The organism is Planococcus sp. TJ-201, from assembly GCF_058268495.1.
Window position 1 is genome coordinate 286,454 of record NZ_JBZDOG010000003.1, and the last position, 182,358, is coordinate 468,811.

Here is a 182,358-nt window from a genome sequence, read left to right on the forward strand (position 1 = left end):
GACAGATGACAATTCAACAGGCTGTCCTGCACGTCCCAGTGGAGTTTCAGGCGTGCCTTTTCCGAATTCCGGAATGTTTTCCTGTGGCTGTCCGCCGGAAATTTGCAGAGCAGTCCAGATTGGTCCTGGCGCAACCGAATTTACACGGATGCCTTTGTCTGCCAATTGCTTAGACATCGCTTTGGTGAATCCGATAATCGCAAATTTTGTTGCTGCATAATCGACAAGCATCGGGCTCGGATCAAAACCTTCAACAGAGCTGGTTGTAATAATAGAAGCTCCTGCAGGAAGGTGCGGAAGTGCTGCTTTGACCGTCCAGTACAATGAATAAACATTAACTTGGAATGTTTTTTCAAGCTGCTCGGTAGGCAATTCTAAAATATCTTCAACGGCCTGCTGCTTGCCGGCAACTAATGCAAGAATATCCAAGCCGCCAAGTTCCGAATGCGCCTTTTCAACCAATTCTTTGCAGAAAGATTCACTGCTCAAATCTCCTGGAATCAAAATAGCTTTTCGCCCTTCAGCTTCGATCAGTTTTTTAACTTCTTCTGCATCGGGCTGTTCAACCGGCAAGTAGTTGATGGCGACGTCTGCGCCTTCTCGTGCATAAGCAATAGCAGCTGCACGGCCGATTCCGGAGTCCCCGCCGGTTACCAGCGCTTTGCGTCCTGCTAATTTTCCTGATCCGGTATAGCTTGTTTCGCCGCAATCTGGAAGTGGGCTCATATCTTTTTGAAGGCCAGGCGGCTCTTGGTATTGTTTCGGAAAGTTATCTGTTGTGTATTGTGTTCTAGGGTTTGGGATATTCGACATTTAAATCGCTCCTCATATTGGCAATAGTTGGTTACCTTGTTTATCTACCACTAAAAACCAAGCTGAAACATACAAAATAAAATGTAAGCGTTCTATGATGAAAAAAGTTTGGCTTTTTAACTATTCATACTATGAGTTTCTTGTTGTTCTCGTAGTGCTAATTGAAGAATAGGTGAAAATGACAAGAGCCAGCCAGATAAATACGAAGGCGATCAGGTGAGCCTGTGACAACCGTTCACCATAAAACACTCTGTCACCATCATTCCCAATACTCCCGGTAATCGTAAATATATGCCTCGATTTTTCGCGGCTGCTTGCCCGTTAGTTTTTGATAATCAGAAGTTATGCCTTTTGCCAAACCCAACTTGGTAGGGAAGTGGATGCCGACGACGACATTGATGAATCCTTTATCTTTTCCACGGCTTATCATATATTCCTTGAAATCTTTCGCCGATGGATTTGTGTAGGAAATGGGTTTGCCGAGAACATGGGTCATCTTTTCAGCTACTTGTGAAAAATTTAACGCTTCAGCGCCCGTGATTGTATAAGCTTTGTTTTTATGAAGCTGTGGATCTTGGAAAGATAAAGAAACCACTTCTGCCAAATCACGGACGTCGACAAAGCTTGTTTGGCCCTTGCCGGCCGGAACGAAAATACGATGATTTTCGTTGATTTCCTCGCGTAAAAAGTCGTTCAGGTTTTGCATGAAATAGCCGGCACGGACAAAGGTGTACGGTACACCTAATTTTCTAATCAGCTTTTCGTTTTTATAATGGTGGATAAACGGCAAAAACTGGACGTCTTTTACCGATAAATAAGTAATGTGTTGAACGCCCATCTGTTTGGCTTGCTCCAGGAACTCCGCAAATTGCAGGTTTGCCCCTGGCGGATACATTAGAAACAGTTGGCTGACGCCTTGCAACGCCCTCTCAAAGGTGTCTGGATCTGCAAAATCCAAAGCGGCAAACTCATACTCTTCGCCATATTGTTGTACGGCTTTTTCTACATTGCGCACTGCACACTTGAAGGACATGCTTTTGCTCTTTAAAATTTGTGCAACTTCATAGCCTGAATTGCCGGTAAAGCCGGTCACGAGAACAGTCATTAGCGTCACCACTTTCTGTCAAAGTTGCTTTCTAAGTGCAATGGGTATGGACGATTGCCCAATCAATATCTACTTTCGTGTACAAAAGAGCTTCTTGTACTACACTTTTTCTGTCGCTTTTTCCTCGATGTCTTTTCGTTTGGCATAGAAATTGGAAACAATAGTTTTGATGACGGCGTAAAAAGGAACGGCCAGTATGATGCCCCAAATGCCGGCAATGTTCCCGGCGGCCAGTATTAAAGTGATGACGGTAAGTGGATGTACATTCAGTGCGTTGCCCATAATATTCGGCGTAATGAGGTTCCCCTCAATTTGCTGTGCCACCAGCATGATGATGGCTACATAAACGGCCATAATCGGATCTTGAACCAGTGCAATAATCATCGCTGGAATAACGGCGATATAAGGTCCGAGAAAAGGGATGACGTTGGTCATGACCCCAATAAGAGCCAACAAGAATGCATATTCAAGTCCAATGATCAGGTAGCCGACTAGCAGCATAGCGCCGACGGTCAAACTGACAAATAATTGTCCCACAATATAAGATTTCAAGGTCTCATCTATATCGTGCAACGTTTTGCGAATCCAGGTTTTTCGTTCTCCAGAGAAAAACTGAGCGACAAATGGTGCAAATTTCCGGTGGTCAATTAATATATAAACCAGGAAAAAAGGAACCAGGATGAGCGCAAGCACACCTGAAAACAGTCCCATTAGGAACGTCAAGAGCCAAGAACTGATATTTCCAGCCCAGTCAGTAAATTGTCCGGTCATCCCATTTACTTGTTCCCGCACCGATTCCGGCAAATGTTCGCGTTGGTTCAACAGGTATTGTCCATACTCCTCTGCGCTTTCGATAATTTCCGGCGCATTGTCCGCAAGTGAGTTTACTTGCTCGGAAACAATGGGAGCCAGCAAAATATAAAATAACCATAGAAGAAAGCCCATCAATGCGAAAATCAGTAAGATTGCCGCCCATTTGGGAACTTTCTTGTTTTGCAGAAAATGAAGAATGGGCCTCGTCAAATAAAAGAGTACTCCGCCGATTAGCAAAGGCAGGAAAATAGTTTCTGCCACTACAAAAAGTGGAGAGAAGACACCTTGCACTTCGATAAATAAACGAATGATAACCAGTGTGAAAATAATGGCGACAGCTGTTTGAAACCAGACTTTTTGTGTCATTTGAACACTCCTTTCTATATGTATAGGATACCTGCTTTTATCTTACCTACCCTCAGCTTACCCCCTTCAACCTGTATAACAGGAGATCATAAAACAAAGCGGACTGCATGCTGCTGCAATCCGCTTTGTTTAAGCATTTTTATTGGCTTCTATCGTCGTATCTAAATTTTGCTCCATGTAATCTTTGCCCCATTCGTACATGGAGTCGAGGATGGGAATCAAGCTGCGCCCCTGATCAGTTAGAGAGTATTCCACTTTCGGCGGCACAACCGGATAAATTTCGCGGTGCACGATTAAGTGCTCTTCCAGTTCACGCAATTGGGTGACCAGCATGCGCTGGGTAATGCCCGGCATCAGGTTTTTCAATTCGCCAAACCGTTTTGTTCCTTCTTTGCCTAAATGCCAGAGAATCAGCATTTTCCACTTTCCGCCGATGATGGAAAGGGTCAGTTCTTTTTCGCAATTAAAGCTTTTTTCTCCCAAGTTAGGCATGATTTTCGCTTCCTCTCTTCACTGCGGCAATTTTCTGGGGCTCTAAAATAAACCTATCGATTGCATGGCGTACACCTTCGTCATTGTTTGTCAGCGAGGTGTAATCGGCAATCTCTTTGACTTCCGGTACGGCATTGCCCATCGCAATGCCAAACCCGGCTGCTTTGACCAATTCAAGATCGTTGTGATTGTCGCCAATCCCGATAATTTCTGATTGGGCGATGCCAAGGTGGTTTGCCAGGAATAAAAGGGCCGTTCCTTTGTTGGCTTCCGGATGCGTCACTTCCAAGTAATTCTTTTTCGATTTTTCGATATAGGCAGACTCACCGAATAGTGCCCGCAATTCTTTTTGAAGGATATCCAAGACATCGGGTTCGTCGATAAAGAGCAATTTGGTAAACCCTTTTTCCGCAAGCCTGATCAAGTCCGGTTCTATAGCATACGGCACTTGAACAGCTTCGGCATAAGCTATTAGCTTCTCCGTTTCCGCTGCTCCGTAGAGAATGTCGTCTTGATACACTTGCAAGTGAATCTCTTTTTCACGGGCAATGTGAATTAATTTTTTGGCAATGTCAGGGGAGACGGCCTGCTCATACAAAGCCTCTCCTTCGCCTATGGCCTTGATCATGGCGCCTTGGTACGTAATGAGCGGGGCATCGATCCCCAACTGTTCTGCCACAAGTTTCGCAGAAGAAAACATTCTTCCTGTCGCAATCGTGACTACAGTCCCCAGTTCGATCGCTTTTTGAATCGCGGCCACAGTTCCGGGAGAAATGGTCAGTTCGTCTGTGAAAAGTGTTCCGTCTAGATCAATTGCAATCATTTTATACATGGGTTCTCTCCTTGGAATTTCTTTTCAACGTTTTAAACGTTCAATCCTTCAAACAGCATCACTCTGGCAGGTGACGCGTCGGTACCGACTAATTTAAGCGGTGCTGCGACCATAAAGTATTCGCCTTGCTCGACTTCTTTCAGGCGCAAGCCTTCAATGATGATGATGTCATGTTCGAACAAGGTCTTGTGCGTCGGATGCCCTTCTTGGCTTCGTTCGATTCCGAGCGCATCAATGCCAACTCCACGAACGCCGATCTCGGACAAGTAGGCTGCACCGTCTTCTGCAAGAAAAATAAAGTCGAAGTTAAAATGATCATCAAATGAATTTTTTGTTTTAAATAGAACAAAGTCATCCTTTTCAAGCTCAAACTTTTCCAGCTCCGCTTTTGAAATGCCGTTCTCAGATGCTGTTAAATCCAACACTTTGCATTTTCCGACAAGCTTGTCCAATGAAATCGATTCAAAGGTTTCGCCGTCCACTTTCATATGAAGCGGGGCATCGATGTGCGTACCCGTATGGACATCCATTTCCAACCGTGTTTCTGTCACATAGCCGTTTGTCAGTTGGTTAATTTTTGGCTGTTTTTCCAGTTTGTCTTTGTATACAGCCATTCCCTCAAAGATTTCACCTGTGATATCGTACATTTTCATTTGATCAACCCTTCCATTGTATGTAATTTTTTCGCAGTATATTTAGCTTGGCATGCTTTTTGTGTCTCTGTCCAGTGAAAGTGCTTGGATTGTTCGGGATTTTGGGTTCTTAGGACAATAAAAAGGAGCCTGAGCCTGAATAAATTCAGGTTCAGGCTCTTTTGTTTTTACTCTAAGTTTGCGTGCCGGCCGTACATCGTGTTGGAGTTCAGACCTTTTTTATCCATGAATCTCAAGATCACCGCATCATAGAAAAGGAGAAGCGACTGCTCGAACAGCGAGCCCATTGGTTGAATGGACTTGCCGCTGGCGCCGTCTGCTTTTGCTTGAGCAGGAATGGTGATGTGGATGTCTGCCAGACTGCCGATTGTAGACTCCGGGTTTGTGGTAATCGCCACGACTGTTGCACCGATAGACTGGGCTTTTTCTGTCATTGCTGCCAGGCTTTTGGTTTCGCCGGAACCGGAACCGACGATAAAAATATCATCAGCTTCTAAATTCGGAGTCACCGTTTCGCCGACAACATAGGAATCCAAGCCTACATGCATCATACGCATGACAAAAGATTTTGCCATAAAACCGGAGCGGCCGCCGCCAGCTACGAATATTTTCTTGGCCTGGAGGATGCCGTTGACCAGCTTTTCAGCTTCTGTGTCGTCAATGAGCGACATTGTTTGCTTTAGTTCAGCCAGAATTTCTTCTGTAAAGCCTGTGGTGTTCATGTTAGACAGTTACGCTTTCTTTGATTAGCTTCTGGATTTTCTCAGCTTCTGCGCCTTTATCGTCTTTGCTTGTGATGCCGCCGCCGACAATGATCAAGTCTGGTTGTGCTTTGATCACTTCTGGCAATGTTTCCAATTTGATGCCGCCAGCTACAGCTGTGCGTGCGTTTTTCACGACGCTTTTAATTGTGCGAAGATCTTCGAAAGAGTCTTTGCCTTCTGCTTGCAGGTCATAGCCCGTGTGGACACAGATGTAATCTGCTCCAAGAAGATCGAGTTCTGCAGCGCGTGTTTTGATGTCTTTTACTGCGATCATGTCTACAAGGATTTTTTTGCCTTGTTTTTTAGCTTCTTCAACAGCACCTTTGATAGAAGAATCTTCTGCTTGTGCAAGGATTGTGATAATATCTGCACCTGCTGCAGAAGCATTCGATACTTCATAAGCTGCAGCGTCCATGATTTTCACGTCAGCTAAAACTTCCAAGTTCGGAAATGCTGCTTTCATTTCAGAGACGGCTTTTAAGCCTTCTTTGTTGATGACTGGGGTACCGATTTCAACGATATCGATAAACGCTTCTACTTCTTTAACCAATTCGATTGCTTGCGGAATGTCTACTAAGTCTAATGCTAATTGTAATTTCATGTATGTGGATCTCCTCGTATTCGTATTTTGACTCACACTCAGTATAAGGCCTACTGTTATTTGTGTGAAGTACGCACTTTGAAATCACATACTGACAAAAAGTATACCATCAGTCATATCAAGGTTTTTCGCGTATGACAAATGGCCGACCAATTTAATAGGGCAATAAAGTTCTTTATATTTCTCATTGAGTAAGCTCCCCAGTATAGTATTTGTGACTATGTGTTTTGAAACTACGTACTTACATTAGAGGGAACAAGCCACTATACTAGAAACTGTTGTGATGATCAGATGTATTTAAAAGCTGGAGATAATAGAGTGGGAGGATTTAACATATGAAGATCGAGAGTTTAACAGAAGAATTTTATCATATAGATGAATCGGATGAATTGCAAAAAGAATGGGTTATGCAAGACATGACATTTGTGTTATTCGGCGCGACCGGAGATTTGGCACAGCGAAAACTGTTTCCTGCGCTTTATAATTTATATCTTGATGAAAAGTTGCCGGAAACAATTTCCATCGTGGGATTGGGCAGAAGAGATTATACAGATGGTGTATTTCAAGAAAAAATAGAACAGTCACTCTATACCTATTCCAGAAGAGCCGTTCAAACAGCGACGTTGCAAAAGTTTCTAGACAAGTTCCGGTATTGCATATTCGATGCAACCGAAACAGAGGCGTATCACCAGCTGCATGAACTTATCAAAATGAGAGAAAGCGATCTGGGCATTCCGCAAAATCGCCTGTTTTACCTGTCGGTGGCTCCTGGGTTAATCGATTTGATCGCTTCCAACCTGGATGCGGCCGGCGTCTCACAAAGCAACGGATGGAACCGCCTCATCGTTGAAAAACCGTTTGGACGGGATCTGGAGACGGCAAGACAACTCAATCATAATTTGGGGAAAGTGTTTAAGGAAGAGGAGATTTACAGAATTGACCATTACCTAGGCAAGCCGATGGTTCAAAACCTGAAAACCTTGGTGATGGCGAATCCGGTATTGGGGTCGCTGCTGAACCATCACCAAATTTCCAATGTCCAAATTACAGCGAGCGAGACGGTCGGAATAGAAGATCGCGCAGGCTACTATGACAAAGCCGGTGCCATTCGTGATATGGTGCAAAATCACCTGTTGCAGCTGGTGATGATGACCGCCGTTCATTTGCCGGATAATCTGATGGTCAGCACAAGCCGGGTTAACAAGACTGAAATTATTGAGTCCCTTCAACCGATTGTGAAAGAACAGGCTCATCTGGACATTATCCGTGGACAGTACGAGCCTGGAGAAATCCAAGGGTCTGCGGTTGCTGGATACCGGGAAGAAGAGGGAGTTGCCGATCTGTCGAAAAATGATACGTATGTTGCGGCACGCATCGCGATTGACCATCCCTCATGGAGAGGCATTCCCTTCTATATCCGCACCGGCAAGCGAATGAACGAAAAATCGACACAGATTGTCATTGAATTCGAAAACCGGGCGATGGATTCAGAAATGCTAAAAGGAGCGGCTCCCAATTTGGTGATGGTGGAGATCAGCCCCAATGAAAGCATTTCGCTTCGGGTAAACTTGAAAGATGCTGCCAGCAACCAGTTCAAGCCGGTCTGGACCAACTTGTCCACAAACTCAGAAGATCAGCCGGAAGCTTACGAGCTGCTGCTCTATGACGCACTCCGCGGCAATTCCACCTTTTTTGCCAACTGGAAAGAAGTCGAACTGTCATGGGAATGGATTCAACCGGTATTGGAAGCTTTTCAAGAAGATTTGGTGCCGCTGAATTTTTATGCTGCAGGTTCAAAAGGTCCGGAAGAAGCCGACGAATTACTAATGAAAGATCACTATAAATGGTGGTAAAAAGATACTTGGAAGTTTCCATGTGATTCGTACTAAAAAAGAATATTCGGACATTTAGTTTGAAACTGAGAGTTATTTGTCTTATGATAAAAGGGCATCAATGAGTGAAAGTTCACAGCTAAAGAAGGATCACAATTTGAGGAGGAATTTATTCATGACAAAGATTGGTATTATTACAGGAAGCACACGTCCGGGGCGCAACAGTGTACAAGTTGCAGAATGGGTTAAAAGTATTGCAGACAAGCGTGGAGATGCCGAATACGAAATCGTGGATTTAGCGGATTTCAATTTGCCGATGTATGCAGAGCCAGTTTCAGCGGCATATAGCCAGGATTATCAAACTCCTGAAGCGATTCCATGGTCTCAAAAAATTGCCGAACTTGATGGGTATGTCTTTATCTGTCCAGAGTACAATCATGGCGTGACATCTGCATTAAAAAATGCCATCGATTATTTATATGTAGAGTGGAACAACAAGGCAGCAGGGATTGTCAGCTATGGTTCTGCGGGCGGCGTTCGTGCAGCTGAATCGTTGCGTGTCATCTTAGCAGAGTTGCAAGTAGCTTCTGTCAGAAGCCATCCGGCCATGTCTCTGTTCACTGATTTTGAAAACATGAGTGTTTTCAAACCAGCGGAAGTTCATGAAGGTGCAGTTACAACCTTGCTGGATCAGGTTAATGCCTGGACCAACGCGTTTGAACCACTTCGAAATAAATAAGATAACAACCTATACGATAGATAATGGTTAGGAGCAGCCCGTTTTACGGGCTGCTCCTTTTCGGCTTGAAAACAGTTGACATTTTCTTTTTTGGGTGTATATTTGATTTAACGTATATTCAAATAATCAGATATACTAAAAAGAAAAGAAGGTCTTTATTATGAAGAAGAAGCCGTTTTTCACTGGAAGATACACAGGCTATTCTTTCCAAAGTTTCAAAAAAGACCTCCTCTCAGGGTTGGTTGTGGGAGTAATTGCAATTCCTTTGGGAATGGCTTTTGCCATTGCATCCGGCGTCAATCCGGAATACGGAATCTATACCACCATTATTGCAGGGATTCTCATTTCAATTTTCGGCGGATCCAAGTTTCAAATCGGAGGTCCAACAGGAGCTTTTATCCCGGTCTTGTTTGCCGTTGTCATCGCCTACGGATATGAAAGTTTATTGCTGGCAGGATTTATGGCAGGGATTATCTTGCTCTTTATGGGGATTTTTAAGCTGGGCTCATTGATAAAATACATCCCGCGTCCGGTAACTATTGGTTTTACCTCTGGAATCGCAGTCATTATTTTTGTAGGTCAAGTGGCCAACTTTTTAGGATTGACCGGTGTAGAAAAGCACGAATCCTTCTTGCCTAACGTAAAAGAGATTTTTCTTCATATCCAAACAGTCAATCCATATAGCGTCTTAACCGCCGCTGTTTGTCTTGCCACAGTAATCTTAACGCCAAAAATCATTCCCAAGGTCCCAGGGCCGTTAATCGGTCTATTGGTCTCCACTGTAGCGGCCAGTGTATTTTTCCCTGGCCAGGTGGCGACAATCGGTTCAACTTTTGGAGAAATTCCAAACACGCTTCCGGAATTTCATTTTCCCGAAGTCACATTTGAGAAAATCCAGCTGCTAATCGGCCCGGCCTTTGTGATCGCCATGCTGGGCGGAATTGAATCCTTATTGTCTGCTGTTGTTGCGGATGGCATGACCGGCGGCAAGAAGCATAACAGCAACCGGGAACTGATCGGACAGGGAATCGCGAATATGGTCACACCTTTATTCGGTGGTATCCCTGCAACTGGCGCCATCGCCAGAACAGCCACCAATATAAAAAACGGAGCAGTTTCTCCTTTTTCAGGGATAATCCATGGTGTTGTTGTTCTTTTAGTCCTGATTCTTTTTGCACCTTACGCTTCGACCATTCCCCTGGCCAGTATGGCGCCTGTTCTGATGATTGTGGCCTGGAATATGAGTGAAAGGCATATATTTATAAGTTTGCTGAAAACCAAAACAGCAGATTCGCTCGTTCTGGTTGCCACTTTTTTATTGACCGTTTTTGTCAGTCTGACAGTCGCGGTGGAAGTTGGTTTGTTATTGGCTGTTATCTTGTTCACCAAACAAATGAGTGAACTGCTGATCACTGCCAAGGTGCTGCCGGATCCGGCCCATAAAGATGAAAAAATGGGGACCCATATGGTGACGGATATCCACGATTGCCCACAAATCAGTATATACAATGTGGAAGGGCCTTTGTTTTTTGGTTCTGCTCAAGCTTTCGAGCAATCCATCATGAATACCATCCACTACAAACCCAAAGTCCTGTTGCTTCGAATGGGGAAAGTCCCATTTATGGACACAACGGGTGAGTCTTATTTGTCCAGCATCATCAAAGATTTTTCAAAACAGGGCACGGTCCTGATCTCTGGAATGAAGCCGCATCCGGTAAGTGTGATGAAAAAAACCGGGTTGTATGACTATACTGGAGAAGAGCATTTCTTTGAACATACCGGGGAAGCCATCAACTTTGCCTTGGATAAGCTCGACAGAAACAAATGCCTGGGCTGCCAGCATTTTGCCTTTAACGAATGCAGAGCTCTTTCTGCTGGAAATGAACTTCATAAAACGGAAGCAAATGCAGAAGAGAAGGGTGAAAAACTGTTATAGAGAGGGAGAGAGATATTTTGGATATGGAAATGCAGCGGTTCAAGTCTGAGTTTTTTAAGGCTCTTGCCCATCCGCTTCGGATTCGCATTCTGGAGATTTTAGCACAAGGGGATAAGAGTGTGAATGAAATCCAGCAATTAGCTGAAAGCGAAGGTTCGGCAGTATCCCAGCAACTGACCGTCTTAAAGGCCAAAAACATCGTCACAGGAACCAAAGAGGGGAATCGCGTAATTTATTCCTTACGGGACCCGATGATTATTGATCTATTGGATGTCGCGAGAAAAATTTTCAATAACCAGTTGTCGGAAACAATCACTATTTTGGACCGATTTAACTACACGGATAAAGAAGAGTGATAAACCATATAAGCTGACGGAAAAGAGAGGATGTCCTTTTCTGTCAGTTTATTTTTTATGAACAAAGGAAAAGCAAATAAAAGTGAATGAAGAGGATAGTTGACGTCAGAAAAAGTACATGATACAATTATCTCGAATTAAAGATATATTAATTCAAGGTAAATGGGGTCAGTCGAATGGAAGTGTCGAATCTCAACTTGAAAGCATTAACGGTATTAGTTCGAGCAACAGACGCTCTTCACGAACTAATTAAAAGGGATGTTGCGCAGTACGGGTTGAATCCGACCGAGTTTTCGGTGCTGGAGCTGCTGTATCACCGCGGAAAGCAACCGATTCAGCTGATCGGCAAAAAAGTGTTGATTGCCAGCAGCAGTATCACGTATGTCATTGACAAACTGGCAGCAAAAAATTACGTTGAACGCCAAGCATGCCCGGAAGACCGGCGTGTGACGTTTGTAGAACTGACAGACGAAGGCAGGAACTTGATGGAAGCAATTTTCCCAAAGCATGAACAAGTAATCAATGATGTGTTTCAAGGCATGCAGCAGCGGGAAATAGAAGAAATGATCAGCACCGTCAAAAAAATTGGCTGTCGCTCGAAAAATACTTAAATTTTTTTAATTCATTATCTCGAATTCGAGATAATGACAATACTTATACTAAAAAATGAGGAGAGATAGTTATGAACGAATTAAAAGGAATGCACCATGTCACTGCCATTACGAGCAGTGCCGAAAAAAACTATGAATTTTTCACTTATGTACTGGGCATGCGCCTGGTTAAAAAAACTGTGAACCAAGATGATATCCAAACTTATCACTTATTTTTTGCAGATGACAAAGGTTCGGCGGGGACTGACATGACGTTCTTCGATTTCCCGAACATTCCAAAAGGCACCCATGGCACAAACGAAATATACAAAACGGCATTCCGTGTCCCAACGGATGAAGCACTGTCATACTGGATCAAGCGCTTTGATAAATACGAAGTGAAACATAAAGGCATCCAGGACGTATTTGGCAAGAAAACTTTATCGTTTGTTGATTTTGATGATCAGCAGTACATGCTGGTATCGGATGAGAACAACAAAGGCGTAGCTTCCGGCACGCCGTGGCAGAACGGTCCAGTTCCATTGGAGTTCGCAATCACTGGACTTGGCCCAATTCATATCCGCATCGCAGAATTTGAATCATTTAAAGAAGTGCTGGAAAAAGCAATGCTGATGCGCCAAGTCGCAAAAGAAGGGTCTTTTTATCTGTTTGAAGTCGGCGAAGGTGGGAACGGGGCGCAAGTGATCGTTGAGCACAATAAATTACTGCCTTCAGGACGCCAAGGCTTCGGTACGGTCCACCACGCAGCCTTCCGTGTAGCAGATACGAGCGTATTGCAGGAATGGATCGACCGCATGCAAAATCTTGGATTCAATACGTCCGGCTATGTTGACCGCTTTTTCTTCGAATCGCTGTATGTGCGGGTAGCACAAGGCATCTTGTTTGAATGGGCAACAGACGGACCCGGATTTATGGGCGATGAGCCTTACGAAACAATCGGCGAAAAGTTATCCTTGCCGCCATTCTTAGAGCCAAAACGCGACCAGATCGAGAAACTGGTGCGTCCGATCGATACGGTGCGAAGCACGCGTACCATTGAAAAAGAATATCTTTAAAAATAAATAGGTAAATGAAAACAAGCTACAGAATGTGCACAAGCAGCTGCACATTCTGTTTTTTTGTTAAAATGAATGGGCAGTAATTAATTTAATGCCGATAAAAGCCAACGATAAAATCAGCAAAGGAGCAGGTAAACATGATTTCAATTGATCCGCAGCAAAACAATGAACGCGACAACTACAAATTTTTGGTTGGTTCGATCATTCCAAGGCCCATCGCATTTGTCACGACACAGTCAGAAGCAGGAGTGGTCAATGGAGCACCGTTCAGCTACTTTAACATCGTTTCCTCCAACCCGCCCATGGTCTCGGTGTCGATTCAGCGGCCAACAGATAAGCTGAAAGATACGGCCCGCAATATTTATGCGAGTGGTGAATTTGTGGTCCACATTGTGGACCGCGATAATGTGGAAAAAATCAATGAGACTGCGGCTTCCTTGCCGCCTGCGGAAAGTGAAGTCGACTTGGTCGGAATGACACAAGTGCCAAGTTTGGTTGTGTCCGTGCCGGGTGTCAAGGAATCGAAAATCCGTATGGAATGCCGCTTAGTAGAATCGGTTGCACTGGGAGGCGATGGACCTGGTAGTGATTTGTTTATCGGCCAAGTCGTCCAATTTCACATAGACGAAAGCATTTACGAAAATGGCCGCATCGATCCCATCGGCCTGGATGCTGTCAGCCGGCTCGCGGGGACGAATTATGCCGCCATTGGAGACATTTTTTCACTGGAACGGCCAAAATAAAGCAAAACAAAAGGAAGAAAAAACGCAGACCTGCTGTCGTTTTTCTTCCTTTTTGTGTGGTGGAAAATTACACCAATTTTATAATGGGTCTTTTTTTGGCGAGCATGCTCGTGAAGTTTTCGACGGTCAACGGTTTGCTGTAAAGATAGCCTTGAATTTCATCGCAGTCCAGCTCCTTTAACAAAGCCAGCTGTTCTTCTGTTTCTACACCTTCTGCAATCACCGACATATCAAGGCTGTGGGCAATAAAAATCATGGCTTCCACCAGTGCTTTGTCGTGGGCGTTAGAGGCCATATCCTGGACAAATGGCTGAGCGATTTTCAAGTTATTAAGCGGAAACCGTTTCAAGTAGCTTAAGGACGAATAGCCGGTGCCAAAATCATCAATGGCAATTTGGACACCCAAATCCCGCAGCGCGCGCATTCGCAAGATGGCTTCTTCGGCATCATCGACAGCGACGCCTTCTGTGATTTCGAGCTCCAGGGAAGATGCGGGAAAGCCGGTTTTTTCCAAAACCTGCTCAATGGCGGACATTAACCCGTCATCCATAAACTGCAAAGGCGATAAATTCACAGCCAATTTCAAGTGGGGAGAGCCGGCATCGTGCCATTTTTTAGCTTGTCGGCAGGCAGTATGCAGCACCCATTCGCCCATAGGAAGGATCAGCCGCGTTTCTTCTGCCAATGGAATAAACTCACCCGGAGAAATGTGGCTTCCATCCGCAGTTTGCCAGCGGATCAAGGCTTCCATGCCGATAATTTCTCCCGTTGTGGCTTGAATCTGCGGCTGGTATTGTAGGATGAACTCTTCATTTGCAATCGCACGGCGCAAATCGTTTTCAAGCGCTATTTTTCGGGAAGCAGTAAAGGCCATATCCTCGGAAAAGAATTGGAAGTTGTTTTTGCCTTTTTCTTTTGCGCTGTACATGGCACTGTCGGCATGCTTCAGCAATTCACCGGTCGTTTCTCCATCTTTTGGATAGACGGCAATGCCAATGCTCATCGAAATATGCAGCTCCTGGCCATAAATCACCAGCGGCTTTAAAAAAGCAGACTGCATTCGGAGAATCAACGGCACAATGTCTTTTTCATCTTGAATATTATTGAGAATCAGTGTGAATTCATCACCGCCTTGCCGCGAAATCACATCATTCGAGCGCAGGCTATTGCTGATTTTTTGCGAAAAATTTTGCAGCAGCAAATCACCAAATTCGTGTCCAAATGTATCGTTGACATTTTTAAATCGGTCCAAATCGATAAACACAACCGCAATTTTTTGGGAAGTTTGTTGTGCTGAAGATATCGAGTCTTCCAATTTTTCCAGGAACAGCCGCCTGTTTGGCAATCCGCTCAGTACGTCATGATAAGCAATGTGTGTCATCTGATGGACAGCTGCCTCCAGCTCTTCGTTCTTGGAAGTGACTTCGACCGTTCGCTGGTCAATTTTATGTTCGAGAACAGAAGTCAGGTGATGGTAATTGTACAACAGTTTTTGGTTGTTCCGGAGAGTAAAAATCTGCCTTGTAATGATGAGGAAAAAGGCGATGGCTGCTCCTATAATTAGGGCCAACATGTCTTCTTGCTGCTCAAAAATCATGACGGTAAACAATAAACTGATGCTTGTATAAGGCAACAACAGACGCAGAGTGGTGATGCTGTTGATTGGCTCGATTGTTGCTGGCTGTACGGATTTTGCAACCGATTCTAGAGCAGTCAAGCCGGCCAATGCCATCAAGAATAGGCTGAGCGAAAACAGCGTGTCATAGAAATTGCCCTGGCTATACGTACCAGCAAGCATGGAGTAGAGATGTGCATTGCCCGCCAATACTTGCACGATTAAACTGGTTGTGATCAATGCTAGTACACGGACAGGGAAAAAGTGCCCCAGGCCAAGATATAAGCTGATGGCACTAAATAGCAATAGCAAATCACTCACTGGGTAACCGATTGAAACCGCGAACAATAGGGGAGAAGCTGTTTCCAAAACAAGCTGCGGTTGAATCAAAAAATGCCAGCTAAGCGCGGTGAAGACCGTCACAAGGATGGCCATATCAAAAAGAAACTTAATCTGGTACGCATTTTCTTTTGTTTGCATAATTTGATAAGCGAAAGCAGCTAAATAGAAGGAAATCTGAAGGAAATAAAACAAATCTGGCCATCCTGGATAGTTGATGTCAATCGTCGTTATGAGGATGCTGTATACCCCGAAACTTTCGGCAATCGTGTAGCTGAGGCAACCCAACGCCATCAATAGCCAAAAGTAACGTTCCTTTCCGGCTAACTTAAAATAGATCGTGAAAAGGATAATGGCCGATATCAAAGGAGGCAGCCATGCAAACAAGGAAAGTATTATGGGCTGACCATCGCTGAATAAAATCCAACCACAATAGGAAGCAATGTATAAAAAGATAAAACCGACGAACAGTTTTTTTAGTTTAGGAAGAATGATTGTATCCACCTCGTTTTCACGCGTTAGAGTTTTAAAGCCTGCCTGTATTTCCTTTATTATTATAAAGAACTACTATATAAAAATAAACAGGAATATTACATATAATAACATTTATGTGTAAAATATTTACTACAAAACACACGTTATAAGGTCTTAATGCCTATGAATAAAGGGTTTTGCAATTGGAATAAAAAAGAAAAAGATTGAAAAAAACACACAGAAAAGGACTGATCCTGGATAAAGAGACAGTCCTGAAAGATTATTCTATAGTGTACTGATGTTGTTCTATCGCTAAAATCTAACCGAATGCTTTAAACTTTAGCCGCCCAAATCTCGATTTCGATTTTGATTTCCGGCAATCCCAGTTCGGTGATGTAGCCGACCGTCATGGCCGGATAGTCTGTACCAAACAAGTGCGACCACTCAGCATATAGGAAATCCCAATCGATTTTTTGGGTTGCCCAAATGTTCACTTTAATGATATTGTCCGCGGTTAATTGCTCGGATGCCAACACTTTGTGTATGTTTTCAAAGGTATTGGCAATTTGCTGATTGGAGCCTTCTGGAAGATCTCCATTAAAATCGACGCCGATTTGACCAGAAGTCACATACAGTTCAGCATTTTTAGGGATTTTGGTAATGTGTGAATAATTGCCAACAGGCTTTGGCATGCTCCTGGGATTGCTTCTTGTAATTTTATTGTGTTCCATTAAAATGTTCCGCCTTTCTGGAAGCTTAAAAAGCTGGTCATAAATTCTTTTTTGCTGCCTGGTTATAGTTATTCCATACCCCAGGATTCAATCCCTTTTTTTCGAACGGTACATCTAGTTTGTAACTGCCATCAAAAAGCAGGATACTAAGACTGTAGGAAGTGAGTAAAATCTATATAGATTTTAGGGACTTTCCTAAAACCACCAGATAACGTTACCTATTCTGAACTCAGGAAAGAGGAAAAGCATATGTCCATTTATTCATTTCAAGCGAAATTATCAAACGGAGAAGAAATTGATCTCCAAAAATTCAAGGGGGAAGTCCTGCTATTGGTGAATACGGCCAGCAAATGCGGATTGACCCCTCAATATGAAGAACTAGAAGAATTGTACAAAACGCATAAAGAAAAGGGATTTGAAATCATCGGATTTCCATGCGATCAGTTTGGTGGACAAGAGCCGGGAACAGATGCCGAAATTTCGGAATTTTGTTCGGTTAACTATGGCGTCAGTTTTCCACTCGCCCAAAAAATTGAAGTGAACGGCAAAGCTGCCCATCCGCTTTACCAATATTTGCGCAAGCAAGCTCCTGCTGATGAAGAGTTTGATGAGGCAGGTGCGTTGCAAAAAGAAGATCGGGACATGCTGGAAAGCTCTGACATTACTTGGAAATTCACCAAATTCCTTGTTGATCGCCAGGGAAATGTGCTGCACCGTTTTGCGCCTGCTGTAAAACCAAAAAGCATCGAAACCGTTATTGAGCAGCTCCTGACTTCACCTGCCTGAGATGTTTTCTACGTAGAGTAAAAACAAGCATAGCTGAAACAGTGGAAACTGCTGCAGTTGTGCTTATTCTATTTGAACTCCACAAACCGTTACGGATGGATCGTTTTCTTATTTAACCAGAAATTCAATCGTCACTAAAGAATTCAAAAGCTAAGAGCGAAACGTGGAAAACAAGGGTATGGAATCTGTAGTATGGAAAGTTACCTTTATGGAGGAGGCACTTAATGAAACCAAAAGTTTATATTGCCCGTACTGTCTCAAAAGAAGTGGAAGAATACATCGGAGAACATTGTGACTACCGGAAGTGGCAAGGAGAAGGCCGAATCCCACTGGACGTTCTGAAAGAAGAGATAAAGGATGTGGCAGGTGTGTTGGTTCAGCATGCGCCAATTACGGATGAACTGCTGGCAGGTGCGCCGCACTTGAAAGTCATTAGCAATTCGGCGGTTGGCTACGAGTCATTCGACTTGGAAGCAATGAAGCGGCATAAAGTGCTCGGCACGCATACGCCTTTTGTGCTGGACGAAACGGTGGCCGATTTAGTTTTTAGCCTCGTCCTTGCCACTGCCAGGCGCATACCTGAGCTGAACAATTTGGTGAAGCAAGGAAAATGGAGCAAGGATACAGAGGCCAGCGAACTGTTTGGCACTGACGTGCACCACGCCACGATGGGCATTGTTGGCATGGGGCGCATCGGCGAAAAAATTGTTCGAAGAGCGCGGTTCGGTTTTGAAATGAAGGTTCTTTATAATAGCAGAACCCCTAAACCAGAATTTGAAGAAAAATACGGCATTGTCTACAGTGAGTTGGACGCACTGCTGGAAAAATCCGATTTTGTCGTGCTGATCGTGCCACTGACGCCCGAAACGCATCACCTGATGGGAGAAGAACAGTTTAAAAAAATGAAGGACAGCGCGATTTTGATTAATGGAGCCAGAGGAACGGTCGTGGATGAGGAGGCGTTGATCCATGCTTTGGAACAGGGCGAAATCAGGGGAGCAGGCCTGGACGTCTTTGAACAGGAACCTGTCAGCCCAGGCAATCCCTTGCTGCAGATGGAGCAAGTCGTTGCGCTTCCACATATCGGGTCAGCTACCGCAAAAACGCGTGCTGCCATGGCTATGAAAGCGGCGGAGAACTTGGTCGCGGGTGCGACAGGAAAAGTTCCACCGGATGTGGTTAAGGAATTGAGAAGTCTGTTGGGTAACCCATCTTAAATCTTAAAGAAGTTCAATACAAAATGAGAACGACGGGCAGTTCTTTTAAGATTCCAATCGCTCACATTAATATCATAAAGACGACCCTCAAATTGCATATAAATTTGAGGGTTTTTCCTGTTGATGCGACAATGCCTGTTTAAATAAAAGTGGGACTTGTCAACTAACAGGAGCGGGAGCAGACCCATATTATCTTCTAAATTTACCGGCAAACCACTTCCATTAAATTGAATATTTATTTATTTCTGACTTTTCGTGTTAAAATAAATAAAAGGTTCGCAGGCGATCACAGCTTAGCCAATGAGACACTAGAGTCAAGAGACTTGTCAGATTGAAAGGTAGGATAAAATGGATGAAGCACAATGGGATATCCAAGAAGTTAAGCAGTTAAAAAAGAAGCAATTAGTTCAAGGCAATCTTGCAATGCTGCTGTTATTCCTGTTGCTTGTTTATTTTGCTGATAGCGGCAACTATGCCATCATTATTGGGATATTTTTTGTAGTGATGTGGATCGTGCTGGCTATTATCTTGTACACCTTGAAGACGGGACGGCCAGTTGGTACAAAGACAAGTAAGCGTGTGCAGGAATTTGATAAAGATCGCCTGGGAGAGAAACGTTGGAGACGAAATAGAATAATTGAAGCTGTCGGCATCAGTATCGCAGGTGTTGCTATTGCAATTTTATTGTGGGATACAGATTTTAGCGCTGTACGATTGGATTCTCCCAGCTATCATTTCCCATTTATTGGAGCTTGGATAGGCTATAACATTGGAGAGATTTTCAGAATGAGCAGTTTATAAAGGGCAGCTGTATGTACGCAGAAACTTTTTTAACCATGAAGATTTAGCTGAATAAGCAACTTGACCTTTAGCTAATAGTGCATCAAAGAACCCGTTAATTCCAATGAGAATTAACGGGTTCTTTGATGGAATTACTAATGCAGCCCAGAGAATAGGAGTTTTGTTGTTCAGTTAAAACTTATGTATCCTCTGCCTCTTTTTTAGAAGCACGGAGGTACTCGAGCCAGAAGATCCACAGCGTCACAGCGGAACCGATCCACAATGAAGGACTCGATAAGGAAATGCTGTTGTGGGATTCTCCTCCAAGTGCCGTCAAGACAGCCAACACAAGCATAGGCACTACAATCATCAGCAGGGGAAAGATGATCATGTAGCGCTTCTTTTCGCGGCGCGGCCTAAGCGTCAACGCACTCAATGCGATCATCAGCACAATGACGGCAAACAAAATCCATGTTGGAATGCCAAGCGAAGCCAGCGTTCCCGGAAAATAGTCATTAACCAGCAGTGTACACAAATTAATCAGTAATACGGCAATAATAAGCCAATAGGTTTTCAACAAAAAAATCCTTTCCGTGTTGGCATAATCAATCAACCTTCCCTTCAGTGTAACAAAATAAGTTGGGCATAACAGGGAAATAAGGGAATTGGTTTCTTATTGTGAAGTTCGGGTGACCATTGTTTTAAAATCCGAAACAAAAACCAGTAACTTCCTTTTTAGGAAGCCTACAAAATAAAATACAGAGCTGATATCACCAAATAGCAGACGATCCAAATCAATACGGCAAACTTAAAGTTCAGTTTAAACGCGATATAGACAGAGTTCTTTTGGCTAATCGCCGCCAGCAGCAGGTTCAGTCCAGAAAATGGAGAAGACAGAATGGCCAGGATCCAACCCGCAAGCAAGCCAAGGCTTAAATACAAATGATCATCCGCAAACAACGGGGAGTTGCTCAAGGTGATGGCCAAAATAGCGGCGGTGATGATGGGGTGGACGCCAATCCAAGCGGGAAAGGTCATCAACAAGGCCAATACCGGAATCAAAAGCAAAACATGGGTTATATTCAAAGTTTCCAAAAGGCTCCGAATCCAATCGTCCGCTCCGTTGTTTAACAGAGCCGTACCGAAAGCGCCGGCAATGATGAAAATCGACAGCTCATTTCCCATTGATGGAACTTTGACGTGAATGTATTCCTGGAAGTTTGCAAAAAGCTCACGCAAAGTGCCAAGGAACAATGACCATACGATAGAGACGACAAGCGCGGTCAGCGGAATGATGGTCAACACCGATAAGCCAGTCACACTTTCAATAACTAAGATCGCAGCGGTGACAGCAAGCAGGATAATGGCAAGTTCCAATACTTTGCGCTTAGCTTCACCGAGGCTCACCGGATTTTTGACAGATGAAACTTCTGGAATAACAATGCTGTTTTTGCGCTCTGCAAAAAATCCGATGCCCATCAAAATAACGGTGACAGCGAGGCCAACCGGGAACAATTGCAGCCACGTCACATCAAAATACGACAGCACCAACGCCATGGAGATAAAGTAAGGGGACCACATGAACGCCATGACAAATCCGCGGCTCAAAGCTTTGATGCGCACTTCATTAAAAGGCTTGAACGACTGTGTGTTTGTCAAATCGTAAAGAATGGGAAGTGTGCCGACATTCATGACGGCACCGACACTGCCGGCAGCCACGGTCGTAAAAAGGTACAGGTGATGCGTTTTCTTAATATAGTAGGCAAAAATAACTTCTATGTACTTTAAATACTGCCCTTGCTGAATCGGAATCGACAACAACGGCACAAAGATGAAAATTGCCAAAAGATTGGCATTGGTTTGCAGCGCCAGAAAAAACTCACGCAGCCCATTGCCACTGGCGTCCATCAACAACCCCACAACGAGCAGCACCGAAATCAAAATCTTCGGCGTCCGCGGAAGGTAGGGAAAATATGAAACAAGCACAGCTAGTGCAAACAAGCTGACCAGAAAAGTCGAGTAAGAGAAAGGGACAAAGAAAGACAGCAAATAGGTTCCACCCATGAGCAGGGTGCTGAGGGGGCGGATGATTGGTTTCATGTGAAAGACTCCTTTTGAAAGTGGGACGGTTTTTATTTAGTTTGACAGAAAAGTTTGTGGGCGTCTTGAATAGTGCTCTAGCTAGTAGGCTTTACTAAAACTTAGCATCTAATAACCGGATAAAATACTTACAAATATTTCAATTTAGCTTAAAAAGAAGAATATATTGCAAATAGAAAATGTTAGAATAAAGAGAATTAAATGTTTAATACTAGTAGGATATATAAAAAAATTTAAAAAGCAGGTGAAGCTTATGAAAAAAAATATACATGTAGTGGGAGCAGTTATTACAAGCGGTGATACGATCTTATGTGCGCAGCGAGGAATGGAGAAGAGCTTGCCGGGCTTATGGGAATTTCCGGGCGGTAAGATTGAAGAAGCAGAAACACCGCAAGAAGCTTTGCAAAGAGAAATACAAGAGGAAATGCAGTGCACAGTGGAAATTGGTGAGCAGCTTGAGTATACGGTGTATGAATACGATTTTGGAATCGTCCATTTGACGACATTTTATTGCCAGCTAGTCGAAGGTATTCCAGTGTTAACAGAACATAGCGCGATACAGTGGTTGGAAGCGCATGAGTTGGAGCAGCTGGAATGGGCACCAGCTGATATACCTGCGATACAGAAATTAAAACAGGTGCATAAAACTCAGAAGTAATTGAGTTATTTGGAAGAAGCGAGGGACGAATATGAATTTTCTTCAGAGTTTAGAAGACTCAATTTACAAAGGATTTATTGATCAAACCAAACCGAGTGGGGAACGCTTTAAGCCAACCCTGCTGATCAACAACACCAAAACAAACGAAACGGTATTGAACTCGATCATTGAGGAGTTGGATAGCTGCCAATCGTTTCTTTTTTCTGTGGCTTTTGTCACGGAGAGTGGGTTGGCGACGTTGAAAACCCACTTATCGGACTTAGATCAGAAAGGAATCAAAGGAAGAATTTTGACCTCGACATTTTTGAATTTCAATCAGCCGAAAGTATTCAAAGAACTTATGAAAATCAGCAATGTGGAAGTACGATTATCGAGTATGAAAGGCTTTCATTCGAAGGGGTATATTTTTTCTCATAACACGCATAAAACCTTGATCGTCGGGAGTTCTAATTTAACGGCGCAAGCCTTGAAGGTGAACTATGAATGGAACATAAAGCTGAGCTCGCATGAAAATGGCGAATTGGTTTCTCACTTTTATCATCAATTCGAAGAAGTGTGGGAAAGCGCGCAGCCGCTGACGGAACAATGGATCACAAGCTATGAACAAGCGTACGTGCCGATGGAATACCGAAAAGAATGGACCAATGTGGCCGAATTTCCGGAAGTGTATACAGAAAATCCATTAGAAGAAGCCATCCATATCAAACCGAACAACATGCAAAAAGCTGCTCTTCGGGAAATCCAAGCGGTGCGGGAAGCTGGGAATGACAAAGGCTTGGTGATTTCAGCGACCGGTACGGGGAAAACTTACCTATCCGCGTTTGACGTGCGTGAATTTGCACCAAAACGAATGTTATTCATCGTTCATAGAGAACAAATTCTTCAAAAAGCTAAAGCTGATTTCATTCGAATATTGGGTGGTGTAGAAAAAGATTTCGGAATTCTGTCGGGCAATTTACGGGAGACGAATGCCCGTTATTTATTCGCGACCATTCAAACGATTTCAAAAGAAGACACACTCCGTCAACTGGATTCGCAAGCATTTGACTATATTTTAATTGACGAAGTACATAAAGCAGGAGCCCAATCGTATCAGCGGGTGATAGAGCATTTCCGACCGAAGTTTTTAATGGGGATGACTGCGACACCTGAACGTACAGATGATTTTAATATTTACGAGCTGTTTGATTATAATGTGGCATACGAAATTCGCTTACAGGAAGCATTGGAAGAAGACATGCTTTGTCCATTTCATTATTTTGGGGTAACGGATGTGGAATATGAAGAAGGCGTGATTGACGAAGCGACGGTTTTTTCAAAGCTGGTAACGGAAGAACGTATCGAGCATCTTCTGCAAAAGGTCGAGTATTACGGCCATTCAGGTGACAAAGTGCGAGGTCTCATGTTTTGCAGCAGAAAAGAAGAAGCGCTTCAACTTTCAGAAGAGCTGAACCGAAGAGGATTAAAGACTGTCGCATTGACCGGCCAAAATTCTCAAGAAGAGCGTATTTTGCAGGTCGAACGGTTAGAAAACGGCATTATCGATTATATTTTAACTGTTGATATTTTCAACGAAGGGATAGATATTCCGAGCGTTAATCAAGTCGTCATGCTGCGGCAAACGCAGTCGAGCATCATCTTTATCCAACAGCTCGGGCGCGGCCTTCGAAAGCACGGCTCCAAAGAATTTGTCACGATTATTGATTTTATTGGAAATTACAAAAACAACTACCTCATTCCCATCGCTTTGTCCGGCGAACGTTCGCAGAACAAGGACAACATTCGCCGTCGAATGAAGGATACGAGCTACATCAAAGGCATTTCCACTGTGAACTTTGAAGAAATAGCAAAAAATCGTGTGTTTTCGGCGATTAAAAAAAGCAATTTAAATGACATGAAGATTCTTCGGGAAGCCTATATCGAACTTAAAAACAGAATAGGACATATTCCACAGCTTCAGGATTTTATTCACCACAATTCAATCGATCCGTTAGTGATTGTTCAGAAGTATACAACCTATCACCAGTTTTTAATGAAGCTTAAAGAAATTGATCCATTGGTCAATGGATACGAAGAACAAGTGGTAACCATGCTTTCTTTGGAGATCTTAAATGGCAAGAGACTGCACGAAATACTACTTCTTGAATTATTGCTGGAAAAAGAAAAGGTCACGATGGCAGCATATGAACAATACCTAAGATCTCATAACTGCTCAGGTGACCCAGAAACTTTAGCATCGGTACAACGAATCATGGACCTGAGCTTTTTCAACCAAGGCCCTCGGAAAAAATACGGCACGAAACCACTTGTGGTTTTTGGCTCAGATAGCATCGAGTTTAATAAAGAAATTCAAGAAAGCCTAGCGCGAAATGCAAGCTTTCAAGCGATGCTGAAAGATCTCGTCACAAGTGCCAAAGAGTTAAGCAAAAGTTACAGATGCGACCAGGCTTTAACACTGTACAAAAAATACACTCGTAAAGATGCTTGCCGGCTATTGAATTGGACAAGCGACGAAAGCTCAACGATTTATGGGTACAAGACGAAGCATGGGACCTGTCCGATCTTTGTTACTTACCATAAAGATGCCGAAGTGGAGTCGAGTGTGGCATATACAGAAGGCTTCATCAGCCCCGAAATCTTCAAATGGTCGACCCGAAGTAACCGTACGTTAGCGTCTGCAGAAGTAAAAACCATTTTGGAAGCTGCGGAAAACGGCATCGACCTCCATTTATTTATTAAAAAAGATGATGACGAGGGTGGAGATTTTTATTACCTCGGACAGGCTCTTCCAGATAAAGAAAATGTAGAACAAGCATTAATGAAAGATAAAAACTTAAAGGACATTCCAGTCGTTCACATGCAGCTGGCATTAGAAAATACAGTAGAAGGAAAACTTTATCGTTATATTGCGAGCGAAGAGGGATCGACAACAGATTGATCTTTGAGGAAACGGAAAAAGCGGAAAGGCTAAAATCAGCCTTTCCGCTTTTTCATATTTTTTATTCGAAACCATTATTTGCTGAACCTATAATTTCACAACTGTCCGTCCCAAATGCTGGCCATTTTTGATAGCGTCGATTGTTTCGGTCAATTCTTCCAGTGAAATCTCGTTTACCAGCGTTGTTTGTGTGATGTTCCAGTCGCTCGCCATTTTCTCCCACAGGCTGCCGCGCTTTTCGATCGGTACGTTGACCGAGTCGATTCCGAGCAGACTGACGCCTCTCAGGATGAATGGCAGTACTGTAGTGTTTACTTGAAGTCCGCCGGCGTTGCCGCACATGCTCATGCTGCCGTCATACGAGATCTGTGGAATCAACGCAGAAGCCACGTCTCCGCCGACCGTGTCCACTACATAGTCGAATCGGGTTTTGCCTAATGGCTTTTTGGCATCTCCGAGTTCTTCCGCAAAAATGATATTTGTTGCGCCCAGTGATTTAGCGACTTCGGCTTGGTGTTCTTTCCGTACCAAAGCGGAAATGTTTTGGTATCCGCTTTTCGACAGGATCTGCAGCGCGATGCTGCCGACTCCACCAGTTGAACCTGTCACTAAGATGGCCGGATTTTTTGCCGGATCCATGCCGTTTTGTTCCAGTGCACGAATGGAAAGTGCTGCGGTAAATCCGGCTGTTCCGAATACCATGGCGTCTTTCAAGCTCAAGTTAGCGGGCAGCGGCACAATCCATTCTGCCGGGACGCGTGCATATTCTGAAAAACCTCCCGTATGGCTCATGCCCATGGCAAATCCTGTGACGATTACTTCTTGTCCCTCAGTGAAGCGGGAGTCTGTTGACTCAACGACAGTGCCGCTCAAATCAATTCCGGGAATCATCGGATAGTTCCGGATAACGCCTGCATTTTTCTGTACTGCCAGCATATCTTTATAGTTAATGGAAGAATAGGCAACTTTAATCAAAACTTCCCCTTCGGAAAGCTGATCGGAATTGATCTCCTCCAAACCATAGATTACTTGGTCTTCTTGTTCTTTCACTCTAACGGCTTTAAATTGATTCATGCAGATTGCCCCTTTCTGGAAAATGGATTGAATGCAAAAACTACCATATGGCTATGGCTGCCGTCAATTTAGGACAGCCTGTGTATTTACCGCAATTTCTTCTTCAAGCTCAACTGTTTTTTCTTTTTCTTTTCAGAAACCAGTGGCTTTGGCGCCGGATTAAAGTCGTCGTCGTACAGGCCGGTATAAGCTTGGTACCAAGCGAACAAGTGGGCAAGCACCACTTTGCTGACGGCATAGGCGGGAATGCCGAGAATGACGCCCGGAATGCCGAACAGATTTCCGGCTGTTAGAAGTACGGCAATAATGGTGACGGGATGGATGCTTAAGTTGCTGCCCAGAATGAGAGGCTGAATAACGCGTCCTTCCAGTGTTTGCTCAATAAAGAAGACAATCAGCACCTTGACTAGCATGATGGGCGAATGGACCACCAGAGCAATGATGACAATTGGCAATAAGGCAATGAACGTACCCAAAAACGGTATCAAGTTCAAGGCACCCGCCAAAATACCAAGTGTCAGTGCATACTCGAGGCCGATGATGCTCAAACCAATCCAAAACATCAGTCCGACAAAAAAGGCGACAATCAGCTGGCCGCGGATATACTGGCTGATTTGCATGTTCATTTCACGCAACAGAACATAAGTATGTTCCCGCATTTTCGATGGCACAAGCTTCATGATGTGATAAGGCAGCTGATGGCCGTCCTTCAATAGATAAAAAAGGATAAAGGGAGTCGTAATCACTGCGAGTACAGTCGTCGACAGGACACCGAAGACGCTGCCAATGCCGGTGACAGTGGTCCCGACAACATCATCTGCCTGATCTGTGATGGAAGTGGATAGGCTGTCTGCATTGCCGGTCAATTGTGTTTGCAGCTGGGACAGGATGTCGCTTTGGAAAAATCTATCGATCTGAGAGATAAAAGTGGCTAAATAGTCTTGCCAATTTTCCAGCAAGCTTAGTGTCTGCTCGCGAATAATCGGAATCAGAGTTGCGATTCCCCAGGCAAGCAAGCCAATAATAATCACAAAGACAATAGAAATACCACCGATTCGCTTGATGTGTTTCGTTTCCATCCAGTCGATAAACGGATTTAGCAAATAGTATAAAACACCCGCCATGATCAGCGGCAAACCCATGACATCAAAAAAAGCGAAAAATGGCTGAAAGATATAGCTGATTTTTGGCAGCAGCAGCAAGTTCAGCATAAGCAATAACAGGATGACCAATACAGATACCGCCTTGTTGTTTAGCACCCATTTCACAAACCAGGAAGCTGCATGGCTTAACGCATGTTTGTTTTTGTCCTGCTCCATCACGTGCACCTCTTTCCTGAATAAAACAGTTTGAGACGCTGGCCCCGCATCTTATTATTATTTTCATTATATGCCTAAAATACCCGTATAGCGCAGTTCTCACACCGCCGCTGAACTTTATTTTTCTAAACAGGGATGCCTTATCCACATGTGGATAACTGCTAAAGAATAACGAAACGACAAAGTTATCCCCGTTTTATAAGGAAATCATCCACATATCCAGCAACGGGCAGGATAAACCGTAAAAATCCTTTTTAAAAACCCAGTCTTCCATATGGATGGAAGACTGGGTTGCGATCGTCTATTGGTTTGCTTGTATGGATGCGACCAGTTGGGTTAATCCTTCTTTTATAGGGGTAACGGGCCGGCCAAGAAGTTTTTCAAAGCCACGACTTTCTACATCCAATGTGCCTTCGCGGATGCTTTGCTGGATGCCGACCAACATCGGAATGAGAAAGTCAGGCAATCCTGCACCCAACATGGTTTCTGCGTAGGCCGCATCATCTACGTGTTGGACTGGTACTGTTTTTCCAAGAACCTCCCCCAAGACAGCGGCAAATTCGTCCTGAGTCAGTAAACTTCCTGAAAGTTCGTAGATGGCATTTTCATGTCCTTCTTGTGTTAACACAGCTGCGGCTGCCGCAGCATAGTCCTGTTGCGGTGCCCAGCCAACTTTGCCATTTGGGGCTGAAGTTAGCCAAGGTGCGCCTGCCAATACACCTTGAATGCCTGAAGCTTCGTTTTCCAAATACCAATTGTTGCGCAGAAATGCGTAAGGAATGCCGGTTTTCTGAATGGCTTGTTCTGTTGCCTTGTGCGGCGGTGCCATAAGATTTGTGCTTTCCTGTGCGTTCACCACGCTTGTATAAGCGATAAAGGAAACGCCGGCTCGTTGTGCAGCAGCGACTGCGTTGCCATGCTGGACGATGCGCGTATCGTTATCTCCATCTGTGGAAACAATCAGCAGACGATCAATGCCGGCAAAGGCTTTGTCCAAGGTTTCCGGCTGATCAAAGTCTCCGTGGCGCACATCAACACCGCGGTCTTTCAGATCCTGTGCTTTCTCCGGACTGCGAACACTGACCGCCAATTGCTCTGCGGGAACGGTTTCCAATAAAGTGTTGACTATTTTTGAACCTAATTTTCCTGTGGCGCCTGTCACTAACAGTTTCATAACTGATTCCTCCGCTTCGTCTATTTTTGATAAATCCGCTAACCTGTATCCATCGTTGATACATGTGATCATCATAGATTTTTCTGTTTGGTTTGTCAACGATTCGCAATCCGCTCTTTTTTATTTGTGCCGTTTTTAAGGTATACTGGCTTGTAAGCAGCTTAGATACAGGATCAGAAAAATTTATAAAAGAGGCAGGTGAGCAAAATGTCCATCAGCAGCCGTTTTACCGTAGGCATTCATATCTTGACCTTGGTTGAGTTAAATAAAGAAGGCATCAGTTCGTCCGAATACATTGCGGGCAGCGTCAACACAAATGCAACTTTGATCCGAAAAATAACTGGCATGTTGAAACGGGCAGGCTTGGTTGAAGTGCAGCCTGGCATTGCCGGAGCAAAGTTGGCCAAGCCCCCTTCGGAAATTACCTTACTGGATGTCTACAAAGCGGTGGACGTGGTTCAGGAGCAGGAACTGTTCAGCGTCCATGACAATCCGAATCCGAATTGCCCGGTAGGCAGGAATATTGAGGATGCGGTTCTGCCAATTTTGTCGGCAGCCCAGCTGGCATTGGAAAAAGAATTGGGCTCAGTGACGATCGAAACTATTTTGCAGGACATCGCTTCTAAAGAAGATGCGGCGATCTGATTGAATAAGCATTCCTCTGTGGAATGCTTTTTTTGTGGACATTTTTTGGAACTTCTCTCCAGTTGATGCGTAGAATACACAAAGGTTCAGGAGGTGAGGAGTATGTGGGTCCTCTTTATATGGCTATTGGTTATTTTTGGACTCGAGTTTTTGAGGATGTACTTGAAAAAGCGTTTTGGCATCGACAAAGAAGAGCAGGCAGGTGTGCCGGTTAAAAAGTTTGAGCGTTGGAACGGCTGGGTCATGTTGGGGGCAATCATCGTTTTGTATGTCTTTTTCATCGATGCGCTGGCCGCATTTTTCTCCTTATTACTTGGGATTTTCGTCTTGGTATGTGCAACGCAAATTTACCTGGAGTGGAAATACTTGAAAGGATCCCGGAAATACCAGGCTTCGATGGTTTACTTCACGATTACTGCTCTGGCAATCATCGTTTTTCTCTCTGTATTAAGATGGCAAACAGAGTTTTTTTAAGCTCAGGCGAAAGAGCAAAAGAGGCTCTTTGCAAAATAAAGCACTGGGGAGGTGAGTGGAATAGAAACGGTAATTCTGGTTGGATTTATCTTAATTATGTTTGTGATCGCTTTGAGTTTGAACAAACTTGAAAAAAAGTATGGTGTGAACCGTGCAGAAGCTGGAGAACAGCTGAAAAAATCAGAGCGGACGGCAGGGTGGATGAGCATCGGTTTACTGGCTGTGATTGTGGCTGTTGCTATCAGCGGGTCAGACATCAACTACATCTTGATCATGTTGAGTGCCGGCGTTTTGGCATTGCTTCAAACCATGATTGAATGGAAATACGTCAGAAACGCACGGCGTTCGATGGTCAGTTTTACGCTAACGGCTGTTTTGCTTTTGTCTTTGCTGGGCTTGATGCAGATTGTTGAGTGGACGACTTCCTTTTTATAGAAGGCAGAAACTGGTCATGTACTGAAAAAAGGTGCCAATTTTTCGCGGAAATGTTAAATGAGGTATCGATTCACGCAACAACTAAAGCCGTTATGCAAATTCCAGCATAACGGCTTTGTACTTAACATGTTAGTTTTTTTTATTGGCAAATAGTACAAGAATCGGTCCGATAATCGGAATCCATGCAAGCGCTTTGAGCTTTGCTTCCGGGTAGAAGCGGTGGACGGCATAAATGGATAAGCCCCACAGCACAAACCAGTCGACGGTCATGACAGAGACCAGACCCGATGCGAAAAAAGCTTCGCGGTAAGCAGCCAGCGAAAAGCCCTGCAGCAGCATCAATCCATTCGCTAACCATGACACCATAAGAAGAATCAGCCAAAAGCGGGAACCGAGAAAGCGGACGAGCCAAGCTGGAGTTCGCAGCTTTCTTTCAGCCTTTCGGTCACCAAAAGCGAAATAGAGTAAAAGTGAAAAAGCGCCAACCACAAAAGACAATAGTGCAAACGGCCACGCCGGCCATTTTTGCCGGTCATTCAGCAGCAGCAGCGTTAAAAATACCATCGGAAACAAGCCAAGTGAATTGAAAACGGCAAACACCAGCGGATCAATCGCTCCAAAGTTTCCGCTGAAAATATTCGACAGGACAGGATCGGTCTCGCCGCCAGGTGCCAGAAATACAGCATAGCCAACGAGAAGGAGCCAAATAATAAAAAAGATCACAGTCAACACCCCTTTTTTTATCTTATTCTATTAATCAATGGGTTCCCTCAAGGAGCAGATGGCAAACCGTCGGCCCACGTTGAAGTAAATCATCAACCTTCTTGGTTTGCTGATCTTTGGTCACCTGCATCCAACTTTAAATAGGCTTGCCTACTTATAAAAAAAGACAACGTCCAGGCTAATAGAAACAATCTAAGCAAAGTTCCTCTTGCCTAGTGCCACAACTTTATCATAGGAAAGTTATAAAGGTGAATTGTTTTTCATTAAACTTAGCCTTCATTAAAGAAGGGGAACGGGTCCAAAGTGTAGAAGTACTTTAGTTAGGAGGGCTACCCATGCAGCCAGCTTTGATCGTTGGATTACTTGTTCTTTTTACATCCTATTTCCTTTTTGCACATTTTTATTTGAAGCGGAAACGCGGAATAAAAAGAGTCTGGAAAAGTATTTTTCATGAAGATAAAAATCGTTATGGCTTGGTTGTACAGGGGATTATTTTTGTGGCTTTTGCCTACGCACTGATGTATGTAAATTTGGAAATGGACGTCACCGAACTGTCGCTGGCTGTCCGCCTGAGTCCTTTTGCCGGTCTGTTTATTTTACAGGCGTTTTTCACAGGGCTCGAGGAGTGGCTGCTGCACCGGGAAGAGGAGCGTTATTGGTATGAATGGTCAGAATCTTTTCTGATTCTGTCGGCTTTCTGCCTAATACTTATTATGGAAGGGTGAATGGAATGAATGAATTAACAAAAAAACGGATAAAAGCGGTAGCGATCGATACAGTAATTTCTACAGTGGTTTCTTCCGCGCTAGAACCTTTTTTGAAAAAGAAAACGAAAAGCAGTTTTTCCTATGTAGTACTATCGCCAACCGTAGTTTTCTGGGGCTTGGAATATGCCCAGCTGCGGCTTAGCGGCCAGACTGTCGGCCAGAAATTAATGAACATCGAAGTGCAAAACGAGAATGGCGGTGAGCCGACCTCAGAACAGATTTTGAAACGGATGGTGCATCGGGATACGGTCAGTTCCATTCTTTACTTGAAAGACCGTGAGGCTTATGACAAATACCAAGGCGAAAAATTCCCGCACGATCTTTACGCGCATACGATGGTGAAAGAGTTGAACTAAAAAGAAAATTGCTATGGGGCTTTCCTTGAGAAAAGGAAAGCTTTTTTCAATCAGCAGCCATTCCCTCTCTCCTTTTTTTGTGAAAAATTAGTCAACGAAAAACTCTTCCACCGTATAATCATCTTTAATTTCCCCAATTAATTCTTCATCTTCATTCAAAAAATTAAGATTGGAAGACACTGTGTCTTTTTCCAACTCCTGAGGGAAAAACCAGAGAACGATATCTTCGGCATCGGCGTTGGAAATATAGTTTGTCAACGCATGAACAGCCAACGCCTCTTCATGTTCTGGATACCATGAATCTGCTATGTATTTTATCTCTTCATTTTTAACAAGGCCGTAGGTGTACTCCCATTTTCTAGGTGCGTTTAGAAATGCGACGGTTTGATTGAGATCCACATCGAACGCGTTGAGATTGGTAGGGAAGATTTCAAAGTCTGTATAAAGTGTCGTGACTAAGAAGCGATACTCGGTAGTCATCAGCGCGATGGAAAGTGCACCTGTATCATCAATCAAAATGACATGTCCCTCATCTACCATCTGAATAGGTATGGCATCTGTCGATTTTTTCAGTTCGTTGAATGCGCCTTGAGGAGTGGTATGATAACTGGTCACGAGATAGATAGTCAGAGCGATCAGAGCCATGGTAATTATCCCTAAAAGAACTTTTTTCATACTTCATCTCCTCTTTTTAATATATTGTAGTTTAATAGTCCTGTTTTCACTAGCCCGTATTTACTCATACTATACAAAAGGTGTTCCGCTGTATAATAAAAGAAAAATCGGAAGGGTGATCCACATGAAGCTGTACAACGAGTTGGCACAGTGGTGGCCGCTATTGTCTCCGCATACGGAATACGAGGAAGAAGCCCATCTTTTCTTGGAAATTATGGAGCGGTACCATCCCGCAATTAAGGATGGGCTGGAGTTTGGTTCAGGAGGGGGCAGCAATGCTTTTTACCTGAAAAAACACTTTTCGATGACGTTAACGGATCTGTCTCCAGAAATGTTGGCGGTCAGCCGCGATTTAAATCCGGATTGTCCGCACATACAGGGAGATATGCGAACAATCAAAGTCGAGGGCAAGTTTGATCTGGTATTTATCCACGACGCCATCACCTATTTTACAGACAAAGCCGATTTGCTGACGGTCATGAAAAATGCCAAAAAGCATCTGAAACCGGATGGCCTGTTGTTTATCATGCCGGATGAGTACACGGAAACGTTTGAGCCGCGGACAAATCATGGTGGGGTTGATCAGGATGGTCGGGGCCTGCGCTATTTGGAATGGAGCTATGACAGCGATCCTTATGATCAGATGCTGACAACGGAGTATGCCTATATTATGCGGGACGTGAACGGGCAAGTTACCCATGAACACGACAGCATGACAGCCGGCTTGTTTTCCATGCCGGAATGGGAGGCGCTGCTTGCAGAAGCCGGGTTCCAGGCGCATTTCGAACGGGTGGAATTTTCGGAAGAACCGGGAACTTATTTTGGCATTGCCGCGACGCAGTTTGAGTAAAAAGAACGCAAGACCCTTGATATAATGTTTAGTGTGTCATTCGATAAATATGATTAAAACGAAATAAATAGATGCAATAATTGGAAGTGCGGTATTTATAAGTTCTTGGGAGGTCATCTGCAAAATCTATAGCGCTTTATTAACTATGTAGACTTTGCTTATTGATTGCCTATTAAAAGGAAAACATCAGCTCAAACGCCGTAGAAATTCTAGAAGTGAGAAAGTACAAGTACTTAAAAAATCATATGTATTTTAAAGGATTATCGGAATTCGATAATCCTTTTTTTTGTAAGTTTAAAATTCCGGTGAGAAAACAATTTGTGTCAAAATCTTATGCAATTGAAATTATGTGCAACTTGTTAGAAAGCGCTTCCTTTTGACGGAATAGTCTCTATAATCTAACTATAAAGTGAAATAAATTATTTTTAGTGAACATAATTTCAATTCGAAAGGGGGCGAAGAGATGTATACAAATCAGGAAATGATCATTGTTGCGAGAATGCACTATGAAATGAATTTGACGCAAAAAGAAATAGCTGAGAAGCTTCGTTACTCCAGACCTACTATTAGTCGTATCGTGGATGCGGCATTTAAAGCAGGAATTGTAGATGTAAAAATCAATTATACTCTTGATTCTGTTGTGGAATTAGAAGATGCAATTAAGGAGAAATACAAACTTAAAAATGTTTTTGTAGTCCCTGTCTACATAGATGATCCGCTTCTTATCCAAAGTGATGTTGGAAAAGCTGTTGCGAATTATTTATATGAAATTTGTGAAGATGGTTTGACGCTTGGGGTATCGTGGGGGACAACATTAAGTCACGTAGTACCACATTTGAAATCTAAAATCTTACCGCATATGAAAATTGTTCAACTGAATGGTGGTGCAGCAAAGAGTACTTTTTCTACAGGGTCAGCAGCATTACTTGAGAAATTCTCTAAAGCATTCTCCTCTGATCAATATCTCTTACCAGTACCATCAATTGTTGATTCTTCCTTAATTGCTGAAGCGATTATGACCGATTCTAGTATTGAACAAACCCTCAACTTAGGAAAAGCAAGTAATATTGCTGTGTTTGGAGTCGGAAATGTGTCCCATAATTCAGTTCTTTATAAAGGTGGATACTTCAAAGAGGGAGCATATGAAGAATTGATTGCAAAAAAAGCGGTTGGGGATATTTGTTCCAGGTACTTTTCAGTAGAGGGACAAATTGTGGATGAAGATTTAAACAGCCGTACTATTGGACTTGGGTTGGAAGAATTAAGGAGCAAAGAGTTTTCTATTGCAATTGCTTCTGGAAAAGAAAAAGCGGAGAGCGTAAAAGGAGCATTGAATGGTGGATATGCAAACACTCTTTTTATAGACGAAAACTTAGCAAAAGAAATTGTATAAAAAATGGAGGTAGGAAAATTGATGAAAGCAGTGAAATTATACGAACCTGGAAACTTGCAAGTTGAACAAGTGGAAGTCCCAACCATTTCCTCAACGGAAGTCTTGATAGAAGTTAAAGTAATCGGAATTTGTGGTTCGGATATTCCAAGAGCATTAACAAAAGGAGCTTATTCAAAAGGGCTGACTCTAGGGCATGAATTTTCTGGGAAGATAGTTGAATGCGGATCAGAAGCAACTGAATGGTCAGTCGGAGATCGTGTAACAATTGCACCTTTAGAGCCTTGTATGAAATGTGTTTACTGCAAACAAGGCAAGTTTGGATTATGTGATGATTACAACTACTATGGTTCACGGACTGATGGTGCAATGGCAAACTATATCAAGGTTGGCAAAGCTAACATTCTGAAGCTTGATGATGGAATTTCTTATGATGCAGGAGCAATGGTGGATCCGGCGGCCAATGCAGTGCATGGAATTTGGAGAGGTAATCTTCAGAAAGGCGAAACAGCTGTTGTGATAGGACTTGGAGCTATAGGCATGTTTGCAGTACAATTTGCTCGAGAAATGGGGGCGAAAGAAGTTATTGCAGTTGACATTTTTGATGAAAAACTTGAAATTGCTAAAAAGTTGGGAGCAGATCGAGTAGTAAATTCGAGAACGGAAGATGTAGTTGAAGTATTGGCCGATACCCATATTGATTTTGTCATTGACACATCCGGTTCGGCAATTGCCCAAGATCAAGCTGTCCGTATCACAGGCAAAATGGGAAGAGTGGTTTTCTTAGGTATTTCCAATCAACCTCTAACACTTTCAGCCAAGACGGTAGACCGTTTACTGCGTTATGAAATAGGTATTAACGGTTCTTGGAATTCATTCTCTGATCCTTTCCCAGGGAAGGAATGGACATACGTAATTGAAAGTATGGCTAAAGGAAAAATTCGTACGGAAGAGATTATTTCTCATCGTTATTCAATCGATGAAACACCAGCTGTATTTGAAAAGATCAAAAATAAAGAAATTGTCTTCAGTAAGATACTGCTTTATCCAGGAGAAACTCTATGAATCAAAATCTTGTTCTCGGAATGGATTTTGGAACCCAGTCTTTAAAGGTAGGTGTCTATTCGATTGCAGGAGAACATATTTTTACGGCCAGTGCTTCTTATAAAACTCAGCACAGAAAAAACGGATATTCTGAGCAAGATGCAAACGATTGGTGGAAAGCTTTAAATGAGACAATGAAAACTGTTTCTCAAAACGTCGATTCACGATCGATAAAAGCTATTTCACTGTGTGCGACTTCATCCACTGTTGTTCTGACAGATGATAAATTGAATCCTATCGCACCGGCTCAATGCTGGATGGATCAGCGTGCTATTCGTGAAGAAGAAGACATCAATCACAATCGACTTCCTCAAGTTGTAGATCAATTGCGTTTTTCAGGTAGGAAAACATCTATTGAATGGATGACGACAAAATCTTTATGGCTGAAAAACAATTATGATTTAACGGATAAAATGATTGTTGAGCAAATCGATTGGATTAACTATCAATTAACCGGACAACTTGTTGCATCTAAGTGCAATGCTACATGTAAATGGAATTACGTGGAGCAACTTGGGGGATTCTCAGAACCATTTTTTGAAGCAGTAAGTCTTCAAGGGATTACAAAGCATTGGCCGCCATATGTGATAAATGTGGGTGATCAAGTAGGTGTAGTGAAATCTGGGGTAGCGGCTCAATTAGGGTTAGTAGCTGGTATACCAGTATATCAAGGAGGTATTGATGCTCATATAGGGATGATTGGCTCAGGAGCACTGGAACCCGGAAAGCTAAGTATGATAACAGGTACAAGTTTTGTTCACTTGATGCACCATGACGAACCTATATTTAATGATTCACTATGGGGACCTTACGATTCTCCTTTGTTGGATGGCCATTGGTTGTTGGAAGGCGGGCAATTATCGTGTGGTTCGATCATATCCTGGTTTTTGCAGGAATTCTATACAGGTCGTACTGATAAAGAAAAAGTATATAAAGAGCTGGAGAAAGAAATTTTGACTATTGATGCAGGTAGTGAAGGTCTAATGGTTTTAGATAGTTGGAAAGGAAACCGAACGCCATACAAGACGCCCCATGCAACCGGAGCATTTATTGGTTTGACTCTTTCGCACAATAAGTATCACATATATCGTGCAATTCTAGAATCCATCGCTTTTGGAACAAAAAATGTAATCCGAACTATGGAGCTATCCGCCATTCCAGTTGATCGGATTATTGCAGGAGGCGGAGGAACGCATAACCAGTGCTGGATGCAGATCATCAGCGATGTGACTGGATTGCCGATTTCGATTCCGGAAGATATAGAAACAGGTTCAAAAGGTGCAGCCATCATTGCTGCCTATGGGCTTGGAGAGTATCCAAGCTTGATTGATGCATCATCTGCCATGGTGGAAATGAAGAAAACATACCACCCTGATTTAGAAAAAACTCGGAAATATGATGAGCTATTTGAGATTTATTTAAATTTAAATGAAGTATTATTTCCTATTATGAAAAAGCTGAAGGATGGGGAGGCCGGCCAACATGAGCAACATACTCGAAATGAAGCAAGTGTCTAAATCTTTTCCTGGAGTAAAAGCACTTCAAAAGGTTGATTTTTCACTGAAAAAAGGTGAAGTACATTGTCTCATTGGTGCAAATGGTGCAGGGAAATCTACATTAATGAAGATTTTGGCAGGCGTTTATACAAAAGACGAGGGCGAGATAATTTTGGAAGGAGAACGGGTCACGATCAAAACTCCTTCAGATAGCAAAGAACTTGGGATTTCTACTATCTATCAGGAATTATCGTTAGTTGAAGAACTAAGTTTGGCAGAAAATATTTATTTGGGAAATTACCTTAAACCCAAGGGCGGATTTGTTAAATGGAAACAACTCAACGAAGAGGCAAAAAAAATATTTTCGCTTTTGGGGTTGTCTATCTCACCCACGCGCCAAACCTCAACAGCGAGTATGGGTTTAAAACAAATGACAGAAATAGCTAAAGCGATTGCAGCAGATTGTAAGATTATCGTGATGGACGAACCTTCCACAGCGCTATCTGGAGATGAAGTAGCAAAATTATATGAAGTAATCAATTTGCTAAAGGGCAAGGGATACACCATCGTTTATATCTCACATAAACTAGAAGAATTGTATGCGGTGGGAGACCGTGTAACGGTATTGAGAAATGGAGAATGGATCATTACTGATAGTTTGGCAAATCTTTCTCAGCCGGAACTGATTCAACATATTACGGGAAGAAAAATCGAGAAAAAAGAAAAAGTACATGATTTGGTTGAAAGAGACGAATTTTTAGTCGTAAAAGATTTCAGCAACAAAAAAATTCATGATGTCTCATTCTCTGTAAAAAAAGGTGAAATCGTCGGTTTGTATGGACTTGTAGGATCGGGAAGGACGGAGTTGCTTAGAGCAATTTTTGGGGCTGATTCCATCGATGCTGGAGAGATATATATAGAAGGTAGGAAAAAAAATATTTCTTCACCTCAAAAAGCGGTGGATAGCGGTATGGGTCTTGTGCCGGAAAATCGCAAAACTGAAGGTGCAATTCTGGATTTATCAATTTCAGAAAATGCCTTCCTGCCATCACTTGGTGTGTATTCAAACCGTAGCTTCATCAAGCAGCAGCAAATGAAAATTGTCATGAATGAGATGATAAAAAAACTAAATATTAAAACGAGTAGCAACGATGTCCCTATGAGGAATTTAAGTGGAGGGAATCAACAAAAAGTCATTATTTCAAAATGGCTTATTCACCAGTCGCGCTTGCTATTATTCGATGAACCAACTCAGGGAATTGACATTGGAGCAAAAGATGAAATTTATACCATCATGAAAGAACTCTCCAATGAAGGAAAAAGCATTATTATGGCTACATCGGAAATTGAAGAATTACTTGCAGTTTGCGATAGAGTACTGATCATGTTTAATGGAAGGCTCATTAAAGAGTTCTCAACTCCAGCCAGTTATAAGAGTGAAATTATGAACGTTGCGGTATCAGGTTGATATAAAAAGGAGGCTTATTATGACTGTTAATATAGAGAGTGGCGGAGAAAAAGAAAGACGACTCCCTTCTTTAAAAGTTATTTTAAAAAAATACAATCTATTTTTTATCTTTCTGGGATTTATTTTAATTGGAAGCCTATTATCTGATCAATTTCTTTCAGTCCAAAACATACTTAATCTTCTCCAACAATCTTCTTTTGTCGGGATTATCAGTATTGGGATGACCTTTGTTATTTTAGTAGCGGGAATTGATCTTTCTGTAGGAGCTGTATTGGCCTTGACGGGCATGCTTGCATCACTTCTAATCAGTACTGGAATGAATCCAGTGTGGGCAATTATAATTACGCTTGCAGCAGGAGCCTTCCTAGGTTTTGTAAACGGATTCATTTCAACCAAATTTAAAGTACCTGCCTTTATTGCAACACTTGCCATGATGGTGAGTGCAAGGGGACTTGCATTTCTGACAACAGATGGAACCCCGATTTATGATCTTCCGGCCAGCTTCACTGCTCTGGGAGGAAATGTGTTTGGCAGAATCCCACTAACAGCCATTATATGGATTGTTTTAACCATTATTGCAGTTATTGTATTAAAATATACAACCTTTGGGCGAAAAATCTATGCAGTTGGGGGCAATGCTGAATCTGCAAGACTTTCGGGAATTCCCGTTGAAAAATATGTAACTTGGTGTTTCATCATATCAGGCACCTTGGCAGCTGTAGCAGGAATATTGATGAGCGCTTGGCTTACGGTAGGGCAGCCAACAGCTGGAACCGGTCTTGAATTAGATGTAATTGCTGCAGTGGTATTAGGAGGAACCAGTTTATTTGGTGGAAAAGGAAGTATCGGTGGAACATTCATCGGTGTGCTCATATTAAGCATGATTGTTAACATTTTCAATCTATTGGGATTATCTTCGTATTACCAATCTGTATTTATGGGGTTAATAATTGTCTTGGCTTTAATTATGAACCAATATATTACCAATAAAAAATAAGGGGGAAATGATGATGAAGAAAAACTGGATGGTAATTGTTTTAGCTGTGCTACTGGCTTTGGTTTTGGCAGGATGTGGATCAGAAGAAGCAGCGGAAGGTTCAAATGCAAGTGGAAGCGGAGAGGCAGAAGATTTGGTCATCGGCTTTTCACAAGTTACATTGGAATCTCCATTTTATACGTCTTTAGTGGACGGTGCAGAAGCAGAAGCTGAGGCGGCTGGAGTGGAACTGAAGGTTGTAGATGCACAAAATGATATTGAAAAACAAAATGCTGATATTCAATCTCTTATTACACAAGGAGTCGATGTTTTACTGATTAATCCTGTAAACCCTTCGGCTATAGCACCAGCTTTACGAGCTGCAGAATCAGCAGGAATTCCAGTAATAACCGTTGACCGTGCAACCAAAGAAGAAGTCACGTCGTATATTGGACGTGATAACGAAGAAATGGGAAGGCTAGCAGGAGAAAAAGCTGTTGAATTACTTGGCGGCGAAGCTGCTGAAGGAAAGATTATTGAACTTCAAGGTGATGCAGGCGGTACTGTAATGCAGGCTCGTCATGATGGATTCCACGAAATCGTTGAAAAAGTTCCAGGAATTGAAATTATTGAAGGGCCATATAGTGATTATATCCGTGCAAAAGCTGTTTCTTCTATGCAGGATCTTTTGCAGGCACATCCTGATGTAAAGCTGGTTTACGCGCATAATGATGATATGGCTCTAGGAGCTATGCAAGTTTTGGAACAGTCAGGAAAACTTGAGGATGTTCAAGTAGTTGGAATTGATGGACTGATGGAAGCTGTTAAAAAGATTGAAGAGGGTTCATACCAGGCTACTGTTATCAACGATCCGATTTCGTTAGGCTCATTAGCTATTCAAACAGCTGTAAAAGTAGGAAATGGAGAAGAAGTAGAAAAAGTGATGAATGCAGAAACTGGTTTAATTGATGATACGAATGCAGCAGACTATGTAGATGACACAAATACATTTGCGCCAGTTAAATAAGGAGGCTTCTAGATGCATTTATCAACATTTATAGATCATACATTACTAAAAGCAGAAACGACAAATGAACAAATAAGAACCTTATGCCAAGAAGCGAAAGAAAATAAATTTGCAGCAGTTTGTGTAAACCCGCATTACGTATCTTATTGTGCAGCACTTCTCAAAGATACACCTGTAAAAGTTTGTACAGTTATCGGATTTCCGCTAGGAGCTAATAAAACAGCAGTTAAAGTGTATGAAGCGCAACTTTCGCTTGAAGAAGGTGCGGAAGAAGTGGATTATGTAGTAAATATTAGCGATATAAAAAATGGAGAGTTCGAAAAAGTAAGAGAAGAAATGAAAAGGATACTGGAACTTAAAAGTACTCATCCTGATACTACAATAAAAGTCATTTTTGAAGTCTGTTACTTATCAGATTTTGAGTTGATGAAAGTTTCAGAGATTGCTAAAGAGTGCGGCATCGATTATGTCAAAACGTCTACAGGATTTGGCAGTGGAGGTGCGACAGAGGAAGCCGTTAAAATTATGAAGGAAACAATTGGAGAAAGAGTGAAAATAAAAGCTTCTGGTGGTATCCGGTCTTCTGAAGATGCAAAAAAATATTTTGACCTAGGTGTTTCAAGAATTGGAACAAGCAACAGTATTGCTATTCTTAAAGGAGAAGTTTCTGCAGCAGACAGCTACTAAAAAAAAAAAATAGCAGTGCCCCTTATATTAAAGCTAGTTGTTGCTTCGGAAGAACAAATAGAAATTAAACACAATAGCGTATTATATACGTAAACAGACTATCCATTTGTGGGTAGTCTGTTTACGTTGTCGGTTCATATTCTTCTGTGGAAGAGAATCTACTTCAGTATTCTATTGTTTTGTACATATTCGATAACTTTCTGTAAATCCATATCCGCCATCGAATTCAATCGGTGTTCGACTTCACAAAAATCCATGGTATGGGTTACTTTGTTTGGCACGATGACGCAGCCCATGCCCGCACGCTTCGCGGCCATTGCGCCATGCGCGGAGTCCTCAAAAACAAGGCATTCTGAAGGATGCAGCTCTAAGCACTGCGCCGCCTGGATATACAAAGCAGGGTCAGGCTTCACTTTTTCCACATGGTCCGAAGTCCGGATGCAGTGGAAGTAATCGTAAAGATCAAGATTTTTCAAATGGCCGGAAACCCAACGATAGCTGGAACTGGATGCCAAACCAATCTTCAGATCCATTTCTTTTGCCATCTGCAGGTAATCTTCTACACCGTCCCGTGGTTTTTCTTGAGATAGCGTCGATAGGAATTTCTCTTCGTACTTTTCCGCGAGCAGCACATGTTCGACTGGCTTTCCAATCTGCTCCTCCATATAGTGAAACGGAGAAAATCCGCTGTCTGTACCAATTTCATTTTGCCACAGTGCAAGCGGCAATTCACTGCCATGTTCACCAAACATTTCCTGAAGGATATGGTATTGGTGCGTTTCTGTATCAAAAATCAATCCGTCAAAATCAAATATGATTCCTTTTATCATAAGGCACTTCCTTTGCTGGTATCTAGGTTTTTTACTATCTGCAGCGCGTCAGAACTCTGCTTTAACTAAGCAGCTTTGTTACTTCCCGTGAAATGGCATGGGTATTAATCGAGGATTCAAGTTGTCCATTTTTTACGCAGTCGATAAACTCTGCCAGTTCGTAGTACATCGTATCAAATTCGTGCGCTACAGAAAGGTCTGCTGTGCTGCCGTCTCTGTATTTGATGGTGATGTTTTTGGGGTCGCTGATCCGGTCGATTTCAATGATGCCGTTCTCGCCTTGGATTTCACTCGGCATAAACGAATCCGAAATCTTTGAATACATAATGATGGCTTCCATATCCGGATAGTTCAAGATCATGCTGCCTTGGCCATCGGCACCTGTTGACAATAAGTACTGGTTTTTCATAGCCGACTCGGGTGCGCCCGCTAAATGGATAACAGGTGCGATGCCGTAAACGCCAAGGTCCATTTTAGCGCCGTTGCCAAGCTCTGGCTTAAAGGCATTTTCAATGATGCCGTTTTTGTAATTATCATAGCGCGAAGAATATTGATTGTAATGAAAGACGAATCGGCGAACCGGACCAATTTTATCTAAGTTCTTTTTCAAATTCAGGAATGACGGAGTGACCGTTGATTTCATGGCTTCCATAAAGGTGATGTTATGCGTATGCGACGCTTCGATCACGCGGTCCATTTCCTCGACTGACGTTACTGCAGGTTTTTCGCACAGTACATGAATGCCATGTTCCATGGCCAAGATGCTTTGTTCGGCATGGAAGGAGTTGGGGGATGCGATATAAACAGCTTCAATGTCTCCGCTGTTGAACATCGCTGTCATATCGGTATAGACGTTCTCCACCTTATGCTTTGCCGCAAAGGCGTTGCCGGTTTCCAGCGTGCGCGAATACACAGCGCCGATTGTGAATTCTGGATGTTGCTGCGCCGCTTTAATGAACCGGTCAGTGATCCAGTTGGTACCTATAATGCCAAATTTCATTGCGATTCCTCCTAATAAACAAGTGATGATGTTTTTCTTCCTTCTATTCTAACCTAGATTGCCCCAAAGCGAGCAGTTACTCTTTTCCTCTATAAGGCGGAAAATTAATAGGTAGAGTTGTAAGCGTTTTCAAATTAAACTTTAGTTGTAGTCAAAAATTTCTGAAAAATAAACGGAGAGGGGATCAGGAAAATGAAAAATATTTTATTGGCATGTTCAGCCGGCATGTCCACCAGCTTATTGGTCACCAAAATGGAAGAAGCAGCAAAAAGCAAGGGACTCGAGGTTACTATCTGGGCAGTTTCACAGGACAAAGCGACAAAAGACATGGAAAAGGCGGATGTGCTGCTGATCGGACCGCAAATGAGATTCTTGAAAAAGAAATTTGCGAAAGTAGCCGAAGAAGTCGGGATTCCTTTGGAAGTCATCGATTCGATGGCATACGGCAGGCTGGACGGCGAAGCCGTGTTGAATCAAGCGTTGGAATTAATCGGAAACCACTAAAAGGAACGGAGGAAAGAAAATGGAGAACAATAAATTTATGCAGTTTCTGGAAAGCTTCCTATTGCCTTTAGCGGATGCACTCAACAATAACCGGTATTTGACTGCTTTGCGTGATGGCTTCATGGTCGCATTGCCGCTGATTATTTTTGGGTCCATCTTTGTCGTCATCGCCAACTTTCCGTTTCTTGACCGGATGATCAGTCCGGAAGCTTTCACGGCTTACCAAAGTGCACTCGGACCGGCTTCTGCAGCGACGCTTAGCATCATGGGGCTGTTCGTTATCATCGGCATCGGCTACAAGCTGACTGCTCATTACGGAGAAGAAGCGATTTATGGTGGTGTAGTTGCATTAGCGGCATTTCTCATTTTAACGCCGCAAGTTTTAGAAGGTGTTCCCGGAGTCATCCCAACTTCTAGCCTTGGGGCACAGGGCATGTTCCTCGGGATTTTCACCGCGTTTATTTCAGCAGAGCTTAACCGTTTTTTCATCCAGCGGGGATGGACGATCAAAATGCCGGCGGGCGTTCCTGCCGCGGTATCGAAATCGTTCAGTGCTTTGATTCCCATCACATTGACGCTGTCTGTATTTTTGCTTATCCGCGTGCTATTCAGCTTTACCACATTTGAAACGATGCAAAATTTCATCTTCACAATCATCCAGCAGCCGTTAACGATTTTAGGAAGCGGGCTGCCGGCAACGATTGTTATTGTACTTCTGACACAGGTTTTTTGGTTCTTCGGCTTGCATGGACAAATCATCATCAACTCGGTATTCGATCCAATTTGGTTTGCGCTGAATGACCAAAATTTAGTGGCATTCCAGTCAGGAGAAGAACTTCCGAACATTGTCACAAAACAATTCATCGATTCGTTTTTAGTGGGGATGGGCGGAACGGGAATGACGCTTGCTGTTATTGTCCTGATTTTTGCCATCGGAAAGAGCAGACAGCTGAAGGAGTTGGGCAAACTTGGAGCTCCGGCAGGGCTATTCAATGTCAATGAACCCATCATCTTCGGTTTGCCAATCATTATGAACCCTTTAATCATTATTCCGTGGATGCTGGCACCGGTTGCCGTAACCGTCATCACGTATTATTCGATGGCGACGGGCCTTGTCCCAAGACCAGCCGGTATTATCGTGCCATGGACAACGCCTCCTATCATCAATGGATTTCTAGCAACAGGAAACGCATGGCAGGGCGGGGTCTTACAGGCGGTGAATCTGCTTGTCGTAATGGTTATCTGGTGGCCATTCCTGCGAATTTTAGATAAAGACTATTACGAAACGGAACGTGAAAAACCTGATCGTTTACCAGAAAACTAACTCCTAGAGGTGACCGTAAATGGACAAAATCACAGAAATCGCTTTTCAAATAATCTTAAACGCCGGTAACGGGAAATCCAGTGCGATGGAAGCCATACAGGCTGCAAAAGCCAATGATTTCGAAGAAGCTGACAGGCTGCTGGAAGTGGCTGGCAAGGAAATGGGCAAAGCTCATGCCTACCAGACGCAATTGCTGCAAAAAGAAGCCAGCGGAGAAGAAAACACCATTACGGTCATGCTGATTCATTCACAGGATCATTTAATGACGTCAATGACAGTACGAGATTTGGCTGTTGAAATTGTTGAAATCTACCGCAATAAGTAAGCAGATGGAGGTTGTTGGATGGCTGAAAAGTATAAGTTTCCAGAAGGTTTTTGGTGGGGCAGCGCAACTTCTGCGGCGCAAATAGAAGGCGCTGCCGATGAAGGGGGAAAAGGCCGTAACATATGGGACAAGTGGCATCAAAACGAGCCAGGCCGCTTTTTTGACGCGGTTGGTCCTGAGTCCACTTCTGATTTTTATCACCGGTATAAAGAAGACATTGGGTTGATGAGAGAGATTGGCCACAACACTTTCCGGTTGTCGATTTCCTGGTCCCGTCTGATTCCAGGTGGACGCGGAAAAGTAAATCCGGAAGCGGTCGATTTCTACAACAAAGTCATCAACGAATTGATTGCGCAGAAGATTGAACCCTTTATTACTCTATACCATTTCGATATGCCGCTTGAGCTGCAACAGGAAAATGGTTGGGAAAACCGAGCAGTCGTCGAAGCATACGCAACATATGCAGAACAATGCTTTCGCTTGTTTGGAGACCGTGTGAAAAAGTGGTTTACGTTCAATGAACCGATTGTTCCCGTGGAAGGGGGATACTTGTATGATTTCCACTATCCGAATGTGGTAGATGCCAAACGTGCTGTCCAAGTGGCTTATCACACGATGATTGCCCATGCTAAAGCGGTCGAGGTCTTTCGGTCAGCCCAAGTCGAAGGAGGCCAAATCGGCATTGTCCTGAATCTAACTCCCTCCTATCCAAGAAGCCAACATCCGGCAGACGTGAAAGCTTCCCAGGCCGCCGATTTGTTTTTTAATAGAAGCTTTTTAGATCCGGCGGTTTTAGGAAAGTATCCGGTGGAACTCGTAGAAATGCTGAGAGAGCATGGCCAGTTGCCGCATACAGAACAAGAAGACAAGGCGTTGTTGAGAACGGGGACTGTCGATCTTCTTGGTGTTAACTACTATCAGCCGAGACGGGTCAAGGCGAAAGCCCATTTGCCGAATCCGGAAGGGCCATTCATGCCCGACTGGTTTTTCGACAATTACGAAATGCCTGGCAGAAAAATGAATCCGTACCGAGGCTGGGAAATTTACGAAAAAGGAATCTACGACATCATGGTCAATCTGCGGGACAACTATGGCAACATCCAATCGTATATTGCGGAAAATGGAATGGGTGTTCAAGATGAGTCCCGGTTTATGGAAAATGGGGAGATCCAGGACGATTACCGCATCGATTTTATCCGCGGCCATCTGAAATGGCTGCATAGAGCAATAGAAGAAGGGTGCAATGTGAAAGGCTATCATTTGTGGTCGTTTATGGATAATTGGTCGTGGATGAACGCCTATAAAAATCGTTACGGTTTCTTTTCGGTTGATATCGAAACGAAGAAAAGAACACCGAAAAAAAGTGCATACTGGATTAAGCAAGTTTCTGAACAGAATGGTTTTAGCTGAACCGGAAGGAGTGGTGATATGGAAGGCCTTAAAATCGTAACAATCGGTGGGGGATCAAGCTATACACCTGAGTTGATCGAGGGGTTCATTAAACGTTACCCTGAATTGCCTGTTCGGGAACTATGGCTTGTAGATATTCAACAAGGCCAAGAAAAACTCGAAATCGTAGCGGCTCTTGCAAGGCGCATGGTTGAAAAGGCGGGATTGCCCATTGCCATCCATGCCACGCTTGACCGCCGAAAAGCGTTGGTAGGAGCAGATTTTGTCACGACCCAAATTCGCGTCGGGCACTTGGCAGCGCGTGCCAAAGATGAACGGATCCCGTTGAAATACGGTGTCATCGGCCAGGAAACAAACGGCCCTGGTGGATTGTTCAAAGGACTGCGTACGATTCCAGTCATTTTGGAAATTTGCCGGGATATTGAAGAACTTTGTCCGGAAGCCTGGTTTATCAATTTTTCAAATCCCGCTGGAATGGTCACAGAAGCTGTTTTGCGCTACAGCAGGATTACGAAAACAATCGGCTTGTGCAATGTGCCGATCGGTATGCATATGGCTGTGGCTGAAATGCTCGGAGTTGAACAAAGCCGGATCCACATCGACTTTGCCGGATTGAACCATATGGTTTATGGGCTGGAAGTTTATTTAGATGGCACAGCCATGATGGGAAAAGTATTGGAAGAGCTGACAAGCGGGACAGCGATGACAATGAAAAACATTGTTGATGTCGGCTGGGATAAAGATTTTATTCAAGCGTTAAACCTGTTGCCATGTCCGTATCATCGCTATTACTACCAGACGCAGAAAATGCTTGCGCAGGAGCAGCAAGCTCTGCAGGAAAACGGGACGCGTGCGGAAGTAGTGCAGCAGTTGGAAAAAGAACTGTTCGCACTATACAGCAATGAGAACTTGGCAGACAAGCCAAAGCAATTGGAAGAGCGGGGAGGAGCGTTTTACAGTGATGCCGCTTGTAACTTGATTGACTCCATTTACAACAATAAACGGGATATCCAAGTGGTTAATGTACGGAATAACGGGGCGATTTCCAATCTCTCAGCTGATTCGGCTGTGGAGATCAGCTGCATTATCACCAATAACGGACCAGAGCCAATCCAAATAGGTGAATTACCTGTTGCAGTCAACGGATTGGTTCAACAAATCAAATCATTTGAGCGGCTGGCTGCTGAAGCTGCAGTGACGGGGAGCTACCATGCGGCTTTGCTGGCAATGGCGATCAACCCGCTTGTCCCATCCGACACTGTAGCAAAACAAATTCTGGATGAAATGCTGGAAGCACATAAAGAGTACTTGCCGCAATTTGAAAAACAATTTCTTTAAAAATTTCAAATTAATTAATTATTTAAATTTCAGTTATAATGAAAATAAAGTATTGGATTCTATTGTTCAAGTAAGCAGCTGTAAGGAGAAGTGGCGATATGTTGACCTCAAGAATGAAAACGATTTTTCGTGAATTGATGGCGGCGGAAACGCCGGTTACAGGCAAGTATTTGGCGGCAATCAACCAGGTTTCAGCACGGACCATACGGGAAGACGTCAAAGGTTTGAATTCGCTGTTGGGGGGACAAGGAGCTTCCATCTATTCGATTATGGGACAAGGCTACAAATTACGCATCATAGAAGAGCCGCTTTTTCGCAGTTATATAAAAAAGCTTGCCCTGAATGATACGGAAATGGAAACCCTTATTCCAAAGATGCCCGAAGAACGGATTGCTTATTTGATGAAACGATTTCTGTTAAGTGATGGGTATATCAAACTGGAAGAATTGGCAGATGAAATGTACATTAGCAAGTCGACTCTTCAAAATGATTTAATCCATGTGAAAAAGATGCTGTCGGATTATGACATTCGTTTGGAAGCGCGCCCAAACTACGGGTTGCGGGTTCACGCAAATGAGCTGAAGCGCCGTTTCTGTATAGCGGAATATGTATTTGTCCGTGAAGAACCGATCAATGAATTATTCAAACCTCATTTTGCTTCCTTGTCTCAAGAGGAACTGGATGTCATCTTTGCACTTGTCATGGAGCAAATTCAAGAAAATGAGGTGTTTGTATCTGACATTGCTATCAACAATTTAGTGATTCATTTGGCCATCGCCTATAAACGGCTAAAAGAAGGCTATAACGTTACGTTATTCCCAGCAGACGTTGATGAAATAATAAAGCAAAGAGAATATAAAGTAGCTGAAAAGATTGTAAGCAAGGTGCAGGAGAAGTTTGCTGTTGAGTTTCCGTTGGAGGAAGTAGCTTATATTGCTATGCATTTACTTGGCACCAAAATAGCTGCGCATCCGGCAGCAGGTGAAAAAGTGGTCAAACAAGTAATCCAAAAAGAGATTTCAGAGCTGGTGAGAAGGGCTTTGGAAAGCATCGAATTAAAGCTCAATTTAGGCATTCTGGATGATCAAGAATTGATTCTCGCCTTGAGCCTTCATTTAAAACCCGCTGTAAACCGCTACAAATATGGTATGAACATTCGAAATCCAATGTTGCAGGACATTAAGTCAAATTATCCCGTGGCATTCGAAGCCGGTATTATCGCGGGATTGGCCATAAACAAGGCAATTGGATCAGTCATTGATGAAAACGAAATCGGCTATTTAGCCCTCCACATTGCGGCTGCTATTGAGCGTAGAAAATCTGAAATTGTCCCGAAAAAATGCTTGATTGTCTGTGCTTCAGGATTGGGAACAGCCCAATTGATTTACTATAAACTAAAGTCTCAGTTTGGCGATAGCCTAGATGTAGCCGGCACAACCGAATATTACAAGCTCGGACAGTATAAGTTGGATGGCATTGATTTTATTATCAGTTCGATTCCGATACAGGAAGAATTGGACATCCCCGTAATTGTCGTCAATGCGATTTTGGGAGAGGCGGACATTCGAAAAATTGAAAAGTTCATTTTAAAGGATCGGCAAAACATTACTTCATATTTTCAAAAAGACTTAATGTTTCTCGGAAAAGAGCTGCGCTCAAAAGAAGAAATTCTTGAATTCTTAACCGAAAGACTGTTCGAACGTGGATTGGTAGACGAAGGCTGCCTGAAGGCGATATACGAGCGCGAAAGAGCCGCACCGACTTCCTTTGGCAATTTAGTGGCCATACCACATCCCATCACACCGCATTCCAAAACGACTTTTTTAACGGTTTGTACGCTGAAAAAACCTGTTATATGGAAAGATAAGCCAGTTCAATTTGTCTGTCTGCTGAATGTTATGGAAGACAGCCGGGAAGATTTGCAGTTTATGTACGATGTACTTGGCAGAATCATTCATAACAGCGCACTGGTTGAAAGGCTGATCAAAGCCAGAACCTACGAAGAGTTTATGAAAGTGATCGCCTTTTGAATTCAATAGATATTCGACGAAAAAAGGAGATGAAGCATTATGGTGGAAAAACAATTTACACTTACAGACGAGGCAGGAATTCATGCACGTCCAGCTGCCATTCTGGTAAGTCTGGCAAATAAATTCGATTCACAAGTAAATTTGCTTCATAAGGAAAGGACGGTGGATTTAAAGTCTATTTTAGGGGTGATGTCCTTGGGGATTGCTTACGGTTCCGAGTTTAAAGTGAGTATTGTGGGAGTAGACGAAGAAGACGCCATCAAAGAAATTGAAAGTGTGATGGAAAAAGAAGGATTGGCTAAATAGCTCGTTTCCACAAAGAACCCGAGGGATCATTTCTGATTCCTCGGGTTCTTTGTGGGTAAACAACTTTCATGGGGAATAATCTTTGGAATCAGTCGAAATCTTTTTTCTCCCATTCGTCATCCGGAATTTCCAAATCTTCACCGGAAAAACGTTCTTCCTGGAACGGATCGCCGTTCATGTGAAAGCCGTTCTGTTCCCAAAAGCCCGGCTGATTTTCATCGATAAACTCGATACCGCGGACCCATTTGACGCTTTTCCAAAAATACAATTGGGGCACTACAAAACGCAGCGGGTAGCCGTGCTTGGCCGTCAAGGGCTCGCCGTCAAGAGAATGGGCGAGCAGCACGTCCTCACGGTCAAGGTCTGACAGAGCAACATTGGTCGTGTAGTCATAATCGCCGTGAAGCATGACGTAGCCGCTTTTTGGCGTAACGCCCAATTCTTTCATCAAGTCGATAAAGCGGACGCCGGTGAACGTATTGTCGAAGCGGGACCAGCGTGTCACGCAGTGGATGTCGCGGGTCACAGTCGTTTGCGGCAATTTCAACAAGTCAGCGTAATGCAAGGTGACTTCCTTGTCGACCTGCCCAAAGATTTTCAATGTCCATGTAGCCATGTCGTATTCTGGCACTTCGCCTTCGTGCAGAACAGGAAAGCGCTCGGTCAAGACTTGTCCAGGCGGCAGGCGTTCAGCCAGCGCAGGATTCACTACAGGGACCCGTGTTCGTTTAATCCGTTCGGCTTTGCTCAATTTCATGCAATCACTCCCTAAAATTAATAAAACTCCTCCGCTGAAAAGTGGAAGAGTGGCTGTCTGTTGGTGAATTTCTCTTCCTCATCTTTCAGAACTTCTAGGTTCTGCTGAATTTGGCACCATTCCAGTTCGTGAACTGGCGGTTGCCGGGCGTCGTCGGGCCATTTCCCTCTGCCTCTCTTGATAAGGATGGTGCAGTATTTAATTTTTTGCTTGCCTCATTTTACCTAATCTCTCCGCTTCTTACAAGATTATTCGGAAAATTATTCAGCTTCTCTCTCGCTGGCGTTATACTAGAAAGACGTAGAGAATTTTGGTCATCGGAAATAAACGTTACTTGAAATAAATGAGGAGTCCTCCAAATGAAAAAAATGATCGGTCTTATAAGTTTGACGCTCTTCATGAGCGGTTGCAGCAACACTTCGGCAAGCGATGGGGAGCTGTTGGTTTCAACAGCTTCCAGCTTGACGGAAGTAATGGGGAAGATGGAAGAGGAATTTCAAAAGGCAGAGCCCGATATTGAACTGAACTTTAATTATGGATCATCCAGCAAACTGCGGAGCCAGATCGAGCAAGGGGCGCCAGCGGATCTGTTTTTGTCTGCCAGTGAAAACGATATGAATTTGCTCCAATCGCAGCAGCTTGTCGAATCAGACAGCATTGTATCTTTCGCTGAAAATCGGCTGGTCCTGGCTTCGCTCGAAAAGTTTCCGGAAACAGCCGATTTTGTGGAAACATTAATGAGTGCAGAAGAAACCATTGCAGTTGGAGAACCTGATAGTGTACCACTAGGAAATTATACGAAGCAGGCGCTGGCCAACCAAAATTTATGGCAGCCGCTTGAAGGCCGCCTTGTCTATGCCAAAGATGCAAGGCAAGTGGTGACTTATATCGAGAGCGGAAACGCTGAACTCGGCGTCATCTATTCCTCCGATGCGGTTATTTCCCAGGAAATAACCGGGATGCTCGAAGTGCCTGGACAGACCGATCCTGTTGTTTATCCAGGTGCTGTCGTAGCGGCTTCCCAAAAACAGCCCGCCGCAGAAGCCTTTTTGGATTTTGTCACTGGTCCAAAAGGCCAGGCAGTTCTTAAAGAGTACGGATTTTTGGCGCCAAACGGAGGAATACCATGATGCCCTATGATCTGTCTCCGCTATGGTTATCGTTGAGAGTTGCCGTTATTTCCACATTTTTTGTGTTTTTGGTCAGCCTGGCTCTGGCACGATTGATGAACAGGCGCGACTTTTTCGGCAAAAGCTTTGTGGAAGCCCTAATACTGCTGCCATTGGTTTTGCCCCCGACGGTCATTGGCTTTGGTTTGATTGTTTTGTTCGGCGCTAATGGTCCGCTCGGCATCTTACTGGAACAATGGTTTGGGTTCCGTGTTGTTTTTACCTGGATCGGTGCGGCCATAGCTTCATTTGTTGTTTCGTTGCCGCTGATGTACCAAAGTGTCCTTGCAGCTTATGAAAAAGTAGATCCTCGCTGGGAGAATGTGGCACGGACAATGGGCGTCTCTGAATGGCGCATCTTTCGGACTATCACGTTTCCGCTGGCCTGGTCGGGCATTCTGGCAGGTCTGATTCTTGCTTTTGCACGCGGCATCGGCGAGTTTGGGGCAACCTTGATGATTGCCGGCTATATTCCAGGGGTGACAGAAACGGTGCCATTAGCGATTTACTTTGCCTATGAAGCAGGAGATATGGAAAAAGCCTTGTTTTGGGTAGTGATTATTTCCTCTCTTGGAGTCGCTGCGATCACTTGGGTCAATTATTGGCGCAAAAAAACGGCCATACGAATCGGGAGGGAATGAGCCCATGCTTTTAGTTGATTTTCAAAAACAATTGGACCATTTCAGTTTAAAAATGCAATTCGAGCTGGACCGGGAAATCTTGGCGTTGGTTGGTTCTTCCGGTTCGGGGAAAACCACGCTATTGAATTGCCTGGCTGGTATTGTCCACCCGGATGCTGGTACGATTTCTTTGAATGGCAGAAATTTTTTCAGTGGAGAACAAAAACCATTAAAGATCCAGAAAAGAAAAGTTGGTTATTTGTTTCAAGATTATGCCTTGTTTCCGCATTTGAGCGTCGAACAAAACATTCTGTACGCACTGTCGCGGGGGGCAGATGTATCGCATATTACCAAACTGACAAAAATTCTAGGCATCACCGGTCTGCTTGGCAAATACCCGCACCAGATTTCTGGGGGTGAAAAGCAGCGTGTCGCGTTGACGCGTGCAATGGCCGTACAGCCGGATATTCTGTTGCTTGATGAACCTTTTTCTGCTTTGGATGACGCCAATCGTGACCGCTGCCAGGATGAACTGCTGCGGATTCACCAGCAATGGCAAATCCCAATTATCTTCGTGACTCATCGGATTGCGGATGCTGAAAAGCTGGCAGACCGGGTGATGCGGATTGAAAAAGGCCGGATGACCGAAGAAACGGGCCATTAAAGCAGACTGCCAGTAAACTTATTATAATGAAGAAATGGCTTGAGCGATCAAGCGATAGGAAGTGGGAATCAACGTGGATGAACGCTATTCAAGACAAGTCCTATTCAAGCCGCTTGGCCAAACCGGCCAGGAAAAGCTGGCTTTATCAACTGTCACAATAATCGGCTGTGGAGCATTAGGATCGGCTATTGCCGAAACACTGACGCGTGCCGGTGTCGGAACCATACACTTGGTCGACCGCGATTATGTAGAGCTGTCGAATTTGCAGCGCCAACAGCTTTTCACCGAAAAGGATGCCGAGCAGATGCTGCCGAAAGTGACTGCGGCAGAGCAAAGGCTCAAAGCCATCCGCAGTGATCTGCGTTTGTTCACTTATTTGGAGCATTTGGATGCAGCGGGAATAGAAAAACTGGCAGCTATCAGCGACTTGATCCTTGATGCCACTGACAATTTTGAAACCCGCCTGTTGATCAATGACGCATCCGTTAAATACGGTGTGCCTTGGATTTATGGCGCCTGTGTTGGCAGTTCGGGAGTGGTGTTTCCGTTCATACCGAGGGAAAGCTCTTGTTTCCGCTGTTTGCTGCCAGTACTGCCGGCCATTAATGAGACTTGTGATACAGTCGGCATCATCTCGCCGGCGGTTCAAGTGACAGCTGCGCTTCAATGTACAGAAGCCTTAAAATGGTTGAGCGGCAACCGTGAAGCGATGCGGAAAAAGATCCATCACTTCAACTTATGGGACAATAGCCAGCTGGATATCGGTGTTTCACGCATCAAAGATCCGGATTGTAAAACATGCGGACCGGCTGCCGTTTTTCCATCGCTTAACGACACGGGCATAAGCACTTATGCGGTTTTGTGCGGCCGCGATGCCGTGCAAATCTTGCCTGATCCAAACCGGCCCATTACATTAGACGATGCCGAAAAAGTCGGCAACCGGCTGGAAGCTGGAGTGAAACGGACACCTTATTTTGTCGAATTGAAAGTGTTTGATCACCGCATGGTGCTGTTTGGAAATGGCCGGTTGCTGATTCACGGTGTCCACAATGTAGCAGAAGGCCGAAAAATGTACCATCAAGTGTTTGGGTAAACAGAAGGGGGAGTTTGCATGTCGGAGTCGTTTCAAACAAATCATCGGGTGCGCATGGCGGTATTGACCATCAGCGACACACGGACACGGGAAACAGATACCGGAGGGCAGCTTGTCCAGCAGCTAGCTTTAGACAAAGGACTGGAACTTGCGGATTATGCTATTGTGGCAGATGACGTAGCAGCCATTCGCGTTACCCTGTCTGACTGGCTGGAGAAGGATAGAGTGGATGTGATTGTCACCACTGGCGGAACCGGAATTGCTAAACGCGATGTTACCTTAGAAGCGATCGAACCGTTTTTTGAAAAGAAAATAGATGGATTCGGAGAACTCTTCCGTTACGTTAGTTTCGCGGAAGACATTGGCACAAAAGCACTCTTGAGCCGAGCGGCTGCTGGAGCAGCTAATGATAAAGCCATCTTTGTCCTGCCAGGTTCTCGTGGAGCGGTGAAATTGGCGATGGAACGGCTCATTTTGCCAGAAATTGAGCATGTCTACTCTGAGTTGACCAAACATCGTGAGCCTCTTTCGTAGTTGGCTGACAAGAAAATATGGCACGTGAAAACCTTAAGTGGCCGTCAGTTCCCGACGGCCACTTAGGGTTTTCATTGGATTCAGAGCATATAAATGCTGTCAGCTGCGCTCGTAGTCGCCTGACTTCCCACCAGTTTTCTGAAGCAGCATGGTTGGCCCAATGACCATTTCCTTGCCAGCGGCTTTGCACATATCGTAAATGGTCAAAGCAGCGGCGGAAGCAGCCGTGAGAGCCTCCATCTCGACACCTGTAGGTCCTTTTGTTTTCACCTCGGCTGTCAGCAGAACTTCAAAATGATTGGCGTCTTCATCGACGCTCCACTGGAATTCGATATCGACTCCACTAAGAGCCAAAGGGTGGCACATGGGGATGATTTGTGCAGTATTTTTGGCGGCCATAATCCCAGCAACTTGGGCAACAGCAAAAACATCGCCTTTTTTATTGGTGCCTTCCTTGATCTGCAGGTAAATGGCTTTATTCAACAGGACAGAAGTGGTGGCGCGCGCCGTGCGGACGCTGTCTTTTTTATCAGAGACATCGACCATTTTGGCACGTCCCTGGGAATTAAAATGAGTCAGTTCAGACAAGGAGATCATCCTTTCGATATGAAGTTCCTTTAGTATAACATGACTTGCAGAGGTCGATTGATTCAAGAAAAGTGAATAACTGCTCGACAGTTGGCATCAAGAAGCAATCCAGTAGTTTCGGCTCTTTCGTTGAAAAGCAAAGCTTGAAAGGACTCCTCTTCATTAATTCCAATATTTACTATCATTTACATTATTACTCCAGTATGTTTGAATAGAGAGAACACAACAACTGAAAGTGGGAATCAACATGCATAAAACAGAAGGCTATGAAAACTTAAATCCATTTACTGCAATTTGGACCCGGCCGCGTACTGCAGTGCGGCATGTAATTGAAGAGAAGTCTTCCGGCTTTATTTTCCTGCTGCTTGTGCTGGCTGGTTTTGCCGCGGGTCTACTGAGCACGATGAGCTCCGAACAGGTGTTTCCGGTCTTGGGAATTTTGCTGGGAGCACTTTTGTTGGGTCCGATTGGTGTTGCAGTAAGTACCGCCATTGGTGCTGCCATTTACTTGGTAGTCGGCAAGCTGTTTAAAGGCCAAGCTACTTACACAGAAATGTTCCGAGCGATTTTGACAAGTCAGATTCCGCAGATTTGGATTAGTCCAATCATTCTTTTGTGGATGCTGATTTTGCCGGAAACTTATTTCTTGCAGGAAAATGAAGTGCCGTTTACTTCACCGGATTTGCTGTCACTGTTGTTTATTATCATCTTAGCTGTTATGTCCATCTGGACGTTCTTTATCCAGTGCAAAGCAGTGGGGGAAGCACACAAGCTTTCGGCCTGGAAAGGTTTTTTCATCATCATTATCCCTACAGTGCTATTCATTATTGCAATTTCGGCTATAGTTGCTGTTATTGTAATGGCACTTCTATAGCAAATCAAAACAAGGCAGCCGCTTCGGCTGCCTTGTTTTATTTATCAGTTTTATGGACAGTCCCGTTTTCTTCAACATCTGCTACTTCCCGACGGACGGTTTCATTGATGATTTGAACATCTTTGACTTTGCGTTTGCCAATGACAATCTCTTCGCGTACCACTTTCTTTTTGCCGATATCCAAACGCTCTTCGGAAAGCGGAATGTAAATGGCGTCGCCTTTTTCATAAGCTTGTTTTGGTGTCAGTACCTGTTCTTCTTTTTTGGCATCTGTTTCCTCAGAAAGGGGGCGCCGGTCGATGACGATTTCCTCACGCTCAATGGGCACCTCGATTTTCCTGTCCTCTTCCACCACATTTTTCTGGACATGAATTTCACCTGTCTGAACCTGTTCTTTGCCAATGCTTAAACGTTCTTCGTGAAGTGCCAATCGCTGCTCTTCGGGATCGCTACTTGCAGTGCTGCTCTGGTCAGCAGCCGCAGCTGTTTCCGCCTGAAGCGCAGCCGCTGGTTTCCTGTTTGTGTGAAGCAGGAGTTTGCCATTTTCAACTTGCTGAAAATAATAGTCCGTTTCTTCGGCACTTAAACCCATTCGGTTAAAGGCATCTTTTGTAATATCTTCGCCGGCTAAAAAGGCCATGACTTTGCCCTTGAAGTTATCCCGATCCTGCGTATCTACATAAACACTCGTGTATTCAATCAGCAAGTCGATTTGTTCATCATGCTTTGCTACAAGATACATTTCCTCTTCTTCATAACCTGCTGCTTTCAATTCACCAACTTGAATCAATACTTGTGCTTGTGCATCAAAAATACCGACGAGCTTATTTCCTTTTTTCTCCACGCTCAATTCCTCCAGTTTCAGTTGCACCAATTTACTTTGTTAAAGCACATTTACCCACAGTTCCGTGCAGGGTAAACCTATGCAAAACAAGGCACATTCGAAAGTTCATTCGAATGTGCCTTGTGTGCTGATCACTATGAGTTGCGGTTCTCTTTTTTTGATGGAATTTGTTCGTCGATATCGGCTTCTTCACGGCGAACGGTTTCATTGACCACTTCCGTGTCCTGAATTTTACGTTTGCTGACAATAATTTCTTCACTGACGACGTTTTTCTTGCTGACCTCAATGCGTTCTTCGGTAAGCGGAATATGGATGGCTTCTCCGTCATCATAAACTCCAGTTTTTGTTGAACCAGTTATTCCAGAAGGGATTTCGTCGTTTACTGGGCGGCGCTCGATATAAATTTCCTCACGCTCGACGGGTACTTCAATGGTCTGTTGTTCTTCCACCACATGTTTGCCGACGTTGACTTCACCGGTTTGGACACGTTGTTTATCGATGCTTAAGCGCTCTTCGTGGAGATGCAGATGTTCTTCTTGCTCGTGGCTGTTGCCATCAATTGTATTTTGGGCTTCTGTTTGGCTTGCTGTATATGGCTTGTATGAATTGCCATAATTGCTATTGACGTAAAGCACAAGCTTGCCGTTTTCCACATGCCGATAATACTCATCTGCTTCCGTGGTTCCTAGGCCCATCTGCGTGAAGGCATCACGTGTTGAATCTTCTCCTGAAATAAAGGATTTGAATTTGCCCATGATGTCTTCGTCATCCTGCGTGTTCAGTTGAACATCGGTTTGTCCTTGCACCATCGAAAGTTGGTCGTCGTGCTTGGCAATTACATACATATCCTCTTCTTTATAGCCTTGTCCTTTCAGTTCATTAATTTTGTGCAAAACTTCTGCCTGTACATCATATGCTTGAATCAATGCTGTCTCTTTGTTTGCCATCGTTGGTTCCTCCTAATTAGTATAAAAATTCTGTTAAGTAAGTAATGATAATCTACCCTGTTGCTTTTCCGAGTAAACAATCTTGTGGCAATGGTTGTGATTAAAGAAAGGCTTGCTTTCCTGAATAAACTTTTATACAATATAAAACGTAATCATTACTATTTAAAGGAATGTAAAAGGAGGAGACGCACGAATGGATAAACTTGTTCCGGTTACAGTGCTGAGCGGATATCTTGGAGCCGGCAAAACAACCTTGCTGAATCATTTGCTCCATAACCGGGAAAACTTGAAAGTTGCCGTGATTGTAAACGATATGAGTGAAGTGAATATAGACGCATCGCTGGTTCAGCAAGGAGGATTTTTGCAAACAGAGGAGAAATTGGTACAAATGCAGAATGGCTGCATCTGCTGTACGTTGAGAGAAGATCTGATGGTAGAAGTCGAGAAACTGGTAAGGCTTGGAGACATCGATTGCATCGTCATTGAATCCTCTGGAATCAGCGAGCCGTTGCCCGTCGCTCAAACCTTTACGTACAGGGATGAAGAGCTCGGAATTGATTTAACCAAAATGTGCCGTCTGGATACGTTGGTTACTGTGGTGGACGGCTATGCATTTTGGAAAGACTTTGCTTCTGGTGAGTCGTTGCTGCAAAGAAATCAGGAGGCGACTGCGGAAGACGTCCGCGAAATTTCAGACTTGCTGATTGACCAAATTGAATTTGCCAATGTCATCTTGTTAAACAAAATGGATCTGGTGTCAATGCAGGAAAGGCAACAACTGAAAAATCTGCTTGCAGTTTTGAACCCAGAGGCACAGGTTATTGAATCCACCCATTCGCAAGTGGCACTGAACCAGGTAGTGAACACTGGCTTGTTTGATTTTGAGAAATCGAGTCAAAGCGCTGGCTGGATAAAAGAACTGAATGAGGAACATATTCCTGAATCAGAAGAATACGGCATTGCATCGTTTGTCTACCGAAGCCAGAAGCCCTTTCATGCGCAACGGCTGATGGAGTGGATTTTGGAGTGGCCGGCGGAAGTTGTTCGAGCCAAAGGATTTTTATGGCTGGCCACAAGAAGCGACACAGCTGTTTTATTGTCGCAGGCAGGACCGTCGCTCGGCATTGAGCATGCTGGCGCATGGGACTTGGAAAATGGCGTTAAAATGACCGAACTCGTGCTAATTGGCATTGATATGGACCAAGCCAACATTAGCCGAGAATTGGATCGGTGTTTGTTGACAGCGGAAGAAACTGAACAAGACTGGACAAGATTTCATGACCCGCTGCCAGGATTTCAACTACTTTCTTGAGGAGGAAAAACAATGAGAGTCAACATAACATTGGCATGTACAGAAACCGGGGACCGAAATTACAGCACAACCAAAAACAAGCGCACGAACCCGGAGCGCATTGAATTGAAAAAATACAGTCCGCGTCTTAAGAAAGTTACCATTCACCGCGAGACCAAATAATTTTTTATAAACTTTAAATCGTAATTATTACTGTTAGGAGAGAGTAGAATGGCTAAAAAATCAAAAGTTGCCCGTCATAAAAAGCAGCAGGCAATGGTGGAGCGGTATGCAGAACTAAGACAGGAATTGAAAGAAAAAGGAGACTTTCAAGCATTGGCTAATTTACCGAAAGATTCATCCCCTGTTCGATCAAATAATCGCTGTGAAGTAACAGGAAGACCGCGCGGTTTTATGCGGAAATTTGGCATGTCCCGCATTGTTTTCCGTGATTTGGCACATAAAGGGCAAATACCTGGAGTGAAAAAAGCCAGCTGGTAGAGAAGTGTTCGAGCATATTTTTGAAGAAAGCAAAATTATAATTTATTAAACAGCAGACGACATGTCTGCTGTTTTTTATTGTACTAGATAATAAGTTATGGAAAATATTTCGTAGAAAGAAAAAAATTATTATTTATCGTCTGATTTGATTCATTAATGCTATTATTAGGGTATATTATACTTTTAAATATTCCTTTACGAGTAGATTTAATAAGGGGGAATCCTAGTGGCCATCGATATTTTAAAACGCAATAACGTCCAAATTATCGGGCAAGGAGAAAAAACTATATTGTTTGGGCATGGTTTTGGCTGTGACCAACAGGTATGGAATGAAACGATTGCAGATTTCGAAGGTACTTACCGGGTCGTCACCTTTGATTATGTAGGTTCAGGAAACAGCGACAAAACAGCTTATTCTAAAGAACGGTATAGTACACTTTATGGCTATAAGCAGGATCTTTTAGAAATCTGTGATGCGTTAGAAATAAAAGAAATGATATTTATCGGCCATTCTGTCAGTTCCATGATTGGTGTGCTGGCTTCAATTGAGCGTCCTGAGTTGATGGAGAAATTGATTATGATTGGACCGTCTCCTTACTATATGAATGAACCTGGCTACAAGGGTGGGTTTGAACGAACGGATATTGAAGAATTACTGGATATGATGGAAACCAATTACAAGGAATGGGCAAAGTACCTGGCGCCAGTCGTTATGCAAAATGACGAACGTCCAGAGTTGACGGAAGAATTTGAGCAGCTATTGTGTTCAAATGATCCCCTGATTGCACGGCAGTTTGCCGAAGTGACCTTTACTTCCGACCTTCGTGATCAGCTAAGCATAGTAGCAGTGCCTACCTTAATTCTTCAGCCGAAATTTGATGCCATAGCTTCACCTGAAGTCGGACAATACGTCCATGACCAAATTGCAGGCAGCGAGATAATATTAATGGAGGCTATGGGACACAATCCGCATCTTAGCGATTCGCAGGAAACCGTTGAATACATTAAGCAGTACCTGGCAAAATAGAGGAGTGGGGACATTGGAACAGCAACTCGATAGGGCGCCATGCGGTTACTTGGTTTTGGACCAAGAGTTGCAGATAGTCGAAATGAACAAAACGCTGAAGGCTATGACAGGGACTGCGAGTCCAAAGCACATGCACGATTTGCTGACAATGGCTTCCCGTGTTTACTTTCAAACGTATTTCACTCCTTCCATTAAAATGCATGGCACGGTAATTGAAATGTTTTTAAATTTGAAAAGCGAAGCGGGGCACTTGCCTGTCTTGATGAATACGACAGAGCTAAATGGCTTTTACGAATGCGCCTTGATGCAAATGAGTGTCCGTGACGAATACGAAAAATCATTGCTGCAGGCCAAGCGCGATGCTGAAAAAATAAATCGTGAGACAGCGGAAGCCTATGGCAAACTTCAAACTTTGATGGAAAAAGTAGAGTTCAAGCAACAGGAACTGATAGACCTTAACTTAAAGCTCCAGCAATTAGCGATTACAGATCAATTAACGGCGTTGAAAAACCGTCGGTATTTGGAGGGGAAGCTCAAAGAACTTCTGGAACAGGCAAAAAATGGCGGGCAGTTTGCACTTTTAATACTGGATATTGATCATTTTAAAAAGGTCAATGATACGTATGGCCATCAAACAGGTGATGCCGTGCTGCAGGAATTGGCTTGGCGTCTGGAAGAAGAGATTGGGGATTCCGGTATTGTAGTACGCCTTGGGGGTGAGGAATTTGTGGTGGTCATGCCTGACACTGGAATTAAAGAAGGCTTGGCCATAGGCAATGCTTTATGCACCCAGCTGGCATCAGCTGTCTGGCAGCACGTTCCTATTACGGTGAGCATTGGAGTCGCAGCCTATGAGCCCGGAGACAAAGTAGAGAGTCTGCTGTCCCGAGCGGATGCTTTTCTTTATAAAGCCAAAGCGAATGGCCGTAATTGCGTAGTTGGAAATTGATGAAGTCCGTTGTTGAACATCCGCCTTTGAGGCGGTTTTTTTTTACGCAATAAATCGATTACAATCTGCTGTTCAACGGCTATAATAAAAGAATAAAATAATTTCGCCTTTTGGAGGTCGCAATGAAAAACAACAATCAGTTGATAGGTGAACGGGTATTGGCGGATAAAGAGCTGATTGCCCAATTGATCCACGAAGAATCACTCAAGGATGTTCCAAGGGAGCAACTTCAAATAAATCAAGCATTTCTGGATGTGGTCAATAAAGTTCGAGTCGATTTTGTGGCCTTGATTGGAGAGTCAATCACGAATAGCTGTGATATGCCACAGGTCTATGCGAATATTCAACAGTGGGGAGAAACAACAGGCAATTTTTTTCTTGAAAACAATATGCTGCTTGAAAATGCACTGGCGGAAACTTCACTTTACCGGAAACATATCGGGATGGTCATCAAGACAGAAGCAATCCGAGAAAAGATGGAATTTCAGGTTCTGTTTGATATCATGGAGCTCTTCCATTCCTTGCTGGACTATGCTGCTTTTTCCTATACACAGGCCTATACAAGTTCGTATCAGCAAAAATTAGAATCGGCCAGAACAGAATTTCTCGAATTGTCGGCACCCGTCGTGCCAGTCAGCGACCAAATCGCCATCTTGCCATTAGTGGGAAGCATTGAAATCGATCGGGCCCGCTACATTTTGGAGAAGACATTGCTGTCTGCCAATCAGTTAAAAATCAATGTGCTGATCCTAGACCTCTCAGGAGTGATACGGGTAGACTCGATGGTTGCTGAGCAAATCATCAAAATTATTCAGTCATTAAAGTTGGTTGGCGTACGTTCAGTTCTAACTGGAATCCGACCTGAAATCGCCAGAACTCTGACAGAAATCGGTGTTGATTTAAAGGATTTGGAAATCGGCGGCAGTTTGAAACGCGTCCTGGACCAGTTGAAAATTAGTTAACAGAAGAAAAAACGCTGAAGCTTAGGGGCCTCAGCGTTTTTTATAGTGAATTTAGTTAGTGACTCCTTCTGAATGAAGATTAGGCAAAGATTTTCGCAATGCTGAAGTTTCTTCTTCAGTCAGGGGAATCATTGGCAAGCGAACGCCGCCTGCTTGTACACCGTTTATGTTAAGTGCTGCTTTGACTGGGGATGGATTTGGTGCGGCGAACAATGCTTTCATTGTTGGCAGCAGGCGTCTATGGATGGCGGCTGCTGTTTTCACATCGCCCGTTTTAAAACTGGTAATCATGTCCTGCATATCGTTTCCGATTATGTGTGCAGCAACCGATACGATGCCAGTTCCACCAATAGACAGCATCGGCAATGTTAGGCTGTCATCACCGCTGTAAACAGAAAAATCTGGCGGTGTTTGTTCGATAATTTCTGCAGCTGCTTCCAAGTCGCCACTTGCTTCTTTAACCGAAACGATGTTGTCGATCTTGGACAGGCGAATAATTGTCTCTGGAGACATATTGACGACACTGCGCCCCGGGATGTTATACAGCATGACCGGCAGGCTGGTCGATCGGGCGATTGCCTCAAAATGCTGGAACATGCCTTCCTGCGAAGGTTTGTTGTAATAAGGAGTGACCAGCATAATGCCGTCAACCCCTGCTTCTTCCGCTTGTCTCGTCAATGAAATGGACGCGCGCGTATTGTTGGAGCCCGTTCCGGCAATGACCGGAATCCGTCCAGCAACTGTATTGACGGTGAACTGGAACAACTCCGCTTTTTCATCTGTTGACAAAGTTGGCGATTCACCTGTTGTTCCTGCGACGACCAGACCGTCTGAACCGTTTGCTATCAAATGCTCTATTAGTTTCTGTGTTGCCGGAAAATCGACTTCTCCATGTTGATCGAACGGCGTCACCATTGCTGTAATTACTTGGCCAAAATTCATAAAAAACACACCCTTTTCTAATTTTTTTCAAAGCTTAGAGGTGGGGGAGCCAGTCAGGAGGGAACAAAAAAGCAGCAACGAGGGGTCCCGTTGCTGCAGTAGAAACAATGATTGCCATTCGTTTCTGTGCATCAGATAGCCCTCCATATAGTCTCCTATATGACAGTCCTGCATTTATTAAATGCAGACCCAGCGAACAGAAACATGAGATTTCCGCCACTTCGGCAAATCCCCCTTTCGGCAAACGTCAATGGATCTCATCGTCCTCGTTTTGCGTACTGATGGTTTTTGCGCCTCTATCCTACTCCATAAAAACTGGAGCAAGAAATATTTAATTAGCTGTACTATAACAAATTCCCTTGTCAATTGCAAGATAGAGAACGTAAAATCTTATGAAGAAGGGGTGATCTGGGATGAATGAACAGGCTTATGAACGCCTGCTGAACATTGCGACAGCGGGAAATCAGCAAGGCTTCACGGATTCACTGCACCACAACCGCTATGAGCCAACTTCGTACGAGCTGCTGGATGAACTCTTTCAGCATTATACCTTATTGCCCGGAGATCGGCTGGTGGACGTAGGTTGCGGAAAGGGCCGCCTGAACTTTTATATTCATCATCTGTTCGGAGCGGAAAGCATAGGCATTGAAATGAATCCTGCATTTTACGAAGAGGCTTTAAACAATAAGGAGGAATATTTTAAAAAACATAAAGGGTCAGAGGATTGTATCCAGTTCTATAACGGCTTGGCGCAAGACTACCCGATTGAAGCGCGCGATAATAAGTTTTATTTTTTTAATCCATTTTCGGTACAACTGTTCATTCCTTTTATCAATAAAGTTTTGCGTTCAGCCGAAGCCGATCCGCGAACGATAGAGATCATCTTATTTTTTGCTTCTCAAGACTACAGCGACTTTCTTGAAACCAGTACAGCTTTTCAATTGGTGGAGGAAATTTCACTGCCGGGTTCTCATAAGGATCTGCGTGAACGTTTTTTGATTTACCGGCTGCCCGAAATGGATTAGAAGCAGCCCGGTAATGGGTATGCTTAAAGTAAAACAATTGTGAAACGAGGAACCTGTATGAAGTGGAAGGGCAGAGCGAGAAGCAGAAATGTAGAAGACCGAAGAGGAAAAGGCGGCGCGATGGTTGCGGGAGGCGGCATCGGCGGCATTCTGATTGTGCTGCTAGTGGCTTTTTTAGGCGGTGATCCTGGGGTTATTCTCGACCAAATGAGCGGCTCTGGGACTCCTTCCAGTCAGCCGTATGAAGCAACTGAGGAAGAAGAGGAGCTGGCTGAATTTGTATCAGTCGTCCTGGCAGATACCGAACAAGTCTGGACACAAGTATTTGAAGAAGAAGGCATGGAATATATCGAACCGACACTGGTGATTTACAGCGGAAGCGTTGAGTCTGCATGCGGTACGGCCGGTGCATCTGTAGGCCCTTTTTATTGTCCAGCTGACTACAAACTGTATATTGACTTGAGTTTCTACGATGAACTTCAGAATCAGTTCCAGGCGCCAGGTGATTTTGCTATGGCTTATGTAGTGGCGCATGAAGTTGGCCATCATGTTCAAAATTTGCTTGGCGTCATGGAAGAAGTGCAGCCGCTCCACAATCAGTTAAGTGAAGAAGAGTACAATAAAGTGCAGGTTCGTCTGGAACTTCAAGCTGATTATTTATCGGGTGTCTGGGCGCATCACGCACAGGGCATGGGCTATTTGGAAGAAGGCGACCTGGAAGAAGCGTTGACAGCGGCAAGTGCTGTCGGAGACGATACGATCCAGCAGCGTTCGCGCGGTTACGTCGTACCGGAAAGTTTTACCCACGGCAGTTCGGAACAACGCAAAAGCTGGTTTTACAAAGGCTTCGAAGCCGGCAACTTGAAAGAAGGAGACACTTTCAATGCGACTGATTTGTGACCACCGCCTGTTCCGGAAAATAGAATTCAAAGAGCGCGGCATTGATATTTTCGCCGTTGTGATTCATTATAAAGAATAGACAGTCTTTTCATATGGTATGAAAAGAAATCCAGTTCTATAAAGGAAGTACAACATGATCGATGACAATATTACACGCATAACGTATGGTGAAAAAGAATTGATTTTGATTGGTACAGCCCACGTTTCAAAAGTCAGTGCAGAACAAGTCAAAGTGGTCATTGAAGCCGAACAGCCAGATTCCGTGTGCATCGAATTGGATGCGCAGCGCTATGAGTCGGTGACGCAAGGCAGCAAGTGGAAGGAAACGGATATTTTCAAAGTAATCAAAGACAAAAAATCCAGTCTTCTGTTGATGAACTTGGCCATTTCTTCGTTCCAAAATCGTCTGGCCGACCAATTTGGCATCAAGCCCGGACAGGAAATGATCCAAGGAATTGCTTCAGCTAAAGAAAGCGGTGCCGAACTCGTGTTGGCCGACCGCAACATCCAAGTGACATTTTCACGCATTTGGGGAAATATAGGCTTTATGGGCAAAGCCCAGCTGCTGACTTCGGTATTCTTCAGCATCTTCAGTAAAGAAACGATTTCAGAAGAAGACTTGGAAAAAATGAAATCACAGGATACCTTAAATGCGGTCATGAACGATTTCACTCAGTCTTTCCCAAAACTGAAAACACCGCTTATTGACGAACGTGATCAATACTTGGCCCAAAAAATCAAAGAAGCACCAGGCAAGAAAATTGTCGCAGTTTTGGGTGCTGCGCATATCCCTGGAATCATTAAAGAAGTTCACAACGAACACGACTTGGAAGAGTTATCAAAAGTACCGCCTAAATCAAAATGGCCAAAAATCATTGGTTGGGCGATTCCGTTGGCATTGGTCGCTATGATTGCTGTGACTTTCATGAACAACCCGGCAGCTGGCATCGATCAGACCATCAGCTGGATTTTGTGGACAGCTTGTCTCGGTGCAATCGGTGCAGCAGTAGCATTTGGCCATCCCTTGGCCATCTTGACCGCCTTTGTCGGCGGGCCGATTGGTGCTTTGCATCCGCTATTGGCAGCTGGCTGGTTCTCTGGGCTTGCGCAAGCATATATCCGCCGGCCAAATGTCGGAGACTTTCAGACCCTATCAAAAGATGTTTTTACCCTCAAAGGATTTTGGGATAACAAAGTCACGCGCGTACTGCTGGTTGTTGTCTTGACCAATTTGGGGACCGCAGCCGGTAACCTCATCGGCGGCATTGATGTGATCCGTTTGTTTTTCCAGAATCTATAAGTAAACGAAAACCGGATGGCGAACGCGGCTGTCCGGTTTTTCGTTTGTTGACGATGTTTTATTCTGAAAAAAGGGTATAGATTAGTGAAGATTCATAACAACGAGGAGGCGTGTTGTGGTGGGCTTATTTCTAATGGGGATATTGCTCTGGTTTCTGGTCATTGCTGCAGCCTTTCTGGCGTTTATTGGTCTCTGGAAACGTTCATGGAAAGCACTTGCTTGGAGCGGAGTTGCGCTGCTTTTGCCAACGCTGCTGATCTCCATGGACGGACAAGGAATTTGGTTCAGTTTAGCTGTCCTCTTGCCGCTGCTGTTATTTGCTGCCGCTTTCTTGATGAAAAAACAACAGGTTCGGAATGTGTAAAACCGGGTGAATTTTACCCGGTTTTTCTGTACGTCTTGCTAGTATTTTAAGGAAAATAGTTATACAATAATTATACAAAAATTAAAGGGGATAGGCCGATGAACTATCTATTGGATCGCAGCAAATTATTTATATTTCTGATTTTGATATTCTCGATTATTGGAGCCTACACATTTCTAACCTTGCCCCAGCGCGAAATTCCTGAGACGCCATCAAGTTTGGTTTTAGTATCGACCATTCTTCCGGGTGCGGGACCGGAAGAAGTGGAGACATCGATCACCAATCCATTGGAACGTGAAATCCAGAGAGTCGATGGCATCGCGTCAATGCAGTCGGTTTCCGCCAATTCAGCATCCATCATTACATTGGAAATTGAGGATGGTGAAAATCCAGATGAGTTGATTAACAGCATTCAACAGCAGGCAAGTACTGCGGCTTCGGGATTTCCTGATACTGCACAGGCACCTTCAGTTGAAACCTTGGATCTGACCTTCCCATTAGTATCGTATATGTTTTATGGGGACGAAGAAGAACTGGCAAATATGGAAAATGCCTTGTCTAATTTATCGGAAGATGTGGAAGCGGTTTCTGGGGTTGCTGGAACGACTGTCAAAGGCTTGAATACGCAGCAAGTCTTGGTTGAGTTGAACAGTGAAGAACTGGCTGCCAATAACCTTCAGCCATTCGAAGTGTTGGAATCGCTCCAGCAGGCCAATCAGCCCTTGTCGCTCGGAACTCATAATAACGGCAACGAACAAGTCAGCTTGACCGTTCAGCAAAACGAAGGCATCGCAAAGCTGGAGCAGCTGCAAGTGGGAGGCGCTGCTATTCAGCTGGCAGATGTGGCAACGATTGAAACAGTGGACCAGGAAACGACAGACATTGTCACGTTTGAAGGGGAGCGCGCGATTTCCTATACGGTCTTCTTGCAGACAGAGCAAGATGTTCCCTCGGTAGATGACAATGTTTCTGAAGTGATTGAGACATTTACCGAAACTTTGCCTGCCGGCGTGCAAGCAGAAAAATACGAGTCGCAGGCTGATAACGTCAATACCATTTTCAACAGTTTGTATGTGTCCTTGGCCATTGCAGTGTTGGCTGTCCTCATCGTCACCACGGCCGGCTTGACTTTATATGGTTCTTTTGCGGTTGCGTTGACGGTGCTGGCTTCGGTGCTGATTGGAATGATTCCGATTCCGTTCTTGGGCGTCGACTTGAATCAGATTTCGGTTATAGGGCTGATCATTGCCATCGGGATTTTGGTTGATGACAGCATTGTGGTCAACGACAATATTCAGCGGCGCTACAAATTAGGAGATTCGCCGCGCAATGGAGCCGTTAATGGTGTCCGTGAAGTGTATCCATCAATTATTTCTTCAAGTTTGGCAATCGTCGTGACATTTTCGCCTTTGCTGCTGTTGTCAGGAGGAAACGGAGCCTTTATCAAAGCTTTGCCAAGTATTTTGATTACTACGATCTTGGCTTCTACAGTGCTGTCGATTACGCTGGTACCGATGATGCAGTATTTAAAAACAAAACGAAAAGCGAAGAAAATTTCAGACACACCCGGATTTTTAGGAAAGCCACTTGAAAAGCTTGCCTTGTTTTATTCCAATAAAGTGCTGCGTGGTGTATTGAAACGACCGGTTATTGTGGGAGTTGGCGGTTTGTTGATATCGACCGGTTTGTTATCGCTGGCTCTCTTCACGCCGTTTGAGTTTTTCCCGGCAGCGGATCGGGAGGAAGTGACGATGGATGTCCGTCTCGCAGAAGGCACAACCATCGAAGAAACCGATGCATTTCTTGCTGATTTGACCGAACAGGTGGCATCGGAAGACGAGGATGTGGCTGAAATAGCCATCTTTACCGGTGAAGGTTTGCCAAACTTGTTCTCTGCTTCAATGGACAACACAGGAGGCAATACGGGACAGGTGGCATTCCGCATTGATCGCGAAAATACCACAGCTGCCGACTTTATCAGCAAATGGCAGCCAGAGTTGCGCGAGCGTTTCCCTGAAGCGGAAATCTTCCTGGAGACAATTGTCCAGGGGCCGCCTGTTGGTGCTCCTGTAACCGTAGCAATCAAAGGTGAGGACATCAACCAACTGGAATCGTTGCGTGACCGGTTGAAAGAACAGATGCTTGAAAACGGAGCCGCTATTGTCGCTGACAACTTGGGAGATCCAGTACCCGCTATTGAATACGTGCCGAATCAGGATGCGCTGCAGGAAAACACAATAGCGCTCAGCACGGTGACCAATCAGCTTCAGCTGTTGACCCAGGGCGTGCCCTTGTACACGATTTATGAGGGGCAAATGCCATACGATGTGTCTTTGAAACAATCAGGGATTGTCGATGGTGAACCAATCGACTTGTCTCAGTTCAATGTACCGTCACTTTCTGAACAAGGACCGCCTCAATTGGTTCCAATGAATGAATTGCTGACGGAAGAAGAAACAACACGGTTGGCCCAAATTCCACATCAAGAAGGAAACCGTTCCATTACACTGCGTGCATTTGGTGAAGTGGATGATTTTGAAAATAAGATGCTGGACCTAGTGGATGCTGAACGTGCGTCGTTGCCAGAAGGCTATGAATTATCGACAGGCGGCGAAAACTCGGATCAGGAAGCATTTTTTGCCGAGATTGGCGTGCTCTTCCTAGTCGTTTTGCTGCTGGTTTATCTGGTTATTGCTTTCCAATTTAAATCGTTCAGCCTGCCATTTTTGGTACTGATCGCTGTGTATCTAGGGATTTCGGGTGCAATTCTTGGCTTATTCCTTACACAGACGCCATTAAGCTTCCTGGGTGTCATGGGGATCGTTTCCCTGACAGGGATTGTTGTACGAAATGCAGTCGTTCTCATCGACTTTGTGGAAACACGCCGTTTATCAGGAGACTTTGATATCAATGAAGCGATCGTGGAATCAGGCTACGCCCGCATCAAGCCGATCCTTCTGACATCGATTACATCAATCATTGCCCTGGTACCAGTTGCTTTGTCAGGCGATCCGCTATTTGAACCGCTGGCTGTGACAATTATTGCCGGATTGACGTTCTCCAGTTTGTTCACATTGGTGATGATTCCGGCGTTGTACCTGGTGTTTTACCGGGTGAATCGCCGTAGAAACAGAGTTGCAGAATAATCAGGAACTGCGCAGCTTATTGGCTGCGCAGTTTTTATTTGAATGGATGAGTATTCGAAAAGCGAGCGGGTAAGCAATAAAGTAAAGATGATTGGAGGAGAGGGGTATGGAGGAAATCCAACAGAAGAATGCAAAAGAGGATATTGCGAAAGGCCCTTTCCTGGCAGTTTTAATGGCTGGTGTTTTTATCGCCATTCTCAATCAAACTTTATTGGCAACGGCTTTGCCGCATATTATGGATGACCTGAGTATTACCGCTAACACGGCACAATGGCTGACAACCGTCTTTATGTTGGTCAATGGGGTGATGATTCCGATTACTGCCTTTTTAATCGGCAAGTTTACAACGCGAAACCTATTTTTTGTGGCGATGGGTTTATTTGCGACGGGCACGATTATTTGCGCCTTTGCTCCTGGATTCTCAGTACTTATGGTTGGGCGAATTGTGCAAGCTGCAGGGGCGGGCATCATGATGCCGTTGACACAGACAGTACTGTTCATCATTTTTCCCGTGGAAAAACGTGGACAGGCGATGGGCTTGTTCGGTTTGGTCATTTCCTTTGCTCCCGCAATCGGGCCTACGTTATCAGGCTGGATTGTAGGGCAATACCCATGGCGTGCCTTGTTTTATATCGTTATCCCAATTGCGTTGCTGGATCTTATTCTGGCTTACTTTTTCTTAAAAAATGTCACAAAGCAAACTTTCCCCACGCTGGATATTTTATCGATTGTTTTTTCTACACTAGGGTTTGGAGGAATTCTTTACGGTTTTTCGAGTGCAGGTTCACTCGGGTGGGACAGTCCGGCTGTGGCAATTTCTATAGTGGTTGGTGTTGGTTCACTGGTATTCTTTATCCGCCGCCAGTTCCGATTGGATGAACCAATCTTGGAATTTCGAGTTTTTTCTTATGGAATCTTTACCTTGTCTACAGTGCTCAGTGTCATCGTTTTTATTTCCATGATCGGCAGCGCTACGATTCTGCCGATTTATATGCAGAACATGCACGGCTTTACGGCCCTTGAATCCGGCTTGATGCTGCTTCCAGGAGCTATCATAATGGGCTTGATGAATCCGATTACCGGCCGTATTTTCGACAAAGTTGGTGCCAAATGGCTGGCCATTTTTGGCTTGTCGATTGTCACAGTCTCGACTTTCCAGTTTACGGTGTTGACTGCGACCACTTCTTTTCTTTACTTGACCGTTATGCACGCCATCCGCATGTTCGGTGTGGCCATGGTGATGATGCCGGTGACGACGGCAGGACTCAATCAATTGCCGGAACGGCTGATTCCGCATGGCACTGCAATGAGCAATACGATGAGGCAAGTATCAGGATCAATCGGCACCGCGCTTTTGGTGACCATTATGACCAGCACCGCGCTTGATCCGGAACAATACGGAGTTCAAGGATTGATTCGCGGCGTCAATATCTCGTTTATGGTTGTGGGGGTTTTAAGTGTAGTTGGAGTAGTTTTGGCTTTTTTCCTTAGGAAAGCCGATCCGGAAAACGAAAAGGAAAGATAAAGCCCGGTATAACGGGTTGTAGGACTTATGTATGCGTTATCATTTTGTCACACGATAGCCATTTACTTCTATCAACAGATTTGGTAAGATGTCTGACGACAGTAGATTTAAACAATTTATTTGCTTAATTTTCTGATAAAAAATATACCAATGAGGTGAAGTTGTGAATTTATTGTGGGGCATCTTTGGCGTATTCGTTGTTCTTGGAATCGCCTTCCTATTATCAAGCGGCAAGAAGTCTATTAAGCCACGGACAATTCTCGGCGGACTAGCCATCCAAATTACGTTTGCATTTATGGTATTGGAATGGGACTTCGGCAGACAGCTTTTGCTGGGGCTTTCAAATCTAGTCCAGAACGTCATTGATTACGCAGGTGAAGGGATCGCTTTTGTATTTGGCCCAGCGGCTGATACGCAGAATTTCGGTTTCGTCTTTGCTTTCCAAGTATTGACGATCATCATTTTCTTCTCTTCATTGATTTCAGTTCTTTATTACCTAGGTATTATGCAAATCATCATCAAACTTCTGGGAGGCGCATTATCGAAGCTTCTGGGAACGAGCAAAGCAGAATCGATTTCAGCAGCGGCGAACATTTTCGTCGGCCAGACGGAAGCGCCGCTTGTTGTGCGTCCGTTTATCGCGGGAATGACCAAATCTGAATTGTTTGCCGTAATGACAGGGGGGCTCGCTTCAGTTGCTGGTTCTACCTTGGCGGGTTACGCACTTCTCGGCGTACCGCTTGAATATTTGCTGGCTGCAAGCTTCATGGCTGCACCAGCTGGTTTGATCATGGCGAAAATGATGATGCCGGAAACAGAAGTGGTTGAAGAAAAAGAATTCGTGATGGAAAAAGACCAAACATCAGTTAACGTTGTGGATGCGGCGGCACGCGGTGCATCTGACGGCCTGCAACTGGCGTTGAATGTTGGTGCGATGCTTCTTGCATTTATCGCATTGATTGCCTTATTGAACGGTGTGCTTGGTGGAATTAGTGGATTCTTTGGCTTTGAAGGATTGACCATCCAAAGCATATTGGGTGTCATCTTTGCACCGCTTGCTTGGGCGATTGGTGTTCCTTGGGCCGAAGCGGTGCAAGCCGGCAGTTTCATCGGACAAAAACTAGTACTTAACGAATTTGTTGCGTACACAGCCTTTGCTCCAGAAATTGAAAACTTATCACCTAAAACAGTTATCGTGATCAGCTTTGCCCTTTGTGGATTTGCCAACTTAAGCTCATTGGCTATTCTGCTTGGCGGTCTTGGTGCTATGGCGCCTAGCCGTCGTCCGGATATCGCCCGCCTCGGCATTCGCGCCGTTGCGGCAGGGATGCTCGCTTCACTATTGAGTGCAGCTATTGCCGGAATGTTCGTCTAAACTTTATATTATTGAGAGATCTGCAGTTGCTGCAGGTCTCTTTTTTGATTTTAGTGCTTTTCGCTTGCGAAAAGCGGGCCATATTGGGGTTTCGGCTAGAGAGTGAAGCCGGCAAAGTGGTCATGGAGCAAGATGGACGCGGCTTATGCACGCTTGATTTGAAATACGCACGTTTAGAGCTGGTTATGCACGTTCAGAAATTTTTATGCACGGTTAAGAGAGACTTATGCACGTTCAATGAAAAATATGCACGCTCACTTCAGTAAATCCCATGAACGCAAAAAACCTCACACCTTAGTGGAGGTTTTGCCGATTTATTCCCACAAATGATAAGAGCAAGTTTTTAAGTCGCCAACTTTCTTCAGGTTCAGCTGGCTTAGCAACCTTGTGGCAACTGCCCTGGATTCCAAACCGCAAAACTCACGGAATTTTCGATTGGAGATCTCCGGCTCTATAAATGTGAAGTATTCCCGAATAGCCAACAGATGCGCGGAAGCGTCGCGAATACTGCATTTTTTGCAGAGCCAGCTCCGCTTGTCGCGCTGCATCGAAAGCGCCTTGCAATTTTGGCAATAAACACCGGGCTGCAAATCTTTCGGATCAATGAAATAGTACACGCACAAAGGGGGTTGTTTATAAGGGGTTTGATTGGCCATAATCATTTTTTTGATTTTAGCCAATTTGATGTTTTCAGCTTCTAGGGGGGAAGCTTGCAGAATCCGTAAGAGGTATTCGACCATTTGGTAGGTTTTACAGATGGAAGCACGATGCGGTTTGGATGCGAATTCGCAATCTTTGGCAGTAAAGACGATCAGGCCGGATACTGGGAGATTGATTTTTTTCGTTTTAAAGAAGTGTGTCAAAAAACGGATGTGCTTGTTCAACTGGACTCTAGGGTCTTCCATGACAGTCTTTTCTCCAGCTGAATTAATACGGAAAAATTCGCTCGTCTTATCATCGAAGTGGAGTTGCCCATTGATGTTTTTGGACTCGATGATGATGGCGCATCGTTCCGTGAGCAAGAGACCATCCATTTGAACGGGCCAGGTGCCGATTTTCAAACTGACGTCCCACAGGATCTGGAATTCTTCCTCCGAATAAAATTCATCGAATTTCTTCTGCAGCCGGCTTTCACCTCTTTTTCCGGCAGCGGTCCAGTGCAGCTCCCGTTCAAGAAAGGTTCGCTGCGGGTGCTGTTCGCCGAGTCGCACCAGAAGCAATTCCAATGCTTCCGCCCGGGGTAATGGGTCTAGTTTTCTTTCGATATAAATCCCTCCTTTTTTAAATTAATAGAATTATAGCACTCCGCCTTTCTGCATGGCTATTTTATTTTAGGGACTCATGAAAAATCTGATTACCGGCTTTTTGCAAGCGAAAAGCGATCAGTTTCGTCATTTTCAGTCGTTCAACAATTTTTACAGTCGTTCGCGGCCAGCACAACTGCTTATCAAGCATATCCCCTTGACAGCGCCTTCTTTTTGGATTACACTCCTATCTTGGCTTACCTATTTCGATAGGCAGAGCGGGTAGGGAGAGGGCTAATTTAATAGAAGGTTATGACTATGTTTAATTGGATGGATCAATTTTTTGGTCTTCAGGAGAACGGCACAACGGTCAAACGCGAAATCACAGCGGGCTTGGTCGGCTTTTTTACGGTGGTTTATATTATCGCCGTCAATTCCCTGATCTTGTCGGAAGCGGGCATGCCGATTGAAGCAGCGATTGTTGCAACCATTGCGGCGTCGGTGTTCGGCTGCTTGCTTATGGGATTTTGGGGCAATGTTCCGATCTTGCTGGTTCCTGGTATGGGAATCAACGCTTTGTTTTCCTACACGATGGTCCAGTCCATGGGCTTGTCTTGGCAGGAAGCACTGGCAGTTGTTTTTGTTTCCGGAGTGATTTTTGTAGCGGTGGCATTTACACGCTTTGCAAAAATATTGAGCGCAGCGGTACCGCATTCATTGAAGGAAGCAATTACAGTTGGCTTGGGCTTGTTCCTCATGCTGATCGGCCTTGAAAAAGGTGGGATCGTCGAGCGCGGGACGAGTTCGATCCTGGCACTCGGTTCGCTTGCAGAAGCGCAAGTGCTGGCGACGGTGCTGACGTTTCTGATTGCGATTGTGCTGTTTATCCGTAACGTGCCGGGGAATTTCCTTATTACGATTGTGGTGGGAACAGCCATCGCTTCGTTTTTCGGATTGATTGATTTCAGCAGTATGAACGAGTCGTCGATCAATGCGGCGGAAGCCTTTGCAGTGTTCGGGGCATTGTCCTTTGGCAGTATTTTGTCCATGACGTTTTGGGTGGCCGTCTTTTCGCTGACGATGGTGTTGGTGTTTGAAAACATCGGGCTTGTCCACGGACAAGTGGCATTTATCGAACGTCCCGAAAAGTTCGGCCGTGCTTTCCAAGCGACTTCTGTGTCTGCGATGACTTCTGGCGTTTTTGGAACCAGCCCAACAGTGGCAACGGTCGAAAGTGCAGCGGGCATGACAGCAGGCGGACGGACCGGATTGACGACCATTACGGCGGGACTTTTGTTTCTGGTCGCATCATTCTTCATTCCGGTAATCAAACTGATTCCGGACAGCGCAATTGCGCCGATCTTGATTATTATCGGAGGTTTGATGCTGCAAAATATCAAAAACCTGGATATGAAGGATATGACGGAAAGCTTTCCCGCTTTGCTAATTGTGGCGCTCATCCCGTTTACGTATAGCATTGCGGACGGCATCGCCATCGGGTTCATTTTGTATCCGATTTTGAAGGTCGCAACCGGCAGATCGCGTGAAGTTTCGCCAATTTTGTATGTAATCTCAGGCTTGTTCCTGGCGAATTTCGTATTTCATTATTTAAGCTAAAGGCGATAAACAGAAACGCATTTGCTGAGGCAAGTGCGTTTTTTTCTATGGCGGTGTACAATAAAGGCAAGAAGATCCAAAAGGAGCGGATAAAGATGAAATACACCAAATCCAAAATGGAACAGTTGGTCAGCGATCACCCGGACTTGAAAAAACGGTTGAAAGTGCTAATGAAAGAAATGGAGCTTGAAAAAGGCTTCGCGCTAAAAGCGCTTTACCATTCAGAAGTGACGGACAATGGACCTTACCAGAAAGATTATCAGGACTTGGATTGGGAATAAAAACACAAAAACTCTCTCAATATAAATTGAGAGAGTTTTTTATGTTAAAAATTTTGTTTGTCGAGCCATTCCTGCCAGTAGTTGACGTCGCTTCCCAAGTACCAGCGGTTGCCTTCAACTTGTTCGTAATCGACTCCGAGGCCTCCGAGAATAAAATGCATTTCTGGATTGGCTTTCGATAGCGCATCAATATACTCATTTGCAACTGGCAGCATTTTGCGCGTCGTGATGGACATGCACATTAACTTGAAATTTTGCTTGCTGACCATTTCTTCTAGGCCTTCAAGAGGCGTGTCTGGTCCAATATAAACGACGGAAAAGCCATTCTCCCGCAGGAATAAGGTGAACAGCAGCAAGCCGAGCTGATGCTGTTCACCACTTGGGCTAAGGGCTATAACTTTTGGCAGCTTTGGAGAAGTTGGAAAGATGCGGAAAAACTGGTTAAAACGCTGATGAACAATGTGTGTAATCATGTGTTCATGTGCAACGCTGATAACGCCGTTTTCCCACGCTTCTCCAATACGGACCATTAACGGTGCGATAATTTGGAAAAAGACTGTTTGGTGGTGGAATAAAGAAAAATGAAGGTCCAACAAATAGTTGAAGCGCTCAGTGTCCATTTCGGCGGCAGCCTGGAAAAGTTGATTTATTTGTTCATCATATTCTAACGCTTTTTTGGGCGGCTGTTCTGTATTTGGTATAATGAATTGTTTGCGTGAAGTGTGAAGCTTTTTTACAGCTTCGCTAATTTTCATGCCATTGTCCTGAACTTGTATTTTTAGCCATTTCAAATCTTCCAGATTTTGATCCGAATACAAGCGGTGTCCAGATTCCGTTCGGGCAGGAGTGATTGCACTATAGCGTGTTTCCCATGAACGAATTGTCACTTTCGGCATATCTAAGATTTTGGCAGCTGCCTTAATATTATACATAGCATTACCTTCATTCTATAGATTTATGGTATTTGTTGTACAAATATTATACAACGTAGAATCAAACGCGTAAAGCTGGAGACAATATTCTCCAAAAAGGACAAGAAAAACGGGCTCTCCTGAGAGAACCCGCCATTAATTACTTATATAGCTGTGGAAGCTTTTGCAGCACGTGAACGCTGCCAAGCAACTGTAATAAACATGGTTACCATCAACATAATGAGGCCCAAAATAAATGGATACACAATATTGATATCGTAGAGAACACCTGCAAGCAAGGGACCAATCACATTTCCGATGCTCATATAGGCGTTGTTCATGCCCATGGCAAAGCCGACTTCACCGTCAGCCATTTTCGAAATCAAAGTATTGAGTACCGGGCGCAAAATAGAAGTGGCCAAGAAAATGACCAAGGATACGGCAAAGAACATCGCATAGCTTCCGGCAAACAAAGACATCAAGAAGCCGAATGCTGCAACACCCAAGAAAGCAATTAGAATAGTCACTTCTCCGTAGCGGCGAACAATCCGGTCAACGATAAACAATTGGACAATCACACTGACGACTCCTGTTGCGGTAATCATAAAGGCAATGTCTTTTGCCGTTGAGTCAAACTGATTGTCTAAATACAGGCCTACTACAGATTCATACGCCAGCAAACCAAAACTCATGACGAGCGTAATAATCAATGGAATGAAATATGGCATCTTAGTAGAACGGCCAATTTTGACAAGCATCGATTCTTCATCCGTTAATTTGGCAGCCAATTCAGGATTAGCTTCTGTTGCATCGTGTTCTTTCAACCAGATGATTGAAAAGAGAACGGCACCTAAAGAAACAAGTGCTGACACGAGGAAGGGCAACTTTAATCCATAATCAGCTAAAAATCCACCGATTCCGGGTCCGACAACGATTCCGAGAGACATAGCGGCTGACACCAGGCTGGTACCTTTTGCACGTTGGTCAAACGTTGTGATATCTGCAATGTAGGCGAAAATCGCAGGAATCAACATAGCAGCTCCAACTCCGCCAATGACGCGCGATAAATACAAGATCCAAATTGAGTCAGAAGCATAGAAAACGAACATGGAAATGGTCAACCCAAGCAATCCGTAAATAATCATTTTTCGGCGGCCGTGTTGATCGGCCCATTTGCCGGCAATTGGCGAGAAAATGAATTGGGCAGCAGCGAAAATGGCAATCATTAAGCCTGCCGCCATACCGCCTTGATTGATGGATTCCAGATAAGAAGGCAGAATCGGAATAACAATTCCGAAGCTGGCGATGGCGATGAACATATTGATCATCAGAATGGAAATTTTCTTTTTTTGGTCAGCAGACATAAGGTAAATCCTCTTTTCTTCTATAATATGTATCCGAATTTATTTTCTTCAGCTTTTCTATATTATTTGAGCAAAAACCTCTTGTCAACGGAACAGACTTGATATATTTTCCAACTTTTGGTTGTTAATTAGGTGCATGAACCCAGCAACAAAATTGGGGGAAATGAAAAACCTTTTTGATTGCAAGAAAAATGGTTTGGACTAGTGAATAACTGTCTTAGATTGTTGCAGGGATGTGAAAGGAAGAGGATAAAAGCGGCTATTCCAGAGTCGCGTCAATTTTGGAGCAAAGCGGAATAAGATATAATAAATGTACAGGCTAACAAACTAGAGCCTCCGAAAGGTGATAAAGGTGGAAAATAAACTTCATCGTATTAAAGCCATTGAATTACAGAACCGGGTCGTCTCCGCTGACGAAGCGGCGTCTTGGATCAAAGACGGAATGACACTTGGATTAAGCGGATTTACACGTGCGGGAGATGCTAAAGCAATTCCATATGCATTGGTTCGCCGTGCGGAAACAGAACAGTTTAAAGTGAATGTATTTACAGGCGCTTCTTTAGGCTCAGATGTGGATAAATTGATGGCTGAAGCCGGAATCGTCCACAAGCGTTTGCCATTCCAGGCAGAACCGGCTATGCGCAAAAAAATTAACAGTGGCGATATGCTATTTGTTGACCATCACTTGTCTCAGACGGCAGAATGGGTTCGGGCAGGCGTCACTGAACCGATTGATTTTGCTGTGATCGAGGCTTTGGAGATCACTGAAGACGGGATGATCATCCCAACGACTTCAGTCGGAAATTCTTCAGTTTTCGTCACGCACGCCAAAAACGTTATAATCGAAATTAATCTTGCGCAGCCCCAGTTGTTTAGAGGAGTACACGATATTTATGAACCTGGAAAGCAAGGACAGCGGTCACCAATCCCGTTGACACGTGTCAATGACCGCATCGGGACCATCGGAATACCGGTCGATCCAGAGAAAGTCAGAGGAATCGTCTTTACCTCGCAGGAGGATTCCCCTTCGACAATCCAGCAGCCGGATGCTGAAACTGAAGTGATAGCTGATCATTTATTGAGTTTCTTGCGTTCGGAAGTAGCATCTGGGCGGTTGACCAATCAGCTTGCTCCGCTGCAATCGGGAATTGGTTCAGTAGCGAACGCAGTTTTACACGGACTCGTCGATTCGGAATTTCATGATTTGGAAGTATATTCAGAAGTGCTCCAGGATGCCGTTTTCGATTTGATTGATGCCGGGAAAGTGAAGTTCGCTTCTGCATCTTCCATTACCTTGTCGAAAGAAAGAATGAAAAAAGTATTCGGCAACTTTCAAGAATACCGCGACAAAATCATCTTGCGCCCACAGGAAATCACCAACCACCCTGGCTTGGTTCGCCGGCTCGGCCTGATTTCCATTAACACGGCATTGGAATTTGATATTTACGGCAATGTGAATTCCACCCATGTGTCCGGCACTAAAATGATGAATGGAATCGGCGGTTCTGGAGATTTTGCCCGAAATGCACGGTTGTCGATCTTCGTTACCAAATCGATTGCCAAAGATGGGATCATCTCCAGTATCGTGCCATTTGCTTCGCATGTGGACCATACCGAACATGATGTCGATATCGTTGTGACCGAACAGGGGTATGCAGATTTGCGTGGACTTGCTCCACGTGAGCGCGTCGAGTTAATTATTGAAAACTGTATGCATCCGATGTACCGCGACCAAATGCGACGCTATTATGATGAAGCTTTGCTGCGCGGCGGCCAAACACCGCATGTGCTCGAAAAAGCTTTTTCCTGGCATACTAACTTGGCGAATAACGGCACGATGCAGCTAAAAGAAGAAAGTACTCAAACCAGTCCTGCTTAAAGGGCTGGTTTTTCTAATGAAAGAAAAGCTTTTCATGTATAATTGAAACATTGAGTTGAAGCAGGAGGGTTATCATGGAAAGTTTTACATTGGGTTCACTGCTAAATGTCATGGGGGAACTGTTCTCCGATGAAATTTCGATTGCTGTGACAAACACGAAAGAGTATATTTATTACCGCCCAAGCAAGCGAGTGGATTTAAAAATTAAGGCAGGGGATCCGGTAAAGCCCGGAACCATTGCCCACAAAGCGTTAACAGCAAATCAGAAAACATCGGAATTTATCAATCGGGAACTTTTTGGCGTTCCTTATCATGGCATGGCGGTGCCATTTGACCATGAGGGTGAATTGCAAGGATGTGTTATGGCAATCTACCCCGCATTCACGGAAGGGAAGTCGGTGGTCACTGTGAAAAGTCCGGATGGCTGGAAGCCGATTCCTTTTGCTGAAGTGAAGTACTTGGAAGTAAAAGACCGCAAAACCCACGTTCACGCAGGAGGCTACTCAGGAACAAATAAAAACTCTCTACAGGAATTTGAATTTTTGTTGCCGCGAGAATCGTTTATCCGGTGTCACCGCTCATTTATTGTCAACGTCAATCATATAGAAGAAATCTACCCCGATACACACTCAACATTCGTACTGGCCATGAACAACGGAGAACGAATCCCTGTCAGCCAATCCTATTCAAGTTATTTTAGAAAACTTTTAGGGTTCTAAAGAAAAGCGAAAGCGGCCATCTAGCTCTGCCGGGCATAAGACAGACCAGCGGCGTGGCGTTTTTTGCCACAGAGCTGGGTTGGCTTATGACCCAAAGAGCTGGCCGCTGAAGTCTAGACAATGAAGAAAAGCGAAAGCGCCCGTGTAGATTCGACGGGCGTAAGACGCGCTGGCGAAGCGGCATGTTTTCAGCCGCACAGCCAGAGTGGGTTACGACCCTAGAATCTGGGCGCTGGAGTCTAGACAACAAAGAAAAGCGAAAGCGGCCATGTAGCTCTGCCGGGCATAAGACGCATTAATCAAGCGGCGATAAGTCGCAACAAGCGCTGAAAGATGCGCTTTTTTGTGTTTTTTTCAAAAAAATGCTGCTTGAGAGGGTCTTTTCTCTGCTTCGCGGATGTAAACGCTTTTCCGCTCTGTAAAACTCAATTCCGAAATAGAATAAGTTAAAATTATCTAATAATTAAAAGATGATAGATGATGAGCAATCTCACCCTTTTTAAGCAGAATGTGATTTTCTATTGAGCAATCATTCATGAAAACGCTTTATTAATAAAGGTGAACTGCCAAACTAACTTCGGAAGAGAGTGATAAAGATGGAAAAGAAACTTGAACGCATTAAAGCGAAACAGTTGCAGAATCGTGTAACGACACCAGAAGAAGCAGCTTCATGGATAGAGGACGGCATGACACTTGGGCTTAGCGGATTTACACGTGCCGGAGATGTGAAAGCGGTCCCTTTCGCATTGGTGCAACGTGCGGAAAATGAAAGTTTTAAAGTAAATGTGTTTACAGGCGCTTCTTTAGGGTCAGATATCGACCGGTTATTTGCAGAAGCCGGAATCGTCAACAAACGTTTGCCATTTCAGGCTGAACCGGCTATGCGAAATAAAATCAACTCTGGCGAAATGCTGTTTGTGGATCACCACTTATCGCATACGGCAGAATGGATTCGTACGGGCGTCACTGAAGAAATTGATTTTGCGATTGTAGAAGCTTTGTCTATCACAGAAGATGGCATGATCATTCCAACAACTTCTGTCGGAAACTCAGCTATTTTTGCCAAACATGCTAAAAACATCATTGTTGAAATCAATCTGTCTCAGCCTGAACTATTTGAAGGCCTGCATGACATCTATGACACGGGTAAACAAGGTGAACGTTCACCGATTCCATTAACGGCAGTTGATCAGCGCATCGGCACCATCGGAATTCCAATTGACATGGAAAAAGTCAGAGGGATTGTATTTACTGAACAATTGGATTCACCTTCGAATATCGTACCGCCGGATGAAGAAACAAAAATCATGGCAGATCACCTGCTTGAATTTTTACGTTCAGAAATTAGTGCTGGGCGGTTGACCGAGAAATTGGCTCCGTTGCAATCAGGCATTGGATCTGTCGCGAATGCAGTATTGCACGGCATGGTCGATTCAGAATTTAAAGATTTAGAAGTGTACTCGGAAGTGCTGCAAGACTCTGTCTTTGATTTGATTGATGCCGGAAAAGTGAATTTTGCATCTTGCTGCTCAATCACTTTATCCGAACCAAAAATGAAGCAGGTTTTCAGTGAATTTGAAAACTACCGCAACAAAATCATTATGCGCCCACAGGAAATTTCCAATCACCCTGAAATCATTCGTCGACTCGGCTTGATTTCAATCAATACGGCTTTGGAATTCGATATGTACGGCAATGTAAACTCGACGCATGTATCCGGCACAAAAATGATGAATGGCATCGGCGGTTCCGGTGATTTTGCACGAAATGCACGTCTGGCAATTTTCGTTACGAAATCGATTGCTAAAGGCGGCAATATTTCGAGTGTAGTCCCGTTTGTTTCCCATGTTGACCACACTGAACACGACGTAGATGTAGTCGTAACCGAGCAGGGCTACGCAGACCTTCGTGGACTGGCACCGCGTGAGCGCGTAGAAGTCATCCTGGCAAACTGTGTTCACCCAACGTACCGCGCGCAACTTCGTGAATACTACGATGAAGCTTTAACACGCGGCGGCCAAACACCGCATGTGTTGGAAAAAGCTTTCTCATGGCATGCAGACTTGGCTAAAAACGGCACAATGCTCCAGAAAAAAGAACAACTGGTCTAAAGAAAAGCGGAAGCGCCTGTGTAAGCTCTGCCGGGCATAAGACAGCCCAGCGAAGTGGCATGTTTTCAGCCGCACAGCTGGGTGGGCTTATGACCCAAAGAGCTGGGCGCTGGAGTCTGGACAATCAAGAAAAGCGAAAATACTATATAAGTCAAAAACCAGGCTGCCTTTTTCAGGCTGCCTGGTTTTTCAATTACCGATTTCCATAAACCTCAGAGGTGCTGCGTGTGTACAGTTCAATGATATGGCCGAAAGGATCCTCGGTATAAACTAGGTAATGAGGCTTTCCTTTATTGATGTTCCATATCTTGCTTCGCTGTTTGCCGCCGTGTTGAACCGCTTTTTCGATTGTATCGATCAAGTCATCGACAATCAGGCAAATATGCATGAATCCAGCATGTGGTGCATAGTGTTCAGCGTGATATGTAGGATCCTGAAATTCAAAAAGTTCAATGCCGACACCACTCGAAGACATCAAATGAACATTGCGCATTTTTTTCAGTGCATCGCCTTGAAGATTTAAAGTCATCGCTTCTGGATTATCATCTGCCGCATCAAAATTGAATGGACCTGCTAAGACGTAGAAGCCGAGGACTTTTTTATACCATTCAATGGCTTTGTCCAAGTCCGGGACGGCGAGCCCCACATGGGTGATAGCGCTCATAACAACCACTCCTTTCTACCTTTCTCTACCCGCAAGAATAACAAATTAAGCAAAAAGTAAAGTTAGACTTTTCTGTCTAAACAAAAATAGTTGTTGTCAAGCGTTATTTTTAGTATTATAATAAGCAATTGTGAAATTTGAAATGAGGGTACTAAAATGAAAAATTCCATCTATGGGTTAACGATAGATCAGTTAAAAGAATGGTTTTTAGAGAACGGCCAGAAAAAGTACCGTGCCGAGCAGGTATGGGACTGGTTGTATATTAAACGCGTCACGGAATTTGCAGAAATGAACAATCTTTCGAAGGACTGCATCCAGTTGCTCGAAGACAACTTTGCCATCCGGACATTGAAAGAAACCGTCAAACAGGAATCAGCGGACGGAACAATCAAGTTCCTTTTCCAAATGCAGGATGGCAACTTGATTGAAACAGTATTGATGCGTTTCAAATACGGGAATTCAGTTTGTGTCACGACACAAGTCGGCTGTAACATCGGCTGCAGTTTTTGCGCCAGCGGACTTTTGAAAAAGAGCCGTGATTTAAACGCGGGCGAAATTGTTGAGCAAATCATGCAAGTACAAGCACATTTTGATACTCAGCAAAAAGAAGAGCGCGTCAGCCATATCGTAGTAATGGGTATTGGCGAACCGTTTGATAACTACACGAACTTGATGGGCTTCCTGAACATCGTCAACTCGCAAAAAGGCTTAGCTATTGGAGCTCGCCACATCACGGTTTCGACAAGTGGTATTGTACCGAAAATTTATGACTATGCGGACGAAGGGTTGCAAGTGAATTTAGCTATTTCGATTCATGCCCCAACCAACGAATTGCGTACACGCATCATGAAAATCAACAAAGCGTACCCAATCGAGAAACTGATGGCATCAATTGATTACTATTTGGAAAAATCCAACCGCCGCATCACATTTGAATACATTTTATTACGCGACGTCAACGACCATGTGGAAGAAGCAAATCAATTGGCGAAATTGCTGGAAGACAAGCGTCATCTATCATACGTCAACTTGATCCCTTACAACTCAGTTGATGAACACGATCAGTATCAGCAAAGCACTCCAGAAGCCATTACGGCTTTCTACGACGCTTTGAAGAAAAAAGGCATCAATTGCGGCGTTCGCCACGAACAAGGCGCCGACATCGACGCAGCTTGCGGCCAATTGCGAAGCAAGCAAATCAAAAAAGAGAAAAAAGTGGCTACCGTTTAATAGAATGGAAAAAAGCGTTCCTGAGGTTTTCAGGAACGCTTTTTTGTTTTTCGTCCTTTAGATCTTTTTGGGTTGTTTGTAATTTACAGATAATTGTCTATAATTAAGACAACAAAGATACAAAAGGAGAATGCGAAATGGCAGAGATCAGAATTGAAAAACTGGGGAAACGATATGATAAAGGTGCTCTTGCTGTATCGGATTTTAATCTCCACATTCAAAATGAAGAATTTATTGTTTTTGTGGGGCCCTCTGGATGCGGGAAGTCTACCACTCTCCGGATGATTGCTGGGTTGGAGGAAATCACAGAAGGTGAATTGTACATAGATGACAAGCTGATGAATGAGGTTGAACCGAAAAATCGGGACATTGCAATGGTTTTTCAGAACTATGCCCTATACCCGCATATGACGGTATTTGAAAATATCGCTTTTGGCTTGAAGCTGCGAAAAGTGAAGAAATCCGAGATTAAGCGGCTTGTCGAAGAGGCTGCAGCGATACTCGGATTAGAAGATTACCTGGATAGAAGACCCAAAGTCTTATCAGGAGGGCAGCGCCAGCGTGTCGCGTTAGGACGTGCCATCGTGCGGGACGCAAATGTTTTCCTGATGGATGAGCCGCTGTCCAACTTGGATGCCAAGCTGCGCGTGCAAATGCGGGCGGAAATTGTCAAGTTGCACAGAAGGCTGAAAACAACCACTATTTATGTGACACATGACCAAACAGAAGCCATGACGATGGCTACCCGTATCGTCATCATGAAAGACGGGTTGATTCAGCAGGTCGGTTCGCCAAAAGAAGTCTATGATTTTCCGGAAACCCGCTTTGTGGGTGGTTTTATCGGCTCTCCTGCCATGAACTTCTTTGAGGGAAAAATCGATCAAGGTACTTATATAATGGGCGACAAAGTACTGGATATCCCGGCACCGATAATGGCCACGCTGAAGAGTGAAGGCTACGAAGGCAAGTCGGTGACGTTGGGAATCCGTCCAGAGCATATTCACGTCAACAATGAAGATTTGTCAGGTATTCCGGCAAGTGAGTTTGAAGCGGTTATTACGGTTGCTGAATTGACAGGGGCTGAAACCATTCTGCACGCGGTATACGCGGAGCAGGAATTTATTGCACGTGTTGAAGCTGCGACCACCATTGAGCCCGGAGATACCGCTACGCTTGCATTTGATATGGCCCATGCCCATTTCTTTGATGAAGAAACGGGAAATCGCATAAAAGCTATAGAATTATCAGAAACTATGATATAGTAATTTCGAAAACTTAAATAAAAACACCACTAGGGGAGCCGGATATCGGCTGAGACGAGCATAAGCTCGGACCCTTTGAACCTGATCTGGATCATACCAGCGGAGGGAAGTGGCGACCGTCTGCTATTTCCTTTATCGACTGCATACGCCGCTTCCCTTTACTGGGAAGCGGCGTTTTTATTTTGTCCAAAAAGAAAGGGAGATGGGAATATGACATTTTGTAAAGAAGCGAGAAAAGAATGCAACAGTCTGTGGCAGGCAAGCTTTGATCATCCATTCGTCAAAGGAATTGAAGATGGGACATTGCCGATCGATGTTTTTCGTTTTTATGTAATGCAGGACGCTTATTATTTATCGCATTTTGCCAAAGTGCAGGCCCTGGGAGCATCCAAAGCAACAGATTTAGAAACCACCCAGCGTTTTGCCGTTCATTCTGCGCATACGTGCAGTGCCGAAATGGCGCTCCACGAATCATTCATGGAGCTGCTTGAAGTCACAGAAGCAGACTGGACTGCCTTTGAGCCTTCGCCGTCTGCTTATGCTTACGTATCGCATATGTACCGTGCGTCGGCTGGTGACTTGGCCGATGTGCTGGCCGCTATTTTGCCCTGCTATTGGCTTTACTACGAGATTGGGGAACGCCTGAAGAACGCCAAGCCAGATCATCCGATTTATGACCGGTGGATTGAAACATATGGCTCCGAGGAATTTGGGGCGCTTGTCAATGAACAGATTGCCCGCATGGATCAATTGGCGGAAGGACTGCCGGAAGAACGCCGAAAAGAGTTGAAAAGCCATTTCCACAAGAGCAGTTATTACGAGTGGAACTTTTGGGACCAGGCATGGCGAAAAGAATGCTGGTCTATAGATGCTAGTGAAAAGGCAGGTGTATAAAATGATTCATCAGATCAAAAGAAAAACCCCGATTATCCACTGTATCACCAATCATGTGGTATCCAATTTTCAAGCGAACGGCTTACTGGCCATTGGTGCTTCGCCGATCATGGGAGAGGCACCGGAAGAAGCCGCAGAGCTCGCTGCTTTGTCGCAAGCCTTGTCATTGAACATCGGAACGCTGCATGCAGAGTCGCTGAAAAGCATGTTGATTGCTGGGGCGACTGCTAATCGGCTTGGAATTCCAGTAGTGCTGGATCCAGTGGGGGCAGGAGCGAGCCTCTTTCGGAAAGAGACTGTCCGCAAAATTTTGGATGCAGTTGACGTCAGCGTCCTTCGCTGCAATGCAGGAGAGCTTGCAGCTATAGCAGGTGAACAGTGGCAGTCCAAAGGAGTAGATGCCGGAGAGGGGCTTCTAGACGTCAGAGAACTGGCCATCTCGACTGCAAAAAAACTGGGCTTGCTGGTCGCAGTTACAGGAAAGACGGATGTTGTTACTGATGGAAAATCAACAGAAGAAATCCCTTTCGGCGACCCGATCATGGCTTCCATCACAGGAACGGGTTGCTTATTGAGCAGTGTGGTTGCTGCAGGAATGGCCGTTGAATCTGAAGATCCTTTGAAAACAGTTAGCCGCATGCTGCAGTTTTATGCAATTGCCGGTGAACGGGCTGCTAAACTTGCGGCACTTCCAGGTGATTTTCAGCTGGCTTTTATCAATCAGCTGGCCACCTTGACCGACGATAAAGTAAAAGAACAAATCTATTTGCAGGAGGGAAGGCTATGACTAAGATTCCGCAAACTTTGACGATTGCTGGATCTGATTCAGGTGGGGGTGCGGGGATCCAGGCTGATCTGAAAACCTTTCAAGAGCTGGGTGTTTATGGAACTTCTGTCATCACGGCAGTGACCGCACAAAATACAACAGGTGTCGCTGCTATTTATCCGATGTCCAAGGAAGCGGTGCGCGAACAGCTAAAAGCAGTGGGCAGCGATTTTGAAATTGCGGCGTTAAAAACAGGCATGTTGTTTGATCCTGGAATTATAAAAGAAACGGCTGCTGCCATCCGGCAGTTTAGTTGGCATAAGCTAGTTGTAGATCCGGTCATGATTGCCAAGGGAGGTGCCAGTTTATTGCAGCAGGAGGCGGTGGAAGCACTTAAAGTTCATCTATTGCCGTTGGCGTTTCTGGTTACCCCAAACATTCCAGAGGCGCAGGCACTGACAGGGATCTCCATTACAGACCCTGCCAGCAGGCACCTGGCAGCACAGCAGATTTTGTCCATGGGTGCAGAGGCAGTTGTTATTAAAGGTGGACACGGTAGGGATCCAAAGTACGCAGAAGATTATTTCCTGCATGCCAATGGGGAATCGGTGCTGTATCGTTCTACCCGCATTGCAACGGTGCAGACGCATGGTACTGGCTGTACATTTGCCGCAGCTTTGACCGCGGAACTCGCTAAAGGCCAAGAACTGCCGGAAGCAATTTTCACTGCAAAACAATTTATCCAAGCAGCGCTTAGGGTGCCACTAAATATTGGAGCTGGCCACGGACCAACTAATCACGCTGCATATAAAGCAGCGATAGCAAGCCACGAAGGAGTGGAAAGCATTGAAGTTTTCCGATAAAGCAGCAATTTATTTTATAATGGGATCAAAGAATTCGGGAATACGAAATCCTCTTAAAGTATTGGAGGAGGCATTGGAAGGGGGCATTAGCTACTTTCAGCTGCGTGAAAAAGGGGAAGGCGCTTTAACAGGTACCGATTTGCTTGAATTTGCTTCGAGCTGCCAGCAATTATGCCGCGGCTATGGTGTCCCGTTTATCGTAAATGACCTTGTCGATCTGGCATTGCAAATCGATGCTGATGGTGTTCACATTGGACAGGATGACGCAGAAGCTGGGCAGGTCCGACAAAAGATTGGGAAAGAAAAGATTTTAGGTGTCTCTGTCCACTCGATAAAAGAAGCTCAATTAGCTGCAGAAGCCGGCGCAGACTATATTGGAATGGGTCCGATTTTCGGTACTACTTCAAAAGCGGATGCAAAAAGGCCAGCTGGCGTTAAAGAAATTCAGGCGGTTGCAACAGCGTTTCCGTTATTGCCAATTGTGGGCATCGGGGGCATCAAGCCTGAAAATGTGCCACAAGTATGGGAGGCAGGCGTTGCGGGAGTTGCCGTTATTTCTGCAATCTCAGAAGCACAGGATATTGCACAGCAGATTGCCGCGCTGCAGCCCCAAAGCAAAGTAGGTGACGGGAAATGAACACGAAAAAACTAGTTATTATGGCAATGTTCGTTGCCATTGGAGTAGCAGGCTCTGCTTTTGTTTATTTTCCTGCGGGTGTTGCCCGTGCCTATCCTCTTCAGCATGCGATCAACGTACTGGCAGCAGTTTTTTTTGGACCGGGTCCGGCTGTGATGGTCGCTTTTTTGACAGGAGTCGTTAGAGTGCTTACAGGAACCGGCTCTCTTTTAGCTTTTCCTGGGGGAATGATTGGGGCTTTACTTGCGGGAATCCTGTACGCTAGATTCGGCAAAGTCTGGTTTGCTGCTGTAGGAGAAGTTTTAGGAACTGGGATCATTGCCTCATTAGTGGCCGTTCCTTATGCGCGGCTTTTTCTTGGGACAGAGTTTGGAGCGCTATTTTTTGTCCCTCCATTTTTCATCTCCAGTCTGGCTGGGGCCATATTAGGAACGGTCGTGGCAGCCCGTCTCGCAAGAGTGGAAACCTTAAAAGCATAACAAAAAATTACGGAATTTTCTGGAAGGTGTTTATAAATTCTTAATTGCGGGGAAACAGTGCAATATAGACTTTTAAAAAGGGAGTGGACAGAATATGGTAAAAATTGCAGTTGAACATCCATTTACGTCAGTACGCGAAGCTTTAGAGAAAAAAGGGTATCAAGCAGATATGCTGGAAGAAAAATCAGATTCTACGGATTATGACGTCATCGTCGTGCGCGATCAGGCAGATTTGGCTGATTACCACATGAGCGTTTCACTTGTTGAAGCTAAAGGCCGTACATTATATGAAATCGTAGAAGAAGTAGAAGAACGTCTTGTACGCGGCGGTAAAATTCAAGCGCCACAGCCTACAGAAGCTGAACGCAAAGACCATCACAGCGGTGGAGGCGGCGGATTCTTGGCCGGTGCAGCGACTGGTGCAGTAATCGGTGCAGCAGCCGGGCTTTTGTTCGCACCAAAGAGCGGCAAAGAGCTTCAAGAGATCGTCAAAGAAAAAGCAGCCAGTGTCAAAGAGCATGACGATGACAGCTCTGGTGGAGCAATGGATCAAGTAAAAGAAAAAGCTAATCAGCTGAAGGACAAAACTAGCGGCATTACAGATAAAGCCAAAGATAAAGCTGATGAATTAAAAGCGAAACGTGTAGAAAAGCAAGAAGAAAAAGAAATCAAGAAACAAGAAAAAGTGATCGAAAAAGAAGTAAAAGAGCAAGAAAAAGCTGAAAAAGAACATGAAAAAGCTGAAAAAGCAATTGAGAAAGAAATCAAAAAAGCCGATAAAGAAGCTGAAAAAGAAAAAGGCGGCATCGAAGTTGTTGAATTGGGTGACGCATCTGTCGAAAAAGACAGCACTGGCAGCGTAACGGTTAAAGCTGAAGATAAAAACAAAAAGTAATATAGTATAAAAAAGGTGTCTGCCGTGTATTTGGCAGACACCTTTTTGTATCGGAAGCAAACTTCACTGCAGTATGCCAGTCAGAGCTACACGGGCTTTTCCGCTTTTCTTTATTCCGAGGCGACTTTGTCTATAGGGTCATGAGGTGTCGGTTCGGGTACACGGGATAGGACCGCTAGACCAATGACAAATAATATGACAAGGCTGAATACACCCATGCTTGAGTTGCCGGTTACTTGTGAAGTGATGGCCACAAGCAGAGGCCCCGTGATGGCGGCGAACTTGCCGAAAATGTTGTAAAAGCCGAAAAATTCATTGGAATTTTCTTTAGGAACAAGTTTGCCGAAATACGAACGGCTGAGTGCTTGGATTCCGCCTTGACTGGTTGCCACAAGCATAGCCAAAATCCAAAAATCCGTAATCGTTTCCAAAAAGAAGGCATAAATACAAACGACAATGTACACACAAATTCCAACGTAGAGCATCTTCTTGCCAGTAAACCGATTAGCCAAGCGGCCGTAAAGGAGAGCAAATGGAGCGGCGACTACTTGGGTAACAAACAGCACGATCAACAGATTGGTTGCACTCAATCCCAAATCAGTACCGTACGCAGTCGATAAGGAAATAATTGTGCCCACACCATCAATATAAAAGAAGTAGGCAATCAGGAACAAGAACAAGGAACGATATTGACGGATTTCCCTGATGGTTTTCCCAAGGCGCTTAAAGCTTTGGTAAACGGGATTGGGTTCTCGATCAATGTAGTAAATTTGCTTGACATGGCGAAACATCGGCAGTGAAAAGCAAGCCCACCAAACTGCTGTAATCAAAAAGGCAATTCGGCTCGCAGTAGTAACAGAAATTGGCAGTACGCCATTTTGAGCGAGCAAGATAATCGCAATAGAAATAATAAATGGAATGGTTGAACCGATATAGCCGAGTCCATAACCAAAAGCGGAGACACTGTTCATCCGTTTTTTCGTCGTGACATCTACAATAAAGGCATCATAAAATAAATTGGCACCAGTTGCGCCAAGTGCTGCAAAAACATAACAAATTAGCATCAGCAACCAATCATCGCTTGGTACAAAAGCTAATAGAGCTGTAGAAATAGTACCGAGAAGGAAGAAGGCCGTAAAAAACTTTTTCTTCATTCCTTCGTAATCTGCAATGGTTCCTAAGATAGGTCCGATCATAGCCAAAATAAATGTGAAAATGGCAATTGTATACCCTAAATAGGCTGTTGAATCCGATAAACTGACGCCAGCTTCCGTTGCCGATGCTTTATAATAAATAGGGAAAACTGCGGTTGTGATGATAATCGAATAAGCAGAATTTCCCCAATCGTACAAAGCCCAGCTTTTTTCTTCTTTTGTAAACTTTTTCATAGCTCTACCCCCTGTGTCCCGCTTGAAGCAGCAGTTAATCAACCGGCACTTAATGGACTTTCTAGATGATTGAATTTTCTCTGTATATGCTGATTTTATTGTACAAGAAGAATCCTGAAAATGATGCTTATTGTTTAAAAAAATACAGAAATTTTACATATTTTAATTAAGGCAAAAGCAGTTATAAGGATTAATATAACGATCAGCGCTGGGATCTATGAGCTTGTTGCCATATTTATCGCATTGGTTGAGTGCGGCTTACTCATCGTTTAAACTTGAAAGTAAGAGAAAGTAGGGATTAGTTTTGAAGTTAATTTCATGGAACGTCAATGGCTTGCGAGCTGTGATGAAAAAAGGTTTTATGGATTTTTTTACTGAAGCAGATGCAGATATTTTCTGCCTGCAGGAAATAAAATTGCAGGAAGGACAGATAGAAATGGACCTTCCGGGCTATTATGCATATTGGAATTATGCCCATAAAAAAGGCTATTCTGGAACAGCAATCTTCACCAAAAAAGAACCTTTATCCATTCAATATGATTTGGGTTCGGAAGAACACAATACAGAAGGGCGCATGATTGCATTGGAGTTTGATGATCATTATGTCGTCACCGTCTATACACCAAATTCTCAGCATAGTTTGCTTCGTTTGGATTACCGTCTGCTCTGGGAAGAAGCCATATTGTCATTTGTGAAAAATTTGGAGCGCCAGAAGCCAGTTATTTTATGCGGTGATTTGAATGTGGCCCATGAAGAAATCGATTTGAAAAATCCAAAAGCCAATAAAAAAAACTCAGGCTTTACTCCTGAAGAGCGAGGTAAGATGACACAGTTTTTAGCGAACGGTTTTGTGGATACATTTCGCCACTTCCATCCGATGGAAACAGGTTTTTATTCCTGGTGGTCGTATCGTTCCAATTGCCGTGAAAAAAATGTGGGATGGCGAATTGATTATTTCATCGCTTCACAAAAATTGCTGCCACAGTTGAAAAGCGCAAAAATCCATGCGGACATATGGGGATCAGATCATTGCCCAGTTGAATTGCAAATCGCGCTATAAAAAAGCACACTCAAATGTTTGAGTGTGCTTTTCAGGCTGTCGAGAAAATTGCAACAAGCCGTGGATTTCCGAAGCTTACCGTTCGCTTTCCGCGGGCTCGCGTCCAAACCTCCTCGGTCATGTCTTTGCGACGCAGCGTGAAACGCTGTGGGAGCAGAAGGGTTTATGAACAGACACTCCACTTAATAAAGGCTCTCTTTTTTGACTGCAGTGGAAGGTGGCCACTCCAACGAGAACAGTGGCGGAGCAAGACGGCAGAAGCAGTACCCGTGGAACGCATCTGACTGAAGCCAAATGAATGAGTAATTCCCTTTTTCAACAAGCTGAAAACCACACTCAAATTTTTGAGTGTGGTTTTCTTTGATTGTTTAGTAATAGTTTCACGTGAAACTATTAGAAGTTCATGACACGCTTTGTCAGACGCTTGCAGTTATCCTGGTCAAAGTAATCAATATAATCCTTTGCTTTTGGGTACCATTCGTTGTAAGAGATTTTTTCTTCAATAATTTTTTTCAAGTACTTATAGACGTGGTCAATTGAACCAGCGTTATACCCATAAAAATCTGTATCGAGGTTTAAGTAAGCTCCTCTTTTGTCGAGGTATTCTTGCTTGTCAAACATATAGAAAATGATGGGTTTATTCAGGTAAAGAAAATCCCATGACACGCTCGTAATATCAGTCAGGAGCATGTCATTGTGGTCAATTGAATATTCAATAGTTTCCTGATCGAAATCAAGAAATTTAATGCCATGCTCATTGTCAGTTAAGCCATCAAAATATTTTTCGAACTTTTTCATAAAAGGGTGCAATGCAATGTTTAGGTGAAGGTTGTGATCCGTAAGCAGTTTTTGAATGCCTTCGTGCTTTAATATACCAACAGTGCTTCTAAAATAAGCGCTATCGGTAAATTCTTCTTTTGTCAGATCAAAAAGCCACTCGCGCCACGTCATCATCATCAAAATATTTTTGACTTCTGTAGAAGGATGATTAGGCGGATACCGGTCAAATCTGGGGAAACCGGTTATAATCAATTTTTGTTCAGGGATTTTCCATTCGTTGAGCTTCAAGTTGTATTCATATTGCGAAGCACAGTTGAAATAATCGGTTCTCTTCAGTAAAGGTATGTCTTCTTTTTGAATTAAGATTTTTTTGAAACCTTCGATTCCGTGGCTAACATGGGTAATGAGGGTTTTCCGGTTGAGGAAAAGAAACTTGTCGGCCGAGGGAACAATATCGTATAGAAGAGAGTGTCCGTGGAACGTATAATCAGCTTGAAAAAACAGCAAGTAATTCTTAAAGCTTCCAAGTGGAACTGCATTTTCAATCCTTTGATCTTGAGCATAGGTGGTTTTTGGATCGTACATCCAATAGGCCGTTACTTGTTCGTGATGATTGTTTACTAAGTATTTATGATAAACCGCAGCATTATCTTCATACTTTTCTCCGAGGTTTCCCCCGACTAAAGCGATTTTTTTTCCATTCCTTTTCTTCGTGAAAAAGGCGAGGAGATACGCGGCTGAGACTTTTGAAAATACCTTCAAAGGATCCCATCTCCCTTTTTCTTTTAATTCTACACTCATCTAAAAGCCCTGCTTTCTACTAGTTGTCATTCCTTTAGTTTTTCATATATCGTTGCCTTTGTCTATCTTCAGCTAATAAACTAATTTTTCATTCACTTTGAGTCGGATTTATGATTTTGAATTGCACCATAGGCAATAAAAGCGAGAGCCTGCGAAATAAAATTCTGCTGGCAGGAATTTAAAAAGGCAGGCACACCTGGGCAGCGTTGTCTGTTCTTTAAAGAAAAGACCATGTTAATGATCCTTGTGCAGCTGATTTTGGCGGTCGAGAGAAGAATGATTAACGCCAAAGACCCTTTCAACATCTATGAGAAACGCAATCCCTTTGCCTGGAGCGTTTAAATCGACGGCTTTTTCAATGCTCTTGACGACACCTTCTGCATAGCTGGCAGGCACTAGCGTCAGTACCACGTCTTTTTCAGGATCGATGGTGAAGTTTAGGAACTTTTGCTGCTCATTGACGCCGGTTCCACGGCCATTCAAAATGGTTCCGCCTTCAGCTCCAGCCTTCGAAGCGGCTTTTACGACAGCTGCAGAGTCTCCGGAATTTACAATCGTTACAATCAATTGAAAGATGTTTTCTATTGTCTCCATTTCATTGCCTCCATTCTTTTTTCTCCTGTCATCCGTTCGTTTGGAAAGATGGGGCACTCCCAATAACTTGCTTAAATGAACAGTAAAACCAAGCCCGTATCCTGATTTCCCCAATTCTCCGGCTTTAGAAACGGCCTCTGTTACAACATTTTCAAGATGGCCGTCCAGGGCTAGGAAAATCACGTCCTTCTCATGAGTTGCCGGCAAGCCAAAGAAAGTTGATTTTTCATTTCTCCCGATGCCTTGTCCATATATAACGGTGGCACCGTCAACACCAGCACGTTTTGCAGCAGAAATGACGTCACGTGAATGACCTCGTTTAACGATAGCGATCATCAGCCTATGATTAAGAGTCATCAGTATCTCTCCCGCCTTTTCTAGTGAAAATTAGCCCCACTATCAGTACAGCGATGATTGGGGTAAGGGCAACGAGTGCGATCATTCCAAAGCCATCTATCAATGGATCACTGCCTTCTATCGCTGTTGAAATTCCAACAGCGATAGCAACCACAAATGTAACCGTCATGGGACCAGTTGCTACTCCGCCAGAATCAAAAGCGATGCCAATAAACGTTTGGGTTGAAAAAAATACAAGTATGAATACGAGTAAATAACCTGGAATAATGAAATACCATAAGGAACAGCCAGTTAAAATTCTAAGCATGGACAAAGCAATGGCGGTCCCGACGCCTACAGACAATGCAGAGAGCATTACATTTCGTGAAATATACCCGCCGGTTTCCTGGTCGACTTCATCAATCATAATGCTGACTGCCGGTTCAGCAAAAGTGGCGGCAAAGCCAAGGACAAAGCCTATAGGAATCAGCAGCCACTTGTTTTCCAAACTGCCGAGTTTTTGTCCCATCATGGTTCCAACTGGCATAAAGCCGACATGGACTCCTTGAAGAAAAAAAGAAAGGCCAAAGAACGTTAAAATAAATCCGAGTCCCACCTGTAAAACACGTTGCAAAGGCAGTTTTAGCATAAACACTTGAAAGGCAGCAAAAAAAATAAGGAGCGGAAGAAGGGCCATGCTGACTTCTAACATCACAGTTTGAAAGCCATCGAAAACATCAAGGTTCACCTGAATAACACCCCCAGCACCATGACTGCCAGTATCGGTCCAATGGATGCCAAGCCAATTAGGCCAAACTTTTCACCAGAACTTTCATTTTCCGTGCGAAGTACAGAGGCTACCCCAATGCCAAGTGCCAGAATAAACGGAACTGCCATGGGCCCAGTTGTAACGCCTCCAGAATCGAAGGAAATAGAAATAAAGGATTCGGGCACGAACAAGGACAAGAGGAAAACAAGCGCATAACCGCCGAACAGTAAATAATGAAGAGGAATTCGATAGATGGTTCGAATCATGGCCAATGCGACAAAAGCAGCCAAACCAATAGAAACGGAGAAAATCAGAATTGCGGAGCTAACGGCTCCTTGCGAAACTTCATCAATTTGTTTAGCAAGAACACGAACATCTGGTTCAGCAATAGTGACTGCCAGACCAAGCAAAAATCCGGTTGCAATTACAAGTCCAGCTTTTTTTGTGCTGGGCAGTCGCTTGCCAATCATTTCGCCAATCGGCAACAGTCCAGCATTCACACCAATAAGAAACAGGAAAAATCCAAGGCTGACAAAAACGACTCCAATAAAAAATTGGAGCACGGCTTCAAAAGGCACTCGGATAAAGAGGAGCTGCAAAAGAACAACGACTACCGTGACGGGAAGGATTGCGGCGGCAACTTCTTTAAAAGTTTCGGTCACATTTTCCATCAGATGTCCGTCTCCATTTCTGTTTTTTTATTCCTATTCCCTGCGAATAGAATCATAAACTTTTGCTTTATTATTAAAAAAAGAGCATTTGCATATTCCGAAGAATAGCCATGCTCTTGTCGTCTGAAGTTATGGATGGCAAGAAAAGATAGTGAAATTCCTATTTCTTACTTTTTTCGCAATATCTCTTCCAATGCATCTTCTGTGGAGGAGTCAGCTAATTTTACGTTTGAACGGTATGCAGCCCGCGTAATCAAATGGCCTGAGACAGGAGCTGTTAAAAAGACAAACGCGATGCCTAATAAAAGCCGGACGCTGATAAAATTTTCGGATGCCCAAAAATAAATGAAGGTACCTAATAAGGACAACAGCACAGCTAATGTTGAGCTTTTGGTGGCAGCATGAGAACGCGTATAGACATCTGGCAGTCTAAGGATACCAATAGCGCTGATGACAGCCATAATGCTGCCGACTAGAATTAAAAGTACACCGACATATTCACCGATCATGTTTATGCTCAACGATATCGCCCCTTTCAACAAAACGAGCTAACGCGATGGTACTGATAAATGCTAGAATACCCACAATCAGGATGACTTCGAGAAAAGCGTGTGTGCCAAGAACTACCGAAAATACGGCAACTCCTGAGATTAAGTTGACTCCGATCATATCAAGTGCCACCACCCGGTCTGGCATTGATGGCCCGCGGATGATCCGATAAAGTGCCAGGATGATGGCCAGGATGAACAGTGACAGCGCAACAGTCAATATAGTACCAATCAATTTCTCGTCACCTCCATAATTGCTTTTTCGAACACTTTAATGGATTTCAATACGGAATCGTGAGAGCTTTCCATATCCATCGCGTGGATATAGAATGTTTTTCCATCTGGAGATACTTCCATGACAACAGAACCCGGGGTCAACGTCAGCAAAAGGGCGAGCGTGGTCAACTCATAATCGCCTTCCATGCTATGTTCGTATGTGAAAATTCCTGGTTTTATTTTTAGCTTTGGGCTAAGAATCTGCTTCATGATCAGCAAACTGGATTGGGAAAGTTCCGAGATAAAAATGAACAGCAATTTGATGGTAGAGTAGACGCGCAGCAAGTAAAACTTGGTTCCAAAGAAACGATGCATAAGGAAAAGGATTCCAATACCAATCAAATAACCAGTTAGAAAAGTCGTGATATAAAAAGCGTCTTCATCCATCAACAGTGTCCAGAGCAAGGCGATGGTGATATTTAATAGGAACTGAGCCGGCACTTTAATTCACTCCTTTCAATAAAAAATGGATTTATTGGATGATGCCCAACACAGCATCAATATATATATCAGGGTTTAGCAAAGTTTTAGCTGCATCCGTTACGTAAATGGACAAGCCTTCGACGCCTAAACCAATGGCTATGGTCATAAATACGAGAGCCAAGCAAGGAAGAAGGACGCCTCTGCGCAACGGCAGCTGTTCTTCCTTACTGACAATGGTTTCACCCCAGAAACAATTTTTGAAGATACGGAGCAACGAGTACAGAACAAAAATACTGGACAACAGCGCTAACGCCAGCAACACATAAGAGCCGCTGTCAATTGCTGCACTCGAAATCAACACTTTGCCAATAAACCCACTGAGTGGGGGAATGCCGGCAAGCGACAGCATGGCGACAAAGAAAGACCAGCCAAGCAACGGGTAGTTTTTCATCAGTCCGCTCATTCCGACCATTTTCGAAGTGCCGCTTAAAGTAATCATGGTACCAATCAGCAGGAATAACAGTGCTTTGGCAACCATATCATGAATGATGTAGTAGATAGCTCCTTCAATTGCCTCCGGAGTGGCAATTGCCAAGCCGACAAGCATGAATCCGACAGCAATGACTACGTTGTAAGCCGCAATGCTGCGGATATCATTAAAGGCAATCGCCCCTAAACTGCCTCCGATTAAAGTAAGAGCAGCCATGATGCCGATAATGGTGTGAGTGACTTCCGGCTGGTGATGAAAGATCAGTGAAAACATGCGAAACAGAGCATAAATCCCAACCTTCGTCAGTAAAGCTCCAAAAAGGGCGGAGGTGACAATAGGGGGTGAACTGTAAGAACCAGGAAGCCAAAAGTACAAAAGTAAACCTGCCTTCAAGCTGAAAACCACTAAAAAGACAATGCTGATGGTTGTCAGAAGTGGGGTTTGACCAACTTCTGCAACCCGTTCGGCCACGTGAGCCATATTGAGTGTACCAACGCTTCCATAAAGGAAAGCGAGAGCTACCAGGAAGAACCACGAGGAAACGATGTTGATGGATACATATTTGATGGCTTCGCGCAGCTGGCGTTTGGAATTTCCCAAAGTTAGCAATACATAAGAAGATAACAACATCACTTCAAAACAAACAAATAGATTGAACAAATCACCGGTCAAGAACGAACCGTTGACGCCAGCTAGCAAAAACAGCACAGTTGGATAAAAATACATGGTCTGCAGTTCTTTGCTGGTAGAAATCAAAGCATAACTCAAGCAGACGGCTGTCACTATGCTGGAAGTCAGCACCAACAAAATGGAAAAAGAGTCAGCGACGAATAGAATGCCAAAAGGTGGTTCCCAGCCCCCAAAATCCAAGCGGAAAATCCCTTCAGTCTGCACTATATGTAAAATATAGAACGAAATTCCGGCTGTCACGAACATAGCTGCAATACTGATCCAAGCTTGAATACGGCCATAGGTACGGAGGAAAATCAGCAATACACCGACAATAATCGGAATCAGCATGGGGAGAACTAAAATATTATTCATCATCAGAACCTCTCATTGCTTCCAAATTATCTGTTCCCAGTTCCTGATAGGCGCGGTAGGCCAGCACAAGGACAAAGGCCGTAACAGCGAAACTGATGACAATGGCCGTTAGGATCAATGCCTGCGGCAAAGCATCCACGTAAGTTTCAGCTTCTTCACCGAGTAGAGGAACTGTCCCGAGCTTCAAGCCACCCATGGATAAAATGAGCATGTGGACAGCGTGGGACAAGATGGCAGTCCCTAATATGACGCGTACTATATTTTTGGATAATACGAGATAGATGGCGACCGTGGTAAGGACGCCGACCAAAATGATGATCAATGATTCCACAGGCTACTCATCCTCACTTATACTAAGAATTATATTTACAACTACGCCAACAACCGTCAACGCAATACCAGCTTCAAATATGGTGACTGTGGCAAGTTCTGTTTTGCCGAAGATCGGCAAATCGAAATAACCGAAACTTTGGGCCAGAAAAGCTTCACCAAAAAACATGGGTACTGTTCCGCTTACCATCGCCAATAATACACCCAGTGCCGATAATTTTTTGAAATCAATCGGCAATGCATCGCTGACTGTTTCTGAATCGTACGATAAAAACATCAATACAAAAGCTGAAGCAATTACCAAGCCCCCGATAAAGCCACCGCCTGGCTGATTGTGTCCGGAAAGAAACAGGTAAATGCCAAAAGTTAAAATAATCAAGACGACGGCTTTAGAAACAGTTTTTAAAATCACGTCATTGATGTTCATCTTTTTCAGGCCCCTTTCCATGCTTTAAGCGAATCAACGTGTAGACGCCAAGTCCGGCAATGAAGAGAACCAGTGATTCCAGCAAGGTATCAAAGGCGCGGAAATCACCAAGAATGGCATTGACGATATTGTCGCCGCCGGCCAATTCATAGGAATCTTCAAAATAACCAGAGATGCTCTCAAACAAATTTCCGCTGTTGACTGTCAATCCAATCAGCGTAACTGTAGCGCCGGCTCCGATTGCAATAACAGCATTTCTGATTTTTGTCCGTTTTGAAGCGTCCTCTTTTGTCCATTCCGGCAAAAAGTTGAAGCATAGAAGGAATAATGCTGTAGTGACTGTTTCAATAACCAATTGCGTCAACGCCAAATCCGGCGCACGGAAAAGAACAAAGAAAATAGCGATAGAAAAGCCCAGCACACCGTTCAATAAAATAGCAGTAAGCCGTGATTTTGCAAACAGAATGCTGATCGCAGCGGCGGCCATAACAAATACAAGCATGCCTTCATATAAAGCAACAGACGAATCGTTGGCTAAATCAATCGATAATGCGCCAGTCAAGAATAGGGCCCCGCCGGCTGCCGCAATAAAGAAGACAAAAATATAAGCAAAATAAGCAGGCAGGTAGCCTGTCATATAATGTGTAGTGATCCAATTTGCAGCTCTTTTCAAATCCTTCAGGAACGAATTGTATAGGACTGTAAAATTCCATCCTGCCGGCTGGATAAGGTAAATTTTGCGCCAGCTGCGGAATGTGAGGAAGAGAAGCGTCCCAATTACGATAATTCCCAACGTCATATACAACTCTGTATTAAAGCCATGCCATGCATAAATGCGTTCGGGTGCTGCTCCTGAAATTCCTGGGATAACGCCAGTTAATGCTGGTTTTAGAAGGTGATCGCCCAACAGGTTAGGCGCAAAGAACAAACCGACGATCAATACACAAAGTATTGCTGGAGAAATAAGCATACCGATAGATGGCTCTACTGGTTTTCTATCTAATTTCTTTAACTGGGGTGTGCCAAAAAACGTACGGAAGACAAAAATCATGCAGTAAACGAAAGTGAAAACGGATGCGGTCCAGGCAATGATTGGAATCAACAAGCCCCAAGCAGAAACTCCAAAAATTGGCAGGCTAACCGCATTGACAGAGGCCGTGAAAAACATTTCCTTGCTCAAAAAACCGTTAAGCAGCGGAAGGCCCGCCATGGAAAAACTGCCAATGACAGCAAATGTAAATGTAATAGGCAGAAAAGCCATAAGGCCGCCAAGGCGTCGGATATCCCGCGTTCCGACCTGATGATCGACGATACCGACTACCATGAACAGTGCGCCTTTGAATGTAGAATGGTTAACCATATGAAACAAGGCGGCGAATATAGCGAGCCCATATAGCGCACCTTGTTCGCCATCTCCAAAGTGCAACGCAGCCGAACCAAGGCCCAGCAAGCTCATGATGAGCCCCAGTTGGCTGATGGTTGAGTACGCGAGCAGAGCCTTTAAATCAGTCTGGCGAACGGCACAGAATGCCCCCCAGAACAAAGTAATAAGGCCGACAATTGTGACTGTCCAGAACCACTCGGCTGTCCCTCCAAAAACCGGGGTGAACCGGGCAACCAGGTACAAGCCGGCTTTAACCATTGTGGCAGAGTGCAGATAGGCGCTGACAGGGGTTGGCGCCTCCATGGCATCCGGCAGCCAGATGTGGAAAGGAAATTGGGCCGATTTTGTAAAGGCGCCGAGCAGCACTAGGAACATTGCCGGATAAAACAGCGCATGGTCTGTATACTGGCCAATACTAGCCAGAATTTCACGGATGCTGAAAGTGCCGGTCATGGAATGCAGCATCAGAAATCCTGCCAACATCCCAAATCCACCAAATACAGTAATAAGCAATGACTTTTGAGCACCGTAACGTGAGTTTTTCCGGTGATACCAGAAAGCAATCAGCAGGAAAGAAGAGATGCTAGTCAATTCCCAGAAGACGTAGAGCACAAGGAGGTTGTCAGATAAGACGACGCCAAGCATAGCGCCCATGAATAAGAGCAAGTAGGCATAAAAATGCGGAAAAGAATCGGATGATGATAAGTAGTAGATGGAGTAGAGAACTACCAGGCTTCCCATGCCGGTAATCAGCAACGCCATAATCAAACTGAGGCCATCAAGGTAAACTGTGAAGTTAATGCCAAGTGAAGGAATCCAATTGACCGCCTGAATCAGCGTTTCACCATTTGAGATAGCGGGGATTTGAATGACGAAAATAAGGAACAATGCGAGCGGGACAAGCAAAACAAACCAGCCGATATGAAGGGCTCCTAATCGTTTATGTATGATCGGTATGAGAGCGGCAACGATAAATGGGACTAAAATAGCTATAATCAATAAATGCACGGCAGAACCTCCTGGAGTAGAGTAGAAAACAAAGGTGAATGAAAAAATGGAAAATGGGTATATAATAAGGAAAAAGGGTTTAGATTTTTTTGGCATATGGTATGCTTGGGGCTCGTAAAGTAGCCAATGTAAATTATACAGGAAAATCAGGCGCTTTTCATTTGTCAGCCAACGCTGCAGCGAAAAGACTTGCAAATCTTCCCGGATGGAAAATCTAAAAGCAGATGAAAACCCTTGATTTTCTATAGTGGAAGAAGTATAATTTCATAGTTTTGAACATCAGGATATGAATTATATTCCCGGAGGGGTGAACATAAATGAAAAAAATTAGAGGACGAATGGATGAAAGCATCCTCGTATGCGTTTTTTACGGGCCGAATGGTGAACGTTTAATCAATCGGGGTAATAAACTTGCTACCATGTTGGATTGTCCATTGTATATTTTAACAGTGGATCAGAAGTCTGCTGATGAATTTGACGCCGAAAAAGCATCTTACATTGAACGGTGGAGAGAACTTGCCGAAGAATATGAAGCTGAAGAGTTTATTGTTCGCGATAATGAAAAACGTCCATCTGCGAAAGTAATTGCGGAAGTTTCTCATGAATTTAACATTACTCAAATCATTATTGGGCAAACGGCAAGAAGCAGATGGGAAGAAATTACCAAGGGTTCTTTCCTGAACATGTTGCTGCGTGAAATTCCGCTAGTGGATCTTCACGTTGTTTCACTGGCACGTACTGTCAAAGGCGTTGAAGGCGACGAATTTGAAAAAGGCGTACGCTGTTATTTGGTGAAGGATGAAGAAAGCTATAAAATCAACTTTACCCAATCGAAAAACTGTCAGCTTGAAGGGATTTTCTTCAAGGAAATCGGCACCGATTTTGATAATGGCATTTTTAAGTTCATGCACGACAACAAAGTCTATCAGGTTGAGGTAACCGAAGACTGGATTGACTTGCCTGAAATTATAGATGAGTGCCTGGGCAAAGAATTAGTGAAAAATAAATAATAACAATAAGAGGCTGCTTCGCCATAGAGGCAGCCTTTTGTTGATTCAAGAGGAGGATCAGGAATTTATGAAGAAAACCAAAAGGTTGGAACCCGTGATCGCTAACGAACTTGAAACCAGACTGTTTGTCGAAGCATTAGATGACAATTACATAAGCAATTGCAAAATTTTTCAGGAAACCATTGATTTCCAAACAGAAGAAGCACTTCACGTTGATAATGTAATTTTTGAGAACGTCAATTTTCTTGAAATTGTTTGGCCGCGTTCAGAATTTGTCGATGTGATTTTTTTAAACTGTGATTTATCCAATGCTGATTTGACCCGTGCTGTTTTTCACCGGACTGAATTCCGAAATTCCAAACTGCTGGGCACCAATTTTGCTGAAGCAGGAATACGCCACACACTTTTCGAAGAATGCATTATGAATTATGCTACTTTCGGTTTTTCTTTGTGCAATACGGTTCGTTTTCTTTCCTCCTCGCTTCGTTTCGCAGACTTTTACGAAATGGAGCTGAAGACCAGCGAATTTCTTAAGTGTGAGATGAACGATATCAATTTCACTGAAACGAGCTTAAAGGGAATTGATTTGAGCACAAATACTTTTGAGAGCATCCAAGTATCCATTGATAAGCTGCGAGGTTGCAAGGTCTCGCCAGATCAAGCTATCGCTTTTGCACGGCAGATGGGAATGGTTGTAGAACATAACTAATATTATAGAAGAAACATGAAAAAATACCCGACAGTTTTCACCGTCGGGTATTTTTTCATGTTTTAAATATATCTTTAACTATTTTATTAATGTTCCAAGTTTAGAGCTACATGGTCGCTTGCGCTTTTCTTTATTGTCCAGACTTCAGCGCCCAGCTCTTTGGGTCATAAGTCAGCCCAGCTGTGCGGCAAAGAACGCCGCTTCGCCGGTCTGTCTTATGCCCGGCAGAGCTACATGGTCGCTTGCGCTTTTCTTGTTACCGGACGCCTTTCATGAACCCTTGGATGCGTGGGGCGAAGACGAACAACAGAATACTGAGGACGATTGATGCGCCCCCTATAATTCCGAAATACATCATTTCGTTTTCTGCTGTGTAAAACTTAACCAATTGTGCATTGATCGCCTGAGCGGCAGCGTTGGATAAGAACCAGAGGCTCATCGTTTGTGCTGAGAAAGCGGCAGGTGCCAATTTGGTAGTCGCTGATAAGCCTACTGGAGACAAACAAAGTTCGCCGAGCACGACGATGAAATAACTAAGAAAAAGCCAAAGCGGATTGACGAGTGCTGCAGGACCGCCAAAATAAGCTGGCAATAAGATCACCAGGAACGATAGACCTGCAAACAGGAGTCCAAGAGAGAATTTCTGTGGAATAGACGGTTGTCTGCTTCCGAGCCTTACCCATAGCCAAGCAAAGACTGGAGCCAGCATGATGATGAATAATGGATTTAAAGATTGGAACCAGGCAGGGGAAATGGTGATTCCCGCAAATTCGAGATCTGTACGTGTATCGGCATAGGCAGCAAGAATGGTAGACCCTTGTTCCTGGATCGCCCAGAACATGACTGAAGCAATGAATAGTGGAATATACGCCAACAGATGTGAGCGTTCCACTTCTGTAGTTTTCTTGCTGCGATACATTACGGTGAAATAAGCGACTGGAATCAAGATGCCAAAAATCCCGACAATCGCTACAAAGCTGTCAAAAGTCAGCAATCCTGTGGGAATGCCGATGGCTACTGCTGCAGCGATGATCAAGGCACCGATAGTAAAGATTTTAAGGGTAGTCTTGCGTTCCGAAGGCAATAACGGATTTGGCACAACGGTTCCTGCCAATCCAAGATTTTTCTTTTTCGTAACGACAAATATCACTAAACCTAGGAACATGCCGATAGCTGCAATACTGAAGCCTAAGTGGAAACTGATTCTCATGCCGACAGTACCGACAAGGAGTGGGGCAAGGAATCCCCCCATATTGATGCCCATATAAAAGATGCTGAAACCAGCATCACGGCGGTCATCATTGTCCGCATAGATTTCACCAACGACACTGGATACGTTTGGCTTCAGCAATCCGGTACCCAAGACAATCAACACCATGGATACAAAGAACAAAGCAAGGCTTCCCGGAATCGCAAGAGCAATATGCCCGAGCATAATAAGAATCCCGCCATAGAAGACAGCTTTTGAAGTACCAAATATCCGATCAGCCAGCCAACCGCCAATGATTCCGGACATGTAAACAAGTGAGCCGTAGATGGACATGATCGACAGTGCAGTTGTTTGGTCGAGGCCGAGGCCGCCATCGGAAATTTCATAATACATATAAAAGACCAGGATGGCTCTCATCCCATAATAGGAGAACCGCTCCCAGAATTCAGTGAAAAACAGGGTGAAAAGCCCTTTTGGATGACCAAAAAAGCCTTTTTGAGGAACGCTGTTGACAATTTCTTGTCGAGAATACTTTTCGGACATCTTCATAACCTCCAATTGTTTATTCTAACATAATAATTTTTTTGTTTGAAAAAGTCAAAATTAATTTAAACTCTATTTAAAAGGCATTTTAATTCATTTTATGGTTGTATTTAACAGGTTATAAAGATAGATAAGTTTTATTAGAATAATTATTGTATTCTAATTTTTATTGTTAATTCACTTTTTTACAGGAGATGTGGCACTAGTTTGGGTAATTGTTTTTAAAGTGTCTATTTACCTGCTATTTGAAATATCTTTAAATATGGTAAATTAAGTAACTATAATATCCTATAAAATAACCATATTTAGTAATGTTTAGTTAGTGTTCACTAATTATTCACACTTTTTTAAAGAATTATCCAAAAAAGATTGTGAAAAAGCGCAAGGTGCAGTATATTTAAAATAGTTAGAATATTAATTAGGGAGCAGGAGCATATATGAAACAGTTGAGTAAACGAATCAAGGACTTGAGAGAAGCGAAGGGACTATCTACTGAAGAGTTGGCAGAAGCAATCGGCTTTGCGAAAAGTACGGTCTGGGCTTATGAAAGTGGAAAGAAACAAGTTTCTGTAGTACATCTCGAAAGACTTGCCGACTATTTTGAGATTTCGGTCGACAGTTTGTTGGATCGCAGCGAACGGACAATTAATGTGGATCTTCAGAATACGAGTTTTTTAAACGATTACAACTTAATGCTGGATGATCAGCCGCTGAATCAGCATGAGATTGCTGAAGCTGCTTCTTTTATCCAAGTTAAGCGCCGTATGGGCAGTTATGGAGTCGCGACTTCGTAATTGCTGCAAAGCCCAATATAAATGCCCAATCCTCTTCTATGGATTGGGCATTTATTGCGTTGTTTAAAAAACTGGAGAAATACGCGAGCTTAGTTAAAACTTCGTTTACTTCATACTTTACCGGGAAGACAAGTAGTATGGGAATTTGACTACTAGGAGGATGAAATAAATGAGTAAAACAATTTTTATCACAGGTGCAGGAAGTGGACTGGCGAAAGGAACAGCATTTGGGCTGGCGGCGCAGGGGCATAAAGTTATCGCTCCGGTAGAAACAGCTCCGCAAGTAACGGCATTGCGTGAAGAAGCCGCCGCAGAAGGTTTGGATCTAGAAGTGTTTAAGATGGATATTAAAAATCCCCAGGACTTAGCGCAAATGTTGGATTACGACTTTGACATTTTTGTGGCCAATGCCGCAGTCAACGAAGGCGGACCGCTTTCGGAAGTGCCAATGGCGAATTTTAGAGAATTATTCGAGGTAAATGTTTTCAGTACTCTAGAGACTGCTCAGATCGCTGCACAAAAATTTGTGGATAAAGGCAAAGGCAAAATTATTTTCATGTCTTCAATGGCGGGAATTATGGCAACTCCTTATGTAGGTCCATATACTGCGACAAAGCATGCGATTGAAGCCATTGCGGCGACGATGCAAAAAGAATTGGTAGGCCATGGCGTCCAAGTAGCAACAATCAATCCTGGGGCGTTTGCGACAGGTTTTAACGACCGCAGTGCAGAGGCAAAATGGAAGTGGTACGATGAATCCACCCATTTCACTAGAAAAGAAGATATGGAAGAAGGCGACAAAGCGCTGGAAAATCAATACGATCCAGCAGATATGATTAAAAAGATGATTGAAGTTATTCCTATGGATACGCATAAATTCCGTACTGCCTTCCCTGAAGAAACAGAAGAGCAGATGAAGGAAGAAGAAGCTAAGCGATGGGATCTAGAAATTTAAACAAAGTGTATTCACAAAAATAAAGTCGATTTTAAAGAAAGAAACGATACGTTTCCAGTAATTGATAATATAGATGAGCATGAAAACCATCTTGAAAGCGAAAGCTGGAGAGGTGGTTTTATCTATGTTCTCGCAGCAGTTAATCAAAGAAAAAGGGGCGAAAATGTGGTAAGCTAACTCATACGATACGAGTATTAGGAGTGTTCTATTTTGTTGGAAAGTGCGAAAAAATTATTGCAGTCCCATTTCGGTTACGAGTCTTTCCGGGTCGGTCAGGAACAAGCAATTACGCAGGTATTTGAAGGACACAATTCGATTTGTGTCATGCCGACAGGCGGAGGCAAGTCCATGTGCTATCAAATTCCGGCGCTGGTTATGGAAGGGACAACGATTGTCGTGTCTCCTTTGATTTCATTAATGAAAGACCAAGTGGATGCCCTTTTGGCTGCCGGTATTCCAGCAGCTTATATAAATAGCTCTTTAGGTTTTGATGAAGTACGAGAAACGCTGATAGATGTTCAGCGTGGAGCCATCAAGTTGCTGTATATTGCTCCTGAACGGCTGGACTCGGAAATGTTCTTGAATGAACTGCAGGGAGTCCATGTTCCGTTGATTGCGGTCGATGAAGCTCACTGTATTTCTCAATGGGGCCATGATTTCCGCCCGAGTTACCGGTTGATCAGCCGTATGACAGAACTGTTTCCAAATAATCCGACAGTACTTGCTCTAACGGCGACAGCTACACCTCAAGTGCGTGAAGACATTTGCCGAATTTTGAACATTGAAGAACAACATACTATAATGACTGGATTCGAACGGGCCAATTTGACGTTTTCCGTCATACGGGGACAAGACCGGGAACGTTTTGTAAAGGAATATGTGACGAAAAACGACAACGAAGCAGGAATCATCTATGCTGCCACTCGCAAAACAGTAGATTCAGTATATGAAATGCTGTTAAAAAAAGGCATTAAGGCAGCGAAATATCATGCGGGAATGCCGGATCAAGAGAGAAAGATTGGGCAAGAACGTTTCTTAAATGACGAGGTGACGGTCATGGTCGCTACCAATGCGTTTGGCATGGGTATCGACAAATCCAATATTCGGTTTGTCATCCATTATCAAGTCCCTAAAAACATGGAAAGCTATTATCAGGAGGCAGGACGTGCTGGGCGAGATGGTTTGCCGAGTGAATGCATCGTGCTATACGCGTCACAAGATGTCCAGACGCAACGTTTTCTGATTGATCAAGCGCAAGATCCTAGCCGTATTCCAGGTGAATTGTTGAAACTTCAGGGAATGGTTGATTATTGCCATACTGAAAGTTGTTTGCAGCAATTTATCATCCACTATTTTGGGGATACAGCCGCTGAAAAGTGCGGGCACTGCGGCAATTGTTTAGATGACCGAGAAAGTCTGGATGTGACAAAAGACGTCCAAATGGTATTGTCGTGCGTCATCCGGATGGGCCAAAAATTTGGCAAGGCGATGACTGCCCAAGTGCTGACGGGATCACGCAACAAAAAGGTATTGGATTTTGGTTTTGATAAGCTGTCGACTTATGGTATTTTAAAGCATCAAAATGCCAAAGAAGTATCAAACTTGATTGAGTTCATGATTTCACAGGAACTTTTAGCGGTGGAACATGGTTCGTTTCCTACCATTTATGTACCTGATGGCGGGAGAGACGTGCTGCTCGGCAAGCGCCAAGTGCTGAGAAAAGGGGCGGTCGTTACGAAACGCATTGCTTCAAATGATCCTTTGTTTGAGGAGCTGCGGGTAGTTCGAAAGCGGCTGGCTGATGAAGCGGGAGTGCCGCCTTTCGTCATTTTCTCTGATAAATCTCTGCAGGATATGGTAGCAAGAAAGCCCAGAAATGAAGAAGATTTTTTAGAAGTCAATGGCGTCGGCGCCAACAAGCTCGAGAAGTACGGCGAAGCTTTTTTGCAAGCTATCCGGTCTTTTGAAGCCCTTGAAAAGTGAATAAATATAAGTAGAAAACTCCGGTTAAATCGGGGTTTTTTTATTTTCAAATTGCCTAAATTGTATAATTATGCAGATATTACTCATAATAAATAATTTTATTTTTCAGTATTTGGAAGCGTTTTCAAACAGGAATAGGATTTTGGACTTAGGTTTAACATTTTTTTATTCGGAGTAATTGTATATATATTCAGACTTATGATATACTATCAAAATATTATGACACAACAGTGTAATGAAGGAGGCGGTTTGATGAGCAAGAAAGAATATCCAATCCCACAAGGACTTTATCATCCAGATCAAGAGCATGAGGCGTGCGGAATAGGTATGATCGCCAATATTAACGGACACAAATCACATGCAATCGTTCAAAATGCTATAAATATATTGTGTAACTTGGAACATCGCGGCGGCCAGTCGTCTGACACAAGCACGGGAGACGGTGCTGGAATCTTAACTCAAATTCCCCATCGTTTTTTCCTGAAACAATGTGAAAAAGAAGGCATTACATTGCCTGAAGAAGGCAAGTATGGAATTGGCATGCTATTTATGCCGCAGGATTATGATCTTCGCATGAAAACAAAAGAAATGATTCAGCAAATTATCCAGGAAGAAGGACAAATCTGCCTCGGATGGCGTCCGGTTCCGGTTAATGATTCGTTTGTTGGGAAAGTTGCAGCAAAAAGCAAGCCAGTTATTCGCCAAGTATTTATTGGAGCCGCCCACGGTTTAGAAAACCGAATAGACCTCGAGCGCCGGTTGTATATTATTCGTAAGCGTATCGAACAGGTGATGCTTGGCCACGAAGACTTTAAAGATGTTTATTTCAGCAGTCTTTCAGCAGGAACGATTGTCTACAAAGGCATGCTAATCCCTGAACAGCTGGATTCTTTTTACATTGACTTGAACCATCCGGAATTTAAATCGGCAGTAGCCCTTGTCCACTCACGCTTCAGCACGAATACCTTCCCGAGCTGGCAGCGTTCACACCCTAACCGCTACTCAATCCACAATGGCGAATTCAATACACTGCGAGGCAATGTCAATTGGATGCGAGCCCGTCAGATGCTGTGTACGTCCCCGGCATTCAACGAAGAAGACCTTCAAAAAGTTCTTCCAGTCATTGATGAAACAGGCAGTGACTCATCTATGTTTGATAACTGTTTTGAATTTTTGCATTTGTCTGGCAGATCGTTGGCGCACACTGCGATGATGATGGTACCAGAACCTTGGGTCAATGATCCGACCATCAAACAGGAGAAAAGAGATTTTTATGAATACCACAGCACATTGATGGAGCCATGGGATGGACCGGCTGCATTGGTCTTTACTGACGGCAAACAGATTGCGGCTTGCCTGGATCGAAATGGCCTTCGCCCTGCGCGTTACTATGTGACAAAGAGCGGCATGATTGTTATGGGATCAGAAGTAGGGGCATTGGATATTTTTGCGGACGATATTATTTACAAAGATCGTCTGCGTCCAGGAAAAATGCTTTTGGTGGACCTGGAAGAAGGAAAAATCATTCCGGACGAAGAAATTAAGCTTCAAATTGCAGCGGAACTGCCATATAAGGATTTTATCGAGAAAAATATGTTCGATTTGGAAGATCTTCCAGAGCCGGTAAAACCTTCAAACCCTGACGTTGCGCAACCCTTGATCAAACGGCAGTTGGCTTTTGGCTATACGATGGAAGAAGTCCAAAAAATCATCAAACCGCTTGCAACCGAAGGCAAAGATCCTGTCGGTTCAATGGGCTATGATTCGCCATTAGCTGTCTTATCGAAAAAACCACAGCTACTCTACAACTACTTTAAACAATTGTTTGCTCAAGTGACGAACCCGCCAATTGACGCGATTCGTGAACATATTATTACAGCTGCACGGACCACTATCGGCGCAGAGGGAAACCTGGTTCAGCCAAGCCCTGAAAGTGCCCGCCACATTCGACTGGAAACTCCAGTTTTGACTGATGCCGAACTTGAAAAGTTGCGTCAGCAGAATATAGAGGACTTTAAAGCTGAAACCATTTCTATTTTGTTTTCAAAACATGATGGTGTGGAAGCAATGGAACAAAAGTTGGCAACAGTTTTTGCGGAAGCAGATCAAGCACTTGAGAACGGTGCGACATTATTGATTTTATCTGATCGTGGCGTAAATGAAGACTTTGCAGCCATCCCTGCGCTTCTTGCTGTATCAGGCCTTCACCATCACTTAATTCGTCAAGGAACGCGCACGCAAATGAGTATTTTATTGGAATCTGCGGAACCACGCGAAGTGCATCATTTTGCGGCTCTTCTTGGCTATGGTGCAGAAGGCATCAACCCTTATTTGGCTTTTGAGACGATCCAGAACCTCGTTGAAATTGAAGATATTCCAAATATGAGTTTTGAACAAGCAGAACAAACATATGTGAAAGCTGTTACAGACGGCATCATCAAAGTGCTGTCCAAAATGGGTATTTCAACTATCCAAAGTTATCGTGGCGCACAAATTTTTGAGGCAGTCGGCATTCATATGGATGTAATTGATAAATACTTCACGCGTACATCTTCACGCTTGGGCGGTATTGGGCTTGATATCATTGCAAAAGAAGTCCTTATGCGGCATGCAACAGCTTACCCATCTGCTCAGGGAGATGACCAAGCACTGGAGTCGGGTGACGAATTCCAATACCGTGAAAATGGGGAAAATCACCAGTACAATCCAAAAACGATTCATACCTTGCAGCATGCATGTCGGACCAATAATTACGATGTTTTCAAAAAATACACCAATCTTTTAACTGATGAAAAAGCCAATCTTCAATCCCTGCGCGGTTTAATGTCCTTTAAAAAACAGACGTCAGTCCCGATTGAAGAGGTAGAAACAATTGAAGAAATCTGTGCACGTTTTAAAACAGGTGCTATGTCTTATGGTTCTATCAGCAAGGAAGCGCACGAAGCTCTTGCGGTTGCGATGAACCGGATCGGTGGAAAGAGCAATTCTGGAGAAGGCGGAGAAGAAATTTCACGCTTTATTCCCGACGAAAATGGCGATAATCGCCGCAGTTCCATTAAACAAGTGGCATCCGGACGTTTTGGTGTAACCAGCCACTATTTAGTGAATGCAGATGAAATTCAAATTAAAGTAGCACAGGGAGCAAAACCAGGAGAAGGCGGACACTTGCCTGGCAAAAAAGTTTATCCTTGGATTGCAGAAGTCCGTGGATCAACTCCGGGTGTCGAATTGATTTCGCCGCCTCCGCATCACGATATCTATTCGATTGAAGATTTAGCAGAATTGATTTTCAACTTGAAAAATGCAAATCCAGATGCGCGTATAAGTGTTAAATTGGTATCTGCCGTCGGTGTCGGAACAATTGCTGCCGGCGTTGCAAAAGGCCGTGCTGATGTTGTGTTGATTAGTGGCTATGATGGCGGTACAGGTGCAGCACCTAAAACCAGCTTGAAGCATACGGGTCTTCCATGGGAAATTGGTTTGGCTGAAACGCATCAGACCCTTCTATTGAACGGTTTGCGTGATCGGATCGTTGTCGAAACAGATGGCAAGATGATGACTGGACGCGACGTAGTAACAGCGGCTCTTCTTGGCGCTGAAGAATTTGGTTTCTCCACTGCACCACTTGTCGTGCTTGGCTGTGTTATGATGCGCGTCTGCCATTTGGATACGTGTCCTGTCGGCATTGCTACTCAGAATCCAGAGCTGCGTGAAAAATACGGCGGAGATCCGGAACATGTGGCGAACTTCATGCGCTTTATCGCACGAGAAACGCGTGAGCTGATGGCAGAACTCGGCTTCCGTACTATTGATGAAATGATTGGACGGACCGATGTTATCGAAGCCAATCAGGCAGTAGACCACTGGAAAGCTGGCGGTATTGACTTGAGTGCCTTGTTGTATCAGCCGGAACTTCCTGAAAAAGTTGGGCGTTATGCAACTATCAAACAAAATCATGAATTGGAAAAAACTTTGGACCATCAGGAACTGTTGCCGCGTTGCCGGAATGCTATTGAAACGGGTGAACGCGTTGAAGTAGCGACTGCTATCCGCAATATCCACAGAGCGACTGGTACAATTGTGGGCAGCGCGATTTCGAAGCGTTACGGTGCAGAAGGCTTGCCTGAAGACACGGTTAACTTGAACTTCCAAGGGTCTGCAGGACAAAGTTTTGGGGCGTTCATTCCAAAAGGAATGTCGATGAACCTCATCGGAGATGCCAATGACTTTGTTGGAAAAGGCTTATCGGGCGGTAAAATTATGGTGTATCCGGCATTGGATTCAACATTCCTGCCAGAAAACAATATTATTATCGGAAATGTATCGTTTTATGGAGCATCTGCCGGTGAAGCTTATATTTACGGAGTTGCAGGCGAGCGTTTTGCGGTCAGAAACAGCGGAGCCAAAATTGTCGTCGAAGGTGTGGGCGACCATGGCTGTGAATACATGACGGGCGGCCGTGTTGCGATTCTCGGACAAACCGGCAAAAACTTTGCAGCCGGCATGTCTGGCGGCGTAGCGTATGTACTTGATGAAGAAGGTACATTCAGCGAACGCTGCAATGCGGAAATGGTTCATTTGCAGCCGCTTGCGGACCCAGCAGAAATTGAAGAATTGCGCCAAATGATTCAAAAACACGTACATTACACAAGCAGTGCCAAGGGAACTCGTTTATTGGCGCATTGGGATATTTATACCGCCAAATTTGTGCGTGTCATTCCAAAAGCTTATCTCCAAATTAACGAACGGATCAGCAAACTGCAAAGCAGCGGCATGGCGAAGCCCGAAGCAGAAATGGCTGCTTTTGAAGAAAGCAAAATGGCAGGCGCTGGGAAGTAGAAAAGCGGAAGCGCCTATGTAGCTCTGACGGACATAAGACAGACCAGCGAAGTGGCGCTCTTTGCCACACAGCACGAAAAGCGAAAGTGCCTGTACAGCTCTGACAGGTGTAAGACGATTTGGCGAAGAGGCGTGTTTTCAGCCGCACAGCCAGAGTGGCTTACATCCCGAAGAGCTAGGCACTGCAACTGGACAGCTGGGTTGGTTTATGACCCGAAGAGCTGGGCGCTGGAGTCTGTCTAGACAAAGAAAAGCGAAAAGATACTAGAGACTCGACAAAATAAAAATCCCGGGTTTTCGCGAATAGGCGAAAGTTCCGCGGATTCATCATGAGAAACTGTGAGTAGGAGGGAAATGATGGGCAAACCAACTGGATTTATGGAATACGACAGACAAACAGTCAAAGAGCGCCAACCGGCTGAACGGACAAAAGATTGGAATGACTATACAATCCCTATGTCAGACGAAGAAGTGGCAAAACAAGGTGCACGCTGTATGGATTGTGGCGTGCCAACGTGCCATACCGGTATGGACTTGGACAATGTAACGACCGGTTGTCCTGTGAACCATCTTATCCCTGAATGGAATGATCTGGTTTACCGTGGACAATGGAAGGAAGCTTTGCACCGCGAGCATTTAAAGAATAACTTTCCTGAGTTTACTGGAACTGCCTGTCCTGCTCCTTGTGAAGGAGCTTGTGTTCTTGGGATCAACGAACCGCCTGTAGCCATCCGCACAGTGGAAAGATCCATTATTGAGCGAGGTTTTGCTGAGGGATGGGTTGTGCCAGAACCGCCTAAATCGCGGACTGGCAAAAAAGTCGCGGTAATCGGTTCAGGACCTGCTGGACTTGCAGCAGCGGCTCAATTGAACAAAGCAGGGCATTTGGTAACCGTATTTGAAAAAAGCGACCGCGTGGGCGGTTTGCTGACATACGGAATTCCAGAAATGAAATTGTCTTACGATATGGTGCAAAGACGTGTGGATATTCTTAAGCAAGAAGGAATCACGTTTATCACCAGTGTCGAAGTTGGGAAGAACTATCCATCTGCAAAACTGAATGAGGATTTTGATGCGGTGGTCATGTGCACAGGGTCGACTGTTCATCGCAACATTGACGTAGAAGGCCGTGATTTGAAAGGCGTTCATTTTGCAATGGACTTTCTTCACGCCAGCACGAAAAGCTTGTTAGATTCAAATTTTGAAGATGGCCAGTACATTTCCGCAAAAGGTAAAAACGTCATTGTCATTGGAGGCGGAGATACGGGAACTGATTGCTTAGCAACGTCCGTCCGTCATGATTGTGCGAGTCTTGTGCAATTCGATGTTTATGATAAAAAAGGTGCGATTCGTGACGAAAAAGGCAATCCATGGCCGCAATATCCAAAAATTCACCGCATAGAGTATGGCCATAAAGAAGCGGCTGCCACTTTTGGTGAAGATCCGAGAGCATATGCTGTTATGACAAAGAAATTTGTCGGCGATGAAAGCGGGCAAATCAAAGAAGTGCATACAGTAAACGTGAAATTAAAGATAGATGAAAACGGCAATCGAATTCGTGAAGAAATTCCGGGTACTGAAAAAGTATGGAAAGCAGATTTGGTATTGATCGCTATTGGTTTCAGCGGGCCTGAGCAAGATCTCATTCAGCAGCTGGAACTGGAAACGGAAACAAATTCACGAGTGAAAGCAGAGTATGGAAAGTATACAACCAATGTAGAAGGTGTCTTTGCAGCCGGCGATGTACGCCGTGGTCAGAGTCTGATCGTTTGGGCTATCAATGAGGGCCGGGAAGCAGCACGCGAATGTGATCGCTATTTGATGGGTGCAACGGTGTTACCTTAAAAAAAGATGAAACTATTGCGAAAAGCTGCGGCAAACTCGATTTCGAGTCTGCCGCAGCTTTTTCTACAGCAATTATTCGTGCACAAACAATATTATATAGATGAAAAGAAAAATGAGAGACACTGGAATTCTGATAATTACATGATTTCAAATTATTATATAGATGTAAAAATTGTGTCTTTTATCTAAATAATTAAATAATTAGTTGTGCAAAAGACCTAGTAGGTATATACTATAGAAGGTGAGAGCTGTCATTTTAAGTAAAATTTAGGTGATATGATATACACATTCACTTATAAGGTTTAAAATTTCAGTACTTCTAAAAAGAAAATTGGAGGAATGTGTATGTTGAAAAAGAGTTTGATCGCCGTATTATTTTCATTTATCATGGTTTTAGGAATGGGCATGAACGTGTTTGCAGAAAGCAATAATGAAGCTTTAAAATATGAGGTTACAAACGAAATGACACCAGAAATTGCTAAAGCGATTACTGAAGTCAATAAAACAAATGACAAAATATATGATGAAATCAACAAAGCGGTAGAAAAATCCGAAAAGATGTACGCTAAATACCAAAAAGACAAATCAAAATATAAAGATGCAGCCAAACAGGCTAAATTGACGAAAGAATATGAAAAAAAGTCAGCTAAATTAATCAACGACTTAAAAGAAAAAACTGAAAAAATGACATTAAAAGGGATCGGGAAAGCTGAGAAATCAGGATTAATAGTAGCAATTGAATTTGTTCCAATTGAGTTTGCCGATCGTACTGAATTAATTGACCCAATCCTAGTAGTTGGCTGGTAATTCCATTGTCCATAAAACTACAAATAGAGTAGTATGAGAGTATAGAGAGTTTTCTATACTCTTATATTTTTTAATAGAGGAAGTGTGTCAGTGAAAGGCTTGGACATATTAAAAGATGGTTATCTTGAAAAAGTAAATAATGGAGCAACGACACTCAGTCTTTTAGGGCGTGGAAATGGTATTGAGTTAATGAAGCAGACAGTGTTGGCAGACAGTATATTCTTACTTTTACCTAGTCAAGATAAAGATGCCCAAGAATTTTTCTATATATTGTCTGGAGAAATTGAGGCAAGTATTGGTGGGGAAGTTATCAAGTTAGGATCGGATGCATTTCTCTCAGCAAAAAATCTCGAAGGCACAGTACAGTTTAAAACCTTAACTGATATAACCTTCTTATCCGTATCAACGGTTCCAGTTTTTCATTATTTAAGCGATATAGTAAGCAAACTAAGAAGTATTGGTGAAGCTGTGGAAAAGAAAGATCGCTACACTTTTAATCATAGTGCTCGAGTGTCTAATTACGCAGTGAAAACTGCATCTAAAATGAAGTTGAGAAAAGAACAGATGGAGAGTTTGTTATTAGCATCTATTCTGCACGATATCGGTAAAATCAATATTCCTGAAGAAATTTTGAAAAAACCAAACAAACTAACAAACACAGAATTTGAACTAGTGAAAAACCATCCAGGCGATGGAGCTGCTATGATTCGTGAAACTCCTTATGCAGATATCGCAAATATCGTTGAACAGCATCATGAACGTGTTGATGGAAGTGGCTATCCATTTGGATTAGTAGGCGAAGAAATATTGATAGAAGCAAGAATTATCGGTGTATGTGATACGTTTGACGCGATGACTGAGGACAGAGCATACCGCTCAGCATTTTCTTCTGAATATGCGATGACTGAACTTAAAAGTCTGGTAGGAGTTCAATACGATGAGAACGTTGTGAAGGCTTTTGAACAAGTTTTGAAAGAAGAAGGAAAGCTAAGTGAATAGCTGCTGAATTTAGACACCAAGAATGTTTTAGGGTGTCTTTTATTTTATTTGAAATGTTTAAAATAATGAAATTTAGTCAATACTTTATACACAATGTTTTATACAAAATTAAGGAGGAGATTCATATGGCTAGAAAATCATCAGGTGGCATGTTCGGCAAACTTGTATTGATTGGTCTTGGTGCAGTGATTGGTGCAGCAATGACACAAAAGAAAACAGAAACAGGCGGAACTTCTCAAACCAATAAAGAAGATATGAAAGCAAACATTAAAAAAGGATTAGATCGTCTAAATGAACAATCAGGCGGTATGGTTGATAAAGTGAAGCCAACCGTCAACAAAGCGGTGGAAAAAGTGAAGACGGCAATTGATGCACAGCAAGATATGATGAACAAAGAAAAAGACGCACTGGATCAAGCCAACAAAACGTTTCAGGATGACGTAGGTGGAAATGCTGATAAGAGCAACGATTCAACGTCTGACAAATCTGATTCAAGCAGCGTTTCTCCTAGCTCCAACAAGCCAACAGGTGGAGTTTATGGAGGCAGCACAGCGTATACTGAATCATTGAAAAAAGATTCATCGGATGATGCGTCTTCAAAGAATGAGTCGACGTTTGGAAAAACGAACTCATCAGCTACCCCTCCTTCCGGTGCAAGTACAGAATATGCGGATTCCCTAAAAAAGGATTTATCGGATAAATCAACGAAAAAAGACGATTCATCTTCAAATGATTCAACATTCGGAAAATAATTTAGGTATAATAGAATGAAGATAAGCTATGCGCATATATAGAAGCGGCATAGCTTTTTCTTAATTCATTTTTTATCTGAATATTCTACGTATGGAAGGAGCTGCTCGTTTGTTTAAACGTTATTCGACAGGAACATTTTTTGATGAAATGTTCACACCGCAAGGAAAACCCAAATCGCATTACCAAAAGTTTTTCGATGTCCTTCAAAATTTCTCAGCGGAAGAACTGAAAGAAAAACATGAGACAGCTCAGCTGTCGTTCTTAAGGCAAGGGATTACGTTCACGGTTTATAACAATAATGTCGGTACAGAAAGAACGATGCCATTTGACTTTGTTCCAATCATTATCCCATCTGAAGAATGGGAAGTGGTGGAAAAAGGAATGATTCAGCGGGCCGAAGCACTCAATCAGTTTTTGGAAGACGTATACCATGAAAAACGGATTCTTCAGGATGGAATCGTACCAAGGCGATTAGTTGAAGAAAATCCATATTATTACGAGGAACAGGTGAAAGGCGTCGATATTCCGTTGAAAAATCATATTTTTTTAGCGGGAATTGATTTGATTCGCGACGAAAGTGGCAAGTATCATGTGCTTGAAGATAATTTACGCAATCCATCCGGCTTGTCTTATGTTTATCAAAACCGTTATGTGATGCGCCAAGTTTACCCCGAATTTTTTGCAAGCCAATCGGTTCACACCCTCGAGCATCAGCTTTCCCATTTGCATCAAGCCATATTGGATCATGCGCCGGAATCGAGAAAAGACAAGGCATTCGCTGTTCTGCTAACACCGGGCATGTACAATTCTGCTTACTATGACCATGTGTTTTTAGCACAGCAAATGGGAATTGACTTGGTCGAAGGAAGGGATCTGATCGTCAAAAAGAACATTGTCTATATGAAATCGATACGGGGGCTAAAGCGTGTGGATATTATTTACCGCCGAATTGATGACGACTATTTGGATCCGGAAGCATTTCTGGCAGAATCCGCACTGGGTGTTCCCGGTTTGTTAATCGCTTATAGAAAGGGCAATGTGGCCATTTTGAATGGCATCGGCAATGGAGTGGCAGACGATAAGGCTATTTATGCTTATGTTCCGGACATGATTCGGTATTACCTCGGCGAAGAACCAATCATTGACAATGTCAAAACCTACCTATTGGACAATCCAGAAGAGCGGGAATGGGTATTGGACCACTTGAATGAATTGGTGGTCAAAAATGTCGGAGCTTCAGGCGGCTATGATATGCTGGTTGGACCGCACGCTTCTGAAGAATTGATTGCGGAGTTCCGCGAAAAAATTATTGAATCGCCGCATCAATATATTGCACAGCCCACTATAAAATTATCCAGAGCTCCGGCATATCAAGGAGAAGAATTTTATCCGTGTCACGTCGACTTAAGGGTCTTTGTAGTCCGGGGAGTAGATACGCATGTTATGCCGGGTGGACTTTCCCGTGTAGCTTTAAAAGAAGGATCGCTCGTTGTAAACTCTTCGCAAGGCGGTGGAGGCAAAGATACATGGGTGTTCAAAAAAAGAGATGAAGAGGGGGACGCCTGATGCTGAGCCGTGTAGCGAATTCACTATACTGGATGTCACGAAATGTTGAAAGGGCCGAAAACAACGCTCGTATTTTAGATGTACAGTTGCTGCAGATGATTGAAGCAGCTGATGAAGAGCTGATTCGGGACAGCGATTGGAAACTGATTTACGAAATTTGTGCGTCAACTGAAACCATGGAGCAAATTAAATCCTTGCCCAGCTATCAGGAAGACCAGCTTGTCCATTATTTAGCGATGGAGGAAAACAACTTCAATTCCGTTGCAAGCTGTGTAAAAGTTGTTCGGGAAAATGCCAGAATTAGCCGAGATCATATTCCGGATGACTACTGGGAAGCTTGGAACGGATGCTATTTGACTTTAATGGATATGGATCAAAAAAGCTGTACCGTTAAAGAGATGCGCCAGTTTCTCGAACAAGTTAAATTGACCTCGCTGATCACCCAGGGAATTGTTGAATCCGCGATGTCCCGAGGTGTTCCGTACCAAATTATTAGAATTGCAAAATGGCTGGAACGCGCCGAAAAAACAGCTCGGATTTTGAATGTGGTATGCGAGCGCACGCGGGAGCGCGTATTGCAAGCACAGTCTGAAGATTACTATTACTGGCTGGCGGCATTGCGAATGACAAATGGCTATAACGCATATTTGAAAGCAAATCCGCCGCAGATGAATCCAAAAAGAGTTTTGACTTTCTTAATTGCCAATATGGACTTTCCGCGGTCGATTCGCTATTGCTTAACGCATGTCCGAAAAGCGGTCAATGAATTGGAAGGCGGCAAAATCTCTCATTATTCTTGGGAACTGTACGCAAAGTTAGATCAACTGCAGGAAGAGTTTGAAGAGATTAACATAGACGAGTTGAATTCTGATGAAATCATGGACTTCCTCAATGATTTTCAAAATGGCTGCAACGAAGTCGGAGAAGTTTTTTCAAAAACCTATTATTTAAGCGATTCCGAGACTAAACCGAGGGAGTCCAGCCAATCACAGAGCATGGGCGCGAAAGGAATAACTTCTATGAAATATAAAGTTGAACATACCAATATTTTTCAATATGAAACCATTGTAGACCAAAGCATGAACTCAATCCGGTTAAAGCCGAGAACCGATGAATGCCAGCGCCTATTGTCTTACCGTGCGGACATAACCCCTGCCTCATTAACAAAAGAACATATTGATATTTGGGGCAACCATGTTGAAACATTTTTTATCGCAGAACATCATCAACATTTGGAAGTAAAGACAACGTCTATCGTCAGTATCCAAAAAAGTCCATTTATTCACCGAATTGATTATTCTCCCGAAATGAGTGCCATTTTTCATTCGCAATTATTCAGGGAGCATTATTTAGCATTTTTGAGCAATACGGCGTATACGTATTTAACGATGGAACAAATGAGCCAAATCGATCGGGAATTGGGGATTATGAAAAACCCGGTGCAGTATGCGATTGATGTCATGGAATATATTCATCAGCATTTTACCTACGATGGGGAGTCAACCACTGTCGAAACAAAGGCTGAAGAATCTTTTGATTTAAGAAAAGGCGTTTGTCAGGATATCACCCACGTGATGCTGGGAATTCTCCGCAGCAAATACATCCCTGCGCGTTACGTCAGCGGTTATTTATATGTGGGGGAAAATTCTGCGCTAGTCGGTGACGCTGCAAGCCATGCGTGGGTGGAAGTGATGGTTCCAGGCATCGGTTGGGTTGGGTTGGATCCGACCAATAATGTAGAGGCGCTGGAAAATCACATCCGTGTTGGTGTGGGACGCGACTATAACGACGTCAGCCCTGTCCAAGGCGTTTACCGGGGCGGCAGCCAGTCGTTGGATGTTAAAGTCTCCGTGAGCCTGATGGATCAATAAAAGCCAATTGGTGGCCAAGAGCATTGAATGGGATAAATCTTAATAATTGTTTAACAGCAGAATTTTCTAATCCGTGCGATAATAGGAGAACCTGAAATTTTGAACGGAGATGGAAAATAATTATGAAAACGCAAAAATTTAGCGATTACGAAATAAGTGAACCCATTGTGAAGGCGCTTGAAGGCCTTGGCTATACAGAACCTACAGAGGTGCAAAGCAAAGTCATTCCTGTCGCACTGTCAAAGACTGACTTAACGGTAAAGTCTCAAACAGGAAGCGGTAAAACAGCGGCATTTGGCATTCCGATTTGTGAACTGGTCGATTGGGAAGAAAATAAGCCACAGGCATTAATTTTAACCCCAACCCGCGAACTTGCGGATCAAGTAAAAGAGGATTTAACAAATATTGGCCGATTTAAACGCATCAAAGCGGCTGCGGTTTATGGTAAACAGCCTTTTGCTTACCAGCAGGCAGAACTAAAGCAAAAATGCCACGTTGTAGTAGGGACGCCAGGCCGTGTTTTTGATCATATTGAGAGAGGTACATTAAACCTCGAACGAATAGAGTACTTGGTACTTGATGAAGCAGATGAAATGTTGAATATGGGCTTTGTGGAACAAGTGGAAGCCATCATTAACAAATTGCCAAAGCAGCGTACAACGATGTTGTTTTCAGCCACCTTGCCTGAAAATGTTGAAAACTTGCAAAGAAAATACATGATCGATCCTCAGCACATCGAAATTGCTGCTTCAGAAAATTTAACAGCTCAAATCGATCATTCATTATTTGTTGTGGCCGAACAGAAAAAATTTGCTTTGCTGCGTGATGTTTCCATTATTGAAAATCCGGACAGCTGCATTATTTTTTGTCGGACAAAAGACAATGTCGATTTTGTCATGGAACAATTGGAGAAACATTTTTACACGTGCGACAAATTGCACGGGGGCATGCTTCAGGAAGACCGTACTGCGGTCATGAACGATTTTAAACGTGGTGAGTTCCGTTATTTGGTAGCGACAGATGTCGCAGCAAGAGGAATTGATATTGACAGCATCACACATGTTATCAATTATGATTTGCCGATGGAAAGAGAAAGTTACGTGCATCGTGCTGGCCGTACCGGCCGTGCAGGAAAGACTGGGAAAGCGATCTCGTTCGTTACACCAAACGAAGATAAATTCTTAACTGAGATTGAAGAATATATCGGATTTGAAATTCCGCGCAGAACGTCACCTTCTACATACGAAGTAGAAGAAGCAACGCAGGCATTCACCGAAAAACTTGAAAGCCGTCCGAAACTGAAGAAAAATAAAAATGAACAAGTCAATAAAGATATTCTGAAGCTCTATTTTAACGGAGGCAAGAAAAAGAAGCTTCGCGCCTTTGATTTTGTCGGAACGTTAACTAGCATCCCAGGAGTAACAGCAGAAGACATTGGGATCATCAAAATTCAGGACACGGTAACGTATATCGATATTCTGAATGGCAAAGGACCAATGGTATTGAAAGCGATGAAAGACAAGACCATTAAAGGCAAGACATTGAAAGTGCACAAAGCAAATAAATAAACAGAAAGCATAGGCAAATCAAAGCCTATGCTTTTTTATTTCCCTGGAAATAATTCTATAGCAATGTCATATAGAATGGTAAAAAAGTCTTTTTATGTTCCATTATTTAGGGTTCTAAAAGAAGTTAAACAATACTTATGTCACAAGTTGAAGCGGTATTGTAATGAAACATGCGATTTATTGTTACGTGTCTGTAATATTCCCATGCTATTTTAATTGTACTTACAAAAAGCAAAGGGGATAGCAAATTGAAAAAAATAGTAGCAATCTTAAGTTTTGCACTGATTTTATTCCTAGCAACTTCGATTGACAGCTCAGCTGCATCAAATACATACACAGTAAAAAGCGGGGATACATTATATAAAATTTCAAAAACGCAAAAAGTGTCAGTCAGCAACTTGAAGATTTGGAACGGCTTAAAGTCCAACACAATTCACCCAAAACAAAAACTCCAACTAAAGAAACCTGTAGCTAAGACAGTTTCCAAAAAAAATACTCCATCCCGTTCAACAAGCGGATCGGTAGTAAAAGAATTTACGGTTAGTGCAACGGCTTATACGGCCTACTGCAAAGGATGTTCAGGGGTTACAAGAACTGGGCTTAACTTGAAAAAGAATCCGGGACTGAAAGTTATTGCGGTAGACCCGAAAGTCATTCCACTAGGAACAAAAGTCCATGTTGAGGGCTATGGTTATGCTGTCGCTGGAGATACAGGCGGCGCCATCAAAGGAAACAAAATCGATGTCTTCATTCCAACTCAAAGCAATGCACTGAAGTGGGGACGCAAGAACGTAAAAATAAAAATATTGAAGTAAGCAATTCCGGCTCATAAATTCGAGCCGGATTTTTTGTGCTTTTAATTTCTTGAAAAGCTCTAAGGGGTAGTTTTTCATCAGTGATGCGTCCGCTCTGTGATCGGATGTTCATTCTAGAGTTTATTCTGCTAAATGGAGATTCGATGGGCTAAAAGAATATAAAAGAGGGTAAATTCAAATAAATAGTCTTTTTTTGAGATTGAAGGTATAATATTTGTATAATAAATGTAGAATTATTAGGGTTAATTGAATTGGAGGCATCTGTTATGTCGGAAAAGATGATTGTGATAGGAGCCGGTCCTGGCGGCTTAGCTGCGGCTATGTTATTGGCCAGTAGAGGTTACGAAGTGGACGTTTACGAGAAACAGCCATGGATTGGCGGCAGAAATGCAGAGCTGCGTTTAGGTGATTTTACGTTTGATACGGGCCCAACCTTTTTGAGCATGCTTCATTTAGTAGAAGAGTTATTTGAAACGACTGGCCGCAATTTAAAAGATTACATGAATGCAGTTGAATTAGATCCGATGTACGAGTTGATCTTTGAAGATCAGAACCTGATTATGACACGCAACAACCAAGAAATGAAAAAACAAATCAATGAAAACTTTAAAGGCGACGGAGATGGCTACGAGCGTTTCATGAAAGAAACAGGCAAGAAACTGGAAGTATTGTCGCCTATGCTGCAATCGAAAATGGACAGTTATTTCAGCATGATTCAACCGAAAGTGTTAAGAGCTTTGCCTGAACTTGAAGTGAACAAGACTTTGTACGATGTGTTGTCTCGATACTTTAAGGATGAACGACTAAAAATGGCTTTTGCGTTCCAGTCTAAATACTTGGGGATGTCTCCATGGGAATGTCCTGGAGCTTTTTCAATCCTGTCTTATATGGAACATGCTTATGGCATTTACCACCCGATTGGCGGAGTGAACCAATTATCTCAGGCAATGGCTAAAGTTGTTGAAGAACTTGGCGGGAAGATTCATACTAGCACAGGCGTCAAAAAGCTGTGGATCGAAAACCGCAAAGTTAAAGGAGTAGACCTTGAAAACGGTGAACGGATGGCCGCAGATGAAGTCATTATAAATGGTGACTTTGCCCATGTCATGAATCATTTGGTCGAACCAGGGATTTTGAAAAAGTACACGCCGGAAAAACTGGCGAAGAAAAAATATTCCTGTTCCACATTTATGTTGTACTTAGGTCTGGATAAAAAATATGACCTTTCTCACCACACCATCATTTTTTCGAAAGATTACAAGAAGAACGTGGAAGAGATGACGAAATCGCGCATTCTTTCTGCTGACCCTTCCATCTATGTACAAAATGCGAGTGTGACAGATCCAACGCTTGCGCCTGAAGGAAAATCAGCGATTTATATTTTAGCTCCAGTGCCAAACAACTTCAGTGACATTGGATGGGAAAACGAACAGCATGCATTCCGGGAACTGGTTTTGGATATTATTGAAGAAAAATCCGAGTTTAAAAATCTGCGCGACCATATCGAAGTCGAAAAAATGCTGACGCCTATGGGATGGCAGGAAGATTACTCGGTGTACCAAGGGGCGACCTTTAACCTGGGCCATCAATTAACTCAAATGATGGTATTCCGTCCACACAATAAGTTTGAAGAGTTAGGCAATTGCTGGTTGGTTGGCGGGGGAACTCATCCTGGAAGCGGATTGCCAACGATTCTGGAATCTGCCCGCATTACAGCCAATGGTATTCTGGAACAGCATGGCAAAAAAGGAATTCCGATTCTGCCGCTTCCGGCACTGGAGGGATTTGCATGAAAATTGCTATGATTGGCGGGGGCGTCGGCGGTATGATGGGGGCCCTATATTTAACGAACATGGGCTTTGATGTGACCATTTTTGAAAAAGAGGAAAAACTTGGCGGTCGTTTGACTTTTGTGGAAAGAGATGGCTTTAAGGTCGATCAAGGACCTACCATTGTTTTGCTGCCCGAAATGTTTCAGGATTTGCTTCAACAAGCAGGGATTGCTGCTGAAGATATCGAATTATTACTGTGTGACCCACTTTATTCAATTCGTTTTCCGGACGGTACTGTGTACACGAAATATCCCGATATCGATCGTCAGTTGGAAGAAATTGAAAATGTCTTTCCGACTGAAAAAGAAGGGTTTCTTCGGTATATTTCAGAAGGACGCAAGCGGTTTGAAATCGGAAAATCTTCATTTTTAGAGCATTCATTCGTAAATAAATCCGATTTTTTTACCGCTGCGAACATAAAGAAATTAATGAAGTTAAAACCTCAGCAGTCTGTGAAAAAGCTAACGTCTAATTACTTCCGTGATGAGCGGCTTCAGTTGGCTTACTCACTGCAATCTCTGTACATTGGTGGGGATCCATTCCGTGCACCAGCCATGTATTCACTTGTTCCTTTCAGTGAACATGAACATGGCGTCTATTATTTAAAAGGCGGCTACGGCAGCCTCATTCCCGTGTTGGAAAAAGCATTGCGGTTACGGCAAAATGTCACCATCAAAACAAGCAGCCCGGTTAAGCAGATTGTGACAGAAGACGGAAAAGCTAAAGCAATCGAAACAGCAGACGGCTATGAAGAGTTTGATGCTATCGTCTATAACGGTGATTTCCCTGGCATTGAAAAAGTACTGCCTGAACAGAAGAAGAAAAGCTACACAGCTTCTTCCGGATGTGTGTTATTGTATTTTGGCTTAAACAAAGTGTTTGAAGAAGGAAATGTCCATCAATTCTTCATCGGGGATAGCTACGAAGACCATATGGATGATGTATTTGTGAAAAAGCGGAAAACAGAAAATCCAGCCATTTATACCTTCCATCCGTCGAAGATAGATGATTCATTGGCTCCTGAAGGAAAAGGCGTCCTGTATGTATTGGTTCCTGTGCCTTCAGGGACGGATATTGATTGGGCAAGTGACACAGCTTGGATCGAAAAAATCATTGACCGTATGGAAGAGTTGGCTTTCCCGAATTTCCGGGAAGCAGTTGAATGGATGGAAGTCCGGACGCCGACCGAAGCCGAAGCTTTTGGCCTATTTAAAGGCGGCAGTTTTGGAATCGGTCCAACCTTGTTCCAGTCGGGTGTTTTCCGTCCTCAAGTCAAACCTTATAAAACGGATCGCTTGTATGCAGTTGGCGCTTCTGTCCATCCCGGAGGAGGCATTCCAATTGTCATGCAAGGTGCAAAGCTGCTGGCAGAGCAAATCCAAGGCGATTTTGCAAAGGAAAGGAGCAATGCATGATGAATTTAAAAGATGCTTATACCTCCTGTGAACAAGTTATCGCTGTAAATTCAAAAAGTTTTTACAAAGCATTTTCCTTGTTGCCGAAGGAAAAACGCAAAGCCGTTTGGGCTGTTTACACGTTTTGCCGGACAGTAGATGACATTGTGGATGAAGGGCAGAATTCCAAAGAAGAACTTGAACAATTCAAAATTGAATTCGAAAAATTTCTAACTGGCATTTATGATACTGAAAATCCGATGTGGGTAGCTTTAGCGCATGTTTTCGAAAACTACAAGATGGATGTCGAAGCCTTCTCTGGCCTGATTACCGGTCAGGAAATGGATTTGACCATCAACCGGTATCGAACGATGGAAGAGCTGTTGAATTACAGTTACCATGTCGCGAGTACTGTTGGACTGATGCTGCTGCCGATTTTGGCGCCAGGCAAGACTGGTGCTCTAAAGGAAGGCGCGATTTCACTTGGATACGCGATGCAAATCACGAATATTCTCCGTGATATCGGTGAAGACCTGAAAATGGGTCGAATTTATTTGCCAGAAGAAATCATGGGAAAATATGAACTGTGCGAAGAAGAGCTGCGCTCCGGCGTGGTAACCCCGCAATTTATCGCAGTGTGGGAAGAACTGGCGGAAAAAGCCGAATTTCATTACAAAAAAGCGTTCGAAACGATACAGGATTATCCATTATCTTCGAGAGTTCCTGTAAAAGGCGCCGCATTAGTTTACCGGGAAATTCTCGTCACCATCCGTTCCAAGCAATACAATGTCTTCCGGGAAAAACATTACGTCCCGGAAGAATCAAAACAAGCAATACTCGCTTGTTTGTAACAAGAAAAGCGTAAGCGCCCGTGTAGCTCTGCCGGGCATAAGACAGACCGGCGAAGCGGCGTTCTTTGCCGCACAGTCGGGCTGGCTTATGACCCAAAGAGCTGGGCGCTGAAGCCTGGACAATAAAGAAAAGCGTAAGCGCCCGTGTAGATTCGACGGGCATAAGACGCACTGGCGAAGCGGCGTTTCTTCAGCCGCACAGCCAGAGTGGCTTATGACCCTAGAATCTGGGCGCTTCCAATAACTGCAAAAGACACCGCCATCATACTGATGGCGGTGTCTTTTTGGCTTTCGCAATGATGTTATTCGCTACATTCAAACCGCTTAAGACGACCATGGGCGACCCGCCGCCAGGGTGAGTGCTGCCGCCGACAAAAAACAAATTGCGAATATCACGGCTGGCATTTGGCGGCCGCAGGAAGGCATCTTTTGGCCGATTGGAGGAAGGGCCATAAAGAGCGCCGCGGAAGGAACCGAATTTGTCACGGATAAACGATGGTGTAAAAATTTTTTCTTCTGCTAAATAGCTGCGAATATCGACCCCGTAGCTCAAGAGAAAGTCATAAATTCGTTCTTTATAAGCTTCCGGTTCAATTTGCAGGTGTCCTTCTTTGGTCAATGCGGGTGCGTTAACTAAAATAAACAAGTTGTCGCCATCTGGTGAAACCGAAGGATCAGTGAAGGACGAGTTGCTGATGTAAACGGTTGGCTCATTGCTATAGAGTGAAGCGTCAAATAAATCACGAAACTCCTGACGGTAGTCCGATGAGAAAAAAACATTGTGGTGCTTGAGCATCTCAAGCCTTCGAGTCAACCCAACAGTGATGACAAAAGCTGAAATGGAGGGTTCAAAAGCATCCACCTTCGCATCGTTCAGTGAGGGACGTTCAGATTCTTCGACCAATGCTGGGAAAGCTGATAACAAATCTCCATTCAAAATGACGAGATCCGCTGCGATTTGTGTCCCATCTTGAAGCTCGACGCCTTGTGCTTTTCCGCCATCTGTCAGGATTTTTTTAACTTCTGTATTGGTATGCAACCGAGCACCGCATTTTCTCGCTACAGCAGCAAAAGCGTTAGCGATGCCTGTATTGCCGCCGTTGGTGTAATAGACACCTTCTACCAATTCCAGGTAAGCAATCATGGAAAATGTCGCCGGTGCTTTGTAGGGTGAAGAGCCAATATACGTGGCATATCGATCGAATGCTTGAACAAGCAAAGGATTTTTGAAATAGCGCTGAAAAAAATGGTGCATTGATTCTGCTGGACGCACTTGAAGAAGTGCAAATCCAAGAGAGGGTGACAGATAGTCTCTCCAGGACTGAAATGTTACCGGAAAAAAATACCGTTCTGAATAACGATACAAGCGGCTGATTTCTTTGATAAATGCCGGGTAGTTAGCGGCGGCAGCCGGATCAAGAATTTTGAGTTGTTGAATCATTTGTTCTTGGTCGTTGGTAAAGTCGAATCGACTGCCGTCTGAAAAGTGATTGCGGGTATGGGCTTGTAACGGAATGAAATCCAAGTAATCTTTTGGATGTTCACCTGTCTGTGAAATGACTGTATTGAAGACAGCTGGCATCGTGATGGTATTGGGTCCAAAGTCAAAACGGTAGCTTCCCAGCTCGACAGGCATTAATTTGCCGCCCAAGTGGCTATTTTTTTCAAAGAGTTCTACATCGAATCCAGCGTGGGCGAGCGTCACTGCTGCAGCAAGTCCACCCAATCCACCACCGACTATGACAATTTTTTTCATGAGTAATGCCTTCCTTTCCACGAATACGGCTGTTTTTTAAAGGATTTGCGCATTGATTCCACCAACACAGCAAGCATGGCAAGTGCCTGAAGGGGGATAAGAAAAGACAGGTACCAGCGCTGATTGGTCACCATGTCCACATACCAGCGCTGCGCAACTGTCAGTGCGTACGGAAGAACCCACCAGTAAAGTCCGCTGAACAAGCCGTAAATCGCTAGGAAAGGCGGCAAAATGTAAAAGAAGGAATAAAATAAGATCAGAATTGCTGCTATCACGGGTGATCTGCCAATTCCGGCATAGCTGTTTTTTAGAAAACCTTCCCATACGTCAGCATTGGTCGTATACATACGACATTTTACGGACATTGTAATGTTTGCCAGCACTACTTTAAAGCCGTGCGCTTTTACTTCGCGAGCAATATGGACATCCTCGACCAGTGAAGTTGAGACAACTGCGTGTCCACCTATTTGTTCATAGCTGTCTTTTTCAAACATCATCCACATGCCATTGGCTGCCGTAGCCGCTTTAAATTTGGTGTAGTTGGCCAATGCGAGAGGCAGATGGAATAAAATCACGAAATGCAGCATTGGGACAAGAAGTTTACTGAGAAAAGGCGCAACATCAAAAGCAGGAAAGCCGGTCAACAGCTGAGCATTTTTTCGCTGCAGCAACGACAGCGACTGTTCAATCGCTTTTGGCCGGAAGCGGACATCTGCATCCACAAACAGCAAATACTCACCGGAAGCGGCTTGTTGCAGCTGATGGCAGGCATGTACTTTGCCAACCCAGCCATCCGGGAGTTGAGCGCCCTGCAGGATAGTAAAACGGGGATCTGCGGCAATCTCCCTTTCCAGTTCAGCTTGAGTTCCGTCCGTCGACTGATCATTTAAAATAATAAATTCTGTATTGCCGTAAGAGGAGTTTTTTAAGGATTTTACTAGAACTTCGACATTGCGTTCTTCATTTCTCATCGGCACCAGAACGGATACCAGAGGTTCAGTTGAGAATTGTACTTGCTTAGGCAAGGCTGGAAGAAACAGGCGGTTAAGGATGATCCAGGCGAGAAACAGCAGGTGGATTCCGATATAGGTGGCCATAATCATGTTCTCCTTTTTCCAAGCGGCTGAAACGCTTCGCTGTCTTCACGGATTACTGTACTTTTCAAGGAATCGAGCTGTTCGATGCAAAGTTTTTGAAGAAAGAGTGTTTTTTCTTTACGGGTCATGTGTTTGATTGTATCGGTAGCTATCGCCTGGTGTTGGCGAACCCAGATTTCCGGTTTTTGCTGGTGGCCGAACGAATAATAAAAGCTGAGTGGCACAACAGGCACTTCCGGGCAATGTTCCATCAAGTAAGCGACGCCTGTCTGAAAAGTCAGGGGCCTTGTTTCAAGATGGAATTCATCTCCTTGAGGGAACAGCACAACAGACTTTCCTTGTTTTAGCAAGGCTTCTGCATACTGGAGAGAAGTTAAAATTTCTTTCGGTTTTTTGCGGTTGATGGAAAATGCACCTAAATAGCGGAAATAACGATGCTTTTGGAGTCCTTCTTCGTGCATCATCATATGGATATCATGCCGCCAGACTGTGCGGTTCAGATAGAAAAACAGCAGACCGTCCCACCAAGAACTGTGATTAGCAATAAATAATACCGGCTTCTCAGGAATGGGTTCTACACCTTGCCCGAGCAACCGTGAAAAAGATGTACGGATGAGCGGCGTCAAGTACATATTAAAACCAGTTTCAAACAGCGCAGATTTTTTGGCATTGATCATACAGGTCGCCTCTTCCATGCTACTAAAACAATCAAAGCAGTTAAACTAGTGGTTAAGAAAGCAGCCAGCCATAATCCACCGATTGCTCCAAGCATAATGAACATGGCAATCATCAAGACATACAGAAGAACCATCCGTTTTTCAGGCAATTCAGATGCCATAACCATAGATTTCTTTTTCATCAGCATATCGATTATCAGATGAAGGACAAATGCCACAATGAACCAGCCGGAAAAATTAGTCCACGGTATATCATAGTAAAGTCCGGTATCTTCCCAAATCCAATACTTTTTGATTTGAAAGGCTACAGGATCAATAATCAAATCAATGATGACCGCCCCGATGCCTCCAACTGCTGCATACAATAAACCGCCGCCAGGCACAATCCAACGTGCCACAACGTGTGTCGTAGCCATGACCATTAACCAGGCAAAACCAATGGCAATTGGTACGCCGAAAAGATTCGGTGCAAAGCGGTCTGTATAGTCATAGGACCCAAACAGGAAGCCGCTGTCTGCACCTGCCCACTCCACAATAAACGTGGAAAAGAAAATAACAATGCCTAGAGCCGAACCGCTAATAGCGCCAAAACGCTTTATGAAATATAAAAAGCCGAGTGTACCGGCCAGCATCAGAAAGAATGCATTTGCCCATTCCAGCCAGGAAGGCAGAAGGTCAAAGCCAAGCAAAATGACACCACATATGTACCAAAAAATAAAAAGCTTAAAAATTCGATTTTCCCACACCCTGAACAGCCCCTCAATAAAATTGACTTATACAAAGATTATACAGGAGTAGGATCGAAATATGAAAACCATAGCCGTCGGGAAAGCAGAATCTATGTAGTTAAAGTCGAAACAATACTCTGCAGCGTTTTGATTTTGCGAAATGAGGGCATAAAATCGTATATCTCTATGCATTCATATAATATTTTTGCATACTCTGCGGCCATAATTTTTAGGAAATAGCGTGTTTATTTAGATAAAAGTAATAATTTTAATAAATTTTTTTGAGTTAAATTCTAACCCTAATGCCTTCTATAGCAAGCTCTCAGCTTGTTATTCTGTTTATCTGATAATATTGTCAGTGTTGAATTTTCTGTAAACTGTTGCAGGGTTTCCTGCATAATAGTATACTTTAGAAGAGTAAACGAGTGTGTTCTTCATGTGGAGGCGTTAAATGTGCAGGATTTACTGCGGAGTGTGTCTAATTCTTATTCGGAATTTAGTTCCGGGCAAAAAAAAGTTGGTGACTTGTTTTTTAAAGAACCTATTTTTTTAGCGTTTTCTTCTGCTCTCGAAGTGGGCAGAAGAGTCAATGTTAGTGAGTCAACGGTGATTCGGTGGACACAAAAGCTTGGTTACACAGGGTACACTGAATTCCAACAGGTCGTGCAGCGAAAATTGGCTGAAGAACGCATCGAAAAGGCAGAGCAAAAAATACCAGAACCTGTCGCAGATCAGTCTTTTTTAGAAAATCTTCTTGACGCGGACATCTCGAGCATTGTGAAACTGAAAGAAACCATCAAAGAAGACGAACTTCTTCGAGTGGTCGACAGCATTAGTCTGGCGGATCGGATTTATGTAACAGGAAATTTTTTCGATTATGGTATCGCGCATTGGTTTTCCAACTGGCTGAATATGGCACTTGATCATACGGAGATGATGTATTCATCAACCGGAGAGTACTACACCCAACTTTCTAAAATGGGTAAAGGAGATTTGGTTATTGCTTTCGTGTTCCCACGTTATACCAGGGCAGTCATCGATACATTAAAAAGCGCCAAATCACAAGGTGCAGATATCGTAGTTTTGACAGATTCGGCAGATTCTCCAGCTCTTGCTTATGCCGATCACGTTCTAAAGGTATCTGTGAATACGAACCTAAACATTGATTCCTATACTTCTGTACATGCACTTTTGACTTCAATTATGCGATTTGTCTACGTGAAAGAACAAGAAAAAATAAACGGCAACTTGGCAAAAATTGAAGCGCTCTACAAAGAGCGGAATATCTTTATGTAATCACGCTCAATTACTGGGAACTTCCAAAACGTCTCGACGATTTGGTCAATTATAAACGAAAAGGGGAGAGAAAGATGAAAAAGAATTTATCATTTTTAACCGTAGTTTTTTCCGCAGGAATGTTATTGGCAGCTTGCGGTGGGGACGACTCAACCAGTTCGGAAGAAGGATCAAGTACAGAGGGCGACAACAGTGATTTGAATTTGCTGGAAGAAGGAATGTTTACAACTGCATCAAGTGGACTTTACAAGCCGTTTAATTTTGAAGAAGGCGGCAACTTGACTGGATTTGATATTGATATTGGCAATGCACTTGCAGAAGAAATGGGTCTGGAACCAAACCCAGTGACAACGCCATTTGAAACGATCATCCAAGGATTAACGACAAATCGTTACGATGCGATTTTGGGATCCATGGCCATTACTGAAGAGCGTGCAGAGCAAGTCGCATTTTCTGATCCTTATTACTATTCAGGCGGTGTTATTTTCGTACGTTCCGGAAATACGGAAATTACTTCAGAAGCTGATCTTGAAGGCGCAACAATTGGTGTTGTTGGACAAAGTACGTATGACACAGCTGCGCAAAACTATACAGATGATATTCAATACTACAGCAGTGATGTAGTGGCATTGCAGGATTTAGAAGTTGAAGGACGTTTGGACGCAGTTATCACAGCGGATGTAGTAGGATTCGAAGCGCAAAATGCTGGAATTGAAATCGAAATGATTGGCGATCCATTATGGATCGAACAAGCTGCTGTTGCTGTACGACAGGAAGATGAGGCTTTGCTGGAAGCGATAAATGAAGCTTTAGCTGCGATTGTTGAAAATGGCACATACGATGAAATTTCTCAGGAATGGTTCGGACGTAACCTCCTCGATGTAGATCTTGAAGGAATTGAAATTCTCAACTAAACAAGCTGAGAACGGGAGGAGTGGCGTTTATGCCAGAGATATTTGCAACAGTTTACGATGTATTTATGCGAACATACCCTGGATTTTTAGAAGCCACTGTCGTTACACTGCAATTGACAGCGATTGGTGTTATTTTGGGAACAGTTATCGGGTTGGTCTTTGCACTGATGAAAATTTCAGGATCGAAAATCTTACAGGCTATTGCCAATATTTACATCACAATCATTCGTGGTACACCACTGATTGTGCAAATCATGTTTTTATATTTCGGGATTGTTGAAATTTATACCATGTCCAATTTTTGGGCAGGAGCTATAGCACTGGGTATTCACAACGGTGCCTATATTGCAGAGATTTTCCGCGGCTCGATTCAAGGGGTTGATCCAGGGCAGCGTGAGGCCAGTATGTCGCTTGGGATGGGACGTCGCCAGACCATGAGCCGAATCGTCTTTCCGCAGGCTTTGCGCCGTTCGATTCCGCCGCTGGGCAACCAGTTTATCATTACATTGAAAGATTCTTCACTTGTCTATATTATCGGTGTAGCAGAAATCTTCTCACTCGGAAATCGGGAAGCTGCGCAATCGTACCAGCCATTTGAGTCTTTCTTGGTCGTTGCACTTTACTACCTGGTGCTCGTCATGATTTTCACATTCTTGTTGCGTTTGTATGAAAACAAACTCGATGTCGATAAAGCCTAAGGAGGGCCTAACATGATTATTGGAGAAAACATTCATAAATCCTTTGGTGACCTCGAGGTGTTGAAAGGCGTAGATCTTCACGTCAAACCCCAGGAAGTTGTGGTTCTTGTCGGAGTCAGTGGCTCCGGGAAAAGCACACTCCTCAGGTGCTTCAACTTTCTTGAAATGATTAATGATGGCAAAATCACCATCGACGGCCATACCGTCGATCCGAAAAAGGATAATTTAACAAAAATCCGCGCTGAAGTTGGTATGGTGTTCCAGCACTTTAACCTTTTTCCTCATAAAACAGTATTGGAAAATGTAATAGAAGCACCCGTTACTGTAAAAAAGATGAAAAAAGAAGAGGCTAAAAAACTGGGAATGGAATTGTTGAAAAAGGTAGGCTTGGAAGAAAAAGCAGATGTTTACCCGAGCAAGCTATCTGGTGGGCAAAAACAACGCGTTGCAATTGCCCGGTCACTTGCCATGCAGCCGAAGGTCATGCTGTTTGATGAACCAACGTCAGCACTTGATCCAGAGCTTGTGGGAGAAGTTCTCCAGGTCATGAAGCAACTAGCTGAAGAAGGTATGACCATGGTCGTTGTTACCCATGAAATGAAGTTCGCGAAAGAAGTGGCGGATCGCATCATCATGATTGACGAAGGAACGATTATTGAATCAGCAGATCCAAAGAATTTCTTTGAAAATCCACAAAATGAGCGGACAAAGCAATTTATTCAGCTAGTTGAGTAACGAATTGGGTAATGGGCTTAAAATACTAAGCGGATAAGGGGGAGTCAGTTCAAATGAACTGATTCCTTTTTTCTTTTATTAATTGGTGTTTGCTGAATCACAAATCGGTTAAGCTATAAGTAATTAGAGAACTTGAGGAGGCAGAAGGGATGAGAATCGAAGATATTATGACGACAGACGTCGAGACATGTAGACCTGGATCAACGCTTCAAGAAGTTGCCTCGATGATGCGTGAAATAAACGTAGGATCAATTCCGATCTGTGAAGATGGCCGCTTGGTTGGAATTGTTACAGATAGAGATATTGTAGTTCGTGGAATTGCTGAACAGATTCCAAGCGACGCTGCTATATCAGAAATTTTGTCAGCGGAAGTTATTACCGGAACGGTGGGCCATACCATAGAAGAAGTGGCTGAATTGATGGCAACTCACAAGATTCGCAGACTGCCCATTGTGGCAAACGAACGAATCGTTGGGATTGTTTCATTAGGAGACTTGGCTATAAAAGACCTTTCGTCTAATCACAATGCAGAAAATACCATTATTGAAATCTCAGAACTGGATTAAACTGAAGATCGCAAAGAAAGCCCTTCCACGTAGGAAGGGCTTTCTGCAGCAAAATTATTCATCTTTTTCAATGATAGAAGCCGAAATCATCGGCATATCTTCTTCGGCGTTTCCTTCAAAGATGCCATCCGCTGTAATGCTGTCACCCACTTCTACTGGAGTTTCTGCCATATTTCGAACGTAGATACGGTTTTCTCCAGCAACAATAATAAACGAAGGAAAGGCGATGTCGTCTGCCAACTCTTCGACAGTTCCTTGTACAGAAACTCCAGTGCCTTCTTCAACCGTTCCGGAAGCAAGTTCTTCAAAACTCACAAATTCCGCGTTTTCAGCTTCTTCTGGCGCGGTTGGATCCAATTCTCCATCAGGGGCAGTCACTTCCGTCTGGCTTTCTTCCGTTACATCAGGTGCCTCGTCCCCACAGGCAGTCAACAACAAAACTAAACTTAGTGGAACCAAAAATTTATACATACTGCCACGCTCCTTCAAAAAATACTAATAGTTGAATATACCCTGTATAAAACACTTCCTAACCCTTAAGTTTGAGTGCGGAAGTAGCGGACATTATATATTGTTAAACCGAGAAAGAACCAAAAGTATTTATTTTAATCCATTGAAACGGTCGAATGCATGAAGCGTCCATATATTTGGTTAGAAAAACAAGCTTATTCAAAGGTCTTGATTTTGAAACATACGGAGTTGCAAAATAGAAAAAATGAAAAACAGGATCCTGCGATGAATATTGTCACTATCATCCAAATCAAAAGTTTTTGGGGAGGAGTTGAGTACATTTTATATACGATCCAAAAGATCAATATAGCCTACTCGCACTCAACCAATCGATGCATTAGTGCTATAAATTAGAACATGAAAAAAGTTCACGCATCTTCAACGTGAACTTTTATATAGTAAGATGTCTTGCTTATCTGTCTTCTGCCTGCAATTCTCACTGACTTCTTCCGCATTTCACCAGTCAAACTCTTCCGGATACTCTGCTTTTACAGCAATTTCATGAATCGGCTTTTTGTGAGGTGTAGCGGCTGCCAGTACCTGATTGCGGAAGGCTGTATAGTCCTGATCCTGCACAGCGAGTTTCATGGCGATAGCGGACAAGCTTTGTTCCCGCTGCTGTTTGGTCATGCCGATGTATTTCAAGTTTAAAAGGTCAACATATTGGATGGCATAATCATTTACTGTCACCGGTTGGTTGAAAGCTTTTGCAATTAGAGCGAATTCTGTCTCGGGAATATGCCCTTGCAGGCAGTCGAGAACCAAAGATTGAAAGCGGATAATGACTGGCAAGTGAACATCCCATGCTGGAAACTCTTTATCTTGCTGATAAAATTTCACGAAATCCTTCAAGGCGATGGCGGCGTAAATCAATTCCGGCCATAATACTTCGACAGAAAAGTAGATGTTTTTATCAGGAGCGATAAACTTGTGCTGTTTCATGGTATGTTCGTGCAGTCCGTTAAAGACGAAATCCACATTGCGGTCTCCCTGGGCAGCGTGGCGAATTTCATAGGAAATGCCAAGAATCCGCATGCGCGATCCTTCGTAGCCGTAATACTGGTCTTCCTGTCCGATTACTCGGTAGATGGCCTGATTCAGTTCATCCAAATCAAAATAATCACCGCTTATTTTAACACCTGTATGGTTCGGCGTGCTTTTCATCGTCAGCATGTCAATGTCCTCCTCAGCGTTTAGGTGTGTAACCGAGTTGCTTAAAAAGCTCGTCGCGTTCTGTTTGGGTCAAATCGCGCCATTCGCCAACAGGCAAGTCCCCCAACGTAATATTCATAATTCGCACACGCTGCAAGGTCCGAACCTCATAGCCAAGTGCTGAACACATCCGCCGAATTTGGCGGTTCAACCCTTGCTGTAAGGTTAGTTTAAATGTGTAAGTGGATAGTTTGTCCGCTTTTGCAGGAAGCGTCTTTGTATCAAGTATTTCTACGCCAGATTCCATTTTGGCTAGAAAGGATTCTGTAATGGGCATATCCACTTTGACGATGTATTCTTTCTCGTGTTCATTTTCTGCACGCAAAATTTCATTGACGATGTCACCATCATTGGTCAAAAGGATAAGCCCCTCAGAATCTTTGTCGAGGCGCCCCACATGAAAAATGCGCTCGGAATGATTTACATAATCGACAATGTTGCCTTCAATATGCCGTTCGGTTGTACTGGTAATGCCAACCGGTTTGTTTAAGGCCAAATAAACATATTGATGTTTTGGCTGTTTGATGAGCTTGCCGTCTACATAGACTTGGTCGCCGGCCTCGACTTTGCTGCCGAGTTCTGCTGGCTGTCCATTGATCGTTACACGGCCCGCTTCGATAAATTTATCGGCTCCGCGCCGGGAAGTAATTCCTGTTTCGCTTAAAAACTTATTGATTCGCATAATCGTTTCCTTTCAGTTCCAGATTTCCGACTGTCGTTCTTATTATACATGAACTAGATAAGCGAATAAAAATTTTTGATGTTTCACAGTTGCAATTTTTAGATTAGTTTGACAATATAGAAGGGAAGCTGTTATTGATGCGCCACGGTTAAAAAAGGATAATGTAAGCGCGTACATAACGGTAAACTGAGAAAAAGGGAGAGATGGGAATGGTCTATGCAGTTCCAAACACAGAGGGCTCGAAAGTTACGTTTAAAAACAGATATGAAAATTTTATAAACGGAGAATGGAAAGCACCAGTAAAAGGTCAATATTTTGACAACGTGTCACCAGTAACCGGCAAAAAGTTTACGGAAATTGCCCGCTCTACGGCTGAAGACGTCGAACTGGCTTTGGATGCAGCGCATGCAGCAAAGGATGGCTGGGGCAAAACTTCGGTCACTGAACGTGCCAATGCACTGCTAAAAATTGCAGATCGGCTGGAACAGAACCTGGAAATGCTGGCAGTTGCTGAAACTTGGGATAACGGCAAGGCTGTTCGTGAAACGTTAAATGCTGATTTGCCTTTGGCCATAGACCATTTCCGTTATTTCGCTGGAGCAATTCGGGCGCAGGAAGGTTCACTGAGCCAAATTGACAACGACACTGTAGCTTACCATTTCCATGAGCCGCTGGGTGTTGTCGGTCAAATCATTCCGTGGAATTTTCCGATATTGATGGCTGTCTGGAAACTGGCACCGGCTCTTGCTGCTGGAAACTGTGTGGTTTTGAAGCCTGCTGAGCAGACACCGGCAAGTATTCTGGTGCTGGCTGAACTGATTAGCGATATTCTCCCTCCTGGCGTATTAAATATCGTCAATGGATTCGGCCTTGAAACAGGGAAGCCTCTTGCTTCGAGTCCACGTATCAGCAAAGTTGCATTTACAGGTGAAACAACTACCGGACGCATGATTATGCAATATGCTTCCCAAAACCTGATTCCAGTAACCTTAGAGCTGGGCGGAAAATCACCTAATATTTTCTTCAAAGATGTTATGGATCAGGATGATGCGTTTCTTGATAAAGCAATCGAAGGATTTGTCATGTTCGCTTTGAACCAAGGAGAAGTTTGTACATGTCCATCCCGTGTGCTGATTCATGAAGACATTTATGATGAGTTTATGGAACGTGCAATCAAGCGCGTGGAAGCAATCAAGACCGGCAATCCGCTTGATCCGGAAACAATGATGGGTGCACAGGCATCTACAGAACAAATGGAGAAAATCCAATCTTACTTGGATATCGGCAAACAAGAAGGCGCTAAAGTACTTGCAGGAGGCGACCGCAATCACTTGGATGGCGAACTGGCTGAAGGTTTTTATATCCAGCCGACAGTATTCGAAGGCCATAACAAGATGCGTATTTTCCAGGAAGAGATTTTTGGGCCGGTCGTATCTGTTACAACGTTTAAAACAAAAGAAGAGGCACTTGAAATTGCCAATGATACCTTATATGGACTTGGTGCAGGGATTTGGACGCGCGATACGAATACTGCTTACCGTTTTGGCCGCGGCATTCAAGCGGGCCGCGTTTGGACAAACTGCTACCACCAATATCCTGCTCACGCAGCATTTGGCGGGTACAAAATGTCCGGATTTGGCCGTGAAAACCATTTGATGATGCTCAATCATTACCAACAGACGAAAAACATGCTGGTCAGCTACAGTGAAGACAAGCAAGGGTTCTTTTGATCCCACGGAATATCCATCCAGAATTTTGAGGATTACTTGAAAGTAGGGATAGCAATGGTCGAACGTGTAATTGCGACAGATGCTGCCATTGAATTGATCGAATTGCTGAAGGAAAAGCACGGACCCGTCATGTTTCATCAATCTGGAGGCTGCTGTGACGGCAGTTCACCGATGTGTTACCCAGAAGGTGATTTATTTATCGGAGATCAAGACATCCTGATGGGAGTCATCGGGGACAGTAAATTTTACATGCACAAAAATCAGTTCGAATACTGGAGCCACACCCAGCTAATCATTGATGTCGTACCTGGGCGCGGCGGAATGTTTTCTTTGGAAGGCGTAGAAGGCAAACGATTTTTGACAAGGTCAAGAGCGTTTACCACAGAAGAAACCAAGGAATTGCAGGAACAGATGTAAAAGCAAGCCGGATGCAATTGCATCCGGCTTTTTATCGTCCATTAATATTGAAAAATCTCTGGAAACCTTTATGCATCAAGGGTTTTGGGTGGAATTCATGCTGGGGAAATGGTATAATTTCAGTATGAAAGGTGGTCATCCAGTTGACGAAATTAGTGAACCGAGTTTCCCATGAACAAGCCAATCACGCGATTTCCCGCGCTTCGCATTCTCTGGTTACAGAAGGATTTGATGTAACACATGAGGATGAGAACTTCGTTCGATCGGTATTGACTGGTGAACGGACGGAAGCACAATTCCATCAGGCCATCAAAAGGAAGTTTAATGTCTAAGTATCAACACAGTTCAATGTATTGCTATCCTGGGACCGACGTATTGATTAATCTATTCGATGTGCAGGATGAAGAAAAGCTGAAGGAGCTTGAGAAAGTCTACTCGCTGCTTCGTCTTTCAGAACTTCAAATACAAAAACCGGCAGACCCTTTGGATGTTCAGGCATTTCTAGCTATCCATAAAGTTCTTCTCCAAGACATTTATCCTTTTGCCGGGGAGTTGCGGAAAGAAATGATTTCCAAAGGGTCTTCTTCTTTTGCTCATCCGAAGCACATTGAGGTCCACTTGCTGAAAATTTTTGCTGAATTAAAAGCAGAGAAATACTTGAAAGAAATGCCGCGGGATCAGCTGATTTTACGGCTTGCTTACTTTTTATCAGAATTGAATGCACTTCATCCTTTCCGGGAAGGCAATGGGCGCAGTGTCCGTGAATTTGCACGTCAATTGCTGCTGAATGCCGGCTACCGGCTGGACTGGGAAAAAGTGCTGGAACCCGCAGAGATTATCAATGCTTTTGTTGATTCGTTTAACAAAGACAACGATCGTCTGGAAGGGCTATTGGATGAAATTATTACGCCATAAAAATGCCAGTTGCTCAAGGAGCGCTGGCATTTTCTATTCGCTGGGATTAGGATGCTTCTGAAGCCAGTCGATGCCAAATTCGATCAGTGAGTTCATCTGCACAATTTGGGTTTGTGCTTGGCCTAACCAGCCTTTTGAAATATTGCCTGGAAAAGCTTTCGAGATTTCCGGAAACCGGTCTGAATCCATCTCGACGCAATCGTAGGTCTGCCAAACGCGATTTCCATCTTTTAAAATCGCTGCTCCTTGCGGGGAAGTAGAACGGTTTTCTTGTACAAATTCAGCATAATGGAGAGCTGTACACGAATCAAAACCGACGCCAATCAACAGGATTTTCACATTAGTCTGGAGCATTTTTGCGAGTGGGGATCGTTTTCCGAACGAATCATCTATCGGCTGTTCACTCATCCAATCAGCTGCTTGGCTGCCCCACGCAATAAAAGAATGCGAAGGGTGAGGGCTCCGTATCGTCAATGGGTGACGATGGAAAGTTTCCGCGATTTTGCCCATGCCGCGCATTCCGCTTACGTGGGGATCGAATGCCGGCAGCTGTTCACGGATTGGCTGATGCCAATTTTCAGGAACTGGCGGCTCCATCCAGTACACAGGGTCTGAGTTGTCCGCTGACTGGGCGGGCATGACCAATGTGCCTGTTTCAGTAATTGTCTCCATCAACGCTTCTACGACCGCTTGAGCGCCCCCTGCGATCCACCCCATAGACTTCAGCGAAGAATGAACCATTAGCGCATCTCCTGCCGCAATGCCCAGTTGCTGAAGTTGTCGTTTTAACGTCGTTTTTGATTGAAATTCGGGTGTGTTTAAAATATTCAATAACTCTGACATAAAGTATCCCTCCGATTTCATTATATTATAAAGGAAAGCCTGCTGTTTGGGGAAACCCCCATCGGTCCGGCAATAGAGAAAGGAATGATGGCAATGGAAGCAAGACCTATGAAAGACTCAAGAACCATTCAGACAAAATTGGTGCTCCCGCCGGACACCAATCACATGAACTCTATATTTGGTGGCAAGGTATTGTCCTATATTGATGAAATTGCAGGAATTACAGCGATGAAGCACGCACGGCGCCAAGTTGTAGTAACCGCATCCATCGATTCAGTGGACTTTCTGTCTTCTGCGCGTGTTGGAGATGTATTGGAGCTCGAAGCGAACGTTACATCGACGGGACGGACTTCGATGGAGGTTTACGTTCGAGTAAAATCGAAGAACCTGCAAACAGGCGAAGAAAAACTGACGACTGAATCGTTTTTGACGATGGTCGCCATGGGAGACGATGGCAAACCGACGCCAGTTCCACCAGTTTTAGCTGAATCAGAAGGCGAAAAACGATTTTTTGAAACAGCTCCTGCCAGACGCGAACACCGGAAAATGAGAGTAAAAACACCAAGATAACCAAAAAGGTGCATGGACTAAAATCCATGCGCCTTTTTTCATTATTCAATCGGTGTTTCACTGCCTGATTTTACATTTTCCAATGCATTGCCTGGTTCGCTGCTGATGACAGACAGGCTGCCGTCTGTTTCCAAAACCACTGCCTTAACTTTCTCGGTAGAACCGAATCCCGTATTGCGGATCGCCTGCAAAATTTCAATTTCTTTAATTCGCTCTTTTTTCATGGCACCCCTCAAAAATTGTCCATCCAAGAACAGCAGGCTGGGTTCTGATTTGATGATGTTATTAAACCAGCTGGAGTGGACGGACATCAAGGTGAATACATACTGCAAAAATATCAATGTAGCAAAAGCAGTAAGCCCTTCAAGAAGGCTGGTACTGCTGTTTAATAAAACAGTGGCCAAGGTTGAACCTAAAGCTACTGTCACCACCAAATCAAAAGCGTTCAATTTCGTTAATGTCCGTTTACCTGAAATGCGTAAAAAAATGACCAATCCAACATAAGCCAGGAAGCCAACTGTCACAATCCGAATAAAACTGTTGAGTGTAATTTCAAACATAATTATTCCTCCTCAATTTGTATTTCTCTTATGAATTTATCCACATGTTGATAAGTTCTTTTTATGCAAGAATATCAGCAAAATTCAAATATCTTATCCACATAGCACACAAAATCGAGGCTTTTTCTGTGTATAAAGATGAGGAAATCAGAAAAATCACTCATGAATGACAAGCTTGGGTGTTTTTGCTGATGTTCCCTGTGTTTCCCTCTAGGGTTATCAACAAACATGATTTGAAAAGAAAGGGTTGCTGTTTTGTGCAGCGGGAATAGAAGGAGAAATAAATTGAAGCGGGGAGCAATTGCCATGAAGGATATTTTAAAACTGACTCGTTATGTCGGCCTGTTGATTTTTTCGTTAGGAGCATTGTTTACGATTGCAACTTTAGTCAATTTTATATTCAGTTTGACGGAGGCTTTGTGGCTTCAAATTTACTTTATCCGGTTGTATTTGTTTTTTGCAGTTTCCGGAATTCTGCTGTATATTCTTATCACATTTCGACGAAAAAAAGAGTAGCCGAGGCTACTCTTTTTCTGTCTGAATGAATTTTATTTTTTGGCCAATAATTCTTCGAAATATGTGCCAAACTCTTTCGAACGCTTCAAAATGGTACTTGAAGACACACCGAATTTTTCGCTTAAGTCTTTTGCAGACAACATGGGGCCTTTAACCAATTCATGGTCCTGCAAGAATCTCCAATAGCCGGCTACAAGAGCTTCCGGTTTTTGGACAGTTGGCTGCTGGCTGACGAGATAGCTGTTTAAGATGCTAGTGATGTTGTTGATTGTTTCTTCATCAAAATCCGCCTGCTCAATGTGCTTATCAAGTTCTGCCATCACCGAATCGTGTTCTGGAGAAAGCTGGATGCTTTCTTCTACGCTGCCAGTTGAATACTTAACGATCTGTTCAACAACCGCTAAGTAATTATCGCGCAAGTAACTTTCATCCTCTGAAGCATTGTCAGCAGCGATTTGCGCTTTCAACTGCTCGAAGAACGGAGTAAACTCTCCGACGATCGTCAAATAGCCATTAAGGAACAGAACGCCTTCTTTGCCAATGCGGGAGTCCGGAAGCAAGATTGCAAGCAAGCCTTGTCCGTTTTCCATATCTGTTGGCGGCTGATCAGCCATTTGGAACGATTCGCCTGTAAAGATGTCCGTGAACTGAGCCATTTCAGCATTGCCTTCGATGTATTGTCCAAGGAATACTTTTACGTCTTTCCAGTTTTCAAGCACTTCTTTTGTTGAAGGGCGTTGAGCCAATTCAATTTGTTTAGCTAAAAAGTCTTCCCATAGTTCTGGTTTTTTCATGAACAGGAAGTTTTCGATAACAAATGCCTGCGCATCATTTTCAGCCATCGATTGCATTAAGCGTGGCTGCCATTCCTGCTGAAGTTCACGGAAGTCAGCAAGCTGCTCCTGATTCGGGTTTTCCGAGAAGAACTGCTGGCGTACTTTGAACAGTTCATCATTTACCAGATCATTGATAGACACAGTTTGTTGTTTCCCGTGACATTTCTTGTATTTTTTGCCGCTGCCGCATGGGCATGGATCATTTCTTCCTACCATTCTAATCACCTACATTTTTTATTGAGTGTAACATAAAATTGCGATACGCTCAAAAGTCTGACGATTCAGACGTCGCAAGACTCAGCTAAACTAATTCAAAAAGGCTTGTAGTTAGCCTTTAAGCGGCATAGTCTAACCAAACTTTCCGGAAGAGGTTAACAAAAGTAGGCTTGGAGCAAAAGCCGTATTATAATAAAGTGAAACAAGCGATGAGCAGGAGGGGCAAATATGTTTGAAGATCCAGTAAAAGAGTCATTTTTGTGGATGCGGGTTATTTTTTTGACAGTGCTGATTGTCCTGGTGTCCCGTCAATTCCTGTTTGAACCTGTAGCCGTTCATGGCGAATCCATGATGCCCACATTTGAAGACGATGACAAAGTCATGCTCGTAAAAATTTATGCAATAGAGAATTTTGATATGATTGTATTCACTGCACCAAATGGAGTAAATTTCATCAAGCGGGTAATAGGCGTGCCAGGTGACCGCATATCTATGAAAGATGATCAATTGTACGTAAATGGCGAGTCGGTAGCTGAGCCTTATTTAGATAACAATCGAAGAATAGCCAAACAGCAAGGATTGTCCCGGTTAACTGAAGATTTCAATGAATTTACTGTGCCTGCCGAATCTTATTATGTGTTGGGGGATAACCGTTTAAACAGCATGGATTCAAGAGTGCTCGGATTTATATCACAAGACTCGGTCGTGGGTGAAGTGAAAATCAGGCTGTCGCCTCTTGATCATGTGGGAATTGTGGAGTGAGAAGAAGCTGCTTGCCATTCCGAAACGCAAAACAAGACAACTAGCCTATAGCGGGCAGCTGTCTTGTTTTGCGTCAAAATAAGTTTAGTTTATCAATGCGGTTGATCGCTTCGACGATACGGGTTTCATCAACCAGTAGTCCAACGCGGACAAAACCTTCTCCGACATCACCAAATCCGCTGCCAGCAGCAACGGAAATATCGGCTTTTTCCAAAAGGAAGTCGGCAAATTCCACACTGGTAAATCCTTCGGGAACCGGCAGCCAAGCAAAGAAAGAGCCGGGTGGGGCGTCAATGTTCCAGCCGATGCGTGCACATTCTGCTGCGAGGACGTTGCGGCGTTTTTCGTAAAGGTCCACCAGCTCATCCACGCATTGCTGATCAGCGTTCAACGCTTCAGCTGCAGCCAGTTGGACGGCAGGAAAAAGACCGGCAAATAAATGGTCTTGAATCAAATTCAATGCTTCAATCATTTTCGAGTTGCCGACAGCAAATCCAATGCGCCAGCCGGCCATATTATAAGTTTTTGACAAGGTATACATCTCGATGCCGACTTCTTTGGCTCCTTCAGATTGCAAAAAGCTTACCGGTTTTTTCCCATCGTATCCAACGGCGCCATAAGCAAAGTCATGAACGACTGCAATGCCGTTGTCTTTCGCAAAAGCGACGGTTTCATCAAAAAATGCTTTGTTCGCGACGGCACCTGTCGGATTGTTCGGATAGTTTAAGTACATCAGTTTAGCCTGTGCTCGAATGGATTCCGGCAGTTCGTCGTAGTCTGGCAAATAGCCGTTTTCAGGGTCCAGCCGCATCAGCTCATAGCCAATGTCAGCAAGTGGCGCACCGGACAAGTAATCAGGGTATCCTGGATTCGGCAGCAGCAGGAGATCCTCGGGATTCAGCAGGGCCAATGGCAGTTCAACAAGGCCAATTTTAGTGCCGGCGAGGATGGCCACTTCAAGGTCGGGATCAATATCGACACCGTATTCGCGTTTGTAAAAGGTTACTGCAGCTTGCCGAAGTTCGGCAATGCCGCGAAAAGGTGAGTATTTATGCGTTTTTGGATCAGCCGCCGCTGTTTGCAGCGCTTTGATAATATGATCAGGCGTCGGCTGGTCGGGATTGCCCTGGCCAAGGTTGATAACATCGCGTCCTTCAGCGATGGCTTTGCTTGTTTTGGCAACCAGCGAAGCAAAAAATTGTGTAGGCAGGTTTTGCAGGCGATTTGAAAATTCCATGAGATTCTCCTTGTTTTCGAAATAATTGCACATCTACCCCAAATCTTATAGAGTTTAAGGTAACTTGTCTACTGGAGGAGAAAATATGAAAATTGCATGCGTACAGATGGACATTGCTTTTGGAGAACCGGAACGGAATTACCAACAGGTAATGGCGTATTTGACAGAGGCAGCCAATAATGGAGCAGAGACCATTGTTCTGCCGGAAATGTGGAACACCGGCTACGCGCTGACAGAACTGGAGACTTTGGCAGACAGCACGAACCGAACAGTGGAGATGCTAAAGCGTTTTGCAAAAGAGCACACTGTGAATATTGTGGGAGGGTCGGTTTCCACAAAAAAGAAAGACGGTTTCTATAACACAATGCTTGTTGTCGATAAAACGGGTGAACTTGTTTCGGAATACGACAAAGCGCACCGCTTCGGTTTGATGGATGAGCATATTCATCTGGAAGAAGGCGTTTCGCTTGGCACATTCGAATTGGACAATACCGTATATGGAGGCGTAATCTGTTACGATATTCGTTTTCCTGAATGGATTCGTGCCCAAGCGCTGAACGGTGCGAAACTTATTTTTGTGTCAGCAGAATGGCCGGAAGCCCGTATTGACCACTGGCGTATCTTGTTGCAGGCGCGCGCCATTGAAAACCAGTGTTTTATCGTGGCGGTAAACCGCATCGGCAGCGATCCAAACAACGAATTCGGCGGCAGCACGATGGCTATTGCCCCTTGGGGAGAAGTTCGCCTCGACATGAAAAAAGATGAAGGCATCGGTTACGTGGAAATTGATTTAGCTGAAGTTGAAGAAGTCCGGAAACGGATTCCGGTGTTTGATGACCGGCGCGAAAAGTTGTATGAAAAGTTCAAAAAGCCAAACACCTTTCAGCAACTCCTGTAATTCCGCAATAAAACATATTTCTTTATAGTAAGAGCCGCTTCAGATATTTTCTGAAGCGGCTCTTTGATAATTTAAAGATAGGGTGTTGTTACCCCGTGCTCAATCACTTTGGGAAATCACTTTGACCATGTGGTGAAAAGGTTCGCCGATAATCGTCCACGGTTCAGAAATGGAATAGCCTAAGTGTTTGTACAGGCGGATAGCGCCTTCTTTATCGACATCTACATTCAGCGAAAGTTTGCCGCCTCCTTTAGAAGACACCAGCTCTTCCGCAAATTCAAATAGTTTGGAGCCAATTCCTTGGCCCTGGTATTTCGGATCGACTGAAACGGTGTCGATGTACCATTCGTCGGTATGGGCTTCGGGTTCAATTGTCCGTTCGTGTCCTTGCTTTTTAAGCTGATCAATTAAATAGCGGTCCAAGCTTTCGGCTTGATTGCCGTGATAAAGCACTAAAATACCGGCGATATCGCCATTTACTGGAGCTGTGTAAGTGTAGCGGTAGCTATGGCGTGTGTGTTCACCGCGAACCATCTCTTCTACTTTTTCCAGCACAGCTGCCGGCTCTTGCTGCGCCGTCATATGGTTGGCAATGTCTCCAATGGCATTGATGATGAGCGGTGCAACTTTTTCAGCGTCTTGCGGCTGGGCTTGTCTAATGAGGATATTCAATGGGATCCACTCCTTTTGCTTGCATTAAGTCTGGTTTGGCTGAAATAATAGTATATCAATCAAACAGCCCTTTAGCATGAAGGAGGCAACAGTTATGGGAAATACTAAGCACGTCTTGACCTATGGAGACGCATTTGTCGATTATATTGCAGCAAATACAACAAACGATCAGTTTAACCGCCACCTGGGTGGCGCGACAGTAAATGTGGCCGCAGGCGTCAGCCGACTTGGCTTGCCTTCAAGGTTTGTCACGATTACTGGCAATGATGAAACCTCAGCTTTTGTTCGAAACGAATTAGCAAAAGAAGGCGTTGATTTAACGCACGCGATTCTAGTGCCTGAAAAGCGGGTAAGCGGCGTGTATATTCACCTGACACCGGAATTTGACCGTGTGTTTGCAGATTATGTCAATGAAACACCGGACCTTCAAGTAGCAGGCCGTGAACTAAAAAAGGAAGCTTTTGAAAGAGCCAGTGTCTTTCATTTTTGTTCCGGAACGCTTTTCCACCCGGAAGCGAGAGCCACAACTCGTAAAGCTCTGGAACTGGCAAAAGAGCATGATGTTTTCTGTTCCTATGACGTGAATATTCGGCCATTACGCTGGGAAAGTGAAGAGCATTGCCGCGAAACAGTTCTTGGCTTTTTGCCATTGGCAAGCATTGTTAAGCTGACAACGGCGGAACTCGCCTTCTTAATGGAAACCGAATCTTTAGACGAAGGAATAGCCCGGTTATCGAATTTTGACATTCCGCTGGTTTTTGTGACCGACGGTGAAAATGGCACACATGCAGTTTTTCAAAACAATGTTCTGCATGTTCCAGTCATCCCGGTAAAGCCAGTGGATACTACCGGTGCAGGAGACGCCTTCATGGCAGGCGTCATTCGCCACATTCATTTGCGCGGCTTGCCCGAAAACAGGCAGGACGTTATAGAATGTGCTGATTTTGGCAATAAATTAGGAGCGCTTTGTGCAACCAAAGCGGGTGCGTTAACGGTAATGCCACGCCTCGAAGAGATAGAAAAAATCATGAATCAAGGGAGCGAAACTCGATGACATTGCACAGTTTTCATTTAAAGGCGGATTGGCCTGGACTCCGCAATGATGTGGGAGATATTGAAGTCGGACGTTTAAAAACACAAATTTCGATTCCACCTGAAATGGATGGCCCGGGAGTCGGCACGAATCCGGATGAAATGCTGTTGGGCGCAGCAGCCACTTGCTACATTATTACGCTAGCAGCCATGATGGAACGCAGCAAGCTGGAAAAGCAGTCCCTGACGATGGAATCGGAAGGCATTGTGGAAGTGGAAAAAGGTGTGATCACTTATAAGCGCATCATTCATAAACCTAAAGTCGTGCTGAGAGCTGACGCATCTGAAAAAGACTTGTCCTTGGCACAAAAATTGGCGGAAAAAGCTGAGAGCTCCTGTATGATTACACGTGCCATCAAAGGCAACGTGGAAATTGAATTGCAGGCGGATATCAAAGCAGGAAGCTAAATTTTAAAAAACCTTCAACCTAACAGGATTGAAGGTTTTTATTCGGCCTATTTTCTCTGTGGTGTTTACTAATTTATATACCGGGTAGGGTACTTATAGATCGGAAAAATAAGAGGAGGAACAAACTATGTTTAATTATACAGTTAATACATCAAAAACAGTCAGCGAGGCAGTGGAATCATTAGAGGAAAACTTAAAGGCGGAGAAATTTGGCGTCCTATGGAATTTCGATTTAACGGCCAAGCTTCAGGAAAAAGGAGAAGATTTCGATACCCCCTACACTATTTTGGAAGTCTGTAATCCAAAAGAAGCAAACCGTGTGCTGTCGGAAAACTTAATGATCGGTTATTTCTTGCCCTGCAAAATTGTCGTCTATAAAGAAAGCGATGGCGTAAAAATTGGGATGCCAAAGCCTACTGCATTGATCAGCATGGTAGAAGATGCCAATATCAAAACGATTGCTGAAGACATTGAAGAACGGTTAATCAAGTGCATCGATCAGTCCGCGTAGAAGTGTAAGGCAGTCCAATTTCACTCGAAAGCGATTAAGTTGACTTTATACCTCAGGGGGTATAATCTGTAACTGAACAACATATCCTTTGTATTACAGGAGGCAAGATGAAGATGAAATACGATAAACTCGTCGAAAATCGATTGAAAAGAATAGAAGGCCAGCTTCGTGGTGTTCTCAAAATGGTTGAGAACGAGGAAGATTGCAGAGATGTTGTCATGCAGTTGTCCGCAGTAAGAAGTGCAGTTGACCGGGCTATTGGGGTTATTGTCAGCGATAACCTGGAAGCTTGCGTACGTGAAAGCATCGAAAAAGGTGAAAGTACAGAAGGCATGGTAAAAGAAGCTGTAGAGTTATTGGTAAAGAGCCGTTAAACTTTTTGGTTGACAGCGGAAAATATATCCTCTAACATACCGGGTAGGGTATAAAAGTGCGGCGCCACTATAAACCGTCATTTTTTTCGCAATAAAATATACCCCTATGGGTAATTTAAAATGGAGGCAATAAAATGGCACAAGAACAAAAGAAAACAACGATCGTATTATTCAGCGGTGACTATGACAAGGCGATGGCAGCTTATATCATTGCCAATGGTGCGGCGGCATACGATCATGAAGTAACAATCTTCCACACTTTCTGGGGATTGAATGCATTACGTAAAGAAAACCCACCAGCGTTGAAAAAAGGACGCTTAGAAACGATGTTCGCAAAAATGATGCCAAGAGGTGCAGATAAACTCGGTTTATCGAATATGCAGTTTGGTGGAATGGGACCTAAGATGATCAAGACAGTCATGAAAAAGCATAACGCAATGACTTTGCCACAATTAATTGAAATGGCAGAAGAACAAGAAGTTAAAATGATTGCTTGCACCATGACGATGGATCTTCTTGGTTTGCAGAAAGAAGAATTGCTTGATGGAATTGAATACGCAGGTGTTGCTGCTTATCTTGGAGATGCAGAAGACGGCAACGTTAACTTATTCATCTAATCGGACTTAAAGTGGAAGGGAAAGATGCAGCATGGAATGGATGATATGGGCTTTGATCGGAGCAGCTCTTCTATGGATGGCTTACCGGTTCACTTCACCGGCTAAGGGAGTCGAATCGATTTCTACAGAAGATTTGAAAACGCAGCTCGGTAAAAAAGATAAGCAGTACATTGATGTTCGGACACCAGCAGAGTTTAAAGGGAATCACATTAAAGGTTTTAAAAATATTCCATTAAATGAATTGCCCAAGCGTATGAATGAACTTTCAAAAGAAAAAGAAGTACTGGTTATTTGCCAGAGCGGTATGCGCAGCAGCAAAGCCAGCCAACTACTGAAGAAAAATGGATTTACTGCGATAACAAATGTTAGAGGCGGCATGAGCACTTACCGCGGATAAAGAAGGAGGAATCGGTTATGAAAACAATGACAACTCAGCAAGTTCAGGAATTAGTGGAAAGCAAACAGTCTATCAATTTGATCGATGTTCGGGAAACCAATGAAGTAGCAGCAGGGAAAATTCCAGGTGCCATCAATATTCCTCTGGGATTATTGGAATTTCGGATGAGTGAACTCGATAAATCAACGGAATACATCATGGTATGCCGTTCAGGCGGACGCAGTGGACAAGCAACACGGTTTCTTGAAAATCAGGGATACACAGTCACGAATATGGATGGCGGAATGCTGGATTGGAACGGTCAAACAAACTAATCGCCTGCAGAAAAACAGGCAAATTTCCGAGGAGGAAACCACGTGGTACAAACAGATTTAACATTAGATGCAAAAGGATTGGCATGTCCAATGCCAATCGTGAAAACAAAAAAGATAATGAAAACGATGGATTCAGGTAAAGTGTTGGAGATCCTGGCAACAGATAAAGGATCCACAGCCGATCTTCAAGCATGGGCAAAAAGTTCCGGACATCAGTACATCGGAACTGAAACAGAAGGGGATGTTTTGCGCCACTTTCTACGGAAAGATGGAGCAGGAGCTCCTGAAGAAACCATCACCATACCAGAAATCTCACTGGCTGATTTCTCTCAAAAGGTTGAAGGCAATGAGCAGATGACGATTCTGGATGTTCGGGAAAAAGATGAATTCGAAGAAGCGCATATTCCTGGAGCAATCCACATTCCTTTAGGCGAAGTGGATGAGCGGATGGATGAGCTGAAAAAAGAAGAAGCAATCTATATTATTTGCCATTCCGGCAGAAGAAGTGGCATCGCAGGAGATATGATGGCCAAAAAAGGATTTGGCAGTCTTTATAATGTAGTTCCTGGCATGAACAATTGGACAGGAAAAACAGAATAAAAAATTTTAAGTGAATATATACCCCTGGAGGTAATTGGAGAATGACTGTAAAAGCAATGAAGGCCAGTGAAGTGGCAAAAAAAGTAGTAAATAACGAGCCGTTGTTCATTCTGGATGTACGAAACGGCGATGCCTTCGCTGATTGGAAAATCGAAGGCGGCAATATCCAATACTTGAATACACCTTATTTCGATTTATTGGACGGCGTCGAAGAAGTGGTTTCAGAACTGCCGACAGACAGAGATATTCTTGTCGTCTGTGCAAAAGAAGGCTCTTCCGTCATGGTAGCCGAAATGTTATCAGAAGAAGGCGTTCATGCCGCTTATCTTGAGGGCGGCATGAAAGCCTGGAGTGAGCACCTGGAACCAGTGAAAGTCGGTGAGTTGCAGGGCGGCGGTGAATTGTATCAATTTGTCCGTCTTGGCAAGGGATGCCTTTCGTATATGGCCATCTCTGATGGGGAAGCCGCTGTTATTGATGCAACGCGTATGGCAGATATCTTCTTGGACTTCGCGCAGGAAAAAGGCGCAACCATCAAGCATGTATTTGATACTCATTTGCATGCTGATCATATTTCTGGAGGGCGTGCGATTGCAGAAGCAACGGGCGCAAGCTATTACTTGCCTTCAAAAGATGCTGAAGAAGTCGTATTTGAATATGAGGACCTGGAAAATGGCTTGGAAGTAGCGATTGGAAGCTCGAAAATTGAAATTGAAGCTCTTTATTCACCGGGGCACACGATTGGCTCTACGTCATTCATCGTGGACCAGAGCTATTTGATGACTGGCGATATTTTGTTCATTGACTCGATCGGTCGCCCGGATCTTGCAGGTCTTGCGGATGACTGGGTAGGCGACTTAAGAGAATCCCTTTACACACGCTATAAAGATCTAGCAAGCGAGCTTGTTGTTTTGCCGGCCCATTTTATGATCATTGAGGAGTTGAATGAAGATGGCAGTGTCTCCAAAAAGTTGGGTGACCTGTTCGAGGAAAATCATGGTTTGAATATTGCAGACGAACAGGAATTCCGTGACATGGTCACGAAGAACCTGCCGCCGCAACCGAATGCATATCAGGATATCCGTAAAACCAACATGGGTAAAATCACACCGGACGAAGAAGTACAGCGTGAAATGGAAATTGGACCAAATCGCTGTGCAGTCAGATAAATAAAAGAAAAGACAACTCAAAGGAGAGATTTTGATGAACGCAGATAAAGTATTGGACGCAAAAGGGCTGGCATGCCCGATGCCGATTGTAAAAACAAGAAAAGTTATGAAAGAAATGGACAGCGGAGAGGTTCTTGAAATTTTGGCAACTGACAAAGGAGCAAAAGCAGATTTGGCAGCTTGGGCTAAATCAGGCGGCCACGAATTGTTGGATTCACAGGAAAACGGCGATGTCTTTTCATTCTGGATCAAGAAAGGCTAAGAGCCGGATTGAAGGGTATCGACCAGATGCCCTTTCCCTTTTAGAAAGGTGAAATAAAATGAGTATGGACTTTATCATTGTCATTTTTATCATCGGCTTCATTGGCTCCTTTATCTCCGGTATGGTGGGAATTGGCGGTTCAATTATTAAGTATCCGATGCTGCTTTATATACCGGTCATGCTGGGATATACGGCATTTAGTGCCCATGAAGTATCCGGCATCAGTGCCATTCAAGTCTTTTTTGCGACCATCGCAGGAGTATGGGCATACCGTGGCAGCGGGTATTTGAATAAAACATTGATTGCTTATATGGGCGGCGCCATTTTAGTGGGGAGTTTTATCGGTGGCTACGGATCTACCTTGATGTCAGAGCAAGGAATCAATATTGTGTACGCGGCATTAGCCACCATTGCGGTCGTGATGATGTTCATGCCGAAAAAGGGAGTCGACGACATTCCACTCGATCAGGTTACTTTCAATAAATGGCTGGCCGCAGGATTGGCGTTTATTGTCGGAATCGCAGCGGGAATCGTTGGAGCAGCTGGCGCCTTTATTTTGGTGCCGATTATGCTGGTTGTACTGAAAATACCGACTCGGATGACCATCGCAACTTCGCTCGCGATTACGTTTCTTTCGTCTATCGGTTCAACAGTCGGCAAAATTGTTACGGACCAGATTTTATATGGTCCCGCAGCAGTAATGATTGTTGCAAGTATACTGGCAGCACCGCTGGGAGCGAAAATGGGGCAAAAAATGAACACCAAATACCTGCAATGGATTTTGGCGTTGCTGATTTTGGGAACAGCCATTAAAATTTGGACAGATATCCTGTAATGCAAAAAGAGAGGACGCCTTGCTTAAGGCGTTCTCTCTTTTTATCTGACAGTGCTTTCTGCACTTATATTTTCAATGCGATGGGATGGATAAGTGTAGTTTCCGGAGCGCTCGACTTGCGCTGCCTCGTACATGGCAAGTGCCACATTTCTCGCTTCGACAGGCTTGTATTTTTTCATCTTTCCCTTCAGCAATTTGCTGAAAGCTGGGCTTAGGATCGTGGCTGCTTTTTCGCCTAAGCGAAATTCCTCGCGATCTCCAAGCAGCAAAGACGGCTGGAATATGTGAAGGGCAGCCAAACCGATTTTTTTCAGTCGGACTTGCAGCTCTCCTTTGGTTCGGCTGTAAAAGACTTTGGATTCAGCATCAGCACCGAGAGCCGTGATGATGAGGAAATTCTTAACTTGCTGCGACTTGGCCAATTCAGCCATTCTTAGTGGGTATTCATAATCGACTTTTTTGAATGCATCCTGCGATCCTGCTTTTTTAATGGTAGTGCCGAGGCAGCAAAAAACATCATCAACGTCAAAATGCTTGGCGTAATGATCCAGCTTGTCAAAATCCGTGATCACTTGTTCGAGCTTTTCATGCGTCATGTCCAGTGGACGGCGAACCAGGATTTTTACTCCGCTGTAATTGGGGCTGTTTAAAAGGATATGGAGCAATTCGTTGCCAACCAGTCCGCTCGCGCCTGCTAGTAACGCAGTTTTGTTGTTCATAGTGAACCGACTCCTTTTTCTTTGTCTTCTATCCGTTAAAATCTACTATACCCCAAACGGCAGGGAATTGTCTTTTTGCTTTGAATCTTTGGCTAGAAGAGTACAATAAGAGTAGGAACGAACCGAAAGGAAGAAGTGCATGAAACCAGTGATCGTCGCTGAAAAACCAAGTCAGGCCAAGGCCTATGCCGAAGCGTTCAAAACCACAAAACGCGACGGTTACATTGAAGTCGCACCTGATGCGATTTTTCCCGAAGGTGCCTACATCACGTGGGGCATCGGACATCTTGTGGAATTAAAAGAGCCAAAGGCCTATGATCCGAAATGGGGCAAGTGGTCGCTGGCTGCGCTGCCGATTTTGCCGGATACCTATCAGTTTCAAGTGGCAAGAGGCAAAGCACAGCAATTTGGCATTATTAAGAAATTGATTTTCCAAACCGATACGGTCATCAATGCTTGTGACGTTGACCGGGAAGGATCTAATATATTTTATAGCATTTACTATCAGACAGGCGCTAAAAACAAAAAGATTCAGCGTTTGTGGATCAATTCACTGGAAGCCGACGAAGTCAGAAAAGGCTTTCAGGAGCTGCGGGACAACCGGCAGGATCTCCTGTTGTATCAGGAAGCCAAAGCGCGCCAAATCAGCGACTGGCTGGTCGGCATGAATGGATCGCGTCTTTATTCCTTGCTGCTTCAGGAAAAAGGGATTCGCGAAGTCTTTGCCATCGGCCGTGTCCAAACGCCGACTGTGTTTTTGATTTATCAGCGCGAAAAAGAAATTGAAGCGTTTGTGCCGGAACCTTTTTATGAAATTGAAGGTGTTTTTGATGCGGAAAAAGGCCGCTACAAAGGAAAGGCCAAGCTGCGGGCAAAAGAGCGGAAAGAGGCAGAAGAGCTGTTGGGAAAACACGCCATTGCCGCCAAAGAAGAAGGCATCGTGGCGCAGGTAAAGACCACAGAAAAACGCACACCGCCGCCACAGCTGCATTCCCTATCCACCTTGCAGGCAGCGGCCAACCGGAAATGGAAATATAGTCCGGCTAAAGTATTGTCTGTCATGCAGGGGCTGTACGAAAAAAAACTTGTCAGTTATCCAAGAACCGACACCCAGCACATCACGCCGGGTGAATTTAATTATTTGGCGGGACAAGTTGAAAAATATCAGCAGTTGATTGAAGCACCATTCCCGATTGCTTCCAAAGCGCCCAAAAAGCGATTTGTGGACAGTTCCAAAGTCCAGGAGCATTACGCCATTATCCCAACAAAAACCATCCCCACAGCTAAAAAATTAGCGGGGCTGGCAACAGACCAGCGCAATTTATATGAGGAAGTCTTGCGCACAACGTTGGCAATGTTCCATAAAGATTATCGCTATGCCGAAACCAAAGTGACGACAGAGGTTAAAGGGTTAGCGTTTTTCACCACCGGCAAAACGGAACTTGAAAAAGGTTGGAAAGAGTTATTTCCTGTTGCTAAAGAAGCGAAGCAGGAACCTTCTTTGCCTGAGTTGCGGGAGCAGGAACCGGTGAAAGGTAAGATTGATATAAAAGAAAGCATGACCTTGCCTCCAAAACCTTATACGGAGGGCCAGTTGATCGCCATGATGAAAACTTGCGGGAAGTTTGTCGAAGACGTGGAAGATACTGAGATCCTCAAAGAAATTGAAGGGCTTGGAACAGAAGCGACCAGAAGCGGCATTATTGAAACGATCAAACGCCATGAGTATATTTCGGTTGCCAAAAACATCGTTTCCATTACGGACAAAGGGCGTATTCTTTGCCAGTCGATCGAAGGGAATTTACTCTCCAGTCCATCGATGACCGCAAAATGGGAGACTTATTTAAAGAAAATCGGCAAGGGCGAAGGCTCGTCAGAAGTGTTCTTGGCCACGATCGGCAAGTTTATCCAAAAGCTGCTTGATGAAGTCCCGGCACAGATGCAAAAGAACGGGTTGCCGGACAAGATGGCGATGCCAGATGCTAAAGATGAAATTGCCGTTTGTCCCAGATGCAAAAAAGGGATGATCGTATCACGAAGAGGTTCTTACAATTGCACCGAATACGACAATGGCTGCAAGCAATCATTCCCCGCCACATTCCTGAAAAAACGGTTGACGGCCAAACAGATTGAATACCTGTGCACAAGAGGAAAGACACCGGTCATTAAAGGCTTCGTATCGAAAAATGGCAAAAAGTTTAATGCCAAACTGGTATTGGAAGATGGCAAGTTAAAAATGGAGTTTTAAAATGGCAGATAAAAAATTCACTTTCAACGGCTGCTTTAAAATCAGGAAGCTTGTTTGGTTGCAATGGTTCCTTTTTTTCTTTAATAATGAAGAGCGAAGGTAAGGCATATCATCCAAAAGAAAGGGAGTTTCGTATGAAATATAATTTTGATGAAATTGTTAACAGAAGAGGCACCTATTCCATGAAATGGGATGGAGGAGAATTGATCAAGCAATTCGGACTGACGGAACGATACGACGCGGAAACCATTCCGTTGTTTACGGCCGACATGGATTTGCCGGTTCCCCAGCCATTGGTTGAAGCATTGCATAAAACAGTGGACCACCGGATTTATGGATATTCAGTTTTTCCGGATGAGTATTTTGACGCCATTCAGTCATGGCTGCAAAACCGGCATGGCTGGAAAGTCGAGAAAGAACAGATTGTCTACAGCCCTGGAACGGTTCATGCATTGAATATTGCGGTTAAGGCATTCACAGATGTTGAAGAAGGCATTATTATCCAACGTCCTGTTTATCCGCCTTTCACTTCAGTGATTGAAGGAAATGGCCGCAAAGTGGTGAATAACGCGCTGAAAGCAGATGACAAAGGGTATTATTCAATCGACTTTGAAGATTTTGAAGCGAAAGCAAAGGATGACAATACGACAATGTTCATCTTATGCAACCCACATAATCCGACAGGAAGAGTTTTCAACGAAGAAGAGTTGAAGAAAATGGCTGCAATCTGCCACGAAAACAATGTGTTGATTGTCGCTGATGAAATTCATGGAGATTTGCTTCGCCGCGGCAAGACATTTGTTCCGATGGCTAAAGTAGCGGATCAGACAGATCACATCATTACCTGCACTGCCATCAATAAAACTTTTAACGTTGCTGGGTTGCATTGTACGAACGTCATCATTTCCGATGAAGAGCTGCGGACTAAGTTTGCTACTGAAATGGGTATGCAATTGGCGTCGCCATTTGCCATTGCGGCGTTGATTGCGGTCTATAACGAAGGGGAAGACTGGCTGGAACAATTGACCGACTATATCGATGGGACAATGTCCTACATAAAAGAGTTTTTGGCTGAGAAAATGCCCGAAGTGAAGGTTTTTATTCCGGAAGGGACGTATATCATGTGGCTGGATTTCAGCGGATACGGCATTTCGGCAGAGGAAATTCATGACCGCATTTATAACAAAGCCAATGTTTTACTGGAAGATGGCAGCATGTTTGGTGAAGAAGGAGAGTTTTACCAACGGATTTGCACGCCTTCTCCTCGACCGCTTATTCGGGAAGCTTTAGAAAGAATCACCCATGAGTTTGAAGATATTTCCGGAAAAAAGCTTGAGAAATCAAGCAACCAATGAGTGAGTTGTCTGAAAAGATGCGCAATTGAACCTTTAGGCTCTCTTTACCTTTGGTGGAAACTCTAGTACAATAGAATGACTGGGAAAACAATAGCGTTTCCAACTTGGTATGAAATTTCATTCATCTGTTAAGATTTTTGTCCATACAATATGTAATTTTATATCTTGGTTAAATATTTCAGACAATAGAGCTGTTGTAAAAGCCGAAAAGAATGCCGCGAAAAAGGCGGCTCTTTTCGGCTTTTTTTATTTCTGAAAAAGAAGGGAAGCGATTTTTCATGCATTACTTCGTGGATCATAAGAAGAAAAAGATTCATCAACGGCAATTTGCCGGAGACCGGTGTGGATTTGTAGAAACACCTGTAGAAAAAAGAGAATTTACTGATCGAGCTGATTATATCGAGCAGCTGGAGGTTAAAAATTCATATGAATTCTGCCCCCATTGCCAACAAGCTCAAATCATCAGCTGAAATTGCTTCAATCTTAAATTTAAGTCAGCTGAAAAGTCTGATCAAATTTCATAAAAAATGGAGGCTGCTTTGAGCAGCCTCCAACCTGGAAAGTCAGCTAAAAGCTGGCTTTTTTTATTTGGCAGGATCTAGAAGTACCACAATATAACCTTTGTCTGTGATAAAATCCCAATCCAGAAAAACTTCTGAGATGGGGTGCTTTAAAATAATTTCAATGCGCGTATCCAGCAATAACCTTCGTTCCAGCGGACGTTTGACTAATTTTAATTCTTCAATAAAACCGCCGCGTATCAACTCTTTTTCGATTTCAACAAAAATTCCTGAGCGCTCGATTAACAGCGTGCGCTTATTCAGCCAGTACAGCTCAGTCGCTTCAGGTGTTTTTTGTGCTTTTCGGCTGGCTTCATTTACTTGCTCGCGAATGCCCTCTACTTCAATATCCGAGTCCCATTCAAAATCTTTGGCAGGTGATTTGTCTGCCATAACAGCCAAAATCATGCCTGTGTGGTCATCTAAATTCCAATCGGCGTATACTTCTTGCACTTCAAGCTTGCCGATTTTCCATAAATCCAGTTTAATATCCGCAGCCAATTGATTCATCAGTAAGTCCCGTGTTTCCAGGATTCTCCGATGTTCCTGCTGCTTCAGCAGAATTTTTTCAGTTGGAGCTAAAAAACCGCGAAGGTGGATAGAGATAAACGGCGGTCTTACGGTGACAAATACAGATGTGGGGCCTTTTCCAAAATGATCGCGCAATAAAGTTGAAATATAGCTGCCGACTTCTGTGTGAATTGCTTTTTCATTAGACATGATTCGGTCTCCTTTAGTCTATAGCTATAACCAAGTTGGCTTTTTAGCTTATAGTAGTGCATGTCCTCTAGACTTATTTAAGCTCCCGAAAGCACAATGACGTACTTTTGCTAGGAGCAGTAGTTTTGTAAAAGACACTTAGCTTATTGTGCTTAATTATACGGGATTTGCGCTATTTTATAAAGAAGTGATTGAATGATGTTAGAAATTTGATGACTAATTCATTTATTTTGCGAGAAACAAAAAAGTAAGTAATTAAATTAGTCTTATTGAATCAAATTTCAGGCCTTTTCAATAGTTTTTTTGTTTTATCATGATACAAAAAGGGTATTATCTGGAAAAAGCTAAAATAAAGGTTTTATTAGCCCAAAAACGGTTGAGTGAATATGAGAGGGGGATTTTATGCCTTCAGCTACTGTCAAGACCACTGACTATACAAAAGAAAGAAATCGAAGAGTCCATGCCAAGAGAAATGTCTGGTCTGGACTCCTATTTGGAATCGGGTTGGTGGCTTTCATAGATGAAACAGTTTTTCATCAATTGCTGCATTGGCATCATTTTTATGATCGCTCTACTGCGGATGCAGGGTTGGTTTCAGATGGCCTTTTTCATGCTTTCAGTTGGTTTGCGACCGTAGCGTCTTTGTTTCTGTTGGCCGATCTTCAACGCCGCAAAGCCTGGTGGCCAAAGCGGTGGTTAGGCGGAGTGCTGCTCGGTGCCGGTGCTTTTCAATTGTATGATGGCATCGTTCATCATAAATTATTGGAACTTCATCAAATCCGTTATGGAGTGGACTTGCTGCCATATGATCTCGTCTGGAATATTACCGCAGTGATTATGCTGTTGATTGGTCTGGTATTGCTATGGCAAACGCCCAATACACCGGTAAAGCCAAATGGCAGCCGTGAAACTACCTAATTCAGAAGATAGAAATGCGCTTCACGATGGCCAAAGCCAAGTAGAGCGCATTTTTTATTTTTCATATTTCCCTTTTAGTGGAACAAATCTTACATGATTCAGCAACGTGGTGAAAATTTTGCCATTATCGTCCTTCTCAATCAATCGAAGTTCCTGGTCAAAAGAGCTGCCTACAGGAATAATCATCTTGCCTCCAGTGCTCAATTGCTCGAGCAGCTCAGTTGGCACTTTAGCTGCCGCCGCTGTCACTATAATCCGATCAAAAGGAGCCTGTTCTTCCCAGCCTTCACTTCCATCGCCAAACTTAAAATAAATGTTTTGGAAGTCCATTTGCTCGAGCCGCTCTTTGGCACGCATTTGTAATTCTTCGATTCTCTCTATTGTGTAAACAGAGCTGGAAAAAGCTGCAAGCAAAGCAGTTTGGAAACCTGAGCCTGTTCCTAGTTCCAACACTTTGTGTTGAGGTTGAAGGTCGAGCGCCAATGTCATTTCGAGAACGAGAGACGGTTGAGAGATGGTTTGTTCAAACCCAATTGGCAAAGCTTGGTCAAAAATGGCCAAGTCTTTATTGGAATCCATAAAAAAGCTGCGATCCATCTTTTTGAAATAGCAAATGACCTCTTTTTTAGAGCTGTTCATTGCAGATTCCCACTTTCTTTTGTAGTGGCTTTATGAAATGAAGGGCTGAGCTATGCATTTTCTGAGCAGTCTTGTTACATTAATTTTAAGAGAATAACCGTGGTCTGTATAGTAGTTGAAACAGGCTCGATCTTTTAAGAAGAAAGGACGATGGGCGAGATGGTTCAAAAAATGACGATTCAAGAGCTTGAAGAGGGCCTTCATCAACAAGGTGACCAACTGGAATTCGCCACTTTTGGCATGGGTTGCTTCTGGGGACCAGAGGCTCGATTTGGAGGCATGCAAGGAGTCATACAGACCAGTGTTGGCTTTGCAGGAGGAGCAGAGCCAGCGCCTACTTACAGAAAAATGGGCGATCATACGGAAACACTTCAAATCCAATTTGATCCTTTAGTGATCCGATATGAAGATGTACTGAAGGAATTTTGGCAGAATCATTACCCGAATCGTGATAATTACAAAGGAAGACAATATATTTCTTTGTTGCAGTACCATAAAGAAGAGCAGCGCCTGATGATTGAGGAGGTTCAAAAGGAAATGGAGATGCAATTGGGTGAACCGATTGAAACAGAAATTTCGCCTTTTACCGGATTTGTTCAGGCTGAAGAACGCCACCAAAAATACTACTTGAAACGATACCCAAAGGCATTAGAGCAGTTGACGGAAATGTTTCCAGATAATGAAATGCTGGTGGATTCGACTTTTGCTGCCCGGTTAAACGGATTTGTAAAAGGCTATGGAACCAAAGCCAGCATGTGCAAAGAAATTATGGAATGGAACATTGGGGATGCAGAAAAGAGTTACCTGATGGAATTCTTCTTAAAAATGAAATGGTAAACTTCAGAAGCGTTTTGACGTATTTTTTAGGAAAAATACGTCAAAACGTTAAAAAACCTTGATTTTAATAGTAGATGTTTTGCAAATAAAGGAAATAGCAAGGAATGCCGAGAACATAGCTTATAGGATCTTTTCCGCGAAAAGAAAAAGAGGTGACGTTTAATGGATCAAACTACGTTGGTTTTGGCTTTGCTGCCAATCGTTATTATTCAATTCGCATTAATGATTTTCGCGTTGGTAGACTTGATAAAAAATCCCAATCCATATGGTCCCAAATGGATGTGGGGCATATTAATTGTCATCGTCAATATTATTGGACCTATTCTATACTTTGTTGTCGGGAGGAAAAACTATTGAGTATTCTAGAAGTGGAAAAACTGGCAAAGCGTTATGGACAGGAAAATGCAGTAGAAGATCTTTCTTTTGTGTTGGAACAAGGAACAGCCACTGCTTTAATTGGCCCAAATGGAGCTGGAAAGACAACAAGTTTGTCTATGTTAGCTGATTTGTTATCTCCCTCTAGCGGCTCCATCAGAATGGATAAAAAAACCACCATCGGTTTTTTGCCTCAGTATCCTCAGTTCTTCCCTTGGTTGACAGCGCTTGAATTTACAGAAATGGCCGCAAAACTGAGTGGCATTGATCCTAAAAAAGCAAGATTGCAGGCAACCCGTACCCTTGAATTTGTTGGGCTAGCGTCGGCTCTAAATAAAAAAACCGGCGCTTTTTCAGGTGGGATGAAACAGCGTCTGGGTTTGGCACAAGCAATCGTCCATCAGCCAAAGCTTCTATTGTTGGATGAACCGATTTCCGCTTTGGATCCAACCGGACGCAGAGAAATTATGGACTTGTTGAAAACGTTGCAGCAGGATACCACCATCTTGTACTCTACCCATATACTAAATGATGCAGAAGAAATGACCGATCAGTTACTTTTTATGAAAGATGGGCGTTTGATTGAGCATGGCTCGTTGAATGACGTGAAGAATCGGCATGCCCGTCCACATATTCGAATACGGTTTTCTAGCCCTGACCAAGCGGCAGTGTTTGCTGGCAAACTCCCATGGGAGCGTGACCTCAAAGAGAATATGATTTTTCTTCCGATTCGCCAAAACGGACCATCCATGCAGCAAATCCTTGAAATATTAGCTTCTGAAAAACAGGATATTCTGGGAGTCGATGTTCAAACAGCCTCTCTGGAAGAAATCTATCTGAAGGTGGTCGCTGCCAAATGAACCAATTTACTATTTTAATGCAAAAAGAATGGCGGGAAAACATTCGAAATTATAAAATTTACTGGCTGCCGGCTGTTTTCATTCTTCTCGGAATCACCGAGCCGGTCGTCAATTTCTTTATGCCGCAAATTCTTGAGGCGTCAGGCGGGTTGCCGGAAGGAGCAGTGTTTGAATTTCCGGTACCAACACCCGAACAGATGCTGATTGCAGTCATGGGCCAATTTCAAACAATCGGAATGGCCGTTTTGATTTTAGCCTATATGGGAACCGTTGCTGGAGAGCGTAAAAGTGGAACAGCGACCTTGTTGTATGTGCGCCCGCTTTCTTTTCCATTTTATTTTCTCAGCAAGTGGTTAACAGCATCAGCCATTTCTTTAGCGAGTGTTTGGCTTGGTTTTCTGGCGGGCTATTATTATACTTTTTTATTTTTTGATCGAGTGGAATGGACGAATCTTTTGCAAATGGTTGGAACTTATAGCGTCTGGGTACTGCTCATTGTTTCTATTGTGGTGGCAGCGAGTGCAGCAATGCCAAATAGCGGGCTTGCGGGGGCTGTGGCATTTGCGATTTACCTCCTTCTTCAAGTAAGTGATGGCTTGCTTGGGACAAATTGGTCCGTTTCACCAGTAAAGCTGCCTCAATATGCAACCACTTGGTTAACCGGAAGTCCGGACAGTGTAAACCTCGCGGGGGCAATTGGGGTAGCGGTCTTCATTATTTTGGTATCCATTGTTTTTGGAAGCTGGGCATCCCGTAAAAACAAAGCGAAAACAAAAGTTTAATGGGATGCAGACCATACTGACATACCCAGTTCGTAACAAAGAAAATCGTTTAAATTTCTGAAAAAGAGGTGCAGTGAATGCTTCATCATGTTGAACTGAACGTTTCAAATTTGCGAGAGGCCAGATCTTTCTATAGCGAATTGCTGCCGCCGCTGGGGTATGTGTTGTTCCAAGAGTGGGAACAAGGCTTTAGTTATAAATCAGGTCCTACCTACATTGTTTTTGTACAAACCGAACGAGTGTTTCTTCAACCTGCGCATCACCGCAAAAGAACGGGACTCAACCATTTAGCGTTTCATGCCGATTCACGCTCACAAGTGGACGAAATGACTGAAAAAATGCGACAATGGGGAGCGCGAGTGCTGTATGAAGAACTTCATCCTTTTGCGGGCGGGCCGGATTACTATGCTGTTTTTCTTGAAGGGCCCGATCACGTAAAGCTTGAGATTACAGCACCCAGTGAAACAACTGGCAATGCTTAAGAAAGAGCCTTGCATCTTTTTTGGTAAATCAGGCGTCAATTAGCTCATAGAACAGTTGGGATTAGCCCCAATAATTTAATAAGAATTGAATAGAGGTTAATTTTTATGAAGAAACTCGCAGTATTCATACTGCTCATACTATTGGTATGGAGTGGAATTTGGTACAGCAACAAGTGGATACAAACCACTGAATATACGGTGACATCTAACGAGCTGCCAGAAGCTTTCAACGGTTCAAAAATCGTTCAAGTATCGGATTTGCATAATGCGACTTTTGGGAGAAATCAGTCGTCGCTGATCGAAAAAGTGGAAGCGGCTGATCCGGATGTTATTTTTTTAACAGGAGACCTTGTTGACAGCAACCGCTACGATTTGGAAGCGAGCTTAGTGCTGGTAGACGCATTGATTGAGATGAGCAATGTGTATTTTGTAACCGGGAATCATGAAGTGGCCTCTAACGAGGTAGAAGAAATAACGGAGGCGCTGCAGCAACGTGGCGTAACTGTCTTGAAAAATGATTCAGTGGAATGGGAAAAAGGTGGATCATCAATCCAGATTGCAGGAATCGAAGATCCATTGATGGAACCGGATATTCATGAAGAAGAAGCAACACGCCACAGTCTTGACGATGCACAAATGACCGACGATTTTACGTTGCTGCTCGCACATCGTCCAGAGTACTTTCCAATTTATGCAGAAGATGAAGTGGACGTTGTTTTCTCTGGACATGCTCATGGTGGGCAAATTCGTATTCCAGGACTTGGCGGTTTGATTGCTCCGGGACAAGGTTGGTTTCCAAAAGTGACCGAAGGAATATTTGAAATAGACCAATCCCAAATGGTTGTCAGCCGAGGGCTTGGCAACAGCACTTTTCCTGTGCGTATTTTTAATTTGCCGGAAATTGTCGTAGTGACGCTGGAAAAAGAATAATGCTGCTGCGGCCATTTTTCAGGAGCTTTTTTATCATTAAACCCTAGTTTGCATTTGAAGATGTACTGTAAATAAGGAGGCTGCTCAGCGTGATCAAGAAAAAGGAAGTTACATTGCATCGGTATTCCTCAAAAGTGTCAGTTGACTACGATTTGCCGTCAGACCAGTTGGAATTTACCCGGCTGCCGACAGAAATCATTGAAAAAGATGCCAAAGACCCCTTAAAGCACTTCATCATCATCAAAGCACGGGGGGAAGATGCCGGTTTTTTTGAATTGGATGAGTCAGAAGACCGGAAAAAGTATTCGGATAATCCAAATGCCCTTCTATTGAGAGGATTTTCTGTAAATCCAAAATTTCAGGGCCGGGGCATCGCGACAGGTTCCATCTATGCATTGCCGGAGTTTATGGGAGAGGAATTCTCTAGTTTTGATGAAGTAGTGCTAGGCGTCAATGCGCGTAACATTCCGGCGCAACGGCTGTATCAAAAAGCAGGATTTAAAGATACTGGCAGGCGAATTATGCGCTCAAAAGGTGAGCAGTACGTAATGTCTTTGTACATCAAAAAAGCCAAGTAAGAGCAGTATTGCTCTCACTTGGCTTTTACTTTATTCGAAATAGAGATGCTTGTGCAAACTGCAGCCGGGATTGAACGGCGAGGAGCAGGATGGGCAAGTTGATGCGCAGGCTAAATAGTCATCAACCGATAATTCATGTCCACAAGTTCCGCACAACACGGCTTTTTCATGAAATTTTTCCCTTGGCCATACTTGGTGATTGTTGCACCCAACAGCTTCGTGACACTCAAAGCAAGGAAAGTATTGCTGGCAGCAAAAAAACTTGATAGCAATCCGGTCAATGGGTGAGTGGTAATGGGCACACCTTGTTTCAGCATCAACTCCAATCCCTTTCACTGTTTGGCGATGTGGCATACAAAATCTCCCTTTCTAAAAATGGACTGGATAAGTCGAATGAAAGAAAACAGCTTCCAACTAAGACATAATTATGAGTTTTGAAGTTCAACTTATTTGGTTTGTTTTCTTTCTATGCTACTATGAATAGGACGAAACTACGAATCTAATTCTTCGGGGCAAGGTGAAATTCCTTACCGGCGGTGAGCAGGAAACTGCAAGTCCGTGACCCGGTTAGGCGAATGCAGGCATAGGCCACTATGCTGTGCGCGTCCAAGCGGTGGAGCTGGTGAAATTCCAGCACCGACAGTTACAGTCTGGATGGGAGAAGAATTTAGAGATCGGCTTCGTTATGTGCCTCTTCTTTTCAATTGAGTTGAAATTGAAAGGAGGAATTTGTATGACCAAAAACCGTTATGTGGGACCAGTCTCTGAAATTTCGAGACGACCATCTTTAATCCTGCTCCTTTCCTCCGTGGAAAAAGAGCTTTTTCAAGGTACGAAAAACAGCTGGGAAACCGGCAATCTTGACAAAGAAGCAGGGCACATGCACAGACCAACCTTCAGAACATTCCTTTCCTCACCACCTATACGCCCCATGGTGGAAAGCACCCAATTACCCATATTACCCCAATTAAATCTGCTCTTGCGGCCTGAACGGAGGAGTGTGACCAAATGTTTACAGGCATAGTCGAAGAAGTGGGACATGTTGCTTCAGTTCGTACTAAACCACAGGCGATGGAATTGACCATTTCCTGCGGACTGATTTTAGAGGACATCAAACGTGGAGACAGCATCTCCATTAACGGTGTGTGTTTAACAGTTTCGACATTCAACTCTCATACATTTACGGTTGATGTTATTCCAGAAACCGTCAAGTCTTCAACAATGATTGGTTTAAAGGCCGGATCCGGTGTGAATTTAGAACGTGCGATGCCAGCCAATGGACGCTTTGGCGGCCATTTTGTCAGTGGGCACATCGATGGTGTCGGCGTAATTCGCTCTGCAAAAAAAGAAGCGAATGCCGTGACCAAAACCATTGAACTTGAGCCTCGGCTGATGAAATACATGATGCTGAAGGGTTCGATTGCAGTGGATGGGACTTCACTGACCATTTTTGCGCTTGGCCATAATACGGTGACCATATCTCTTATTCCGACCACGCAGGAAGATTCGCTGTTAGGAGATAAAGGCATTGGGGACAAGGTCAATATTGAATGTGATCTGTTGGCGAAGTATACCGAACGCATTCAGACAGCAGAACCGAAAATCAGCCGAAGTTGGCTGGCGGAAAATGGATTTTAAAGGGAGGTACATCAGAGATGTTTTACACAGTAGAGAAAGCCGTCGAAGACTTGAAAAATGGCAAAGCAATCATTGTGATTGATGATGAAGATAGAGAAAACGAAGGCGATTTTATTGCATTGGCAGAGTTTGCTTCACCTGAAATTGTCAATTTGATGGCGACAGAAGGCAGAGGATTGATTTGCGTGCCTGTTGCCCAGTCCATCGCTCAAAACTTGGAAATCGGTTTGATGACGGACGATAATACAGACGAATTTGGTACAGCCTTTACCATTAGCATTGATCATAAAGACACAACTACAGGCATCAGTGCTTACGAACGTTCTCATACCATTACCAGTTTGATAAAGCCGGATGCGAAAGCGACGGATTTTAAACGTCCAGGCCATATTTTCCCGTTGATTGCAAAAGACGGAGGTGTGCTTGAACGGATGGGGCACACCGAAGCGGCTGTTGATTTAGCGAAGCTGGCAGGATCGCCGCCTGCAGGGGTTATTTGTGAAATTATGAATCCAGACGGCACAATGGCACGAGTGGACGATTTGCTGAAAGTAGCAGAACGGCTCGGACTGGGAATTCTCACGATTAAAGAGTTAGTATCCTACCAACACAAAAATCAAAGCACAACAACCTATTAATCTACCAGAGGAGATGGAATTGCATGACTGTACATTTTGAAGGATATTTAAATGGTGAAGGGCTGCGCATCGGCATCGTTGTCGGCCGCTTTAACGAATTTATTACAAGCAAGCTGCTGGGTGGTGCAGAAGACGCATTAAAACGCCACGGCGTTGGAGAAGACGACGTGTCAATCGCTTGGGTGCCAGGTGCTTTTGAAATTCCGTTAGTCGCCAAAAAAATGGCGATGAGCGGAAATTACGATGCAGTCATCACTTTAGGAACTGTGATCCGAGGCGCGACACCGCATTTCGATTATGTCTGCAGCGAAGTTGCTAAAGGCGTTTCAAGAGCTAGCGACCAAGCAAATATTCCGGTTATTTTTGGCGTTTTGACAACCGATTCTATTGAGCAAGCTATTGAGCGGGCAGGAACAAAAGCCGGCAACAAAGGCTGGGAATCAGCTGCAGGTGCCATTGAAATGGCGAACCTAATGAAAAAACTATAACATCCAGCTCCTGGGCTCCTGCTCAGGGGTTTTTTCAAGATTTAAAAACGGAATTTAAGGGAATAAGATGTATAACAGCAGTGGGTCTCCCGAATTTGGGGCAAGAGAATTAATAGAAGAAACCGAATCCAATTTATGGGTGAACGAACTAGAAAAGTGGGAAATAAAATTGAACTAGGGTGGGGAATCATGAATAAAACGATTTATTTGATTAGACATTGCCAGGCAACGGGGCAGGCGCCCGATGCAGAATTGACTGAAACAGGTAAGCAGCAGGCGCAAGATTTAGCCGAATTTCTGCAGCATCGGCATGTGATTCACTTTATCTCAAGCCCTTTTACGCGTGCCATTCAATCCATCGAACCAGCTGCTGACCGAATGAACTTGCCGATCGAAATCGATGATCGGTTGGCAGAGCGGGTATTGAGTTCTGAAGATTTGCCGGATTGGATGGAAAAACTGGAGGATTCCTTTAAGGATGCCGATTTAAAATTTGCCGGTGGTGAATCGGGAAAAGAAGCAACAGATCGCGCAATGGCTGTATTGAATGAAATGGAAGATAAAACCGCAGCAGTGACTCACGGAAATTTATTAGGATTGCTGCTGAAACAAATTGATGAGAGTTATGGTTTTTCAGAGTGGAAAAGGCTGACAAATCCAGATATTTACGAGGTAGAAATAAGCGACGGCGACCTTTCTGTAAAACGTGTATGGGAATGATTTTACGAAAAAACCGGCAGCATGTGAATGCCGCCGGTTGGACTATTTACAGTTATTCCAATGTGTTTCCTTCATTTGGAATCGGGTTGTTTTTTAGCATTCCTGCTAAGTGGTAGGTGTTGTAGGCAAGGCGTTGGATCGCTGACTGAGTAAATTCGTTGTCTCGTCCCGCATCCATGTAAGAGTCGCCAGGACCTGCTTCACCTACCCAATAGGCATCTACATTAGGTGGAATGACAAAGCCGATATGGGAGAGTCCATAGAGAATAGAAGCAGCGGCGTGTTTGGCGCCGTCTTCATTTCCGGTAATGGCCACTCCGCCTACTTTATTGTAGAAAATAGATTGGCCTTTATCATTGGTCACGCTACTGCTGCCATAAAGGCGTTCAATTGCTTGGGTAGCGAGTGAACTTTTTTCTCCAAGCCATAGGGGTGTGCCGATCACGACAATATCTGCAGCCAGTACTTTTTCAAGAATTTGTGGCCACTGATCTCCGTCCCCCATGTCGTCTTGAACACCATAGGCAATCTTGTAATCCGCTAAACGAATAACCTCAGACTCAACCCCCAGCTGATTGTAATGGAATTGAACGTCCTGAATAAATCCTTCGGTATGAGAAGGTTCTGTTGAACTTTTTAATGAAGTATTAAGAAAAACTGCTTTCAATTTCTGCATTTTATCTCTCCTTTGAATTGATCCTGTTGAAAAAATTATACGAATGTAGAGCTTCCTATATGCCTGGAATGCACCAATGTAAAAATGGTAGAATAACGGAAGGTTTGGATTTCCCTATTCTCATGAAGGTGTAGTGAAATATCGACAGGCGAAAAGGCTTAGCTCAACTTACATAGTTTCTATTCCCTTTTTAAAAAAATATATGCACCATTCAATTTAGATAGTTTGCTGAAGAATAGAGGTGTTCCAAATGAAAAAAACAGATGTACTGCCTTATGTATTAGTTTTTCTTTTCTTGTTAATTAAAGTGAGTGCTTTTCGCGTGCTGATTTTTGATACCAAATCGATTTTACATATTGCATTGATTGAATTTCCTATGTGGGCTTTGTTCTTATCGATAGTTTTGCTGTTGGCTAAAAACCATCTTTGGCGGACAGTTTGGGTTTTCAATTTGCTGGTATCGGTTATTTTTTTTGCAGTCACGCTTTATATTCGCTATTATTCCACGATTCCTTCCTATTATGATTTGCAGCAGCTCACCCAATCAAGTTCTGTCAGCGGCACAATCACAATGCTGTCAACACCGTGGGATTTTTTGTTTTTCCTGGATGCGATTTTGCTCATATTCCTTGCACGGCACTGGAAGCAACCTGCAAAGACCGGCGGTATGAAGTATGTAGTTGCCGGGATGGCTGCGGTATGTGCGGTTACAATTGTCTATGCCATCAAGCAGCCCGTCATCGATGTTTCTTATTTTGCGAAAGAAAATGGATTTCTGCAGTCGCAAGTAGTCCAATTGTATAACCGCTCAACGGAAACTGCCCATGCGTCTTCGAGCAAACTGTCCGCAAAGGAATTGGAAGAGCTGAAAGGCAATGAATATGTAAACGTCACTGAACAGGAAAGTTTTGGGATTGCAGAAGGCCGCAACTTGTTCGTTATCCAAGTAGAATCATTGCAGAATTTCGTAATTGGACGAACCTTGAACGGTCAGGAAATTACCCCTAACCTCAACAAGCTTTTAAATGAAAGTGCTTATTTTTCTAATGTCTTCCAGCAGGTTGGAGCAGGGACAACTTCTGATGCCGAATGGATGACCAACACAGGATTGTATCCGCAAGGCATGATTCCTACAGCAAACAGCCTTACTGGAAAAAAAGCGCCATCTTTGGCACAAACACTGAAAGAAAAAGGCTACGGATCGGCCACTTATCATGCAGATGATATAACATTTTGGAACCGAGACGTTCTTTATCCGGTTCTTGGCTACGAAGAGATTTTTTCCATCGATGATCTTCCCGACATTAAAAAAGTAGGTTTTGGACCAGCTGATGAGGTCTTGTTCGACTTTGTGGCAAACGAATTGCCGAGACAGCTCGAAACCTACGATCGCATTTATGCGAATATCGTGACGGTCACCAGCCATACTCCGTTCGACATGCCAGAATCCATGCAGTATCTAAAACTGCCGGAAGAATACGAAGACATGTATATCGGCAATTACCTGCAGTCCATTCGCTACGCAGATGAACAAATTGGTGCATTTATTCAAGAATTAAAGGCGCAAGGAATTTACGACGAGTCCCTGATTGCTATTTTCGGCGATCATTCTGGAATGCACGGCACGCTGGTAACGGAAGAAGATCAGGCGTTGTTGGGCAATTTTTTAGGGCATGATTATTCTTTAAAAGACCAGTACACCATTCCGCTGATTTTTACAGGGGGGAATCTTTTCGAAGAAAGCAAAATGACGCGTCTGGCTGGACAGACGGACATTATGCCAACGCTTCTGGCTTTGCTCGGTGTCGAACATGAAGAGCCAATGATGGGCCACAACCTGTTTCAATACAAAAAGAATTTACTGGGCATGCGTTATTATTTGCCCGGAGGATCTTATATCCAGTCGGAGCAATTATATAAAGCACCCGGAGCCAAATTGTCTGGAGTACTTTATGATTTGAAAAGCATGGAGAAACGCAGTAAAAACAGCGAAGCCCAAAAGCATATTGATGATACTCAAACCTTGATGAACTATGCAGATCTTTTATTAAAAGACTATATCGAGGAATAATTTCCTCAGGCAAAGAGAAACTACTATAATAGACAGTAAGCAAGAGATGAGGGGGAAAAGTCAATGGTAAAAGAGTTCGAAAAAGAAGTGATGCAAGCGATGGACAAAATGTTTGAAAACGAAATGAAAAAAGTCAACGATGCGCTCGATCAAGAGCTTTTAATTTCCTTAATCGGCGAGGTTAATGCCGGCAAATCTTCCACCGTCAACAAGATTATTGGAGAAGATATTGCCAGTACGAATCCGATGCCAGGTGAAACGGTCAGTGTAGATCCTTATAATATTCGCGGTCTGGAAAACATCAAATTTATGGATACGCCGGGGTTGAACGATCCGAATGACGAAAATCCTAAAAAAACCTTGGAGTTTGTGCAGAAATCCGATGTTGTGTTATTTTTTCTGAACGCGGCAGGCACCGTGTTTTCTGAAAGTGAAAAAGAGAAGTTTAAGGAAATTGAGAAGCACAACAAAGACATCCTGATTGTTTTGAATAAAATTGATGCAGCGGAAAACATTCCGTCCATCGTCCAGTTCGTCAAAGATCATACAGGAAATAAATACAAAATCATTCCGATTTCTTCGAAAACAGAAGAAAATTTGGAAACCTTAAAGAGGGAGATTCTTTTTTTGCTCGAAAAGAAGGGTAAGGACCTGCTCTTCGCCAAAAGCATGAAAGAAAAATCTTCTGCTGCCACGCGTTGGATCATTGGAGCGGGAGTTTCAGCAGGTGTTATTGGAGCATCGCCAATCCCAGGTTCAGATGTATTGCCATTAACCACGCTGCAGGTTGGGCTGATTATCAAATTATCGAATCTTTATGACAAACCGCTAACTAAAAAAGCGGCGAAAGACATGATCGTCATCACAGCAACGCAAACAATTGGACACACCATTTACCGGCAGGCACTGAAGTTCATTCCAGGAGCTGGATCCATCATTGGTGGAACTGTCGCTTCATCTATGACATTGGCGCTGGGCTATGGTGTGAAATATGCCTATGAAAATAATATCGCCATCGATTATGATATGATTGGCGACTTGTTTGTAAAGCTTAAAACACGCGAGAAAAAAGCCTAAGGGCTGCCGAACCGCTCTTCCTATACGGAAGGGCGGTTTTTCAATTTGCTTGCGTCTTTCGGATTTGTCATTTACCTTTAGGAGAAAGATAGACGGAGGTGCGGGATGAAAATATTGGTTGTGGAAGATAACCCGAGCGTCAGCTCCATGCTTGAATTGTTTTTCTCGAAAGAAAACATCCAGGGCGATTTTGCAGCCGATGGACTGGAAGGTTACCGGAAATACAAAGATGGCTCATACGATTTGCTGATTCTGGACTGGATGCTTCCGGGAATGGATGGCATCGCGCTGTGCCGAAAGATCCGTGAAGAAGGAAGTGCAGTCCCGATCATCATGCTGACGGCGAAAGACAGCGAATCGGACCAGGTCATTGGTTTTGAGATGGGTGCAGATGACTACGTGACAAAGCCGTTCAGTCCACTGACGCTAATGGCCCGCGTCAAAGCAGTCACGCGCCGAACCCAAAAAGCGGAACCCCTGTCGGACCTTATCCAAACGGCTCATTTTACCGTCAACAAAGAAACGCGAAGCATTCTGAAAGATGGTCGGGAAGTTGATAGCCTGACACCTAAGGAATTTGATTTGTTGGTCTTTTTCTTGCAGCATCCGAAGCAAGTGTTCAACCGGGAACAATTGTTGGAGCAGGTATGGGGCTACCAGTTTTATGGCGATGAGCGGACAGTAGATGTTCACATCAAGCGCCTCCGCAAGAAAATTGATGACGGGGACAAGCTGTTCCATACAGTATGGGGAGTTGGCTATAAATTTGAAGAACACACGAATTAAGTATTTCTATCAGCTGATTGCCAGCCATATGAGCATCTTGCTGATTGCTTTTTTGATTTTAAGTATTTTATTTGTCCGCTACGTGGATGATTTTGCTTACAACGAAAAAGCGGAAGAGCTGGAAAATTACGGCGAACAGATTATTGCAGAACTCGAACGTGCTCGGCCGGGCACCAACCTGCAATCCTATGTCTCAATTCTTGGAGCACAGAATATCAATTTTATTGTCTTTGATCAGCAAAGCCGTATTTTGTATCCGGTAGCTGGCGCATTTCCACCAGTAGAGTTGACGCAAGAAGAATGGAATGTCATCGAACAGGGAGAAACGCTGGTAGTCAATCGTGACGTTGAGCGTTTCGACTTTACCGTTACATTTGTGGCCATGCCTTATTTCGAGAATAACCAATTGGCTGGCGGCGTATTGCTTGCCTCTCCTGTCAGTGGCATCAGCGAAATGATTGCGGAATTGAATAAAACCTTAATCACCACTATTTTAATCGCTCTGGCGATTGCGCTGCTGCTTAGCCTGTGGTTGTCGAAACTGCATGTTAGCAGGATCCAGCGCATGCGCAAAGCGACTTCTATGATCAGTGAAGGCCATTATGATGTTAACTTGCCAGAATCGAATTTCGACGAATTTGGTGACTTGGCGCACGACTTCAACAAAATGGCTGCCAAACTGCAACATTCCAACGAGGAAATCGATCGGCTGGAAAACCGCCGCCGCCAATTTATGGCGGATGTATCTCACGAAATGCGGACCCCTTTAACGACGATCGCAGGCATCATTGAAGGGCTGCGGAACAATATGATTGAAGAAGGCCAGCGGGAAAAAGGCATCCGCCTGGCGAGCGAGGAAACCAAGCGGCTAATGCGGCTGGTCAACGAAAATCTGGATTACGAGAAAATACGGTCCAATCAAGTGGAACTGACAAAAGAAGAGATTGACGCGGATGAACTGCTGGAAATTATTCAGGAACAGCTTTATCTGCAGGCAAAAGAAAAAGGCAATGCGATTGTTATCCATTCTCAGCCAGGGGATATCATCTTTGGGGATATGGATCGACTGATTCAGATATTGATGAATATTGTCAAAAACGCTATTCAATTTACGGAGAACGGCACCATTTCCTTGATGACGCATTCTGAACCGGATCACATGGTGATTACCGTGGAAGATGATGGCGCAGGAATTGACGTGGAGGAAATCGATCTGATTTGGCGCCGGTTTTATAAAGCGGATTTATCCCGCGGGAGCGGCCAGTTCGGATTAGGATTATCGATCGTTAAAAAGTTGGTGACGCTGCACAACGGAGAAATCCATGTTGAAAGCGAAAAAGGGCACGGGACGAAATTCATCATCCGTCTGCCGCATAAGGAATGACTTGGGAGCAACTATCCCAAGTCATTTTTTTGCATAGGAAACTTTTCATGTTTGTTAAAACTCTGGTCATAGTTTATTCATAATTGCTTGATAAGCTATGTATAAGAACTTAGGAAAAGAGGAATTATACATGAAGAAATTTTTATACATCGCAATTGGCGTACTGGCGGCAACAGCTATTTTTATGATGGTGGCATTTTCAGGAGATGAAACAGTGGCTTCGGTAGGAGATGCAGAAATAACGAAAGATGAACTTTATGACAAAATGGTAGCTTCTGCTGGAGCCGCAACACTTGATTCCATGATTTCCACTGAGGTCGTCAATCAGGAAGCGGAAAATGCAGAGGTGGAAGTAACGCAGGAAGAGCTTGATGCGGAAATGGCGGTTTATGAAGAGAGTTACGGCGGCACAGAGGCGCTTGAACAGGCCCTTGCATCAAGTGGCATGTCGATAGCGGACCTGGAAGCGGAAATGGAAACGTACTTGAAGGTTGAAAAAATTATTGGACCGGATATCGAGATAACAGACGAGCAGATCAATACGTATTTCGAAGAAAATAAAGAATCGTTCGAACAGCCTTCGCAAGTAGAGGCGAGCCATATTCTGGTAGCGACTCAAGAAGAAGCCGATGAAGTAAAAGCAAAGCTGGATGATGGAGGCGATTTTGCCGAACTTGCAGCGGAATATTCTACAGACACAGCTAATGCTGAAAGCGGGGGTGTCCTTGGCGCATTTGGAGCCGGGGAAATGGCAGCAGAGTTTGAAGAGGCAGCATTTAGTATGGAAGTGGATGACATCAGTGATCCTGTCCAAACGGATTACGGTTTCCACATTATTCAAGTGACTGGAAAAACCGAAGCTGTTGACGCAAATTTGGAAGACAGCACGGAAGAGATTAAGGAAACCTTATTTGATGAAGCATTGAATACCAAATATGCAGAATGGTTGGCAGAAAAAACTGAGTCGTATGACATTGTCAATACATTGACAGAATAGAGGAGGAAATAAACATGGGGTACTATAATTCAAACGAACCGAAAAGAACGAAGAAAGGTTATTTTGCATCCAGCTTTACGGGATTGATGGCAGGAGCATTATTGGTTGGGGTTATTCTCCCGGGAGTGACTGATGCAGATCTAGGAGAGAGTGAAGCAGCATCAACAACTGAGTCTGTCAGCGGGCTGCAAACCACCTCAACTGTTGTCACTTCCGATGTGACAGAAATCGTGGAACAAACCACAGATGCTGTAGTCGGCGTTTCCAATTTACAGGCAGCACAGCAAAACCCATTTGCTTCACAGACCAGTGAAGATGCAGAATCGCAAGAAGCCGGTGCAGGCTCGGGCGTCATTTACAAAAAAGACGGTGATACAGCATATATCGTTACCAATAACCACGTTGTGGAAGGCGCAGAAGAAGTAATGGTGACCTTGTCTGACGGCACAGAACTTGATGCCAAAGTATTGGGTACAGATATTTGGACTGACTTGGCTGTGTTGGAAGTTCCAGGAAACATGATCACGACGGTAGCAGAATTTGGAGATTCCTCTGTATTGCAGGCCGGCGAGCCGGTTATTGCGATTGGCAACCCTTTAGGACTCCAGTTTTCGGGATCGGTAACTACGGGTGTCATTTCAGGAACTGAGCGCTTAGTGCCAATCGATGTAAATCAGGACGGCACGGAAGATTGGCAGTCTGAAGTTCTTCAAACAGATGCTGCCATTAACCCAGGGAACAGCGGCGGTGCCTTAATTAATGCCGAGGGCCAAGTAATTGGCATTAATTCCATGAAAATTGCGCAGGATGCTGTAGAAGGCATTGGGCTAGCCATTCCGGTTAATACAGCCATTCCAATTATTTCAGATCTGGAAGCAGAAGGCGCTGTAGATCGTCCATCCATGGGCGTTGCTATTGTCGATTTGGCTGAAGTGCCAGCACAATACCGTACGAGCCAGTTGAACTTGCCTGCAGAAGTAGAAGGCGGCATCGTCGTTGAATCAGTAGTCGAAGGTTCTGGAGCAGCAACAGCAGGGATGAAAGCTTATGACGTCATCGTTGAAATGGACGGAAACCCAGTAAATTCAGTGCTCGAACTTCGCCAATACCTCTACAACGAAACAGAAGTCGGCGATACACTAACTGTAAAAGCCTATAGAAACGGAGAAATCATGAATTTCGAACTCCCGTTAACAGAGAGTATTGAATAAGAAAAGCGTAAGCGCCCGTGTAGCTCTGCCGGGCATAAGGCAGACCGGCGAAGCGGCATGTTTTCAGCCGCACAGTCGGGTTGGCTTATGACCCAAAGAGCT

The 182,358-nt window shown here is 43.8% G+C and carries 186 protein-coding genes, 1 pseudogene and 4 riboswitches (1 of these 191 running past the window's edge); of the genes and pseudogenes, 129 read left to right on the forward strand and 58 right to left on the reverse strand.

The genetic code is table 11. The features are described 5' to 3' along the window. The 8 genes from AC4EG4_RS09750 to hxlA form a co-directional block, all read right to left on the reverse strand. Positions 1-813, reverse strand: the 5' portion of a protein-coding gene (locus AC4EG4_RS09750; protein WP_490977012.1) for an SDR family oxidoreductase. The gene continues 81 nt to the left of window position 1, outside the view; 813 of the gene's 894 nt are visible here — the first part of the coding sequence; the start codon lies at positions 811-813; the stop codon falls past the left edge of the window. A gap of 259 nt (positions 814-1,072) precedes the next feature. Beyond that, the gene (locus tag AC4EG4_RS09755; protein WP_490987687.1) at positions 1,073-1,918 is read right to left on the reverse strand and encodes an SDR family oxidoreductase; all 846 of its coding nucleotides are present in this window, start codon (positions 1,916-1,918) and stop codon (positions 1,073-1,075) included. A 99-nt stretch (positions 1,919-2,017) separates the two neighbouring features. Then, positions 2,018-3,097 (reverse strand): AI-2E family transporter, encoded by a 1,080-nt coding sequence (locus AC4EG4_RS09760; protein WP_490987688.1) that lies wholly within the window; start codon positions 3,095-3,097, stop codon positions 2,018-2,020. Positions 3,098-3,226: 129 nt separating this feature from the next. Beyond that, positions 3,227-3,589, reverse strand: a complete 363-nt coding sequence (locus AC4EG4_RS09765) for a winged helix-turn-helix transcriptional regulator (protein ID WP_490977015.1) — start codon at positions 3,587-3,589, stop codon at positions 3,227-3,229. Beyond that, complete coding sequence (locus AC4EG4_RS09770; protein ID WP_490987689.1) at positions 3,582-4,421, reverse strand: Cof-type HAD-IIB family hydrolase; 840 nt, start codon at positions 4,419-4,421, stop codon at positions 3,582-3,584. The genes AC4EG4_RS09765 and AC4EG4_RS09770 overlap by 8 nt, the downstream gene beginning before the upstream one ends. Before the next feature lie 32 nt (positions 4,422-4,453). After that, positions 4,454-5,074: a cyclase family protein gene (locus tag AC4EG4_RS09775; RefSeq protein WP_490987690.1), complete on the reverse strand. Its 621-nt coding sequence runs from the start codon at positions 5,072-5,074 to the stop codon at positions 4,454-4,456. A gap of 167 nt (positions 5,075-5,241) precedes the next feature. Next, positions 5,242-5,796 carry a 6-phospho-3-hexuloisomerase gene (gene hxlB, locus AC4EG4_RS09780; RefSeq protein WP_490987691.1) on the reverse strand — a complete coding sequence of 185 codons (555 nt, stop codon included), beginning with the start codon at positions 5,794-5,796 and terminating at the stop codon, positions 5,242-5,244. Between the two features lies 1 nt (position 5,797). Then, on the reverse strand, positions 5,798-6,439 hold the full coding sequence (gene hxlA, locus AC4EG4_RS09785; RefSeq protein ID WP_490977019.1) for a 3-hexulose-6-phosphate synthase: 642 nt from the start codon (positions 6,437-6,439) through the stop codon (positions 5,798-5,800). A 407-nt stretch (positions 6,440-6,846) separates the two neighbouring features. Here hxlA and zwf point away from each other — a divergent pair, with 407 nt between their 5' ends. From zwf to AC4EG4_RS09820, 7 genes are all read left to right on the forward strand, one after another. Then, positions 6,847-8,292: a glucose-6-phosphate dehydrogenase gene (zwf, locus tag AC4EG4_RS09790; protein WP_490987800.1), complete on the forward strand. Its 1,446-nt coding sequence runs from the start codon at positions 6,847-6,849 to the stop codon at positions 8,290-8,292. A 154-nt stretch (positions 8,293-8,446) separates the two neighbouring features. Further along, entirely contained in the window at positions 8,447-9,010 is a 564-nt protein-coding gene (locus tag AC4EG4_RS09795) for an NADPH-dependent FMN reductase (RefSeq protein WP_490977020.1), read from the forward strand. Between the two features lie 160 nt (positions 9,011-9,170). Next, positions 9,171-10,946: a SulP family inorganic anion transporter gene (locus AC4EG4_RS09800; protein ID WP_490987692.1), complete on the forward strand. Its 1,776-nt coding sequence runs from the start codon at positions 9,171-9,173 to the stop codon at positions 10,944-10,946. Positions 10,947-10,969: 23 nt separating this feature from the next. Further along, the gene (locus AC4EG4_RS09805) at positions 10,970-11,302 is read left to right on the forward strand and encodes an ArsR/SmtB family transcription factor (RefSeq protein WP_490977908.1); all 333 of its coding nucleotides are present in this window, start codon (positions 10,970-10,972) and stop codon (positions 11,300-11,302) included. Between the two features lie 176 nt (positions 11,303-11,478). Next, positions 11,479-11,913, forward strand: a complete 435-nt coding sequence (locus tag AC4EG4_RS09810) for a MarR family winged helix-turn-helix transcriptional regulator (RefSeq protein ID WP_490987693.1) — start codon at positions 11,479-11,481, stop codon at positions 11,911-11,913. A gap of 71 nt (positions 11,914-11,984) precedes the next feature. Beyond that, complete coding sequence (locus AC4EG4_RS09815) at positions 11,985-12,968, forward strand: ring-cleaving dioxygenase (protein ID WP_490987694.1); 984 nt, start codon at positions 11,985-11,987, stop codon at positions 12,966-12,968. Positions 12,969-13,108: 140 nt separating this feature from the next. Next, on the forward strand, positions 13,109-13,714 hold the full coding sequence (locus AC4EG4_RS09820) for a flavin reductase family protein (RefSeq protein WP_490987695.1): 606 nt from the start codon (positions 13,109-13,111) through the stop codon (positions 13,712-13,714). Positions 13,715-13,781: 67 nt separating this feature from the next. Here AC4EG4_RS09820 and AC4EG4_RS09825 read toward each other — a convergent pair whose 3' ends face one another. After that, entirely contained in the window at positions 13,782-16,172 is a 2,391-nt protein-coding gene (locus AC4EG4_RS09825; protein ID WP_490987696.1) for a putative bifunctional diguanylate cyclase/phosphodiesterase, read from the reverse strand. 302 nt (positions 16,173-16,474) lie between these two features. Further along, entirely contained in the window at positions 16,475-16,873 is a 399-nt protein-coding gene (locus tag AC4EG4_RS09830; protein WP_490987697.1) for a RidA family protein, read from the reverse strand. 249 nt (positions 16,874-17,122) lie between these two features. Here AC4EG4_RS09830 and AC4EG4_RS09835 point away from each other — a divergent pair, with 249 nt between their 5' ends. The 3 genes from AC4EG4_RS09835 (at position 17,123) to AC4EG4_RS09845 (ending at position 19,677) form a co-directional block, all read left to right on the forward strand. Continuing rightward, positions 17,123-17,659, forward strand: coding sequence for a glutathione peroxidase (locus AC4EG4_RS09835; RefSeq protein WP_490987698.1), 537 nt, complete (start codon positions 17,123-17,125; stop codon positions 17,657-17,659). 224 nt (positions 17,660-17,883) lie between these two features. Then, positions 17,884-18,876, forward strand: a complete 993-nt coding sequence (locus tag AC4EG4_RS09840; protein WP_490987699.1) for a 2-hydroxyacid dehydrogenase — start codon at positions 17,884-17,886, stop codon at positions 18,874-18,876. A 348-nt stretch (positions 18,877-19,224) separates the two neighbouring features. Next, complete coding sequence (locus AC4EG4_RS09845) at positions 19,225-19,677, forward strand: hypothetical protein (protein ID WP_490987700.1); 453 nt, start codon at positions 19,225-19,227, stop codon at positions 19,675-19,677. A gap of 178 nt (positions 19,678-19,855) precedes the next feature. Here AC4EG4_RS09845 and AC4EG4_RS09850 read toward each other — a convergent pair whose 3' ends face one another. Continuing rightward, complete coding sequence (locus AC4EG4_RS09850; protein WP_490977030.1) at positions 19,856-20,233, reverse strand: hypothetical protein; 378 nt, start codon at positions 20,231-20,233, stop codon at positions 19,856-19,858. A gap of 167 nt (positions 20,234-20,400) precedes the next feature. Continuing rightward, positions 20,401-21,756 carry a hypothetical protein gene (locus tag AC4EG4_RS09855; RefSeq protein ID WP_490987701.1) on the reverse strand — a complete coding sequence of 452 codons (1,356 nt, stop codon included), beginning with the start codon at positions 21,754-21,756 and terminating at the stop codon, positions 20,401-20,403. Between the two features lie 253 nt (positions 21,757-22,009). Between AC4EG4_RS09855 and AC4EG4_RS09860 the strand changes: the two genes are divergently transcribed. Together AC4EG4_RS09860 and AC4EG4_RS09865 are read left to right on the forward strand one after the other, a co-directional pair. Further along, positions 22,010-22,414 (forward strand): (deoxy)nucleoside triphosphate pyrophosphohydrolase, encoded by a 405-nt coding sequence (locus AC4EG4_RS09860; protein ID WP_490987702.1) that lies wholly within the window; start codon positions 22,010-22,012, stop codon positions 22,412-22,414. 31 nt (positions 22,415-22,445) lie between these two features. After that, a complete protein-coding gene (locus tag AC4EG4_RS09865) occupies positions 22,446-25,352 on the forward strand; it encodes a DEAD/DEAH box helicase (RefSeq protein WP_490987703.1) in 2,907 nt (968 codons plus the stop codon). 87 nt (positions 25,353-25,439) lie between these two features. On the opposite strand, the gene AC4EG4_RS09870 is transcribed toward AC4EG4_RS09865, so the two are convergent. From AC4EG4_RS09870 to AC4EG4_RS09880, 3 genes are all read right to left on the reverse strand, one after another. Further along, entirely contained in the window at positions 25,440-26,426 is a 987-nt protein-coding gene (locus AC4EG4_RS09870; protein WP_490977034.1) for a YhdH/YhfP family quinone oxidoreductase, read from the reverse strand. An 86-nt stretch (positions 26,427-26,512) separates the two neighbouring features. Beyond that, positions 26,513-27,745: an AI-2E family transporter gene (locus AC4EG4_RS09875; RefSeq protein ID WP_490987704.1), complete on the reverse strand. Its 1,233-nt coding sequence runs from the start codon at positions 27,743-27,745 to the stop codon at positions 26,513-26,515. A gap of 301 nt (positions 27,746-28,046) precedes the next feature. Next, the gene (locus AC4EG4_RS09880; RefSeq protein WP_490987705.1) at positions 28,047-28,919 is read right to left on the reverse strand and encodes an SDR family oxidoreductase; all 873 of its coding nucleotides are present in this window, start codon (positions 28,917-28,919) and stop codon (positions 28,047-28,049) included. Between the two features lie 207 nt (positions 28,920-29,126). Between AC4EG4_RS09880 and AC4EG4_RS09885 the strand changes: the two genes are divergently transcribed. The 3 genes from AC4EG4_RS09885 (at position 29,127) to AC4EG4_RS09895 (ending at position 30,473) form a co-directional block, all read left to right on the forward strand. Beyond that, a complete protein-coding gene (locus AC4EG4_RS09885) occupies positions 29,127-29,564 on the forward strand; it encodes an Rrf2 family transcriptional regulator (protein WP_490977037.1) in 438 nt (145 codons plus the stop codon). 102 nt (positions 29,565-29,666) lie between these two features. Next, on the forward strand, positions 29,667-30,038 hold the full coding sequence (locus AC4EG4_RS09890) for a DUF4181 domain-containing protein (RefSeq protein ID WP_490987706.1): 372 nt from the start codon (positions 29,667-29,669) through the stop codon (positions 30,036-30,038). Positions 30,039-30,089: 51 nt separating this feature from the next. Further along, complete coding sequence (locus AC4EG4_RS09895; RefSeq protein WP_490987707.1) at positions 30,090-30,473, forward strand: DUF4181 domain-containing protein; 384 nt, start codon at positions 30,090-30,092, stop codon at positions 30,471-30,473. A 129-nt stretch (positions 30,474-30,602) separates the two neighbouring features. Here AC4EG4_RS09895 and AC4EG4_RS09900 read toward each other — a convergent pair whose 3' ends face one another. After that, complete coding sequence (locus AC4EG4_RS09900; protein WP_490987708.1) at positions 30,603-31,196, reverse strand: hypothetical protein; 594 nt, start codon at positions 31,194-31,196, stop codon at positions 30,603-30,605. Positions 31,197-31,531: 335 nt separating this feature from the next. Here AC4EG4_RS09900 and AC4EG4_RS09905 point away from each other — a divergent pair, with 335 nt between their 5' ends. Together AC4EG4_RS09905 and AC4EG4_RS09910 are read left to right on the forward strand one after the other, a co-directional pair. Continuing rightward, the gene (locus AC4EG4_RS09905; protein ID WP_490987709.1) at positions 31,532-31,921 is read left to right on the forward strand and encodes a DUF4181 domain-containing protein; all 390 of its coding nucleotides are present in this window, start codon (positions 31,532-31,534) and stop codon (positions 31,919-31,921) included. Positions 31,922-31,926: 5 nt separating this feature from the next. Beyond that, on the forward strand, positions 31,927-32,319 hold the full coding sequence (locus tag AC4EG4_RS09910) for an RDD family protein (protein ID WP_490987710.1): 393 nt from the start codon (positions 31,927-31,929) through the stop codon (positions 32,317-32,319). A gap of 87 nt (positions 32,320-32,406) precedes the next feature. Here AC4EG4_RS09910 and AC4EG4_RS09915 read toward each other — a convergent pair whose 3' ends face one another. Further along, entirely contained in the window at positions 32,407-32,994 is a 588-nt protein-coding gene (locus AC4EG4_RS09915; RefSeq protein WP_490987711.1) for a hypothetical protein, read from the reverse strand. 124 nt (positions 32,995-33,118) lie between these two features. Between AC4EG4_RS09915 and AC4EG4_RS09920 the strand changes: the two genes are divergently transcribed. The 8 genes from AC4EG4_RS09920 (at position 33,119) to deoC (ending at position 41,992) form a co-directional block, all read left to right on the forward strand. Then, on the forward strand, positions 33,119-33,844 hold the full coding sequence (locus tag AC4EG4_RS09920; protein ID WP_490987712.1) for a class I SAM-dependent methyltransferase: 726 nt from the start codon (positions 33,119-33,121) through the stop codon (positions 33,842-33,844). Positions 33,845-34,307: 463 nt separating this feature from the next. Beyond that, a complete protein-coding gene (locus tag AC4EG4_RS09925; protein ID WP_490987713.1) occupies positions 34,308-35,237 on the forward strand; it encodes a sugar-binding transcriptional regulator in 930 nt (309 codons plus the stop codon). A 21-nt stretch (positions 35,238-35,258) separates the two neighbouring features. After that, positions 35,259-36,299 (forward strand): galactitol-1-phosphate 5-dehydrogenase, encoded by a 1,041-nt coding sequence (locus AC4EG4_RS09930; RefSeq protein WP_490977909.1) that lies wholly within the window; start codon positions 35,259-35,261, stop codon positions 36,297-36,299. Further along, entirely contained in the window at positions 36,296-37,855 is a 1,560-nt protein-coding gene (locus AC4EG4_RS09935; RefSeq protein WP_490977046.1) for an FGGY-family carbohydrate kinase, read from the forward strand. Before AC4EG4_RS09930 ends, AC4EG4_RS09935 begins: the two co-directional genes overlap by 4 nt. Next, complete coding sequence (locus tag AC4EG4_RS09940; RefSeq protein ID WP_490977047.1) at positions 37,821-39,302, forward strand: sugar ABC transporter ATP-binding protein; 1,482 nt, start codon at positions 37,821-37,823, stop codon at positions 39,300-39,302. Before AC4EG4_RS09935 ends, AC4EG4_RS09940 begins: the two co-directional genes overlap by 35 nt. 19 nt (positions 39,303-39,321) lie before the next feature. After that, positions 39,322-40,299: an ABC transporter permease gene (locus AC4EG4_RS09945; RefSeq protein WP_490977048.1), complete on the forward strand. Its 978-nt coding sequence runs from the start codon at positions 39,322-39,324 to the stop codon at positions 40,297-40,299. A 13-nt stretch (positions 40,300-40,312) separates the two neighbouring features. Beyond that, on the forward strand, positions 40,313-41,305 hold the full coding sequence (locus tag AC4EG4_RS09950) for a substrate-binding domain-containing protein (RefSeq protein ID WP_490987714.1): 993 nt from the start codon (positions 40,313-40,315) through the stop codon (positions 41,303-41,305). A 12-nt stretch (positions 41,306-41,317) separates the two neighbouring features. After that, positions 41,318-41,992, forward strand: coding sequence for a deoxyribose-phosphate aldolase (gene deoC / locus AC4EG4_RS09955; protein ID WP_490987715.1), 675 nt, complete (start codon positions 41,318-41,320; stop codon positions 41,990-41,992). A gap of 158 nt (positions 41,993-42,150) precedes the next feature. Here deoC and AC4EG4_RS09960 read toward each other — a convergent pair whose 3' ends face one another. Continuing rightward, the gene (locus AC4EG4_RS09960; RefSeq protein WP_490977051.1) at positions 42,151-42,822 is read right to left on the reverse strand and encodes an HAD family hydrolase; all 672 of its coding nucleotides are present in this window, start codon (positions 42,820-42,822) and stop codon (positions 42,151-42,153) included. 61 nt (positions 42,823-42,883) lie between these two features. Beyond that, the gene (locus AC4EG4_RS09965) at positions 42,884-43,822 is read right to left on the reverse strand and encodes a Gfo/Idh/MocA family protein (protein ID WP_490977052.1); all 939 of its coding nucleotides are present in this window, start codon (positions 43,820-43,822) and stop codon (positions 42,884-42,886) included. 192 nt (positions 43,823-44,014) lie between these two features. On the opposite strand from AC4EG4_RS09965, the gene AC4EG4_RS09970 reads away from it, so the two are divergent. From AC4EG4_RS09970 to AC4EG4_RS10000, 7 genes are all read left to right on the forward strand, one after another. Continuing rightward, the gene (locus AC4EG4_RS09970) at positions 44,015-44,326 is read left to right on the forward strand and encodes a PTS sugar transporter subunit IIB (RefSeq protein ID WP_490977053.1); all 312 of its coding nucleotides are present in this window, start codon (positions 44,015-44,017) and stop codon (positions 44,324-44,326) included. 19 nt (positions 44,327-44,345) lie between these two features. Beyond that, a complete protein-coding gene (celB, locus tag AC4EG4_RS09975) occupies positions 44,346-45,650 on the forward strand; it encodes a PTS cellobiose transporter subunit IIC (RefSeq protein ID WP_490977054.1) in 1,305 nt (434 codons plus the stop codon). Between the two features lie 19 nt (positions 45,651-45,669). Further along, on the forward strand, positions 45,670-45,975 hold the full coding sequence (locus tag AC4EG4_RS09980) for a PTS sugar transporter subunit IIA (protein WP_490977055.1): 306 nt from the start codon (positions 45,670-45,672) through the stop codon (positions 45,973-45,975). 18 nt (positions 45,976-45,993) lie between these two features. Continuing rightward, entirely contained in the window at positions 45,994-47,385 is a 1,392-nt protein-coding gene (locus AC4EG4_RS09985) for a glycoside hydrolase family 1 protein (RefSeq protein WP_490987716.1), read from the forward strand. 18 nt (positions 47,386-47,403) lie between these two features. Beyond that, complete coding sequence (locus AC4EG4_RS09990) at positions 47,404-48,723, forward strand: 6-phospho-beta-glucosidase (RefSeq protein ID WP_490977057.1); 1,320 nt, start codon at positions 47,404-47,406, stop codon at positions 48,721-48,723. A 98-nt stretch (positions 48,724-48,821) separates the two neighbouring features. Next, positions 48,822-50,753 (forward strand): BglG family transcription antiterminator, encoded by a 1,932-nt coding sequence (locus AC4EG4_RS09995; RefSeq protein WP_490987717.1) that lies wholly within the window; start codon positions 48,822-48,824, stop codon positions 50,751-50,753. A gap of 39 nt (positions 50,754-50,792) precedes the next feature. Then, on the forward strand, positions 50,793-51,059 hold the full coding sequence (locus AC4EG4_RS10000; protein WP_490977059.1) for a phosphocarrier protein HPr: 267 nt from the start codon (positions 50,793-50,795) through the stop codon (positions 51,057-51,059). 88 nt (positions 51,060-51,147) lie between these two features. Here the strand turns inward: AC4EG4_RS10000 and AC4EG4_RS10005 are convergent, their stop codons facing one another. Next, positions 51,148-51,810, reverse strand: coding sequence for a sulfite oxidase-like oxidoreductase (locus AC4EG4_RS10005; RefSeq protein ID WP_490987801.1), 663 nt, complete (start codon positions 51,808-51,810; stop codon positions 51,148-51,150). An 81-nt stretch (positions 51,811-51,891) separates the two neighbouring features. After that, positions 51,892-52,003, reverse strand: a riboswitch (SAM riboswitch). Between the two features lie 172 nt (positions 52,004-52,175). On the opposite strand from AC4EG4_RS10005, the gene modA reads away from it, so the two are divergent. From modA to AC4EG4_RS10030, 5 genes are all read left to right on the forward strand, one after another. After that, positions 52,176-52,946, forward strand: coding sequence for a molybdate ABC transporter substrate-binding protein (gene modA / locus AC4EG4_RS10010; protein WP_490987718.1), 771 nt, complete (start codon positions 52,176-52,178; stop codon positions 52,944-52,946). Next, positions 52,943-53,626 (forward strand): molybdate ABC transporter permease subunit, encoded by a 684-nt coding sequence (gene modB, locus AC4EG4_RS10015; protein ID WP_490987719.1) that lies wholly within the window; start codon positions 52,943-52,945, stop codon positions 53,624-53,626. The genes modA and modB overlap by 4 nt, the downstream gene beginning before the upstream one ends. A gap of 4 nt (positions 53,627-53,630) precedes the next feature. After that, entirely contained in the window at positions 53,631-54,269 is a 639-nt protein-coding gene (locus tag AC4EG4_RS10020; RefSeq protein ID WP_490987720.1) for an ATP-binding cassette domain-containing protein, read from the forward strand. A gap of 73 nt (positions 54,270-54,342) precedes the next feature. Then, positions 54,343-55,362 (forward strand): ThiF family adenylyltransferase, encoded by a 1,020-nt coding sequence (locus tag AC4EG4_RS10025; RefSeq protein ID WP_490987721.1) that lies wholly within the window; start codon positions 54,343-54,345, stop codon positions 55,360-55,362. Between the two features lie 18 nt (positions 55,363-55,380). After that, complete coding sequence (locus tag AC4EG4_RS10030; protein ID WP_490977064.1) at positions 55,381-55,896, forward strand: MogA/MoaB family molybdenum cofactor biosynthesis protein; 516 nt, start codon at positions 55,381-55,383, stop codon at positions 55,894-55,896. 99 nt (positions 55,897-55,995) lie between these two features. Here the strand turns inward: AC4EG4_RS10030 and moaC are convergent, their stop codons facing one another. Further along, the gene (gene moaC / locus AC4EG4_RS10035) at positions 55,996-56,484 is read right to left on the reverse strand and encodes a cyclic pyranopterin monophosphate synthase MoaC (RefSeq protein ID WP_490977065.1); all 489 of its coding nucleotides are present in this window, start codon (positions 56,482-56,484) and stop codon (positions 55,996-55,998) included. 247 nt (positions 56,485-56,731) lie between these two features. Here moaC and AC4EG4_RS10040 point away from each other — a divergent pair, with 247 nt between their 5' ends. Next, positions 56,732-57,358, forward strand: a complete 627-nt coding sequence (locus AC4EG4_RS10040) for a Yip1 family protein (RefSeq protein WP_490987722.1) — start codon at positions 56,732-56,734, stop codon at positions 57,356-57,358. Positions 57,359-57,395: 37 nt separating this feature from the next. Here the strand turns inward: AC4EG4_RS10040 and AC4EG4_RS10045 are convergent, their stop codons facing one another. Beyond that, positions 57,396-58,202 carry a DUF2382 domain-containing protein gene (locus AC4EG4_RS10045; protein WP_490987723.1) on the reverse strand — a complete coding sequence of 269 codons (807 nt, stop codon included), beginning with the start codon at positions 58,200-58,202 and terminating at the stop codon, positions 57,396-57,398. A 134-nt stretch (positions 58,203-58,336) separates the two neighbouring features. Next, complete coding sequence (locus AC4EG4_RS10050) at positions 58,337-59,149, reverse strand: YsnF/AvaK domain-containing protein (protein ID WP_490987724.1); 813 nt, start codon at positions 59,147-59,149, stop codon at positions 58,337-58,339. Between the two features lie 193 nt (positions 59,150-59,342). Here AC4EG4_RS10050 and AC4EG4_RS10055 point away from each other — a divergent pair, with 193 nt between their 5' ends. The 6 genes from AC4EG4_RS10055 to AC4EG4_RS10080 all read left to right on the forward strand — a co-directional run bounded on the left by AC4EG4_RS10055 (position 59,343) and on the right by AC4EG4_RS10080 (position 63,879). Beyond that, positions 59,343-60,461 (forward strand): GTP-binding protein, encoded by a 1,119-nt coding sequence (locus AC4EG4_RS10055; RefSeq protein ID WP_490987725.1) that lies wholly within the window; start codon positions 59,343-59,345, stop codon positions 60,459-60,461. 12 nt (positions 60,462-60,473) lie between these two features. Beyond that, positions 60,474-60,623, forward strand: a complete 150-nt coding sequence (gene rpmG / locus AC4EG4_RS10060) for a 50S ribosomal protein L33 (RefSeq protein ID WP_142826743.1) — start codon at positions 60,474-60,476, stop codon at positions 60,621-60,623. Positions 60,624-60,671: 48 nt separating this feature from the next. Continuing rightward, positions 60,672-60,941, forward strand: a complete 270-nt coding sequence (gene rpsN, locus AC4EG4_RS10065) for a 30S ribosomal protein S14 (RefSeq protein ID WP_490987726.1) — start codon at positions 60,672-60,674, stop codon at positions 60,939-60,941. A 226-nt stretch (positions 60,942-61,167) separates the two neighbouring features. Further along, complete coding sequence (locus AC4EG4_RS10070) at positions 61,168-61,968, forward strand: alpha/beta fold hydrolase (RefSeq protein ID WP_490977071.1); 801 nt, start codon at positions 61,168-61,170, stop codon at positions 61,966-61,968. A 4-nt stretch (positions 61,969-61,972) separates the two neighbouring features. Then, positions 61,973-62,917 (forward strand): GGDEF domain-containing protein, encoded by a 945-nt coding sequence (locus AC4EG4_RS10075; protein WP_490977911.1) that lies wholly within the window; start codon positions 61,973-61,975, stop codon positions 62,915-62,917. Between the two features lie 122 nt (positions 62,918-63,039). Further along, positions 63,040-63,879, forward strand: a complete 840-nt coding sequence (locus AC4EG4_RS10080; RefSeq protein WP_490987727.1) for an STAS domain-containing protein — start codon at positions 63,040-63,042, stop codon at positions 63,877-63,879. Between the two features lie 51 nt (positions 63,880-63,930). Here AC4EG4_RS10080 and dapA read toward each other — a convergent pair whose 3' ends face one another. Then, a complete protein-coding gene (gene dapA / locus AC4EG4_RS10085) occupies positions 63,931-64,821 on the reverse strand; it encodes a 4-hydroxy-tetrahydrodipicolinate synthase (RefSeq protein WP_490987728.1) in 891 nt (296 codons plus the stop codon). A 128-nt stretch (positions 64,822-64,949) separates the two neighbouring features. Continuing rightward, a riboswitch (Lysine riboswitch) is annotated at positions 64,950-65,128 on the reverse strand. A 106-nt stretch (positions 65,129-65,234) separates the two neighbouring features. Here dapA and AC4EG4_RS10090 point away from each other — a divergent pair. The 8 genes from AC4EG4_RS10090 (at position 65,235) to AC4EG4_RS10125 (ending at position 74,722) form a co-directional block, all read left to right on the forward strand. Next, on the forward strand, positions 65,235-65,846 hold the full coding sequence (locus tag AC4EG4_RS10090) for an SAM-dependent methyltransferase (protein ID WP_490987729.1): 612 nt from the start codon (positions 65,235-65,237) through the stop codon (positions 65,844-65,846). Between the two features lie 57 nt (positions 65,847-65,903). Continuing rightward, positions 65,904-66,746, forward strand: coding sequence for a KPN_02809 family neutral zinc metallopeptidase (gene ypfJ / locus AC4EG4_RS10095; RefSeq protein ID WP_490987730.1), 843 nt, complete (start codon positions 65,904-65,906; stop codon positions 66,744-66,746). Between the two features lie 133 nt (positions 66,747-66,879). Next, complete coding sequence (locus AC4EG4_RS10100) at positions 66,880-68,046, forward strand: TraB/GumN family protein (protein WP_490987731.1); 1,167 nt, start codon at positions 66,880-66,882, stop codon at positions 68,044-68,046. A gap of 115 nt (positions 68,047-68,161) precedes the next feature. Beyond that, positions 68,162-68,410 carry a hypothetical protein gene (locus AC4EG4_RS10105; protein WP_490977077.1) on the forward strand — a complete coding sequence of 83 codons (249 nt, stop codon included), beginning with the start codon at positions 68,162-68,164 and terminating at the stop codon, positions 68,408-68,410. A 98-nt stretch (positions 68,411-68,508) separates the two neighbouring features. Further along, positions 68,509-71,556, forward strand: a complete 3,048-nt coding sequence (locus AC4EG4_RS10110) for an efflux RND transporter permease subunit (RefSeq protein ID WP_490987732.1) — start codon at positions 68,509-68,511, stop codon at positions 71,554-71,556. Positions 71,557-71,662: 106 nt separating this feature from the next. After that, positions 71,663-73,081 (forward strand): DHA2 family efflux MFS transporter permease subunit, encoded by a 1,419-nt coding sequence (locus AC4EG4_RS10115; RefSeq protein ID WP_490987733.1) that lies wholly within the window; start codon positions 71,663-71,665, stop codon positions 73,079-73,081. Positions 73,082-73,244: 163 nt separating this feature from the next. Next, positions 73,245-74,456, forward strand: a complete 1,212-nt coding sequence (locus AC4EG4_RS10120; protein ID WP_490977080.1) for a NupC/NupG family nucleoside CNT transporter — start codon at positions 73,245-73,247, stop codon at positions 74,454-74,456. Positions 74,457-74,500: 44 nt separating this feature from the next. After that, positions 74,501-74,722, forward strand: coding sequence for a hypothetical protein (locus tag AC4EG4_RS10125; protein ID WP_490987734.1), 222 nt, complete (start codon positions 74,501-74,503; stop codon positions 74,720-74,722). Between the two features lie 48 nt (positions 74,723-74,770). Here the strand turns inward: AC4EG4_RS10125 and AC4EG4_RS10130 are convergent, their stop codons facing one another. Continuing rightward, positions 74,771-75,682 (reverse strand): nuclease-related domain-containing protein, encoded by a 912-nt coding sequence (locus AC4EG4_RS10130; RefSeq protein WP_490987735.1) that lies wholly within the window; start codon positions 75,680-75,682, stop codon positions 74,771-74,773. A 336-nt stretch (positions 75,683-76,018) separates the two neighbouring features. Here AC4EG4_RS10130 and AC4EG4_RS10135 point away from each other — a divergent pair, with 336 nt between their 5' ends. Both AC4EG4_RS10135 and AC4EG4_RS10140 read left to right on the forward strand, forming a co-directional pair. Further along, positions 76,019-77,317, forward strand: coding sequence for an NCS2 family permease (locus tag AC4EG4_RS10135; RefSeq protein ID WP_490987736.1), 1,299 nt, complete (start codon positions 76,019-76,021; stop codon positions 77,315-77,317). 95 nt (positions 77,318-77,412) lie between these two features. Continuing rightward, complete coding sequence (locus AC4EG4_RS10140) at positions 77,413-77,598, forward strand: hypothetical protein (protein WP_038705039.1); 186 nt, start codon at positions 77,413-77,415, stop codon at positions 77,596-77,598. 44 nt (positions 77,599-77,642) lie between these two features. Here the strand turns inward: AC4EG4_RS10140 and AC4EG4_RS10145 are convergent, their stop codons facing one another. Both AC4EG4_RS10145 and AC4EG4_RS10150 read right to left on the reverse strand, forming a co-directional pair. After that, the gene (locus AC4EG4_RS10145; protein ID WP_490987737.1) at positions 77,643-78,530 is read right to left on the reverse strand and encodes a MerR family transcriptional regulator; all 888 of its coding nucleotides are present in this window, start codon (positions 78,528-78,530) and stop codon (positions 77,643-77,645) included. Between the two features lie 143 nt (positions 78,531-78,673). Beyond that, positions 78,674-79,873 (reverse strand): MFS transporter, encoded by a 1,200-nt coding sequence (locus tag AC4EG4_RS10150; protein ID WP_490987738.1) that lies wholly within the window; start codon positions 79,871-79,873, stop codon positions 78,674-78,676. Between the two features lie 352 nt (positions 79,874-80,225). Between AC4EG4_RS10150 and scpC (AC4EG4_RS10155) the strand changes: the two genes are divergently transcribed. The 3 genes from scpC (AC4EG4_RS10155) to scpC (AC4EG4_RS10165) all read left to right on the forward strand — a co-directional run bounded on the left by scpC (AC4EG4_RS10155) (position 80,226) and on the right by scpC (AC4EG4_RS10165) (position 84,582). After that, on the forward strand, positions 80,226-81,752 hold the full coding sequence (gene scpC, locus AC4EG4_RS10155) for a succinyl-CoA:acetate CoA-transferase ScpC (protein ID WP_490977086.1): 1,527 nt from the start codon (positions 80,226-80,228) through the stop codon (positions 81,750-81,752). A gap of 74 nt (positions 81,753-81,826) precedes the next feature. Next, the gene (locus AC4EG4_RS10160; protein ID WP_490977087.1) at positions 81,827-82,471 is read left to right on the forward strand and encodes a LytTR family DNA-binding domain-containing protein; all 645 of its coding nucleotides are present in this window, start codon (positions 81,827-81,829) and stop codon (positions 82,469-82,471) included. A 596-nt stretch (positions 82,472-83,067) separates the two neighbouring features. Beyond that, positions 83,068-84,582: a succinyl-CoA:acetate CoA-transferase ScpC gene (gene scpC, locus AC4EG4_RS10165; RefSeq protein ID WP_490987739.1), complete on the forward strand. Its 1,515-nt coding sequence runs from the start codon at positions 83,068-83,070 to the stop codon at positions 84,580-84,582. Between the two features lie 193 nt (positions 84,583-84,775). Here the strand turns inward: scpC (AC4EG4_RS10165) and AC4EG4_RS10170 are convergent, their stop codons facing one another. Next, complete coding sequence (locus tag AC4EG4_RS10170) at positions 84,776-85,246, reverse strand: VOC family protein (protein ID WP_490977089.1); 471 nt, start codon at positions 85,244-85,246, stop codon at positions 84,776-84,778. Positions 85,247-85,402: 156 nt separating this feature from the next. Between AC4EG4_RS10170 and rlmN the strand changes: the two genes are divergently transcribed. The 8 genes from rlmN to AC4EG4_RS10210 all read left to right on the forward strand — a co-directional run bounded on the left by rlmN (position 85,403) and on the right by AC4EG4_RS10210 (position 92,272). Next, on the forward strand, positions 85,403-86,476 hold the full coding sequence (gene rlmN, locus AC4EG4_RS10175; protein WP_142826765.1) for a dual-specificity RNA methyltransferase RlmN: 1,074 nt from the start codon (positions 85,403-85,405) through the stop codon (positions 86,474-86,476). A gap of 137 nt (positions 86,477-86,613) precedes the next feature. Continuing rightward, positions 86,614-87,738, forward strand: coding sequence for an ABC transporter ATP-binding protein (locus AC4EG4_RS10180; protein WP_490987740.1), 1,125 nt, complete (start codon positions 86,614-86,616; stop codon positions 87,736-87,738). Positions 87,739-87,759: 21 nt separating this feature from the next. Continuing rightward, positions 87,760-87,863: riboswitch (TPP riboswitch) on the forward strand. A gap of 85 nt (positions 87,864-87,948) precedes the next feature. After that, complete coding sequence (tenA, locus tag AC4EG4_RS10185; protein ID WP_490977091.1) at positions 87,949-88,632, forward strand: thiaminase II; 684 nt, start codon at positions 87,949-87,951, stop codon at positions 88,630-88,632. A gap of 1 nt (position 88,633) precedes the next feature. Continuing rightward, on the forward strand, positions 88,634-89,419 hold the full coding sequence (thiM, locus tag AC4EG4_RS10190; RefSeq protein ID WP_490977092.1) for a hydroxyethylthiazole kinase: 786 nt from the start codon (positions 88,634-88,636) through the stop codon (positions 89,417-89,419). Next, a complete protein-coding gene (gene thiD / locus AC4EG4_RS10195; RefSeq protein ID WP_490987741.1) occupies positions 89,416-90,261 on the forward strand; it encodes a bifunctional hydroxymethylpyrimidine kinase/phosphomethylpyrimidine kinase in 846 nt (281 codons plus the stop codon). The genes thiM and thiD overlap by 4 nt, the downstream gene beginning before the upstream one ends. Positions 90,262-90,280: 19 nt before the next feature. Continuing rightward, positions 90,281-90,898 (forward strand): thiamine phosphate synthase, encoded by a 618-nt coding sequence (gene thiE / locus AC4EG4_RS10200; protein ID WP_490987802.1) that lies wholly within the window; start codon positions 90,281-90,283, stop codon positions 90,896-90,898. Continuing rightward, complete coding sequence (gene thiW, locus AC4EG4_RS10205) at positions 90,895-91,377, forward strand: energy coupling factor transporter S component ThiW (RefSeq protein WP_490987742.1); 483 nt, start codon at positions 90,895-90,897, stop codon at positions 91,375-91,377. Before thiE ends, thiW begins: the two co-directional genes overlap by 4 nt. Before the next feature lie 94 nt (positions 91,378-91,471). Next, positions 91,472-92,272 (forward strand): YkuS family protein, encoded by an 801-nt coding sequence (locus tag AC4EG4_RS10210; protein WP_490977095.1) that lies wholly within the window; start codon positions 91,472-91,474, stop codon positions 92,270-92,272. A gap of 110 nt (positions 92,273-92,382) precedes the next feature. Here the strand turns inward: AC4EG4_RS10210 and AC4EG4_RS10215 are convergent, their stop codons facing one another. Beyond that, on the reverse strand, positions 92,383-93,660 hold the full coding sequence (locus tag AC4EG4_RS10215) for an MFS transporter (protein ID WP_490987743.1): 1,278 nt from the start codon (positions 93,658-93,660) through the stop codon (positions 92,383-92,385). A 304-nt stretch (positions 93,661-93,964) separates the two neighbouring features. Between AC4EG4_RS10215 and AC4EG4_RS10220 the strand changes: the two genes are divergently transcribed. Then, positions 93,965-94,720, forward strand: coding sequence for an exodeoxyribonuclease III (locus tag AC4EG4_RS10220; protein ID WP_490987744.1), 756 nt, complete (start codon positions 93,965-93,967; stop codon positions 94,718-94,720). Between the two features lie 393 nt (positions 94,721-95,113). Here the strand turns inward: AC4EG4_RS10220 and AC4EG4_RS10225 are convergent, their stop codons facing one another. The 11 genes from AC4EG4_RS10225 to AC4EG4_RS10275 all read right to left on the reverse strand — a co-directional run bounded on the left by AC4EG4_RS10225 (position 95,114) and on the right by AC4EG4_RS10275 (position 104,601). Further along, complete coding sequence (locus AC4EG4_RS10225) at positions 95,114-96,301, reverse strand: CDP-glycerol glycerophosphotransferase family protein (RefSeq protein WP_490977098.1); 1,188 nt, start codon at positions 96,299-96,301, stop codon at positions 95,114-95,116. Between the two features lie 234 nt (positions 96,302-96,535). Next, positions 96,536-97,252 carry a P-II family nitrogen regulator gene (locus AC4EG4_RS10230; RefSeq protein WP_490987745.1) on the reverse strand — a complete coding sequence of 239 codons (717 nt, stop codon included), beginning with the start codon at positions 97,250-97,252 and terminating at the stop codon, positions 96,536-96,538. Continuing rightward, on the reverse strand, positions 97,242-97,979 hold the full coding sequence (locus AC4EG4_RS10235) for a DUF1538 domain-containing protein (RefSeq protein ID WP_490987746.1): 738 nt from the start codon (positions 97,977-97,979) through the stop codon (positions 97,242-97,244). Before AC4EG4_RS10235 ends, AC4EG4_RS10230 begins: the two co-directional genes overlap by 11 nt. Next, positions 97,976-98,671, reverse strand: a complete 696-nt coding sequence (locus AC4EG4_RS10240; protein WP_490977101.1) for a DUF1538 domain-containing protein — start codon at positions 98,669-98,671, stop codon at positions 97,976-97,978. Before AC4EG4_RS10240 ends, AC4EG4_RS10235 begins: the two co-directional genes overlap by 4 nt. Positions 98,672-98,838: 167 nt before the next feature. Further along, positions 98,839-99,192 (reverse strand): Na+/H+ antiporter subunit G, encoded by a 354-nt coding sequence (locus tag AC4EG4_RS10245; protein WP_490987747.1) that lies wholly within the window; start codon positions 99,190-99,192, stop codon positions 98,839-98,841. Beyond that, positions 99,170-99,454, reverse strand: coding sequence for a Na(+)/H(+) antiporter subunit F1 (locus AC4EG4_RS10250; RefSeq protein ID WP_490977103.1), 285 nt, complete (start codon positions 99,452-99,454; stop codon positions 99,170-99,172). Before AC4EG4_RS10250 ends, AC4EG4_RS10245 begins: the two co-directional genes overlap by 23 nt. Further along, positions 99,451-99,936, reverse strand: coding sequence for a Na+/H+ antiporter subunit E (locus AC4EG4_RS10255; protein WP_490977104.1), 486 nt, complete (start codon positions 99,934-99,936; stop codon positions 99,451-99,453). The genes AC4EG4_RS10250 and AC4EG4_RS10255 overlap by 4 nt, the downstream gene beginning before the upstream one ends. A 31-nt stretch (positions 99,937-99,967) precedes the next feature. Beyond that, positions 99,968-101,452, reverse strand: coding sequence for a Na+/H+ antiporter subunit D (locus tag AC4EG4_RS10260; RefSeq protein ID WP_490987748.1), 1,485 nt, complete (start codon positions 101,450-101,452; stop codon positions 99,968-99,970). Beyond that, a complete protein-coding gene (locus tag AC4EG4_RS10265) occupies positions 101,445-101,783 on the reverse strand; it encodes a Na(+)/H(+) antiporter subunit C (protein WP_490987749.1) in 339 nt (112 codons plus the stop codon). Before AC4EG4_RS10265 ends, AC4EG4_RS10260 begins: the two co-directional genes overlap by 8 nt. Before the next feature lie 3 nt (positions 101,784-101,786). Further along, on the reverse strand, positions 101,787-102,209 hold the full coding sequence (locus AC4EG4_RS10270) for a Na(+)/H(+) antiporter subunit B (protein WP_490977107.1): 423 nt from the start codon (positions 102,207-102,209) through the stop codon (positions 101,787-101,789). Then, the gene (locus tag AC4EG4_RS10275; RefSeq protein ID WP_490987750.1) at positions 102,196-104,601 is read right to left on the reverse strand and encodes a Na+/H+ antiporter subunit A; all 2,406 of its coding nucleotides are present in this window, start codon (positions 104,599-104,601) and stop codon (positions 102,196-102,198) included. Before AC4EG4_RS10275 ends, AC4EG4_RS10270 begins: the two co-directional genes overlap by 14 nt. Before the next feature lie 317 nt (positions 104,602-104,918). Here AC4EG4_RS10275 and AC4EG4_RS10280 point away from each other — a divergent pair, with 317 nt between their 5' ends. Both AC4EG4_RS10280 and AC4EG4_RS10285 read left to right on the forward strand, forming a co-directional pair. Continuing rightward, positions 104,919-105,611: a universal stress protein gene (locus AC4EG4_RS10280; protein WP_490977109.1), complete on the forward strand. Its 693-nt coding sequence runs from the start codon at positions 104,919-104,921 to the stop codon at positions 105,609-105,611. 67 nt (positions 105,612-105,678) lie between these two features. Continuing rightward, positions 105,679-106,320: a pentapeptide repeat-containing protein gene (locus tag AC4EG4_RS10285; protein WP_490987751.1), complete on the forward strand. Its 642-nt coding sequence runs from the start codon at positions 105,679-105,681 to the stop codon at positions 106,318-106,320. A gap of 256 nt (positions 106,321-106,576) precedes the next feature. On the opposite strand, the gene AC4EG4_RS10290 is transcribed toward AC4EG4_RS10285, so the two are convergent. Beyond that, entirely contained in the window at positions 106,577-108,073 is a 1,497-nt protein-coding gene (locus AC4EG4_RS10290) for a peptide MFS transporter (RefSeq protein ID WP_490987752.1), read from the reverse strand. A 437-nt stretch (positions 108,074-108,510) separates the two neighbouring features. On the opposite strand from AC4EG4_RS10290, the gene AC4EG4_RS10295 reads away from it, so the two are divergent. From AC4EG4_RS10295 to AC4EG4_RS10365, 15 genes are all read left to right on the forward strand, one after another. Then, entirely contained in the window at positions 108,511-108,867 is a 357-nt protein-coding gene (locus AC4EG4_RS10295) for a helix-turn-helix domain-containing protein (RefSeq protein WP_490977112.1), read from the forward strand. Positions 108,868-109,036: 169 nt separating this feature from the next. Then, the gene (locus AC4EG4_RS10300; RefSeq protein ID WP_490987753.1) at positions 109,037-109,822 is read left to right on the forward strand and encodes an SDR family oxidoreductase; all 786 of its coding nucleotides are present in this window, start codon (positions 109,037-109,039) and stop codon (positions 109,820-109,822) included. 210 nt (positions 109,823-110,032) lie between these two features. Further along, complete coding sequence (gene recQ / locus AC4EG4_RS10305; RefSeq protein ID WP_490987754.1) at positions 110,033-111,805, forward strand: DNA helicase RecQ; 1,773 nt, start codon at positions 110,033-110,035, stop codon at positions 111,803-111,805. Positions 111,806-112,057: 252 nt separating this feature from the next. Then, entirely contained in the window at positions 112,058-116,644 is a 4,587-nt protein-coding gene (gltB, locus tag AC4EG4_RS10310; protein WP_490977115.1) for a glutamate synthase large subunit, read from the forward strand. A gap of 357 nt (positions 116,645-117,001) precedes the next feature. Next, entirely contained in the window at positions 117,002-118,489 is a 1,488-nt protein-coding gene (locus tag AC4EG4_RS10315; protein WP_490977116.1) for a glutamate synthase subunit beta, read from the forward strand. Positions 118,490-118,834: 345 nt separating this feature from the next. Then, entirely contained in the window at positions 118,835-119,296 is a 462-nt protein-coding gene (locus tag AC4EG4_RS10320) for a hypothetical protein (protein WP_490987755.1), read from the forward strand. 90 nt (positions 119,297-119,386) lie between these two features. Then, entirely contained in the window at positions 119,387-120,295 is a 909-nt protein-coding gene (locus AC4EG4_RS10325; protein WP_490987756.1) for an HD-GYP domain-containing protein, read from the forward strand. Positions 120,296-120,420: 125 nt separating this feature from the next. Next, positions 120,421-121,047, forward strand: a complete 627-nt coding sequence (locus tag AC4EG4_RS10330; RefSeq protein ID WP_490977119.1) for a hypothetical protein — start codon at positions 120,421-120,423, stop codon at positions 121,045-121,047. A 109-nt stretch (positions 121,048-121,156) separates the two neighbouring features. Further along, entirely contained in the window at positions 121,157-122,614 is a 1,458-nt protein-coding gene (locus tag AC4EG4_RS10335) for a circularly permuted type 2 ATP-grasp protein (RefSeq protein WP_490987757.1), read from the forward strand. Further along, a complete protein-coding gene (locus AC4EG4_RS10340; protein ID WP_490977121.1) occupies positions 122,614-124,485 on the forward strand; it encodes an alpha-E domain-containing protein in 1,872 nt (623 codons plus the stop codon). The genes AC4EG4_RS10335 and AC4EG4_RS10340 overlap by 1 nt, the downstream gene beginning before the upstream one ends. A 122-nt stretch (positions 124,486-124,607) precedes the next feature. Beyond that, complete coding sequence (locus tag AC4EG4_RS10345) at positions 124,608-126,053, forward strand: DEAD/DEAH box helicase (protein ID WP_490987758.1); 1,446 nt, start codon at positions 124,608-124,610, stop codon at positions 126,051-126,053. Positions 126,054-126,301: 248 nt separating this feature from the next. Further along, positions 126,302-126,868 (forward strand): 3D domain-containing protein, encoded by a 567-nt coding sequence (locus AC4EG4_RS10350; RefSeq protein WP_490987759.1) that lies wholly within the window; start codon positions 126,302-126,304, stop codon positions 126,866-126,868. Between the two features lie 266 nt (positions 126,869-127,134). Then, the gene (locus tag AC4EG4_RS10355; RefSeq protein WP_490977124.1) at positions 127,135-128,661 is read left to right on the forward strand and encodes a phytoene desaturase family protein; all 1,527 of its coding nucleotides are present in this window, start codon (positions 127,135-127,137) and stop codon (positions 128,659-128,661) included. After that, entirely contained in the window at positions 128,658-130,115 is a 1,458-nt protein-coding gene (locus AC4EG4_RS10360; RefSeq protein WP_490987760.1) for a phytoene desaturase family protein, read from the forward strand. Before AC4EG4_RS10355 ends, AC4EG4_RS10360 begins: the two co-directional genes overlap by 4 nt. After that, entirely contained in the window at positions 130,112-130,945 is an 834-nt protein-coding gene (locus AC4EG4_RS10365; RefSeq protein WP_490987761.1) for a phytoene/squalene synthase family protein, read from the forward strand. The genes AC4EG4_RS10360 and AC4EG4_RS10365 overlap by 4 nt, the downstream gene beginning before the upstream one ends. Before the next feature lie 262 nt (positions 130,946-131,207). Here the strand turns inward: AC4EG4_RS10365 and AC4EG4_RS10370 are convergent, their stop codons facing one another. Genes AC4EG4_RS10370 through AC4EG4_RS10385 form a run of 4 tightly spaced genes read right to left on the reverse strand, consistent with a single transcriptional unit; the run spans position 131,208 to position 135,221 of the window. Next, entirely contained in the window at positions 131,208-132,701 is a 1,494-nt protein-coding gene (locus tag AC4EG4_RS10370; protein WP_490987762.1) for a phytoene desaturase family protein, read from the reverse strand. Further along, a complete protein-coding gene (locus AC4EG4_RS10375; protein WP_490987763.1) occupies positions 132,698-133,798 on the reverse strand; it encodes a glycosyltransferase family 2 protein in 1,101 nt (366 codons plus the stop codon). Before AC4EG4_RS10375 ends, AC4EG4_RS10370 begins: the two co-directional genes overlap by 4 nt. Before the next feature lie 2 nt (positions 133,799-133,800). Further along, positions 133,801-134,475, reverse strand: coding sequence for a lysophospholipid acyltransferase family protein (locus AC4EG4_RS10380; RefSeq protein ID WP_490977129.1), 675 nt, complete (start codon positions 134,473-134,475; stop codon positions 133,801-133,803). Next, the gene (locus AC4EG4_RS10385; protein ID WP_490987764.1) at positions 134,472-135,221 is read right to left on the reverse strand and encodes a carotenoid biosynthesis protein; all 750 of its coding nucleotides are present in this window, start codon (positions 135,219-135,221) and stop codon (positions 134,472-134,474) included. Before AC4EG4_RS10385 ends, AC4EG4_RS10380 begins: the two co-directional genes overlap by 4 nt. A gap of 435 nt (positions 135,222-135,656) precedes the next feature. Between AC4EG4_RS10385 and AC4EG4_RS10390 the strand changes: the two genes are divergently transcribed. From AC4EG4_RS10390 to AC4EG4_RS10410, 5 genes are all read left to right on the forward strand, one after another. Further along, complete coding sequence (locus AC4EG4_RS10390) at positions 135,657-136,499, forward strand: MurR/RpiR family transcriptional regulator (RefSeq protein ID WP_490977131.1); 843 nt, start codon at positions 135,657-135,659, stop codon at positions 136,497-136,499. 74 nt (positions 136,500-136,573) lie between these two features. Further along, positions 136,574-137,413, forward strand: coding sequence for a transporter substrate-binding domain-containing protein (locus tag AC4EG4_RS10395; RefSeq protein WP_490977132.1), 840 nt, complete (start codon positions 136,574-136,576; stop codon positions 137,411-137,413). A gap of 29 nt (positions 137,414-137,442) precedes the next feature. Further along, positions 137,443-138,111, forward strand: coding sequence for an amino acid ABC transporter permease (locus AC4EG4_RS10400; protein ID WP_490977133.1), 669 nt, complete (start codon positions 137,443-137,445; stop codon positions 138,109-138,111). Between the two features lie 12 nt (positions 138,112-138,123). After that, entirely contained in the window at positions 138,124-138,846 is a 723-nt protein-coding gene (locus tag AC4EG4_RS10405) for an amino acid ABC transporter ATP-binding protein (protein ID WP_490977134.1), read from the forward strand. A 149-nt stretch (positions 138,847-138,995) separates the two neighbouring features. Then, positions 138,996-139,412 (forward strand): CBS domain-containing protein, encoded by a 417-nt coding sequence (locus tag AC4EG4_RS10410; protein WP_490977135.1) that lies wholly within the window; start codon positions 138,996-138,998, stop codon positions 139,410-139,412. Positions 139,413-139,466: 54 nt separating this feature from the next. Here AC4EG4_RS10410 and AC4EG4_RS10415 read toward each other — a convergent pair whose 3' ends face one another. The 3 genes from AC4EG4_RS10415 to rluF form a co-directional block, all read right to left on the reverse strand. Next, complete coding sequence (locus tag AC4EG4_RS10415; RefSeq protein WP_490977136.1) at positions 139,467-139,883, reverse strand: hypothetical protein; 417 nt, start codon at positions 139,881-139,883, stop codon at positions 139,467-139,469. Between the two features lie 495 nt (positions 139,884-140,378). Beyond that, positions 140,379-141,095: a DUF6904 family protein gene (locus AC4EG4_RS10420; protein WP_490987765.1), complete on the reverse strand. Its 717-nt coding sequence runs from the start codon at positions 141,093-141,095 to the stop codon at positions 140,379-140,381. A 13-nt stretch (positions 141,096-141,108) separates the two neighbouring features. Then, positions 141,109-141,816, reverse strand: a complete 708-nt coding sequence (rluF, locus tag AC4EG4_RS10425; RefSeq protein ID WP_490977138.1) for a 23S rRNA pseudouridine(2604) synthase RluF — start codon at positions 141,814-141,816, stop codon at positions 141,109-141,111. Positions 141,817-142,025: 209 nt separating this feature from the next. On the opposite strand from rluF, the gene adh reads away from it, so the two are divergent. From adh to AC4EG4_RS10445, 4 genes are all read left to right on the forward strand, one after another. After that, positions 142,026-143,546 (forward strand): aldehyde dehydrogenase, encoded by a 1,521-nt coding sequence (gene adh, locus AC4EG4_RS10430; protein WP_490977139.1) that lies wholly within the window; start codon positions 142,026-142,028, stop codon positions 143,544-143,546. Between the two features lie 54 nt (positions 143,547-143,600). Beyond that, a complete protein-coding gene (locus tag AC4EG4_RS10435; protein WP_490977140.1) occupies positions 143,601-143,963 on the forward strand; it encodes a DUF779 domain-containing protein in 363 nt (120 codons plus the stop codon). Positions 143,964-144,106: 143 nt separating this feature from the next. Next, the gene (locus AC4EG4_RS10440; RefSeq protein ID WP_490977141.1) at positions 144,107-144,295 is read left to right on the forward strand and encodes a hypothetical protein; all 189 of its coding nucleotides are present in this window, start codon (positions 144,107-144,109) and stop codon (positions 144,293-144,295) included. Next, positions 144,288-144,878 carry a Fic/DOC family protein gene (locus tag AC4EG4_RS10445; protein ID WP_490977142.1) on the forward strand — a complete coding sequence of 197 codons (591 nt, stop codon included), beginning with the start codon at positions 144,288-144,290 and terminating at the stop codon, positions 144,876-144,878. Before AC4EG4_RS10440 ends, AC4EG4_RS10445 begins: the two co-directional genes overlap by 8 nt. Before the next feature lie 33 nt (positions 144,879-144,911). Here the strand turns inward: AC4EG4_RS10445 and AC4EG4_RS10450 are convergent, their stop codons facing one another. Then, a complete protein-coding gene (locus AC4EG4_RS10450; protein WP_490987766.1) occupies positions 144,912-145,721 on the reverse strand; it encodes an AAC(3) family N-acetyltransferase in 810 nt (269 codons plus the stop codon). A gap of 93 nt (positions 145,722-145,814) precedes the next feature. Here AC4EG4_RS10450 and AC4EG4_RS10455 point away from each other — a divergent pair, with 93 nt between their 5' ends. After that, on the forward strand, positions 145,815-146,291 hold the full coding sequence (locus tag AC4EG4_RS10455; protein ID WP_490987767.1) for an acyl-CoA thioesterase: 477 nt from the start codon (positions 145,815-145,817) through the stop codon (positions 146,289-146,291). Positions 146,292-146,332: 41 nt separating this feature from the next. Here AC4EG4_RS10455 and AC4EG4_RS10460 read toward each other — a convergent pair whose 3' ends face one another. After that, a complete protein-coding gene (locus tag AC4EG4_RS10460; protein ID WP_490977144.1) occupies positions 146,333-146,851 on the reverse strand; it encodes a DUF421 domain-containing protein in 519 nt (172 codons plus the stop codon). Between the two features lie 285 nt (positions 146,852-147,136). Here AC4EG4_RS10460 and AC4EG4_RS10465 point away from each other — a divergent pair, with 285 nt between their 5' ends. Next, complete coding sequence (locus tag AC4EG4_RS10465) at positions 147,137-147,367, forward strand: hypothetical protein (protein WP_490977145.1); 231 nt, start codon at positions 147,137-147,139, stop codon at positions 147,365-147,367. 32 nt (positions 147,368-147,399) lie between these two features. Here AC4EG4_RS10465 and AC4EG4_RS10470 read toward each other — a convergent pair whose 3' ends face one another. Then, on the reverse strand, positions 147,400-148,419 hold the full coding sequence (locus AC4EG4_RS10470) for a YecA family protein (RefSeq protein ID WP_490977146.1): 1,020 nt from the start codon (positions 148,417-148,419) through the stop codon (positions 147,400-147,402). 228 nt (positions 148,420-148,647) lie between these two features. On the opposite strand from AC4EG4_RS10470, the gene lepB reads away from it, so the two are divergent. Then, on the forward strand, positions 148,648-149,181 hold the full coding sequence (gene lepB / locus AC4EG4_RS10475; RefSeq protein ID WP_490987768.1) for a signal peptidase I: 534 nt from the start codon (positions 148,648-148,650) through the stop codon (positions 149,179-149,181). A 73-nt stretch (positions 149,182-149,254) separates the two neighbouring features. Here lepB and AC4EG4_RS10480 read toward each other — a convergent pair whose 3' ends face one another. Then, on the reverse strand, positions 149,255-150,418 hold the full coding sequence (locus AC4EG4_RS10480; RefSeq protein WP_490987769.1) for a pyridoxal phosphate-dependent aminotransferase: 1,164 nt from the start codon (positions 150,416-150,418) through the stop codon (positions 149,255-149,257). A gap of 85 nt (positions 150,419-150,503) precedes the next feature. Between AC4EG4_RS10480 and AC4EG4_RS10485 the strand changes: the two genes are divergently transcribed. Continuing rightward, positions 150,504-151,316, forward strand: a complete 813-nt coding sequence (locus AC4EG4_RS10485; protein WP_490987770.1) for a carbon-nitrogen family hydrolase — start codon at positions 150,504-150,506, stop codon at positions 151,314-151,316. A 99-nt stretch (positions 151,317-151,415) separates the two neighbouring features. Here the strand turns inward: AC4EG4_RS10485 and AC4EG4_RS10490 are convergent, their stop codons facing one another. Beyond that, complete coding sequence (locus tag AC4EG4_RS10490) at positions 151,416-151,988, reverse strand: GNAT family N-acetyltransferase (RefSeq protein WP_490987771.1); 573 nt, start codon at positions 151,986-151,988, stop codon at positions 151,416-151,418. A gap of 94 nt (positions 151,989-152,082) precedes the next feature. Between AC4EG4_RS10490 and AC4EG4_RS10495 the strand changes: the two genes are divergently transcribed. The 11 genes from AC4EG4_RS10495 to AC4EG4_RS10545 all read left to right on the forward strand — a co-directional run bounded on the left by AC4EG4_RS10495 (position 152,083) and on the right by AC4EG4_RS10545 (position 158,567). Continuing rightward, entirely contained in the window at positions 152,083-153,042 is a 960-nt protein-coding gene (locus AC4EG4_RS10495; protein WP_490987772.1) for a carbohydrate kinase family protein, read from the forward strand. Continuing rightward, positions 153,039-153,488 (forward strand): OsmC family protein, encoded by a 450-nt coding sequence (locus tag AC4EG4_RS10500; protein ID WP_490977152.1) that lies wholly within the window; start codon positions 153,039-153,041, stop codon positions 153,486-153,488. The genes AC4EG4_RS10495 and AC4EG4_RS10500 overlap by 4 nt, the downstream gene beginning before the upstream one ends. Positions 153,489-153,615: 127 nt before the next feature. Further along, positions 153,616-153,999 carry a DUF302 domain-containing protein gene (locus tag AC4EG4_RS10505; protein ID WP_490977153.1) on the forward strand — a complete coding sequence of 128 codons (384 nt, stop codon included), beginning with the start codon at positions 153,616-153,618 and terminating at the stop codon, positions 153,997-153,999. Positions 154,000-154,112: 113 nt separating this feature from the next. Continuing rightward, entirely contained in the window at positions 154,113-154,373 is a 261-nt protein-coding gene (locus AC4EG4_RS10510) for a metal-sensitive transcriptional regulator (RefSeq protein WP_490987773.1), read from the forward strand. 134 nt (positions 154,374-154,507) lie between these two features. Then, entirely contained in the window at positions 154,508-154,990 is a 483-nt protein-coding gene (locus tag AC4EG4_RS10515) for a DsrE/DsrF/DrsH-like family protein (protein ID WP_490977155.1), read from the forward strand. Positions 154,991-155,021: 31 nt separating this feature from the next. Further along, positions 155,022-155,387 carry a rhodanese-like domain-containing protein gene (locus AC4EG4_RS10520; protein WP_490977156.1) on the forward strand — a complete coding sequence of 122 codons (366 nt, stop codon included), beginning with the start codon at positions 155,022-155,024 and terminating at the stop codon, positions 155,385-155,387. A gap of 17 nt (positions 155,388-155,404) precedes the next feature. Next, a complete protein-coding gene (locus AC4EG4_RS10525) occupies positions 155,405-155,701 on the forward strand; it encodes a rhodanese-like domain-containing protein (protein WP_490987774.1) in 297 nt (98 codons plus the stop codon). 42 nt (positions 155,702-155,743) lie between these two features. Continuing rightward, a complete protein-coding gene (locus tag AC4EG4_RS10530; RefSeq protein WP_490987775.1) occupies positions 155,744-156,301 on the forward strand; it encodes a sulfurtransferase TusA family protein in 558 nt (185 codons plus the stop codon). Between the two features lie 41 nt (positions 156,302-156,342). Then, complete coding sequence (locus AC4EG4_RS10535) at positions 156,343-157,470, forward strand: MBL fold metallo-hydrolase (protein ID WP_490987776.1); 1,128 nt, start codon at positions 156,343-156,345, stop codon at positions 157,468-157,470. Positions 157,471-157,504: 34 nt separating this feature from the next. Next, the gene (locus AC4EG4_RS10540) at positions 157,505-157,732 is read left to right on the forward strand and encodes a sulfurtransferase TusA family protein (RefSeq protein ID WP_490977160.1); all 228 of its coding nucleotides are present in this window, start codon (positions 157,505-157,507) and stop codon (positions 157,730-157,732) included. 58 nt (positions 157,733-157,790) lie between these two features. Next, positions 157,791-158,567 (forward strand): sulfite exporter TauE/SafE family protein, encoded by a 777-nt coding sequence (locus AC4EG4_RS10545; protein WP_490987777.1) that lies wholly within the window; start codon positions 157,791-157,793, stop codon positions 158,565-158,567. A 41-nt stretch (positions 158,568-158,608) separates the two neighbouring features. Here the strand turns inward: AC4EG4_RS10545 and AC4EG4_RS10550 are convergent, their stop codons facing one another. Further along, positions 158,609-159,286: an oxidoreductase gene (locus tag AC4EG4_RS10550; protein WP_490987778.1), complete on the reverse strand. Its 678-nt coding sequence runs from the start codon at positions 159,284-159,286 to the stop codon at positions 158,609-158,611. Between the two features lie 139 nt (positions 159,287-159,425). Here AC4EG4_RS10550 and AC4EG4_RS10555 point away from each other — a divergent pair, with 139 nt between their 5' ends. From AC4EG4_RS10555 to AC4EG4_RS10565, 3 genes are all read left to right on the forward strand, one after another. Continuing rightward, positions 159,426-161,534, forward strand: coding sequence for a type IA DNA topoisomerase (locus AC4EG4_RS10555; protein ID WP_490987779.1), 2,109 nt, complete (start codon positions 159,426-159,428; stop codon positions 161,532-161,534). Between the two features lie 134 nt (positions 161,535-161,668). Next, a complete protein-coding gene (locus AC4EG4_RS10560; RefSeq protein ID WP_490987780.1) occupies positions 161,669-162,889 on the forward strand; it encodes a MalY/PatB family protein in 1,221 nt (406 codons plus the stop codon). A gap of 278 nt (positions 162,890-163,167) precedes the next feature. Then, a complete protein-coding gene (locus tag AC4EG4_RS10565; RefSeq protein WP_490977165.1) occupies positions 163,168-163,359 on the forward strand; it encodes a hypothetical protein in 192 nt (63 codons plus the stop codon). Between the two features lie 114 nt (positions 163,360-163,473). On the opposite strand, the gene AC4EG4_RS10570 is transcribed toward AC4EG4_RS10565, so the two are convergent. Further along, the gene (locus tag AC4EG4_RS10570) at positions 163,474-164,169 is read right to left on the reverse strand and encodes a Na-translocating system protein MpsC family protein (RefSeq protein ID WP_490987781.1); all 696 of its coding nucleotides are present in this window, start codon (positions 164,167-164,169) and stop codon (positions 163,474-163,476) included. A gap of 402 nt (positions 164,170-164,571) precedes the next feature. Here AC4EG4_RS10570 and AC4EG4_RS10575 point away from each other — a divergent pair, with 402 nt between their 5' ends. Further along, entirely contained in the window at positions 164,572-165,087 is a 516-nt protein-coding gene (locus AC4EG4_RS10575; RefSeq protein WP_490987782.1) for a DUF2243 domain-containing protein, read from the forward strand. Positions 165,088-165,141: 54 nt separating this feature from the next. Here AC4EG4_RS10575 and AC4EG4_RS10580 read toward each other — a convergent pair whose 3' ends face one another. Next, positions 165,142-165,726, reverse strand: coding sequence for a protein-L-isoaspartate(D-aspartate) O-methyltransferase (locus AC4EG4_RS10580; RefSeq protein ID WP_490987783.1), 585 nt, complete (start codon positions 165,724-165,726; stop codon positions 165,142-165,144). Between the two features lie 150 nt (positions 165,727-165,876). On the opposite strand from AC4EG4_RS10580, the gene msrA reads away from it, so the two are divergent. The 7 genes from msrA to AC4EG4_RS10615 all read left to right on the forward strand — a co-directional run bounded on the left by msrA (position 165,877) and on the right by AC4EG4_RS10615 (position 170,570). Next, positions 165,877-166,563 (forward strand): peptide-methionine (S)-S-oxide reductase MsrA, encoded by a 687-nt coding sequence (gene msrA / locus AC4EG4_RS10585; RefSeq protein WP_490987784.1) that lies wholly within the window; start codon positions 165,877-165,879, stop codon positions 166,561-166,563. A gap of 162 nt (positions 166,564-166,725) precedes the next feature. Next, a complete protein-coding gene (locus tag AC4EG4_RS10590) occupies positions 166,726-166,920 on the forward strand; it encodes a PLD nuclease N-terminal domain-containing protein (protein ID WP_490977170.1) in 195 nt (64 codons plus the stop codon). Next, positions 166,917-167,798 carry an ABC transporter ATP-binding protein gene (locus AC4EG4_RS10595; protein WP_490987785.1) on the forward strand — a complete coding sequence of 294 codons (882 nt, stop codon included), beginning with the start codon at positions 166,917-166,919 and terminating at the stop codon, positions 167,796-167,798. The genes AC4EG4_RS10590 and AC4EG4_RS10595 overlap by 4 nt, the downstream gene beginning before the upstream one ends. Then, positions 167,795-168,580 (forward strand): ABC transporter permease, encoded by a 786-nt coding sequence (locus AC4EG4_RS10600; RefSeq protein ID WP_490987786.1) that lies wholly within the window; start codon positions 167,795-167,797, stop codon positions 168,578-168,580. Before AC4EG4_RS10595 ends, AC4EG4_RS10600 begins: the two co-directional genes overlap by 4 nt. Positions 168,581-168,657: 77 nt before the next feature. Further along, the gene (locus tag AC4EG4_RS10605; protein WP_490987787.1) at positions 168,658-169,062 is read left to right on the forward strand and encodes a VOC family protein; all 405 of its coding nucleotides are present in this window, start codon (positions 168,658-168,660) and stop codon (positions 169,060-169,062) included. A 105-nt stretch (positions 169,063-169,167) separates the two neighbouring features. Next, positions 169,168-169,992: a metallophosphoesterase gene (locus AC4EG4_RS10610; RefSeq protein WP_490987788.1), complete on the forward strand. Its 825-nt coding sequence runs from the start codon at positions 169,168-169,170 to the stop codon at positions 169,990-169,992. An 89-nt stretch (positions 169,993-170,081) separates the two neighbouring features. Continuing rightward, a complete protein-coding gene (locus AC4EG4_RS10615; RefSeq protein WP_490977175.1) occupies positions 170,082-170,570 on the forward strand; it encodes a GNAT family N-acetyltransferase in 489 nt (162 codons plus the stop codon). A 30-nt stretch (positions 170,571-170,600) separates the two neighbouring features. Here AC4EG4_RS10615 and AC4EG4_RS10620 read toward each other — a convergent pair whose 3' ends face one another. Further along, positions 170,601-170,924, reverse strand: a complete 324-nt coding sequence (locus tag AC4EG4_RS10620; protein ID WP_490987789.1) for a CHY zinc finger protein — start codon at positions 170,922-170,924, stop codon at positions 170,601-170,603. Positions 170,925-171,069: 145 nt separating this feature from the next. Continuing rightward, positions 171,070-171,240: riboswitch (FMN riboswitch) on the forward strand. 63 nt (positions 171,241-171,303) lie between these two features. Between AC4EG4_RS10620 and AC4EG4_RS10625 the strand changes: the two genes are divergently transcribed. From AC4EG4_RS10625 to AC4EG4_RS10645, 5 genes and pseudogenes are all read left to right on the forward strand, one after another. Further along, positions 171,304-171,594 carry a hypothetical protein gene (locus AC4EG4_RS10625; protein WP_490977177.1) on the forward strand — a complete coding sequence of 97 codons (291 nt, stop codon included), beginning with the start codon at positions 171,304-171,306 and terminating at the stop codon, positions 171,592-171,594. Next, positions 171,579-172,208 carry a riboflavin synthase gene (gene ribE / locus AC4EG4_RS10630; RefSeq protein ID WP_490977178.1) on the forward strand — a complete coding sequence of 210 codons (630 nt, stop codon included), beginning with the start codon at positions 171,579-171,581 and terminating at the stop codon, positions 172,206-172,208. The genes AC4EG4_RS10625 and ribE overlap by 16 nt, the downstream gene beginning before the upstream one ends. A gap of 17 nt (positions 172,209-172,225) precedes the next feature. Continuing rightward, positions 172,226-172,828: pseudogene (gene ribB, locus AC4EG4_RS10635) on the forward strand (3,4-dihydroxy-2-butanone-4-phosphate synthase); the annotation flags it as partial. A gap of 41 nt (positions 172,829-172,869) precedes the next feature. Then, on the forward strand, positions 172,870-173,334 hold the full coding sequence (gene ribH / locus AC4EG4_RS10640; RefSeq protein WP_490977179.1) for a 6,7-dimethyl-8-ribityllumazine synthase: 465 nt from the start codon (positions 172,870-172,872) through the stop codon (positions 173,332-173,334). Between the two features lie 189 nt (positions 173,335-173,523). Continuing rightward, positions 173,524-174,054, forward strand: coding sequence for a histidine phosphatase family protein (locus AC4EG4_RS10645; RefSeq protein WP_490987790.1), 531 nt, complete (start codon positions 173,524-173,526; stop codon positions 174,052-174,054). 52 nt (positions 174,055-174,106) lie between these two features. Here the strand turns inward: AC4EG4_RS10645 and AC4EG4_RS10650 are convergent, their stop codons facing one another. After that, positions 174,107-174,730: a flavodoxin family protein gene (locus AC4EG4_RS10650; protein WP_490987791.1), complete on the reverse strand. Its 624-nt coding sequence runs from the start codon at positions 174,728-174,730 to the stop codon at positions 174,107-174,109. A gap of 250 nt (positions 174,731-174,980) precedes the next feature. On the opposite strand from AC4EG4_RS10650, the gene AC4EG4_RS10655 reads away from it, so the two are divergent. From AC4EG4_RS10655 to AC4EG4_RS10680, 6 genes are all read left to right on the forward strand, one after another. Next, positions 174,981-176,801 carry an LTA synthase family protein gene (locus AC4EG4_RS10655; protein WP_490987792.1) on the forward strand — a complete coding sequence of 607 codons (1,821 nt, stop codon included), beginning with the start codon at positions 174,981-174,983 and terminating at the stop codon, positions 176,799-176,801. A gap of 63 nt (positions 176,802-176,864) precedes the next feature. Beyond that, on the forward strand, positions 176,865-177,878 hold the full coding sequence (locus AC4EG4_RS10660; protein WP_490987793.1) for a YcjF family protein: 1,014 nt from the start codon (positions 176,865-176,867) through the stop codon (positions 177,876-177,878). A gap of 105 nt (positions 177,879-177,983) precedes the next feature. Continuing rightward, positions 177,984-178,664, forward strand: a complete 681-nt coding sequence (locus AC4EG4_RS10665; protein ID WP_490977184.1) for a response regulator transcription factor — start codon at positions 177,984-177,986, stop codon at positions 178,662-178,664. Next, on the forward strand, positions 178,645-180,048 hold the full coding sequence (locus tag AC4EG4_RS10670) for an ATP-binding protein (protein WP_490987794.1): 1,404 nt from the start codon (positions 178,645-178,647) through the stop codon (positions 180,046-180,048). The genes AC4EG4_RS10665 and AC4EG4_RS10670 overlap by 20 nt, the downstream gene beginning before the upstream one ends. A 130-nt stretch (positions 180,049-180,178) precedes the next feature. After that, positions 180,179-181,045 carry a peptidylprolyl isomerase gene (locus AC4EG4_RS10675; protein ID WP_490977186.1) on the forward strand — a complete coding sequence of 289 codons (867 nt, stop codon included), beginning with the start codon at positions 180,179-180,181 and terminating at the stop codon, positions 181,043-181,045. 14 nt (positions 181,046-181,059) lie between these two features. Then, entirely contained in the window at positions 181,060-182,256 is a 1,197-nt protein-coding gene (locus AC4EG4_RS10680) for a S1C family serine protease (protein WP_490987795.1), read from the forward strand. Positions 182,257-182,358: the final 102 nt, after the last annotated feature.

Bases quoted from the DNA above. Each gene is read 5' to 3' on its own strand.
- AC4EG4_RS10545 (WP_490987777.1), top strand. From the start codon at position 157,791: ATGAGTATGGACTTTATCATTGTCATTTTTATCATCGGCTTCATTGGC.
- AC4EG4_RS10055 (WP_490987725.1), top strand. From the start codon at position 59,343: ATGGATAAACTTGTTCCGGTTACAGTGCTGAGCGGATATCTTGGAGCC.
- AC4EG4_RS09930 (WP_490977909.1), top strand. From the start codon at position 35,259: ATGAAAGCAGTGAAATTATACGAACCTGGAAACTTGCAAGTTGAACAA.
- AC4EG4_RS10380 (WP_490977129.1), bottom strand. From the start codon at position 134,475: ATGATCAATGCCAAAAAATCTGCGCTGTTTGAAACTGGTTTTAATATG.
- AC4EG4_RS10505 (WP_490977153.1), top strand. From the start codon at position 153,616: ATGTTTAATTATACAGTTAATACATCAAAAACAGTCAGCGAGGCAGTG.
- AC4EG4_RS10040 (WP_490987722.1), top strand. From the start codon at position 56,732: ATGCATAAAACAGAAGGCTATGAAAACTTAAATCCATTTACTGCAATT.
- AC4EG4_RS09805 (WP_490977908.1), top strand. From the start codon at position 10,970: ATGGAAATGCAGCGGTTCAAGTCTGAGTTTTTTAAGGCTCTTGCCCAT.
- AC4EG4_RS09980 (WP_490977055.1), top strand. From the start codon at position 45,670: ATGGACAAAATCACAGAAATCGCTTTTCAAATAATCTTAAACGCCGGT.
- AC4EG4_RS09765 (WP_490977015.1), bottom strand. From the start codon at position 3,589: ATGCCTAACTTGGGAGAAAAAAGCTTTAATTGCGAAAAAGAACTGACC.
- AC4EG4_RS09905 (WP_490987709.1), top strand. From the start codon at position 31,532: ATGCAGCCAGCTTTGATCGTTGGATTACTTGTTCTTTTTACATCCTAT.
- zwf (WP_490987800.1), top strand. From the start codon at position 6,847: ATGCAAGACATGACATTTGTGTTATTCGGCGCGACCGGAGATTTGGCA.
- AC4EG4_RS10180 (WP_490987740.1), top strand. From the start codon at position 86,614: ATGGCAGAGATCAGAATTGAAAAACTGGGGAAACGATATGATAAAGGT.
- tenA (WP_490977091.1), top strand. From the start codon at position 87,949: ATGACATTTTGTAAAGAAGCGAGAAAAGAATGCAACAGTCTGTGGCAG.
- AC4EG4_RS10420 (WP_490987765.1), bottom strand. From the start codon at position 141,095: ATGCTGACGATGAAAAGCACGCCGAACCATACAGGTGTTAAAATAAGC.
- AC4EG4_RS10080 (WP_490987727.1), top strand. From the start codon at position 63,040: ATGAAAAACAACAATCAGTTGATAGGTGAACGGGTATTGGCGGATAAA.
- AC4EG4_RS10020 (WP_490987720.1), top strand. From the start codon at position 53,631: ATGCTTTTAGTTGATTTTCAAAAACAATTGGACCATTTCAGTTTAAAA.
- AC4EG4_RS09755 (WP_490987687.1), bottom strand. From the start codon at position 1,918: ATGACTGTTCTCGTGACCGGCTTTACCGGCAATTCAGGCTATGAAGTT.
- AC4EG4_RS10300 (WP_490987753.1), top strand. From the start codon at position 109,037: ATGAGTAAAACAATTTTTATCACAGGTGCAGGAAGTGGACTGGCGAAA.
- AC4EG4_RS10620 (WP_490987789.1), bottom strand. From the start codon at position 170,924: ATGCCACATCGCCAAACAGTGAAAGGGATTGGAGTTGATGCTGAAACA.
- AC4EG4_RS10600 (WP_490987786.1), top strand. From the start codon at position 167,795: ATGAACCAATTTACTATTTTAATGCAAAAAGAATGGCGGGAAAACATT.
- AC4EG4_RS09995 (WP_490987717.1), top strand. From the start codon at position 48,822: ATGTTGACCTCAAGAATGAAAACGATTTTTCGTGAATTGATGGCGGCG.
- AC4EG4_RS10140 (WP_038705039.1), top strand. From the start codon at position 77,413: ATGAAATACACCAAATCCAAAATGGAACAGTTGGTCAGCGATCACCCG.
- AC4EG4_RS09795 (WP_490977020.1), top strand. From the start codon at position 8,447: ATGACAAAGATTGGTATTATTACAGGAAGCACACGTCCGGGGCGCAAC.
- AC4EG4_RS10455 (WP_490987767.1), top strand. From the start codon at position 145,815: ATGGAAGCAAGACCTATGAAAGACTCAAGAACCATTCAGACAAAATTG.
- AC4EG4_RS10225 (WP_490977098.1), bottom strand. From the start codon at position 96,301: ATGAGTGTAGAATTAAAAGAAAAAGGGAGATGGGATCCTTTGAAGGTA.
- AC4EG4_RS09990 (WP_490977057.1), top strand. From the start codon at position 47,404: ATGGAAGGCCTTAAAATCGTAACAATCGGTGGGGGATCAAGCTATACA.
- AC4EG4_RS09960 (WP_490977051.1), bottom strand. From the start codon at position 42,822: ATGATAAAAGGAATCATATTTGATTTTGACGGATTGATTTTTGATACA.
- AC4EG4_RS10565 (WP_490977165.1), top strand. From the start codon at position 163,168: ATGCATTACTTCGTGGATCATAAGAAGAAAAAGATTCATCAACGGCAA.
- AC4EG4_RS09860 (WP_490987702.1), top strand. From the start codon at position 22,010: ATGAAAAAAAATATACATGTAGTGGGAGCAGTTATTACAAGCGGTGAT.
- AC4EG4_RS10555 (WP_490987779.1), top strand. From the start codon at position 159,426: ATGAAACCAGTGATCGTCGCTGAAAAACCAAGTCAGGCCAAGGCCTAT.
- AC4EG4_RS10570 (WP_490987781.1), bottom strand. From the start codon at position 164,169: ATGTCTAATGAAAAAGCAATTCACACAGAAGTCGGCAGCTATATTTCA.
- AC4EG4_RS09840 (WP_490987699.1), top strand. From the start codon at position 17,884: ATGAAACCAAAAGTTTATATTGCCCGTACTGTCTCAAAAGAAGTGGAA.
- AC4EG4_RS09875 (WP_490987704.1), bottom strand. From the start codon at position 27,745: ATGGAGCAGGACAAAAACAAACATGCGTTAAGCCATGCAGCTTCCTGG.
- AC4EG4_RS10560 (WP_490987780.1), top strand. From the start codon at position 161,669: ATGAAATATAATTTTGATGAAATTGTTAACAGAAGAGGCACCTATTCC.
- AC4EG4_RS09915 (WP_490987711.1), bottom strand. From the start codon at position 32,994: ATGAAAAAAGTTCTTTTAGGGATAATTACCATGGCTCTGATCGCTCTG.
- AC4EG4_RS09925 (WP_490987713.1), top strand. From the start codon at position 34,308: ATGTATACAAATCAGGAAATGATCATTGTTGCGAGAATGCACTATGAA.
- AC4EG4_RS10525 (WP_490987774.1), top strand. From the start codon at position 155,405: ATGAAAACAATGACAACTCAGCAAGTTCAGGAATTAGTGGAAAGCAAA.
- AC4EG4_RS10355 (WP_490977124.1), top strand. From the start codon at position 127,135: ATGTCGGAAAAGATGATTGTGATAGGAGCCGGTCCTGGCGGCTTAGCT.
- AC4EG4_RS10590 (WP_490977170.1), top strand. From the start codon at position 166,726: ATGGATCAAACTACGTTGGTTTTGGCTTTGCTGCCAATCGTTATTATT.
- AC4EG4_RS10280 (WP_490977109.1), top strand. From the start codon at position 104,919: ATGAAAAAAATTAGAGGACGAATGGATGAAAGCATCCTCGTATGCGTT.
- AC4EG4_RS10625 (WP_490977177.1), top strand. From the start codon at position 171,304: ATGACCAAAAACCGTTATGTGGGACCAGTCTCTGAAATTTCGAGACGA.
- AC4EG4_RS10285 (WP_490987751.1), top strand. From the start codon at position 105,679: ATGAAGAAAACCAAAAGGTTGGAACCCGTGATCGCTAACGAACTTGAA.
- adh (WP_490977139.1), top strand. From the start codon at position 142,026: ATGGTCTATGCAGTTCCAAACACAGAGGGCTCGAAAGTTACGTTTAAA.
- AC4EG4_RS10340 (WP_490977121.1), top strand. From the start codon at position 122,614: ATGCTGAGCCGTGTAGCGAATTCACTATACTGGATGTCACGAAATGTT.
- AC4EG4_RS09910 (WP_490987710.1), top strand. From the start codon at position 31,927: ATGAATGAATTAACAAAAAAACGGATAAAAGCGGTAGCGATCGATACA.
- lepB (WP_490987768.1), top strand. From the start codon at position 148,648: ATGTTTGAAGATCCAGTAAAAGAGTCATTTTTGTGGATGCGGGTTATT.
- AC4EG4_RS10320 (WP_490987755.1), top strand. From the start codon at position 118,835: ATGTTGAAAAAGAGTTTGATCGCCGTATTATTTTCATTTATCATGGTT.
- AC4EG4_RS09890 (WP_490987706.1), top strand. From the start codon at position 29,667: ATGTGGGTCCTCTTTATATGGCTATTGGTTATTTTTGGACTCGAGTTT.
- AC4EG4_RS10240 (WP_490977101.1), bottom strand. From the start codon at position 98,671: ATGGAAAATGTGACCGAAACTTTTAAAGAAGTTGCCGCCGCAATCCTT.
- AC4EG4_RS10395 (WP_490977132.1), top strand. From the start codon at position 136,574: ATGAAAAAGAATTTATCATTTTTAACCGTAGTTTTTTCCGCAGGAATG.
- AC4EG4_RS10650 (WP_490987791.1), bottom strand. From the start codon at position 174,730: ATGCAGAAATTGAAAGCAGTTTTTCTTAATACTTCATTAAAAAGTTCA.
- modB (WP_490987719.1), top strand. From the start codon at position 52,943: ATGATGCCCTATGATCTGTCTCCGCTATGGTTATCGTTGAGAGTTGCC.
- celB (WP_490977054.1), top strand. From the start codon at position 44,346: ATGGAGAACAATAAATTTATGCAGTTTCTGGAAAGCTTCCTATTGCCT.
- ribH (WP_490977179.1), top strand. From the start codon at position 172,870: ATGACTGTACATTTTGAAGGATATTTAAATGGTGAAGGGCTGCGCATC.
- AC4EG4_RS10370 (WP_490987762.1), bottom strand. From the start codon at position 132,701: ATGAAAAAAATTGTCATAGTCGGTGGTGGATTGGGTGGACTTGCTGCA.
- AC4EG4_RS10435 (WP_490977140.1), top strand. From the start codon at position 143,601: ATGGTCGAACGTGTAATTGCGACAGATGCTGCCATTGAATTGATCGAA.
- ribE (WP_490977178.1), top strand. From the start codon at position 171,579: ATGTTTACAGGCATAGTCGAAGAAGTGGGACATGTTGCTTCAGTTCGT.
- msrA (WP_490987784.1), top strand. From the start codon at position 165,877: ATGGGCGAGATGGTTCAAAAAATGACGATTCAAGAGCTTGAAGAGGGC.
- AC4EG4_RS10135 (WP_490987736.1), top strand. From the start codon at position 76,019: ATGTTTAATTGGATGGATCAATTTTTTGGTCTTCAGGAGAACGGCACA.
- AC4EG4_RS10170 (WP_490977089.1), bottom strand. From the start codon at position 85,246: ATGAGCGCTATCACCCATGTGGGGCTCGCCGTCCCGGACTTGGACAAA.
- AC4EG4_RS10115 (WP_490987733.1), top strand. From the start codon at position 71,663: ATGGAGGAAATCCAACAGAAGAATGCAAAAGAGGATATTGCGAAAGGC.
- AC4EG4_RS10215 (WP_490987743.1), bottom strand. From the start codon at position 93,660: ATGAAAAAGTTTACAAAAGAAGAAAAAAGCTGGGCTTTGTACGATTGG.
- AC4EG4_RS10540 (WP_490977160.1), top strand. From the start codon at position 157,505: ATGAACGCAGATAAAGTATTGGACGCAAAAGGGCTGGCATGCCCGATG.
- scpC (WP_490987739.1), top strand. From the start codon at position 83,068: ATGGAAAAGAAACTTGAACGCATTAAAGCGAAACAGTTGCAGAATCGT.
- AC4EG4_RS10610 (WP_490987788.1), top strand. From the start codon at position 169,168: ATGAAGAAACTCGCAGTATTCATACTGCTCATACTATTGGTATGGAGT.
- AC4EG4_RS09845 (WP_490987700.1), top strand. From the start codon at position 19,225: ATGGATGAAGCACAATGGGATATCCAAGAAGTTAAGCAGTTAAAAAAG.
- AC4EG4_RS09880 (WP_490987705.1), bottom strand. From the start codon at position 28,919: ATGAAACTGTTAGTGACAGGCGCCACAGGAAAATTAGGTTCAAAAATA.
- AC4EG4_RS10680 (WP_490987795.1), top strand. From the start codon at position 181,060: ATGGGGTACTATAATTCAAACGAACCGAAAAGAACGAAGAAAGGTTAT.
- AC4EG4_RS10405 (WP_490977134.1), top strand. From the start codon at position 138,124: ATGATTATTGGAGAAAACATTCATAAATCCTTTGGTGACCTCGAGGTG.
- AC4EG4_RS09770 (WP_490987689.1), bottom strand. From the start codon at position 4,421: ATGTATAAAATGATTGCAATTGATCTAGACGGAACACTTTTCACAGAC.
- rpmG (WP_142826743.1), top strand. From the start codon at position 60,474: ATGAGAGTCAACATAACATTGGCATGTACAGAAACCGGGGACCGAAAT.
- AC4EG4_RS09965 (WP_490977052.1), bottom strand. From the start codon at position 43,822: ATGAAATTTGGCATTATAGGTACCAACTGGATCACTGACCGGTTCATT.
- AC4EG4_RS10330 (WP_490977119.1), top strand. From the start codon at position 120,421: ATGGCTAGAAAATCATCAGGTGGCATGTTCGGCAAACTTGTATTGATT.
- modA (WP_490987718.1), top strand. From the start codon at position 52,176: ATGAAAAAAATGATCGGTCTTATAAGTTTGACGCTCTTCATGAGCGGT.
- AC4EG4_RS09815 (WP_490987694.1), top strand. From the start codon at position 11,985: ATGAACGAATTAAAAGGAATGCACCATGTCACTGCCATTACGAGCAGT.
- AC4EG4_RS09940 (WP_490977047.1), top strand. From the start codon at position 37,821: ATGAGCAACATACTCGAAATGAAGCAAGTGTCTAAATCTTTTCCTGGA.
- dapA (WP_490987728.1), bottom strand. From the start codon at position 64,821: ATGAATTTTGGCCAAGTAATTACAGCAATGGTGACGCCGTTCGATCAA.
- AC4EG4_RS10375 (WP_490987763.1), bottom strand. From the start codon at position 133,798: ATGGCCACCTATATCGGAATCCACCTGCTGTTTCTCGCCTGGATCATC.
- AC4EG4_RS09855 (WP_490987701.1), bottom strand. From the start codon at position 21,756: ATGAAACCAATCATCCGCCCCCTCAGCACCCTGCTCATGGGTGGAACC.
- AC4EG4_RS10520 (WP_490977156.1), top strand. From the start codon at position 155,022: ATGGAATGGATGATATGGGCTTTGATCGGAGCAGCTCTTCTATGGATG.
- AC4EG4_RS10270 (WP_490977107.1), bottom strand. From the start codon at position 102,209: ATGAACATCAATGACGTGATTTTAAAAACTGTTTCTAAAGCCGTCGTC.
- AC4EG4_RS10460 (WP_490977144.1), bottom strand. From the start codon at position 146,851: ATGTTTGAAATTACACTCAACAGTTTTATTCGGATTGTGACAGTTGGC.
- hxlB (WP_490987691.1), bottom strand. From the start codon at position 5,796: ATGAACACCACAGGCTTTACAGAAGAAATTCTGGCTGAACTAAAGCAA.
- deoC (WP_490987715.1), top strand. From the start codon at position 41,318: ATGCATTTATCAACATTTATAGATCATACATTACTAAAAGCAGAAACG.
- AC4EG4_RS10665 (WP_490977184.1), top strand. From the start codon at position 177,984: ATGAAAATATTGGTTGTGGAAGATAACCCGAGCGTCAGCTCCATGCTT.
- AC4EG4_RS10150 (WP_490987738.1), bottom strand. From the start codon at position 79,873: ATGTCTGCTGACCAAAAAAAGAAAATTTCCATTCTGATGATCAATATG.
- AC4EG4_RS09920 (WP_490987712.1), top strand. From the start codon at position 33,119: ATGAAGCTGTACAACGAGTTGGCACAGTGGTGGCCGCTATTGTCTCCG.
- AC4EG4_RS10315 (WP_490977116.1), top strand. From the start codon at position 117,002: ATGGGCAAACCAACTGGATTTATGGAATACGACAGACAAACAGTCAAA.
- AC4EG4_RS10110 (WP_490987732.1), top strand. From the start codon at position 68,509: ATGAACTATCTATTGGATCGCAGCAAATTATTTATATTTCTGATTTTG.
- AC4EG4_RS10480 (WP_490987769.1), bottom strand. From the start codon at position 150,418: ATGGAATTTTCAAATCGCCTGCAAAACCTGCCTACACAATTTTTTGCT.
- AC4EG4_RS09810 (WP_490987693.1), top strand. From the start codon at position 11,479: ATGGAAGTGTCGAATCTCAACTTGAAAGCATTAACGGTATTAGTTCGA.
- thiW (WP_490987742.1), top strand. From the start codon at position 90,895: ATGAACACGAAAAAACTAGTTATTATGGCAATGTTCGTTGCCATTGGA.
- AC4EG4_RS09820 (WP_490987695.1), top strand. From the start codon at position 13,109: ATGATTTCAATTGATCCGCAGCAAAACAATGAACGCGACAACTACAAA.
- AC4EG4_RS10345 (WP_490987758.1), top strand. From the start codon at position 124,608: ATGAAAACGCAAAAATTTAGCGATTACGAAATAAGTGAACCCATTGTG.
- AC4EG4_RS10450 (WP_490987766.1), bottom strand. From the start codon at position 145,721: ATGTCAGAGTTATTGAATATTTTAAACACACCCGAATTTCAATCAAAA.
- hxlA (WP_490977019.1), bottom strand. From the start codon at position 6,439: ATGAAATTACAATTAGCATTAGACTTAGTAGACATTCCGCAAGCAATC.
- AC4EG4_RS10400 (WP_490977133.1), top strand. From the start codon at position 137,443: ATGCCAGAGATATTTGCAACAGTTTACGATGTATTTATGCGAACATAC.
- AC4EG4_RS09865 (WP_490987703.1), top strand. From the start codon at position 22,446: ATGAATTTTCTTCAGAGTTTAGAAGACTCAATTTACAAAGGATTTATT.
- AC4EG4_RS09800 (WP_490987692.1), top strand. From the start codon at position 9,171: ATGAAGAAGAAGCCGTTTTTCACTGGAAGATACACAGGCTATTCTTTC.
- AC4EG4_RS09945 (WP_490977048.1), top strand. From the start codon at position 39,322: ATGACTGTTAATATAGAGAGTGGCGGAGAAAAAGAAAGACGACTCCCT.
- AC4EG4_RS10260 (WP_490987748.1), bottom strand. From the start codon at position 101,452: ATGAATAATATTTTAGTTCTCCCCATGCTGATTCCGATTATTGTCGGT.
- AC4EG4_RS10500 (WP_490977152.1), top strand. From the start codon at position 153,039: ATGACATTGCACAGTTTTCATTTAAAGGCGGATTGGCCTGGACTCCGC.
- AC4EG4_RS10550 (WP_490987778.1), bottom strand. From the start codon at position 159,286: ATGAACAACAAAACTGCGTTACTAGCAGGCGCGAGCGGACTGGTTGGC.
- AC4EG4_RS09985 (WP_490987716.1), top strand. From the start codon at position 45,994: ATGGCTGAAAAGTATAAGTTTCCAGAAGGTTTTTGGTGGGGCAGCGCA.
- AC4EG4_RS10470 (WP_490977146.1), bottom strand. From the start codon at position 148,419: ATGGTAGGAAGAAATGATCCATGCCCATGCGGCAGCGGCAAAAAATAC.
- AC4EG4_RS10485 (WP_490987770.1), top strand. From the start codon at position 150,504: ATGAAAATTGCATGCGTACAGATGGACATTGCTTTTGGAGAACCGGAA.
- rlmN (WP_142826765.1), top strand. From the start codon at position 85,403: ATGAAAAATTCCATCTATGGGTTAACGATAGATCAGTTAAAAGAATGG.
- AC4EG4_RS10100 (WP_490987731.1), top strand. From the start codon at position 66,880: ATGATCGATGACAATATTACACGCATAACGTATGGTGAAAAAGAATTG.
- AC4EG4_RS10575 (WP_490987782.1), top strand. From the start codon at position 164,572: ATGCCTTCAGCTACTGTCAAGACCACTGACTATACAAAAGAAAGAAAT.
- AC4EG4_RS10295 (WP_490977112.1), top strand. From the start codon at position 108,511: ATGAAACAGTTGAGTAAACGAATCAAGGACTTGAGAGAAGCGAAGGGA.
- AC4EG4_RS10090 (WP_490987729.1), top strand. From the start codon at position 65,235: ATGAATGAACAGGCTTATGAACGCCTGCTGAACATTGCGACAGCGGGA.
- rluF (WP_490977138.1), bottom strand. From the start codon at position 141,816: ATGCGAATCAATAAGTTTTTAAGCGAAACAGGAATTACTTCCCGGCGC.
- AC4EG4_RS09830 (WP_490987697.1), bottom strand. From the start codon at position 16,873: ATGGAACACAATAAAATTACAAGAAGCAATCCCAGGAGCATGCCAAAG.
- AC4EG4_RS10445 (WP_490977142.1), top strand. From the start codon at position 144,288: ATGTCTAAGTATCAACACAGTTCAATGTATTGCTATCCTGGGACCGAC.
- AC4EG4_RS10365 (WP_490987761.1), top strand. From the start codon at position 130,112: ATGATGAATTTAAAAGATGCTTATACCTCCTGTGAACAAGTTATCGCT.
- AC4EG4_RS10000 (WP_490977059.1), top strand. From the start codon at position 50,793: ATGGTGGAAAAACAATTTACACTTACAGACGAGGCAGGAATTCATGCA.
- gltB (WP_490977115.1), top strand. From the start codon at position 112,058: ATGAGCAAGAAAGAATATCCAATCCCACAAGGACTTTATCATCCAGAT.
- AC4EG4_RS10145 (WP_490987737.1), bottom strand. From the start codon at position 78,530: ATGTATAATATTAAGGCAGCTGCCAAAATCTTAGATATGCCGAAAGTG.
- AC4EG4_RS10495 (WP_490987772.1), top strand. From the start codon at position 152,083: ATGGGAAATACTAAGCACGTCTTGACCTATGGAGACGCATTTGTCGAT.
- AC4EG4_RS09835 (WP_490987698.1), top strand. From the start codon at position 17,123: ATGTCCATTTATTCATTTCAAGCGAAATTATCAAACGGAGAAGAAATT.
- AC4EG4_RS10655 (WP_490987792.1), top strand. From the start codon at position 174,981: ATGAAAAAAACAGATGTACTGCCTTATGTATTAGTTTTTCTTTTCTTG.
- AC4EG4_RS09970 (WP_490977053.1), top strand. From the start codon at position 44,015: ATGAAAAATATTTTATTGGCATGTTCAGCCGGCATGTCCACCAGCTTA.
- AC4EG4_RS10645 (WP_490987790.1), top strand. From the start codon at position 173,524: ATGAATAAAACGATTTATTTGATTAGACATTGCCAGGCAACGGGGCAG.
- AC4EG4_RS09870 (WP_490977034.1), bottom strand. From the start codon at position 26,426: ATGAATCAATTTAAAGCCGTTAGAGTGAAAGAACAAGAAGACCAAGTA.
- thiM (WP_490977092.1), top strand. From the start codon at position 88,634: ATGATTCATCAGATCAAAAGAAAAACCCCGATTATCCACTGTATCACC.
- AC4EG4_RS10515 (WP_490977155.1), top strand. From the start codon at position 154,508: ATGGCACAAGAACAAAAGAAAACAACGATCGTATTATTCAGCGGTGAC.
- AC4EG4_RS10580 (WP_490987783.1), bottom strand. From the start codon at position 165,726: ATGAACAGCTCTAAAAAAGAGGTCATTTGCTATTTCAAAAAGATGGAT.
- AC4EG4_RS10605 (WP_490987787.1), top strand. From the start codon at position 168,658: ATGCTTCATCATGTTGAACTGAACGTTTCAAATTTGCGAGAGGCCAGA.
- AC4EG4_RS10415 (WP_490977136.1), bottom strand. From the start codon at position 139,883: ATGTATAAATTTTTGGTTCCACTAAGTTTAGTTTTGTTGTTGACTGCC.
- AC4EG4_RS10050 (WP_490987724.1), bottom strand. From the start codon at position 59,149: ATGGCAAACAAAGAGACAGCATTGATTCAAGCATATGATGTACAGGCA.
- thiD (WP_490987741.1), top strand. From the start codon at position 89,416: ATGACTAAGATTCCGCAAACTTTGACGATTGCTGGATCTGATTCAGGT.
- AC4EG4_RS10360 (WP_490987760.1), top strand. From the start codon at position 128,658: ATGAAAATTGCTATGATTGGCGGGGGCGTCGGCGGTATGATGGGGGCC.
- ypfJ (WP_490987730.1), top strand. From the start codon at position 65,904: ATGAAGTGGAAGGGCAGAGCGAGAAGCAGAAATGTAGAAGACCGAAGA.
- AC4EG4_RS10675 (WP_490977186.1), top strand. From the start codon at position 180,179: ATGAAGAAATTTTTATACATCGCAATTGGCGTACTGGCGGCAACAGCT.
- AC4EG4_RS09885 (WP_490977037.1), top strand. From the start codon at position 29,127: ATGTCCATCAGCAGCCGTTTTACCGTAGGCATTCATATCTTGACCTTG.
- AC4EG4_RS09935 (WP_490977046.1), top strand. From the start codon at position 36,296: ATGAATCAAAATCTTGTTCTCGGAATGGATTTTGGAACCCAGTCTTTA.
- AC4EG4_RS10210 (WP_490977095.1), top strand. From the start codon at position 91,472: ATGGTAAAAATTGCAGTTGAACATCCATTTACGTCAGTACGCGAAGCT.
- AC4EG4_RS09950 (WP_490987714.1), top strand. From the start codon at position 40,313: ATGAAGAAAAACTGGATGGTAATTGTTTTAGCTGTGCTACTGGCTTTG.
- AC4EG4_RS09760 (WP_490987688.1), bottom strand. From the start codon at position 3,097: ATGACACAAAAAGTCTGGTTTCAAACAGCTGTCGCCATTATTTTCACA.
- AC4EG4_RS10030 (WP_490977064.1), top strand. From the start codon at position 55,381: ATGTCGGAGTCGTTTCAAACAAATCATCGGGTGCGCATGGCGGTATTG.
- AC4EG4_RS10510 (WP_490987773.1), top strand. From the start codon at position 154,113: ATGAAATACGATAAACTCGTCGAAAATCGATTGAAAAGAATAGAAGGC.
- rpsN (WP_490987726.1), top strand. From the start codon at position 60,672: ATGGCTAAAAAATCAAAAGTTGCCCGTCATAAAAAGCAGCAGGCAATG.
- AC4EG4_RS10290 (WP_490987752.1), bottom strand. From the start codon at position 108,073: ATGTCCGAAAAGTATTCTCGACAAGAAATTGTCAACAGCGTTCCTCAA.
- AC4EG4_RS10230 (WP_490987745.1), bottom strand. From the start codon at position 97,252: ATGACTCTTAATCATAGGCTGATGATCGCTATCGTTAAACGAGGTCAT.
- AC4EG4_RS10410 (WP_490977135.1), top strand. From the start codon at position 138,996: ATGAGAATCGAAGATATTATGACGACAGACGTCGAGACATGTAGACCT.
- AC4EG4_RS10160 (WP_490977087.1), top strand. From the start codon at position 81,827: ATGGAAAGTTTTACATTGGGTTCACTGCTAAATGTCATGGGGGAACTG.
- AC4EG4_RS10535 (WP_490987776.1), top strand. From the start codon at position 156,343: ATGACTGTAAAAGCAATGAAGGCCAGTGAAGTGGCAAAAAAAGTAGTA.
- AC4EG4_RS10660 (WP_490987793.1), top strand. From the start codon at position 176,865: ATGGTAAAAGAGTTCGAAAAAGAAGTGATGCAAGCGATGGACAAAATG.
- thiE (WP_490987802.1), top strand. From the start codon at position 90,281: ATGGGATCAAAGAATTCGGGAATACGAAATCCTCTTAAAGTATTGGAG.
- AC4EG4_RS09775 (WP_490987690.1), bottom strand. From the start codon at position 5,074: ATGAAAATGTACGATATCACAGGTGAAATCTTTGAGGGAATGGCTGTA.